The sequence below is a fragment of the Burkholderia dolosa genome (genome assembly GCF_902499135.1).
GTDB classification, from domain to species: domain Bacteria; phylum Pseudomonadota; class Gammaproteobacteria; order Burkholderiales; family Burkholderiaceae; genus Burkholderia; species Burkholderia dolosa.
Map to the genome: position 1 here is coordinate 1 of NZ_CABVPR010000003.1, position 197,336 is coordinate 197,336.

Sequence of the window (197,336 nt, forward strand, 5' to 3'; positions counted from 1 at the left end):
GGCACCGCTGCGCGTCGTCAGCGAACGGCGACACGGGCGCTGGGCCGACGACAGCGGCGTGGTCGTCGAGATGACGCTCGACGACGTCGCGCTGCACACCGGCGACGAGCCGCCGCGCCGGTGTGTCGAGCTGCGTCTCGCGGCGCCCGACTGGGACGCGGCCGACGCCCGCGCGGCCGCATTGCGCGCGCTGTTCGCGGCCGCGCGCGAACTGAGCGGCGCGTGGCCCGCGTTCATCCAGCTGACGAGCATGATCGACCGCGCATGCGCGGGCGAGCCGGCGGTCGCCGCGCCGATCAAGGCGCAACCGGTCGATCTGTCCGGCCTGCGCACGCAGCGCGCGGCGCTGTTCGCGCTGTCGCGCGACATCGCCGCTCAATGGCTCGGCAACGAGGCCGGCGTGCTCGAGTGCGACGATCCCGAATACGTGCATCAGATGCGCGTCGCGCTGCGTCGGCTGCGCACGCTGATGCGATTTTTCCCGCGCTTTGCGGACCGGCGCTGGAAGGATACGTTCGGCGCCGATCTGCGCTGGCTCGCTGCGCTGCTCGGCACCGTGCGCGACTGGGATGTGTTCTCGACCGAAAGCCTGCCTGCGCTGATTGACGCCGACGGCGGCGGCACCGACTGGAACGGCACGCTCGATGCCGCTCGCGCGCAGGCGCGCGCCGCGCGCGTCGAGTTGCGGCAGGGGCTGCATTCGGCGCGCTATGCGCGGCTGACGCGCGGCTGGCTCGAATGGCTGAGCGCGCTCGCGCTGCCGCCCGCGGCCGACGACGGCGCGCCGTCGCTGCGCCGCCACGCGACGAAGCGCGTGCGGCGGCTGTTCGGTCATCTGTACGCGTCGCCGTCGCTCACGTCGCTCGATACGGCCGCGCGGCACCGCGTGCGGATCGACGCGAAGCGGCTGCGCTATGCGCTCGAATTCTTCGCGTCGCTTGCGTCGCGCCGCACGCGCAACGAGACCGTCAAGACGCTTGCGCGCGTGCAGAGCGTGCTCGGCGACGCGAACGACGCGATGGTCGCGCTGCAGCATCTCGAGCAGCTCGGCGCACCCGCATACCAGATCGGCTTCGTGCGCGGCTACGGCGCGGCGCTCGAGCAGCGCGCGGCGCGCGACGCGGAGGCGCTGCTCGCGAGCCTGCGTCCGCCGAAGCTCGACGGCAAGGCCGGCCGCGCGGCGCGCTGACTATAATGGCCGCCCGTTTCCTTCGAGCCGACTCATGAGCGACGCATCGTCTTCTTCCCGTTCCGCCGAACCGCTCGAACTCGGCGGCGAGCTGTGGCTGCGCGCGGGCGAACGGACCCTCGGCGGCGCGACGCGCATCGCGCTGCTCGCCGCGATCGCCGACACAGGGTCGATCACGCGCGCGGCGAAGGCGGTCGGGCTCAGCTACAAGGCTGCGTGGGACGCGATCGACACGATGAACAATCTCGCCGGCGAACCGCTCGTCGTGCGCGCGACCGGCGGCAAGGGCGGCGGCGGCACGACGTTGACGCCGCGTGCGACGTCGCTGATCGCCGCGTTCCGCACGATCGAGCGCGAGCATCGCCGTTTCATCGACGCGGCGAGCCGGGCGGTGTCGGGATTCGACGTCGACTGGGCGCTGATCGGCCGGATCGGGATGCGGACCAGCGCGCGCAACCAGCTGTTCGGCAAGGTCGCGTCGATCGTGCGCGGCACCGTGAACGACGAGGTCGCGCTGACGCTGCCAGGCGGACAGACGATCGTCGCAGTGCTCACGCATGAAAGTGCGGATGCGCTCGGGCTGCAGGTCGGCGCGCACGCGTGCGCGCTCCTGAAGGCGTCGTGGATCGTGCTCGCCGTCGACGACGGCGACGGCGCATTGAAGGTGTCCGCGCGCAATCAGTTGCGGGGAACGGTCCAATCGGTGTCGACGGGCGCAGTGAACAGCGAGGTCACGCTTGCGCTCGACGGCGGCGGCACGCTGACGGCCGTCGTCACGAACGACAGCGTCGACGCGCTGCCGCTTCGCGTCGGCACGTGCGCGGTGGCGCTGTTCAAGGCGTCGAGCGTGATTCTCGCAGTGACGGGCTGAGCTGGCCGCGCACGCGCATGCGCATGCGCACGCATCGACGATCGCGCATCGTGAGGAAGGCGGCCGCCGCATGTCGTCCGCGCGACGGCGCCGGCTTCGATCCCGTTTTCAGCATAGGCCGCGGATGCGGGCTTCTCTCAGGTTCCAGCGCGACTGCGGGGCCGTCGCGGCGTCAGGAGACGCGCGTCGGCCATTGCGTGTGCGGCGTCGCGGCCTGCACGCGTCCTTCGCTCAATTGCACGACCTGATCGCCGAAGGCGGCGACGTCGTCGGGATCGTGCGAGATCAGCACCATCGGAATGTCGAGCCGCGCCTGCAGTTCGGCGAGTTCGTGCCGCATGCGCGCACGCATCGCACCGTCGAGCGCGGCGAACGGCTCGTCGAGCAGCAGGATGCGCGGCTGCGCGACCAGCGCGCGCGCGAGCGCGACGCGTTGCTTCTGCCCGCCCGACAGCTGCGACGGATACTGTCCGGCCAGCGCGTCGAGTTCGAACGCGCGCAGCCAGTACGCGACTTCGGGCGGCACCGTCTTCGCGCGCGGATTGCGCAGGCCCGCCGTGAGCCCGAACGCGATGTTCTGCCGCACGTTCAGATGCGGGAACAGCGCGTAGTCCTGGAACAGATACGCGACGCGGCGCGCGCGGGTCGGCACGTCGATGCCGCGCGCCGCGTCGAACAGCGGTTCGCCGTTCAGCGCGATCGTACCGGCGTCGGGCGACAGCAGACCGGCGATCGCCTGCAGCGTCATGCTCTTGCCCGCGCCCGAAGGTCCGAACAGCACGACGCGCTGCGTCGTCGCCGTGAACGACACGTCGAGCGTGAAGCGGCGCTCCGCATTCGCATAGGTCTTGCGGATGTCGACGGCGAGCGTCATACGAGCCTCCGCTGTGCTGCCGTGCATGCGCGCGCCGCCGGTCGGCAAGCACGCACGATCGCCGTCGCGCGACGCGAACAGGGCGGCCGCTTCATGTCAACTGACTCCGTCGGGCTCGCGACGGCACGAGCCAGCCGGTTGCGAGCAGCACGAGCACGCAGGTGATCGACGTCACGAGCACGAGGAAGTTGGCGGTCGCGTCGTCGCCGGCCTGCACGGCCGCGTAGATCGCGACCGACAGCGTCTGCGTGCGTCCGGGCAAATTGCCCGCGATCATCAGCGTCGCGCCGAATTCGCCGAGCGCGCGCGCAAACGCGAGCAGCGCGCCGGCCAGAATCCCACGTGTCGCGAGCGGCAGCGTCACGCGGAAGAACACCGCCGCTTCGCCGAGCCCGAGCGTGCGCGCGGCGCGCTCGAGATGCGGATCGACGCCTTCGAACGCCGCGCGCGCCGATTTCAGGATCAGCGGGAACGCGACGACCATCGACGCGATCACCGCGCCCTGCCACGTGAACACCAGTTCGATGCCGAGCGTGTCGAGCCACGCGCCGAACACGCCGCGCCGGCCGAGCAGCACGAGCAGGTAATAGCCGAGCACCGTCGGCGGCAGCACGAGCGGCAGCGTCAGCAGCGAATCGACGACGTTGCGCATCGGCGAGCGCCAGCGCGCGAGCGCGAACGCAGCCGCGACGCCGAGCACGACGTCGAGCGCGGTCGCCCAGCCGGCGACCTTCAGCGACAGCAGCAGCGGTACCCAGGCGTCCTGCATCGCGACACGCTCACTTGGCCACGGATTTGAAGCCGAACGTCGACAGCACGGCCTGGCCCTGCGGCGACGCGACGAAGTCGATGAACGACTGCGCCTGCGCGGCGTGGCGGCTGTCCTTCACGACGGCGATCGGATACGTGATCGCGGTTTGCGTCGGCACCGTCAGCGCGACTTTCACGCGGCCGGGCATGATCGCGGCATCGGTGCCGAACACGAAGCCGGCATCGACTTCGCCGCGCGCGACGTAATCGAGGCTTTGACGTACGTTGGCCGCGAGCACGCCCTTCGCGCTGACGGCATCCCACACGCCGGCCGCGCGCAGCGCGCCTTCGGTGTAGCGGCCGACCGGCACCGACGCCGGGTCGCCATACGCGATGCGCTTCACCGCGGGTGCGGTCAGATCGTTCAACGACGCCGGCGCGGGCGAACGGCTGTCCGCCGGCACGATCAGCACCAGCGAGTTCGCGGCGAAATCGCGCCGCGTGCCCGGCACGATCACCTTTTCGCCGACTGCGCGATCCATCGCCTTCTGGTCGGCCGACGCGAATACGTCGGCCGGCGCGCCCTTCGCGATCTGCTGCATCAGTACGTCGGACGCGCCGAAGTTGAACAGCACCTTGGTGCCCGGATGCTGCTTCTCGTACGCGTCGCCAACCGCCTTGAACGCGTTCGTCAGGCTCGCGGCCGCCGACACCACGAGCTCGTCGGCAGCGCGCGCGGGGGCGCTGAGCGCGATCGCGCCGGTCAGCGCGGCAAGCGGAAGCAGACGGAGCAGCAGGTGGCGAAGCGGGCGGGCGGTCGGGCGCATGATCGATTCGTTCGAATGGATGGAAACCGTAATCGTAATATAGGGCGGGTTATAACGCTCGGCATACCGCTCATGTCGCGGCGGGCATAAGTGGCTCAGCAAGCAGAGAGGCAGGGAAGGCGACCGGCGCGCCGTCACGCATGCAGCGTGTGCGGCGTCGAGTCGGTACGCTGCAGCGACGACGGTTGCGATGCCGGCCGGTAGTTCGGATTGGCCTTCCATCGCGCGCGGACGAACGGCCGCTCGTGCCCGGACAGATGCAGCGCGACCTTCGTGACCCAGCGATGCGACGGCACTGTGATGCCGTGCAGCGCGACGGTCACGAGCGCGAGGCTCGCGACGACCGCCGGCGCCGACCAGCGATGTGGTACCGCGCGCCACGAGCCGGCGATGAACGCGAGCGCGGCAAGCGCGCCGACGATGCAGCCGGTGATCGATTCGGACGGCGAATGCGCGTCGAGCGCGACGCGCGACACGCCGACCGCGACGCCGGCCGCAAGCCCGAGTGCGATGCCGGCCACGCGGATCGGCGTGCGCGTGCGGATCAGCATCAGGAATATCGCGACCGGATAGACCGACGTTGACAGCATCGCGTGGCCGCTGAAGCCGGTGAAGTCCCACGCGCGGATGCCGATGCCCCAGCCGAGAAACGCGATCTTCGTCAGCGCGACCACGCCGATCGCCGCCGCCAGCACGCCGAGCCAGGCGGCCGCGCGTTGCCACGAGTAGCCGAGCGCGAGCCACACCGCGATCGTCACGGCGAGCGGCAAAGTGAGCCCGGCGCCACCGAATGCGGTGATCGTGATCCACAGGTGAGGCGGGAGGTCGAACATCGGGAAGGCAACGGGCAGAGGGCGGACGGATGCTTAAATCAACGCGCGAGCCGGAAAAACGACTACAACGGAGACAAGCGGCGAACGCCGAGTATAGCGCCGCGTAAGCGGGGACCCGTATTTTGCGATACCGGAGCCGTCCGGCGCGCGCAGGAAAAATCCCGGAAACAGTGCTATGGTGCATTGCACAAAGACAAATCGCGCACCCCACAGGGTGTCCCCAATTTTTCCTGATTGCGAGCCGGATCGATGACCAAAAGTCTGACGAAAGTGTGGCTGGGCGGGATGAAGCGCATGCTGACTCCGGCCGCCAAGCGCGCGACGCGCGATGCGCAGCGTGTCGAGCGCGACGTGCTCGACGCGGCAGCGGCTCCCGCGGCCCATGATGCATCGCCGCCGCGCGAGTCGCGCGTGCGTCCGCGCGCGGCCGCATGGGCGGCCGGCGACTGGACGCGCGGCGAGCATCCGATGGCGCCCGCGCTCGGCCGCCTCGTGCAGCAGCTCGCCTACGCGCTGTACGTGCCGCCCGGCCGTCGGCGCGGTTCGATGCCGCTCGTCGTGATGCTGCACGGCTGCCGGCAGACCGCCGACGAGTTCGCACAGGGCACGCGAATGAACCTGTTGGCTGACCAGCATGGCTTCGCGGTGCTGTATCCCGAACAGTCGTTGCGCGCGCACGCGCACGGCTGCTGGCACTGGTACGACGACACCGATCGGGCGGGGCGCGGCGAGGCCGATGCGGTTGCGTCGCTCGTCGATACGCTCGTCGACGAGCACGGATTCGATGCGTCGCGCGTGTACGTCGCCGGCCTGTCGGCCGGCGCGGGCCTCGCGGGGCTGCTCGCGCTTCACCATCCCGATCGTTTCGCGGCCGTCGCGCTGCATTCCGGTCCGGCGCTCGGCGAAGCGAATTCCGGCATCACGGCGATGGACGTCATGCGGCGCGGTCTGCGCCAGAACCCGGTCGCAGCCGTCGAGGCGGCGCTCGATTCCGGCTCGTATCCGGGCATGCCGGCGCTGATCGTGCAGGGCGACGGCGACCGCGTCGTCGCACCGAAGAACGCCGATCAGCTGGCCGTTCAGTTCCTGCGTCTGAACGGTCTGGCCGACAGTCGCGGCGCACTGCGCGGCGCCGAGCGCGTGGAGACGCGCGACGCGGGTGCGCGCATCGTCGACATACGCCGCGACGGCGAATCGATCGTGCGGGTCTGTCATGTCCGAGGGCTCGACCACGCATGGGCCGGCGGCGACGACGCAGTGCCGTTTCACGCGGCGGTCGGCCCCGATGCGAGCGCGATGATCTGGTCCTTTTTCGAGCAAAATCGACGCACTGTAGCGACGGAACGACGCACCGGTTGATCGACGCTGGCCAAGAACTAGGGTTTTCCCTATAATCCGGGAAAACCCTAGTCAACGAATCCCTGCGAGATCGACCATGTACCTGCTGAGCCATCTGTTCCTGATGCTGACCAAGAGCGCTGAAAAGGCTGCGAAAGAGCGCGCCGACGCGTACCTGTCCGAAGCAACCGACATCTACGACCTCGAATTCCGCATGCGGAAGATCGACCGCGAAGCTGCGATGAACCGTCCGTTCTCGTTCGGCGCGCGTTAAGCGAGCCGCGCGGGCAGCACCGCCCGCCGACTCGGCGAATCAAAAAAGGGCGTGTGCGGCTGGTTGCCGCACGCGCCCTTCTTGCATGCGTCGTCGGCGTTGCGCGTCAGACGAGCGTCAGCCGTACCGGTACGTTGTTGCGCGTGGCGTTCGAATACGGACACACGTGATGGGCTTTTTCCATCAACGCCTGCGCGTCGGCCTTGTCCAGACCCGGCAACGACACGCGCAGCTCGATGTCGAGCGCGAAGCCGCCGGCATCGTTCGGGCCGATCCCGACTTCCGCGGTGACTTGCGTGTCCGCCGGTAGCGTCTGCTTGTTCTGGCCCGCAACGAACTTCATCGCGCTCAGAAAGCAGGCCGAGTAACCTGCGGCAAACAGCTGTTCAGGATTCGTGCCTTCGGCGCCCGTGCCGCCGAGTTCGCGCGGCGCGGCCAGCTTCACTTCGAGCTTGTGGTCTGCCGATACCGCGCGGCCGTCACGGCCGCCGGTGCTGGTGGCGCTGGTCTTGTACAGAACGTTCATCGTGCAGCTCCTGTCGGAAAAGGGAGGGCGGTCCGGGCGACGAAGATCGCCGGCCACGGATGGAATATAGAGTACAAATCATTAGCGTGCAAATTAAATTTCAATGAAAAAGCCCGGCGTGCCGGGCTCGGACAAGTCGTCGCGTCGTTTCGTCAGTCTTCGGTTGCCGACGACAAAGCATCGCGCAACTGCTGGAGGTCCGCACGGAGTCTGATCAGAAACTCCGGCGTTTGCCGCATCGCGCAAAAGAGGTCGGCGGGTACCGAGCGCGCGTCGTCCTTCAGCGCACGGCCTGCGGCAGTCACGCGCACGTTCACGACGCGTTCGTCCGTCGTGCTGCGCACGCGTTCGACGTAGCCGAGCGCTTCCAGCCGCTTGAGCAGCGGCGTGACGGTTGCCGGATCGAGATCCAGGCGCGCGGCGATGTCCTTCACCGCGATGTCGTCGCGTTCCCACAGCACCAGCATCGCGAGATATTGCGGGTAGGTCAGCGACAGCTTGTCGAGCAGCGGCTTGTACGCTTTCGTCATCGCATGCGACGTCGAATAGAGCGCGAAGCACAGCTGTTCGTCGAGCGTTTGAGGCAGCGGGGGCAGGCGATCCATGATCCGATTGGCGCGATGAACGCGCTAACGATTTGCACGCAAATTATTTTGCGCGCAAATCGTCACGTTGAACAGCGCGGCCGGCCATGTGCGCCGGCCGACGGCGGCGTCAGCGGCCGGACGCAGTCGGCGTTGCGCTCGGCTCCTGCACGCCGAAGCAGCCGCGATAGGTTGCATAGAACGAGCAGTACATCATCGCGACGATGACGATCGTGACCGGCATCAGGATCGTCAGCGCGTATGCGCCGGCGCCGAGCGCCTGCAGCAGCAGCGACAGGCCGAGCGACGTCCCCAGCGCGACGGCGAACCACAGCGCGCCGTATACGACGAACGCGCCGCGATTGCGCCAGCAGCTGACGACGCTGAAAAACAGTGCCTTCGCGGGCGGCACGTCATGCCATGCGGTGAGCACCGGCGCGAACCAGAACAGCATCGCGACCGGCACGTACAGCAGCGTCGCGACGAACAATGCGCCGATGGTGCCTTGCGCGACGAGCGCTTCCGGCGTCGTGTTCGTGTCGCCCGTTACGCCGAGCATCATGTGGAACAGCCCGCCGCCGTCCACGAGCGCCGATGCGGCGAACACCAGCATCATCGATACGACGTACACCGCGCCGAGCACCAGCAGGCGCTGAGTCGTGACCGACCCGTACGAGCGGAACCCGTCGACGAGGATCGTCGGCAGCACCGTCTTGCCGGCGATCGTGTCGCGGCATGCGGCCATGAACCCGACCGCGACGCCCGGAATGAACAGCAGCGGCAGCGCCGCACCGACCACGGGCACCATCGACACCAGCGTGATCGCGAGCAGGTACGTGAAGAACAGCGTGATGAACGCGAGCGGATTCCGGCGGAACAGCCAGATGCCTTGACGGAACCAGACGTAACCGGTTTTCGCGGGGACTTCGATCAGTTGCATGCGGTTTGGATCTCGGGAAGCACGGGCGTATGCGCGATACGCTCACGCAGGATGCGTTCGAAATGACCGGGGTCGTGCGGCTTCAGCATCTCGGCCGCGCGCGGCAGATAGAAGTCGTACAGGCGCGACACCCAGAAGCGGTACGCGCCCGCGCGCAGCATGTCGCTCCAGTGGCGGCGCTCCTCGGCCGTGAACGGCCGCACCGTCTGATATGCGCGCAGCAGCGCGTCGGCGCGCGCGACGTCGAGCGCGCCGGTCGCGAGATCGACGCACCAGTCGTTGACGGTCACGGCGACGTCGAACAGCCACTTGTCGCAGCCGGCGAAATAGAAATCGAAGAAGCCGCCGAGCCGCACGTCGTGCCCGGTGCCGGGCGCGGCATGCGCGAACAGCACGTTGTCGCGGAACAGATCGCAATGACACGGCCCGGCCGGCAGCGCCGCGTAGTCGTCCGACGCGAAGAAGTTCGCCTGGTGCGCGAGTTCGCGCTCGAGCAGCGCGCGTTGTGCGTCGGACACGAACGGGACGATCGCGGGCACGTTCTCTTGCCACCACGGCAAGCTGCGCAGGTTCGGCTGGTTGCGCGGGAAGTCGCGCCCGGCGAGATGCATTCGCGCGAGCATCTGGCCGACTTCGATGCAGTGTTCGACCCCCGGCGCGAGTTCGGCCGCGCCGTCGAGCTTCGTGACGATCGCGGCCGGCTTGCCGTGCAGCTCGCCGAACAGCGCGCCGTCGTCGCGCGGGACCGGATCCGGCACCGGCACGCGATGGCCGGCCAGATGGCGCATCAGATCCAGATAGAACGGCAGCTGCTCGGCCGTCAGCTTTTCGAAAATCGTGAGGACGTACTCGCCGCGCGTCGTCGTCAGGAAGAAATTGCTGTTTTCGATACCGGACGGAATGCCGCGGAACGCGAGCACGTCGCCCAGTTCGTAGTGGCGCATCCATTGCGCGAGATCGGAGTCGGAAACAGCGGTGAAAACGGCCATGCGAGATGCGTCTGGTCAGGGTGTCGGCACGCGAACGGCGTGCATCGCGACAGCAGGTATGGAGGAGGCGGTGCGCCGCGATCGCGATCGACGCGGCGCGGCACGGAATCAGTAGCGCAGGTTCACCGACGGCAGCCGCGTGATCGGGATGCCCGCATCGTGCGGTTTCGGCGACGTGTCGGGCGTCGAGCTCATCTGGTAGCGCGTGCCGAAATTCGACTTCACGTCGATCTCGACCGGCTTGCCGCGGTCGCGATACTCGGTGACCTCGGTGCCGTTCTTGCTCTTCTCGTGGAAGCTCGGCGTGCGCCGAATGTCGCTGAAGTCGACCTTCGACGTGATCTCGGCAGCGGGGCGGTTGATCTGGCGGAGATCGGGCAGACCCGCGGCTTCGTTGGCCTCGGCCTGGGCCTGTGCGTCGGCGCTCGGCGTGCCGCCGGCGGCGTGAGCGATGCTGGCGGCGGCAAACGCGGCGGCAGCGGCGACGAGAATGAGCGGCTTCATGATGAGTCTCCAGTGAACCCGGCGATTTTAGCAAATACTGCGCATCGTCCGGCCCCTGCTTGCGCGGCGCGGCCATGAGGGGCGACCGGGTTCCGTGGTAATGTCGTCCGATCAGACGAGGTGATGAAAATGAAGAACGACATGAGCCGCCGGCACCGCGTGCTGTCGCCCGAAAATCCGCCGGTCGAAGCTTTCGACGATCCGATCGCCGCCGTCGCGCGGCTGTCGGCCATTTACGATACCAACACCGGTTTCCTGCGCGACGCATTCGCGCGCTATCGCCGCCACGAACCGATCACCGAGCACGTGCGCGCCTGCTATCCGTTCGTGCGGATCCGCACCGACGTCAACACGCACGTCGACTCGCGCCGCTCGTACGGCTTCGTCGCGGGTCCCGGCGTATTCGAGACGACCGTCACGCGCCCCGATCTGTTCGCGAACTACTATCGCGAGCAACTGCGGCTGCTGGCGAAGAACCATCACGTGAAGATCGAGATCGGCGTATCGCCGCAGCCGATTCCGATTCACTTCGCGTTTCCGGAAGGCATCCATCTCGAAGGCGAGCTCGATCGCGACCGTCTGCTCGCGATGCGCGACATCTTCGATACGCCCGACCTGTCGTATCTCGACGACCGCATCGTCAACGGCACGTTCGAGCCGGCGCCGGGCGAGCCGCATCCGCTCGCGCTGTTCACCGCCGCGCGCGTCGACTTTTCGCTGCATCGGCTGCGTCACTACACGGCGACGTCGCCCACGCATTTCCAGAACTACGTGCTCTACACGAACTATCAGTTCTACATCGACGAGTTCGTGAAGCTCGGCCGCACGATGATGACCGAAAGCGGCGATCCGGACGTGCGTGCGTACCGCAGTCAGTACAGCGCGTTCGTCGAGCCGGGCGACGTCGTCACGTACAACGCGAACCTCGGCAGCGAGCCGGCCGAGGGCGCCGCGCCGCCGCGTCTGCCGCAGATGCCTGCGTATCACCTGAAGCGCGCGGACGGCAGCGGGATCACGATGGTCAACATCGGCGTCGGCCCGTCGAACGCGAAGACGATCACCGATCACATTGCGGTGCTGCGTCCGCACGCGTGGGTGATGCTCGGACACTGCGCGGGGCTGCGCAACACGCAGCGCCTCGGCGACTACGTGCTGGCGCACGGCTACGTGCGCGAGGATCACGTGCTCGACGCCGATCTGCCGCTGTGGGTGCCGATTCCGGCGCTCGCCGAAGTGCAGCTCGCGCTCGAGCGCGCGGTGGCCGACGTCACGCAGCTCGAAGGCGCGGAGCTGAAGCGCGTGATGCGCACGGGCACGGTCGCGAGCGTCGACAACCGCAACTGGGAGCTGCGCGATCATCGCGAGCCGGTGCAGCGGCTGTCGCAGAGCCGCGCGATCGCGCTCGACATGGAAAGCGCGACGATCGCCGCGAACGGCTTCCGTTTCCGCGTGCCGTACGGCACGCTGCTGTGCGTGTCGGACAAGCCGCTGCACGGCGAGTTGAAGCTGCCGGGAATGGCCGACCAGTTCTATCGTGCACAGGTCGATCAGCATCTGCAGATCGGCGTGCGCGCGATGGAGATCCTGCGCACGAACGGGCTCGACAAGCTGCATAGCCGCAAGCTGCGGAGCTTTGCCGAAGTGGCGTTTCAGTAAGCGGAGCAGGCGGCGGCGCGTCGCACCGCTGCGCCCGCAACGAGCAAGGCCGCACGCGAACCATCGTTCGCGTGCGGCCTTTCGTTTGCCGATTCACGTCCGGGCCGAACGACAGCCCGTCGATCGCGTGCTCAGCACTCGCCCTTCTTCGCGTGCCCGGGCGGGCAGTGATAGCCGCCGCGGCCGCGATGACGTTGATGTTCTTCCCATTCGCGGCGCTCCCAGTAGCGATGACCGTCCCAGTAGCGGTCGCCGTGCCAGCCGACGACGACGACAGGTGCCGGCGCAACGACCACCGGCGCGGGCGTGCCGATATTGACGTCGACGTTGACGGCGTGGGCGAGACCGGACAGCGAAAGACCGAGGCCGGCGAAGGCGAGGGCGATCAGCGAGCGTTGCATGTTCTTTTCCGTGATGTCGTGGTGAATGGGCCGGCGCGACGCGATGGACCGATCGGGGACCGCTCCATCGGGGGATCTCCGCACCGACGGTACGCAGTGTGCCCGCGCGCGGCGAAAAACGCGATCCGCGTTTATTACGACGGATTGGATGCTGCGATGCGATCGTGCGAGTCGCAGTGCAACGCGATTTGACAATGATGAACGGCGGATGCGGACGGATGCCGCGCATTGCGCGGGCGCCGCAGCACGGATTTGACATTCGGCGACGCGGGGTCGCGAACTGCAATTAACGAGAGGTTACAAACTGACGCGCGGCAGCCGCCGAGATCGCTATGCCTGTCGCGCCTGAAGCGCGAAGCCCGAAGCGATGTGCCGGCCGTTCGGCCGGCAGCCTGCGATCGATTACAGATAGAACATGCGATCTTCTTCGGGGCGCGGCGGATGGCCGTCGCCGTCGTCCGGGCCTTCTTCTTCGCCGCTGTCCTCGTAGAACGCGAGCACCGCGTCGAGCACCTGATCCGGATCGTCGATCACCTGCATCAGGTTCATGTCTTCCGGATTGATCAGGCCCATCGGGATCAGCTGATCGCGGAACCATTGCAGCAGTCCCTGCCAGAACTCGCTGCCGACGAGGATGATCGGCACGAGGCGCGACTTCTTCGTCTGGATCAGCGTGAGCACTTCGGACAGCTCGTCGAGCGTGCCGAAGCCGCCCGGCATCACGATCACCGCATCGGAATTCTTCACGAACGTGACCTTGCGCGTGAAGAAATGACGGAAGCGCAGCGAGATGTCCTGATAGTGGTTACCGGCCTGCTCGTGCGGCAGCTCGATGTTCAGGCCGACCGACGGCGCCTTGCCGGCGTGCGCGCCCTTGTTCGCCGCTTCCATGATGCCGGGACCGCCGCCGGAGATCACCGCGAAGCCGGCGTCGGACAGCTTGCGCGCAATTTGTACCGCGAGTTTGTAGTGCGGCGTGTCCGGTTTGAGGCGCGCGGAGCCGTAGATGCTGACGGCCGGGCGGATCTCCGACAGGTACTCGGTCGCCTCGATAAACTCTGCCATAATCGTGAACATCTGCCACGATGCGCGCGCCTTCTTGGCCGTCGCGCGTTCTTGATCTGCGAGCGAACGCAGACTCGGAATCACTTTTCTCTTGTTCATAATGCCTGAAGAACGAAATCTGGAAGGTAAGACCCTGCTATTGGTTGACGGTTCGAGCTATCTGTATCGGGCTTACCATGCGATGCCTGATTTGCGGGGCCCTGGCGGGGAGCCGACTGGAGCGCTCTACGGAATCATCAACATGCTGCGCCGCATGCGCAAGGAAGTCAGTGCAGAGTATAGCGCTTGCGTGTTCGATGCGAAGGGCAAGACGTTTCGCGACGAGCTTTATGCGGACTATAAGGCAAACCGTCCGTCGATGCCGCCGGATCTCGCATTGCAGGTCGAGCCGATCCACGGCGCGGTGCGCGCGCTCGGCTGGCCGCTGCTGATGGTCGACGGCGTCGAGGCCGACGACGTGATCGGCACGCTCGCGCGCGAAGCGGAACGGCGCGGGATGAACGTGATCGTGTCGACGGGCGACAAGGACCTCGCGCAGCTCGTCACCGAGCACGTCACGCTCGTCAACACGATGACCAACGAAACGCTCGACCGCGACGGCGTGATCGCGAAATTCGGCGTGCCGCCGGAACGGATCATCGATTATCTGGCGCTGATCGGCGACACGGTCGACAACGTGCCGGGCGTCGAGAAGTGCGGGCCGAAGACGGCCGTGAAGTGGCTGTCGCAGTACGGCACGCTCGACGGCGTGATCGAGCATGCGGCGGAGATCAAGGGCGTGGTCGGCGACAACCTGCGTCGCGCGCTCGACTTCCTGCCGCTCGGCCGCAAGCTCGTCACGGTCGATACCGCATGCGATCTCGCGCCGCATCTCGAATCGATCGACGCGTCGCTGAAGACCGACGGCGAAGCGCGCGACCTGCTGCGCGACATCTTCGCGCGCTACGGCTTCAAGACCTGGCTGCGCGAAATCGACAGCGCGCCCGCCGAAGGCAGCGACACCGATGCGCCGGACGGCGAGCCCGCGCCGGTGATCGCATCCGGTGTCGCGCGCGAATACGACACGATCCAGACATGGGCGCAGTTCGACGCGTGGCTCGCGAAGCTCGACGCGGCGGAACTCACCGCATTCGACACCGAGACGACCGCGCTCGATCCGATGGTTGCGCGGCTCGTCGGCCTGTCGTTCTCGGTCGAGCCCGGCAAGGCCGCGTATCTGCCGGTCGCGCACCGCGGGCCCGACATGCCCGAGCAGCTGCCGCTCGACGAAGTGCTCGCGCGCCTGAAGCCGTGGCTCGAGTCGGCCGATCGCAGGAAGGTCGGCCAACATCTGAAGTACGACGCGCAGGTGCTCGCGAACTACGGGATCGAGCTGAACGGCATCGAGCACGACACGCTGCTCGAATCGTACGTGCTCGAATCGCACCGCACGCACGACATGGACAGCCTCGCGCTTCGTCATCTGGGCATCAAGACGATCAAGTACGAAGACGTCGCGGGCAAGGGCGCGAAGCAGATCGGCTTCGACGAAGTGGCGCTCGCGCAGGCCGCCGAATACGCGGCGGAAGACGCGGACATCACGTTGCAGCTGCATCGCGCGCTGTATCCGCAGATCGCGCGCGAGCCGGGCCTCGAACGCGTGTATCGCGAGATCGAGATGCCGGTGTCGCACGTGCTGCGCAAGATGGAGCGCACCGGCGTGCTGATCGACGATGCGCTGCTGCACGCGCAGAGCACCGAAATCGCGACGCGGCTGATCGAACTCGAAGCGCAGGCGTACGAACTGGCGGGCGGCGAATTCAATCTCGGCTCGCCGAAGCAGATCGGCCAGATCTTCTTCGAGAAGCTGCAGCTGCCGGTCGTGAAGAAGACGCCGAGCGGCGCACCGTCGACCGACGAGGAAGTGCTGCAAAAGCTGGCGGAGGATTACCCGCTGCCGAAGCTGCTGCTCGAGCATCGCGGGTTGTCGAAGCTGAAGTCGACCTACACCGACAAGCTGCCGCGCATGGTGAATCCGGCGACGGGCCGCGTGCATACGAACTACGCGCAGGCCGTCGCGGTCACGGGCCGCCTCGCATCGAACGATCCGAATCTTCAGAACATTCCGGTGCGAACCGCGGAAGGCCGGCGGATCCGCGAGGCGTTCATTGCGGCGCCCGGCCACCGGATCGTGTCGGCCGACTATTCGCAGATCGAGCTGCGGATCATGGCGCACATCTCGGGCGACGCGTCGCTGCTGCGCGCGTTCTCGCAGGGCGAGGACATCCACCGCGCAACGGCGGCGGAGGTGTTCGGCGTGACGCCGCTGGAGGTGAACGCCGACCAGCGCCGGATCGCGAAGGTCATCAACTTCGGGCTGATCTACGGGATGAGCGCGTTCGGGCTGGCATCGAACCTCGGGATCACGCGCGACGCGGCGAAGCTTTATATCGACCGCTATTTCACCCGTTATCCGGGCGTCGCGCAGTACATGGAAAACACGCGCGCGTCCGCGAAGGAGAAGGGCTACGTCGAAACGGTGTTCGGCCGGCGCCTGTGGCTGCCGGAGATCAACGGCGGCAACGGTCCGCGTCGGCAGGCGGCCGAGCGCGCGGCGATCAATGCGCCGATGCAGGGCACCGCGGCCGACCTGATCAAGCTGTCGATGATCGCGGTCGACCAGTGGCTCACGCGCGACAAGCTCGCGTCGCGGATGATCATGCAGGTGCACGACGAACTGGTGCTCGAGGTGCCGGACGACGAACTGCCGCTCGTGCGCGAGAAGCTGCCCGAAATGATGTGCGGCGTCGCGAAGCTGAAGGTGCCGCTGGTCGCCGAAGTCGGTGCCGGCGCGAACTGGGAAGAGGCGCACTGACGCGCGCGGTGCGGCTCCCGCGCGCTGCGGCATAGTGTTGCAGGGATGCCGAATATCGAGATGGTTGGCTTGTGGTCAATGCGCAAGCTCCCGGACAATGCATGTCGGTCATGTCATTGACGCGGGGCGGCGCGCCCCGCGTTCCGGGATCGAACACATCGAAGTGTTTCGAACCACGCATCGATGATGTTCGAACCGGTTAATCCGTCGGACGACTGTCGGGCGACGCGAATGCATCGCGTTCCGGGTTCGTCCGCGGCAGCAGTTTCGAATCGCAAAGGGGGAATCGATGCATCGGATCATCATCGTAGGCGGAGGCGCGGGCGGCCTGGAACTGGCGACGCGGCTCGGCGACCGTTACGGCGCGCGCGGCAATCGTCCCGCACGCGCGCTCGTCACGCTCGTCGACCGCAATCCGACGCACATCTGGAAACCGCTGCTGCACGAGGTCGCGGCCGGCAGCATGGATCCGTTCACGCAGGAACTCGAATATGCGGCGCAGGCGCGCTGGCACGGCTTCGAGTTTCAGCAGGGCGAGCTCACCGCGCTCGACCGCGCGGCGAAGCGCATCACGCTGTCGCCGGTCAACGACAGCGACGGCGCGGAACTGCTGCCCGCGCGCGAGCTGGACTACGACACGCTCGTGATCGCGATCGGCAGCACCACGCATTTCTTCGGCGTACAGGGCGCCGCGGAAAATGCGATCGCGCTCGACACGGTGGCCGAAGCCGAGCGGTTCCGCAAGCGATTGATCGCCGCGTGCATGCGCGCCGAGCATCAGGCGGTGGCGCCGACCGTGCCCGGCGACGCGACGGAGCCGCGCATCCAGATCGTGATCGTCGGCGGCGGCGCGACCGGCGTCGAACTGTCCGCGGAGCTGCGCAACACCGCGCAGGTGCTGTCCGTATACGGGCTGCACAAGCTCGATCCGCAGCACGACGTCGGCATCGTGCTGATCGAATCGGGGCCGCGGATTCTTCCTGCGCTGCAGGAGCGCGTGTCGGCCGCGACAGCCGAACTGCTTGAAAAGCTCGGCGTGCGGCTGATGCTCGGCGAACGCGTGACCGAGGTCGCTGCGGGGCTCGTGCACACGGCGAGCGGCAAGGCGGTGCGCGCGGACCTCACCGTGTGGGCGGCCGGCATCAAGGCGCCGTCCGTGCTGTCGCAGCTCGACGGGCTGCAGGTCAACAAGCTCGGCCAGCTCGACGTGCGGCGCACGCTGCAGACGGTCACCGACGACGACGTGTTCGCGCTCGGCGATTGCGCCGCGTGTGCGTGGCCGGGCAACGAACGCAACGTGCCGCCGCGCGCGCAGGCCGCGCACCAGCAGGCGAGCTTCCTGCTGAAGGCGATCGCGTGCCGGCTCGAAGGGCGGCCGCTGCCCGAATTCACCTATCGCGATTTCGGCTCGCTCGTGTCGCTCGGCCATTTCAGCGCGGTGGGTAATCTGATGGGCGGGCTGATCGGCGGCAACATGCTGATCGAAGGTCTGTTCGCGCGCTTCATGTACATGTCGCTGTATCGGCTGCACATCGCGGCGCTGCACGGTTATCCGCGGATGGTCCTCGACACGGTCGCGCACTGGCTGCGGCGCACGACGTTGCCGCGCGTCAAGCTGCACTGAGCTCGCGCGCGAAGCGGGCGGCGCGTGCGTGTTGCGCGCGGTGCCCGTCGTCTCGACGGGCACGATCGTCGCCGCCCGTGTGTTGCGCCGGTGCCGCTGCGTGCCGGTTGTTCTTTGCATCGTGCAAGTCGTTCGACGCACGGCGACGCGCTCGTGCCCGTCGGCGGCTGCGGATGCGCGCGGATAACGGGCAGAATGCCGTGCCGCGGTTCGGGTGGCGGTACCGATCGCCGTCATCCGGTCTTACACATCCGACAGTTGACGCGACAACGGAATATTGGGCATCTTGTCCGGGTTTTTCGCTTGCGGCGGGGTGCCACCGTCGCGACATCCGCGCCGCGTGCCGGCGCGTCGCCCCGTCCGGCCGAATCCGGCGCGTCGACGGCGGCGTCCCATCGAGGAGTGCATTCATGTTGAAACCCGAAGTCGACAGCCTGGTTCCCCACGTTCCGTTCTCGCGCCGCAAGTTCATGCAGGCCGCGCTCGGCGGCACCTTCGCGGCCGCCGTGCTGCCTGTGTCGGCGCAGACGATCACGACCGACAGCGCCGGGCTGGACGTCGACACCGTCGAGATCCGCTCGGGCGACGCGAGCGTGCCGGCGTACCGCGCGCAGCCGATCGACAAGACGAATCTACCGGTCGTCATCGTGATCCACGAAATCTTCGGCGTGCACGCGCATATCGCCGACGTGTGCCGCCGCTTCGCGAAGCTCGGCTACCTCGCGATCGCGCCCGACCTGTTCGCGCGGCAGGGCAACGCGTCGAAGTATCCGACGATCCAGGCGCTCGTCGAGAACATCGTCAGCAAGGTGCCGGACCGGCAGGTGACCGAGGATCTCGATGCGACGGTCGCGTGGGCCGGCAGGAACGGCGGCGATCCGACGCGCATCGGCGTGACGGGCTTTTGCTGGGGCGGCCGCCAGACGTGGCTGTACGCGGAGCACAATCCGCACGTGCGGGCGGCCGTTGCGTGGTATGGATTCGTCGAAGGCAAGACCGACGAGATGACGCCGTTCAACCCGGTCGATCGCGCGACGTCGCTGAAGGTGCCGGTGCTCGGGCTGTACGGCGAGAAGGACGCGAACATCACGCAGGCGTCGCTTGCCGACATGCGCCGAGCGATCCAGACGAGCGACTCGAAGCTCGCGCGCGAATCGGAGATCGTCGTGTATCCGGATGCCGGCCACGCTTTTTTCGCCGACTATCGGCCGAGCTACGTGAAGGGCGATGCGGAGGACGGCTGGAAGCGCGCGATCGCGTGGTTCCACAAGTACGGCGTGATGTAAACGGCAAGCGGCGGCCAAGGCCGCCGCCGTGTCGTTGCATCGGCGCGTTCGTGCGCGCTTACGGTGTCGGGCCGGTGGCGACCGGTCGCGACGGATCGGCGCTCCATTCGCTCCACGAGCCCGGATACAGCGATGCGCCGTGCAGCCCCGCGATCTCGAGCGCGAGCGCGTTGTGGCACGCGGTCACGCCGGACCCGCATTGCAGGATCACGCGATTCGGCTCGGTGCCGGCCAGCAGCGCGGTGAATGTTTCGCGCAGCTCATGGCCGGTCTTGAAGCGGCCGTCGGCAGCCAGATTGTCCTTGAAGAAACGGTTGCGCGCGCCGGGGATGTGTCCGCCGACCGGATCGATCGTTTCGTTCTCGCCGCGATAGCGGTCCGGCGCGCGCGCATCGATCACGACGCGCGTGGGCGACTTCACGTTCGCGAGCACCGTCGCCGCGTCGACGGTCGATTCGAGCGGCGCCGATGCGCGGAAGTCGCCAGCGGCCGGCTGCGGCACGTCGGTCGTCAACGGCTGGCCGGCGGCTTCCCACGCTTGCAGCCCGCCGTCGAGCACCGCGACGGAGTCGTGCCCGAGCCAGCGCATCAGCCACCACAGCCGCGCCGCGTACGCGCCGCCTTGCGCGTCGTACGCGACGACCTGCTGGCCTTGCCTGACGCCGCGGCTCGCGAGCAGCATTGAGAACGCATCGCGGGTCGGCAGCGGGTGGCGGCCGTTGGTGCCCGTCTTGCGACCCGACAGGTCGCGATCGAGATGCAGATATTGCGCGCCGCGGATATGGCCGGCCGCATACGCGGCTTCACCGGCGGCCGGATCGGCGAGATCGAAGCGGCAATCGAACACCGCGACGCTGCCGGGCGCCGCGGCCAGCCGCTCGGCGAGATTGGCCGCCGAGATGAGCGTGGTGTAGTGAGTGTGTGACATGACGGCTCCCTGGAGTGCGAACGGCCCGATACCGGAAGTCTAAACAAAAAAAGACGGGCCGAAACCCGTCTTTTTCTCGATACCGAACGCCGTGAGCGTCGATGCTCGCGCAGCCGTCAGATATGCCCGAGCTGGCGGCGCAGGAACTCGTGGAAGTGCTGCATGCCATCTTCCATCGGGCTCTGATACGGGCCGACCTGCGACTCGCCGCGCTCCATCAGCGCGCGGCGGCCCGCGTCCATCCGCATTGCGATCTCGTCGTCCTCGACCGCCGTTTCCATATACGCGGCGCGCTCGGCCTCGACGAATTCGCGCTCGAACAGCGCGATTTCCTCGGGGTAATAGAACTCGACGATGTTGGTCGTCTTCTGCGGGCCGCGCGGAATCAGCCACGACACGACCAGCACGTGCGGATACCACTCGATCATGAGGCCCGGGTAGTAGACCATCCAGATCGCGCCGAACTCCGGCGGCACGCCGTTGCGGAACTTCAGCACCTGCTCGTGCCATTTCCGGTAGGTCGCGCTGCCCGGTTTCGCGAGCGCGTTGTGGACGCCGACCGTCTGCACGCTGTACCAGTCGCCGAACTCCCACTTGAGGTCGTCGCACGACACGAAGCTGCCGAGGCCCGGATGGAACGGGACGACGTGGTAATCCTCGAGGTAGACCTCGATGAACGTCTTCCAGTTGTAGTCGCACTCGTGCACTTCGACGTGATCGAACTGGTAGTCGGAGAAGTCGAAGTGATGTTTCGTGCCGAGGTTCGCGAGATCGCGCGCGACGTTCCGGCCCTCGGCCTCGAACAGCAGCCCCTGCCAGTTCTGCAGCGGAGTCTTGCCGAGATTCAGGCACGGCTTGTCGGGGAAGTGCGGCGCGCCGAGCAGCTGGCCCTCCAGGTCGTACGTCCAGCGGTGCAGCGGACACACGATGTTCGGTGCGTGACCGCGCCCGTTGAGCATGATCGCCTGCCGATGACGGCACACGTTCGACAGCAGCTCGATCTGGTTCGCCTGATTGCGGACCAGCACGCGGCCCTCCTTCTCGGACGGCAACGCAAAATAGTCCCCCGCCTCGGGCACCATCAACTCGTGCCCGACGTAACGAGGACCTTTCTTGAAGAGGGTTTCGATCTCGCGCTCAAGCAGCGCCTCATCGAAGTATGCAGTGACTGGAAGCTGGCTGTGAGCCGACTTCAACTGAAGCGCATCGCTCAGATTGGACATTCCCACTCCCGGTGATAGCGTGAAAGCAGTGAACAACCCAACCATCGAAAAATCGATTTAGGGAAACGGAGAATTATACCCGGTTCGCCCCATAAGGCCAGCATTAAGTGCCTGATTTGTGTCAATTTTTTGTCGAGCTACGATGGGCGCACGCATCCCGCGCGGCGAAGATGGGGCCGGAATGCAGGCCCGCGCGCCAACTCGGCCGGTCGGAAAATTGTCTTTTGCCGTAGAATGTCCGACTTGTTTTGAAATTTGACACCCTCGTCCATGGCGAAAACCGCATCCCCCGGCGCCACGCCGCCCGACAATGGCGCCGAGCCGTTGCCGGACAATTATGAGACGGCGCTCGCGGAGCTCGAGACGCTGGTCGGCCGGATGGAAGGCGGCGCGCTGAGTCTCGAGGATTCGCTTGCGGCGTATCGTCGCGGTGCGGCCCTCGTTGCATTTTGCCAACAGCAGCTCGAGAAGGTGGAGCAGCAGGTCCGCGTGCTCGACGGCGCGACGCTGAAGCCGCTTTCGTCCGCAACGGCCGCCACGGACGGCGAAGACGACGATCTATGACATTCGAACAATGGATGCGGTCTGTGCTCGACCGTGTCGAGGACGCACTCGGCCACTATTTGCCGGCTGAAAGCGCGGTGCCCACGCGGCTCCACGAAGCGATGCGCTATGCAGTCCTCGGAGGCGGCAAACGCGTTCGTCCGCTGCTGTGCCACGCGGCAGGCGAACTGACCGGTGCGACCGAAGCGGCGCGCAATGCGGCCGCCGCGGCGCTGGAGATGATTCACGTGTACTCGCTCGTGCACGACGACATGCCGTGCATGGACGACGACGCGCTGCGGCGCGGCAAGCCCACCGTGCACGTGCAGTACGACGAGCCGACCGCGCTGCTCGTCGGCGATGCGCTGCAGTCGCAGGCATTCGTCGCGCTGACCGACGCCGATGCGCTGTCGCCGGTGCAGCAGGCAGCGCTCGTGCGCGAGCTGGCGCTCGCGAGCGGCTCGCTCGGAATGGCCGGCGGTCAGGCGATCGATCTGGCGAGCGTCGGCATCAAGCTCACGCGCGAGCAACTGGAGACGATGCACCGGATGAAGACCGGCGCGCTGCTGCGCGCGGCCGTCCGGATGGGTGCGCTGGCCGGTGAGACGCCGTCGGCGGACACGATGGCGGCGCTCGACGTATACGCAGGGGCCGTGGGTCTGGCGTTCCAGGTCGTCGACGACATCCTCGACGTGACGACCGATTCGGCGACGCTCGGCAAGACGGCCGGCAAGGACGCGGCGAACGACAAGCCGACCTACGTTTCGATCCTCGGCCTCGACGCGTCGCGCGAGCTCGCAGCGCAGCTGCGCGCCGAAGCGCACGATGCGCTGAAACCGTTCGGCGCGCGCGCACAGCGTCTTGCCGAACTTGCCGACCTGGTGGTGAACCGGGTCAGCTGACGCGAAAGCCCGCCGCCGCGCACACGCTACGGTGCGTGCAATAGAATGCGGGCGCGTTTGATTTCCTACAATGGAACGACGATGTACGACTTGCTGAAAACCATCGACGACCCGGCAGACCTGCGCCGCCTCGATCGTCGCCAACTGCAACCGCTCGCGGACGAGCTGCGCGCGTTCGTGCTCGACAGCGTGTCGAAGACGGGCGGCCATTTGTCGTCCAACCTCGGCACGGTCGAGCTGACGATCGCGTTGCACTACGTGTTCAACACGCCGAACGATCGCATCGTCTGGGATGTGGGTCACCAGACCTATCCGCACAAGATTCTGACGGGCCGCCGCGACCAGATGCATACGCTGCGCCAGTTCGGCGGCATTTCCGGCTTCCCGCGTCGCAGCGAATCCGAATACGACACGTTCGGCACCGCGCACTCGAGCACGTCGATTTCGGCTGCGCTCGGCATGGCGATCGGCAGCCAGCTGAACGGCGACGACCGCTTCTCGATCGCGGTGATCGGCGACGGTGCGATGACCGCCGGCATGGCGTTCGAAGCGATGAACAACGCGGGCGTGTCCGAAGATGCGAAGCTGCTCGTGATCCTCAACGACAACGACATGTCGATTTCGCCGCCGGTCGGTGCGCTGAATCGCCATCTCGCGCGTCTGATGTCGGGCCGCTTCTACGCGGCCGCGCGTGCCGGCGTGGAGCGCGTGCTGAGCGTCGCGCCGCCGGTGCTCGAGCTCGCGCGCAAGCTCGAGGAGCACGCGAAGGGCATGGTCGTGCCGGCCACGCTGTTCGAGGAATTCGGCTTCAACTACATCGGTCCGATCGACGGTCACGATCTCGATTCGCTGATCCCGACGCTGCAGAACATCCGCGAGCTGCGCGGCCCGCAGTTCCTGCACGTGGTCACGAAGAAAGGCCAGGGCTACAAGCTCGCCGAAGCCGATCCCGTGCTTTACCACGGCCCCGGCAAGTTCAATCCGGCCGAAGGCATCAAGCCGTCGGCGACGCCCGCGAAGAAAACCTACACGCAGGTGTTCGGCGAGTGGCTGTGCGACGAAGCCGAGCGCGACTCGCGCGTCGTCGGCATCACGCCCGCGATGCGCGAAGGCTCGGGCATGGTCGAGTTCGAGAAGCGCTTCAAGGATCGCTACTACGACGTCGGCATCGCCGAGCAGCATGCGGTGACGTTCGCGGGCGGCCTCGCGACCGAAGGGCTGAAGCCGGTCGTCGCGATCTATTCGACGTTCCTGCAACGTGCGTACGACCAGCTGATTCATGACGTCGCACTGCAGAACCTGCCGGTCGTGTTCGCGATCGACCGCGCGGGCCTCGTCGGCGCCGACGGCGCGACGCATGCGGGCGCGTACGACCTCGCGTTCATGCGCTGCATCCCGAACATGACGATCATGGCCGCGTCCGACGAGAACGAATGCCGCCAGATGCTGCATACGGCGCTGCAGCAGCCGAACCCGACCGCGGTTCGCTATCCGCGCGGTGCCGGCACCGGCGTGGCGACCGTGAAGGAGTTCACCGAGATTCCGCTCGGCAAGGGCGAAGTGCGTCGCCGCACGTCGCAGCCCGAAGGCAAGCGCGTCGCGATTCTCGCATTCGGCACGATGGTCGCGCCGTCGCTGGCCGCGGCCGAGGAGCTCGATGCGACCGTCGCGAACATGCGCTTCGTGAAGCCGCTCGATGCGGCGCTCGTGCGCGAGCTCGCGCAGACGCACGACTACCTCGTCACGGCCGAGGAAGGCTGCGTGATGGGTGGCGCGGGCTCCGCGTGCGTCGAAGCCCTGATGGAGAGTGGGGTTATCCGGCCCGTACTACAATTGGGCCTCCCTGACCAGTTCATCGATCACGGCGACCCCGCGACGCTGCTGTCGCAGTGCGGTCTCGACGCAGCGGGCATCGCGAAGTCGATTCGCGAGCGCTTCCTGAATCCGGCGGCCGATGTCGCCGGTCAGGCGAAGCGCGTCGCGTAGGTCGACGCCGCCCGCGGGCGGTGCCGATGCGACTGGCGCAACCGGTCTTCATTGATACGGAAAACATGGGCCTGCGGGCCCATGTTGCTTTTCCGGCTGCCGCATCGCGCGGCGTGCGCGTCGTCGGACGCGCGGCTTACAAGGATTGAACAAGATGAACCAGATGAATCCCGCCTTCGTGATGCCTGACGTGCAGAGCACGGTGGATACCCGTCAGATCCCGATTCAGCGCGTGGGCGTGAAGGCGGTCCGGCATCCGTTGACGGTGTGCACCGAAAGCGGCGACGTGCAGCCGACGGTCGGCGTCTGGAATCTCGATGTTCGTCTGCCGGCCGACCAGAAGGGCACGCACATGTCGCGTTTCGTCGCGCTGCTCGAAGAGAACCGCGCGCCGCTGACCGTCGAGCGCTTCCGCGCGATGCTCGCGTCGATGCTCGCGAAGCTGGAAGCGGAAGCGGGCCGCATCGAGGTCACGTTTCCGTACTTCGTGAACAAGACGGCGCCGGTGTCCGGCGTGCAGAGCCTGCTCGACTATGAAGTGACGCTCGCGGGCGAAAGCCGCAACGGCGACACGCGTGTGTTCCTGAAGGTGCTCGTGCCGGTGACGAGCCTGTGTCCGTGTTCGAAGAAGATCTCGCAGTACGGTGCGCACAATCAGCGCTCGCACGTGACGATCGACGCCGAGCTTGCGGCCGATCTGCCGGTCGAAGCGCTGATCCGGATCGCGGAAGAGGAGGCGTCGTGCGAGCTGTGGGGGCTGCTGAAGCGGCCGGACGAGAAGTTCGTCACCGAGCGCGCATACGAGAATCCGAAGTTCGTCGAGGATCTCGTGCGCGACGTCGCGCAGCGTCTCGATGCGGACGAACGCATCGTCGCGTATGTGCTCGAGGCCGAGAACTTCGAGTCGATCCACAATCACAGCGCGTACGCGCTGATCGAGCGCGACAAGCGGCAGGCCGGGTAACGGCTGCGTCGATTGCGCCATGCGATGCAAAAAGGCCGCTCGATTCGAGCGGCCTTTTTGCGTTGTGCGTGCTGCGCGGCGGAGCGTGCCGCTGTGCGGCGCGCTTCAGCGTGCGAGCGACGCCAGATCCCAGCGCGGCTTCACGGTGAACGCGTAATCGGTGTTCGCCTGTTCGGGCCAGCGGCCGAGCCGCAGCGCGCCGGCAAGCGCGATCATTGCGCCGTTGTCGGTGCAAAGCGCAAGGTCGGGATAGTGCACGTCGTAGCCGCGCTTCGCAGCCGCGGCCGACAGCGCGGCGCGCAACTGGCGGTTCGCGCCGACGCCGCCCGCGACCACGAGACGCTTGAGCTTCGTCTTCTTCAGCGCGGCGAGCGATTTCGCGACGAGCACGTCGACGGCTGCGTCGACGAAGCCGCGCGCAAGATCGGCCTTTGCGCGCTGCAGTGCGTCGCCGGACAACTGCGCCGCATCGAACTTCTTCATCTGCGTGAGCACGGCCGTTTTCAGGCCGCTGAAGCTGAAGTCGAGATCGCCCGAATGCAGCATCGGGCGTGGCAGCACGACCGCGCCCGGCGTGCCCGATTCCGCGAGCTTCGACACTTCCGGGCCGCCCGGATAGCCGAGGCCGAGCAGCTTCGCGGTCTTGTCGAACGCTTCGCCGGCTGCGTCGTCGAGCGTTTCGCCGAGCGTCTCGTAGACGCCGACCTCCGTCACGCGCATCAGCTGCGTGTGACCGCCCGATACCAGCAGCGCGACGAACGGGAACGGCGGCGGCTCGTCGACGAGCAGCGGCGACAGCAGATGGCCTTCGAGGTGATGGATGCCGACGGTCGGCTTGTTCCATGCGAGCGCGAGTGCGTTCGCGATACTGGCGCCCACCAGCAGCGCGCCGGCAAGGCCGGGGCCCTGCGTGAACGCGATCGCGTCGATGTCGTCGCGGCGCGTGCCGCTCTTGTCCATCACTTCCTCGAGCAGCGGCAGCGCGCGGCGGATGTGATCGCGCGACGCGAGTTCGGGCACGACGCCGCCGTAGTCGCGATGCATCGCGATCTGCGAATGGAGCGCGTGCGCGAGCAGGCCGCGCTGCGTGTCGTAGAGCGCGAGGCCGGTTTCGTCGCAGGAGCTTTCGATGCCGAGAACGAGCATGGGTGCGGGCCGGCACGCTGCGTCGAGCGTGCCGCGGGAAGGTCAACGTAACCGGAAAGTATAGCAGGCGACGGTCGGTAGCCGCCCGCGGCGGGCCGGCTGCGGTGTTGGGCAGGTACAATCCGCGCCATGGAAACTTACGACATCGCCGTGATCGGCGCGGGCGCCGCGGGCATGATGAGCGCCGCCGTCGCCGGGCAACTCGGCCGTCGCGTGGTGCTGATCGACCACGCGCCGCGGCTCGCCGAGAAAATCCGCATCTCGGGCGGCGGCCGCTGCAACTTCACGAATCTCTACGCCGGTCCGGACAACTACCTGTCGGCGAATCCGCATTTCGCGCGCTCGGCGCTCGCGCGCTATACACCGCGCGACTTCCTCGCGCTGCTCAAGCGCCATCGCGTGACCTGGCACGAGAAGCACAAGGGGCAGCTGTTCTGCGACCACGGCAGCGACGCGATCATCGATGTGCTGAAGCACGAGTGCGACGCGGGCGGTATCGCGTGGCGCCGGCCGGTGGTCGTCGATGCGGTCCGCCACGCGCCGGCCGACGGCTTCATGCTCGATACGCAGCAGGCGGGGACGATCGCCGCCCGCGCGCTGATCGTCGCGACCGGCGGCCTGTCGATCCCGAAGATCGGCGCGACGGATTTCGGCTACCGGCTCGCGAAGCAGTTCGGCCACAAGCTGGTCGACACGCGGCCCGCGCTCGTGCCGCTCACGTTCGCGCAGCAGGACTGGGAACCGTTCGCGGCGCTGTCCGGCGTGTCGCTCGAGGTGCGCGTATCGACCGGCGACAAGAAGCGCGGCGGCGAATTCGTCGAGGATCTGCTGCTGACTCACCGCGGACTGTCCGGGCCCGGCATCTTGCAGATCTCGAGCTACTGGCAGCCCGGCGACCCGATTCGCGTCGATCTGCTGCCGCAGCGCGACGCGGTGGCCGACCTGCTCGACGCGAAGCGCACGTCGAAGCGCCAGATCGGCTCGCTGCTCGCCGATTGGGTGCCGTCGCGTCTCGCGCACGTGTGGCTCGACACGCACGGCGTCGCGGCCGACGCGCGGCTCGCCGACTTGCCGGACAAGACGCTGCGCCGGATCGGCGACGCGCTGTCCGGCTGGACGCTGACGCCGAACGGCACCGAGGGCTACAAGAAGGCCGAAGTGACGAAGGGCGGCGTCGATACGCGCGAGCTGTCGTCGGCGACGATGATGAGCGCGCGCGTGCCGGGGCTGTTCTTCATCGGCGAGGCGGTCGACGTGACGGGCTGGCTCGGCGGCTACAACTTCCAGTGGGCATGGGCGTCCGGCACGGCCGCCGGGCAGGCGGCCGCCGAATTCGCGCGCGGGGCTTGACGCGATAGTGCGTTTGTGCAGCGGCTCTGCTATACTCGCTAATCTTTCCCTGCAAACCTTTATTCGTGTCGGATCATGACGATCATTCGCGTTAAAGAAAACGAGCCGTTCGAAGTTGCCATGCGTCGCTTCAAGCGCACGATCGAGAAGAACGGTCTGCTGACCGAGCTTCGTGCGCGAGAGTTCTACGAGAAGCCGACCGCGGAGCGCAAGCGCAAGAAGGCTGCTGCGGTGAAGCGTCACTACAAGCGTATCCGCAGCCAGATGCTGCCGAAGAAGCTGTACTGAACGATCGAGCGCCGCACGGTTGGCCGGCGGCGCACCGGCGGCTTGCACGACCAGCCACGCTCGGGCACGAGCCGCCGATGCCGGATTCGAGCAACCCGCTTGAGACATGGTCCAAGCGGGTTTTTGTGTTGACGTCCGCTCGCGGGCGTCGAAGTCACGTTTCCATCCCGGGTGCAAGATGAGTTTGAAAGAGCAGATCAGCGAAGACATGAAGGCCGCGATGCGCGCGAAGGAAAGCGAGCGTCTCGCGACGATTCGCCTGCTGATGGCCGCGATCAAGCAACGCGAGGTCGACGACCAGGTCACGCTCGACGACGCCGGCATCACCGCCGTGATCGACAAGATGATCAAGCAGCGCAAGGATTCGATCAGCCAGTTCCAGGCCGCGGGCCGCGACGATCTCGTCGCGAAGGAGCAGGCCGAGCTGACCGTGCTCGCCGCATACATGCCCGCTCAGCTGTCGGACGACGAGGTGGCCGCCGAAGTGCAGGCCGCGATCGCGCAGACGGGCGCGGCCGGTCCGCAGGACATGGGCAAGGTGATGGGCGTGCTGAAGGGCAAGCTCGCCGGCCGTGCCGACATGACGGCGGTTTCCGCGCAGGTCAAGGCCGCGCTCTCGAAGTAAAACCGGGTTCCCGGCGTGCGCAAATCGCGCGTGCGCTGCGGGCGTCGCGTCGTCCTCTTTCGTTCGATCCCACGGTGATTCCGCATTCGTTCCTGCAGGATTTGCTGAACCGCGTCGATATCGTCGACGTGGTGGGCCGGTACGTGCAGCTCAAGAAGGGCGGCGCCAACTTCATGGGGCTGTGCCCGTTCCACAACGAGAAGAGTCCGTCGTTCACGGTCAGTCCGACCAAGCAGTTCTATCACTGCTTCGGCTGCGGCGCGCACGGCACGGCGATCGGCTTCCTGATGGAGCACGCCGGGCTCACGTTTCCCGAGGCCGTGCAGGAACTCGCGCAGTCGGTCGGGCTCACCGTGCCGCACGAGCCTTCGATGCGCGGCGGCGGTGGAGGCGGCGGTGGCGGCGATTATCCGGCGCCGGTGTCGAAATCGGTGGCGACCGCGTTGTCGGACGTGATGTCCGTCGCTTGCGACTATTACCGCAAGCAGCTGCGCGGCGCGACCGTCGCGATCCAGTACCTGAAGAGCCGCGGGCTGACCGGCGAGATCGCGGCGCGCTTCGGGCTCGGCTACGCGCCGGACGGCTGGCAGAACCTCGAAGCCGCGTTCCCCGACTATCGGGACGAGTCGCTCGTGGAGTCGGGGCTCGTGATCGTCAGCGAGAAGACCGATGCGCAGGGCGTCGCGCGCCGTTACGACCGGTTCCGCGAGCGGATCATGTTTCCGATCCGCAACGTGAAGGGGCAGGTGATCGGCTTCGGCGGCCGCGTGCTTGGCAGCGGCGAACCGAAGTACCTGAACTCGCCGGAAACGCCGCTGTTCAACAAGGGCAGCGAACTGTACGGGCTGTTCGAAGCGCGGCTCGCGATCCGCGAGCGCAAGTACGTGCTGGTCGTCGAAGGCTACATGGACGTCGTCGCGCTCGCGCAGCTCGGCTTTCCGAACGCGGTGGCGACGCTCGGCACGGCATGCACGCCGATCCACGTGCAGAAGCTGCTGCGGCAGACCGACACCGTGATTTTCAGCTTCGACGGCGATTCGGCCGGGCGGCGCGCGGCACGGCGCGCACTCGATGCGTGTCTGCCGCATGCGGCGGACAACCGCACGATCCGGTTCCTTTTTTTGCCGCCCGAGCACGATCCGGACAGCTATGTGCGCGAATTCGGCGCGGACGCGTTCTCCGAGCAGGTCGAACGCGCGATGCCGCTGTCGCAATTTCTGCTGAACGAGGCGATTTCCGGCAAGGCGCTCGACCAGCCGGAAGGGCGGGCGAAGGCGCTGTTCGACGCGAAGCCGCTATTGCAGGCGCTGCCCGCGAACGCGTTGCGTGCGCAGATCATGCACATGTTCGCGGACCGTCTCGACATTCCGTTCGAGGAGGTCGCGGCGCTGTGCGACGTCGATTCGCGTATCGCGGCACCGCTGCGTCACGCTCCCGCGCGCAGCGAGCGGCGTCGCGTGACGGACAGCGAAAAGCGCGCGTTGCGCACGCTCGTGATGTATCCGCGGATCGCGTTGCAGCTCGACGACGAACAGATTGCGACCCTGCGCGTGCTGCCGCGCATCGGCGAATTGTTCGCGGAAGTCGTCGATCATGCGCGCGCGCTGGGCGATGGCGCCGAGTTCCGGCTGCTGTCCGACGTGTTGAGGACCTCCTCGAACGCGGCGACTTACGAGGAAATCTTCCGCGAAATTCTGGACTATGATGAAAACGTCCGCGATCTGCTGTTACAGAATCCGGACGACGACGCGGCGGCCGAGCGGCAGCGCGAGCAGGAACGGATCGCCGGCGAGGAACTGCAGGCGGCCGTGCTGAAGATGCGCTACGACGCATGCTGCGACCGGCTCGACCGGCTGGCGCGCCAGTCCGCGTTGACGTCCGAGGAGTTGGCTGAATTGACGGAATTGAATCAGCAGCGAACCGACATGAAGCGTCGGCTCGGGCTATAGGCGGCCGGGGGCCCGGAGAGGGGTTCCCCAGCGTGCTATAATATAAGGTTTCCAGCGGTTTGTTTTCCAGGCAGAGGCGAGAATCGCGATGGCAAAGACGACAGGCGGAAAGAAAGCAACGGGCAAGGGCTCGACGGAGCCGACCAAGAAGGTCACAGCGGCCAAGTCTGCTTCTTCCGCCAGGACGACGTCTTCGGCTACGTCAGCCACTGCAAGAAAGAAAACCGCGGCCGGCACTGCTCAGGCTGCGCCGGCGCCGGCAGCCAGAACACGGGCTGCCGCCAGACCCGACTCCGGGCCGGCCAAGCCGGCGGCGAAGCGGGCAAGTGCGAAAAGCGCAAGGGACGCGGCTGCCGAGCCGGACGAAACGGCAGTACGTACTACTCATGCATCCACGGTTCAACCGGCTGTCGTCCAGCAGCCGCGAGTCGATATAGCCGGTACGGCGAACTCCATGACGAAAAAGCTGAACGAAGTATCCGTCGATGACGACGCAAATCAGAGCGACGAGCAGCCCGCAGCCGCGGCTGCGCCGGGCAAATCCAAGGTGCGCGATCGCCGCGCCAAGGAAAAGGCGCTGCTGAAGGAAGCGTTCGCGACGAGCACGCCCGGCACGGCCGAGGAGCTCGAAGAACGCCGCGTGAAGCTGCGCGCGCTGATCAAGCTCGGCAAGGAGCGCGGCTTCCTCACGTACGCCGAAATCAACGATCACCTGCCGGACAACTTCACCGAGACCGAAGCGCTCGAAGGCATCATCGGCACGTTCAACGACATGGGCGTGGCGGTTTACGAGCAGGCGCCGGACGCGGAGACGCTGCTCCTGAACGACAACGCGCCGGCCGCATCGTCGGACGACGAAGTCGAAGAGGAAGCGGAAGTCGCGCTGTCCACCGTCGATTCGGAATTCGGCCGCACGACCGATCCGGTCCGGATGTACATGCGCGAGATGGGCACGGTCGAGCTGCTCACGCGCGAAGGTGAAATCGAGATCGCGAAGCGGATCGAGGACGGTCTGCGTCACATGGTGATGGCGATTTCCGCGTGCCCGACGACGATTGCCGACATCCTCGCGATGGCCGAGCGCGTCGCGAACGAGGAGATCCGCGTCGACGAGCTCGTCGACGGCCTGCTCGATCCGAACGCGGCCGATACCGACACCGACGGTTTCTCCGCGAAGGAAGCGGAAGCGATCGAGAACGAGGACGAGGACGCCGAAGAGGAAGAGGAAGAAGAGGAAGAAGAGGACGATGACGGCGCCGCGCAGGCGACCGCCAACGCCGCTCAGCTCGAAGCGCTGAAGCGCGCGTCGCTCGAGAAGTTCGCGCTGATCAGCGAGTGGTTCGACAAGATGCGCCGCGCGTTCGAGAAGGAAGGCTACAAGTCGAAGGCGTACCTGAAGGCGCAGGAAACGATCCAGAGCGAGCTGATGACGATCCGCTTCACCGCGCGCACCGTCGAGCGCCTGTGCGACACGCTGCGTGCGCAGGTGGACGAAGTGCGTCAGGTCGAGCGTCAGATCCTGCACATCGTCGTCGACAAGTGCGGGATGCCGCGTTCGGAATTCATCGCGCGCTTTCCGGGCAACGAGACGGATCTCGACTGGGCCGAGAAGATTGCCGCCGAAGGTCATCCGTACAGCGCGGTCCTGTCGCGCAACATCCCGGCGATCCGCGAACAGCAGCAGCGTCTGCTCGACCTGCAGGCGCGTGTCGTGCTGCCGCTGAAGGATCTGAAGGAAACCAACCGCCAGATGGCGGCCGGCGAACTGAAGGCGCGTCAGGCGAAGCGCGAAATGACCGAGGCGAACCTGCGTCTCGTGATCTCGATCGCGAAGAAGTACACGAACCGCGGGCTGCAGTTCCTCGACCTGATCCAGGAAGGCAACATCGGCCTGATGAAGGCGGTGGACAAGTTCGAATACCGTCGCGGCTACAAGTTCTCGACTTACGCGACGTGGTGGATCCGTCAGGCCATCACGCGTTCGATCGCGGATCAGGCGCGTACGATCCGTATTCCGGTTCACATGATCGAGACGATCAACAAGATGAACCGCATCTCGCGGCAGATCCTGCAGGAAACCGGTCTCGAGCCGGATCCGGCAACGCTCGCCGAGAAGATGGAGATGCCGGAAGACAAGATCCGCAAGATCATGAAGATCGCGAAGGAGCCGATCTCGATGGAAACGCCGATCGGCGACGACGACGATTCCCATCTCGGCGACTTCATCGAGGACACCAACACGGTCGCGCCGGCGGACGCCGCGCTGCATGCAAGCATGCGCGACGTCGTGAAGGACGTGCTCGATTCGCTGACGCCGCGCGAGGCGAAGGTGCTGCGGATGCGTTTCGGCATCGAGATGAGCACCGATCACACGCTCGAGGAAGTCGGCAAGCAGTTCGACGTGACGCGTGAGCGGATCCGTCAAATCGAAGCCAAGGCGCTGCGCAAGCTGCGTCATCCGAGCCGTTCCGACAAGCTGAAGTCGTTCCTCGAAGGGAACTGATTCCCAGCGTCTCTCCGAACGCCGCCGGTATCTGCACGATGCCGGTGGCGTTTTCCTTCTTTGTTGTTACAATGCCGGCCCGACGTTGCTGCGGGTTGCGCGTAGCACGCTTCGCTTGTCATCAGGGCCTGTAGCTCAGCGGTTAGAGCAGTCGACTCATAATCGATTGGTCGCGGGTTCGAACCCCGCCGGGCCCACCACTCTCTTGTTTTTCCAATCAATGGCTTATTGGCTCCCGGCCTCCGTCTGGGGATGTTTCCGGGCGGTAATGGCACGTTCGAGCGTCGCCATTTCGACGTTGTTCTGATTCCCGTCGGAAGAGGCTGACCGTAAGGCAGCCAGGAAACGCGCAGAACAGGCTGACGTGTGCGTCGATAATCGCTGCCCGGTTTGGGGCGCGCCGCTCGCGACTGGAAGACGGTTATGAGCATGAGCGAGCTCGCGATCCTTTACGAGGATCGATTGGTTCAACCGTCTGTGTGAACTTCAGCCGCTTGACCACTGAAATCCTGCCTCCCCAAAAAAAGCATCAGCACGCAGTCCGTCGAAACCGGCTCATCGCGACAAGAAATGCGTCGCCATTCCAGACGCTCACGCCTTGAAGTCAAGAATCCGCGCCCAACACTGCCATGCATGTGGAGCCCAGTCGTACAATTTCGGCTCGCCGCGAGGCGTAAAGCCGAGTTGCTGAAAGTGTTTGGCGATATGTTCACCACGTTCGATGAGCGGAACGATCTCGGTGATCTCCCGAGCATTCGGTAGAGACGTGCGAATTGTCTGCAGCACTTGCTCGAACGCCAGACGCGAGAACCCATGTCCGCGCGCGCGAGGCACGATGCCATGCCAACGTAAGCCCAACTGTTCAGCGCGATCGTCCAGGGTGTAGTAGCCGCTGATCCCAACTACGCGTTCGTAGCCGGCTGCGTCGATATCGAGTATTAGAAAGATAGGGCCACGATCCGGTGTTCCCGGTACCGTTTGTGCGTCAAGAGTCTCAATGGTGGCTTGCTCGGCAAGCGCTTGCAAATGCGGTTCCGGCCAGATTGTTCGTAGTTCGGGGAAACAGTCGAACGGGTTGTCTTGTTTGCAGCGATGCAATTGAATCATGATCTATGCTCCGTCCAGCAAAACGCACATGAAGTGGTCGGCATGACCGATGCTCGGCAGATAGATATATGGCTGAGTCAACCCGCTTGGCGGCGCGGGTCTGCGGGTTGTCGACCGATCTTGCATACAGTGGAATCGGCCTTCAAATCCGGTTGGGATTCAGACGCTCGCTCGGAAGAAAACGCCCCGTGCGCGTTCTGGGGAATCAATCCTCCGGGATAACGAACAGGCTGAGCCGGCCACCGTATAGGCCATACGTCTCAGGGAGGAATCCGGAGAGGAATAGGGGAATTCAGCGGGCATACAGCACACGCGGCGCGCATATCAATCAACCACTTGGCCCGTTGCGCTTCGCGTAAATCCCCTCGTCTACGGGTTCGAACCGGCCGGGCCCGCCGGATCTGCTTTCCACGTAGTTCGAGAAAGTCTCGAGACCCGCGCTGCCGCCAGGCTTCGCGGGTTTCTTGTACGTGACGATGTTGGTCGACAATCATCGAGGGCCGGGGAGCAGTAGTGGGGCGACCGGTCTTTGCGTCGTAGCTGTCTTGTCTCGAATCACGAGGTGCGCGCCCGGCCGCCGCCACGGTGCCGGCCGACGGTTCAACGCTCGCATCGCTACGCAAGCGTTCGCGATCGACTGCATCCGCGCTGCCGGCGACGCCGTACGCAGCCGGCGACATCTCCCGTGGTCAGTTGCGCGGCGACACGACTGCGTGACCAGTACTTGTCTTTCGCGCGCCGGCCGCCAGCAATGCACTTCACCGACGACCGGTGTTCTTGCGCCGCTACTTTGCCCGCGGGTAGGGGTATGGCCCGGGATACACATCGATTCCGACCGGCTTCGACTGATCGCCCGTGTCGTCGTAGATCACGGTGACGTAGCATTTGACCGGATCGTCGTTTTGTCCGTCGTTGGTGTAGATATTGACAATGGTCAAATCGAAGCTGCCTGCGTAGACATTTTCGGTAAACGGCGACGTTTGCTGCAGATAGCCGTCCGGGTCGAAATGGAGATGCACGCTACCTCCAATCTGGCTTTGGTCCATACCTTCGCGCGTGATCGTGCCACTGACACTCCCGGACGTTTGTACTTCGTGATCCAGAAAATCAGTGTGATTCGTGATCGTTACGACAGCGTTCGGCGTCACTGAGGGTGTCGGCGTCGGCGTCGGCGTCGGCGTTGGCGTTGGCGTTGGCGTCGGAGTCGGAGTCGGAGTCGGAGTCGGAGTCGGAGTCGGAGTCGGAGTCGGAGTCGGAGTCGGTGTCGGTGTCGGCGTAGGCGTAGGCGTAGGCGTTGGAGTCGGAGTCGGTGTTGGCGTCGGCCCAGGCCCCCCCTGCACGAACGCCAACGTCTGCGGCTGTGCCTGCACGTTGCTATCGTCCGCCAGCCACGCGTTCAGTGTGACGCTTCCCCCGTGCGTGCTGCCGACCGACACGTCGCAATAGCCGAGCAGGTTCGTTGTCGCCGTCGTACTTTGCGGGGCGTGCGGGTCATACGGCAAAAAGTACGCACCGTCGTTGCCTGTCAGGGAAAGCGCGACATCCAGTCCGTATTGCAATTCTTCGGGATTCGTGTCGGTAAATGCCGTGACGCGCGCGATGTCCGCGCTGGTGTCGTCGCCGGCGTCCGCGTTGGTCGGCGCGTCGTCGCGGCGGACGGCGATAACCAATTGCAAATCGTTGTTCATAGATTCCCCAAGGGTTTTCAAGGCGAGCAACGCCACGGTGAATGGCGTGGCGGACGAGGTCTTCGCGTATATCGGTTCGGCGCCACGGCATTTCGAACGAAATGGGCGTAATCCATTTCGCATATAGAAAGGAAACGTGTTTCCGTAACGCAGCCATGCCGAATAAATCGGTGATTGCGTTTCTGCGCGTTCACGGGTTTTGTGATCGTAAGCGTCGAATACTCGCGACTACCACTATAGGAACGAATAGGTTAATGGTCGGCGCGAAATCGACGCTGAAAAGCCGAGCCATATGACGAACGACGTTGTCGCGATGCCGATCGATGAGGCCTAACGCAGTTCATGGTGCCGGCGGAGGGGATTGTGAAGTACCGGTGCCTTCTAGCGCGGACAGCGGCTCCGATGTACCGACGGCGGCAAGCGAGCGTTTGCGATCGACTGATGCGGCGGTGCCGGCGAAGCCGTACGGGCGGATGACGTCTTTGGCCGTCGGTCGCGCGGCGGCTCGACCGCGTGACCGGGCCCTTGTCCTTTGCACGCCGGCCGCCAGCGAAGCAGTTCGCTGGCGGCCGGTGTCCGTGCGCTGCTACTTTTTCGGCGGGATGCGCCCAGGGTACACCTTGATTTCGACCGGCTTCGATTGGTCGCCCGTGTCGTCGTAGATCACCGTTACCTTGCATGTAACCGGATCGCCGTTTTGGCCGTCGTCGGTGTAGGAGTTGGCGATACGGAAGTTGAAGTTGCCTTCGTTGACATTGTCAGTAAACGGCGGCAACTGCTGCAGATAACCGTCTGGGTCGAACGCGAGACGCGCGCTGCCTCCAATCTGGCTTTGGTCCATACCTCCACGCGTGATCGTGCCACTGACATTCCCGATCGGTTGCGCCTCGTGATCCAAATAGCTGGTGTAGTCGGTGATCGTTACGACAGCGTTCGGTGCCACTGATGGCGTCGGTGTTGGCGTCGGTGTTGGCGTCGGAGTCGGAGTCGGTGTCGGTGTCGGTGTCGGTGTCGGTGTCGGTGTCGGAGTCGGAGTCGGAGTCGGAGTCGGAGTCGGAGTCGGAGTCGGAGTCGGAGTCGGAGTCGGCGTCGGCGTCGGCGTCGGCGTCGGCGTCGGAGTCGGCGTCGGCGTCGGCGTCGGCGTCGGAGTCGGCGTCGGTGTCGGTGTCGGCGTAGGTCCCCCGCGTACGAACCCCAACGTCTGCGGCTGCGCCTGCACGTTGCTATTGCCGACCAGCGACGCGTTCAGCGTGACGCTGCCCCTCTGCGTGCTGCCGACCGACACGTCGCAATAGCCGAGCAGATTCGTTTTGACTGTCGTGTTTTGCGGCGCGTGCGGATCGTACGGCAAAAAGTACGCACCGTCGTTGTCTGTCAGGGAAAGCGCGATAGCCATCCCGTACTGCAATTCCTCGGGGTTCGTGTCGGTGAATGCCGTGACGCGCGCGACGTCGGCGCTGGCGTCGTCGCCGGCGTCCGCGTTGGTCGGCGCGTCGTCGCGGCGAACGGTGATAACCAATTGCAAATCGTTGTTCATAGATTCCCCAAGGGTTTTCAAGGCGAGCAACGCCACGGCGAAGGCGCAGCTGGAGACGGCTTCGCGTATACCCGCTCCGCACCGCGACATTTCGAAGGAAATGCGCGAAATCGAATTCGTATATAGGAAGAAAACCTGTTTCCGCAACGCAGCGATGCCGAATAAATCGATGAAATAGGCGACTGCATTGCGGCCGCGTTCGCGGCTTTCGTGATCGTAAGCGTCGAATACTCGCGGCTACCACTATAGGAACAGATAGGTTTTTGGGCTGCGCGAAATCGATATTGTGAAGCCGAGCCATATGACGAACAAACGGCAGCGAGACGAAGAGGCGAGCGGGGAAGCCTAGCCCTCCATACGGAAACAGATTTTCGAGTCGACATCCGTGACCGACGAGCCTCGGGTCCGCTCGATCGTCGTGCAGCTCCATATCCGAATACGGGTAATTCGCATTCCCGCCTCGATGGAACGGAACGCCGAGTTGGTCCTTTGGCGCTTGCCGCGCTTGATGCCGGATCGGCGTTTGCCATGCGCGAATCGCCGACTGAGCCGGCGAGAAACACGATTCAGGGAATGCGTTTGATTCTGGAATGTCGATTAAATGTTCAAATGGATTCCAATGCGATTTCGCACGAGGCACGCAATAGGGGGACGGGGGCGCACGAGCCGGTGCGGTGTCGCATCGCGCGTGTTCGTCATGTTGCTGGCGATCGTTGCGATCGGGGCTTCGCAGGCAAGCGCGAAGGAATCGGGAAGCACGATCGTCACGTCATCGGCATCCGCGCCGGTCGAAAGCGCCGGCAACGCTCCGTGCGGATCGCGCGACGGCTCGGCTTGCTGTGCATCGGCGCCATCGAGCGGCGCTGACCGGCCGGCGGTTGCCGCATCCGGTCCGGATGGCGCAACCGGAAACGGCAGCGCGCACACGAACTGCACGTCGGCGCTGAGCACGATCAATCGCCCCGATCGATACAACCTGCCCGATCTCGGCGCCGGCAAAACGGCTGTCACGTCGAAGGACGACGCGACACGACGTTCCGTGCTGACGCCCGTCCTCCAGCAATTGACGCAGTTCGGTTCGTCCGCGGCCTATGGCCAAAGCATGACCGACATCGGGCTCGGCTACCTGACCGGCCGTGCGAACCAGTACATGTTCGGCGGCCTGCAACGGTGGCTGTCGCAGTTCGGCACCGCGAACGTATCGATGAGCGTAGACAATCACGGTCGGTTGACCGACGGCTCGACGAATTTCCTGCTGCCGCTCTATGACGACAAAGGCAGCTGGCTCGTCTTTACCCAGCTCGGTTATCTGCGATGGGACGGTCGGAACACGATCAACGTCGGCCTTGGCGCGCGTCACTTCGACAACGACTGGATGAACGGCGTCAACGCGTTCTTCGACGACGATCTGACCGGCCACAACCAGCGTGTCGGCGCAGGCGTCGAACTGGCCGCGAACTACCTGAAATTTTCGGCGAACGGCTATCTGGGGCTGACCAACTGGCATCGGTCGCTCGATTACATCGACTACGACGAGCGTCCCGCGAACGGCTTCGACGTGGCTTCGCAGATGTATCTGCCCTCGTTGCCGCAATTGGGCGTCAAGCTGAAGTACGAGCAATATTTCGGCAGCGGCGTCGACCTGCTCGGCAGCGGCGATCGGCAGAAGAACCCTTTTGCGGTCACGGCCGGCCTCGAGTACACGCCGGTGCCTGCGGTCACGGTCGGTGCCGCTTACCGGCGCGGCACGGGCAGCATCAGCGACGTGTTGTTCAACGTCCAGCTCAACTATCGGCTCGGCGTGCCGCTCGCGCAGCAGTTCGATCCGCGCGCGGTCGGGTCGATGCGCACGCTTGCCGGCAGCCGCTACGACCTGGTTCAACGCAACAACCGTATCGTTCTCGACTATCGCAAGCACGTCGAGATTCGGCTGTCGCTCGGCGGCGCGCTGAGCGGCTACGCGGGTCAGGTGATCGCCGTTCCCGTCGCCGTCACGGCAACCTACGGACTGCAGTCGATCCAGTGGAGCGCGCCGGAGCTGTTTGCCCGGGGCGGAACGGTCAGCGGTACCAACGGCAGCTACTTTGTGACGCTGCCGTCGTATCAGCCCGGCGGCAACAACACCTATACGATCCGCGGCGTGGCCGTCGATCAGCGAGGCAACGCTTCGTCGCCGGCCGAGATGCAGGTCACGGTGATCGGCGAGTCGGCCGCCATCAGCGCGGATCAATCGAGCGCGGCGTTCTCCCCGGACCGCATCTATGCGGACGGTCGCAGCACGTCGACGTTGACGATCACCGTGGTCGACACCAACGGCAACGGCGTGGCGGGGCTCGCGCAAGACATCGATCTGCAGGCGGCCTTCAATGGCGGCAGCACGACGCAGGCGCAGGCCGGCGGATCGGCGATCACGGGCGGGCTGTCGCAGCAGCCGAGGATCGGCAGCATTACCGACCTGCGCAACGGCATCTATGTCGCGACGGTGACGGCCGGCACATCGACCGGCACGCTGACCGTCACGCCGTTGCTGCGCAACGAGAAGATCAAGCTGAAGGCCGCGCCGCTGATGCTGGTCGCGCCGGCGCAGCACAGCGTCAAGATCACCAACGTGTCGGTGACGCCGCAAGGGAACGTCGCAGCGGACGGCAACGCGTACTACACGTTCACCGCGCAGGTGGTGGACGCGACGACGGGCCTGCCGGTCAAGAACGATCCGCTCGTGGGCCTCAACTGGCAAGTCAGTCCGAAGCCTTCGACGATCGGGAATGCCGGATGGCTCGTATTGACGCCCGGCAGCAGCACGACGGACGACAGCGGCCGGATTACGGCGACGCTGAAGAGCAAGATCGACGACACGGCATTTACGGTGAGCGCTCAGCTCGGTGCAGCCGCGCCCGTGTCCGCGCCGCCGGTCACGTTCACGGTGGCCGCGCGAGTCGCGGCCGTGCGAATCGTCGTGCCGTCGAGCGGCAATTACCAGATAGCCACGCTGAACAACGATCTCAACATTCCCGTGTACGTGCATGCGCCGCTCGCCGGTAGCGGCGACCAGGGCTTCCAGTACGTCGCGACGGTGGTCGATGCGCGGAATCTGCCTGTGGCGAACCGCTCGCTTACCTCGCTCGGCGTGCAATGGCTGCCGAGCCGTTCACCGTCGGGCAGTAGCGAGAGCTGGACCGTGCAGCCGACCACCAACGGGGCGGGCGAGGCGATCGCGGTCTATCGCTCATGGCGGGTGCTCGGCAGCGACGGGCCGTTGAGCGTGTCGGTTCAGGCCGGCAATCAGGCTGCGATGCGCGCCACGGGCGGTTCGTTCGACGTCGTCGCATTCTCCGACCTGCCCCGTGAGGACCATCAGGTGCAGTACGTGAACAGTGCGGGCCAAACCGGCTCGGTGCTGCCTGCGATGCTGGACACGCAGGCGACGATTTACGTGACGGGCGTCACGTTCGTGGAGCTGGCTCAAATGGCCCAACTCGGAAACACGGATACGGTGCTGCGGGCGACGAGTTCCAATCCGTCGGTGTTCCAGATCACGCCGAGCAACCTGATCAATGCGCTGAAGCCGGGATCCGCGACGGTCAACGTGCTGTACGTCCACAACGGTTTCAGATTCACGCAAAACCTGTCGTTGACGGCGACCTTCGTCGCGAAAGTGATCGGCACGCCGCAGGAGCAGCCGCTGCTGGGCGACACGCCGTGTCGTACGTCCGCCGGCAGCCAGTATGACGATATCAATGGTGCCGATGCGGCGAATTTCTTCCAGTTCTTTTCGCAGGACAGCACGTCGCCCGGATATGCGCTGGACGATATCGCGAAGTTCTGGGGCGGCCTGTCGCTCAATCAAACACAGAAACATTTCTGGCTGAATTACTACGGCGTCGCGTGGTACGGCGGTGAGGTTTACAACGGCCCGGATGCGCAGGGTTCGATCAACAGGACCGAGACCGGTCAAGGTGTGATGGTTTGCAAGGTCGTCAGCTGATTGGACGACCAAGCGACGGAGCAGCAGGCGGCCGGCGTCATTGCCGGCATTCATTGGGACCACAGAAAGGAGATGGTGATGGCTGGTGGTGTAACAGGTGCAGTTATTCAGCCGTCTAGCGGCGACGCGCTAGTGGACGGCAAGGCTCTCGTAACGAACCCGCACGGGATTCTCGAATTTTCGGTTCAGCTCCAATTCTCGGGCACGCCGGTGGACGGTGCCGTGCTTCTCACGGTAACCGAGCCGAACGGCGTAAAACTTTTGAACCCTAGTCCGGGTCTGCCGAACGAAATCGTTTTTACTTCGGGTGAGCCGGTGGTTTCCCCACTGTTTTCGATTCCGTATGGCGCGACGGCGAGCGGGTTGACGTTCAGCGCCACGCCGATCTGGAACGACGTGACCGGCACAGCGGTGCCGATGACGCAACCGCTGCGGTGGATCGATCCCGGCTTTCTGAGCCCGTCCGTGGCCGTGTCGAACTATGCGGAAGGCGATATCCCGACCGTCAACGCATATCAGGCGGACGCATCCGGCATGGTGACGGCGCTCGTGAAAGACATGAGCGGCTTGGTGGTCTCCGGCGCGACGGTTTTGATGGGTGCGCCGGATGATGCCTATCTCGGTTCGTTCGTGCTCAAGGACGTCAACGGGCAGTCGCTCACGGCGAGCGGCAAACTGCAGGACGGCAGCCCCGCCGTGAGCGTGACGACGGGCAGCAATGGCGTTGCCGCGTTCGCTATCTGCCCGAACGGCGAAAGTGCCCATGCTTTTGCCGGGTTCGACGCGCAAGTGTCGGGCCGATTCATCAGCCCCGGACAGAGCCAAGCCGGTTTCGTCGTTGCGGACCTCAAGTCCGCGCAGGACGATTCGGTCATCGCGTTCGCGACGATTCCTGCACCGTCGATTGAGGGCGCCGAAGGGAAGAATTACACGCCTCAGCCGGGGCAGCAGCATTGCCGGATCTCGATCAAGACGACATGGGAAAAGGCGGCCCTCGACGACAAGATTTTGATCGTCGTGCAGGACCGGCCGCGCGCCGTCGTGTCGGTGGCGGATTGCGTCGGCGACGAAAAATTTACGCCGGGAATGGAGATCACGTACACGATGCAGGTTCAGCAGCTGATCACCGGCAACAACATTTCGCTGCGGTTCCTCGTGTTGCGGAACGACGCCGACGATCCGTACTACTCGTACTACACGACGTGGAACATCGGTACGCTTCCGCAGCCCGAACCCGTATTGAATTCGGCGGTGTGCCCTGCGCCGCGCCTGTTCGTCAAGACCATCGATGCAAGCGGCAATGCGGCACTCGGCGCCGAGCTCCTGAGCGATATCGACTATATCGTCGGGTGGAACGACATCCGGGAAGGCGGCATTTACGCGTTCATTCCGTACCACGCCACCGATATTTCGCAGGGTGTGCACGGCGCCGTGACGATGACGGCTTATCTGAACGGCGAGCGCCCGGGCGGCAACGTCGTGGTGCACCAGCCTAAGCAGTACAGCGTGACGGTCGGCGACAACGCCGTTTCGCCGAGCGGCGCCAATCTTCCGCACGGTGCGCTGGTGCTGATGACCACCGATGTGTTGAGGGGCTGGGAGCGCGACGGAAACGGTTATGCGCAGCCGTTCCAGGTTCAGTATGTCGACGCCAGCACGGATTACTCGAAGGTCTGGAACGGGCGGATCGATACCGTTCCGGACGACGGTCAGTAAGCAGCGGCCGATCGACAACCGGGGAAAAACAACGTTGATGTCCGGGTGGCGGGCTTTGCGGCCCGCCACCTGCTGGAGAAAGGTAACCATGATGTTGGCAAGCGACGAATGCGTGAGCACGGACGACAAGCGTCGGCCCGATCACCGAGAGGGTCCGCAACCGGTACGAATGTTGCCGGCGAGCGGGCTGACGCGCAGGGGCAACATCCTGTTTCAGTACAACCTGATTTCAGGCTGCAGCTATCACAGAGTGCTGCTGCCGCTCGGCAACATGCCGGACTTCGATACGCGCGTGCCGGTGCTGTATTTCAACAGGGACGGGTTCGAGCCGGCGGCGCTCGAAGACTTTCGGCGGCGCGGCGGACGCGTGGTCATCGATCTCGACGACGACATCGTGCTCGGCGACGACCACGTCCTCTACGACGCGTTCAAGGATCTCGGCTGCGCAGCGCGCATCGTGACTTGCGTGAAGCTCGCCGATGCCGTTCTCGTGACCAACGAACAGCTGGCGAGCCGAGTCGCGCAGTTCAACCGGAACGTCGTCGTGGTTCCCAACGCGTTGCCGTTCGACGAAGGACAGTTCGGGCTGACCGCTCCGGACGGCGGACGCAAGATTGTCTACGCGGGCGGCTACACGCACGAAGCCGATCTGCGTCTGGTTCGCGACGCGTTGCCGCGCGACGAGTTCGTGCTGGCCGGCGATCCGGGCACGCGAGGCGAAGACGTCGCGTCGCAGGCGTGGACGCGGATCCGCGCGATGCTCGACTTTGCCGAAGTCCGGCCGGCGCTCGGCGTGAAAGAGTACATGCGGCACTACGTGGGGCGAAGCATTTCGATCGCACCGCTCGTCGATACGCCGTTCAATCGGTGCAAGTCGAACCTGAAGGCGCTCGAGGCGGGCGCGAAGGGGCTCGCGTTCGTCGCTTCGCGCGTGCTGCCGTACGACAATGCCGTCGACAAGGACGTCGTTCTCTACGCATCGAGCGAGGCCGAATGGAAAGCGGTGCTGGGCAAGCTCGTCGACGACCCGGTCTATTGCGCGGAGCGCGGCCAGGCGTTGGCCGAACATGTGCGGCGCCACTATCACATTCGCGACGCCAACGCGATCAGAAGGCAGGTATTCGAATCGTTCCGGTGAGCCGCGCGCGGCGAGCGCGCGTGCACGGCGCGACGCTCGAGCGCGGCGGCTTCGGCCAAATGCGATCACCGCCGACCGTGCGTCCGCGAAAGCGTCGGCGCAGTCGGTCGGCGGCGACAGTCAGGCAGGGGAATCGGACAGCTTTCTCCACGAAGGGAATGCCGCGAATTCGATCGGAAAGTGTATCGCCGGGTATCCTGCGACGCCGATCGAAACCTGCACCGTTTCGACGAAGCTGTCGATTACGTCGACGGCAACCGTTCCGTCGTCATCGATCGGAACGGAGGCTGTCTGCTGGCCGGGGAACGCGAACAGACGCGCGCGGCCGCCGACGGTTACTTCGAGCGTATTGATTCCGGATGGCAGCACGCTGCGATCGACCTTCGCATAGATCGAGCACACGCTGACGTCCTGAAACATCGGACTGTTCGCGGCCGCACCCGTCGTGTACGTGTATGCGGTGATCGCGCTGTCGTTCGAATCCGACTGAGCGCCGGAAAACTGCACGGGCAACGGCGGCGACGTGAACGTGTCGTCCGCGAGCGTGACGGTCGTGCCGTACTGGTCGTTCGGGACGACATGAAACAGCCCGATACCGTATTCGTCGAGCGTCAGCGAATGATCGCGCTTGTCGCTCTGCGTCGCCTCGAGGATCGTGCACCGGCTGTCGCCGGGAAGCGACGCATCGACTTGCTTGCCGGGCGAGCCGAATACGCGTACCGCGGCGCGTCCGCAGAAACTGGTGCCGAGGATATGCGCGGGTGCGCCTTGCGCGACGTTGGCTTCGAGCGTCACGATGTTCTCGAACGAGATCCCGAGCGTGGCCGTCGCCGAGTCGGTCGGATCGCCGTTCGGCGGCTGGCGCTCGACGTGGTAATAGGCGCTCGCGTTGCTGTCGGGGCCCAGACACAGCACATGGCGCGCCGGTATCGTCGCGTAAGCCGTTCCGCCCGCGATCGTGCCGGGAATCATGCACTTCGATTGCGGAACGATGTCGCCGTTCATGTCGTAGCCGACCCAGCAAAACGTCACTTTGTCGCCCGGATCGACGTTGTAGGTCGCCTCGATCGCGACGCCGCCGTCCGCCATGATGTCCGCGAAATACTCGACGCGCTGCTGGCCGTTCCCGGGATCGGGGCGGCTCTTCGGAAAGGTGGGCGCCGGCAGGCCGCCGACCGCTTTCGAGCCCGTGATCGTCAGCGGGTAGGTTTTCGATATCCGTTTCGGGTTTGACTGCACCTGGTCCCACAACGTGTAGTAGACGTTGTAGCTACCGTTCGGTACTTCCCACACGTGAAACGGAACCCGATACGGATTCCATTGCGCCTGCTCTTCGTCGGCGACTTCTTCCTGCGTGAAGATGTAGTCGTTGAAGTACACCGTGTAGAGATCGCCGGGGCGAGGGCCGCCCAGCCCCTCGTTCCACGCCGGCACTTCGATGACGAACGTGTCGACAATCAGGCTGACGTCGAGCGTATAGCCGTTGCCGCTTTTGACCGCAATGTCGCACCAGGGCGCCGGAGGGATCGTGTCGTCTTCTTCCATGCGGTTCTCCTGCTTCGATCAGCGGTGCGGGGTTGCAGGCGGCTCGACGAATTTGACGGTCACGTGAGCGGAATCGAACGGCGCCTGTGTCGATATTTCGACCGTCCACGCCTTCTGTGCGGTGTTCGACAGTATGTCGACGGACGTCGACGACGTCCCTTGCGCAAGCGGCGAATCGATCCACGTCGGCTTTTGTCCCGATCCGTCGTCGATCCACACTTTGCCTTGCTCGGCATTCGTGATCGCAAAGCGCACGCTCGTCACGTTCTTGTACATGGCCGTATCCACGCACACGTACACGGTGCACGGCGTAGGCATCGTCGAATCGCCGTTGGCCGGGGCTTCGCTCGTGTTCGCGAACCCGAGAATCACGGTGTTCGTCGATTCCCGCTGATATGGCGAAAATACGGGCTGCAGCGGCTTCGTCTGATCGCCGAGGTCGTTGCTGTAGCCGACCGTTACGGTGGCCGAGTCGAGATTCGCGATTCGGCGGGAGTGGCCATCGGTGTAGTCGAAGTACAGATGAAGATCGGCTCGTCCGTTCTCGTCCAGCTGATAGTTGCCGACGTGAGTCGGATCGGACGGATTGCCTTCCAGGAACTTGGCGCCGCCCTGCGCGTTCGCATCGATCGCGCGGCCACGCTCGCCATAGACCGAAATAACGTTGTACGGCTTGACTTCGGGGAAGGCCTTGCCCTCGATGGGCGCGTCGCGAAGCGGTGCGCCGGTCGTAAAGACTGCGTCGATATCGGCCACGATGAGTGCTCCTGGAAATGGGATGGCCACCAACGATACGTGGCGCGGCCGGCGAGCGAACCTAGACGTTCTTATAGTTTGGCGAGCGGCGGTGAAGTGCTTGCATCGGATCGATCGAACCGTGCGGGTTGATTCGGTCGTGACAGACGATTTGCCCGATCGCGCGGCCGTTGAATGCGCTCGGCCCGCACTCACGGGCGCGATCGTCGCCAGCGGCCGCCGTATCGAGCATCGGCATTACTGGTAGTCGATGTTCATGGTCGCGAGGGACGACACGGAGCCGGCTGTCGGGCGTCCGGTCGTGCCGATGTACTCGGCATGCAGCCTGACGGACGCGGCATCGTTCGTCACCGGCTCGACGATCGAACTCGCGGTGCCGTTCGCGGCAATCGTGCCGTCGTCGCCGGCTTTCGCGAGCCGCACGGCGACGCCTTTTGCCGTACCGGTATTCCGGAAGGCGACGGGCATATTGTCATCGGGTGCGCCGGAGAATGAAAACTTGACCTGTTTTACGCCAACGCAGTTCTGCACCGCGACGGACAGCGCCGTTCGACCGGACGTCGCGCCGACTGTCGACAGACTGACGTTCGCGACCGCGGGCAGCACCACGACCTTGCGATCGTCGCCGGCCCGGATATCGCACGTTCCCGGCACGAATTTGACGGTACCGGTGAGTAGCTGCGTAAAGAGCCGTGTCGGGTTCACGACGAGCCCGCTCTGCGAGTCGAGCTGAAAGGCCGGATAGTTCGCAATCGTCGCCTGACCGGAACCGGGGGAAGCGCTCGTTTTGATCAGCGCGACGGAGTAGCTCACGTCAAAGTACTTCCACCAAACCGCTAGTCCCCATCCATCGATTACAGCGCCGGTCGGTATCGCGCCGTCGGCCTGCCGATACAATTTCCCCTTGTAGCGGATCGCCACCTCGAGGCCTTCACCGACAGATTCTTTTCTGGGATTTACCCAAAATGCCACAGGCTCTTTTTCACTCGATTCGCAATAAAACGTTTTTGCGATGACGGGCGATTCCCAAACCACCGCGCCGACCGGCGCCGCGGCCGATACGCTGACATTGGACGGCAGCATCGACACGCCGGAGAGTGGCCCGCGCTTCCTGTCCTGCCAGCAGTCGATTGCGTGGGCCGTTATTGGAGCAAGCAAAGGGATCGCAATAATTGCGGTTCTGACGATGACCGCGATAGGTATCGGTGACTTCATTGCGCACATTATTTGGAGGCTTGGGACCTGTTGGCTGTGGCTGCGTGGAGTGGCGCGATGTATTCGCAAATCTGAAGGATCGCGGGAGCGCTGATTCTATGTTTCGATATTTTTGAGCGGCAATGGGACGGGTGCCCGAAAGCATCGCGAGATTTGAGATTTGTCTGATAGGTTGGCGGGTGGTGTCGAGACGCAACGTTGGTTACCGGCCGCTGTCCCGGCCGGTTAACCGGCGGTCCGGCGAAGCCGGCTTGGCAGCAACGGTTCGAGCGCGCGCTCGTCGGCGTGTCGGGCTGCGGGAGAAGCGTGACGCACCGATGTCGATAACGACCGTTCGGTGCTCGATGCGCGCAGCGGAAAGAGGAATCGCGGGAACCCATGTCGTCGGCGCTCGACGCGAGTCGGAACGACCCGGCGATCGGCAGTATCGCGGCGGCTGCGCTCGCCGCCGCGTCAACCGACGCTCTGCCAACCGAGCCCGAGGCTCTTCTGCAGCGACACGTAGTCCTTGATCAGCTCCGCTTGTCCCGCGATGACGTTCTGCTGCGCCGCGAGCGCTTCGCGTTGCGTATCGAGCAGGTCGATCATCGACGCGACGCCCGCGCGATAGCGCTGATCCATCAGCGCGGCCGAATGCGTGGCCGACGTCCGTACCTTCGTCAGCGCGACGACGTGTTCGCGCTGATGGCCGTAGCGCTGCAGCGCCGTGTTCGCATCCTGCAGCGCGCCGAGCACCGCTTTCCGGTAGTTCGCCTCCGCTTCGTCGCGCGACGCCTGCGCGGCGCGTACCGCACCGCGCGTGCGGCCGAAGTCGAGAATGTTCCATTGCAGATACGGCGCGCCGATCCACGTGAAGTTCTGCTTGCGCAGCAGATGGCCGGGATCGCTCGCGCTGAAGCCGAGATCGCCGAGCAGCGTCACCTTCGGGAAATAGTCGGCGACATGCTCGCCGATCTGCGCGTTGCTCGACGCGAGCCGGCGTTCGGCCGCGCGGATGTCCGGGCGCTGCTTCAGCAGCGCGGCCGGATCGCCGATCGGCACGCTGCCGGGCAGCGTCGGCAGCGGCGCGTCCGGCGCCGACAGCTCGGCATCGAGCGCGCCCGGCGCACGACCGGTCAGGATCGCGAGGCGATCGAGCGATTCCGTCACCTGCGCGTCGAGCGGGATCAGCGACGCGCGCGTGTTCTCGACCTGCGTCGTCAGGCGCTCGATGTCGGCGTCGGCGGCCGCGCCGCGCGCGCGACGCTGCTGCGTCAGTTCGAGCATCCGGCGCTGCAGTTCGGCCGTGCGCTGCGACAGCGCGAGCCGCTGCTGCCGGTCGCGCAGATCGACGTATGCGGTCGCGACTTCGGCGGCGAGCGACACCTGCGTATCGGCGAGATCGGCGTCGACCGCTTCGGCCTGCGCGGACGCGGCCTCGACCGCGCGACGCGTGCCGCCGAACAGGTCGATTTCCCACGTGGCATCGAAGCCGGCCGAATACAGCTGCAGCGGGCCGCTCGCGCCGGCGGACGGCGACGTGCGGGACGACTGATCGGAATTCGACGGCAGCAGCGAGCCGAGCCCGCTGACGTCCGGTTCGCGCATCCGGATTGCCGCGACGGTCGCCGACGATTTCGGCAACTGCGCCGCGCGCTGCTGCGTGAGCTGCGCGCGCGCTTCGCGCAGCCGCGCCTGCGCCGCGTGCACGTCGGGGTTGTGCGCGAGCGCGGCGGCGATCAACGCGTCCAGTTGACGATCGTTCAGCGCGTGCCACCACGCGCTCGGCGCGGGCGTGCCGGCGTCGACGCCGGACGCCGGTGCGCGCACGAAAATCGGCGTGTCGGGCGCGGCCGGCGCGCCGCGATAATCGGGGCCGACGGTACAGCCGGCGAGCAGGCACGCGGCTGCGCCGAGCGTCAGCGCAGCGTGTCGGGGCAGGGGAAAAGGCTTCATCGCGTAGAGACGGTTCAATGGCCGGACGACGTCGGTTGCGGGCCGCGCGGCGTTCTCAGCAGCATCGCGAGCGGCACGCACGCGAGCAGCGCGAGGCCGAGCAGATAGAAGGTTTCGGAATAGGTCATCACGGTCGCCTGGATCTGGATCTGCCGCGCGAACTGGCCGAGCGCGCGCAGGTTCGAATACGCAGCGTCGCCCGTATGCGCGAACCAGTTCGCCGCGTACGTGGACAGCCGGTCCTGACCGATCGGCGAGTTCGCGCTCACCGATTCGCGCAGCACGGCCGTGTGGTAGGTCGTGCGCCGGTCGATCACGGTGCCGATGACCGCGAGCCCGATCGAGCCGCCGAGGTTGCGCGCCATGTTGTAGAGCCCGGCCGCGTCGCCGGATTCCTCGCGCGCGACGGCGGCCATCGACGCCTGGTTGAGCGGCATCATCGCGAGCATCTGCGCGACGCCGCGAATCAGTTGCGACCACACGAAATCGTGGCCGACGCTTTGCGCGGTCAGATCGATGTCGAGCATGCAGCTCAGGCAGAACAGCAGCAGCCCGGCGATCACGAGGATGCGGAAATCGACCTTGCCGAGCAGCCGCGGCAGGATCGGCATCACGAGAAACGCGGGCAGCCCCGACAGCAGCATGATCGCGCCCGCCTGCTCCGCGTTGTAGCCGGCGACGATCGCGAGAAACTGCGGCAGCAGGTACGACACGCCGTACAAGCCGGCACCGACCGCCGACACGATCACGATCACGCTCGCGTAGCGCGGATTGCGCATCAGCGACAGGCGCATGATCGGCCGCTTCGCGAAACGCTGCGACAGCGCGATCAGGATCATCCCGGCGAGCGACACGTAGCTCAGCGTGACGATCATCTGCGACTCGAACCAGCGCTCGCGCTGACCCTCCTCGAGCACGACGGTCAGCGAGCTGAGCCCGATCGCGAGGCCGGCGATGCCGAGCCAGTCCGCGTTGCGGAACGTCGCCCACTGCGGGCGGTCGGACGGCAGCCCGAACACCAGCAGCGCCATCAGCAGCAGACACACGGGCAGGTTCAGGAAGAAGCACCAGCTCCAGCTCACGTTCTCCGCGAGCCAGCCGCCGAGCACGGGACCGAACAGCGGGCCGAGCAGCACGATCAGGCCGAACAGCGTCATCCCGACCGGCAGCTGCGACAGCGGCAGCCGCGTGCGGATGATGGTCTGCGCGGTCGGAATCAGCGCGCCGCCCGTGAAGCCCTGTCCGATGCGGCCGACGATCATCATCGCGAGCGAATTCGACCAGCCGCACATCATCGAGAACGCGATGAACAACGCCGCGTTGGTCAGCAGGAAATTGCGCAGCCCGAACACGCGCGTGAGCCACGCGGCGAGCGGAATCATCACGATCTCCGACATCAGATAGCCGGTCGAGATCCACGTGCCTTCGGTGCCGGTCGCGCCGATTTCACCCTGGATCTGCGGCAGCGCCGAGTTCGTGATCGAGATGTCGAGCGTGGCCATCAGCGCGCCGAGCGCGCCGGCCGCGACCGCGATCCAGTCGGTCACGCTGGCGCGGCCTTCGTGCGGCGGAGCGGGCATCGTCGCGGGCGTATCAGCCATGACGCTTCTCGTCGCCGTGCGAACGCGTATCGACGTCGACGGTCACCGACAGTCCGGGCAGCAGCATGCGCTGCGCGCGCGCATCCGCGGCGAGGCGAATGCGCACCGGTACGCGCTGGACGATCTTCGTGAAGTTGCCGGTCGCGTTCTCCGGCGGCAGCAGCGCGAACTGCGCGCCGGTGCCGGGCGCGAAACTGTCGACGGTGCCGGTCAGCTCGGCGTCCGGCAGCGCGTCGACGTGCAGTTCGACCGGCTGACCGATGCGCATCCGGCCGATCTGCGTTTCCTTGAAGTTCGCGACGAGGTAGATCGAGTCGACCGGCACGACCGTCAGCAGGCGCGTGCCGGGCTGCACGTACTGGCCGACGCGCACGGTGCGGTCGCCCACGCGGCCGTCGAGCGTGCTGCGCACGATCGTGTTGTCGAGATCGAGCCGCGCCTGCGCGGCGCTCGCCTCGGCGGCTTCGAGCTGCGCGCGCGTCTGCTGGAGCTGCGCGGTGAACGAAGCGATCTGCGTGCGTGCAGCGGCAATCGACGCGTTGTTCGCGGCGAGCGTCGCGAGCGCCTGATCGCGCGTGCTCTTCAGCTCGGCGACGCGTTCGTGCGTTTCGGCGCCGGTCGCCGCGAGCGGCGCATAGCGCGCGTATTCGTCGCTCGCGTGCCGCGCGTTGATCTGCGACACCTTCGCCTGCGCTTCGGCCTGCTCGAGATTCGCGCGCTGCTGCGCGATGTCGGCTTCCGCGCGCGCGATGTCGGCGCGGCGCGCATCGACGGTCGCGAGCGCCTGATCGAGCGCCACCCGATACTGGCGCACGTCGAGCCGCACGAGCGGATCGCCGGCCTTGACCGCCTGGTTGTCGCGCACGTACACGTCGGTCACGTAGCCGGCGACCTTCGGCGCGGCCGTCATGCTGTCGGCCTGCAGATACGCGTCGTTGGTGCTCTCGATGAAGCGGCCGACCGTCCACCAGCGCGCGAGCCATATCGCGCCGCCGAGCGCCGCGACCGCGACGACGACGAGGAGAATGCGCCGCTTCGATCCGCCGTTGCGCGGCGCTGTTCCGGGTTCCTGACGATCTGCTTTCTGTGGCGGGTCTTGCGGCGTCGACATGAGGTCATCCAATTTATTCCAGGCGGACGAATTATTCCAGTCGATAAAATTCTGTCAAGTAAAATGTCGAGCGATCGAAAGACGAGGAAGGCATGAACGAAGCGAAGAAGCTGCGTCGCACGGCGACGGGCGGCTACGCGCGCGGCGACGAGACGCGTCAGCGGATCATCGATGCGGCGATCGAACTGTTCGGCGAGCACGGGTTCGCAGGCGCGTCGACGCGCGACATCGCCGCGAAGGCCGGCGTGAACGCGCCCGCGCTGCAGTACTACTTCGAAAACAAGGAAGGCGTTTATCGCGCGTGCGCCGACGCGATGGCCGAGCTCGGCTGGAGCGTGCTCGGCCCCGCGGTCGAGCATGCGCGCTCGGCGCTCGACGCCGATGCCGACGTCGACGCGCTGATCGACGCGTTCATCGGCATCCTGCGCACGCTGGCCGACCGGATCATGACGGTCCCGAAGACGAGAGGGCAGCGCATGTTCTTCGCGCGCGAGCAGCTCGGCCAGGAGCCGGAGAGCGCGAGCGAGATCCTGATGAAGCGCGTGCGCAAGCCGCTGAACGACGTCAGCGCCGAACTGGTCGGCCGCATCTGCGGGCGGCCGGCCGACGACCCGGTCATCCGGCTGCGCACGATGAGCCTGTTCGGGCAGCTGACGGTATTTCAGCTCGTGCAGCGTTCGGCGCTGCAGCTGCTCGACTGGGAGACGTTCGAGGGCGAAGGCGCCGCGCTGCTGATCGCGACGATCGGCGACCAGACGCGCGTGCTGCTCGAGCATTGGCATGCGCAACGCGGCGAGTTCGCCGGCGACGGTGCGCAAGCAGGCGCCAAGCGTCGTGCACGCACGGGTGCCGACGCGCCGGCCAAACGCGCGGCGAAGCCGGCGCAGCCGACGCGCGCGGCGAATCGCGCGAATCCGGCCCGGCAGGTAAAAAAGCCTGCGTCGCGCTGAGCGCGTATCAGTCCGTCGCCGGCTTGCGTTTCGTGTCGTCCGCAGGTGAAGGCGGCGGCGCGGCCGCGGTATCGCGCGCGTCGCCGTTGCCGTTTCCGCCGTCGTTGCCGCGCGACGGCGGCCGCTCGTCATACTCGACGAGGCTGCGCTGCGGATTCGCAATGCGGATGCCGCGTTCGCGGAACGTCTGCGCGATGCGCCGGTTGAATTCGCGCTGCACGCCCCAGCGTGCGGAATCGGTGCACTGGATCTGTCCGGCCAGCGCGAGCGCCGCGCCGTCGACCTGATCGACGCCCCAGTAGCTGAAATCCGACAGGATCCCGTCGCGGTACGCCGGATCGTCGCGCAGCGCGGCGCCGATTTCCTTCAGCGTCGCGACCGCGCGATCGATGTCCTCGCCGTACGCGATGCTGACCTTCACGGCCGCGTTGCCGAGCCCGCGGTTCGCGTTGTTGACGGTCGTCACCGAGCTGAACGGGATCGTGTACAGCGATCCGTCGCCCGCGCGCAGCCGCACGGTGCGGATCGACAGATACTCGACCGTGCCCGACACGCCGGCGAGCGTGACCCAGTCGCCGACCTGCATCGCATTCTCCATCAGCAGGAAGATGCCGGTGATGAAGTCCTGCACGAGCTTTTGCGAGCCGATCCCGAGCGCGACGCCGAAGATGCTCGCGCCGGCGACCAGCGGCCCGACGTTCACGCCGATCTCGCCGAGGCCGGTCAGCACGACGACGAGCGCGATCATGATGAACAGCAGCGAGCGCAGCATCGGCAGCAGCGTGCGCAGCCGCGCGGCGCGCACGAAGTTGCCTTCGCCGGTCCACCGCTGCAGGCGGCGCTCGATCGCGATGTTCGCGGCCTCCCACACGACGAGCGCAACGATCGCCGCGATCGCGATCGTGATCAGCGCCGATACCAGCCGATGGCCGATCGTGCCGGCCGCGAATGCGCTGAAGATCGGCACGCCCCACGTGTGCAGCAGCAGCACGACGGTCACGATCCCGATCGCGATCGACACGATCTGCCGCAGCAGCGGGTAGTAGCGGTACGCATGGACGTGGACGAGCGTGCGGTCGTCGTCGCGGCGCTGGAACAGCCGCGCGAGTGCGCCGAGCACGACGATCGCGACCATCCGCATGCCGATCATCACGACGATCGAGCGGCCGCCGAGCGCGATCAGCACGCGGTGGCCGTTCTGCACGTCGAGCGCCCACACGAACCACAGCGCCATCACGACGAACACCGATACGGGCGCCCACGCGTCGGCAAGCGCGTGGGCGATCATCGCGAAGGCCGGCCGGTCGGAGCCGGCCGCGCGCAGCCGCGCGGCGACGGGCTCGCGGCACCGCAGGATCACCGCGGCGACCATCACATGCGCGACGAGCGCGACGGCTTTCACGAGTGCGGCGTGACCTTCGTCGCTCAGGCCGAAGTTCGCGGCGATCTCGACCGCCGCCGAGCATGCGCCGACGACGATCGCGATCCGCGAGATCGCGCGTTGCGCGAATGCCGCCCACGCGTCGCCGATATGCAGCAGCCGCAGTTGCCGTGCGTCGGGCTGGAAGAACAGCCGACTCACGATCGTGACGAGGCGGCAGATCACGTAGATGTCGATCAGCGATTCGAGCGCGGTTTCGGTCGGCGTGCCGGCATCGTCGACGAGCGACGTCGCGAGGCTCGCGACGCCGACGAACACGAGCAGCGGCACCGCGCGCAGCACCAGGCTGACGAGCGCGCGCGGCATCCGGTGCAGCAGCGTCGTATGGCGGCGCGCGTGGCCGCGGCCTTGCGACGACGTTTGTGCGGCGTCGGGTGCGGGCGCCGAGGCGGGCGCAGGCGGCGCCGGTTGCGCAGCGTTGATCGTGCGGTCGGGAGCGGGCGGCTCGGCGTCGGCATCGTGCGATGCGCCGGCCCGTCGCGCGGCGAGCGTCGTCAATGCGCGCCGCAACAGCCGCCGCGCGAGCCATTCGGCCAGGAACGCAGGCGCGAGCACCGCGATCAGGATCCACAGCGAGCGGGCGAGAGCGGCCCGCGCGTCGGCGCGCGCGAGCGTGTCGCGCCACCAGTCGTCGACGGAGTCGATGTCGAGCAACGAATGAAGCGATTGCCTGAGCGCGCCGCCGATGTCGGCTACCCAGCGCGATCCCTGTCGAACCAGCGTCGACGCGAGCCCGTTGGTCGTCAGCGCGGCGGCCGCACCCGATGCGGCGCTGGCCGGCGCCGCCGCGCTCGCGGCGACGGCCGGCGTGCTCAATGCGCCGACCGCGGCGATCGCGCGCAGCGTCGTCTCGACCTGTTCGCGCTCGCGCGGGTTCTCGAGCACGGACAGTGCCTGCCGCGCCTGCTGCGGCGTCAGCGTAGGCGCGGCACCGGACGCGGCCGATGCGGCGGCGGGGGAGGCGGCCGCATGAGCGGCCGACACGACGGCGGCGAGCAGCCAGCCGAGGAGGATATGGCGCATGGATAGGCATGCGGGCGCGCATCGACACGCGGCCCGTCGGGCTGGACGATGGACGGAAGTTAACATGATTGCGGCGCGAGCCGCATCGTTCGTGCGGCGCTCGTTCGGAGCGGGCGTGCGACGCGGCGGTATCGCCGACGATGCGCGCGGACCGCACGGATCGGCGACGAAGGTTGCGTGCGCTTCGGCATCGCGGCGTGCCGTTCTTACCGTTCCTGCCGTCGCTGCCGGATTGCGAGGTGTCCGTGGCATCAGCTTTCCAGTCGGCGCGGCGCCCGTCACGCAGGCTCCGCGTGGTCCGCAAACGAATCGAACGCTACGACGAACCGTCATGCGCGCCATCCGTATGAGCAACGCGCCGGACGTCGATGCGTCGCATGCGCGGCGCAGCAAGCCGCGTGCGCGGCCGCTCCGCCGTCGTCATGCGTCATGCGCGCGCGTCGTCGTGAAACATCGGCAGCACGTGCTCGGCAATTTCTTCGATGACGTCGCGCACCGGCCGGTCCGAGCCCAGGTTCAGCGTCACGTGGTGCGTGCCGGCCGCGCGCATCGCATGCAGGATTCCGATCAGCGCGTGCCGGCCCGTCGCGTAGCCGAGCGGCAGCGCGACGGCCGGCGCATCGGGATCGCGGTCGAGGTCGAGCCGCATCGCGACGCCGAATGCGCGGAACGGCCGCGACGACAGCCGGTCGACGGCCGCGCGCCACATCGAATAGCGCGCGCGTTGCGTGTCCGGATCGCGGTGATACGTGATCCAGCCGATCGAACGGCGTGCGATCCAGTCGACGCTCTGGCCGCCCGAGCCGACGGCGAGCAGCGGCACCGCTTCGCCGCCGTGCGGCAGCAGCGCGAATTCGGGCGCATCGGGCGGCGCGGCGTCGGGCAGCACGCGCGACGGCACGCCGAGCGCTGCGGCGACGACGTCCCAGTGATGCCGATACCGGTCGCGGCGCGTGTCCGCATCGACGCCGAACGCCGCGTATTCGGCCGGCCGGTCGCCCGAGCCGAGCCCGAGAATGAAGCGGCCGCGCGACAGCGTCGCGACCGACAGCGCGCCTTTCGCGATATGCAGCGGATGACGCAGCGGCAGCACGATCGCGCCGCTCGCGAGCGCGATCCGCTGCGTGCGCGCGGCCAGCGCGCCGAGCAGCACCCACGGATCGAGATGGCCGACCGGGTCCGGATAGTCGGCGCTGTTCAGCGGCACGTCGCGTGCCCACAGCGCGCGAAAGCCGAGCGCGTCGGCTCGTGCGGCGAGGTCGAGCTGCTCGTTGAAGTCCGCGACGACGTGGCCGGTGCGAAGCAGCGGGAGCGTCAGGCCGATCGACAACCGGTCGGGAGAAAAGACACGTTGCGCGATATCGGGGAAGGCGGGTTCGGGCGTGATCATTTCCGGTCCTGATGGCGAGACGAGCGTGCGGCGCGTGACCGCGGCGCGACGGGATTCGCGTCGTCGTGCCGCGCAGCGCGGTGCGATTCTGCTTCTGTCGCTCGGCATCGAGCGGGTTCGCTCGCGTGTTCGATTCGGCGATCTGCGTACAAGCGGCGCGACGTGGCCGTCGATTCGAATCTGCGTTGCGCGGCGTGCACGCGCCGCATGGAGATCGCAGCCGCGCATCGCGCCGTCGCAAGCTCGTCGCGCGGCAGCGCAACGCGGTCGTGCAATAGCGGCGGGCGATGAACCCGGCTGTACGCGGCCGCGTGCAGCGGTGCGGCGATTGTAAGCGGTTCGGCGCACGCGTGCCGTCGCAACGTCGCGATGCGGGCGCGAGCGGGGCAACGTCGCGGCAAACCGGCCCACCGTCCGCTCGTCCTTCCCTGTTTCAGTTGCGAAACATTCGCGGCGATCGTCGCTGCGCGCGCGGCTTCGGGGTCGTTCCACTTTCCCGCCACGGCTTGAGCGGCGAAGCATGGTGCGTTCCTTGCATGTCAATGCGTGCCGCGAGCGCGGTCGCCGGCCTGGCCCGGCGCGGCGATCGCTTCAATGGGTCGGACGCATCCAATACGGGGACAACAGAATGACAAGAGACCGAATCGCAACGTGCGATGTTGCAAGCCTGAATCGCCGACCTGCCTGCGTTGTCGCGTCGCCGCCCGTCGCGGCGGTGTGAGCGCGGCATCGCGTTTCGTCCGCGGCAGTCGTGCGTGACCCGACGCGGCGTGCGCAGCGTCGCGCGCGCCGCATACGCGCGGCGTACGCACGCGCACAGGTACAGGAATTCCGGACGCCGTTTCCGGCGCGCGACGCAGCTGTCCGTGCGTCGCAGCCCGTGCGCCGCAGCGATCCCGCGCGTACGACGACGCGATAAGGCCGGAACGCCGCTCGCGCAGCGATGCGCGGCGGCGACGACGAAGTGCCGATCAGGGGAAGCGCGAGCCGGCCGACGGACGGCGAGCGCTGAAATTTCGTGCTGTCAATTGATCCACTCCCCGATGGATCAATTGTTGGAGCGCCCATCGCCTAGCGGCTGATGGGCGTCTTTTTTTGACCGGCTTTGACCGGCCCGGCGCCGGCCGAACGACCCGGCGTTCGGTATCATGTGCTGGCGCGCAGGCCGCCGCGGCGATCGCCGGGTTGCCCGCGCGCTCACATGCCCGCCCACATGAACGACACCGCCTCCCACGCCCCGCCATCCGCTACCGTCGATCCGGCCGCGCTCGATGCGCTGCACGCGTTCGTCGAGCGACACCCGCGCCTGCTCGTGCTGACCGGCGCGGGCATCAGCACGGATTCCGGCATTCCCGGCTATCGCGATCGCGACGGCCGATGGATGCGCTCGCCACCGATTCAGCTCCAGGAATTCCTCGGTTCCGATGCCGCGCGTCGGCGCTACTGGGCGCGCAGCATGATCGGCTGGCCGGTAGTCGGCCGCGCGCGGCCGAACCGGTCGCATGTCGCGCTCGCGCGGCTCGGCGACGCCGGCCGGATCGAGCGTCTCGTCACGCAGAACGTGGACGGGCTGCATCAGCGCGCGGGCAGCGCCGACGTGATCGAACTGCACGGCGGAATCGATCGCGTGACGTGCATCGATTGCGGCGCGCAGCATCCGCGCGCGGCGATCCAGACGATGCTCGAAGCGGACAACCCGGCGTTGCTCGGCGCGCAAGCCGAGCCGGCCGCCGACGGCGACGCGCATCTCGAGTGGGCCGCGCTCGACACGTTCCGCATCCCCGCGTGCCCTGCGTGCGGCGGGCTGCTGAAGCCGGCGGTCGTGTTCTTCGGCGAGAACGTGCCGCGCGAGCGTGTCGCGCTCGCTTCGCAGGCGCTCGACGCGGCCGATGCGCTGCTCGTCGTCGGCTCGTCGCTGATGGTGTATTCCGGCTATCGCTTCTGCGTCTGGGCGCAGGCGCGGCACAAGCCGATCGCCGCGCTCAATCTCGGCCGCACGCGCGCCGATCCGATGCTGACGCTGAAGGTCGAAGCGCCGTGCGCGTCCGCGCTCGATGCGCTGAACGCGCGGCTCGGCGTCGCGGGCGCGCAATCGGAGTCGGAGCCGGCATCGTGACCGACGCGACGCATTCGCCCGATCCGTCCGATCGGCTGTCGGCGCCGGCGGCCGAGCGCAATCGCGGGCCGATCCTCGACGTATTGCGCCGCGTGCTGCCCGCGCGCGGCACGGTGCTCGAAATCGCGAGCGGCACGGGCCAGCACGTCGTCCATTTCGCGCACGCGTTGCCCGCGCTGCGCTGGCAGCCGAGCGACCCGGACGCGCACGCGCGCCGCTCGATCGCCGCGTGGGTCGCGCATGCCGGCGTCGCGAACGTCGCGCCGCCGCTCGCGTTCGACGTGCGCGACGCGCAGTGGCCGGCCGACGGCTTCGACGCGATCGTCTGCATCAACATGATTCACATTGCGCCGTGGGCCTGCGCGGAAGCGCTGTTCGCCGGCGCGTCGCGCGTGCTGTGGCCGGGCGGCGTGCTGTTCCTGTACGGCCCGTATCGGCGCGAAGGCCGTCATACGGCGCCGTCGAACGACGCATTCGACCGGCAGTTGCGCAGCCGCGATCCGTCGTGGGGCGTGCGCGACCTCGAGACCGTCGTCGCGCTCGGGCTCGATCGCGGGATCGACTGCATCGAGATCGTCGAGATGCCGGCCAACAATCTGAGCGTCGTGTTCCGGCGTCTGCCGCACGCCGAGCAGTGACGCGCCCGCGCGCATCGCAGCCAGGTTTCCACTATCCTTTCGCCTGTGCGCGCAACCCGGCTTGGGTTGCGCCCCGTTTTTTCCGGAGAATCGACTAATGGGCAAGCAAGCAATCGGTGTGATCGGGCTCGCGGTGATGGGCCGCAATCTCGCACTCAATATCGAGAGCCGCGGTTACGCGGTGTCCGTATACAACCGCAGCCGCGAGAAAACCGACGAACTGATCGCCGAATTCCCCGGCCGTAACCTCATGCCGACCTATACGCTCGAAGAGTTCGTCGCGTCGCTCGAAACGCCGCGCCGGATTCTGATGATGGTGAAGGCCGGCGAAGCGACCGACGCGACGATCGCGTCGCTCAAGCCGCTGCTCGAGAAGGGCGACGTGCTGATCGACGGCGGCAATACGCACTTCACCGACACGATCCGCCGCAACCAGGAGCTCGCGCAGTCGGGCCTGCATTTCATCGGCACGGGCGTGTCGGGCGGCGAAGAGGGCGCGCTGCGCGGCCCGTCGATCATGCCCGGCGGTCAGCGCGACGCGTATGACCTGGTCGAGCCGATCCTCAAGCAGATCGCCGCGAAGGCGCCGTCGGACGGCGAGCCGTGCGTCGCGTACATGGGTCCGGACGGTGCGGGCCACTACGTGAAGATGGTTCACAACGGGATCGAATACGGCGACATGCAGCTGATCGCCGAGAGCTATGCGGTGCTCAAGGACGTCGCGGGCCTGAGCAACGACGAGCTCGGCGCGGTGTACACCGAATGGAACCAGGGCGAACTCGACAGCTATCTGATCGAGATCACGTCGAAGATCTTCGGCAAGAAGGATGAAGAAACCGGCAAGCACCTCGTCGACGTGATCCTCGATCGCGCCGCGCAGAAAGGCACCGGCAAGTGGACGAGCCAGAACGCGCTGGATCTGGGCGTGCCGCTGCCGCTGATCACCGAGTCGGTGTTCGCGCGCGTGCTGTCGTCGCTGAAGACCGAGCGCGTCGCGGCCAGCAAGATCCTGTCGGGCCCGGCTGCCGCGCCGCTGCAAGGCGATCGCGCGGCGTTCATCGAAGCGGTGCGCCGCGCGCTGTACCTGAGCAAGGTGATCTCGTACGCGCAGGGCTTCGCGCAACTGCGCACGGCATCCGAAGAATACGGATGGAACCTCGATCTCGGGACGATCGCGAAGATCTTCCGCGCGGGCTGCATCATCCGCGCGCGTTTCCTGCAGAAGATCACGGACGCGTACGCGAAGGACCCGGCGCTCGCGAACCTGCTGCTCGATCCGTACTTCCAGGACATCGCCGCGCAGTACCAGGCGTCGCTGCGCGACGTCGTGGTCGCCGCGGTGAAGGCCGGCGTGCCGGTGCCCGCGTTCGCGTCGGCGGTCGCGTATTTCGACAGCTACCGCTCGGAACGGCTGCCGGCGAACCTTGTGCAGGCGCAGCGAGACTTCTTCGGCGCGCATACGTTCGAGCGTACCGACAAGCCGGGCAGCTTCCACGCGAACTGGTCGTAACCGCCGCGCGAGGGCGGCATTGTTGCGAAATTCTATTCCTCGAATAGGGGTTTCCGTTCCCGGATCCCGAAATTGTTGGTTTCGAGGAAACAGTGTTTTCGTTCTTTCATGGTTTTCCCTAGGTGATCACGGGACTAGACTGTGTTCATCGCTGCAGACATGGTGTGTGCGGCGGAGCAAAAAAATCCCGGAGGTAATCATGAAATCGCTGATCGCAACGTTCGCTGCAGCTGCTGTCCTCGCCGTTCCCGCCGTCTCGTTCGCCCAACAAAACGCGCCGGTCACCCGCGCACAGGTGAAGGCCGAACTGGCCGAGCTCCAACAAGCCGGCTACAAGCTGGGCAGCGACCGTACGGACTACCCGGCGAGCATCCAGGCAGCTGAAGCGCGTCTGAACCCGCAACAAAACGTCGCCGCTGCCGATACGAGCGGCTACGGCGCCCAACCGGCCGCCACGCAAGAGTCGGGCGCGCCGGCTACGCCGAAGACCGGCTGGCAAGTCAACCGGATCTCGAACGGCGCTCCGGTCTACAAGGGCCGCTGATCGCCGGGCTGCTTCGGCAGCCGTGTCGAGCCGTTGAAGTACGAACAGCCCGTCGTTCCGTCATGCGGAACGACGGGCTGTTTTCATCTGTGCGTTTGGGACGCGGTGCAGCGGTTGCCCGGCTTGCCGCGGCTGCGGCGGTTGTCGTGACAGGTGTGCGGACCACTCCCGGAATTGTCGGCGCCGCGTTGTCTGTCATTGCGGGGCCGGTCTGTGCTCCTTCAAGTGCGAACCATTGGCGGCCGGTCCGTGACGGACGCCCACGATTGCGGCCGGCGACGCTGTTCCAGGGCCGGCCGCCGCGATGCCGGCCCGACACGGCCGGATGGGCGCCGATGCCGGTATGCTGCGCCGCACGATCGTCGCGGCGCAGGCCGTTGTCGCGGCCGTGACCGCGACAGATGGTATCTTTGCCGATCGGGACGGTGCGAAATAGGGGCCGGCGAGTCCATTCGCGCAAACGTTCCGCCGTGGAAACTGACGGCCGCGACCGCGGTCGGATACTGGTTGGTCCGGCCGTCCGGCCGGACATCGTGCGTCGCGCGCCGGAGGGCGGTGGGCGGCGCGACGACGCAAATCCGGGAGGTACCTTGAGAAAAAATATTCCCATCCACCATTCGATCAGACGCCGGTTGCCGCACGCCGCATTCGCTGCCGCGGTCGTGGCACTGGCGGGTTGCACGATGACGCCGTGGACCGACAGCTGGCAGCCGGCGCAGCGGTCGGCACCGACGTCGGCGGCCACGCCGGGCGTGCTTCCCGGCTACTACCGCGTGAATCCGGGCGATACGCTTGCCGGTATCGCGAGCGCGTACGGGCAGCGCGTGCAGGATGTCGCGAGCTGGAACCGCATGGCGCCGACCGATGCCGTGACGCCTGGCCAAGTGCTGCGCGTCGCACCGCCGCCTGCCGCGACGTCGCTCGCGCAACCAGCGCCGGCTGCGCCTCAGCCCGGCGCGCTCGCGTGGCCGGCCACCGGCGTCGTCACGACGCCGTTTGCGGCCGGCAAGACGCGCGGCATCGTGATCGCGGCGTCGGGCCCCGACCATTCGGTGCGCGCGGCCGCGAACGGGCGTGTGGTGTATGCCGGATCCGGCGTGAAGGCGTACGGACCGCTCGTGATCCTGAAGCACGACAACGGGCTGATCACCGCGTACGGACACAACGGCAAGCTGCTCGTCAACGAAGGCGATGCGGTGCGCGCAGGGCAGCCGGTCGCCGAAATGGGCACCGACGCGAGCGGCCGCGCGACGTTCGAGTTCGAAGTCCGTCAGAACGGCAAGGTCGTCGATCCGATGAACTTCCTGCCGCGCAACGGCGGCTGATCGGCCGCATCGCGCCGTGTGCGCCGAACGGTGCACACGGCGTTCGACCGTGACGCGTGCCGCGTCGGTTTTTCTTCTTGCACGCGCGAGCGACACGCCGCGTTGCGCAGCGCAAGCAACCGCAACCCGCTATCCGGCCGAACGCGTGCCGGGCGACGTCTTCCTCTTCATCCTTCGTTCAGCGCCGCCGTGCCGTTCCGTCGCGCGTGATTGCCGACCCAGCGAATGCCGAGTGCGAGCCCCGCCGCGCCGAGCGCGATCAGCGAGCACTGGATCGCGACCGGCAGATAGCCTTGCGGCCGCGGATCGACGAACGGATACGGATACCAGTTCTCCACCGCGCCGCGCACGAGCGTATAGCCGAGATAGACCACCGGAAAGCCGAGCCACGCGAACGCACTGCGCCGCGGGATCGGCGAACGCGGTTCGACGTACAGCCAGTCGCACAGCATCACGAACGGCACGATCCGGTGCAGGACCCAGTTGTTGAATGCCGGCGTCACGTGCCGGGCCGCGTCGAGCCGCGCGAGCAGCAGTTCATAGACGATCGCGGTGATCAACACGTACAGTACCGCGGCGCCGCGCATCGACTCGTAGCGCGGCGAGCCGGCGCGCGTCGCGTGCGATAGTCCCACGGCCAGGATGGCGGCCGCATACAGGCTGCTCAGTTGCGTGAAGTAGCTGAGGTAGTTGCCGAGATGAAAGCTCGGCATGTGCCAGTAGTCGGCGACGCTGTGCAGCGTGGTGGACACCGCGAGCAACGCGGCGATCAGCCGGTAGGCGGCAACGAAGAAGACTTTGCTCATGATGCCCGCACGACGTCGCACCAAAGCTCCATCGTGCCACAGCAGCCTGCGCGCGCGATGCGGATTTTCCATAGATGGTCGCGTGTCCGTCGGACGCGACCGATCTTGCCGATATTTGATTTCGCCGTGTAAAACCGGACGCGCGTGCGGCTACAATCGTGCCGATTGCCGCCACAGCCGGCCGCGCGACATTCGCCGATCCCCGCCTACGATACGAGACGACGCATGAGAAACATCCTCGCGAAACAGACGCGCTACAGCTCGCCCGCGATCTTCTTCCACTGGGCCATCTTCGTGCTGGTGGCGCTCGCTTATCTCGCGATCGAGATTCGCGGGCCGAAGGGCACGGACAGCCGCGCGTTCTGGATGAACGTCCATTACATGGCCGGCACGTTCGTGCTCGTGCTGTCGGTGCTGCGCGTGCTGTGGCGCGTGGCCGGCCGCGCACCGGAAGCGATCGAGCAGGCGGCGCTGCTGCGATGGCTGTCGAAGCTCGCGCATTTCGCGCTGTACGTGTTCATCGTCGCGCAGCCGCTGCTCGGCATCATGACGATCAACCTCGGCGGCAAGCCGGTGTCGCTGCCGTGGCTCGGCGTGTCGTTCACGCTGTTCGGTCCCGACGCCGCGCTGCGGCCGACGATCAAGGAAGTGCACGAGCTGCTCGGCAATGCGTTCTACTTCGTGATCGGGCTGCATGCGCTGGCCGCGCTCTACCACCATTTCGTACGACGCGACGACGTGATGCGGCGCATGATGCCGTGATCGCCGCGTACTGAGAGAAAGATGAAGCGCCGCGGCGCGCATGGTTGTGTCGGCAACCATGCGCGCCGCGGCGTTTACCGGCTCGCACGGCTGGCCAGCGCGGCGAACATTCTGTAACATCGCGGCTGTTTTTACATTCCGCTTACGCGTCGCCGCGCCTATGCTGCATCGACATCGTCACCTGACTGCCTGGCTGGGCGTGCTCGCGATCTGGTTCGCGATCGCGGCGCCGCTGGTGTCGCAGTGGCGTGTCGCGCAGGCTGCCGTTCCTGAAGCCGTCGTCTGCAGCACCGAGCATCGCGCGAATTCGTCCGCCGGCGCCGGCCGCACGCACGATCACGCATTGCATCTGGACGCGTGCGGCTATTGCGGCTTCTTCGCACACAGTCCGGCGATCGGCGGCGCGGCCGCCGCCGCGTTCGCTGCCGTTCCCGTCGCTTTCGTCAACGTCGCAGCGCCGCGTGCCGGCGTTGCGCGTGCCGACCGCTATCCGCGCGCGTATCCGCGTGCGCCGCCCGAGCGCGCCTGACGCGCTTTCTTCCGTTTCTGCTGTTTGTTTGCCGATATCCATGCAGCCCGTCCGGGCGCGTGGAGGGCGTCACTCGGGCTTTCGATCATGATCATTTTCCAGTTGCGCGCGTCGCGGACGTCGCGCGATGCCTGCGCGCGGCACGTGCCGCGCATGCTGAAACTCACCGTTCCCGCGCTGGCCGCCAGCGCAATGGCCGCGAGCGTTGCCGCGGCGGAGACCGCGCGCGCGGCCGGCACGTCGGCAGACGACGCAGCCGGATGGCTGCCGCCGGTCGAGGTCGTCGCGTCGCCGCTGACGACGCCGCTCGTCGTCGTCACCGATCCGAAGACGCCGCGCCAGCCGCTGCCGGCGAGCGACGGCGCCGATTACCTGAAAACGATTCCAGGCTTCACGTCGATCCGCAGCGGCGGAACGAACGGCGACCCGGTGCTGCGCGGGATGTTCGGCTCGCGGCTGAACATTCTCGCCAACGGGCTGCCGACGCTCGGCGCGTGCCCGAACCGGATGGACGCGCCGACTTCGTACATCGCGCCGGAAAGCTACGACAAGGTCACCGTGATCAAAGGGCCGCAGACGGTGCTGTACGGTCCCGGCGCGTCGGCCGGCACCGTGCTGTTCGAGCGCGTGACGCCGCGCTTCGAGCGCGCCGGCATGCGGTTCGACGGCAGCGTCGTCGCCGGATCGTTCGGACGCAACGATCAGAACGTCGACGTGACGGCCGGCACGCCGGACGTCTACGGGCGCGTGATCGCGAATCACGCGCATGCGCAGGACTACCGCGACGGCAACGGCAACACCGTGCCGTCGCAGTGGGACAAGTGGAACGCCGACGCCGCGCTCGGCTGGACGCCCGATGCGCACACGCGCGTCGAGCTCACCGCCGGCACCGGCGACGGCTACGCGCGCTACGCCGGCCGCGGAATGGACGGCGCACACTTCCGGCGCGACACGTTCGGCCTGTCGTTCGATCGCCGGCACATCGGCGACGTGCTCGACCGGATCGACGCGCGCGTGTACTACAACGAAGCCGATCACGTGATGGACAACACGACGCTGCGCCAGCCTGACCCGACGAGCAGCATGCCGATGCCGATGGCGTCCGACGTACGGCGGCGCACGTTCGGCGCGCGCGCGGCGGCGACGTTCCGTTTCGGCGACGACTTCAAGCTCGTGACGGGCGTCGATGCGCAATCGAACCGGCTCGATTCGCGCTCCGCGATGGGACGGCAGAACTACGGCGACCAGCCGTGGAACGCGCAGGCGACGATGTGGAACGCGGGCGCGTTCGGCGAGCTGACGTGGTATGCGGCGGACACGGCGCGCGTGATCGGCGGCGCGCGTGTCGACTATGCGAGCGCGCGCGACCGGCGCGCGACGACGGGCGGGATGATGAGCCGGCCGAATCCGACGTTCGACGACGATCGCGCGCGCGTGCTGCCGAGCGGCTTCGTGCGCTACGAGCGCGATCTGCGCTCGCTGCCCGTCACGTGGTATGCGGGCATCGGTCATGCGGAGCGCTATCCCGACTACTGGGAGCTGTTCTCCGCGACGCGTGGCCCGGCCGGCGCGGTCAACGCGTTTTCCGCGGTGCAGCCGGAGAAAACCACGCAGCTCGACGTCGGTGCGCAATACAAGAGCGACCGCTTCGATGCGTGGGTGTCCGCGTATGCGGGCTACGTGCAGGACTTCATCCTGTTCGACTACGCGGCCGGCATGATGGGCGCGACCACGCAGGCGACCAACGTGAACGCGCAGATCATGGGCGGTGAAGCGGGCGCGTCGTGGCGGCCGCTCGCGTCGCTGCGCATCGACACGTCGCTCGCGTACGCGTGGGGGCGCAATGCGACGAGCGGCGATCCGCTGCCGCAGATACCGCCGCTCGAAGCGCGCGTCGGGCTCGAATACACGCGCGGCGCATGGTCGGTCGGCGGGCTGTGGCGCGTCGTTGCACCGCAGCGCCGCTACGCGCTCGACGAGGGCAACGTGGTCGGCAAGGACTTCGGCCCGAGTGCCGGTTTCGGCGTGCTGTCGCTGCACGCGCAATACAACGTCAGCAAGACCGTGCAGATCTCCGTCGGCGTCGACAACGTGTTCGACAAAGCGTATGCCGAGCATCTGAACCTCGCCGGCAACGCGGGTTTCGGCTATCCGGCGAACGTGCCGGTGATGGAGCCGGGCCGTACCGCGTGGGTGCGCGTGAGCGCGAAGCTGTAGCGCTTCAGGGCTGTGTGCGATGCAGCATGTCTGCGCACGCACGCAGCCCCGCCCGCCTCGACGGAGCGCGTCAACCGATTAGAGAACCGTATCTAGTCGGCACGCAAACGTATGCGACTCGTGATTCACTCCGGCATTCGACGCATGCGGGCCTGTCGACGTACGCGACGGCATCGTATGCGTCGATCCGATCTCATTCGCACCGGCAGCACGATAATCAGGAGAACATGCATGGTCAGATCGATGCGTTCCAGGGTGGTGGCAGGCGCGGTGGCGTGCGCGATGAGCGTCGCGCCGTTCGCGGGTACGACCGCGATGATGACGTTGGCGACGACGCGCGCGGCGACGGCCGCGACCGCATCCGCCGACGATTACGCGGCGACGCGTTATCCGATCGTTCTCGTGCACGGCCTGACCGGCACCGACCGGTACGCGGGCGTGCTCGACTACTGGTACGGAATCCGGCAGGACCTCGAGCAGCACGGCGCGACCGTGTACGTCGCGAACCTGTCGGGCTTCCAGAGCGACGACGGTCCGAACGGGCGCGGCGAGCAGCTGCTCGCGTACGTGAAGCAGGTGCTCGCCGCGACCGGCGCGACGAAGGTCAACCTCGTCGGTCACAGCCAGGGCGGACTCACGTCGCGCTATGTCGCTGCGGTCGCACCCGAGCTCGTCGCATCGGTGACGACGATCGGCACGCCGCATCGCGGCTCTGAATTTGCGGACTTCGTGCAGAGCGTGCTGGCCTACGATCCGACCGGCTTGTCGTCGTCGGTGATCGCGGCGTTCGTCAATGTATTCGGGATCCTGACGAGCAGCAGTCACAACACGAACCAGGACGCGCTCGCCGCGCTGAAGACGCTGACGACCGAGCAGGCCGCCGCGTACAACCGCAACTATCCGAGCGCGGGCCTCGGCGCGCCCGGCAGCTGCCAGACCGGTGCGCCGACCGAAACGGTCGGCGGCAACACGCACCTGCTGTATTCGTGGGCCGGCACGGCGATCCAGCCGACGGTGTCCGCGTTCGGCGTGACCGGCGCGACGGACACGAGCACGATTCCGGTCGTCGATCCGGCGAACGCGCTCGATTTGTCGACGCTCGCGCTGCTCGGCACGGGCACGGCGATGATCAACCGCAATTCCGGCACGAACGACGGGCTCGTGTCGAAGTGCAGCGCGCTGTACGGAAAGGTGCTGAGCACGAACTACAAGTGGAACCATCTCGACGAGATCAACCAACTGCTCGGCGTGCGCGGCGCGTATGCGGAAGATCCGGTCGCGGTGATCCGCACGCATGCGAACCGGCTGAAGCTCGCGGGCGTGTGATGACGGCTCGTGAACGGCGTGCGCCGCGCGTGCGGCATGCGATGGTGTACGGCGTCGCGGGGCTTGCGGCGGCGGCCGCCGTCGCGTTGTGGAGCGTCGCGGCATCGGAGCGCGATACCGGCACCGCGCGCGCTTCGGCCGACGCGACGGCGATCGGCCGTGCGGGTGCGCCTCCCGCTTCACCCGTGCCGTCTGCGTGGCCGGCGAGCGCTGACTTGCCGTCGCCGCTCGCCGGTTCGAGCGCGCCGCGGCTGCCGGTCGACGCGGGCGGTCGTCTCGCGAAGTCGCGCGCGGTGCGCGATTTCTTCGACTACTGCCTGACCGCGCGGAGCGCCTTGAGTGCGACCGCGCTCGATGCGCTCGTCGTACGCGAGATCGCCGCGCAGCTCGACGGCACCGTCGCGCAGGCCGACGCGCTCGACGTGTGGCACCGTTACCGCGCGTATCTCGACGCGCTCGCGACATTGCCCGACGCCGGCGCGGTCGACAAATCCGATCTCGGCACGCTGCAGCTGGCGCTCGACCGGCGCGCGTCGCTTGCGCACCGGACGCTCGGCGACTGGAGCGAGCCGTTCTTCGGCGCCGAGCAGTGGCGGCAGCGCTACGACCTCGCGCGGCTGACGATCGCGCAGGACCGCACGCTGACGGACGCGCAGAAGGCCGACCGTCTCGCGGCGCTCGCGCAGCAGATGCCGGCCGACGAACGCGCGGCGCAGCAGCGCGCCGACCGGCAGCGCGCAGCGATCGACCAGATCGCGCAGCTGCAGAAGAGCGGCGCGACGCCGGACGCGATGCGCGCGCAGCTGACGCAGACCCTCGGCCCGGACGTCGCCGCGCGCGTCGCGCAGATGCAGCAGGACGATGCAGCGTGGCAGAGCCGTTACGCCGACTATTCTGCGCAGCGTGCGCAGATCGACGCGGCCGGCCTGTCGCCGCAGGAACGCGACGCGCAGATTGCCGCATTGCGTCAGCGGATGTTCACGAAGCCGGGCGAAGCGGTGCGCGCGGCATCGCTCGATCGCGGCGCGGGCGTCGCGCGATGACGTCGGCGGATGAACGGCGGACGAAACGGCAGACGAAGGGCGGACGAACAGCGGACAACCGGCAGACAACCGGCAGACGAACAACCCGACCGGCAAACACGCCCGATCAACACCACCCGCCGCTACGCCGCCCGCGTCGCCCGCTCCGGCAGATGCCGCTCGATCGTCGCCGCGAGCGTGTCGAACGCGGGGCCGATCACGTCGTGCGGGACGCACGCATAGCCGAGCAGCAGCCCGCGCCGCGCCGTGTCCGCGCGGCTGTAGTAGCTGGTGAGCGGGCGCACGATCACGCCCGCGTCGAACGCGCTTTGCGTGACCGCGCGATCGTCGCACGCGTCGGGCAGGCCGAGCACCAGATGCAGGCCGGCCTCGTCGCCCATCACCGGCAGCGCGTCGCCGAAGCGCGCATGGATCGCGTCGATCAGCAGCTGGCGGCGCTCGCCGTACAGCGTGCGCATCCGCCGGACGTGCGAAGTCAGGTGGCCGTCCATGATGAATTCGGCGAGCACGGCCTGCTGCATCAGCTGCCCCTCGCGGTACAGCTCGGACAGCCCGGTGCGGAACGTGTCGACGAGATGCTCGGGCACGACCATGTAGCCCATCCGCAGCCCCGGAAACAGCATCTTGCCGAGACTGCCGACGTAGATCACGCGGCCGCCGTCGTCGAGCCCCTGCAGCGACGCGAGCGGGCGACTGCCGTAACGGAATTCGCTGTCGTAGTCGTCCTCGATGATCCAGCAGCGGTGCTGACGCGCATATTCGAGCAGCATCCGGCGCCGCGCGAGGCTCATCACCATCCCGAGCGGATACTGATGCGACGGCGTGACGAGCACGAGCCGCGGCGGGTGCTGCATGTCGTCCACGCGCGGGTCGAGTCCTTCCTGATCGACCGGTACCGGCACGAGCGTGAGGCCGGTCGCCTGCAGCACGCTGCGCACGCCCCAGTAGCACGGCTCCTCGACCCACGCGCGATCGCCGATGTCGGACAGCAGCCGCACCGCGAGGTCGATCGACTGATGAATGCCGGTCGTGATGATCACCTGGTCCGGCGAGCATTTGACCGAACGCGCGACGCGCAGGTAGTCGGCGAGCGCACGCCGCAGCGGCCGATAGCCGCCGCCCGGCGCATAGGTCAGCAGCTCGGGGTTCGCTTCCTTCCATAGCCGCGCCTGCAGCCGACTCCACGTACGGCTCGGGAACTCCGACACGTCCGGCACGCCCGGCATGAACGCACCCCACTGGCGCCGCGACACGCCCGCGTGCTCGATCAGCTGCCGGCCGCGCCGCGACAGCCCGCCCTGGGCGTCCGGCGCCGGATGCGTGCCCGTGCCGGAGGCCGGCGTCGCGCCCGGCGCGTGAATTGCCGCCGCGTCCGGCCGCGTATCGGCGACGTACGTGCCGCTGCCGGTCGTCGTCAGCACGTAGCCTTCGGCCGTCAGCTGGTCGTACACGTGCAGCACCGTATTGCGCGCGATCGACAGGTCGGCCGCGAGTGTCCGCGAACTCGGCAGCTTCGTCCCCGGCCCCAATTCCCCGGTCAGGATGGCCTGCTGCATGCACTGCAGCAATTGCCGGTACATCGGCTCGGACGAGCCGCGGTCGAGACGCGCGGAGAGCCAGTCGGCGAGGATCACGGTATCCAAAGTGGTCCTACTAGGAATATTGAAATGGTTCCCTATTGTAGAACCGTGCGGGTCGTATAGTGGTCCGCATCTCAAAAACGATTGTCGCGCAGCAAGGGGACAGCCACGATGAAGTCCGATGATGTGATCGTCAGCTTTCGCGGCGTGCGAAAGACCTACGACGGCGAGACGCTGGTCGTCAAATCGCTCGACCTCGACATCCACCGAGGGGAATTCCTGACGCTGCTCGGGCCGTCGGGCTCGGGCAAGACCACCTGCCTGATGATGCTGGCCGGGTTCGAATTCCCGACCGGCGGCGAGATTCGCGTCGACGGCGAGCTGCTGAACAACGTGCCGCCGCACAAGCGCAACATCGGGATGGTGTTCCAGAACTACGCGCTGTTTCCGCATCTGACCGTCGAGCAGAACGTCGGCTATCCGCTGACGGTGCGTCGGCTGCCGGCTGCCGAACGCGCGGAGCGCGTCGCGCATGCGCTGAAGATGGTGCAGATGGAGCGCTTCGCGAAGCGCTATCCGGCGCAGCTGTCGGGCGGCCAGCAGCAGCGGATCGCGCTTGCCCGCGCGCTGGTGTTCGAGCCGAAGCTGGTGTTGATGGACGAGCCGCTCGGCGCGCTCGACAAGCAGCTTCGCGAGCACATGCAGTACGAGCTGAAGGCGCTGCACGAGAAGCTCGGCGTGACGTTCGTCTACGTGACGCACGACCAGGGCGAGGCGCTGACGATGTCCGATCGTGTCGCCGTGTTCGACAAGGGCGTCGTGCAGCAGCTCGACACCGTCGATCGGCTGTACGAATCGCCGTGCAACGAGTTCGTCGCGAATTTCATCGGCGACAGCAACCGGCTGCGCGGCACCATCGCGCGCGTCGACGGCGAGTTCTGCGAGTTCCGGCTCGACGACGGCACGACGCTCGTCGGCCGCCGCATCGGCGACGCGGCCGAAGGTGCGCCGGCCGTCGCATGCATCCGACCGGAGCGGATGAGCATCGCCGCGAACGGCGTGAACGGGCACGCCGGCGGCGCGGCACATGGCGCCGCGAACGGCTCGGCAAACGGCTCGACAAACGGCGCGGCCGCGAACCGGCTGACCGGCGAGGCGCGCAGCCTGATCTATTTCGGCGATCACGTCCGCATGCGCTGCGCGCTGCCCGGCCAGGACGAATGTTTCGTGAAGATGCCGCTCGGCACCGGGTCGCTGGACGCGTTCGCGCCCGGCGCGCCGGTGTCGCTGGCGTTCGCCGCCGAGCACTTGCGCGTGTTCGCGTAAGCGCCGTTTCGATTTCCCGCAGCACGTCGTCAACAACAACCGCACACTTCCACCACGAGAGGAACCATCATGAACGGAGCAAGCTTTACCGCGCGTCGCACCGCGCTCGCACTGGCGCTCGCCGTCTTCGGCGCGTCGGTATCGGCGGCCGAACTCACGGTCGTCAACTTCGGCGGCGCGAACGGCGACGCGCAGAAGGTCGCGTTCAACCAGCCGTTCGAGAAGGCGACCGGCAACAAGGTCACCGCCGTCGAGTACAACGGCGAGCAGGCCAAGGTGAAGGCGATGGTCGAGGCGAAGCACGTGAACTGGGATGTCGTCGAAGTCGAGTCGGGCGACCTGAACCGCGGCTGCGACGAAGGGCTGTACGAGAAGCTCGACTGGTCGAAGATCGCGAAGAAGTCCGACCTGATTCCGGAAGCGCCGCAGGTGTGCGGCGTCGGCTTCTTCGTGTGGTCGACCGCGCTCGCGTACAACGCGGACAAGCTGAAGACCGCGCCGGCCGGCTGGGCCGATTTCTGGAACGTGAAGAAATTCCCCGGCAAGCGCGGGATGCGCAAGGGCGCGCGCTACAACCTCGAGTTCGCGCTGATGGCGGACGGCGTCGCGCCGAAGGACGTGTACAAGGTGCTCGGCACGAAGGCCGGTCAGGACCGCGCGTTCAAGAAGCTCGACGAGCTGAAGCCGTACATCCAGTGGTGGGAAGCGGGCGCGCAGCCGCCGCAGTTCCTGGTGGCCGGCGACGTCGTGATGTCGACCGCGTACAACGGCCGCATCGACGCCGCGCAGAAGGAAGGCAAGAACCTGAAGGTCGTGTGGAACGGCAGCATCTACGACCTCGACTACTGGGCGATTCCGAAGGGCTCGCCGAACAAGGCGCTCGCCGAGCAGTACATCGCGTACACGCTGACGCCGAAGCCGCAGCAGGCGTATGCGCAGCACATCGCGTACGGCCCGGCGAACGTCGCGGCGATCAAGTCGCTCGACGCGAAGACGCTCGCGAACCTGCCGAATTCGCCGGCCAACGGCAAGAACGCCGTGCTGCAGGACATCGGCTTCTGGACCGACCACAGCGACGAGCTCGAGCAGCGCTTCGCCGCGTGGGCGACCAAGTAACCGCCCGCGTGCTTTGACGTAACCGGCCGCGCGGCGCGTCGATCGCGTCGCGCGGCATTCCGCCGGATCGCGCTCCGGCCGGAGAGAACCGTTGAATACGATGACGATCGCTCCTTCCTCGCCGTCGACGGCCGCGCTCAAGCGCGAGCTGAAGGCGGCCGAGGCCCGCAAGCGCACGATGGCGCTGCTGCTGGTCGCGCCGCTCGCGATCTTCCTGCTGCTCGTGTTCGTCGTGCCGATCGGCACGCTGCTCACGCGTGCGGTCGAGAACCCGGAGATCGCGACCGCGCTGCCGAACACCGTCGCCGCGCTGTCGGGCTGGGACCGCAAGAGCCGGCCGGCCGACGCCGCCTACGTCGCGCTCGCGGCCGACATGACGAAAGTCGCGGACAGCGAGGCGATGGGCGCGCTCGCGCGGCGGCTGAACACCGAGATTCCCGGCTATCGGTCGCTGGTCGCGAAGACGGCGCGCGCGATGCCGCTGAAAGGCGACAACGACGCGCCGCTGACGCCCGCGCAGACGCGCGACAAGTTCGTCGAGCTCGATGCGCGCTGGGCCGACGTCGCGTACTGGCAGGCGATCGCGAAGAACGGCAGCCGCGTGTCGCCGTTCTATCTGCTCGCCGCGCTCGACCACAAGCAGGACGGCCTCGGCAGCATCGTGCACGCCGATCCCGATCAATCGATCTATCTGGCGATCTTCGGGCGCACGTTCGTGATCGGCGTCGCGGTCACGTTCTTCGCGCTGCTGCTCGGCTATCCGCTCGCATACTGGATCTCGACGCTGTCCGCGCGGCGCGCGAACCTCGTGATGATCCTCGTGCTGATTCCGTTCTGGACGTCGGTGCTCGTGCGCGTCGCCGCGTGGATCGTGCTGCTGCAAAGCGAAGGGCTCGTGAACAAGGCGCTGATCGGCAGCGGGCTGATCTCGCATCCGCTGACGCTGCTGTTCAACCGCGTCGGCGTGTATATCTCGATGACGCACATCCTGCTGCCGTTCATGATCCTGCCGCTCTACAGCGTGATGAAGTCGATTCCGCCGACCTATCAGCGCGCGGCCGTGTCGCTCGGCAGCCACCCGTTCGCGGCGTTCTGGCGCGTGTACGTGCCGCAGACCTATCCGGGCGTCGGCGCCGGCGCGCTGCTCGTGTTCATCCTCGCGATCGGCTACTACATCACGCCCGCGCTGCTCGGCGGGCCGAACGACCAGATGGTCAGCTACTACGTCGCGTATTTCACGAACGTCACGATCAACTGGGGGATGGCGTGCGCGCTCGGCGGGCTGCTGCTCGCGGCGACGCTCGTGCTGTATGCGGTCTACGGGCGCTTCACGCGCTCGAACGTGAGCCTCGGCTGAGCGCCGGGCACGAAACGGGAAGGGGAAACCGACCATGAAACTCGCCAGGCCGCTGTTCGCGCCGCACATGTCGTTCGTCGAGCGCGCATGGTACGTCGCGCTGCGCGTGCTCGTCGTGCTGACGCTGCTGTATCTGATCCTGCCGGTGCTCGCGATCGTGCCGCTGTCGTTCTCGTCGAGCACGTTCCTCGTGTATCCGATTCCGGGCTTCTCGACGCGCTGGTACGAGAACCTGATCGCGTCCGACGAGTGGCGGACGGCCGCGAAGAACAGCTTCATCGTCGCGCCGTCGGCGACCGTCGTCGCGACCGTGCTCGGCACGCTCGCCGCGATCGGCCTCACGAAGGCGGACTTCCGCGGCAAGGGGCTGCTGATGGCCGTGCTGCTGTCGCCGATGATCGTGCCGGTCGTCGTGGTCGGCGTCGGCATGTACCTGTTCTTCGCGCCGCTCGGACTCGCGAACACCTATACGGGGCTGATCGCCGCGCACGCGGCGCTCGGCGTGCCGTTCGTCGTGACGACCGTCGCCGCGACGTTGCAGGGCTTCAACCAGAATCTCGTGCGCGCGAGCCTGTCGCTCGGCGCGAGCCCGGTGTCGACGTTCTTTCGCGTGACGCTGCCGGTGATCGCGCCGGGCGTGATGTCGGGCGCGCTGTTCGCGTTCGCGACGTCGTTCGACGAAGTCGTCGTCACGCTGTTTCTCGCCGGCGCCGATCAGACGACGCTGCCGCGCCAGATGTTTACGGGGATCCGCGAGAACATCAGCCCGACGATCGCTGCGCTCGCAACGATCCTGATCCTGTTCTCGACGAGCCTGCTGCTCGCGCTCGAATGGCTGCGCGGCCGCAACGCGCGGCGCGCGGTGACCTGACGCGGCCGGATGCCGCCTGGCGCGGCGCGACACGGCGGCATGCGCGCGCATTCGTCGTCGCGGTCGCATTCGCGCCGCCGTTCGCCGCGCGTGCCGTGCAACCGCCGACGGTCGGCGCTGCCCGGTGCAAGCCGGGCCGAACGCACGATAAACGCAACCGTCGATCCGCCCGCGAGCCGGCACGCGGCAAACCGCAGCCGCGCGCCGGCTTCGCGCCGCTCGCTCAGAAACCGCCGGAGCGGATCAGCTGGTTGAGGTTCGAGATGTTCAGGCTGCCGAACCCGGTCGGGTAATCCCAGCCCGTGCCCGCGTTGTAGCCGTATCCCTGATATCCGTTGTTGCCGGACACGACGTCATAGCGCACGAGCGAAGGATGCGACGGAATCGCGCGATACAGGTTGCCGGCCGGGAAGCCGAGCGCGGTGCCGTTTGCGGCGAGCAGCCGCGCCCAGAAGCCGGTGAAGATCGGCGCCGCGAGGCTCGTGCCGCCGATCTGCTGCAGCTGGCCGTAGTTGTAGATGTACGCGCCCGTGCGCTGCGCGGCGTCGAACGACACGTCGGGCAGCCGGCGGTTGCTGCCCGACTGCCACGACGGCGCGGGCAGGATCGTGCTGACGCCGCCGCCGGTCGCCCACAGCTTGCCGTTGCCGTCGAGTCCTTCGTTCCACACCGTCTCGTTCGAGAATGCGCCCGCCGACGTCGTATAGAGCGTCGTGCCGCCGATCGCGAGCACGTGCGGCGACGATGCGGGCCACGACACCGTGTAGTTCGCGCCGTCCGGATAGCCGCGGTTGTTGCACTCGTACACGCCTTCGTCGCCGGACGACACCGAGAACGTCTGGCCTTGCGCGGCGGCCGTCGTGAAGATCTGCTCCTCGGCGTCGAGCGTGCCGTCCGCGTACGCGTCCGTTTCGCACCAGCCGAGCGACACGTTGATCACCTTCGCGGTGTTGTCGGACACCGCGCGGTTGAACGCCTGCGTGAGGCCCGTGTTGCCGGGCGCGTTCAGGTCGGCCATATAGAACACGAGCCGGCCGACCTGGCCGCCGGCCGAGCCGACGATCGACTGGCTGTCGAGATCCCATTCGCCCTGGCCGTCCGGATCGTCGCTGTAGCTGCCGCTCGTGCCCGTGCCGTTGGTCTTGACCGTCTGCGTCGACACCGCGGCGTAGCCGTTGCTCGACGTGAACTGCTTCAGATCCTGCAGCGTCTGCGACACGCCGCCGATCGTGATGATGCCGACCGTCACGCCGGCGGCGGTCGGCACGCCGGTCGCGTTGTAGAGACCGGGGAATTCCTTCGGATAGTGGCCGGTTGCCGTGCCGGCCGCGAGGGCCTGCGGCTTCGACACGTTGCCGATGCGCAGCAGCGGCCGTGCGCGTGCGACGTTCTGCAGCCCGAGCACCGAGCCGACCACGTCGCCGAGCGCGCGCGGCACCTGCGCGGTCGACGCGTTCGCGAAGCCCGAACGTCCCGCGTACTGGAAGTGCACGAGCGACGTGTTGAACGCCGTCTTGATCGTGCCGGCCGTGCCGCGCGCGGAGATCAGCAGCCGGTTCGGCGCGACTTCGATGTTCACGAAGCCGCTCTTGCGCAGATAGTCGACGACCGATTTCACCTGCGCGTCGGTCGGCGCATAGTCGGCGAGGAACTGCGCGGGCGTCAGGTACTGGCGGTAATGCGCGCTGCCGGGCCGGTTCACGTCGTGCGCGAGCTGCTTCAGCTGCGCCGCGTTGCGCAGCTTCAGGCTGACGACGATGTCGGTCGTCTCGCCGGCCGCGAGCTCGAGCGACGACGCAGCGCTGCGCGCCATCAGCTGCGGGCCGGTCAGAAAGGCCTTCGTGTGGGTGTCGACCCAGTCCGTCGCCGCATGCGCGGCGCCGGCGGCGAGCACGAGCGGCCACGCGCACGCGAGGCGGCGGGGCGACGGAAGGGGACGGGCAAACCAGGCGTTCCTTTTCATCGGGTGTCCTTTTGAGGAGAGACGACGTTGCGGGAACCCCGGCCCTCGTGGGGCCGCGAGCGGTGACGAGCGTAGGGCGTCGCCGCCGTTCGGGTAGCTGCCAGTTTCCACAGCTGTCAGTTCTGACATCGGCGTGCCGCTGCGCATCCGCGCCCGCACGTATGCCAGCGCAGCGCCGGCACGCGGAAGGAACCGGTTTGCGATACGGCGCGGCGATCGACGCGACGTTCGCGCGCACGAGTTGGTCGTTGTGGCGTCGAAACGTGCGCGGCGGCGGGCTCGCGTTGCGCTCGCACCGGTGAGTTGCGATGGGCCGGCGCCGCGCCGCGCGTCGCACTATGTGGCGATTCGGCGCGACGCAGCGTGCGCGGCGGCCGATGCGCACGCACCGATGTGCGGAAGAACGGCGCGCGCGCCGCGCAGCTTTCCCGAACTGTGGAACGGCGCGCCGCACAGTCTTGCAGCCGGCTTTCGGTTTGCGTGCCGCGCTCCGCGATTAGAGCGATCGCTCGAACCGGACGCCGGTTCGTGCAGCACGGACACGCCGCTCGCGCGATGCCGCGCGTCGTGTGCCGGCATCGGCGAAATTCCTCCTTGACTCTCGCCGCGCAGCGGATATGCTTCGATCCATAACCATCGAGTTATGAATTGAAATCCATGCAAAACGCCGAAGACGTGCTTTTCCGCACGCTCGCCGATCCGACGCGCCGCGCGCTTTTCGAGCGGCTGTGCGCGGAAGGCGAGCTGACCGTCGCCGCGCTGACGGCCCGCGCGGGCGTGTCGCAGCCGGCCGTGTCGAAGCATCTCGGCGTATTGAAGCAGGCCGGCCTCGTCAGCGACCGTCATGAAGGCCGGCAGACGCATTACCGCGCGCAGCCGCATGCGCTCGCCCCGTTGGTCGACTGGACGGCCCAGATGTCCGGCTTCTGGCACGACCGGTTCGACGCTCTCGAAGACCTGCTCAAAAGGATGGACCAGTGATGAACCCAGACACGACCGAAACGCGCTCCGTCATCGTCGAACGGGAGCTGCATCATCCGCCGGAGAGGATCTGGCGTGCGCTCACGCAGCCGCATCTGCTCGACGCGTGGCTGATGAAGACCGACTTCGAACCGGTCGCCGGCCGCGCGTTCAGCTTTCGCGCGGACTGGGGCGCGGTCGGCTGCAAGGTGCTGACGATCGAGCCGCAGCGCACGCTGTCGTACACGTGGTCCGCGTACGGCCTCGACAGCGTCGTCACGTGGACGCTCACGCCGACGCCGGCCGGCACGCTGCTGCGGATGGAGCAGACCGGTTTCCGCACCGATCAGGAGCAGGCATACCGCGGCGCGCAGGTCGGCTGGAAGCGGTTCGTCGACGCGCTCGAGCAGTTGCTCGCGCGTGACGACGGCGGTACGGAGGCGCGCGCATGACGGCATCGGACCTCACGCCGTCGGCGCGTATCGACGCGCTGATCGCAGGCATCGCCGACTGGCGCGGCAAGACGTTCGAGCAGTTGCGCCGGACGATCCTCGACGCCGACGACGGCATCGTCGAGGAATGGAAATGGATGGGAAGTCCGGTGTGGTCGTGCGACGGAATGATCGCGGTCGCGAACGCGCACAAGGGCAAGGTGAAGCTGACGTTCATGCACGGCGCGCAGCTGCCCGATCCGGACCGGCTGTTCAACGCAGGTTTCGAAGGCAACGCGCGGCGCGCGATCGACTTTCTCGAAGGCGACCGTATCGATGCGCGCGCGCTGAAAAAGCTCGTGCGCGCGGCGATCGAATACAACCGTACGCATCTGAAGAAGAACGCGCGGGCAGCCGCCGGTGCGAAGGCGCGACGCGGCAGCGCGGCGTGACGTGACGTCGCGCGACGTCACGCGATAGCCGTTCAGCGTGACGCGGGCCGCCGAACGGCGAAAAAAAAGCGCCGACACGAGGTCGGCGCATCCAAATCGGCCGCAGCCGCCCGCGAGGCGGCTACGGCACCTGCAACGGCACGCGCTTACGCTGCGAGCAGCGAGCGCAGCACGAACGGCAGGATACCGCCGTGCTTGTAGTAGTCGACTTCGATCGGCGTGTCGATACGCAGCAGCACCGGCACGCGCTGCGTTTCGCCGTTCTTGCGATGGATCACGAGCGTGACGTCCTGCTGCGGCTTGAAGTCGTCGCCGAGGCCTTCGATGTCGTACGTTTCCTCGCCGGTGATGCCGAGCGACTGCACGCTGTCCGAGCCCTTGAACTGCAGCGGCAGCACGCCCATGCCGACGAGGTTCGAGCGGTGGATCCGTTCGAAGCTGCGTGCGATCACGGCCTTCACGCCGAGCAGTTGCGTGCCCTTCGCGGCCCAGTCGCGCGACGAGCCTGTGCCGTACTCTTCGCCCGCGAACACGACGGTCGGCGTGCCGGCGTCGATGTACTTCATCGCTGCGTCGTAGATCGACAGCTGTTCGCCGCTCGGCTGATGGATCGTCAGCCCGCCTTCGACGCGCGTGCCGTCCGCCTTCGGCGGGATCATCAGGTTCTTGATCCGCACGTTCGCGAACGTGCCGCGCATCATCACGTCGTGGTTGCCGCGGCGCGAGCCGTAGCTGTTGAAGTCGGCCTTCTGCACGCCGTTCTCCTTCAGCCACTTGCCGGCCGGCGAATCTTCCTTGATCGAGCCTGCCGGGCTGATGTGGTCGGTCGTCACCGAGTCGCCGAAGATGCCGAGCGCACGCGCACCCTTGACCGCGGCGATCGACGACGCCGGCTCCATCGAGAAGTCGTTGCCGAAGAACGGCGGCTCCGCGATGTACGTCGACTTCGGCCAGTCGTAGACCTGACCGGTTTCGCCTTCGATCTTGCTCCAGAGGTCGCCCTTCTTCGTGAGCTTCGAATAGTTGTCTTCGAACTTCTTCGGATCGAGCGCGTACTTCAGCAGCGCGTGGATTTCCTCGCTCGACGGCCAGATGTCGCCGAGGTAGATGTCGCGGCCGCCCTTGCCCTTGCCGACGGGCTCGGTCATCAGGTCGCGCGTGATGGTGCCGGCGATCGCGTACGCGACGACGAGCGGCGGCGACGCGAGGAAGTTCGCGCGGATGTTCGGGTGAATGCGCGCCTCGAAGTTGCGGTTGCCGGACAGCACCGCTGCCGCGACGATGTCGTTCTTCGTGATCGCTTCGTTCAGCTCCGGCGTCAGGTCGCCCGCGTTGCCGATACAGGTCGTGCAGCCGTAGGCGGCGACTTCGAAGCCGAGCTTCGCGAGATACGGCAGCAGGCCGGTCTTCGTCAGGTACTCGGTGACGATCCGCGATCCCGGCGCGAGCGACGTCTTGATGTGCGGCGCGACGGTCAGGCCGGCTTCGACGGCCTTCTTCGCGAGCAGGCCGGCGGCGAGCAGCACGCTCGGGTTCGACGTGTTCGTGCACGACGTGATCGCCGCGATCAGCACGTCGCCGTTCTTCACCGCGATGCCGTCGGCCGTCTTGTACTCGGCGTTCAGGTCTTCCGGCTTCTTCGCGAAGCCGTTTTCGGCGACCGGCTTCGAGAACAGGTCGGCGAACGTCGACTTCACGTGGCCGATCTCGATGCGGTCCTGCGGACGCTTCGGGCCGGCGAGCGACGGCGCGACCGTCGCGAGGTCGAGCGTCAGCGTCTTCGTGTAGTCGATGTCGCCGGCCTTCGGAATGCCGAACAGGTTCTGCGCCTTGAAGTAGTTCTCGAACGCGGCGATCTCGGCCTTCGTGCGGCCCGTGCCTTCGAAGTATTCGATCGTCTTTTCGTCGACCGGGAAGAAGCCCATCGTTGCGCCGTACTCGGGCGCCATGTTGCCGATCGTCGCGCGGTCCGGCAGCGACAGCGACTGCGTGCCTTCGCCGAAGAACTCGACGAACTTGCCGACGACCTTCTCCTTGCGCAGCATCTCGGTGATCGTCAGCACGAGGTCGGTCGCCGTCACGCCTTCGCGCAGCCGGCCCTTCAGCTCGACGCCGACGACGTCCGGCGTCAGGAAATACACGGGCTGGCCGAGCATCCCGGCTTCGGCCTCGATGCCGCCGACGCCCCAGCCGACCACGCCGATCCCGTTGATCATCGTCGTGTGGCTGTCGGTGCCGACGAGCGTGTCCGGGTAGTAGACGGTATCGTCGCCGTCGACCTTCTTGTGCACGCCGCGTGCAAGATATTCGAGGTTCACCTGGTGGACGATGCCGACGCCCGGCGGCACGACCTTGAACGTGTCGAACGCCTGCATGCCCCACTTCATGAACTGGTAGCGCTCGTTGTTGCGCTGGAATTCCAGCTTCATGTTCAGGTCGAGCGCGTCCTTCTGGCGGAAGTAGTCGATCTGCACCGAGTGATCGACGACGAGGTCGACCGGCACCAGCGGCTCGATCTTCTTCGGATCCTTGCCCGTGCGCTGCGCGACGCCGCGCATGGCCGCGATGTCGGCGAGCAGCGGCACGCCCGTGAAGTCCTGCAGCACGACGCGCGACACCACGAACGGAATCTCGTCGACGCGCTTCGCGTTCGGCTGCCATTTCGCGAGCTGCTCGATGTGCTCCTCGGTGATCTTCTTGCCGTCGTAGTTGCGCAGCACCGACTCGAGCACGATGCGGATCGACACCGGCAGGCGTTCGATCTTCGTCTTCAGTTCCTTGCCGAGCTGCGGCAGCGAATAGAACTTGCCTTTGCCGGAACCGCTGTCGAATTCCTTGAGGGTCTTGTGGAGATTGTGGGCCATGGTGATTTTCCTGGGTTTGAGGCGAGGAAAGAAGAGCTCCTGTTTCTGTACCTGACGGCTAGATCACATACAGATCGACGTATTCATTGACCGGCATCGCTTCGAGCTTTGCCTGATCCAGCGACACGTCGAGAATCGCTTGTTGCTGCTTTGCCGGGAAGCGGCGTGCGAGATGGGTCCTGAACTTCTCGAGCAGAAGCGGGATGCCGTCCGCACGGCGGCGTCGATGGCCGATCGGGTATTCGACCGCTACTTCGGCAAGCTTCGATCCGTCCGCGAACGCGATCGTCAGCGCATTCGTGATCGACCGCTTGTCCGGATCGTGATAATCGTTCGTGAACTGCGGATCCTCGACGCACGCGATCTTCGCGCGCAGTGCGTCGATGCGCGGGTCCGCGGCGACCGCGTCTTCGTAGTCGGCCGCGGTCAGCCGGCCGAACAGCAGCGGCACGGCGACCATGTACTGGATGCAGTGGTCGCGGTCGGCCGGATTCGCGAGCGGACCCTGCTTGTCGATGATGCGCAGCGCAGCCGCATGCGTGCGGATCGTGACGCGCGCGATGTCGTCGGCCGTGCGGCCCGCGGCCGCGAGCTGCGCATGCAGCTGCAGCGCGGCCTCGACGGCCGTCTGCGCATGGAATTCGGCGGGGAACGCGATCTTGAACAGCACGTTCTCCATCACATAGGTGCCGTACGGGCGCTGGAAGCGGAACGGCCGGCCGCCGAACAGCACGTCGTAGAAGCCCCACGTCTTCGCGGTCAGCGCGGACGGATAGCCCATTTCTCCGGTCTTCGCGATCAGCGCGAGGCGCACCGCGCGCGACGTCGCGTCGCCGGCCGCCCACGATTTGCGCGAACCGGTATTCGGCGCGTGGCGGTACGTGCGCAGCGGATGGCCGTCGACGAACGCATTCGACACCGCGTTGATCAGCTCGTCGCGCGTGAGCCCGAGCAGCCGGCCGACGACCGCCGTCGACGCGACCTTCACGAGCAGCACGTGGTCGAGCCCGACCGCGTTGAACGAATTCTCGAGCGCGAGGCAGCCTTGGATTTCGTGCGCCTGGATCATCGCGACGAGCACGTCGCGCATGACCAGCGGCTTGCGCGCGGCCGCGACGGCCGTGCGGGACAGCCAGTCGGCCGTCGCGAGGATGCCGCCCAGGTTGTCGGACGGATGTCCCCATTCGGCGGCGAGCCAGGTGTCGTTGAAGTCGAGCCAGCGGATCGCCGCGCCGATGTCGAAGGCGGCCTTGACGGGATCGAGCTGGAACGACGTGCCGGGCACCTTCGCGCCGTTCGGCACGATCGTGCCCGGCACGACGGGGCCGAGCAGCTTGGTGCAAGCGGGGTAGGACAGCGCCTCGAGTCCGCAGCCGAGCGTGTCGATCAGGCAATGACGCGCCGTCTCCAGCGCGAGCGCGCTGTCGATGCCGGCATCCAGCACGTAGTCGACGATATCGACCAGTACCGAATCCGGAGCGGGGCGGACGCTGGAGACCGGGGCGGACATCGAGGGGCCTGGGAGCGCGCGCTTAGTTGGCTGCCGGCTTCAGCTCGTTCGCCTGCGTCGGTGCTGCCGAGCCTTGCGCCATCGCCGGCGTCACGCATTCGTCGGCCAGACGTTCGCCGCCGTTCGCGTCGCTGAACAGCATCGCCTTGCTCGGGATCACGACCAGCTTGAAGCCGGCTGCCGGGTCGTAGAACGTGTCGGCGCCCGTCGTCGTTGCCTGGCGCGGCAGCTTGTAGTTCTTCTGCGCCCAGTGAACCGTGACGACCTGGTCGCGCTTCATGTCGCCGGCGAGATCGAACGACAGGCCGTCCTTGCATGCCCACTTGACTGCGCCTTCCGGCACCGGATCGACCTTCGCTGCGGCACGCGCCTGTGCCTTCTTGCTGCGCGGAATGATCCGCTTGGCCGGCGCCGGCCGCTTCGCCTTCTTCGCGGTCGTCGTGGACGTACCCTGGGCGAACGCGCTCGGAGCCGAGACCAGCATCGTGGCGGACAGGGCGCCGATGGCGGTAGCGATCAGGAGTTTCTTCATGGAGTCAGGACCTTTCGATTATCAGTTGACAAGGGCCGGCAGCCGCCGGCCGGTTTGAAACTGCACGCGCCCCGGAAGCGCGCAGCGGCCGCTATTTTCACCTATTTGGCCGCGCATATTTCAGGTTTTCGGGCTCCGTTACGTTTTTTGTCGTTTCGTTGGCAGGCGGCGGCCCGGCGGCCGCTCGCACGCGGGAAATCCGCGCGTGCGGACGCGCGCGGCGCGCTGTCACTGCGCGCCTCCGTCGGGCCGGCCGAACAGCGGCGCGGCCTCGCGCGGCACCGGCTGACCGGTCGCCTTCGCGCGGCGCAGCACCGACCAGTAATAGCGATAGCTCGCGCGATCGTGCAGCGTGTCGCCGTGGCGCGTCGGGCCCCAGTCGGCCGCCTGCGCGGCGAGCAGGATCTCGGCCGCGAGCGCGACCTCGTCCGTGCGCGGCGCGAATGCGTCGACGATCGGCCGGATCTGCGCGGGATGGATGCTCCACATCCGCGTGAACGCGAATTCGTCGCGCGCGCGGCGCGCATCGCCGGCGACGACGCTCATGTCGCGCACCTCGGTCGTCACGTTGTGCGACGGCGTCTTGCCGTGCGCGTGGCACGCGGCGGCGATTTCCAGCTTCGCGCGGCGCACGAGCGGGTGCTCGAACTGGCCGGGCGAGCGCATCGCCGAATCGGGAATCGCGCCGTGGTGGGCGGACACGAAATCCATCAGCCCGAAGCTCAGCGTGCCGACCGTCGGCAGCGCGGCGAGCGCGGCCGCCTGTGCGAGCGCGCCGTGCGTCTCGATCAGCACGTCGACCGGAATCGGCTGCGCGATGCCGAGCTCGCGGCGCGTGCCTTCGATGAACGCGGCCATCTCGGCCGCATCGGCGGCGTTCGCGATCTTCGGCAGCGTGACGTAGGCCGGCGCGCGCGCCGCGCGCAGCACGATGCGCACGTCGTCGCGCCAATGCGGATGGGAAAAGTCGTGAATGCGGACGCCGACCCGGCCGAAGCGGTTGTCGGCGCTGCCGAGAAGCTCGGCGACGAGTTCCGCGTGCGCGGCTTCCTGACCGACGGCCGCGCCGTCCTCGCAATCGAGCGTGATGTCGAACACCGGGCCCAGCTCGGCCTGCAGCGCGAGCGACTTGCGCATCAGTTTTTCGCTGCCCGCGTAGTGATCGCAGCATGGCAGGACCGCGGGCGGGGACGCACCGTCGTACAACACTTGAGCAGGAGTGAGCACGGACATCTCTTCTACGTCAGTGAACCGGGGCAGCGTGGAGAAAATCGGATTCGCGCACGTTCTGTCCGGCGGCGCGGTGCGCGACGCGGCAAAACGGGCGCGGATCGGATCGGGACGGCGGCGGCCGGCCGCATGCCGGCTGCCGCGGCGGCCGGACCGCCCGCGGGCAGCCCGGCCGCGCACTTCGTGCTTAGTTCTTCAGCAGGTGGGCGACGCCGTCGCGCTCTTCGAGCAGCTCGGCCAGCGTGGCGTCCATCTTCTCGCGCGAGAACGCGTCGATCTCGAGCCCTTCGACGCGCTTGTATTCGCCGTTCTCGCAGGTGACCGGCACGCCGTAGATGATGTCTTCGGGGATGCCGTACGAGCCGTCCGACGGAATGCCCATCGTGACCCACTTGCCGTTCGTGCCGAGCACCCAGTCACGCACGTGGTCGATCGCCGCGTTGGCCGCCGACGCTGCCGACGACAGGCCGCGCGCTTCGATGATCGCGGCGCCGCGCTTGCCGACGGTCGGGATGAACGTGTCGCGGTTCCATGCGTCGTCGTTGATCAGCTTCAGCAGCGATTCGCCTTCGGCGGTCGCGAAGCGGAAGTCGGGGTACATCGTCGGCGAGTGGTTGCCCCACACCGCGAGCTTCTCGATCGATGCGACCGGCTTGCCCGACTTGGCCGCGAGCTGCGACAGCGCGCGGTTGTGGTCGAGGCGCAGCATCGCCGTGAAGTTCTTCTTCGGCAGATCCGGCGCCGACTTCATCGCGATGTACGCGTTCGTGTTCGCCGGGTTGCCGACGACCAGCACCTTCACGTCGCGGCTCGCGACTTCGTTCAGCGCCGCGCCCTGCACCGTGAAGATTTCGGCGTTCGCCGACAGCAGATCCTTGCGCTCCATGCCCTTCGAGCGCGGACGTGCACCGACCAGCAGCGCGACGTCGGCGTCCTTGAACGCGACCTTCGGATCGTCGGTGATCACGACGCCCGCGAGCAGCGGGAACGCGCAATCGTCGAGTTCCATCACGACGCCTTTGACGGCGGCTTGGGCTTGCGGGAGGTCGAGCAGTTGCAGGATGACCGGCTGGTCCTTGCCGAGCAGGTCGCCGTTGGCGATGCGGAACAGCAGGGAGTAAGCGATTTGACCTGCGGCGCCGGTGACGGCAACGCGCTTTGCGGGCTTAGCCATTGAAAATCTCCAGGACGGGTGAAGCGGTGGACGCTAGGCAAAACGCCATTCTATGCGCGTTACGCGTAGCGTTGCATTGAAGCAGGGCGGAGGACTCGCGAAGGCGGACGCGGTGAACCTGGAGACGGCCGTGGCACGTAGCCGGGGACGCGTAATTGCACCCGCGAACCCTTGCTCGCCCCGGAGTGTAGGAGCCGAAGCGGCCAAAGTCAAACGGTATCATATGTCTTATATAAGACAGATGTTTTGCGGAATTTGAGTGGACGGAAAAGTGCGGTTTGTGATGAAATGCGCGCCATGACATCGAACCAGGCGAACACCGCGAATCCGACCGGCGCAGGCAGCCCAGGGCAGCCGGGCGCGGCCGATTCCGCGCCGGCATCGGCGGTGCCGCCGTCGCCGACGTTCAGCCCTTTATACCAGCAGATCAAGTCGTTGATCACGCAGAGCCTCGAAAGCGGCGAATGGAAGCCGGGCGAGATCATTCCAAGCGAAGTGGAACTCGCGGCCCGCTACAAGGTGAGCCAGGGCACGGTGCGCAAGGCGATCGACGAACTGGCCGCCGAAAACCTCGTCGTGCGGCGTCAGGGCAAGGGTACGTTTGTTGCAACGCACAATGAAGATCGCGCGCAGTTCCGCTTTCTCCGTCTGCTGGCCGACGACGGTGCCGAGCACGCGCACGTGAGCCGCCTGCTGGAATGCCGGCGTCTGCGCGCGCCGGCCGAGATCGCGCGGCAGCTCGAGCTGAAGCCCGCGGATCCCGTCGTGCAAGTGCGCCGCTTGCTGGAGTTCGAGGGCGACGCGACGGTGCTCGACGAGATCTGGCTGCCGGGCGCGATGTTCCGCGGGCTCACGTTCGAGCGGCTCAGCGAGTACAAGGGGCCGCTCTACGCGATGTTCGAGGCGGAGTTCGGCACGCGGATGATCCGCGCGACGGAGAAGATCCGCGCGGTCGCCGCGGAGCCTTCGGTGGCCGATCTGCTGCACGTGCCGGCCGGCTTTCCGCTGCTGTCGGTCGATCGCGTGTCCTACACGTACGGCGATCGGCCGGTCGAAGTGCGGCGCGGCTGGTACGTGACGACCGGGTACTACTATCACAACGATTTGAGCTGACGATGTATCGGCACAAGCATCGTGCGTTCGCGTTCCCCCACGTCCGCGAAGCACGTTTCGGGCCGCCTTTGTTCTCGTTCGCGTAACGATCCAGAGCAGTCTTTCGCTGCAGCGCGATATGAAAAGGCGCTAAAATCGCGGATTAGTGTGACAACATAAGTAGGGGTCTAGCATGACTGACGCAGTAAGAAAGCCGAGGCCGGAATTCCGGAACATCGGATTCGGCGACATCACGATGAAATATCGCCTGCCGCTGGCGGCGAAGTTATCGATCCTCCATCGAGTCAGCGGCGCGCTGCTGTTCCTGTTCCTCCCGTTCCTGCTATTCCTCTTCGATCAGAGCCTCACGTCCGAGCTCAGCTTCGAAGTCTTCAAGGCCTTCCTCTCCAACATCGTCGTCAAGCTGATCGTCCTCGTGTTGTCCTGGGCGTTCTTCCACCATTTCTGCGCCGGCATTCGCCACCTGCTGATGGACGTCAATCACGACGCCGTCACGAAGGAAGGCGGCAAGCGGACGGCAATCGTCGTCTTCGTCGTCTCGATCGCGCTGACGATCGCCATGGCACTCAAACTGTTCGGAGCATTCTAAGAAAATGGCAGCCAACAACCGAATCGGCTCGAAGCGCCTCGTCGTCGGCGCGCACTACGGCCTGCGCGACTGGCTCGCGCAGCGCGTCACCGCCACGATCATGGCGGTCTACACGGTCATTCTGCTCGTCCTGTTCTTCGGCGCGCACGACTTCTCGTACGAAGGCTGGGCGTCGATCTTCTCCGCGCAATGGATGAAGCTCGCGACCTTCGTGACGCTGCTTTCCCTCTTCTATCACGCGTGGGTCGGCGTGCGCGACATCTGGATGGACTACGTGAAGCCCGTCGGTGTGCGCCTGCTGCTGCAATCGCTGACCATCGTCTGGCTGCTCGCATGTGCGGGCTACGCCGCGCAGATTCTCTGGAGAGTGTAAAGAATGGCTGCAATCAAAACTTCCCTCCCGCGTCGCAAGTTCGACGTCGTGATCGTCGGCGCGGGCGGCTCCGGCTTGCGCGCGGCGCTGCAACTGTCGCGTGCGGGCCTGTCGGTCGGCGTGCTGTCGAAGGTGTTTCCGACCCGCTCGCACACGGTGGCCGCGCAGGGCGGCATCGGCGCGTCGCTCGGCAACATGAGCGAAGACAACTGGCACTTCCACTTCTACGACACGATCAAGGGCTCCGACTGGCTCGGCGACCAGGACGCAATCGAATTCATGTGCCGTGAAGCGCCGAACGTCGTGTACGAGCTCGAGCACTTCGGGATGCCGTTCGACCGCAACGCGGACGGCACGATCTATCAGCGTCCGTTCGGCGGCCACACCGCGAACTACGGCGAGAAGCCGGTCCAGCGCGCGTGCGCGGCGGCCGACCGTACCGGCCACGCGCTGCTGCACACGCTGTACCAGCAGAACGTCGAAGCGAAGACGCAGTTCTTCGTCGAATGGATGGCGCTCGACCTGATCCGCGACGCGGACGGCGACGTGCTCGGCGTGACGGCGCTCGAAATGGAAACCGGCGACGTCTACATCATGGAAGGCAAGACGACGCTGTTCGCGACGGGCGGCGCGGGCCGGATCTTCGCGGCGTCGACGAACGCGTTCATCAACACCGGCGACGGTCTCGGGATGGCCGCGCGTGCGGGCATCGCGCTGCAGGACATGGAGTTCTGGCAGTTCCACCCGACCGGCGTGGCCGGCGCGGGCGTGCTGATCACCGAAGGCGTGCGCGGCGAAGGCGGCATTCTGCGCAACGCGAACGGCGAGCGCTTCATGGAGCGCTATGCGCCGACGCTGAAGGATCTGGCGCCGCGCGATTTCGTGTCGCGTTCGATGGACCAGGAAATCAAGGAAGGCCGCGGCGTCGGTCCGAACAAGGACCACGTGCTGCTCGACCTGTCGCACATCGGCGCCGAGACGATCATGAAGCGTCTGCCGTCGATCCGCGAAATCGCGCTGAAGTTCGCGAACGTCGACTGCATCAAGGAGCCGATTCCGGTCGTCCCGACGATCCACTACCAGATGGGCGGCATCCCGACCAACATCCACGGTCAGGTCGTCGGCACGTCGCGCGATCACAAGGAGCCGGTCAACGGCTTCTACGCGGTCGGCGAATGCTCGTGCGTGTCGGTGCACGGCGCGAACCGTCTCGGCACGAACTCGCTGCTCGACCTCGTGGTGTTCGGCCGTGCGGCCGGCAACCACATCGTCGAGCACGTGAAGAAGCAGAAGGAGCACAAGCCGCTGCCGGCCGACGCAGGCGAGTTCTCGCTGGCGCGCCTGAACAAGCTCGACAAGTCGAGCTCGGGCGAATACACGCAGGACGTCGCGAACGACATCCGCGCGACGATGCAGAAGCACGCGGGCGTGTTCCGCACGTCGGCGCTGCTGAAGGAAGGCGTCGAACTGATGGACGGCCTGAAGCAGCGTGTCGAGCACATCCACCTGAAGGACAAGTCGAAGGTGTTCAACACCGCGCGCGTCGAAGCGCTCGAGCTGGAGAACCTGATCGAGGTCGCACGCGCGACGATGGTGTCGGCCGAAGCGCGCAAGGAAAGCCGCGGCGCGCACGCGCACAGCGACTACGAGCACCGCGACGACGAAAACTGGCTGCGTCACACGCTGTGGTACAGCGAAGGCGACCGCCTCGACTACAAGCCCGTTCAAATGAAGCCGCTGACGGTCGAATCCGTGCCGCCGAAGCCGCGCACGTTCTAAGCCGAGTCAAAGGAATCCGAAATGGCAAAACGCATTTTTGAAGTCTACCGCTACGATCCGGACAAGGACGCGGCACCGCGCATGCAGACGTACGAGCTCGAGATCCAGCATGAACGCATGCTGCTCGACGCACTGGTCAAGCTGAAGGCACTGGACGAGACGCTGTCGTTCCGCCGTTCGTGCCGCGAAGGCGTGTGCGGTTCGGACGCGATGAACATCAACGGCAAGAACGGTCTCGCGTGCCTGACGAACCTGAACGACCTGCCGCAGAAGATCGTGCTGCGCCCGCTGCCGGGCCTGCCCGTCGTGCGCGACCTGATCGTCGACATGACGCACTTCTTCAACCAGTATCACTCGATCAAGCCGTACCTGATCAACGACGCGCCGCCGCCGGAGAAGGAGCGTCTGCAGTCGCCGGAAGAGCGCGACGAGCTCGACGGCGTGTACGAGTGCATTCTGTGCGCGAGCTGCTCGACGTCGTGCCCGAGCTTCTGGTGGAACCCGGACAAGTTCGTCGGCCCGGCCGGCCTGCTGCAGGCTTACCGCTTCATCGCGGACAGCCGCGATACGGCGACCGGCGAGCGTCTCGACAATCTGGAAGACCCGTACCGTCTGTTCCGTTGCCATACGATCATGAACTGCGTCGACGTGTGCCCGAAGGGCCTGAACCCGACGAAGGCGATCGGCAAGATCAAGGAACTGATGGTCCGCCGCGCGGTTTAAGGTCGTGATGAGCGACGACTCGCATCAATCCGACCCGCACCGCCGCGCGCGCCTTCGCTGGCGCGCGCGGCGCGGTCTGCTGGAGAACGATCTCGTCTTCGAGCGTTTCTTCAGCCGACACGAGCATGACCTCACCGATGCAGACGTGGGCGCGTTGTCGCGCCTGCTCGATCTGAGCGACAACGACCTGATGGACTTGCTCCTCGCGCGCAAGGAACCAGAGGGCGACCTTGACAGCCCGGACGTTCACCGGCTGTTGGAGATGCTGCGCAACGTTTGACGCGGATGCGTAATACGTTGTGCCCGTTATCGAATCCCGTTTCTTTATTTCGATTGAGGATGTGCCATGACTCCGTCTGATGTTAAAGCCACGCTATCGTTCAGCGACAATTCGCCGAGCGTCGAACTGCCGATCTACAAGGGCACGATGGGCCCGGACGTGATCGACATCCGCAAGCTGTACGGCCAGACCGGCAAGTTCACGTACGACCCGGGCTTCATGTCGACGGCGTCGTGCAATTCGGCGATCACGTACATCGACGGCGACAAGGGCGAGCTGCTGTATCGCGGCTACCCGATCGACAACCTCGCGCAGAACGCCGACTTCCTCGAGACCTGCTACCTGCTGCTGAAGGGCGAATTGCCGAACGCCGCGCAGAAGAAGGAATTCGTCGATACCGTCACGAAGCACACGATGGTGCACGAGCAGATGCACTTCTTCTTCCGCGGGTTCCGCCGCGACGCGCACCCGATGGCGATCCTGGTCGCCGCGGTCGGCGCGCTGTCCGCGTTCTACCACGACTCGCTCGACATCAACGATCCGCGTCACCGTGAAGTGTCGGCGATCCGCATGATCGCGAAGCTGCCGACGCTCGTCGCGATGGCGTACAAGTACAGCATCGGCCAGCCGTTCGTCTATCCGAAGAACGACCTGTCGTACAGCGCGAACTTCATGCGGATGATGTTCTCGAATCCGTGCGAAGAGTATCAAGTCAACGACGTGCTCGTCCGCGCGCTCGACCGCATCCTGATCCTGCACGCCGACCACGAGCAGAACGCGTCGACGTCCACCGTCCGTCTGGCCGGTTCGTCGGGCGCGAATCCGTTCGCGTGTATCGCGGCCGGTATCGCGTGTCTGTGGGGCCCGGCGCACGGCGGCGCGAACGAAGCGGCGCTGAACATGCTCGAGCAAATCGGCACGCCGGACAACATCCCCGAATTCATCAAGCAGGTGAAGGACAAGAATTCGGGCGTGAAGCTGATGGGCTTCGGCCACCGCGTGTACAAGAACTACGATCCGCGCGCGAAGCTGATGCGCGAAACGTGCTACGAGGTGCTGAACGAACTCGGCCTGCACGACGATCCGCTGTTCAAGCTCGCGATGCAGCTCGAGAAGATCGCGCTGGAAGACGAATACTTCGTGTCGCGCAAGCTATACCCGAACGTCGACTTCTACTCGGGCATCGTGCAGCGCGCGCTCGGCATCCCGACGTCGATGTTCACGTGTATCTTCGCGATGGCACGTACGGTCGGCTGGATCGCACAGTGGAACGAAATGATCGCCGATCCCGAGCAGAAGATCGGCCGTCCGCGTCAGCTGTTCATCGGCGACACGCCGCGCGAAGCAAAGCCGATCGACGCACGTTGAGTCGTGTGCGGCGCGATCGGCCGGCAGGCCGATCGTGTCCGGCAATCGCAGCGCGACGACACCCCGGCGGGTTATCCCGCCGGGGTGTTTTCATTTGCGCGATCGCCCGGCGCGATGCTCGAGCGACGGCGGCCGCGTGTCGAGCGCCGGCGCCGGTGCGTCCGGTGCGCGGCCGTGCTGTACGAAGAACTGCCGGTACGCGCCCGGCGTCATCCCGCGCGCGGCGAGAAACTGGCGGTTGAAGTTCGCGGAATTCGGAATCCCGCAGCGCGCGGCCACGGTCGCGATCGGCCAGTCGGTGCCGACCAGATGGCGGCACGCGTGCGCGAGCCTGAGCCGCTGCACGTAGCGGCCGACGCTTTCGCCGAGATGCCGGACGAACAGCCGCTGCAGCGTGCGCTCCGACATGTGCGCGATCGCGGCGAGTGCGCCGATGCGCAGCGGCTCGTGAAAGTGCCGGTCGATCGCGTCGAGCACGCGATCGAGGCGCTCGGCGTCGGGCGCGGTCGCGTCGGCGTGCGATCGCGTTTCGTCGGATCCGAGCGAGCCGTATGCATGCGCGGTCGCGAGCGGTACGCCGCCGGCTTCGGCGAGATCGGCGAGCGTGTCGAGCGCGGCGGCGAGGCGTACGCGCGGCGCCGGATCGAGCAGTCGCGGCAGCCGCGCGCGCATCGCGCGCGCCGTGTCGGCATCGAAGTGCAGGCCGGACGCCGAGCGTCGCAGCAGCGAGCGCAGCGACGCGTATTCGGGGCAGCAATCGGCAACGCGCCGCGCCCAGTCGCCGTCGAACCAGACGACCACCGCGACTTCGGGCGAGCGACGGTCGATGCGCGCGTTCGACGACCACGTATGCGGCAGGTTCGGCGGCACGAGCACGAGATCTTCGTCCGCATAGCGCGCGACGTGATCGCCGATGAAGCGCCGGCCGCGGCTGTTCAGCGTGAGCGTCAGCTCGTATTCGGGATGGCGATGCCATTCGAACGGGATGCGCGCGAGCTGCCGGTGGTACACGCGGATCGAACAGCCGGGTGCAAACGTCACGTGCTCGTACTGCGGTTTCATCGCAGGCTCCGGAGAAGGGCGGCTCCGTACGCGGCACGATCGTTTTCGATCGTCACGACGGCGCGAAGCCAGGTTTTCATACGATTGCGCGGCGTCGACGACACGGCGCCCGCGTACGACTTCCATGTGCCGCTTTGCGCGAAACCCGGATGGCGGCTCGGGCGTCGCGAAGCGGACGGCGGGCGCGGCTGGAGGCGCGCCGACATTGACCGGCCGCTGTTTTTCTTCGGCAGACCGCTCGACGGCCGCGCGCCTGAACCGGCCAACGGTGTCTCGATCGCGTTCGACGTACCGACGTACCGACGTACCGACGTGCCGACGTGCCGACGTGCCGACGTATCGACGTGCCGACGTATCGACGTGCCGACGTATCGACGTATCGATGTATCGATGTATCGATGTATCGATGTATCGATGTATCGACACACCGACACACCGACACACCGACACACCGACACCCGCGCACGTCGCCAGCCATCCCGGGCTCGCGCTACCGCCCGGCGATACACGCAAACGGCCGCCAAGCCAGCACCCGCACATCACCGCGAATGACTACGGCCCGTATTTCCGCGATCCAGACGGCAACAAGCAGTGCGCGGTCCGCCATCGCCCCACGTGACGCACAGTTGTCAGGATTGTATCGATTGTTGGCCGAATAGCGGTGAAACCGCCACCACAGCGCCCGTACGCTGACAACCGTCACGACACGAATCAACGAGGAGACGACGATGCGCCTGACGATTGACGATCTGCCCGCCGCGATCCGCATGGCGAAAGCGACGCTGCGCGCGAGCCTGCCGGGCTACGCGCATACGTTCCGCGAACTGGAGGGCGACATCGCGCGGCAGGTCGACGCGATCCGCCGCGCGCACGCGCAACGCCGCGACGTGATTCCGGTGCTGCGCTACGCGGATATCGCGAACGCGAGCGTCGATCCGCACGCGATCGCCGCGATCCGCACGCACGGCGCGGTCGTGATTCGCGGCGTGTTCGACACGCACCAGGCGCGCGACTGGAACGACGAGATCGGCGCCTATCTCGACGCGAACCGTTTCGTTGACCGGCTCGATGCGCGCGCCGAAGACCGCTATTTCGGCAATCTCGCGTCGAGCAAGCCGCAGATCTACGGCGTCTACTGGTCGAAGCCGCAGGTCGCCGCGCGGCAATCGCCGGCGCTCACGCACGCGCGCGTGTTCCTGAACCGTCTGTGGCGGCATGCGGACGGCGCGCGCGTGCATTTCGATCCCGACCGCGTGCCGACCTATGCGGACCGCATCCGCCGCCGGCCGCCCGGTTCGACGTCGCTCGGGCTGTCGCCGCACGTCGACGGCGGCTCGGTCGAACGCTGGCTCGGCGCGAATTTCCGGCAGGTCTACCGCCATGTGCTGGCCGGCCGCTGGCGCGACTACGATCCGTTCGATGCGGCGTTCCGTCCGGACGTCGAGGAGATTCCGTCGCCGGCCGTGTGCTCGATGTTCCGCACGTTCCAGGGCTGGACCGCGCTGACGCCGCAGGGTCCTGGCGACGGCACGCTGCAGCTGATTCCGGTCGCGAACGCGATGGCGTACGTCGTGCTGCGCGCGCTGCAGGACGACGTCGCCGACGACGATCTGTGCGGCGCACGCCCCGGCCGCGCGCTGTCGATCCTGCCCGAATGGCATGCGCTGCTGCTCGACGCGCTGGTGCCGATTCCGCACATGGAGCCCGGCGATGCGGTGTTCTGGCACGGCGACGTCGTGCATGCGGTCGAGGACGCGCATCGCGGCAGCGGCGACAGCAACGTGATGTACATCGCCGCCGCGCCCGGCTGTGCGAAGAACGACGCTTATCTGCGACGACAGTGGCCGGCGTTCGTGCGGGGCGAGAGCCCGCCCGATTTCCCGGCCGACCATTTCGAAGTCGAATTCGACGGCCGCGCGGGCGAGCGCGACCTGACCGCGCTCGGGCGTTCGCAGATGGGCGCTGTCGAATGACGGCGCGCGCGCGAACGCGCGTGTTCGCCCGCGAGCGAACGGACCTCTGCCGAATCCGCCGTGCCGCGGCGCCGATTCGACGCAATCGGCTGTGCGTGCCGCAGAAATCGACGCCAACGGCCCGTTTCGGCTTCCGATAATGGTCCGCATGCAACGCCGTCGCGCATATCGCGCACGGCGCCGCGACGACCAGGAGAAGCCGATGCAATTCACTCGAGCGATCGTTCGCCGCCCCGCGCCGTCGTGCGGCGCGGGCCTCACCACCGCGACACTCGGCGCGCCCGACTACCGGAAGACGCTCGCGCAGTTCGACGCATACTGCGACGCGCTGACGGCGCTCGGCGTCGAGGTGACCGAACTGCCGCCGCTGCACGATTTTCCCGATGCGCATTTCGTCGAGGACGTGGCCGTCGTGACGCCGGAGTTCGCGGTGATCACGCGGCCCGGCGCGCCCGCGCGGCGCGGCGAGACGGTACACGTCGAAGCGGCGCTCGCCGCGCATCGCGACCTGCTGCCGATGCGCGCGGGCCGGCTCGACGGCGGCGACGTGATGCTGACCGGCAAGCGTTTCCATGTCGGCCTGTCGACTCGCACCGATGCCGACGGCATTGCCGCGTTCGAATCGCTCGTGTCGCGCTACGGCTATTCGGTGGTCGCCGTGCCGATCGCGGCGGGCCTGCACCTGAAGTCCGCGGTCAACGCGCTGGACGACGACACGCTGCTCGTCGCCGACGCGCTCGCCGCGCATCCGGCGTTCGCCGGCTTCCGGCGCATCGCCGTCGCGCAGGAAGACGAATACGCGGCCAACACGCTGCGCGTGAACGGCGCGCTGATCGCGCCGGCCGGCTATCCGCGCGTGCACGATGCGCTTGCGTCGCTCGGGCTGCCGCTGCACGTGATCGACATCGGCGAATTCCGCAAGATGGACGGCGCTCTCACTTGCCTGTCGCTGCGGTTCTAGCCGATTGGCGCGGGGCCCGGGCGGCCGGATAATGGAGCGCCCGCGCGCTGATTCCCATCATTCGTGCACGAGCCACGACCGACGGAGCGAACGCGGATGACCGACAAGAAGATGCAGCTCGACCGGATCGATCTCCGGATTCTCGACATCCTGCGCACCGACGGACGGATTTCGTACCGGAAGCTGTCCGAGCGCGTGAATCTGACGTCCCGCCCGTGTCAGGCGCGCGTCGAACGGCTCGAAGCGCTCGGGATCATCGCCGGCTATCGCGCGGTGATCAACGCGCCGCGTTCGACCAAGCCGATCGTCGTGATCGCGCAGATCGCGCTGGCCGATCACGGGCGTTCGCAGGCGCCGTTCGAAGACGAGATGCGTACGAATCCGGCCGTGCTCGACTGCTGGCTCGTCAGCGGCACGTTCGATTTTTTCGTGCGGCTCGCGTGCGACGATCTCGACGAGTACCGGCGGATCGCGAATGCGTGCCTCGAGAGCCCGCGATTCCGGATCGAGAAGATCGTGACGACGGCCGAACTGCAGGCGATCAAGCGCAGCGTCGTGTGACGCTGCGGCGCGTGCACGCGGTGCCGAACGGCCGAGCTGCTGCGTCGAGTCGTTGCGCAACGCGCAACGCCCGATTTCGCGCCGAACGACCGCAGCGGCCGAGTCGGCTGCAACCGCTGCGCTCGATTCGCAGCGACGGCGCTACGCGTCCAGTTCCGGATAGTGACGGAAGATCCCCATGTCGTTGAACGGAATCCGCCGTTCGGACGCCAGATAGCGCGCGATGGGCGGATGCTGCGCGACACGGTCGTGCAGGCCGACGAGCGCCGGGATTTTCCGCTCCGCGCGCTTCATCGCGTTCGGGAATGCATAGCGCAGCCCTTCGATCAGCTGGAACATCGACAGGTCCGCGTAGGTGAGTGCGCTGCCCGCGATGAAGCCGCCGTCGTGCGGATTCTGTTCGAGCACGCGTTCGAAATAGCCGAGGAATTTCGGCAGCCGGTTCGCGAGGAAGTCGGCCGAGCGTTCGGCGGCTTCCGCCTTCTGCTCTTCGTAGTACAGCCCGCTGCCGATCGGATGATGCGTATCGTGGATCTCGGTGACGAAGTCCGCGACGGTCAACTGCAGCTGATGCACCCACAGCCGGCCGGCTTCGTCGTCGGGCGCGAGCCCGAGCCGCGCGCCGAGAAACAGCAGGATGTTCGCGGTCTGCCCGACGACGACGTCGCCGGCTTTCAGGAACGGCGGCGCGAACGGCACGCATTCGGCCTTCGTGCTGTCCATCATCCGCATCATCGCGGCCACGCCCATCCCGCGTCCCGATTCGCGTGCGACGTCGACGTAGCCGGCCTCGGCCGCTTCGAGCGCGAGCCGCACGTATTCGCCTCGGCCCTGGATCTCGGGCCAGTAATAGAGTTCGTACCGCATGCCGTTCTCCCGTTCGTTCCCGTTCGCAGACGATGCCGCGGAAAATCGTGATGGCCGGGCGGCAGTGTGCTGCCGCCCGGCGCGAACAGACAGTCTAGGAGATCGTCGGAAAAGCGCCGCACGCCGACTTCGGCGCATGTGTGCGGCGCGCCGATCGTGTGTGCCCCCATTTGCCGGGTAATGCCGATACAGGTATTGGCACTACCAGCCAAGCCACTGTTTTTTATGGGTTTTTTCGTGTCGTGCGTGCGCCGCCGCGCGTTCTGCGTGGCATAATCGACCGCATCCGCAAGGCTTGACGTCACAACGACCCCGCATACCCATGGCACAGACTCTCTACGACAAATTGTGGAATTCCCACGTCGTCCACACCGAGGAAGACGGCACGGCATTGCTGTATATCGACCGTCAATTGCTGCATGAAGTCACGAGCCCGCAGGCGTTCGAAGGGCTGAAGATCGCGCAGCGTCCGGTGTGGCGCATCAGCGCGAACCTCGCCGTGTCCGACCACAACGTGCCGACCACGGATCGCAGCCACGGCATCGCCGATCCGGTGTCGAAGCTGCAGGTCGACACGCTCGACGCGAACTGCGACGCGTTCGGCATCACGCAGTTCAAGATGAACGACATGCGTCAGGGGATCGTGCACATCATCGGGCCGGAGCAGGGGGCGACGCTGCCGGGCATGACGATCGTCTGCGGCGATTCGCATACGTCGACGCACGGCGCGTTCGGCGCGCTCGCGCACGGCATCGGCACGTCGGAAGTCGAGCACGTGCTCGCGACGCAAACGCTGCTGCAGAAAAAGAGCAAGAACATGCTCGTGAAGGTCGAAGGCGCACTGCCGCGCGGCTGTACCGCGAAGGACATCGTGCTCGCGATCATCGGCAAGATCGGCACCGCGGGCGGCACCGGCTATGCGATCGAATTCGGCGGCTCGACGATCCGCGCGCTGACGATGGAAGGCCGGATGACGGTGTGCAACATGGCGATCGAAGCCGGCGCGCGCGCGGGGATGGTCGCCGTCGACGACACCACGATCGACTATCTGAAAGGCCGTCCGTTCGTGCCGACCGGCGCCGAATGGGATCAGGCGGTCGAATACTGGCGGCAGTTCAAGTCGGACGAAGGCGCGCACTTCGACCGCGTCGTCGAGCTGAACGCGGCCGACATCGTCCCGCAGGTCACGTGGGGCACGTCGCCCGAAATGGTCACGTCGATCGACGGCCGCGTGCCCGATCCCGAGCGCGAGAAGGATCCGGTCAAGCGCGACGCGATGGAGCGCGCGCTCGCATACATGGCGCTCGAACCGAACACGCCGATCGAATCGATCAAGGTCGACAAGATCTTCATCGGCTCCTGCACGAACGCGCGGATCGAGGACATCCGCGCGGCCGCGTACGTCGTGAAGAAGCTGAACCGCCGCGTCGCGCCGAACGTGCGGCTCGCGATGGTCGTGCCGGGCTCGGGCCTCGTGAAGGCGCAGGCCGAGCGCGAAGGGCTCGACAAGGTGTTCACCGACGCCGGTTTCGAATGGCGCGAGCCGGGCTGCTCGATGTGCCTCGCGATGAACGCCGACCGGCTCGAGCCGGGCGAGCGCTGCGCGTCGACGTCGAACCGCAACTTCGAAGGCCGGCAGGGCGCGGGCGGCCGCACGCACCTCGTGAGCCCTGCGATGGCGGCGGCCGCGGCGATCGAAGGTCACTTCGTCGACATTCGGAAGCTGGGGTAACCGTGACGGCATCGAAGATCATCGCGCGGCTCGTCGCCGCGCTGGCGCTCGCGGGGCTCGGCTTCGGCGTCGCGGGCTGCAATACCGTCCGAGGCTTCGGCGAGGACGTCAACGCCGCCGGCCACGCGCTTCAGCGCGCCGCGGAGTGACGCCGACCACCGAGAATTTGTCGATGTGCGCCGGCTGAACGCCGGCCCTTCAACCGGATAGACGGATCATGGAAAAATTCATTGTGCATACCGGCGTCGTGGCGCCGCTCGATCGCGAGAACGTCGACACCGACGCGATCATCCCGAAGCAGTTCCTGAAGTCGATCAAGCGCACGGGCTTCGGCCCGAACGCGTTCGACGAGTGGCGTTACCTCGATCACGGCGAGCCCGGTCAGGACAACTCGAAGCGCCCGCTGAATCCCGACTTCGTGCTGAACCAGCCGCGCTACCAGGGCGCATCGGTGCTGCTCACGCGCAAGAACTTCGGCTGCGGCAGCTCGCGCGAGCATGCGCCGTGGGCGCTGCAGCAGTACGGGTTCCGCGCGATCATCGCGCCGAGCTTCGCCGACATCTTCTTCAACAACTGCTACAAGAACGGGCTGCTGCCGATCGTGCTGACCGAACAGCAGGTCGACCAGCTGTTCAACGACACGTATGCGTTCAACGGCTACCAGCTGACGATCGATCTCGACGCGCAGGTCGTGCGTACGCCGGATGGCCGCGCGTATCCGTTCGAGATCGCCGCGTTCCGCAAGTACTGCCTGCTGAACGGCTTCGACGACATCGGCCTCACGCTGCGCCACGCGGACAAGATTCGCCAGTTCGAAGCCGAGCGGCTCGCGAAGCAGCCGTGGCTCAACAACAAGCTGGTCGGCTGAGATCGTCCTTCGGGCGGGCGCGCACGCCGCGCGTTCGCCGCCCGCCTTCACCACTTACCCAGTCAGGAACAACGCATGAAGATTGCAGTGCTGCCCGGCGACGGCATCGGTCCGGAAATCGTCAATGAAGCAGTGAAGGTGCTGAACGCGCTCGACGAGAAGTTCGAGCTCGAGCACGCGCCGGTCGGCGGCGCGGGCTACGAGGCGAGCGGCCATCCGCTGCCCGACGCGACGCTGAAGCTCGCGAAGGAAGCCGACGCGATCCTGTTCGGCGCGGTCGGCGACTGGAAGTACGACTCGCTCGAGCGCGCGCTGCGCCCCGAGCAGGCGATTCTCGGGCTGCGCAAGCATCTCGAGCTGTTCGCGAACTTCCGTCCGGCGATCTGCTATCCGCAGCTAGTCGACGCTTCGCCGCTGAAGCCCGAGCTCGTCGCGGGCCTCGACATCCTGATCGTGCGCGAACTGAACGGCGACATCTATTTCGGCCAGCCGCGCGGCGTGCGCGCAGCGCCGGACGGCCCGTTCGCGGGCGAACGCGAAGGCTTCGACACGATGCGCTATTCGGAGCCGGAAGTGCGCCGCATCGCGCACGTCGCGTTCCAGGCCGCGCAAAAGCGTGCGAAGAAGCTGCTGTCGGTCGACAAGTCGAACGTGCTCGAGACGTCGCAGTTCTGGCGCGACGTGATGATCGACGTGTCGAAGGAATACGCGGACGTCGAGCTGTCGCACATGTACGTCGACAACGCGGCGATGCAGCTCGCGAAGGCGCCGAAGCAGTTCGACGTGATCGTGACGGGCAACATGTTCGGCGACATCCTGTCGGACGAAGCGTCGATGCTGACCGGCTCGATCGGCATGCTGCCGTCGGCATCGCTCGACAAGAACAACAAGGGTCTGTACGAGCCGTCGCACGGTTCGGCTCCGGACATCGCTGGCAAGGGCATCGCGAACCCGCTCGCGACGATCCTGTCGGCCGCGATGCTGCTGCGCTACTCGCTGAATCGCGCGGAGCAGGCCGATCGCATCGAGCGCGCGGTGAAAACGGTGCTCGAACAGGGCTACCGGACCGGCGACATCGCGACGCCGGGCTGCAAGCAGGTCGGCACCGCAGCGATGGGCGACGCGGTCGTCGCGGCGCTGTAACGAAAGTCGCGGTATTGACGTAGAAAGGGCGCGAACCGGCCGCGAAATCGGCCGATTCGCGCGCGGTTGGCCGTTGTGCGGGCAACCGGCTTTGTGTAGACTCGAACGATGGCGCTGATTTCCCTGATCTCCCCGGTCCTGAAACTCCACGGCAACACTGCCCGTGCGGGTGCGCGCGCCATCGTCATCACGAAAACCATTACCACGAAAACGATCATTAAACGCTGATCGTCCGTCGTGCCCGCCTGTTTCCCCGCGCGGTCACGCGGGGGCGGAAATGGCGGGGAAGCTCCATTCAAAGGGTTAGTCATGAACGTAGGTCTCGTAGGTTGGCGCGGCATGGTCGGCAGCGTGCTGATGCAGCGCATGCAGGAAGAGGGCGACTTCGACCTGATCGAACCGGTGTTTTTCAGCACCAGCAACTCGGGCGGCAAGGCACCGTCGTTCGCGAAAAACGAGACTACGCTGAAGGACGCGACCGACGTCGACGCGCTGAAGAAGTGCGACGTGATCATCACGTGCCAGGGCGGCGACTACACGAACGACGTGTTCCCGAAGCTGCGTGCGGCCGGCTGGAACGGCTACTGGATCGACGCGGCATCGTCGCTGCGGATGAAGGACGACGCGGTGATCATCCTCGATCCGGTGAACCTCGACGTGATCAAGGACGCGCTCGTCAACGGCACGAAGAACTTCATCGGCGGCAACTGCACGGTCAGCCTGATGCTGATGGCGCTCGGCGGCCTGTTCCGCGAGAACCTCGTCGACTGGATGACCGCGATGACGTACCAGGCCGCATCGGGCGCGGGTGCGCAGAACATGCGCGAACTGCTGTCGCAGATGGGCACGCTCAACGGCGCGGTGAAGGAGCAGCTTGCCGATCCGGCGTCGGCGATCCTCGACATCGACCGCCGCGTGCTGGCCGCGATGAACAGCGATGCGATGCCGACGAGCCACTTCGGCGTGCCGCTCGCCGGCTCGCTGATCCCGTGGATCGACAAGGATCTCGGCAACGGGATGTCGAAGGAAGAGTGGAAGGGCGGCGCGGAAACCAACAAGATCCTCGGCAAGCCGGCAATGGGCGAGCCGGGTTCGATCCCGGTCGACGGCCTGTGCGTGCGAATCGGCGCGATGCGTTGCCACTCGCAGGCGCTGACGATCAAGCTGAAGAAGGACGTGCCGCTCGACGAGATCAACGGGATCCTCGCGTCGGCGAACGACTGGGTGAAGGTCGTGCCGAACGAGCGTGAAGCGTCGATGCGCGACCTGTCGCCGGCGAAGGTCACTGGCACGCTGACGGTGCCGGTCGGCCGGCTGCGCAAGCTCGCGATGGGCGGCGAGTATCTGTCGGCGTTCACGGTCGGCGACCAACTGCTGTGGGGCGCGGCCGAGCCGCTGCGCCGCATGCTGCGCATCCTGCTCGACAAGTAAGCGCCAAGCCGCGCTGCGCGACACGCCTGCCTGCCCTTCGCGGGGTGGCAGGCGTTGTCTTTTGCGGCGCACGGGCCGGCGTCGGCGGTTTGCTTGCAGGTCCGTTGCCGTGCGCCGGATCGAGCGGTCAGCCGAATCATGCGCGCGTCGTGCCGCGCAAGCGTGCAACGAGCACGCTTCGCGTGTCCGCTGCTTGCCACGATGCGCGGAAATGACGGTCGTATCCGCTCGCGACGAATTCGGCCCGAACGCGATCGCGTGAAGTAAACTACGCGGTTACGACGCGCAGGCCCGCCGAAAGCGTCGCGTTCCGCGCGGCGCTTTTGCATTTCTGCGGCGACTTTATTGACGCTTCCACCCGCGAATCCGAGCCGCGCCCGCGCGCGGCGATAGAGCCAACGATGTCCCGAATTTCCTTTTTTCCGCGTCAGTCCCGTCTGGCGCGCGCCGTGCGCAGCGCGCTCGCGATGCTGGCGCTCGGCGCCGCCGCGTCGGTCTGGGCGGCCGGCGCGACCGAACCGGCGTCGTCCGCTGCGGGCGGCCCCGCGCCGCTCACCGTGACGGTTCAGCCTGGGCAGTCGCTCAACGATATCGCGATCGCCGCCACGCAATCGCGCGATCCCGGCGTGCTCGCCCGTGCGGGGCGCGCGCTGTTCGACGCGAATCCGCAGGCGTTCATGAAGCGCGACCCGAGCCGTCTGAAGGTCGGCGCGACGCTGACGGTGCCGGCGCTCGACGCGAACGGTTCGGCGCTTGCGCCGGCGTCGGCGGGCGTTGCTGCGTCCGGCGGTGCGGCGCTTGCGCAGCATGGCGCATCGGCACCGCGTGCGACGTCGGCTGCGCAATCCGCGCCGGGCGCAGCGGCCGCTGTTGCCGCGTCGAGTGCGTCGGCTGCATCGGCCGCGCGCCCGACGCCGACGAGCGGCGCGAGTTCGTCCACCGCTGCTGTGGCGGCAGCGTCGGCGGCTTCTGCCGCGCACGGCCCGGCACCGCTCGAAAGCACGCAGCCTGCGACGCCGGTCGCCGGCGCGAGCGGCCCGCATGTGTGGAGCGGGACGATCCAGTCCGCGCCGTCGTCCGCGAGCGGGGCCGCCGTTTCACCATCGTCCGGTGCGCCGGTTTCCGGTGCCCGCGAACCGGCCGGTGCGTCGCCCGGCAACGGCGCGTCCCAGCCGCGTCCGTCCAGCCTGCAGCAATTGCTCGCGCTGAAGAACCGCGTGCTGATGGAATTGCAGAAGCACGGCATCGGCAAGCCGGCCGCGCCGAACGGCGCCGCGCCGACGACTGCAACGGCGCCTGCCGCGCCGCGCGCGGCCGCGAACGATGCGGCCCCTGCGTCGACTGCCGTGCAGGCGAGCGATGCGGCGTCCGCCGTGGGCGCGAGCGCGACCCAGCCCGCATCGGCGTCTGCGCGACCGGCTGCGCCGGTGGCGCCGGCGTCCACGAACCGCACGACACAGATCGACTGGCGACCGACCGCGGTAGCCGGCTCCGCGGCGCTGGTGCTCGCGATCTGGTTCGCGCTGCGCAGGCGCCGCAAAGCGGCGGCAGCGGCGGGCTCGCCGGCAGATGCGCCGACCGACGGTCCGGCAGAAGCCGATGCCAATGCCGATGATGCAACCGCCGCACCGCGGCCGATCGGCAGTGAATCGCCGATCCTGCCCGAAACGCCGGTCGCGCGCGACGTGATTTCCAACGTGAGCGTGGCAGCCGCTGCCGAGACGGCGGCAGAAGCGGTGCAGCCGCGCGGCACGGACGACGACGCGCGTTCGGCAGCCGTGCGGAAGGACGAGCCCGTGGAGGCGCCGCTGGATGCTGCGGCGACGCACCCGAGTGAAACGACTGCCGAGACGACGACCGAGCACACGAGTCCCGCGACCGGCATCGTAGGCGACACGCCCGCCGACACGCCCGCAGCACCGACGACCGATGCGCAGCACGCCGCGCTGATGCAAAACGCGATCAGCGCGCTAAACAGTCTCGACATGCCGCTGCCGCCGCGCGCGTCGGAAGACGCATCGTCGACCGATGCGTCGACCTCGGAGGAACATCCGTCGAACGACCCGTCATCGGCAACTAACGGTCAATCCGCGCCGCGCCCGCCTGTTGACGCGGCCGATTCGGCTTCCGAACATCGGGCCGATCACGACGACGAGCTCGAATGGGACCCGGACGCAGCCGCGCCGGCCGCGCGCGCGAGCGCTCCGTCCACCACGTCGTCGCTGCCGCCGCTCGGCGGTGCGCAGTTCGGCGCGCTGAAGCTCGATTTCGATCTCGATCTGCCGTCCGCGCCGGGCGCGGTGCTGCCCGCACTGACGCCGGACGAGCTTGCGCGCATCGCGCGCAACAAGCTCGACCTCGCGGCCGAGTACGTCGAGCTCGGCGACTTGTCCGGCGCGCGCACGCTGCTGCAGGAAGTCGTCGACGCGAATGACGCCGCGACGCGCGACGACGCGCGCGCGATGCTCGCGAAGCTGGCGGACGCGTGATGCGGATCGCGCTCGGCATTCAGTACGACGGCGCGGCCTTCTGCGGCTGGCAGTCGCAGCCGCACGGCAAGACCGTGCAGGACGCACTCGAACGCGCGCTCGCCGAATTCGCGCGCGTGCCGCTGCACACGACGGTCGCGGGCCGCACCGACACCGGCGTACACGGGCTCGGGCAGGTCGTGCATTTCGATACCGACCTCGATCGCGCCGATTTCTCGTGGGTACGCGGCACGAATGCGTTCCTGCCGCCGAGCGTCGCCGTCCAGTGGGCGAAGCCGATGCCCGATACGTTCCACGCGCGTTTCTCCGCGTTCGAGCGCACCTATTACTACGCGCTGTACGTGCATCCGGTGCGTTCGCCGATGCTGGCCGGCCGGGCCGGCTGGGTCCACACGCCGCTGGACGACGACGCGATGCGCGCGGCCGCCGCGCACCTGATCGGCGAGCACGACTTCTCGTCGTTCCGGTCGTCGGAATGCCAGTCGAAGACGCCGGTCAAGCACCTGTACCAGATCGACGTCCGGCGTTCCGGTCACTTCATCCATTTCCGGTTTCGTGCGAACGCGTTCCTGCATCACATGGTGCGCAACCTGATGGGCTGCCTCGTCGCGGTCGGGCGCGGCCGTTATCCGGCCGACTGGGTCGCCGACGTGCTCGCCGGCCGCGACCGCGACCTCGCCGCACCGACGTTCATGGCCGACGGGCTGTATCTCGCGCACGTCGGCTACCCGGCGGAATTCGCCGTCCCGCCCGCGCAGCTCGGCAGTGTGCCGTGGAGCAGCGTCTGGGCCGATCTGGACCCGCAATCATGACGGACCACGCCGTTTCCTCGCCGCCGTCCACCGCCGCCGCGTTGCCGTCGCGAACGCGCATCAAGCTGTGCGGCCTGTCGCGTCCGGAGGACGTGCTGCATGCGGCCGCGCTCGGCGCGGACGCGATCGGCCTCGTGTTCTATCCGAAGAGTCCGCGCGCGGTCACGATCGCGCAGGCGGCCGAGCTCGCGCGGCTCGCGCCGCCGTTCGTGTCGGTGGTCGGGCTGTTCGTGAACGCGACCGAAGCCGACGTCGAAGCCGTCGTGCGCGACGTGCCGCTCACGCTGCTGCAGCTGCACGGCGACGAAACGCCCGAGCAGTGCGACGCGCTGGGCCGCGCCGCGCGGCTGCCGTGGCTGCGTGCGGTACGCGTGGGACCCTCGACGCAGTCGCCCGATTTGGTAGAATCGGCACTTCATTATTCGAAAGCGCGCGGCCTCCTGTTCGACACCCTCGTGCCGGACTACGGCGGCAGCGGCAAGGTCTTCGATTGGTCACTTATTTCCGCAGAGCTCGCGCGTCGGGCCGTTTTGAGTGGTGGCTTGAACGCGCAAAACGTCGGTGATGCGATCCGCCAGCTGCGTCCGTTTGCTGTCGATGTCTCGAGCGGCATCGAAGTCGACGGCGCGAAGGGCGTGAAGGATCACGCCCGGATGGCGGCGTTCGTACGCGCGGTGCGCGAAGCGGACGCCGGGTGATGCAAGCGGCGCGACCCCGAAAGCGGGCGCGCCGACCGATCGAGAGTGACATCATGTACAACCTTCCTGACGATCGCGGCCACTTCGGCCCGTATGGCGGCGTATTCGTCGCCGAGACGCTGATCCACGCGCTGGACGAACTGCGCAGCGCATATGCGAAATATCAGAACGACCCCGATTTCGTCGCCGAATTCCAGCGCGAACTGAAGCACTTCGTCGGCCGTCCGTCGCCGATCTATCACGCGCAGCGCTGGAGCGACACGCTGGGCGGCGCGCAGATCTACCTGAAGCGCGAGGACCTGAACCACACCGGCGCGCACAAGATCAACAACGTGATCGGCCAGGCGCTGCTCGCGAAACGGATGGGCAAGAAGCGCGTGATCGCCGAGACGGGCGCCGGCCAGCACGGCGTCGCGACCGCGACGATCTGCGCGCGCTTCGGAATGGAATGCGTCGTCTACATGGGCGCCGAGGACGTGCGCCGGCAGGCCGCGAACGTCTACCGGATGAAGCTGCTCGGCGCGACCGTCGTGCCGGTCGAATCGGGTTCGCGCACGCTGAAGGACGCGCTGAACGAAGCGATGCGCGACTGGGTCACGAACATCGAAAACACGTTCTACATCATCGGCACGGTCGCAGGCCCGCATCCGTATCCGATGATGGTGCGCGACTTCCAGCGCGTGATCGGCGACGAGTGCAAGGTGCAGATGCCCGAGCTCGCCGGCCGGCAGCCGGACGCGGTGATCGCGTGCGTCGGCGGCGGGTCGAACGCGATGGGCATCTTCTATCCGTACATCGACGACGCATCGGTGCAGCTGATCGGCGTCGAAGCGGCGGGCGACGGCCTCGACTCCGGCCATCACGCCGCGTCGCTGATCGCCGGCAGCCCCGGCGTGCTGCACGGCAACCGCACGTATCTGCTGCAGGACGACAACGGCCAGATCATCGAGACGCATTCGGTGTCGGCCGGCCTCGACTATCCGGGCGTCGGCCCCGAGCACGCATGGCTGAAGGACAGCGGCCGCGCGCAGTACGTCGGGATCACCGACGACGAAGCGCTGAAGGCATTCCACGACTGCTGCCGGATCGAGGGGATCATCCCCGCGCTCGAGTCGAGCCACGCGATCGCGTATGGCGTGAAGCTCGCGCCGACGTTGCCGAAGGACAAGATCCTGCTCGTCAACCTGTCGGGCCGCGGCGACAAGGACATGCACACGGTCGCCGAGCGATCGGGCATCGCGCTCTGACCGCCCGATGCGCGACCTGATCGAAGAGCCGGGCGGTGGCGCCGCGAACGACGCACAGGCGGTTCAGCCCGTCGCCGTCGTGCCGCGTGCGCTGCCGGCCGGCATCGAGCTGCACAACCGCGATTTCCTGACCGAGGCCGCGCGGCTGCCGGACGCATCGATCGACCTGATCGTCGCCGATCCGCCGTACGGTCTCGGCAAGGATTACGGCAACGACTCGGACAAGCGTTCGGGCGACGCGTTTCTCGCGTGGACGCGCGAGTGGCTCGAGCTCGCGATTCCGAAGCTCAAGCCGAGCGGGTCGATGTACGTGTTCTGCACGTGGCAGTACGCGCCGGAAATCTTCAGCTTCCTGAAGACGAAGCTCACGATGATCAACGAGATCATCTGGGACCGGCGCGTGCCGAGCATGGGCGGCACGACGCGCCGTTTCACGTCGGTGCACGACAACATCGGCTTTTTCGCGGTATCGAAGGCGTACTACTTCGATCTCGATCCGGTCCGCATCCCGTACGACGCCGATACGAAGAAGGCCCGCTCGCGCAAGCTGTTCGAAGGCAGCAAGTGGCTCGAGATGGGCTACAACCCGAAGGACGTCTGGTCGGTCTCGCGCCTGCATCGGCAGCACGCGGAGCGCGTCGATCATCCGACCCAGAAGCCGCTGGAGATCATCGAGCGGATGGTGCTCGCGAGCTGCCCGCCGGGCGGCCGCGTGCTCGATCCGTTCATGGGCAGCGGCACGACCGCGGTGGCCTGCGCACGGCAGGGGCGCGACTTCGTCGGCTACGAGATCAACGAAAGTTATTGCGCGATCGCGCACGAGCGCGTGAGCGCGCTCGCCGCGCAGGCGTGCGCGTGAGCCGCGCCGCCGTTTCGCCGATCGAATCCAGGAAAAACATCGCCATGTCCCGTATTCAGCAGACCTTTGCCGCGCTCGCCGAACAAGGCCGAAAGGGCCTGATCCCGTTCATCACCGCCGGCGACCCCGATCCCGCGAAGACCGTCGAATTCATGCATGCGCTCGCCGAAGGCGGCGCCGACGTGATCGAACTCGGCGTGCCGTTCTCGGACCCGATGGCCGACGGTCCGGTGATCCAGCGTTCGTCGGAACGCGCGCTCGCGCGCGGCGTCACGCTCAGAAGCGTGCTCGCCGACGTGAAGCGCTTTCGCGAGACCGACCGGAAAACGCCCGTCGTGCTGATGGGCTATGCGAACCCGATCGAGCGGATCGGCGTCGACGCTTTCGCGGCCGAAGCGCACGCGGCCGGCGTCGACGGCGTGCTCGTCGTCGACTATCCGCCGGAAGAGGCGGCCGCGTTCGCCGAAACGATGCGTGCCGCGCAGATCGATCCGATCTTCCTGCTCGCGCCGACGTCGACCGACGAGCGCATCGCGGAGGTCGGCAAGATCGCGAGCGGCTACGTGTACTACGTGTCGCTCAAGGGCGTGACCGGCGCCGGAAATCTGGATGTTTCGAGCATTGCGGGTAAAATCCCGGCCATCAAGTCGCGCGTGCCGGTTCCGGTGGGCGTCGGCTTCGGCATCCGCGACGCCGACACGGCGCGCGCGGTGGCCGAGGTGTCCGACGCGGTCGTGATCGGCAGCCGCCTGGTGCAGCTGCTCGAAAGTGCTGCGCCGGAGAGCGCCGCCGCCGCGCTGAAGGCGTTCATCGCCGAGCTGCGCACCGCGCTGGACGGCGCGGGCAGCACGGCGCGATAAACACAACAGCAAGCGGGAACGGGCCGTTCGGCCCGCCCCGCCACGGAACAGGAAACCATACGATGAGCTGGCTCGACAAACTGTTGCCGCCGAAGATCAAGCAGACCGATCCGAAAAGCCGCAAGGGCATTCCGGAAGGCTTGTGGGTCAAGTGCCCGTCCTGCGAGGCCGTGCTGTACCGCAACGACGTGGACGCGAACCTGCACGTGTGCCCGAAGTGCGATCACCACATGCGCATCGGTGCACGCGAGCGCCTGGACGCGCTGCTCGATCCGGAAGGCCGCTACGAGATCGGCCAGGAAGTGCTGCCGGTGGACTCGCTGAAGTTCAAGGACAGCCGCAAGTATCCGGACCGCCTGAAGGAAGCGATGGACGAAACGGGCGAGACCGACGCGATGGTCGTGATGGGCGGTGCGATCCACACGCTGCCGGTCGTGGCCGCGTGCTTCGAGTTCTCGTTCATGGGCGGCTCGATGGGTTCGGTCGTCGGCGAGCGTTTCGCACGCGGCGCGCAGAACGCGCTCGAGCAGCACGTGCCGTTCATCTGCTTCACCGCGTCGGGCGGCGCGCGGATGCAGGAAAGCCTGCTGTCGCTGATGCAGATGGCGAAGACCACCGCAATGCTGACCAAGCTCGCCGAAGCGAAGCTGCCGTTCATCTCGGTGCTGACCGACCCGACGATGGGCGGCGTGTCCGCGAGCTTCGCGTTCCTCGGCGACGTCGTGATCGCCGAGCCGAAGGCGCTGATCGGCTTCGCGGGCCCGCGCGTGATCGAGCAGACGGTTCGCGAGAAGCTGCCGGAAGGCTTCCAGCGTGCCGAGTTCCTGCTGAAGACGGGCGCGATCGACATGATCGTCGACCGTCGCAAGATGCGCGACGAGATCGCACAGCTGCTCGCGCTGCTGCAGCGCCAGCCGGCCGACGCGCTGGCCTGAGCGCAGCGGCCGTGAATCGCGCGCGTCGCCCGGCTTCGATGTCGGGCGGCGCGCTTCGTTTTTTGGCGTAGTGTGTCGTACCGATTCAGATTTGATCCGATGAGCACTTTTCCCACTCTCGATGCGTGGCTTTCGCATCTCGAACGCGCGCACCCGGTCGGCATCGACATGGGCCTCACGCGCATCGGCAAGGTGAAGGCGGCGCTGCAGCTCGACTTCGCGTGTCCGGTGATCACGGTCGGCGGCACGAACGGCAAAGGCTCGACCTGCGCGTTCCTCGAGACGATCCTCGTGCGCGCGGGCTACAAGGTCGGCTGCCACACGTCGCCGCACCTGCTCGAATTCAACGAGCGCGCGCGCGTGAACGGGCAAACGGTGAGCGACGCCGAGCTGCTGCCGCATTTCGAGGCCGTCGAAGCCGCGCGCACGTCGCTGCCCGAACCCGTATCGCTCACGTACTTCGAATTCACGACGCTCGCGATCCTGCATCTGTTCGCATCGCGCGGGCTCGACGCGGTGATCCTCGAAGTCGGCCTCGGCGGCCGGCTCGATGCGGTCAACGTGATCGACACCGATTGCGCGATCGTCACGAGCATCGACATCGACCACACCGAATATCTCGGCGATACGCGCGAGAAGATCGCGTTCGAGAAGGCCGGCATCTTCCGCGCGGGCAAGCCGGCGATCTGCGGCGATCCGGCCGCGCCGAGCACGCTGGTCGAGCATGCGCAGGCGATCGGCGCCGACCTGTGGCTCGTCGGCCGCGACTTCCGCTACGAGGCTCAGCCGGGCGCGGAGCGTCAGCAGTGGAGCTATCTCGGCCGCGACAAGCGCTATCCGGCGCTCGCGTATCCGGCGCTGCGCGGCGCGAATCAGCTGATCAACGCGTCGGCGGCGCTGGCCGCGCTCGAAGCGTTGCGTCCGCAACTGCCGGTGTCCGCGCAGGACATCCGGCTCGGGCTCGCGAACGTCGAGCTGCCGGGGCGCTTCCAGGTGCTGCCCGGCAAGCCGGCGATCGTGCTCGACGTCGCGCACAACCCGCATGCGGCGGCCGTGCTCGAGCAGAATCTCGGCAACATGGGCTTTTTCCCGTACACGTACGCGGTGTTCGGCGCGATGCACGACAAGGACATCGACGGCGTACTGCGGCATCTGAAAGGCGAGATCGACCACTGGTGCGTGACCGATCTGCCGCTGCCGCGCGCGGCGAGCGCGGAGCAGCTCGAAGCTGCGCTGCGCAAGGCGGGCGTCGAAGACGGGCCGGATTCGAGCGTGACGCGCTTCGCAGCGCCGGCCGACGCGTTTCGCGATGCACTAAAAAGAGCATCCGAGAATGATAGAATCGTGGTTTTCGGCAGTTTCCATACGGTGGCGGGTGTGATGGCCTATCGTAAATCGCAGCAACACTGACTGACGGGCAGTTTCGGACTCAGCCATTCATGGGAATTTTCTCGTTCGGCAAGAAAGACGACGACGCGCCCACCCGGCGTGGCGGTCGTACCGGGGCCTCCCGGAACGTGCGTACGGAGCGCACTGAACGCGTCGAGCGACGCTCGCGCCGCACCGAGCGTCCGGAGTCGGACGCGCTGCTCCTCGATCCGACCCTCCCAGAAAAGCAACGCGCGCGCCGCCGCCTCGTCGGCGCGATCGCCCTCGTCGTGGCTGCGGTCGTCGTGCTGCCGATGGTGCTCGATTCGCACCCGAAGCCGGTAACCGACGATATCGCAATCGACATCCCGAATCGGCCTGCGCATCAGGCAGTCGCGCCGCGCGACGACGACGCGGACGTGCAGGCAGGCGTCGCACACGACGAACCGCCGGCGTCCGATGCAGCGATCGCGGCCGCACCGAAGGAGGCCGCGAAGCCGGCCGCCAAACCCGATACGACCACCACGGCGAACGCGACGCCGGCGAAGCCCGCAGCGCCTCAACAGGCCGCACCGAAGCCGACGACGCCGAAGCCGGCCACGCCTACGCCGGCCGCACCGAAGCTCGCGCCGCCGGCGGTCGCGAACGCCGACGCAGCGGCGGACAGCGGCGACGCATCGTCGTCGGCTTCGGCCGGCGCACGTTTCGCGGTGCAGCTCGGTTCGTTCAAGGATGACGCGGCGGCCCGTTCATGGGCGGCCAAATTGAAATCGGCGGGTGTGCCCGCATATGTCGAGCACCGCAAGCAGGCGGACGGCAGCACGGCTACACTGTTGCGTGCGGGTCCGTTCGCCGACCGCGCGGCGGCGTCCGCCGCGATCGCGAAGGTGCGCGAAGCCGGGCTCACGCAGTAACGCACGATGCTGACCGCTTTCGACTACGCTGTATTGGCGGTGATCGCGTTGTCGGCGCTGCGTGGCGCGTGGCGCGGCTTCGTGTCCGAGATTTTCGGGCTGATTGGCTGGATCGCGGCGATCGTGATCGCGAGCCGCTACGTCGGGCTCGTCGTGCCGTACGTTCCGGCGAACTGGCCGGGCGGTGCGCTCACGCAATGGGTGATCGCGTTCGCGCTGCTCGTGATCGGCGTCGTGTTCGTCGCCGGTGTCGCGAACGCGCTGCTGTCGCGAATCGCGCAGGCGACCGGCCTCGGCGGCGTCGATCGCTCGCTGGGCATGATGTTCGGCCTCGTGCGCGGCTGTGTGCTGGTGGTGCTGCTCGTCGCGGCAGCGGGGCTGACCGAACTGCCCAAACAGGATTTCTGGCGCAATGCGCTATTGCGTCCCATCGCCGAACAGGGCGTGCACGAGCTGAAGCAGCTTCTGCCCGACGGCATGGCCCAGTACGTACGCGTGTGACGGCGCGCGTCGGGCAGGACGGAACCGATTTTGTCATCTTGAAGGACATGCCATGTGCGGCATCGTAGGCGTTATCTCCCAATCCCCGGTCAACCAGCTGATCTATGACAGCCTGCTGCTTCTGCAGCATCGCGGTCAGGACGCGGCGGGCATCGCGACGGCGGACGGCAGCAATTTCCACATGTACAAGGCGAACGGCATGGTGCGCGACGTGTTCCGCACGCGCAACATGCGCAGCCTGCCCGGCACGTTCGGCATCGGCCAGGTTCGCTATCCGACGGCCGGCTCCGCGTCGAGCGAAGCCGAGGCGCAGCCGTTCTACGTGAACGCGCCGTTCGGGATCATCCTCGCGCACAACGGCAACCTGACGAACTGGGAACAGCTGAAGGACGAGATGTTCCGGATCGACCGCCGGCACATCAACACGAACTCCGACAGCGAAGTGCTGCTCAACGTGTTCGCGCACGAACTGCAACTGTCGACCACAGGCCTCGAGCTCGATCCGGCCGCGCTGTTCAAGGCCGTCGCGGGCGTTCATCGCCGGCTGCAGGGCTCGTATGCGATCGTGTCGCTGATCGCCGGCTACGGGCTCGTCGCGTTCCGCGATCCGTTCGGCATCCGCCCGCTGTGCATCGGCAAGCTCGAGACCGAGAACGGCACCGAGTGGATGGTCGCGTCGGAATCGGTGGCGGTCGAAGGGATCGGCTTCGAGTTCGTGCGCGACGTGCAGCCGGGCGAAGCGATCTTCATCGACAAGAACGGCAATTTCCACAGCCAGCAGTGCGCCGAGCATCCGACGCTCAATCCGTGCATGTTCGAATACGTGTATCTCGCGCGTCCGGATTCGTGCCTCGACGGCGTGCCCGTCTACAATGTGCGCCTGCGCATGGGCGACTATCTCGCCGAGAAGATCAAGCGCGAGCTGCCGAACGTGCCGATCGACGTCGTGATGCCGATTCCCGATTCGTCGCGTCCGGCCGCGATGCAGGTCGCCGCGAAGCTCGGCGTCGAGTATCGCGAAGGCTTCTTCAAGAACCGCTACGTCGGCCGTACGTTCATCATGCCGGGTCAGGCGGTGCGCAAGAAGTCGGTGCGCCAGAAGCTGAACGCGATGAGCATCGAGTTCAAGGACAAGAACGTGCTGATCGTCGACGATTCGATCGTGCGCGGCACGACGTCGCACGAAATCGTGCAGATGGCGCGCGATGCGGGCGCGAAGTCGGTGATCTTCGCGTCGGCGGCGCCGCCGGTGAAGTTCCCGAACGTGTACGGGATCGACATGCCGACGCGCGGTGAACTCGTCGCGCACGGTCGCAGCGACGACGAAGTCGCGAAGATCATCGGCGCCGACTACCTGATCTATCAGGACGTCGACGATCTGCGCCGTGCGGTGCGCGACATCAACCCGAAGCTCGAGCGCTTCGAGGCGTCGTGCTTCGACGGCAACTACATCACCGGCGACGTGACGCCCGAGTATCTCGATGCGATCGAGCGTGCGCGCCTCACGCCGGCGTCGCAGGCCGATCGCGACACGGCAAGCGACACCGCGCGTTCGCAGATGAACCTGCAGCTGTCGGTCGAGTGACGCCGGCGCACGCTCTTCCGAAGCGTGCTAGGATGGCGCCTTGCGTCGATTTGATTTCAGCTTGCGGACGCGGGGCAACTTCCCGAAACAGCTAAAGCGAAGGCCGGCGGCAGCCGGCCCGAGTCGATCGCTGTCGTACCGCACCGAAGCCCGCTGATGCCGATGCATAGCGGGCTTTTTGTTTGGCCGGGTCGCGCGCGCCGCGCGGCCATCGAATACGGATAACGGAACATGGACGACTCCCTGAACTTCGACACGCTTGCCGTGCGTGCCGGCACGCTGCGCACCGACTTCAACGAGCACGCGGAAGCGCTGTTCCTCACGTCGAGCTTCTGCTTCGACAGTGCGGCGCAAGCGGCCGAGCGCTTCGCGAATTCCGAAGACTATTTCACCTATTCGCGCTTCACGAATCCGACCGTCACCATGTTCCAGGAGCGTCTCGCGGCGCTCGAGGGCGGCGACGCGTGCATCGCGACCGCGTCCGGGATGGCCGCGATCATGTCGGTCGTGATGTCCGCGTTGCAAGCGGGCGATCACCTCGTCAGCTCGCGCAGCCTGTTCGGCTCGACGCTCGGGATGTTCTCGCAGATCTTCAGCAAGTTCGGAATCGCGACGACGTTCGTCGATCCGACCGACCTGAACGCATGGCAGCAAGCCGTGCGGCCGGAAACGAAGATGTTCTTCCTCGAGACGCCGTCGAATCCGTTGACCGAGCTCGCCGACATCGAAGCGATCGGCAAGATCGCGAAGGCCGCGAACGCGCTGTTCGTCGTCGACAACTGCTTCTGCAGCCCGGTGCTGCAGCAGCCGCTGAAGCTCGGCGCGGACGTCGTGATGCACTCGGCGACGAAGTTCCTCGACGGCCAGGGCCGCGTGCTCGGCGGCGCGCTGGTCGGCTCGAAGGAATTCATCATGGGCAAGGTGTTCCCGTTCGTGCGCAGCGCGGGCCCGACGCTGTCCGCATTCAACGCGTGGGTGCTGCTGAAGGGAATGGAGACGCTGTCGTTGCGCGTCGAGAAGCAATCGGCGAATGCGCTCGAAATCGCACGCTGGCTCGACACGCATCCGGCCGTCGCGCGCGTGTTCTATCCGGGGCTCGAGTCGCACCCGCAGCACGCGCTCGCGAAGCGTCAGCAGAAGGCGGGCGGTGCGATCGTGTCGTTCGAGGTGAAGGGCGACACGCCCGAGCAGCAGCGCGCGAACGCATGGCGCGTGATCGACGGCACGAAGCTGATCTCGATCACCGGCAACCTCGGCGACACGCGCACGACGATCACGCATCCGGCGACCACGACGCACGCGCGCATCACGCCGGAAGCGCGTGCGGCGGCGGGCATCACCGAAGGGCTGATCCGGCTCGCGGTCGGCCTCGAGCACGCGGGCGACCTGCGCAACGATCTCGCGCGCGGTCTGGGCGGCTGAGCGCGGCGTCGGATCCCCTAATCGAAACGAGCCGTTCGCACCGGCAGGCGCCGGGCGAACGGCTCGTTCGTTTTGTGTCGGGCGGATATCCGCGATCGGCGATCGCAGGCGCCGGTGCCGCACAGCGCAGCGACATGTCGCGCTGCCGCGTACCGTTTCAATCGCGTGAGTCGAGCGTGCCCGCACGTTCGCCGCGCATCGCATCCATCATCCAGCGCAGCGTTGCGTCGAGCGGCGTCAGCGGCAGTTCGCCCACCGCGCGTCGCAGCTTGTCGCGCGACCCGCTCAGGCGCTTCACTTCGTTGTCCCGCACGAAGCGCGGATCGATCGTCACGTCGATCACGTAGCCGGCGATGCGCGACAGCATCGCCAGCACTTCCTTCAGCGAATACGCGCGCTCCGAGCACACGTTGAACGTCTCGCCGGCCGGCGCCGCTTCGATCAGCTTCAGGTACGCGGCCGCGACGTCGCGCACGTCGGAGAAGTCGCGGCTGACGTCGAGATTGCCGAGCGAGATGCGCGGTTCGTTGCGCGCGTAGTGTGCGACGAGCTTCGGCAGCAGAAACGCTTCGCTCTGGCCGACGCCCGTGTAGTTGAACGGCCGCGCGATCACGATCGGCAGCTTGTCGGCCCACAGCTTCGCCGCATATTCCATCGCGAGCTTGCTGACCGCGTAGTCGTTCGCCGGCGCGGGCGGCGTAGTTTCGTCGAGCACGCCGGCCGTCGAGTTGCCGTACACGTTCGCGCTGCTCGCGAGCAGCACGGCCGACGGCCGGCGGTCGAGCCCCGCGAGCGCGGCGAGCAGGTTGCGTGTGCCGGTGATGTTGACCGCGTACGTGAGCGACGGCTCGTCCTGCGCGACGTGCGCACGCGCGGCGAGATGGACGACCGCATCGGGCCGCGCGTCGGCGGCGGCCGCGCGCAGCGCGTTCGCGTCGAGCAGGTCGACCGGCAGCAGCGTGCATGCGGCGAACGCCGGATCGTCGACGTGCGGCGCGCCGGGCGCCACGGTGCCCCACACTTCGTAGCCGGCCGCGTGCAGATGTTGCGCGAGGTAGCGGCCGGTGAAGCCGGTCAGCCCGGTGACGAACGCGCGGCGCGACGTTCGCCCGGCATCAGAACGTGTCATGGTGGCGATTCCGCGTCAAATCCGCTTCGACCATCATCTGGCAAAGTTGTTCGAGCGTCGTCTTCGGCTCCCAGCCGAGCTTCGATTTGGCCTTGTCCGCGCAGCCGATCAGCAGATCGACTTCGGCCGGACGGTAGAACTTCGGATTCACTTCGACGAGCACGTCGCCGGTCGCCGCATCGAGCCCGCGCTCCTGTTCGCCCTTGCCGGTCCATTCGATCTGATAGCCGGCGGCCGCGAACGCCATCCGCACGAAGTCGCGCACGGTTTCGGTGCGGTTGGTGGCCAGCACGTAGGTGTCCGGCTCGTTCGCCTGCAGCATCCGCCACATGCCTTCGACGTATTCGAGCGCGAAGCCCCAGTCGCGCTTCGCGTCGAGGTTGCCGAGTTCGAGCCGCTTCGCCTTGCCGAGCTTGATCTTCGCGACGGTGTCGGTGATCTTGCGCGTGACGAACTCGCGGCCGCGCAGCGGCGATTCGTGGTTGAACAGAATCCCGCTGCAGCCGAACAGGCCGTACGACTCGCGGTAGTTCACGGTCATCCAGTGCGCGTACAGCTTCGCGACGCCGTACGGGCTGCGCGGATAGAACGCGGTCGTCTCCGTCTGCGGAATCGCCTGCACCTTGCCGAACATCTCGGATGTCGACGCCTGGTAGAAGCGCGTCTTCGGGCTCACGACGCGGATCGCCTCGAGCAGGTTCAGCGGGCCGATGCCGGTCACGTCGGCCGTCGTCGCCGGCTGGTCGAACGACACGCCGACGAAGCTCTGCGCGGCCAGGTTGTACAGCTCGTCCGGCTGCGTGCGCTCGAGCAGGCGCAGGCTGGAGCCGGCGTCGGTCAGGTCGTGCTCGACGAGCGTGAGGTTCGGGTGCGTGTCGACGCCGAGTTCGGCGATGCGCCAGAAGTTCACCGAGCTGGTGCGGCGATAGGTGCCCGTGACTTCATAGCCCTTGTCGAGCAGCAGCCTGGTCAGGTACGCACCGTCTTGCCCCGTGATCCCCGTGATGATGGCCTTTTTGCGAGTTTGGCTCATGGCAGTGTCCTGGTCGAAACGATGAAGGGAGAAAAATCAGGCGGTCGTGCGCGCGGCCGCCGGCAGCGCGGGCCGAGCGGGGCCGCGCGTCAGACGCCGTTCGAAGCCGTACCAGCTGAGCGTCGCGTACGCGAGCGTGATCGCGAGCGCGAGCGCGGCCGTGACGAAGCGGTTCAGATGCAGCGGCCACAACGCATACAGCACGCTCAGGTGGATCAGGTACACGGTGTAGCTGACGGTGCCCACATAGACGAGCATCGGGTTCGTCAGCACGCGCTGCACGAGGCCGCGCCCGCGCAGCGCGATCACGACGATCGACGTGCACAGCAGCAGCGAGATGCTGTAGAGCGCGGCGTTCGACAGCGGCGTGTTCGCCGCGCGAAAGCGCGGAAACGACAGATGCAGCCAGCCGAGGATCGCGAGCGACACGAGCGCGCCGACGATCGCGAGCGGATAGAACGGCTCCAGCGCACGCCGGTCGCGACGCAGCACGACCGCGAGCAGCGCGCCGGCGGCGAGCAGATCCATCCGGAACGGCGTCAGGTAGTAGATCGGCCAGAACGAATCGAACCACGGCGTCGCGATCGCGCGCAGCACCGGCGCGGCGACGATCAGCGCGGCCGCGACCCACGGCAGTGCGCGCTCCGAGCACCACAGCACGACGAACGGCCAGAAGATGTAGAACTGCTCCTCGACGGCCAGCGACCACAGCACGTCCAGGCTGTCGTGGCCGATGCTGCCGAGCGACAGCCCGATATTGGTCGAGAAGAACGCGAACCACGGCCAGTGCGGCACCCAGCTCGCGCCGAACAGGATCGTCGACACGACGAGCAGCAGCACGTACGGCGGCAGGATCCGGCGCACGCGTCGCGCGTAGAAATGGCTGAAGTACGACTGTCCGCGCGCCTTGCGATCGAGCAGGATGCCGGTGATCAGCAGCCCGCTCAGCACGAAGAACAGATCGACGCCCATCCACAGCGGCGCCTTCAGCGCGTGCTGCAGGAACACGGCGCCGACCGCGATCGCGCGCAGGCCGTCGAGCTGCACGATGCGGCCGTGCTGCGGCGGCGCGAGGTCGGCCGGTTGCGACGGCGCGGTCATCGCGGCGCTCCCGCGCGCCGGGCGGCGCGTGCGGCCGCGCGTCGCGCATTCGATGCGTGAACGTAATGCATGCGTCTGAATGGAATATGAAATCGAAATCGATTCTAGGGAAAAGAAATCGGCAAAAAAACGCATGCGATTTATCGGCTTGAGAGGATTTCGACGCGCCGCGTATCGATTCCGGATCGAAAGGTTCGTCGGCTGCATGCCGCGCCGCGCGGTCGCGCGCGGCATTTTCTACGGATCGTCGCGGCAGAAAGCGGTCGTTATTGCCGTATCTGCCGGCCCTTTCACGCTCGTTCCGGCGCGATATTTCACGCAGAAACATCCCCAAATATTTCCAAATTTCTTGTGATTATTTTTGCTTGTAACCTGCATCGCGACGTTTGAAACCCATTTAGCGGCAGGACATTCCGCGGCCGGCATTCGGCCGCGGCGGCCCGTTGCTTTCGCATCGAGTCTGGAGAAGCGCATTGCGACGTCTGATTCTGGTTGGCATCACGGTAGGCGCGGCGCTGGCGGCGGGCGCCGCACCGGCCGAAACGGTGTTGCCCGCGACGACGTCGTGGATCGGCAACACGTTCGGCTATGGCGACGGCACGTGGACGCAGATCGACATCCGCGCGATCGCGGTCACGCCCGACGGCAAGGTGTATACGAATGCGCCGTGGGACGAGAGCGGCGCGGAAGCGAGCGTGTACAAGGACGGCAAGATGCTCGGCTTCGCCGGCGGCACGCACGGCTGGGGCAATCTCGGCGGCAATGCGATCGCGGTGAACGGCAAGTACGCGTATGTCGCGATCGGCGTCGGCAACGAGCGCGGCCATCTGCAGTCGCCCGGCATCTGGCCGGACAAGGGCAAGCAGTGGTTCGGCATTTCGCGCCGCGCGATCGGCGACATGAAGCAGCCCGCGCCGTTTCGCGCGGCGCCGCCGGTCGCGCCGGGCGGGCGCGCCGACGCGGGCCGCGCGCGGATGGCCGCGAGCTTCATGGTGGTCAACGAGGTGCCGGCCGCCGCGAAGCAGGACGTCGGCGAGCTGAAGGCGGAAGTGGGCGGCCTCGCGGCTGACGACAAGACGCTGTTCGCGACGAATCCGGCGCATGACGCAGTCGACGTCTACGACGCCGAAACGATGCAGAAGAAGGGCACGTGGAGCGCGCGCGAACCCGGCCGCATCGCGCTCGCGCCGGACGGCACGCTGTGGCTGCTCACCGACACGCTGCATGGTCCGGCGCATCTCGCGCACGTGCGCGCGGACGGCCGCAGGATCGACGACGCGCCCGCGCTGCCCGACGGCACCGACGCGGTCGACGTGGCGGTCGACGCGAAGGGCCGCGTGCTCGTCGCCGACAACGGGCCGCGCCAGCAGATCCTGATCTTCTCGAAAGGCGCGAACGGCTATGCGCAGTCCGGCACGCTGGGCGAGCGCGGCGGCATCTTCGCGGGCCCGGTGCCGGGCCGCCCGGGGCCGCAGCGCTTCAACGGGCTGACCGGCGTCGGCGTCGATCGCGACGGCAACGTCTACGTCGCGATGAACGGAATCGGGCCGCGCCACGACACGATCGGTGCAGGGCTCGGCGCGGTGCTCGAAAGCTACACGCCGGACGGCAAGCTGCGCTGGCAGGTGCAGGGGCTGCTGTTCGTCGACGGCGCGTGGCTCGATCCCGCGCGGCCGAACAGCGTGTACACCGGCAACAAGCGCTTCGAGCTCGACCTGTCGAAGCCGCCGGGCCAGGACTGGAAATACGTCGGGTTCCTGTCGAACCGCTTCAAGTATCCGGACGATCCGGTGTTCCACACCGACCAGTGGCCGGGAATGCCGACCGCGCGCCGCGTCGACGGCCGCACGTTCCTGTACTTGACCGACATGTATGCCGATCACCTGAAGATCTACCGCTTCGACGCGAAGCGCGACGGCGAGGTCGCGATTCCGTCGGGGCTGATCGCGGGACGCGCGCGGCCGGTCGACAAGGTGCCGAACAAGCCGCCCGGCGGCGACTGGATGTGGCGCGACGCGAACGGCAACGGACGGCTCGACGCGGACGAGTTCGAGATCAACACGACCGGCAAGGCGAAGGCCGGCGGCTGGGGCTGGTGGATCGACGCGAACGGCGACATCTGGCGTACGAGCGACGTGCGCGGCATCCATCGGTTCCGCTACGGCGGTGTCGACAAGGCCGGCAATCCGATCTACTCGTACGACAAGGTCACGACGTATCCGATGCCGCAGCCGTTCACGCAGCTGCGCCGTGCGATCTACGAGCCGCAGACCGATTCGCTGTACGTGACCGGCTACACGGCCGACGCGCCGCCGCAGCCGGGCATCAACAAGGAAGTCGGCCGCGTGCTCGTGCGCTTCGACAAGTGGTCGAGCGGTTCGCCGGTCGCGCGCTATACGGTCGCGCTGCCGTGGCAACTCGACGCGAAGCCGATCCTCGACCTGATCGGGATCACGGTCGAGGGCCGCTACATCTTCACCGTCGAGCCGGTCGGCAAGATCCACGTGTACGACAAGGAAACCGGCAAGGAAGTGGGCGTGATGAATCCGGGCGCCGAGGTCGGCAAGGCGTCGGGCTGGGTCGACGTGCCGTTCGGCATCAGCGCGTTCCGGCGCGAGAACGGCGAATACCTGGTGTTCGTCGAGGAAGACGCGCGCGGCAAGGTGCTGATGTACCGCTGGAAACCGTAACCGGCGGCGGCGCGTCGACTCGTCGACAAGGCAGAAAGCATGGACAAACGCATACTCAAGAACGTTTCGATCAACTTCATCGGGCTGATCCTGCCGACCTTCGTATCGCTGGTGACGGTGCCCGCGTACATTCACGCGCTCGGCGTCGAACGCTACGGCGTCGTGAGCCTCGTATGGACGCTGATCGGCTATTTCGGGATCCTCGATCTCGGGATGAGCATGGCCGCGCAGAACCACATCTCGAAGGCGCTCGCGGGCGGCGACGCCGCCGAAAGCGCGCGCGTGTTCTGGAGCGCGTTCTGGCTGAACCTCGGCACCGGCATCGTCGGCGGGCTGCTGATCTATTTCGGCGCGTTCGTCTACACCGCGTATTTCACGAAGGTGTCGGCCGCGATGCAGCACGAGGTGTATCTCGCGCTGCCGTGGCTTGCGCTCGCGATTCCGCTCGCGAACGTGTCGTGGGTGTTCGCGGGCGCGATCAACGGCGCCGAGCGCTTCGGCGTGTTCAACACGAACCAGACGATCGGCACGTTCCTGTTCCAGCTGCTGCCGCTCGGCGCCGCGTGGTGGATCGCGCCGAACCTGCAGACGGTGCTCGCGGCCGCGGTCGTCGCACGGCTGATCGCGGCGGCGATGCTCGGCCACGCGAGCATCAAGGTGCTCGGCATCACGCGCATCGATCCGCCGCAATGGCGCACCGCGAAGGGGCTGTTCAACTTCGGCGGCTGGATGCTGATCGCGAGCACGACGAGCATGATCGCCGACACGCTCGACCGCGTGATGCTCGGCGCCGGCATGGGCGCGAAGTTCGTCACCTACTACACGGTGCCGCAGAACCTCGTCACGCGGCTGAACATGCTGCCGAACGCGCTGGTGCGCACGCTGTTCCCGCGGCTGTCGGCGGTCGGCCGCGACCACGCGGATACGCTCGCGCGCCAGTCGCTCGAATTCCTGAACGGCGTGTTCACGCCGGTCGGCATCGTCGCGATCTTCGCGCTCGCGCCGTTTCTCACGCTGTGGGTCGGCGCGGATCTCGCCGCGCATTCGGCGCCGGTCGGCCGGCTGCTCGTGATCGGCGTGTGGCTCGTCGGCCAGGCGAGCGTCACGCGAATCCTGATCCAGTCGCAGGTCAATCCGGCGCGTGCGGCGCTCGCCGGGCTCGTGCAGATGCCGTTCTTCGTCGGCGGCCTGTGGCTCGGCATTCATCACTTCGGGCTGATCGGCGCGGCGGCGGTCGTCGCCGTGCGCGCGCTCGTCGACTACGGCGTGCTGCTGTATCTGTCCGCGATCCGGATGCGCGCGATCGTGCTCGACATGCTCGCGCACCTCGCGTTTCTGCTCGCGAGCCTGTTTCTCGCGCACGCGTGGCCGGGGCTCGGCGAGTCGATCGCGCTGTGCGCGGTCGTGCTGGTGCTGAACGTCGCGTGGTCGCTCACGATGACGCCGGGGTTGCGCGCGCTCGTGCGCGGCCTGTTCGTCCGTCTCAATGCGAGGAAAACCGTATGAATCGCGATCTGGCGGAACACGCCGTCCTGAACGTCGCCGCGGCCGATCCGGCCGCGGCGCAACCCTTGAATGCCGACGTCGCCCTGCGCCGCGCGGATGCCGTCGGGCGGGCCGGCGCGCGCGCCGCGTCGCGCCCGCTGCGCGTCGCGATCGTCCACGACTGGCTCGTCACGTATGCGGGCGCCGAGCGCGTGCTCGAGCAGATCATCGCGTGCTTTCCGGACGCGGACCTGTTCAGCCTCGTCGATTTTCTCGACGATCGCGGGTTCGTGCGCGGCAAGCCGGTGACGACGTCGTTCATCCAGAAGCTGCCGTTCGCGCGCACCAAGTACCGCAGCTATCTGCCGCTGATGCCGCTCGCGATCGAGCAGCTCGACGTGTCCGGCTACGATCTGGTGATCTCGAGCAGCCACGCGGTCGCGAAGGGCGTGCTGACCGGCCCGGACCAGGTGCACATCAGCTACGTGCATTCGCCGATCCGCTATGCGTGGGATCTGCAGCACCAGTATCTCGAGCAATCGAACCTCACGCACGGGCCGAAGTCGCTGCTCGCGCGGCTGATCCTGCATTACATCCGCAACTGGGATACGCGCACCGCGAACGCGGTGGACGGCTTCATCGCGAACTCGGCGTTCATCGCGCGGCGCATCCGGAAGGTGTATCACCGCGATGCGGCGGTGATCTTTCCGCCGGTCGACGTCGACGCGTTCTCGCTGAACGACGCAAAAGAGGATTTCTACCTGACCGCGTCGCGGATGGTGCCGTACAAGAAGATCGACCTGATCGTCGACGCGTTCTCGCGCACGCCCGAGCGCAAGCTCGTCGTGATCGGCGACGGCCCGGAGATGCAGAAGATCCGCGCGAAGGCCGGCCCGAACGTCGAGATCATGGGCTACCAGCCGTTCGCGGTGCTGCACGACCGGATGCGGCGCGCGAAGGCGTTCGTGTTCGCGGCCGAGGAGGATTTCGGCATCTCGGTCGTCGAGGCGCAGGCGTGCGGCACGCCGGTGATCGCGTACGGCAAGGGCGGCGCGCTCGAGACCGTGCTCGATCCGCAGTCGGACGCGAATCCGACCGGACTGTTCTTCGACGAGCAGACGCCGGCGGCGATCGTCGCGGCGGTCGACGAATTCGAGCGGGCGCCGCAGCGCTTTACGCCGCGCGCGTGCCGGGCGAACGCCGAGCGGTTTTCGGCCGACACGTTCCGGCGGCGCTTTCTCGACTATGTGGAAGCCGCGCTGCCGGGCGCGACCGCGCAACGGGGCGCGGCGGTCGCGCCGCTGCCGGTCGCGCGCGGCCCGGCGACGCTCGTGCTCGACCAGAGCGGCGTGCTCGGCGGTGCGGAGCTGTCGCTGCTCGAGATCATGAAGCACATGCGCGCGAACGCGGACGTGCTGCTGTTCGACGACGGCCCGTTCCGCGCGGCGCTCGACGAGATCGGCGCGCGCGTCGATGTGGTCGATCAGGGCGCGCTCGCCGGCGTGCGCAAGCAGGGCGGCGTGTCGATGCGCGCATTGACGCAGCTCGCGGCGCTCGTGCGCGACGTCGCGCGCCGCGCGCGGCGCGCCGACGTGATCTATGCGAATACGCAGCGCGCGATGGTGGTCGGCGCGCTCGCCGGGCGGCTCGCGCGCAAGCCGGTGGTCTGGCATCTGCGCGACATCGTCAGCGACGAGCATTTCGGCCGCAAGCAGCTGCTGGCGATCAAGTACTGCGCACGGCTCGGCATCACGCGCGTGATCGCGAACTCCGATGCGTCCGCGCAGGCGTTCCGCGCGCTCACGGGCTTCACGCCGCAGCATGTCGACGTCGTGTTCAACGGCATTTCGGCCGCGCCGTTCGATGCGCTGGACGACGTCGCGCAAGCCGCGCTGCGCGCGCGCTTCGGGCTGCCGCACGATGCATGGCTGGTCGGCTCGTTCAGCCGCCTCGCACACTGGAAGGGGCAGCATCTGCTGCTCGAGGCCGCCGCGCGGCATCCCGACATGCACGTGGTGCTGGTCGGCGCGCCGTTGTTCGGCGAAGACGACTACGCGGCGCAACTGCACGCGTACGTCGCGCAGCACGGCATGCGCGAGCGCGTGCATTTCCTCGGCTTCCAGCGTGACGTCGCCGCGTGCATGAAGGCGGTCGACGTCGTCGCGCATACGTCGATCACGCCGGAGCCGTTCGGGCGCGTGATCGTCGAAGGGATGCTCGCGCGCCGGCCGGTGGTGGCCGCGCGCGCGGGCGGCGTCGTCGAGATCGTCGAGCACGGCGACAACGGCTTGCTGTGCGAGCCCGGCGACGCGACCGCGCTGGCCGATGCGCTCGCCACGCTCAAGCGCGACGCGGCGCTGCGCGAGCGGCTCGTCGCGAGCGGTCGCGTGACCGCCGTGCGCCGGTTCGGCACCGAAACCTATGTGGAGCGCGTCGAAAAGATCCTCGCGGATACGGCCAAGGCCGCGAAAGCGAAGAAGAAGCGGTAGCCGGGGAGCGTGCGCGTGCACGGCGCGCGCTCGTGAACCGACTTCTGCGGGGCGGCCCTCGCGCGGCATTGCGCTGCGCGAGGGTTTTGTTTTGGCGGGGATCGCGTGCGATCGCGTGACCGTGCGATGGGCATGCGCGTGCGGCGTACGCGCGGGCCGCAAAAAAAGCCGCACGGCGCGTGCGCCGTGCGGCGGCTTCTGCCGGCCGAAGCGTCGCGCTCAGGCCGGCTGTTCAGGCGCCGGCGCGGCGACGCGGGTCGTGCGCGTCGGCTTCAGGCTCGCCGACCACGTCATCGCCGGGCGTTCGAACAGCCGGTAGAACAGATACGCGACCGGAATCGCGACGGCCATGAACGCGAACGACGGCCAGATCGACAACTGCAGTTCCGAGCGGAACAGCACCGATCCGAGACACACGAACAGCGGCAGGTGGATCAGGTACAGCGAATAGCTGAAGTCGCCGAACCAGCCGAGCACGCGCAGCAGCGGCGTCGGTCGCGGCGGGCACGCGAGCGCGCGGTACAGGAAGCACGCGAAGCCGGCCGCCCACAGCTGGAACGCGCCGTATTGACCGAAGTGGAACGCGCCGCAGCCGGCGGCCAGCAGCACGACCGCCGCGACGGTCCACGCGCGCGACGGCGCGCCGGCCGCGGCGTGCGCGGGCTGCGCGCGTACGTCGGCGATCCACGCGCCGATCGTCCACGACAGCCAGTACGACGTGAAGAACTGCAGGTCGTGCCGTTCGAGCAGCCACGCGGACGCGACGTTGACCGCTGCGACGGCCGCGACCACGGCCGGCATTCCGACGCGCCGGCGCAGCGCGAACAGCAGCGGATAGATCGCGTAGAACTGCACCTCGAGCGACAGCGTCCACAGTGCGCCGTTGGATCCGTACGTGTAGCCGGCGACACCCTGCAGCGAGAACAGGTTCACGAGGAACGCGGCGAGCCCGATGTCGCGGATCTTGTGGCTGACCGGTTCGATCTGCAGGCTCACCGCGTCGAGCGCGAGCGTGAACAGCAGCGCGGCGAGCAGCACCGGATAGATGCGCGCGAAACGACGCGCCCAGAAGTTCGGTGCGTCCAGCCGGTACGCCGGGTCGGCCGCGAGCTTGAGCGCCGCGTTGCGGTGGATGCAGTAGCCGCTGATCACGAAGAAGATCGGCACGCCGGCGGAGCCCCACGCGAACGGAAACGTCAGGTAGCCGACGATCACGCTCGGGTCGAGCGCATGACCGTAAGCGCGATGGAAGCTTTGCATGCCGACCCAGACGACCTGGCGGCAGTGGAAATAGGCGACGAGCAGCGCCGCGAAGCCGCGCATCGCGTCGATCACGTGTTCCTTGCGATCGGCGAGCGGCGGTGCGGCGAAAGACGATCCGCTGAAAGCTTGCATGCGATTCGGTTCCTCGAGACGGATGAACGGGAAGTCTGGCCTCATCGTAATGCGCAAGAATTCGATCAATGAATAAAAAAATCCGTTGCGGAATGAAGATATTCCGGATCGCGGTTTGCTTCGAAACGTCGAATCGGGTCCGGCATGCGCGCCCAATTATTTGCCGATTTTTTTCTGATAATTTGAAGCTTCCAGTTGATTGATGCAAGGAGCGGCAAGATGGACATGCATTGGATCGCGAGCGCCGGAGTACTGCTGGTCATGGCCGTGCTGTCGGCCTACCGCGAGGCGCTGAAGAACGAGCCGATTCGCCCGGGCGTCGAACGCGGCGGCGTGCCTCTGATCGAGGAATTCGATTCGTAAGAATTTGTATCCGGATAATCGGTAATTTGTTTCTGCTTCGGCAATGGGTTCGGCAATATCGACCGGTCGACGGATTATCTGTTTTCCGGAATCATGGGCAACGCGTCCATATCGGAAATATACGTAGCGGAATAGGCAGTGCCGTCGGTTTTCGATAGGCCGTTCGAATAACAATCGCGCCGGGTCGCCGGTCGACACGGCGCAGTCAACGCAAATCAGGATGCGAACATGTTGAAAGTCACCAAGGCCGTGTTTCCCGTTGCCGGTCTCGGCACGCGGTTCCTGCCGGCAACGAAGGCGAGCCCGAAAGAAATGCTGCCCGTCGTCGACAAGCCTTTGATTCAGTACGCGGTCGAGGAAGCGATCAACGCCGGCATCACCGAGATGATCTTCGTGACCGGGCGCAGCAAGCGTGCGATCGAGGATCACTTCGACAAGTCGTACGAGATCGAAGCGGAGCTGGAAGCGCGCGGCAAGGAGAAGCTGCTCGAGCTGGTGCGCAGCATCAAGCCGAGCCATGTCGACTGCTTCTACGTGCGCCAGCCGGAAGCGCTCGGCCTCGGCCATGCGGTGCTGTGCGCGGAAAAGCTCGTGCACGGCGAGCCGTTCGCGGTGATCCTCGCGGACGATCTGCTGCACGGCGAGCAGCCGGTGCTCAAGCAGCTCGTCGACGTGTTCGACCACTATCACAGCTCGGTGATCGGGGTCGAGACGATCGCGCGCGAGGACAGCCGCTCGTACGGCGTCGTCGAGGGCCGCGAATGGGAAGAGGACGTCATCAAGCTGTCGGGCATCATCGAGAAGCCCGCGCCGGAAGATGCGCCGTCGAACCTCGGCGTGGTCGGCCGCTACGTGTTCATGCCGACGATCTTCGATCATCTGCGCCGCCTGAAGCCGGGCGCGGGCGGCGAACTGCAGCTCACCGACGCGATCCAGTCGCTGCTCGCGAACGAACAGGTGCTCGCGTATCGCTACTACGGTACGCGTTTCGATTGCGGCAGCAAGATCGGCTATCTGAAGGCGACCGTCGAGCTCGCGCTCCAGCATCCGGAAGTGAGTCGCGAATTCGAGGCGTATCTGCGTACCTGCTTGCCCGCGCTGGCTGCCGTTGCCTGAGTAGTCGTCGCGCGCCGTTTCAGGTGGTGGTTGTTCCGTTGGCCCCGGCCGCTCGCGCGCCGGGGCTTTTTTGCGTCCCGCGTTTGCCGGCGCGCAGCAGCGTCGGCGCGCGGCCGGCTGATCGGCAGGCAGTATCGGGAGCCGGCGCAGGGAGGCGCCGGCGCGTCGCGACGGTTTCGGCCGCAGCGCGCGGTGCGCCGCGTTTGCATCGCCGTCGGCCGAGCGCGCTTGCACGATGCGCGACGCATACGACGCAAGCGCGTGGAGATTGAAACCGGTGCCGCGATGCGGGCCGCCGCGATTCGATGCGGCGCTTGTGCGGCGAAACGGCATCGGCATTCGCGCGGACGTCGGCGTGCCGCATATGCTGCGTGTGCCGCATGCGCCGCATATGCCGCCGCCGGGACGTGCGCTTTCGTTCAGCGCGTCGACGTGGTCGGTCGCGCGACGAAGTAGCGGGCGAGCCGCGCGGCGATCGGTTTCTTGAAGTCCAGCAGCCGTTTTTCCAGAAAGCGCCACGACAGGTGCGCGAGCAGCACCGCGAACATGAACTGCAGCACCTCGGGCAACGCTTCTTGCACGAACCCGGGCATCGGCACATGCGCGAACAGCGCGGGCATCGTGCCGAAGCGCGCGGGAATCAGGTTGTGGAACAGGTAGAACCCGTAGCTGATCGTGCCGAGATACACGAGCGGCGCCCAGTTCAGCAACGCGACGGCCGGATGGTCGGGTTCGGTGACGATCCACATCATCAGCGCGCCGAGCGACACGGACAGCGCGAGATCCGCGAGCGCCGCGGCCGCGGCCGACAGCGGCGTGAGCGCGGGCAGCGCGAGGAACGACACGACGCCGGCCGCGCCGAGCCAGCCGGGCGGAATCCGGCGCGCGACGGCCACGCCGTGGTCGGCGAGCGCGATCGCGCCGACGCCGCCGAGCGCGATCAGCGCGAAATTCCACGGGGAAAACGCGTAGATCAGCACCGGCGACGCGTCGCCCAGGTACAGCGCGACATGCGCGAGCGCACACACGGCGATGCCGGCGACGCCGAGCATCACGTGCCGCGCGGCCGGCACCGCGAGCAGCGTGAGCGGTGCGATCAGATAGAACTGCTGTTCGACCGCGAGGCTCCAGAAGTGCGACGTCGAGCCCGGCCAGCCGTCCTTCACGACGCCGATCCAGTAGTTCGACAGGAACGCGGCATGCCACGCGAGCCCGAGGTTCACGTCGCGCTGATAGAACAGCGCGTGCGCGATCGCGAGCGCGGCGAGCAGCAGGTAATAGACGGGAAAGATGCGCAGCGCGCGCTTCGCGAGGAACAGCGCGAGCGCGTGCCGGCGCGTCATCGTCCCGCATTCGATCGCCTGACGGTTGCGATGCAGTTCGCCGACGATCAGGAAGCCGCTGATGAAGAAGAACGTCCACACGCCGAGCTTGCCGACGTCGACTGCCAGGACGTGGCCTTTGTGGGACAGGAAAACGAGAATGACGGCGATGGCTCGCAGGCCGTCGAGTCCTTTGACGTATCTGACTTCGCGCATGAAGACATCCAGGCGTTGAGCGAGGTCAGTATAGGCGTGCAAATATCGAACGTAATTCGCGTTCGGACGTATACGTGCAGCGTTTTTCGATGCTCGAGCGTCGGCCGAGTCGGCGGCGCGCAACAAAACGTGCGGGAAACCCCGCGAAAACGCATAAAAGTACTGCACGAAGCGCCGAGGCGCTTGTAGAATCCGGCGTTGAAGCGCGCGCGTCGCGTGCTTCGTGTATCCAACGACCACACCTGGTAGGAGAAACATGGCGACTTCCGCAAAAAAGGTGGCCAAGAAGGCTGCCGCACCGGCCAAGAAAGTGGCTGCCAAAAAAGCAGCGCCCGCGAAGAAAGTAGTGGCCAAGAAGGCCGTCGCGAAGGCGCCCGCCGCCGCTCCGACGCCGCTGAAGGACAAGTTCACGAAGGCGTCGCTCGCAGCGCACATCGCTGAGCGCGCAGCCGTGGAAGTGAAGGCGGTCAAGGCAGTGCTCGCCGCACTGGAGAACGTCGTGCTGGGCTCGGTCCACAAGAAGGGCGCAGGCGAGTTCACGCTGCCGGGTCTGCTGAAGATCACGGCGCAAGTCGTGCCGGCGAAGAAGAAGCGCTTCGGCAAGGATCCGTTCACGGGCGAAGAGCGCTGGTTCCCGGCGAAGCCGGCCAGCGTGCGCGTGAAGGCACGTGCGCTGAAGAAGCTGAAGGACGCGGCTGCGTAACGCGCCGCGACGGCCGCCGCAGCCTGCCGGCGGCCGTTGCGATGTCCGACCGAAAATCCCCGTACGCGCGAGCGTGCGGGGATTTTTATTGCGCCGCGCAAAGCATGCGGGGAAAGGGGCGAAGGATCGAGGAAGCGGTTGCCGCGTGCGTTGCGTCGGCTCGCCGTTTGAAGTGGAAGCGCGATGGGGTTCGCATGATGCGGAGCATGACGGACGAGTGGTGAACGGCGCGCGCGTTCCTGCCGGAATCGTAGATGGGTCGCGCGCGGTTCTCGCGCATCGTGATCGACCGCATGTCGACGACGCGACGCGTGTGGTGCGTGCCGTTCCGTTCGGTATCTGTCGGCGGCGACAATCGCGTGCGGCAACGTCGATCTGCTCGCGAAGGCCGATTTGTTTGCCGAGCGAAGCTGTGCGGTTCGCGCGGATGCCCGATTGCGCGGATATGTCGGCGCGGTCGGAGCGCGGTGCTGCCATGCGCGTGCCCGAAGTGATCGCCGTGCAAGCGGCGACGTGACGTCATCGCGCTATCTGGGACGGCGCGAACTGCGTTCGGTTCGGCGCATGGCGGCGCCGCGACGTGCGCGCGTCGACAGCGCTATGCGTCCATCGTCGCGGGGCGATTGCGTACACGAAGCGGACGCCAAGCCGGACGCATCAGCTCGCACGCGGCCGCAATCGTCCGAGCGAATGCCCGCGGCAGGCGTCGCCGCATTCGGCGATACCCGATACCGGCACCCGACGATGCGAGCGCAATGCGAAGCCCGGCTCCCCGCAACGAACGGGATTTCGCGTTGACGCCCCGCGGAGGATTTTCAGCACGCCGGCGATTGGATGCTCGGCCGGCGATTGCGCTGCGACGTCGACTGTAGCGTTGTCCTGCGCTTTCATATCGGCGCTCGGGACGGCTTTCAGCGCGCCGGCGGTCCGCAGACCGGGCCGGCGACGGCGCGGTCGCATGAACGCTGCAGCGCCCGTGCGGCGCGCATCGAGCCGCTGATCGTGGCGGTGCGTGTCGTCGTCGTTACGACGCGTAGGCGACGACGCGATGCTCTGCGGCGACCCGGCAGCCGCATTCGTGCGCGATGCGCAGTGGCCCGTCGAGTCGCAGTGGCAGCGCGCGCGGCGACGGGCGAGCGGGCCTCGCGCTGCGCGACGCGGCCGGCGTAGCGCATGCGTCGGCGGCCGCGGCGGCGCCGCTAGCGCTTCGAGCGGACGACGCGCGCAAGCGCGCCGGCACACCCGCGCCCGACGGACGAAACTGCAGAAGCCGCCGCTTCCGTCAGCCCGCCGTGCCCGCATAAGCGGCCTTCAGCGCGGCGACGTCGAACTTCGTCATCTGCATCATCGCTTCGGCGACGCGCGCGGCCTTCACCGTATCGCGGTCGGCCATCATCGGGATCAGTTCGTCCGGAACGATCTGCCACGACACGCCGTAGCGGTCGCGGAGCCAGCCGCAACCGTCGGCCATACCGCCGTCGGCGAGCAGCGCGTTCCAGTAGCGGTCGAGCTCCGCCTGGTCCGCGCAGCTGATCATCAGCGAGATCGCGTGGTTGAACGATTCGTTGCGCGGATGGCTCATCGCGATGAACGGCTGCCCGAACAGCTCGAACTCGACCATCCGCGTGCCGCCGGTGCCGGGTACCGCGGTGACGCGCACGACGCGCGAGTCCGGGAAAATGCCTGCATAGAACGCGGCGGCTTCTTCGGCCTCGGTCGAGTACCACAGAAAAGGCGTGATCTTCTGAATCGTCATGGCGTGTCTCCTGGCGGTTTTCGGGGCTGACGCGAACGGCACGCGTCATGCGAACGACGAACGACGGCCGTCGAAATCGACATGTCGCGGCGAACGATCTTCGCACTGTATCGGCCGGTTCGATAGTGCGGATAGTGCGGTCGATTCCGGGCGACGGGGCGTCGCCAGCGATGCGATTCCGCGCGCGCTACGGCCGCAGGAAACCGGTCGCACGTGTGCGGCCGTATGCGTGCCTGTTCCCGGCGCATCCGGCCGCGCGGCGTCCGCGTGCGACGGGACGAAAAAAAGCCAGTCATGGCCGAAACCGATGACTGGCTTTCCAGTTCGGCGGCAACGCGTCGAGACGCGTCGCACGCCGGATACGTCGTTTTTAGAACTTGTGACGCAGGCCGAGCGAGACCATTTCCTGCGAGCTCTTGCCGGCGAAGCCGTACGAGCCGATCGACGCTTGCGCGTCGTGCACGCCGCCCACGCCGCGTTGCTGGCCGCTGGCGTGCTGGTACGCGCCGAGCAGGTAGACGTCCGTGCGCTTCGACAGCGAGTAGTCCGCACCCAGCGAAACCTGGTGGTACTTCGCGTCCGTGTCGCCGCTTGCCTTCGTGTACGCGTAGCCGACGCCCAGCAGCAGTGCCGGCGATGCCTGGAAGTTCACGAACGCACGGCCCGTGTTGTACTTCTCGGTCGACGTGAACGCCGACAGGCTGTCCGGCTTGTACTGCGAGTTGCTGTAGCCGAGGCCGAACGTCACCGGGCCGATGCCGTACTGCGCAGCGACTTGAGCGATGTTGATCGCCTTCGCGGTCGCGTATGCACCGACGATCGGGTTGTTCGACACGTCGAGGCCGGTCGCCGTCTGGCTCGTCCAGCCGCCTTCGCCGCTCGCGTTGATCGAGCGGTCGTTGCTGTTCTGCACGCGCAGGAAGCCGGCTGCGATGCCGAGCGGGCCGTTGTTGTAGGCCGCTGCCGCGCCCCACGTCTGGCCGGTGCCCGGGTGGCCCGCCACGCCGCTCAGTGCGTACATGCCTTCGAACTGGAAGCCCGCGAAGACCGGCGACGTGTACTTGATTGCGTTGTTGACGCGGATGCTGTTGTCGTTGTTGTCGACGTCACCCGGGGTCGCGAAGTACGAGCCGAAGTAGTTGTCGCCGGTGACGGCCTGAACCAGATCGACGGTCGGGTCGTACTGGCGGCCGAGCGTCAGCGTACCGTACTGTGCGTGCTCGAGACCGACGTAAGCCTGACGGCCGAACATGCGGTTGCCCTGGCCGAGGCGGCCCGTGCCCGGATCAAAGCCGTTTTCCAACTGGAAGATCGTCTTCAGACCGCCGCCCAGATCTTCGGAACCCTTCAGGCCCCAGCGGCTGCCCTGCAGGTTGCCCGACAGCATTTGCCACGAGTTGTTGCCCTGGCCGTTGTTGCCGTGCACGTACGTGATCGACGTGTCGATCAGGCCGTACAGCGTCACGCTCGACTGAGCATGAGCGGCGCCGGCAGCGCCCAGCAGCGCGAGCGAGAGGGTCGAGAGAGCGAGTTTCTTCATCGTTGAGTATCTCCACGCAAGTGATTCGTGATTCGTTATTTGTTGCGGATTGGAGAATAGCTCAGTGCCATACAGGCAAGAAAGCTTAAAAAATAAAGTGTCTCGAAAAGATCACAGCAGCGAAAAGTCCATATATATCAAGCACATTCGCGATCGTTCCTGTTTTTGAAACAGTTGACAGTTGCTGCGCTGCGATTGTTGCAGCAGGCGATGCGCGTCGCAGCAGAACCGGCAAAACGCCCCACTTGAACACTGAAATCGGGGCGTGCAAACGTTTGCGGATGAACGAGGCGAAACAGGAGACGAAGCGGCATGCACGTGGACCGCATGCGTCGTCACGCAACGTTGCGGGCCGGGATGCCGCGCGCTTTACACAAGAAGAGGGGAGAAGCCGCGTCGGCGCGACGCCGAACGCAGTCGTGCCGTCACGGGTGCGCGCGGCTGCGGCGAACCGGTCGAGCGGCGCTATTCGTCGCCGCGCGCAGCGTCGGCGGCAGAATCCGTGTGCGGGCCGCGTTCGGCTTCCGCTTGCGCGGCGTCCCGATACGCGTCGCCGCGCGCGGCCGCGAACTCCGCGCCGAGCAGCAGCACCGCCGCGGAGAAGTACAGCCACATCAGCAGCACCGCGAACGACCCGGCCGCGCCGAACGCGCTCGCGGTGCCGGCCCGCGCGAGGTACAGCGCGAACAGCTTCTTGCCGCCGGAGAACAGGATCGCGGACACGATGCCGCCGATCGCCGCGTCGTGCCACGCGACGTGCGCGTCGGGCAGAAACTTCATCAGCGCGGCGAACGCGGCGGCGAGCACCGCGATGCCGACGACGAACTGCAGCACGTTCGTGATCGCGACGTACGGCGAATCGCCGAGCAGCCACGTGCCGACGAACGTGATCGCGGTGTCGAGCACCAGCGACACGATCAGCAGGAACGCGACGCCGAGCACGAGGCCGAACGAAATCAACCGCACGCGCACGAGCCCGAGCACGCTCGACCAGCGGCTTTCGGTCGCCGGCCAGATCACGCTGAGCGCGGTGTTCAGCGACGCGAAGGTCGCCGACGCGCCGACCGCGAGCGCCGCGAACGAGATCAGCGTCGCGATCCCGCCGCGTTCGCCCGCGCGATGCGCGTTCTGCACGATCGTCTGGATGCTCGCCGCAGCATCGTCGCCGATCAGCTGATGCGCCTGCTCGAACACCTGGCCGCGCGCGGCGTCGTCGCCGTAGAACCAGCCGGCCACCGCGATCACCATCACGAGCGTCGGCGCGAGCGAGAACGCGGAGAAGAATGCGATGCCCGCGGCCATTGCCGAGCAGCGGTCGGCGGAAAAGCGCTTGAACGCGTTCAGTGCCCAGTTGGCCTGCTGTCGCGCGAGGCGGGCGGCTTCGGAAGTGAGCTGTCGTTTCATGACGTTTCGGTCGCACGCAGGACGGCGTGCGTCGTTAGTGATTGGACGAGGCGGACAATTCAGTATTGATCCGAAGATTGGATCGGAGTTGCGTGAACTGTCTATAATCCTTTCGGTTGCACCCTACCCCACAATAAGCCGAGACCACCATGCTACAAATGTCCCGGCGCCAGTTTCTGAAGGTGACGGCCACGTCGCTTGCCGGGTCCAGTCTAGCCCTGATGGGCTTTTCTCCGACCGAAGCGCTGGCCGAAGTCCGACAGTACAAGCTGGCGCGTACCGTCGAAACCCGCAACACCTGTCCGTATTGCTCGGTCGGTTGCGGCATCCTGATGTACAGCCTCGGAGACGGCGCGAAGAACGCGCAGCCGAGCATCATCCACATCGAAGGCGATCCCGACCACCCGGTCAATCGCGGCACGCTGTGCCCGAAGGGCGCGAGCCTGATCGACTTCATCCACAGCCCGAACCGCCTGATGCACCCGGAATACCGTGCGCCCGGCTCGGACAAGTGGGAGCGCATTTCGTGGACCGACGCGCTCGACCGGATCGCGAAGCTGATGAAGGCCGACCGCGACGCGAACTTCGTCGAGACCGCCGAGGACGGCACGAAGGTCAACCGCTGGCTGACGACCGGCATGCTGGCCGCGTCGGCGGGCAGCAACGAGGTCGGCTATCTGACGCACAAGACGGTCCGCAGCCTCGGGATGCTCGCATTCGACAATCAGGCGCGTGTCTGACATGGCCCGACGGTGGCAGGTCTTGCCCCGACGTTTGGCCGTGGAGCGATGACGAACCATTGGGTCGACATCAAGAACGCGGACGTGATTCTCGTGATGGGCGGCAATGCAGCCGAGGCCCATCCATGCGGTTTCAAGTGGGTGACGGAGGCGAAGGCGCACCGCAAGGCGCGGCTGATCGTCGTCGACCCGCGCTTTACGCGTACGGCCTCGGTGGCCGACTACTACGCGCCGATTCGCACCGGCACGGACATCGCGTTCCTCGGCGGCGTGATCAACTATCTGCTGACGAACGACAAGATCCAGCACGAGTACGTGAAGAACTACACGGACTTCTCGTTCATCGTCCGTGAAGACTTCGCATTCAACGACGGCATCTATTCCGGCTACGACGCCCAGAAGCACGCGTATCCGGACAAGTCGAGCTGGGACTACGAACGCGGCGACGACGGCTTCGTGAAGGTCGACCCGACGCTGCAGCATCCGCGCTGCGTCTACAACCTGATGAAGCAGCACTACGCGCGCTATACGCCCGACGTGGTTCAGCAGATCTGCGGCACGCCGAAGGAGAAGTTCCTGAAGGTGTGCGAGATGCTCGCGTCGACGGCCGTTCCCGGCCGCGCCGGCACGGTGCTGTACGCGCTCGGCTGGACGCATCATTCGGTCGGCGCGCAGATGATCCGCACCGGCGCGATGGTGCAGCTGCTGCTCGGCAACATCGGCATCGCGGGCGGCGGGATGAACGCGCTGCGCGGCCACTCGAACATCCAGGGGCTGACCGATCTCGGGCTGATGTCGAACCTGCTGCCCGGCTACATGACGCTGCCGATGCAGGCCGAACAGGATTTCGACGCGTACATCGGCAAGCGCGCGCAGCAGCCGCTGCGGCCGAACCAGCTCAGCTACTGGAAGAACTACAAGGCGTTCCACGTCAGCTTCATGAAGTCGTGGTGGGGCGACGCGGCGACCGCGGAGAACAACTGGGCCTACGACTATCTGCCGAAGCTCGACAAGCAGTACGACCTGCTGCAGACGATCGAGCTGATGCACGCGGGCAAGATGAACGGCTACATCTGTCAGGGCTTCAATCCGCTCGCCGCCGCGCCGGCGAAGGTGAAGACGGCCGAGGCGCTCGCGAAGCTGAAATGGCTCGTGATCATGGATCCGCTCGCGACGGAAACGTCCGAGTTCTGGAAGCCGCACGGCGACTACAACGTCGTCGACCCGTCGAAGATCCAGACCGAGGTGTTCCGCCTGCCGACCACCTGCTTCGCGGAAGAGCGCGGTTCGCTCGTGAACTCGGGCCGCGTGCTCCAGTGGCACTGGAAGGGCGCGGAGCCGCCGGGCGAAGCGCGCAGCGACCTCGACATCATGGCCGGGCTGTTCCTGCGCATGCGCAAGATGTACCAGACCGACGGCGGCAAGTATCCGGACCCGATCGTGAATCTCACATGGCCGTATGCGGATCCGGAAAGCCCGACGCCCGAAGAGCTCGCGATGGAGTTCAACGGCCGCGCGCTCGCCGACCTGCCGGATCCGAAGGATCCGTCGAAGGTGCTCGTGAAGAAGGGCGAGCAGCTTGCCGGCTTCGCGCAGCTGAAGGACGACGGCACGACCGCGAGCGGCTGCTGGATTTTCTGCGGCGCGTGGACGCAGGCCGGCAACCAGATGGCGCGGCGCGACAACTCGGATCCGACCGGCATCGGGCAGACGCTGAACTGGGCGTGGGCATGGCCCGCGAACCGACGCATCCTGTACAACCGCGCATCGTGCGATCCGAACGGCAAGCCGTTCGACCCGACGCGCAAGCTGGTCGCGTGGAACGGCAAGACGTGGACGGGCACCGACGTGCCGGACTTCAAGATCGACGAGCCGCCCGAGAACGGGATGGGGCCGTTCATCATGAATCCGGAAGGCGTCGCGCGGTTCTTCGCGCGCGCGGGGATGAACGAAGGTCCGTTCCCCGAGCACTACGAGCCGTTCGAGACGCCGCTCGGCGCGAACCCGCTGCACCCGAACAACCCGCAGGCGCTGAACAATCCGGCCGCGCGCGTGTTCGCGGACGATCGCGCGTCGTTCGGCAAGGTGTCGGAGTTCCCGTACGTCGCGACCACGTACCGCCTGACCGAGCATTTCCACTACTGGACCAAGCACGCGCGGCTGAACTCGATCATCCAGCCCGAGCAATTCGTCGAGATCGGCGAAGACCTCGCGAACGAAGTCGGCGTCGCGCACGGCGATCGCGTGAAGGTGTCGTCCAAGCGCGGCTACATCGTCGCGGTGGCGCTCGTCACGAAGCGGATCAAGCCGCTGACGGTCGACGGCAAGAAGGTGCAGACGGTCGGCGTTCCGTTGCACTGGGGCTTCAAGGGACTGACGAAGCCCGGCTATCTCGCCAATACCCTGACTCCGTCCGTGGGCGACGGCAACTCGTACACACCGGAATTCAAGTCGTTCCTGGTGAAGGTCGAAAAGGCGTAAGGGGGAAGAGATGGCATTGCAATCGCTGGACATCAAGCGCGTGTCGGCCACCACGACGCCGCCGCCCACGGCGCGCGAACCGGTGACCGGGAGCGTCGCGAAGCTGATCGACGTATCGAAGTGCATCGGCTGCAAGGCATGCCAGACGGCATGCATGGAATGGAACGACCTGCGCGACGAGGTCGGGACCAACGTCGGCGTGTACGACAACCCGGCCGATCTGTCGGAGCACTCGTGGACGGTGATGCGGTTCGCCGAATACGAGAATCCGGCCGGCGACCTCGAGTGGCTGATCCGCAAGGACGGCTGCATGCATTGCGAGGATCCGGGCTGCCTGAAGGCGTGCCCGTCGCCCGGTGCGATCGTGCAGTACAACAACGGGATCGTCGATTTCCACGAGGAGAACTGCATCGGCTGCGGCTACTGCGTGACCGGCTGCCCGTTCAACATCCCGCGGATCTCGAAGCAGGATCATCGCGCATACAAGTGCACGCTGTGTTCCGACCGCGTCGCGGTCGGCCAGGAGCCCGCGTGCGTGAAGACCTGCCCGACCGGCGCGATCGTGTTCGGCACCAAGGAGGACATGAAGCAGCACGCGGCCGAGCGGATCGAGGACCTGAAGGAGCGCGGCTTCGAGCATGCGGGGCTGTACGACCCGCAGGGCGTCGGCGGTACGCACGTGATGTACGTGCTGCATCACGCGGACAAGCCGTCGCTGTATCACGGCCTGCCCGACAATCCGTCGATCAGCCCGATGGTGAAGCTGTGGAAGGGCATCGCGAAGCCGCTCGCGGTCGCCGGCATCGCGCTGACCGCGCTCGCCGGATTCTTCCACTACGTCCGCGTCGGCCCGAACGAGGTGAGCGACGAAGAAGAAGCCGCCGCACGCGACGAAGCGCGACGCATCAAGGAGGACGCGAAATGAAGCACGACGACCCGAACCTGATCGTCCGCTACTCGGCGAACGAGCGTACGAACCACTGGATCACCGCGATCACGTTCGTACTGCTCGCCCTGTCCGGGCTCGCGCTGTTCCATCCGTCGATGTTCTGGCTCGCCGCGCTGTTCGGCGGCGGCCAGTGGACGCGGATCCTGCATCCGTTCGTCGGCCTCGTGATGTTCGTGTCGTTCGCGATCCTCGTCGTGCGCTTCTGGCATCACAACACGCTCGACGCGGACGATCGGCAGTGGCTGCGGCAGATCGGCGACGTGGTGGCCAATCGCGAAGACCGGCTGCCGCCGGTCGGCCGCTATAACGCCGGGCAGAAGCTGCTATTCTTCACGCTGGTTGCGTGCCTGCTGCTGCTCTTGCTGTCCGGGATCGTGATCTGGCGGCGCTACTTCTCGTTCTATTTCCCGATCGAGGTGATCCGCGCGGCGGCCGTCGTGCATGCGGTGGCGGCGTTCGTGCTGATCGTGAGCATCATCGTGCACATTTATGCGGCGCTGTGGGTGAAAGGCTCGATCGGCGCGATGGTGCGCGGCACCGTCACGCTCGGCTGGGCACGCAAGCATCACCCGAAGTGGTTCCGTGAAAGCGTGAAGTAGCGCACGGCAGCGGGGCGGCACGCCGGATTCGGCGGCCGCTCCGCCACCGCCCGGAGCCGCATGGAAAGCGCCGAACGTCGGCGCTTGTTTTTTTGGAAAAAAGCTCGTGACACAACGCATTCTGGAGCCGACCGAGATCTCGGCGCTCGACCATTCGGCGATTCCGCGCTTCCGTCTGCCGGAGCGCGGCACCGTTTTCTCCGCGCGCGCCGCACGGCTGCGCAAGCTCGCCGATCTGAACCCGATCAGCGGCTACCTGCGGCTGATGGCGACCGTCGCCGACGCGCAGCACGCGGTGCTGCAGTCGCTGAACGTGGCGCTGCCGTCGAAGGACGCGATCGCGCGCGCGCAGCAGCATTCGATGCCGATCGTGCCGGCGCTCGACGGCGAGCGCGACCCGCAATGGCGCGCGGTGCTGTATGAACTGCTCGATCGCGTCGAAAGCGCGGGGCTCGTGAATCCGTCGCTCGCCAAGCTGCTCGACCGGCTGCGCCTGACGTCGCCGGCCGAACTCGACGCGCAGGCAGACGCGATCGTCGCGCTGCGGTTCGCCGAAGTCGATCCGGCGGTCGCGCCGTTCCTGATGGCCGCGCTGCAGGTCGTCTGGACCGACGTCGCGAGCCGCGTCGCGCCGGCCGACGTTCCGTATCTCGATCAGCCCGGACTGTGTCCCGTGTGCGGCACGCATCCGGTCGCGAGCGTCGTGCGCGTCGGCGGCCAGTTCCAGGGCTACCGTTTCCTGCAATGTGGGCTTTGCACGACCGAGTGGCACATGGTGCGCACGAAGTGCTCGCACTGCGATTCGACGAAGGGCATCGCATATCACGGCATCGAAGGTGGCAGCGAAGCCGTCAAGGCCGAATCGTGCGACGAATGCAAGACCTATCGCAAGATCGGCTATCAGGAGAAGGACTACGAGTTCGAGCCGCTGGCCGACGATCTCGCGAGCCTCACGCTCGACCTGCTGATGAACGAGGCCGGCTATCAGCGCAGCTCGCCGAATCCGCTGCTGTGGCCCGATGTGTCGAAGCAGGCAGAGTGAACGGCAACGGGCCGGCGCGCGCGTGCGAGCGTCGGCGCCGGTCGACCGCAAGCATCGAATGGGAGCCATCGTCACGTGACCGAACCGGGTTTGACTGAACTGAATGCCGTTCTCGCGCGCGTGCCGTCGGTCGAGCGCGTGCTGTCGTCGGCGCCGCTGCAGCCGCTGCTCGCCGACTACGGCCGCACGCGCGTGCTCAGCGCCGTGCGCGCCGAACTCGAACGCTGGCGCAGCGCCGCGCAGCACGATCCGGCGGCGGCCGAGCCGCTCGACGAGTCGCGCATCGCCGCGGCCGTCGCGCGCACGCTCGCCGCGAGCAGCGCGAGCGCCGTGCGCGCGGTATTCAACCTGACCGGCACCGTGCTGCACACGAACCTCGGGCGCGCGCTGCTGCCCGACGACGCCGTGCGTGCGGTAATCGATGCGCTCACGCAGCCCGTGAACCTCGAGTTCGATCTCGCGACCGGCCGCCGCGGCGACCGCGACGACCTGATCGATGCGCTGCTGTGCGAACTGACCGGCGCGGAAGCCGCGACCGTCGTCAACAACAATGCGGCCGCCGTGCTGCTGACGCTGTCCGCGCTCGCGACGAAGCGTGACGTGATCGTGTCGCGCGGCGAACTGGTCGAGATCGGCGGCGCGTTTCGCATCCCCGACATCATGAGCCGCGCCGGCGCGAAGCTGTGCGAGGTCGGCACGACCAACCGCACGCACCTGCGCGACTACGCGGATGCGATCGGCCCGCGCACCGCGCTGCTGATGAAGGTGCATTGCAGCAACTACGCGATCAGCGGCTTCACGAAGGAAACCACGCTCGCCGAACTCGCGCCGCTCGCGCGCGAGCGCGGTGTGCCGATCGCGGTCGATCTCGGCAGCGGCACGCTCGCCGACCTTTCCCGATGGGGCTTGCCGCACGAGACGACCGTGCAGGAAACCGTCGCGGGCGGCGCGAACGTCGTCACGTTCAGCGGCGACAAGCTGCTCGGCGGTCCGCAGGCCGGTTTGATCGTCGGCGACCGCGCGCTGATTGCAAAGATCAAGAAGCACCCGCTCAAGCGCGCGCTGCGCGTCGGCAAGCTGACGCTCGCGGCGCTCGAGCCCGTGCTGCGCTTGTACCAGGCGCCCGAATTCCTGTGCGAGCGGCTCACGACGCTGCGGTTGCTCACGCGTGCGCAGCGCGACATCGCGGAAGCGGCGGAACGCGTGCGTCCGGCGCTGCAGGCGGCGCTCGGCAGCGGCTTCGACGTGCGCGTCGAGCCGATGTTCAGCCAGATCGGCAGCGGCGCGCTGCCGGTCGATCAGCTGCCGAGCGCGGGCCTCGTCGTGCGCACGCCGGACGGCAAGCGCGGCGGCCGCGCGCTCGCGCAGCTCGAGAAGCGGCTGCGCGAATGGCCGCGGCCGGTGATCGGCCGCATCGCCGACAACGCGCTGCGGCTCGACCTGCGCTGCGTCGAGGCCGCCGACGAAGCGGCGTTCGTCGCGCAATGCGCGCAAATCGCGGGGCCCGCTGCATGATCGTCGGTACCGCAGGACACATCGACCACGGCAAGACGACGCTGGTCCGCGCGCTCACGGGCATCGACACCGACCGGCTCAAGGAAGAGAAGGCGCGCGGCATCTCGATCGAACTCGGCTATGCGTATACGCCGCTCGACAACGGCGACGTGCTCGGCCTGATCGACGTGCCGGGTCACGAGAAGCTGATTCATACGATGGCGGCCGGCGCGTGCGGGATCGACTTCGCGCTGCTCGTGATCGCTGCCGACGATGGCGTGATGCCGCAGACGCGCGAGCATCTCGCGATCCTGCAACTGCTCGGCGTCGCGCATGGCGCGGTCGCGCTGACGAAGTGCGATCGCGTGGAGCCCGAGCGTGTCGCGCAGGTGCGCGACGAAATTGTCGCGTGGCTGCACGGCTCGACGCTGGCCGACGCACCGATCTTCGAAACCTGTGCGACGCGCAGCGACGATGCCGGCGTCGCCGCGCTGAAGCGCTACTTGGCCGATGCGGCGATTGCATGGCGTGCGCGCCGCGACGACGGCTTGTTCCGGCTTGCCGTCGATCGCGTGTTCACGCTCGCCGGGCAGGGCACCGTCGTGACGGGCACTGCATTGGCGGGACGCGTCGCGACCGGCGAATCGCTCGCGATCGTGCGCACCGGCCGCGCGGCGCGCGTGCGCAGCATCCATGCACAGAACCGGCCCGTCGATGCCGGCTGCGCGGGCGAGCGTTGCGCGCTCAATCTGGCCGGCGTCGACAAGGCCGACGTCGAACGCGGCGACACCGTCGCCGATGCGCGGCTCGTCGCGATGTCCGCTCGTCTGGACGTCGATCTGACGCTGCTCGACGATGCGCAGCTGACGCTCACGCACTGGGCGCCGCTGCACGTGCATCTCGGCACGCTGCATCGCGTCGCGCATGTCGCGCTGCTCGACGGCGATACGCTCGCGCCCGGCCAACGGATGCGCGTACAACTGGTTTTCGACGAGCCGGTGTTCGCGGTGCCCGGCGATCGTTTCATCGTGCGTAATGCGCAGGCCACGCGCACCGTCGGCGGCGGCCGCGTGCTCGATCCGTTCGGGCCCGCGCGCAAGCGCCGCACGCCCGCGCGCCGCGCGTGGCTCGATGCGCTCGACGCGTGGCTCGACGACGGGCGGCTCGATGCGCTGCTCGCGCAGGCGCCGCTCGGCATTCCGCGTGCGACGCTCACGCATCTGACCGGTTTCGCGTCCGATGCGCTTGCGTTGCCCGATCACGCATTGTCGATCGGCCAGCGCGATGCCGCGTCGAACGACGGCGCGGTGATTGCTCATGCGCACTGGCGCGCGTTGCAGATGCGGGCGCTCGACACGCTGCGCGCGTATCACGAGCGGATGCCAGACGAGCAGGGGCTCGATGCGGCACGTCTGCGCCGGATGGCGGCGCCGCTCGCCGGCGACGGACTGTGGCGTGCGCTCGTCGATGCGCTCGTGGACGGCGGTGAAGTCGCGCGAAGCGGGCCGTGGCTGCATCTGCCGTCGCATTCGGTCAGCTTCGACTCGCGCGAGGAAGCGCTTGCGCAGCAACTGCTGCCGCTGATTCATGCGGGGCGCTTCGATCCGCCGTGGGTGCGCGATCTCGCGCGCGACACGGGCGCGGCCGAGGACGCGGTGCGTACGCTGCTGCGCAAGCTCGCGCGCCGCGGCGACGTACATCAGGTCGTGCGCGATCTGTTCTATCACGCCGACGTCATCCGCGAGCTCGCGGAACTCGTCGCGCATCTCGCGCGATCGCGTACCGGCGGGCTCGACGCCGCGACGTTCCGCGATGCGACCGGGCTTGGCCGCAAGCGCGCGATCCAGATTCTCGAGTTCTTCGATCGGGTTGGGTATACTCGCTTCCGCCGCGATCTTCATTTCCTGCGGCCTGACAGCGGTTGGATGGGTATTCAGGCGTAGGCGCTCGTTGTTTTTTCCGAGGAAGGCATTCGTATCCGGTGGTACGGCCGGACTTCAAATCCGGTTGGGGGCGTCAGACGCTCCCGGGTAGGTTCGACTCCTGCTGCCTTCCGCCAGTCAAGGCTTCCCCCGCATTCCGATATCTTTCGCAGACGTGCTGTAGAGCGCTGATTTTTACGCGATTTATCGGTAACGATAGGCGTGCGGCTTCCGTTGCCGTCCCGCGAGATTTCCGCACGAAGTATGGGTAGCGGTGTGGGTTTTGTGGGTAGGAAGGAGCGCAACGTGGCAGGACGACAGTTGCATCGGCTCAGCACCTTGCGGGCCGCAAAGGAAAGTGGCCGCTGGTCACTACGTCGACGGCAGCGGCCTTTACCGAACGTCAGCATGTAGGCGTTGGCCACCCAGACCAGCGACGCCTCCGCGAAGTGGAGCTCCGCGCGAATGGAGGACAGGGCGACGTTCAAGATCGCGGTGTCGAGTACGATCGTCAGAACACCCACGCATCGCACGACCCGCGCAATCCGGCGTTTCGATTCGTCGATCCGACGTGTCATGGACAGCGCCTCCTGTCCGTGGTGATCGCGCTACTTTATGAGCCGATTGCTTGCAGACGCTGCATCGGTCGCCGGCGCGATTCGACGCACAAACCGTGGTCGATGGCCGGCGGCGCACCGACCGATGACGGACCTCCTTCGACGCCGAGCATCGAGCCAATCCCCGCCTCTCGATACACAGCGAGCGATCCGGCCTGTCGCACCGGTCGATCCCGTCGCCGCGGTCGGTTTTCTTCTCCGTTCTCTCTTCGCATCCCGATCGTTCCGTTCGCATCGCGTCGGCGAAAGCCGACCCGATACAACAGACTAACCGCCAGGGGACGCCCATGACGCACGAGCCGGCAGCAAGCGCGGCACGGCCGTGCGCGGCGCCGCCGTGCGCTTTTTGATTGCAGCACTCCAGCAGACGAGGACATCGTGACTTACACAGGATGCAGGGATGAGATTGCCGGCGGCCTAACCAAGGTGCTGTGGACGGCTTCGCAGCTCGACGACGAAGCCGACTTCGAGGATCTCCTCGAAGCGATCCGCGTGCTTCGGCCCAAGTGGCCCGGCGCGGGGACGGTCGCCGCGTGGCGCTACGTCCGGCGCCAGGCATGGGGCGACGCGCGCCGCGTGCTCGAAGACGACGACACCGAAGCGAAGCGCTCGGGGCTTCATACCGCACTGATGGCGGTGTGTCTGTTCGGCCTCGAAGACCCGCTGTGGCACAGCTATGCGCTCAGCGCGGCCGAGCAGCGCGAAAGCATCGAGGGCGCGAAGATCGGCGCGCGTCTGCTCGAGCGTGCCGCAAAGCTCGACGCGAGCGTTCAAGCGCCTGCGTCCACCGACGCACCGGCGAGTACGCACGGCGTGCCGGCCGACAACGGCGGATTCTCCGCGCCGATGACGTGGGTCCGCGCATGAGCATCCGTTTTCACGTTTTCCGCGCTCCGGGCGATTCGCATTTCAATTGCAGTCTTCGCATCGGTGCGCTCGTAGCAGCGACAGCAACCTAGACTGACTTTGCCTCGTAGTACCCACGGTCCGCAAACACTTACCCGACAGGAAGGAAACATCATGAATCTGAACGTTCCGAGTATGACCACCTACCCCACCGATCCGGCGAGCTATCTGCAGCGGCTGACCAACGGTGCGTCGACGAGCTCGACGCAGGACGTGCTCAAGGATCTCATCGGCCTCATCAGCCAGTTGCTCAAGCAGATGCAGACGGGGCAGACCGGGCAGGGCGGCGGCATGCCGGGCGGCGCCGGCGGTGCCGGCGGCATGCCCGGTGGCGGTGGGGGCGCCATGCCCGGCGGTGTGGGCGCGACGCCCGGCGGCATGGGAGGCGCGGGCGCGATGCCGGGCGGCACCGGCGGGATGACGGTGCAAAACGCGGCGGGCGTGCTGGCCTCGTACATGGGGCAGCACGGCATCAGCGCGTCGGACCCGAACACGATGTACAAACTTGCGACGAACGCCGACGGCGGCACGCCGCCCACGGTGCAGCAAGCGGCGCAGACCATGCTCGCGAACCCGGGCGCGTACCAGCAGATCGAGACGCACGACGTGGCGGGCACCGACGGCAAGTCCGCGGTCAGCAATTTCCAATGGGCGGCTCAAGGCGGACTCGGCGCGGCGGGCAACGCAACGGGCGGCGCGGGCGGCGTGGCGGGGCAACCGGCGACGACCGGCGGCTTGCCTGGCACGGGCGGTTTTCCGGCGAACACGAGCACGCTGCCGACAACGGGCGGCTTGCCGACAACGGGCGCGACGGCCGGCTTCACGCCCGGTACGGGCGACCTCGTGAAGGACGGCAAGCCGCTGCAGATGGCCGACGAAGGCAAGGCGCTGGCCAACTTCAACGCGCAGGACGGTGCCGACTTCCAGGCCATGGAAAGCGCGTTGTCGCACGGCGACGGCAATGCCGCGGCGAAGACGCTCGCCAACGCGGTGAAGTCCGGCAAGCTGAGCCAGTCGGATGCGGCGGCGATCGGCGCACAACTGCAGCAGACGGCGAACGCGCATGGCGGCGGCAAGATCAGCCACGACGCGAGCAAGGCGCTTTCGGATGCGCTGGGCGGCGCGAACGTGCTGACGCCGGGCAAGACGCGCGCCGCGGTTGCCTTCGAGAACATCACCGGCATTCACACGGGGATGATCGCCGGCGTCAGCACGAAGTAACGTCGTCGGCGGTTCCGGCGATCGTCCCGATCGGCGACCCGAGCGGCCGCCGATCGGGGGCTGCAGGAAGCGACAACTGGAGACAGGCGGCGACAATCGGCGGCCGCGCTGCGAAACACCGCAGCGCGGCCGCTTCGTTGTTGACCGGTGCGACCGATGTCCCGATTCAGCCGTCCATCTGCCGACGAAGGGACGCGTTCAGCGGGCTCCATTCGAGCAAGGCGACGAAGCCGTCCTGTGCGGCGACCACGACCCAGCGCCGGTACTGATGCACGATCTGCCCGGGCTCGTACGTGTGCGCTTCCTGCCAGGCGGTGGCGCGCCGCACGTGGACGGTCGTGCCGAAGAGCGGCGCGATCGATTCGACGTTCCCGCAGGCCCGCACGACGCGCATCACGTCGGCCACGGGCCGCGCGAAATCGATCGTGCGCTCGGCATCGGCAACGCGCGGCCAGTAGCTGCCCGCACCTTGCGGACGCCGTTCGTTCCAGAGCCGCCCGAAGTCGCGCGCCACGCGCGCGGCCAGCCGATGCGCGGCCATCTGCAGCTTCAGCTGCAGCGTCTCGTGCCATTCGTCGGCATCGAGCGGAAAGCATTCGGAATCGACGATCTCCCCGGTATCGAAATCGGCATCGATGCGATGGCAACTGACGCCCCATTCGCGCCGCCCGTCGAGAATGGCGCGCATGGCCGGGTACGGGCCGCGCCCGTCGGGCAGCGGCGACGGATGGAAGTTCGCCGCATGGCGCAGATACGGCTGCCACGCCGGAATCTTCCAGTTGTAGCCGGCCACGATCAGTGCGTCGCATTGCCGTTCGGCGAGCCGGCGCAGATCGTCTTCGTCGATGCGCGACAGCTGCACCGGAATGCGCAGCTTGTCCGCGTGCTCGACGAGTTCGCTATTGAAGTCGAGCCGGTTGTCGACCGGAATCGAGTAGAGCGCCACCGGCTCCCAGCCGGCGGCAACGAACGCGTCGAACACGACACGCCAGCGATCGAAGCCGGCGAACGCGAATCGCATGATGGGTTCTCCCTTTCGCAATGAAGGCCATGGCGGCACGGACGGCGATGACGGCCGACGGCCACCCCGCTTCACGGTAAGCCCGCACGGTGGAGAACAGCCTGCGCATTCCGAAGTTTCGTCGAGTACCGCGAACCGGCAAGCAAAGCGCGGAGTGCGCGCCGCGGCGACGGCGTCGCTATTGCGCTTTACGCCGCGCCGCCGTCACGACCTCAGCCCGAGGTTTTTCTTGATCGCGTCCTCCGCCGTCTTGGCGGCGGTTGCCGTGAGGCCGGGCTGCCCGATGATGTTGGCGATCTGTTTGAGCCGCTCGCTTTCGGTCAGCGGTGCGGCGCTGCCGCCGGAAGCCGACGTATCGCGCGGCGCCGGCGCCTCCGGCGGTTTTTCGCGCCGCGCGCGTGCAAGCTGCGACAGCAGCAGTGCCGCTTCGCCCTTCGGAATGCCGCTGTCTGTCAGCAGCGTGTGCGCGGCGATCAGATCCTGATTGCGGCTCGCGCGCGGATGGTTGGCCACGATCGCGAGCGCCTGCCTGGCGCGCTGCGAGCCCGATGCGTCGACTGCCATGTCGGCACCCGCGAGCGCCGCAAGCGAGACGGGATCGAGGCGCCCGATGCTCCTGGTGACCATCGACAGGATGTGCTTGACCACGATGTCGCGTTCGGCATCCTTGTGTACCTTCGCCTTGTCTTCAGCGTGCATGCCCGAGATCAAGCGCTTGCCGAACGACGTCGTGCTGTTGGCGTAGCGGCGTGCATCGTCATAGAGCGACGCATAGATGCCCGCCTGCGCCTGCGGCGTGCGCAAGTCCGCAGGCAGGCCTTCGTCCTCCGGCCGCGCCTCCATCGCGCGCAGATCGTCGATCTTCGCGCGGCTCGTTTGCAGCGCCGCGCGCAGGCGCTCGTCCTGCGTCTGGTCCGTGTAGTCGTGCGGGGCCAATACCGTGTCGACGTAGCGTTGAATCGTGGCGGCTTTCGCGTTGCGCAGGTTTTGCCGTCCTTCGACAAACGGCTTCTTCAAATCGAGCGCTTCCTTGACCGCGTTGGTCAGGTGCCCGGACGCCACGAGCGGCGCCAGCGCGCCGTGCGAGCCGCCTACGAGCAGCCCGCTTGCCGTCAGACCGATCGCGGACGTGACCGACTGGTAGAGCGCGCCGTTACGTTGTTTGCCCTTGTTCTCCGCGATGCTCATGGCGGTCAATACGTCGCGGGCATGCTGCGTGAGCGGATGCGCGTCGTCTCGCGCAATGCGCGAGAGCTTGCCTTTGTCGTATTGCCATTCTCCGTGGCTGTTTTTCGTCAGCAGCAGATTGTCGACCTGGTTGGCTATCGGCGCGCCCGGAGGGCGTTTTTCGGGGTGCTGGAAGCGTTCGACGTCGGCGGCGAGCATCGCGTTGACCTTGTTTTCGTAACGGCGATGGATCGAATGCGCGGCGGCGGCGTTCGAGCCCGAGGCCAGCGCGTTCACGAGGTCGGTGGCAGGCGCCGCGTCGTAGCCGAACTGTCCGTGCGCCGCCGTCGATACGCCGTTCAGGCCGTCTTTCGCGGGCCGCTTGGCGGCGAACGCCGTCAACGTCATTCCTTTGCGGTTCACGCCCATCGCGTGCGCGAAATCGGCGAAGCGCCGGCCTTTGCCGCCGGCACCCGGCACGAATGCGCCGATGTCGTCGACACCGGGCTTCTGCGGCGCGATCGCCGCTGCGGGCTTGGGAGCAGCGGGCGCGGCGGGCGCACCTTCCGCGCGCGGGCGCTTGCCGAGGCTGCCGAGTTCGTCGATGAGCGCGCCCGCACTCGCGCGCCGGGTCGGCACCGGCGCGCGCTTGGCTCCGGTGGAGGGGCCGGGGTCGCTCGGCGTGCGGGTGACGGACGCGGATTCGATCGCATGCGACCGGGGCTCGATCTTGGGTGACGGCGCCATGATGTTCTCGGACAGGAGACAGGATGGACTGCACTGTGCTGGCCGGTCATGACACTCCCGTGACCTGCGCGAAGCACCGTTCGGATTGGCGAAGCAGGTTCGCGGCGGCATGCCGCCGAGCCATGTCGCGGGTGCCGCTCGTTCGGTTTTCGCGGTGCGGCTTCGCGCGCGCGAACGCTTTCGCAGCCGCATTCATTAGATTGGAACGAGAGCCGGCTTCGCGCGGTTCGGTTTCGCGCGTTTCATCGAACGCGCGCTTCGTTCACGATCAAGGAGAAAACGAATGAGCTTCATCGGCAATATTGTGAAAAGCGTAGTCGGGGACGTCACCAAGGCTGCCGGGGATGTTCTCAACGGTGTCGGCAACGCGCTGCACGGCGCGGCGACGTTCGGCAAGGGGCTGCTGAGCGGCAACCCGAAGGAAGCCCTTGCGGGCGCGGGCGCCATTGCGACGGGTGGGCTCGAGGCGCTCGAGGGCGGCACGGCGCTCGCGGAGAACCTGACGCCGGAGGGCGCCGCTACCGCGCTCGCTTTGGCGGGCGGCAAGGAGGCGGTGCGAACGCTGACCTCAGGCACCGGCGCTGCCTGATGCACGGACGGTGACGAGCATGATGGAGCTTCTGACCGAACTGCCGGCCGATGCGCCGGCCATCGCGCAGGCGATCATCGAGCATATCGAGGCCAACGAGCTGGACGAGGCCGAGGCGCTGCTGGCGCGCATGCACGATGTCTACCCCGAAACGCGCGACGTGCACGTGTTTGCCGTGACGATCGCATTGGTGCGCGGGCGTCCGCACGAAGCGTGGCAGATCGTGAACGGGTTGCCCGACGATCGCGTGCCCGAGCTGAAGGCAATCTGCCTGAAAGTTCTCGACGATCCGTCGTGGCATGGCTATGCGACGGCACACGAGGACAGTGCCGATCCGTACGTGCGCCTTGCGATGCGGCGCCTGCTCGAAAGAGACTGATGGCCGCTCCCGGGGCCTTCGGCCCCGCTCGGCGAGCCCTTCCGAAGTGGTCAGGTAACGTTGGACCCGGCTCCCGGTTAGGCTGCGAGCGCTTCGAAACGCGCTGGCGGCGGTCCCTTTGCAGCCGAGTGAAGGCGACGATGGTTGTGGAAATCGACTGGATAGTCGGTGATGTCTCGCTCTGCATGGCGGTGATCGAAGTACAACTGCTCGCCGATCCATCCGCTTTCGAGGCTTCGGAAGAAGCGCTCGACCACCGCATTGTCCGGACAGTCTCCGCGCCGGCTCGTGCTCTGGATCGTGCTTCGGGCGCGCAGCTCGGCGAAAAAGCGCGTGCTCGTGTATTGGCAGTAGCCCTGATCCGGATGGACCATCAGCCTGGTGCCGGGCGACGATGATCGTAAGCCCGTCTTGATTTCGCTAGCACCAAGTCGGTGTCCGCGTGCCGACTAAACGACTCAGCCGCACAATGCGGCGCCCATACAGATCCATGACGACGGCCAGGTAGAGCCATCCCCGCCGGGTCTGCACAAACGCGATGTCGCGCACCCATGCCCGAGTTGATTGCGCCGCGCCGGATCGAATCGTCGCGCAGGCAGATTTGGTGCAATCGCGCTCTCGGCCTGCGCGACTCGATAACGGTGTACGCGCCTGGACCGCGCCAGCCGAGCCTGACGCATCGACGATCGAGCTCGATAACGGTCGACGTTGTGTCCAAGCAAGCGCAACGCTTGCGACATCCTCCTGCTGCCGTAGCTTCGACGAGTCTCCTCATGAATACCGTGCACCGCAGCCATCACATCGCGTCGCGATTGGATCTGCGTTGGCGTGACTTCCATGCGTAATAGCCGCTGCGCGCTACACCAGCCGGTCGACAAATCGGCGCTGCCGGGTAGGCGTTCTCCATCGGCTGGATCACCTCCAGGAGCGTTCGCGCTCGTTGACGAAGCAGGCCGTGGATTTTTCTAAAACTTCACGCGCCCGTTCGAGTTCGGCTAGTCCGTGTCTTGCAGACGCGCGATGTCTTCGCGCGGCAGAAAATGCCGGGCAAAAAAATTCCGCCCGGACATCGGGCGGGATCGTGCGAGCTTCAAACGCCCCTCGGGTGGACGCGTTCGCGTTCAGAGACCTTGCGCGAGGAATTGCTCGGCGTACTTGTTGCGGTTTTCCATCTGCGGATCGGTGGCCTGTTCGTAGTCCTTGTCCCAGACCAGCGCCGCCTGTTCCGCCGTCGTCGTCTGCTTGATGTCCGTGATCGTCTTGCTGTACGTCGTGTCGAGTTCCTGATTCATGAAGCCGATGTTGGCTTCGAGGCTGCCCGGATCGAGCCCGTGCTCCTTCGCATAGTTGATTTCGCCTTGTTTGCGTGTGCCGCCCCATTGCGCGAGGCCCCAACCGTTGGCGTTGTCGTCCGCGAAGTTGCCGGAGGGCGCGCCTGTCGCTCCGCCTTGATTGACGTTGCCTCGCAGCCCGCTTTCCTGCTGCAGGTTGCCGAGCACGCCGGCTACCTGCGCGTCGGTCAGGCCGTAGCGCGATTTGAGGTCCTGTGCGATGGCGTGCGCGGCGTCGCCGCCCGATACATTGGGCAGCGTGTTGCCGCCGCCGCCACCGCTTCCACCGCCGCCTATTCCCGGCGACGCGGCGCCACCGCCCTGGCCGCCACCGCCGCCGCTCACGCCAGCGGGTGCGGCGCCGCCACCGCCGGCATAGGCGGGCGGCGCGGAGTACGAAGGCGTACCGCCGCCGATGCCGCCCACACCACCCGCATCGCCTGAATTCTGGCTGGACGGATCGAGAATCTCCTTGATTTCTTCGATGAGCAACTCGAGCAGTTGTGCGAGCTGCGATTCGTTCGTGCCGCCGATGCCGCCGACATCGTCGATGCCGTTCAGATAGCCGGCGTTATAGCCTTGCACTGCTGTGGTGGACATGATTTTCTCCGCGTGAGAATGACGGTATTCATCAGTTGCTGGTGGAGGGGCGATAACGGCCGCCTGCGAAACCCAATTTATTGCCCGGCGCTTACAGCGCGTTGACGGATGCGAAGTCGTCGTCGGATTGCCGAACTGCCGAACCGGGTGGCGGCCGCGATGCCGATGCAGGCGGCTTGCGGCAGGCGAGCCGCCGCGTCACCGATGCGGCCGCGTGCGCGAACCTTCGTCGTTTCGCTTGCTCGGCGCGCGCCGCGTGCTCAGGCGGTCGTGCGATGCATCGCGCCCAGTTCCTGCGCGTTGTCGGCGCCGACCGTTCGCCCGTCGTTCGACGGGTTCGACGGGCTCCACGTGCTCGCGGCGAACGGCAGGCATCCGCCGATGATGAGCAGTGCGCCCAACGCGTTCTCCACCAGGGTCTTGTAGCTGGCGGACCAGTCGCCTTGACCCTCCACCGCGTGATTGACGACGGCGGAGGCGGCATAAAGGGAGAGGAACAGGCTCAGACGCGCGATTCCCGTGCCGGCCGCCTTGTTCCCGAGCTGCGCGACCGTGCTGCTTCGGGAGGTGTCGAGCTTGCCCCAGCTCAGGCGCAGCGTCGTCAGTTCATCGAGCGCCTTGCGCGTGAAGCCGTGCGTCGAGATTTCCGAGGCCACGCGTCCCCCGATCGCATCCAGCCCTTCGCCGGCGGCATTCGCTGCCGAATAGCCGAACAGGCCTTTGATCGCTGCGTTGGTCTTCGTGTGGTGAATGAGGCTGTCGACGTAGGACGTGGCCGACCATTCCGACTTGGCCTGCGCGGTGTTCACCGCGAACTGGTTTCCGAAATACGGAACGTCGTTGAGCATCTGACCTCTGACAGGGCGCTCGTAGCCTGCGTCGTGATTGCCTACGAGCGGGCGGAACACGTTGATCACGTCGCGCGCCAGGTACGCGTACGATTTGACCGCGCTAGGCAGTATGCCGGCGAGCTGCCCGAGATGCCCGTTGCCCTCGTCGTTCTTGCCGGTATAGGCTGCGGCGGTCACCGTCGCTATCAGCGCGATGATCTGCGCACCGTGGCCCGCGTAGGTCCGGTTGTCCGCGGCGCCGGTGTGATACTTGTGCAACATCGCGACCAGGTTGCCCATCGCCGCCGCCGTGAACAGCGCGGCCGTAATTGCGCCGCGTGTCTCGGGGCCGGCGCCGGTCTTCTCGAGGGCTGCTTCGGTCGCCATCGAGCACAACTCCCGGAACAGCGTGGCGGCGCCGGTCGACACGAATTCATGACTGAACGCGTTGACGAGGTTGGCCGTCCACCCTTTGAGCGGTTGCGCGGCGCCGTAGGGGTTCTGGGTCAGCATGTCGCCGACGTTCGAGATGAACGACCGGATCTGCCCCGGCCGGGACCGCGCGGCCGCCAGCTCGCTGTTGATCGTGGCGGCCGATACCAGACCGCTGTCCCGGGTTTCCGCGACCGCCGAGGTCTCCGCGGCCGCCGGTGTCTCGGCGGCGGCCGGCGTGCGGGCTTCCAGTGCTATCCGGGACGGCGAGCTCGGAACGGTTGCTTCGGGCGGGCTTTGGGGCTCGCGACTGTCGGTGGCGTGCGAGACGGGGTGAGGCGCCGAGAAGTTGGCCGGATTCGGGGAGAGACGGCTCCGGGACGCCGTGTCGAGGCTCTCGGGCAACGAGGGCGTCCTGGGTAGGTGCGACGATGACGCCTCCACGTCGGAAGACATCGCGACAGTGCTTTTTGCCGGCGCCGGTTTGTCTTGCGGTAGCGCGGCCGAAGAAGTGTCCGCCTCTGCGGGTGGCTCGAAAACCGCTTTTTCCAGCGCAGCGCTATGTTGCTCGACGTCGCTCGCGGCGGTTTTCGCGGGTTCGGGCGGTTCCTTATCGAGCGGCACCGGGCTGCCCGAACGGGACGTCGCGGGTTTTTCTTCGGGCGCTTTCGCCGTTTCAGCATCCGGGCGCTCGGGTGTTCCTTTCGCGTGCGACGGCGTGCCGGCCGCGCGGGACGCTTCGGGTTCCGATTTGGCCTCGCTCGTCGTCGCGACTGTCGGCGCCGAAGCTTCCTTCTCGTGCGGCAGCGGGCTGCTCGAGCGCGACGTGGCCGGCTGCTTGCCGGCCGCTGTCGTTTCCACCTGCTCCTGCTGTCGAACGGGCGCCGCACTCTCGTGATGCGATGCAGGCGTGTGTGGCTGCGGTTCGTTGTGTGCGGGCAATTCGTCGTTCGACTGCCCGCCCCCCGACAAGTTGAGCACCGGCACCGTCTCGTCTCCCAGCGCCGCACGTTGAGCGCCCAGCTTGCCCGAGCCGGGCAGCGACCGTGAGCCCCCTTGGCGGCCGATCGCGGAGCCTGACGACGATGACGCGCGCGGCGGCAGCGAGTTGCGCCTGACCGGCAACGGCGCCGGCAGCGGCGGCGATGCGGGCTGCGCCGTCCCAGCCGGTTGCGATGTTGTCGAAAGCGGGCCGGCCTGCGCCGGTGCCTGGGTGCCGGTGTGCGCCGGGAGGGCGGGTGCATTGCTCAGCGCGCCGAGCAATGCGCCGCCGGAGGGGCGCGGGGTGCTCATCGATGCGCTTCGTTGGCGCTGGGCCGGCGCGGGCTGCGGTTCGTTGCGCTGGAGCTCGAGCGATGATGACCGTACTTGCGTGCTGTTGCTGATCGTCATGACGTTTCCTTTCGGTTGATTTCGATCGTTCGACGTCGCGTCGCGACAAAGGCCTTGATGGACTTTTCGCGCTGCCTCACTGCGGCCAGGCGGTCGACGTGCGTTCGCCCGTCGATTCGTCTTCGCGCTTTGCGAACGTGGGTTCTCGTGTTGGAAAGGTAAAACGACATGACGGTGACAGCCGGCCGATTCCGAAGTGGCGTGCAAAAAAACGCACGTCGATGCCGGCGCCGGCGCTACGACTGCGAATCCATTTGCGCACTTCATCGCATTTGCCGCATCGCGCTTCGCAATTTCGCTCGCCGCGTCGCGTCGCTTGCGTTGCGCAATGCCGTGGACCATAAGCTTGCGCTTGCATTCCTCGATATCGCTCCGCGTAAGTGGGATGCGGGACCGTGCCGCACCGACATCGAGCGATGTTGCCGGCGACGGAAATCGTCATGTCACTCAAGGAGTTCGCCATGAACAACTTAGGAATTCGGCCGGGGCTCGTCCAGTCCCGTGTCGCGGAGTTCGAGAAAGGGACGAAGAACGCTGCGACCGACGGCGCGCAAAAGCAAGCGCCCGCGCGCAGCAAAGGCCAACTGGACGGGCTCTCCAGCTTCAAGGGGGCCGACGGCGCGCCGCCACCGCCGCCACCGCCGCCGCGCAACTTTGCCAGCCTGCCGGGGCGCGCGGGGAACGTCGGTGCACAGGTTCTGAGTTCGGCGCTTCATGCCGGCAGTCACTTTATGCCGCCCGGCGTCGCGTCCACCGCCATGCATGCGGCGGGTGACATCGTGCGTCCGTCGGCCCTCGGCGCAGGGGACCCGGTAACGCAAATGGCTGCGATGCAAAACGACTTCCTGAAGCAGCAAAGCGAGATGACGCGGCTGAACAACGCGAACACGATGGCGGCCGCGGTCAACCAGCAGTCGCAGGAGCTCACGTCGGCGCTGGCGTCGATAGGTAACAAGGGCGCCAGCAACATTTCGAACGCCGCCAAGGGGCAGTAACGGCTACGGCGGGTCGCGGCGTTTTCGCGCGCGGCTCGCGAACGCCGCGGTCCGATCGTCCACGCTTTCTGCCTGTCTTGTTCCTGCTTCGTCCCGCTTCGTGCTTGCCTTCGCGCTCGCGATACGGGACGACTTCCTCATCCAACGTCGCTTTCCCTGTCGATGACGTGCGCGGGCAGCCGGGTCTTCCCGGCTGCCCCGGCTCGTACTACTGCCCGTCATCCGCGAGCTTCATGCGCTCGACGATGCGTTCCACCGAACGCGCGTAGCGGTCGCGCTCCGCAGGTGTCTCCGAATGGTACGCGCCGACCGCCGTCCAGGTATTGCCGTACTTGACCATCATCTTGTGCAGGTGCCACGCGGCCACGTACACGCTCAGGCATGGGTTCATGAGGTCGTCCGCCGACACGCCGTAGCGCGACAGCACCGGAAGGTGAATCGAGTTGATCTGCATCATGCCGTAATCGGTCGAACCGTTCCGGTTGCGATGGAGCGCGTTCGCGTTGCCATGCGATTCTTGCCACGCGATCGCGCGCAGCACGACGGGGCTCACATGTTGATACGCTGCGGCCGCCGCAAAGCAGTCGAGGGTCTGCGCGCGCACTTCGGCGGGCCGCGCGGACAGAACGGCAAGCGCCAGCGCGAGCGCCGGCTTGGGTGTGAATAGTCGCATCATCGATCATCCGGTAAGAGAAGCGGTGCGGGAATCGCTTCGCACCGACGTGCGAATGAAAACGCCGTCCGACCCACGCGCTTGCGTTTCGTCGGACGGCGTTGGCAAAAAAAACCGCGAGCCGGCCGTGCTACCGATCGGCGGTGCAGGCGCTTCGGCGCCGCACACCGCTGCCGTCAGCGGCCCATCGTCTCCGACGGCGCTTCCTGGAACACGCGCCGGTAGCCGTTGATCAGCGTCGAACGATGGCGCACGCCCCACTTGTTCGCGACGTCGAGCACGCGCGTGGCCGGTGCGCCGTCGTCGAGCAGATCGTCGCGAATGCGCTCCATCCGCTGGCGCCGGATCAGCTCGCTCGGCGACAGCCCGAGGTGGTTCTTGAACGCTGCCTGCATCGCGCGCTCTGTCACGCCCACATGCGATGCCACTTCGCGCACCGACAGGTCCTTCTGGTCGAGGTTGTCCATCAGGTAGCGATAGGCGCGGCGGTATTTCGCCGGCAGGCGGGCGCTCACGTCGTCGGAGCGCTGCGCCGTGCGCGATGCCTGCAAGTGATCGGCCGCGGCGGCGGGCATCGACATGCTGTCCGCGCGCACGTGCTGAATCGACGCGAGCGCGTAGCGGCCGTAGAACTGCGCGAATTCCTGCGTGCGCATCTGCTGCTGCATGATCTTCGCGCGGCAGTAGAGGTAGTCGAGGTACCAGCGCGCATGCTGGCTGCCTTGCGAATTCGCCGCGCCGGACGCATCGAGCATCGCTTCGGCCAGCGGCGTCGCGTGGCCCGCGATCGCGGCCAGCGTGATTTCGAGGCACAGGCTGCGGTGATAATCGTTGAGGCCGGCCTGGCGGCTCCAGCTCACGTATTGCTTGAGCGTTTCGCCCGCGCTCGTCCGGCCGTCGGCCAGCGCAACGAGCCGGTTCAGATGCGAGAGCCGTTCGGCCAGCAGCGGCAGCACGGTCCCGGCGGGCTGCGAGCCGGGCACCGGTGCCTCGCTCGGCTCGAACTCCGCGATAGCGGAGCGCCAGTAGATATGGTCGGCGAGTCGCTCGGCGCCGTGCAGTTCGTGCTGCGCGAAGAGGTCCCGCCGCAGCGCGTCCACGAGGTAGCTCCAGCGGCGATCGCCATGCGTTGCCGCCAGCGCGGCCAGCTCGCCGAGGCGATGGCACGCCGCCTGGATCAGGCCGAGATGAAACGAAACGAGTGTCGCACCGACGAGGCTGTCGAGACGTTGGCGCGGTGTGGCGGCCTTTTCCTCGCCGACGCGCTTGAAGCAACTGAGGGCGACGTTGAACTGGTTGCGGAACAACGCTTGCCAGCCGGTATTGCGGCACGACGCGATACGCAGACCGTCGCGTTGGGCGCGAATGGCTTTTTGCGCACGGCGATACGTTTCCTCCGCTTCTTCATGGCGGCCGAGCATCAGCTCGAGGTCGGCGCAGACTTGCAGCTGGGCGTAGCTGGGCTGAGCTTGCGCCGTGTCGGTATCGGCATGGCGTGCGGCGTGGCGGACAGCGTCGAGAAACTGGCCTTGCAGCATTTTCGAGGCGACGTCCGCAGGGGTGTCGTCGAAAGCGAGGGCCGAGGCGGCGGCGAAGTAGATCGTCGAGAACATGTCGTGCTCCTGACTCAATGAGCGATGCGTTAAGCGGTGTGGAACGATTCGTGAAGCAGTGAGCGCATGTTTTCATCGCGGGCCGATTTAGGCTCGTGTTTGTGATGGTTTGTTACCTTCGGTTTTTGCATCGGCATTTGCCGGACACAGCGATGCCGCAATGGACTTTCACGCACGAGCGGGAGACCTGCGTGGCGGTTTTTCGATGATTTGTTTCGTTTGCCGTCGCCGTTCTGTTTAGTGCGATGCATTGCACCCGATTGCTCACCGCGAGCGGCGCCATAGCACATTTTTGTATCTGGCATATTTCTGCGGGCCGCCATTCCGCAATTGGCGCCGAAACGTCAAAAAAAACGGGGCGGCTGCCACGGCGCCATGCTGGGCGGGGCTTTTGCCGCGAGGACGACGTTCTCGCGCCAATGCCTGTATCATCCATGCCGGCTGAGAAAGGACGATTTTCAAGGGGTATTTTTTACTTAAAGGTGCGGTGTACTTTGCCGTAAACATCCATTGAGCTGTAGTGCTGTCCTTACGCGTCTTTACTGTTTTCTTACATACATGCTTTCGAATTCATGACGCCTTTCGATACTGCTTTTAGCAGCTATTGGCGTGTCCGGAGCAAAGCGAGGGGTCGGCTTGCCGTTGCTCGGTTTGTTCCGGCAGGTGTAATGGTTCGAGCAGAGTGAAAAGAACGTGGCAACAAAAGAAATAGGGCTTCCGGCGCATCCGAGGTGCGTGAGCGACAAGAGGCGGAGCCGGGCGAGGGCGAATGTCTGGATAGCGGCGATGCCGCCGGCAATTCGGGTGCTGCTGTGCGGCGTCTGGTTTGCCTGCGCGGTCGCACACGCTTCCGATCAGCAAGTCGTCGTCGACGGCGGGCAGCGCCTGGGCGGCGTCGTGCGCGCGGGCGGTCACGACGTTCCGCTGCTGCGCGCGCTCGAGCAGATCATGCCGACGAGTTACAGCATCAATGTGCCGAACGCGGGCGCATGGGCCGACGCGCCCGTGAGCTGGCGCGCCGGCTCGTCGGTCGTGCACGCGCTCGGCGAGGTGCTGTCGGTCGATCCTGCGCTGCAGGCGCGCATCGATACGGACATGCGCTTGCTCACGGTGACCGCGCATGCGCGGCGCGCAAACGTTGACACGCCGCAGCCTTCGTCGCCGGCGGCCGGCGCGGCGTCGCGCGTGAGCAGTGCCGCCGCGAATGCGTCTTCCACGTTGCCCGCGGGCGCGGCGGCGATGGCTCCCGCGACGGGACCCGCCGTCGCACAGGCGCAGACCCTGGCGCAGGCGCGCGTGTCGACGTCGATGCCCGCGACACCGGCATCGGCGCGCACACCGGCGGCAGCACTGGCGGTCCCGCCCGTGCCGGCACCGGCTCTCGCTCCTGCTTCTGCTCCGGCACCCGCACCCGCTCTGGCGATGTCGCCCGCGCCGGCAGCCGGGCCGGCCATGCCGGCATCGGTCCCGGCACCTGTTTCAGCACCGCCGCGAGCGCAGGCATCTGCGCCCGCCAAGCGACCCGCGCCCGCAAAGCGTGACGCCATGGAGCCCCCGCCGCACGCCGCCACGCAACTGGTGTCCGGCGCGGACTCGCCGGCGCCGTCGTCGACGCCCGCCGCGACGCCGGCGTTCGTACCCGCGGCGGCGCCCGAGCGCACGGAGTGGCAGATGCGCCTGTCGGACGGCTCCGTGCGCAATGCGCTCGCGCGCTGGGCGAGCGAAGCCGGCTGGCAATTCATTTGGGACGTGCCGACCGATTTTCAGGTCGACGCGACGGCCACGATACACGGCACGCTCGCCGAAGCGCTGCGTCAGGTGACCAATGCGCTCGCCGGCTCGCAGGTGCCGATCCAGGTGGTCTTGTACCAGCGCAACCGCGTCATGCGCGTCGTGCCCAAAGGAGCAAGTTGATGAGCGTTCTCCGTCGTCCTTTCGTGATCCTGGCCGCATGCCTGTCGCTGCTCGCGGGGTGCACCGGTCTGCTGGACAAGATCGAGCGCAGCTCGCAGGCCGATACCGCGCGTGCGGGGCAATTGCTCGGCAAGCTGTCGAACGGCGACAACCGCGCGGTGCCGGGCAGTGACGACGTGATCGTCAAAGACGAACTCTGGCTGTCGGGCAAGACGATCAAGATCGCGACGAAATCGACGCTGCCGAAGCTCTTCGACGAGCCGGCGAGCTTCGACGGCACGGTCGATTCGCTGCGCATGTTCGCCGATCGCATCTCGCGCCTCGCGCACGTGCCGGCCAAGGTTGCGCCGGGCACGAGCGAAGCGGCCGCGCGCGCGACGCAGGCCGCAGTCGATACGGCGGGCGCCGGAGCCTATCCCGGCGTGCCGCCGCTGCCCGCCGGCCTGCTGCAGGGGCCCGCGCCGAGCACGAGCGCCGCGACGGTGGCGGCGCGCGTGCCGAGCGTATCGTCGCCGGTGCGCATCGCGTATTCGGGCGGCACGCTGCGCGGGCTGCTCGACACGGCGTCGGCTCGCTTCGGCGTCTACTGGAAGTACGAGGACGGCGCGATCGTCTTCTTCTACACGGCCACGCGCGTCTATCAGGTCGTCGCCATTCCGGGCGATTCGAAGGTGGATACGAACGTCGTGAGCGGCGCGAGCAACAGCGGCGGCGCCTCGAGCAACAGCGCGGGCGCCGCGGGCGGATCGGGCGCCGGCGGCGCGGGCATCGGCGGCGGAGGCGGCGGGACGTCCGGTTCGCCGTCCGTGTCGTCGGACAACACCGCCAATATCACGATGAACGCGCAGCTCTCGGTGTACAACGGCTTGCAGACGGCGATCAAGGCGATGCTCTCGCCGGTCGGTTCGGTCGTCACCTCGCCGGCCACGGGCTCGATCTCGGTCACCGATACGCCCGACGTGCTCGAGCGCGTGGGCGAGTTCATGGAGCAGCAGAACCGCGTGCTCGCGCGGCAGGTGCTCATCAACGTGACGGTGCTCTCGGTCACGCTTTCCGCGCAGGACAGCTACGGCATCAACTGGCACGCGGTCTATCAGGCGCTCGGCACGCAGTTCGGCATCACCACCGCGTTCACGAGCATGATCCAAAACCCGAGCGAGCTCTCGGCCACGGTGATCACGCCGTCGAGCCGCGCGTCGAGCACGACGGCCATCATCGATGCGCTTTCGACGCAGGGCACGGTGCACCGCAAGACGTCGGCCTCGATCACGACGCTCAACGATCAGCCCGTTCCCGTTCAGGTGGCCGAGCAGCAGGGCTATCTCGCGCAGATCTCGACGACCAATACCGTCAACATCGGCAGCCAGACGTCGCTCACGCCGGGCACGATCACGACCGGCTTCAACCTCACGGTGCTGCCGCACATCCTCGACGACGGCACGATCATGATGCAGTTCTACAGCAACATTTCGTCGCTCGTGAACCTTGTGCCGTTCGGCCCGGCGAACCAGCAGATCCAGCTGCCGACCGTCGATACGCGCAACTTCCTGCAGCGCATCGCCGTGAAGTCGGGGCAGACGCTCGTCATCAGCGGCTACGAGGGCATCACCGATCTGGATAACCGGCAAGGCGTCGGCCATCCGTCGAATTACGCGATGGGCGGGTTCAACGCGTCCGGCACGCGCGAGGTGATCGTCATCCTGCTGTCGCCGATCGCGATCAACGGCGCTTGACGCGCGCTCGGGCACGGGATCCGTCATGGCGACGCAAGTCATCCAGATCGGCCGTCAGCGTTTCATATGCGGCCTTTTCTGGCAATCGCTGTCGCGCCGGCACGCGCTGCGCGCGGAGGCCGTGGAGCTCGCCGCGCGCCTGAATTTCGACGCGATGGTGCTGCGTATCGACCGCACCTTCGCGGGCGCGGGTTTCGCGAGCACGCGCGAGGGCGCGCAACTGGGCTTGCCGTCGCTCGGCGCGCTCGTGTCGAAGACGATCGCGGCCGAAGGCGCGTTCTACGACGGACGCCAGCAGCCGGCGCCCAACTGGCTCGGTGCGTTCCATCTGCCCGACGGGCGCTGGGCCTACTTCGCCGTGCGCGACGGCGCATTCCTGCCGAACGGCGACTGGATCGGTTCCAGCGAAGAAGTGTTCGAGCGGCTGCACAGCGATTACAGCCTCGGCGGGTGGAACGTCGTCATCGGCGATCCGCAGCTGGAAGTGCAGGGGTTCCACAACTTCTACGCGCGGCGCATCGACGACATGATCCCGCGCCGCGGCGGCAAGCCGCATTTGCCGCGCTGGCTCAATCTGTCGCGTGTGTCGCGGCGCGCACCGCGGCGCGAGGTGCTGCTGGTCGCCGCTGCGATCGTGGTGGCGGCCGCGGTTGCGGCCGGCATCGTCGCGTACCGGCGCCACCGTATGGAAGTCGAGCGGCAGCAGGCGTTCGAGCGGATGCGCGCGGAGCTCGCGCTGCACCCGCCCAAGCCCGCGGCGCCGCCCGAAGCCGCGCACCCGTGGGCGAGCGAGCCGCGACCCGATGCGTTCGTTCGCGCGTGCGTCGATCACTTCACGCACATCGCGCCGGGCGGCTGGGAACTCGACGACTACGTTTGCCGCGCGTCGAACGTCAGCTACAGCTGGTCGCGGGGCGGATCGAACGTCGCGATGCTGATGGCGGCGGAGCCGCGCGCGACGATCGACGGCAACGGCGAGCATGCGAGCTACGTGGAGCCGCTGGCATTGCCCGCGGGGGGCGACGAAGTGCTCGATGGCGTGCACGGCGTGCGCTTGCGCATGCTTTCCGCCTTCCAGTTGCTGGGCATCGGCCTGACGTTCACGCTGCAGCCGGCAAGCGCGCCGCAGCGCAGCCTCGCTTCGCAAACGCTGGACCGGCTGCATCCGGGCGGCGGCGCGCCGCCGGCACCGAGCTGGCAGACCTGGCGCATGTCGGCGCAACTGGGCGACGTGCGGCCCGACAGCCTGATCCGATACCTCGACCAGCCGGGCGTGCGCGTCGAGACGCTTTCATACAAATCCGGGCAGTGGACGCTCGACGGAGTGCTCTATGAGAAATGACGATGCATTGACTGTGCTGGTGCTCGCCTGCTGCTGCGCGTGGCCGTTGGCCGCGTTCGGCGAGGCGGGCGCCGCGGCTGCCACGGCCGCCGCGCCCGCTGAAGCGGCGCCGCGGATGAACGTCGTTCCGACACCGGCCGCCGTGCAGGCAGCCAACGAACTGATGCGGCTACAGGAGGAAACGATGATCCTCAAGGCACAGCTGAAAAAGCTCGATGCGCAGGCGCAGGTGGCGGAGCGGCAAGAAGCGCTGCACCGGATGGGCAGTACCGTGTCCTCGTATTCGGACGTGTCGCTCGTGGCGACACAGGGGCTCGGCAAGAAGCTCGGCGCAACGGTCGCGACGAGCGACGGCGCGGAGTTCGACGTCGGGCCCGGCGATACGCTGCCCAACGGCATGCGCGTGGCGGCCATTCGCCCGGGGGCGATCGTCCTCGCATCGCGGGACGGACGGCGCACGACGCTGACCGTGTCCGCGAGCGCGCGGCAGCAGCCCGTGCGCAACGTGGCGTCGACAGGCTCGCCCGGCGTGCCGCCGGTGCCGACGCTGCCTGCTTTGCCGATGCCTGCGAGGTGATGCCATGAGTTCGTCTCCGACCTCTCCGGGCACGACGCCCAAAAGCGTGACGCCGCTGATTCTCTCGCGCGCCGTGAAGCCGGTCGAAACCGATCCGTCTGTTACGCAGGTTCAGCCGGCGGCCCCGGCCGCGCCGGCTCTCGCGCCCGTTGCGCGGCCACGCGAGCCGGTGCTGAGCGCCGTGGCCGCTGCGGCCGCCGCTTCGGTGCAGCCGCAGCCCGCGCAAACAGCGTCGCAAAGCCAGCCGCCGGGGCACGCGCTGCCGCTCGCCGCCGTGGCGCGCCCGCTTTCCGACAGCGGCGAGTTCGCCGCGAGCGACGAGGAGCGCAAGTTTCTCTGTCTGCTCGACGACGGCACGCTGCTCGTTGCCGAAGGGCACGAAATGAATCCGTTCGTGCTGTCGTACTGCGCGAGGCTCGAACGGCTCAATTGCCGCTATACGACGCGGCTCGTGACGCTCGATGCGATCAGGCGCAGCTATCAGGGCCCGCGCCGCGACGGCAGCGCCGAGCGCATCGATCACACGCAGATGCAGGTCGTCGCGAAGAACCTGATCGCGCGCGCATGCGACGAGCGTGCGTCGGATATCCATATCCGTGTGAACCGCTTCAGCACGGAGATTCTTTTTCGCATCCACAACGAACTCGTGCGCATTTCGGAGCAGACGCGCGAGTACGGCGAGCGGCTGCTCGCCACGCTTTACGCGGCGATGTCGAGCGTATCGGACAACACCTACAAGCCGAACGAACGCCAGGACGCGGCCATTGGCGATCGCGACAAGCTGCCGGACCGGCTTTTCGGCGTGCGGATCGCGACGGCGCCCACGAGCGTCGGCAGCGTCATGGTGCTGCGGCTGCTCTACAACGATGCGGGCGAGGCGACGGCCCTGACCGAGCTCGGCTTCACGGTCGCGCAGGCGAACGCGTTCGAGCTGCTCGCGCAGCAGCCGCACGGCATGAACATCATCAGCGGCCCGACCGGCTCGGGCAAATCCACGACGCTGCAGCGCGTGCTGACGAAGCAACTGCGCGAGATGGCCGGCTCGATCCACGTCATCACCGTGGAAGACCCGGTGGAGTACCCGATCGAGGGCGCCGTGCAGACGCCCGTCGTCAACGCGCCGACGGAAGAAGCGCGCTCGCTCGCGTTCGCCGCCGCGATCGCGAATGCGATGCGGCTCGATCCCGATACGATCATGATCGGCGAGGTGCGCGACCGCGCATCGGCGCAAAGCGCGTTGCGCGCCGCGATGACGGGCCATCAGGTCTGGACGACGGTGCACGCGAACGGCGCGCTCGCGATCGTGGACCGTCTCGTCGATCTCGGCTTGCCGATCGCGATGGTGACGGACGAATCGCTCGTCACGGGCCTCATCAGCCAGCGGCTCGTCAAGCTGCTGTGTCCGCACTGCTCGCGCCCGCTGGCCGACGCGATGGCGCAGCTCGACATGGGGCTCGTCGCGCGCGTGAAGCGGGCCGTCGGCGCGCGGTTCGACGCGGTGCGCGTGGCCGGGCCCGGTTGCCCGCATTGCAAGAACGGCACGGTCGGCCGGACCGTCGTGGCCGAGGTCGTGCGCACCGACGCGACGTTTTGCGAATTGCTGCGCGCCGGGCGCAAGCCCGATGCGCACGCGTACTGGCTCAGCGAGCTCGCCGGGCAGACGGTCGCGCAGCACGCGCTCGAAAAAGTGGCGGCGGGCCTCGTCGATCCGCGCATGGCGGAGCGCGTGGTCGGCCCGTTCATGCCGGGCAGCGGGGGGCGGCCGCAGCCGCTCGGAAGCGGCTATGGCACTTGAGCTCAACCGGCGCTGGGCGCGCCTGCAGTTGACGACGCAGGCGCGTCTGCGGCTCTATCGGAAGATCGCGAAAATGCTCGCGAACGGTTTGCCGTTGCTCAAGATTCTCGAGGAGCTCGAGTTGCGTGCGTCGCACGAGGGCCGCAAGCCGAACGAGCCGCTGGCATTGACGCTCGCGGACTGGCGCAGCGTCGTGCAAAACGGCGGGATGCTGGCCGAGGCGATGACGTGGTGGGTCCCGCATACCGAGCAGATGATCGTCATGGCCGGCGAGCAGTCGGGGCGCCTCGAGGCCGCGCTGCTGAACGTGTGCACCGTCGTGCAGTACAGCCGCCGGATCCGCACGGCCATCGTCGGCGGGTTGACCTACCCGTGCGTGATCGTCGCGATGACGATCGGGTACGTGTACCTGTTCGGCAAGCTCGTGATTCCGCGCTTCGCGTCGATCGTGAGCCCGGAGCGCTGGCACGGCGTGGCGAGGTCGCTCTACGAGCTGTCGCGGTTCGTGCAGGGCGGCATGATCTACTGCCTCGTGGTGCTCGCGATCCTCGTCGCGGTGCTGTTCTACTCGATGCCGCGCTGGTCCGGCAACGTGCGGGTCTGGCTCGACCGCTACCCGCCTTACTCGATCTATCGGCTCATTACGGGCTGCGGTTTTCTCGTCGCGTTCTCGTCGCTGCAGGCGGCGGGCTTCACGGTCGAACGCTCGCTCGCGCGGCTCGCCACCGATGCGAAGCCGTGGCTCAGGCAGCGAATCGACGACATGCTGTTCGGCGTGAAGTCGGGGCTCAACGTCGGCGAGGCGATGAAGAACGCCGGCTACCGGTTTCCTTCGGAGGAGATCGTCGACGATCTGTGCGTGTATGCCGAATACAAGGGCTTCGCCGAGGCGCTGCACGCGATCGCCAACGAATGGATGACCGACGGCGTGGAGACGATCGAGGCGCAGATGCGCGTGGTCAACGGCGCGGCGATCGTCGTGCTCGCGCTCGTGCTGTCGTGGCTCATCAGCGGCTTCTTCGGAATTCAGCAGGAAATTGCGGCTTTGGCTCGGAGTCTGCATTGAGCCCGCCGTGTAATGACGTGTAAGCGCAGTGCAAACGAACAGGTGTTGAAAGCAGATGGCACGTCTTTCTTCAGTGCCGATTGAGGAAACCAAGGAGAGAGCAACATGAATGTCAAGACCGTCGCATCGATTCGCGCCAGGGTAGGCAGCCGTGGGTCGCGGCGCACGCAGCGTGGCGCCACCCTGCTCGAAGCGATCGCCTATCTCGGGATCGCCGCAATCGTCGTCATCGGTGCCATTGCGCTGCTGCGCGGCGCATTCGGCAGTGCTTCGTCGAATCAGACGGCCGAGCAGGTGACGGCCATCCAGACCGGCGTCAAGAAGCTGTATATGGGGCAGACCAACGGCTACAACGGACTGACGACGGCCGTCGCCATCGCCGCCGGCATCATCCCGACGACGCTCGTCATTGACACCGCGGCAAATACCGTCACCAATTCATGGGGTGGCGCAGTAACGGTTACGGCCGCTACTACCGGTACATTCACGATCGAATTCGATTCCGTGCCGACGGACGTATGCATCAACGCGGCATCTGCCGGCGGAACCTGGACGGCCGTCTCCATCGGCGGTACGGCGCAAACGGTGCCGGTAACGCCGGCCGCCGCTCAGGCGGCTTGTGCCGGTGGCGCGAAGAACATCATCTGGACTTCCGCCTGATCGGCGCCGAGTATCGGCCTTCGCTCCGATTGACGCCACGAGCCGCCCGCCATGTTCCTGATCTGGATCGTCGCCGCGTTCGCGATGCTGACCGGTGCCTACGCGCTGCTCGGCGCCGAGGCGGCGCCGGCGCCGCTCGCGCCGTCGGCGATGGCGCTCGCGGCGAACATGAGCGCCTATCGGCAGGCCGTGGTGGCTTTCGCGCGCGCCAACCCGTCGTTCGCCGGCAGCGTGCCGGCGGCGAGCCTCGAGCCGTACCTCGGCGCGACCGTTGCCAATCCGATGTGGCGCAACTACGTCCAGCCCAATACCGGCTATGCGGGCAGCCTGGTCGTGGTCTATGCGGCGTCGGCGGCGGCCGCGGCCGCGGTCGACGGCATCGAGCGGATCGCGCAGGGCTCGGCGCTGGCCGGCGTGGCGCTCGGCGCGAACCTCGTGTCGCCCGGCAACCCGGCCGTGCCGCTGCCGGCCGCACTGGCGAACGCGATTCCGAACGGCATGCCGGTATGGATGGCGCAAGCGTATGACTGAGCGTACCCGTACCGTTGCCCGCACCGGCGTGCGGCGAGCCGGCCCGCGCGCGCGGCCGGCTCGCCGCATGTCCGGCTTCACGCTGGTGGAGATGCTGGCCGTGCTTGCGCTCGCCGCGTTGATGATGGCGGGCCTCGTGACGCTCACGAACTCGTCGCTCGACGACACGCGCGCGCAGCAGGCCGCGCTTTATCAGTCGCAGCTGACGGCGGCTGCCACGCGGCTCATTCAGCAAAACTACACGGCGCTCGCGACCCAGGTCACGACCACCTCGCCGGTGATCGCGAAAATGACCGGCTCGACGTATCAGCTGTCGACCTACCTTCCGAATGCGTTGAGCGGCACGAACCCCTACGGTCAGGCGCCGTGCCTGCTCGTCTACGCGGCGCCGGGCGGCGCCAGCCCGGTGGCGTTGCAGGCGCTGCTCGTCACGGAGGGCGGTCGGACCATTCCCGATTCCGAACTCGGCTACATCGCGGCGAACGCCGGCCCGGGCGGCGGGTCGATCCAGGCGACGAACAATGCGATCGGCGCGGCCATCGGCGCCTTCGGCACCTGGAAGATCGATACGCCCAACCCCGCGAATACGTCGTGCACAGGCACGAAAACGGGCACCGGACATCTGGCGAGCCTGATTTTCTACGACGGCACGCAGGCGCAGAACGTCGACTATCTGTACCGCGTGGCCGTGCCGGGCAATCCGCAGGCGAACACGATGCAAGTGCCGATTGTGCTCGCGCGGCAGATCGACTATGCGGCGTGCACGCAGCCGGGCGCCATCGCGGCCGACGCTTTGGGCAACGTCCTGAATTGCGATGGAACGCAGAACCTCTGGGTGCCGCAGGCGGCGTATCACTGGCGCGAACCGGTGGCCGACGAAGCGGCGCTCGCAGGCGTTGCCGCGCATCAGGGCGACGTGCGGCTCACCGTCGCGACGAATCGGGCGTATGCGTACAACGGCGCCACGTGGCAGGCGCTGGCGGTGGACGAAGCGGGCAATCTCGCGCTCGGCAACGCGCACAACGTCGGCGACCCATGCCCGCCTGCGCCGCAGAATTCGGCGATCGCCCCCGCGTCGGCGAGCACGACGCTCGTCTCGGCCGATGCGAACGGGCGCGTGCTGTCGTGCCGCGGCGGCAGGTGGCAGACGCAAAGCGAAATCGAGCCGGCGTCATCGCTCACGGGCTGTCAGATCGTGATGGCCAACCCGAACGGCGCCGGCGATTACTCGGCCTGCACGGGCCAGCCGGCGACGAACTTCCAGTCGGGCGACTATTCGTACAACGGCAGCAACGGTACGTACTCGTATACGTTCAGGACGACCGTCAACCTCACCAAGCCGGGGATCATCGTCGCGTCCACGTGGGCGCACCTGAACGACGGCATGTGCAACGGCCCGTACGGCAACCGCGGGCAGCTCTCGCAGAGCATCGACATCACCGACAGCGGCAACCACAACCTCGGGCATACCGAGAGCCAGACGCCGACGCTTCAGGACGATTCGGGCGGGATCAACAACGCGCTGGCCCAGGCGGGCACGCCCGGCACCTACACGATCATCGTGACGACGAACTGGGCGACGTACGCCGGCATCACGACGCCGTGGGTCAGCAGCTTTTGCGGGCAGTCCGGCCAGACGATCTGGAACACGCCCGTCGCGGCGGGCTGGACGATCAACTCCTACTACTGAGCGCCCAACCGTGAACCCATCGACACCGCATACCTTCGCAGCACCGCCGCGCACGGCGCGACCGGTGAAAGCGGCGCCATTGCGCCGCCAACGCGTTCGCGCGGGCTCAGTGCGGCGCGAGCGTCTGCAGCATCTCGTGCAGCTCGAGCCGGTTGTAGGTCGCGCGCAGCACGTCGCGCGGCAGGCATTGCCGCTTCGATACGAGGCTGAACAGGTGATCGTTGAGCATGCGCGACATGTTGTCTTCCTTGCGCTTCATGAACTCGGCCAGGTACGGCAGCTTGCCCGGATCGGTCAGCAGGCCGCTGATCTGCTGATTGTTGTTGAAGAGCAGTTCGCTCGCGAGCACGAAGTTCTCGCCGTCCTCCGTCGGCACCAGGCATTGGCAGATCACGCCGATCAGGCAGTTCGCGAGCGCGGCCGCATAGCGCTCGCGCTGCTCGGCCGGAAAAAACGACAGCAGCCGCGTGAGCGTGCCGATCGCGCTGCCCGTGTGCATCGTCGCGAGCACGAGGTGGCCCGATTCGCCGGCCTGCAGTGCCGTCTCCGCCGTCTCGGGGTCGCGCACCTCGCCGACCATGATGACGTCGGGTTTTTGCCGCAGCGCCTCGCGCAGGCCGGCCGAGAAGCTCGGCGTGTCGGTGGGCACTTGCCGCTGCGACACGATCGACGTGCGGCCCTCGAGTTCGTATTCGATCGGCTCTTCGATCGTGACGATGTGGCTGTTGCGCGTGCGGTTGATGTGGTCGAGCAGCGACGCGATCGTCGTCGTCTTTCCCGAGCCGGTCGGGCCCGTCACGAGGATCAGCCCCTTCGCGCTGTCGATCATCGAGCGCACGTAGGCGGGCAGGCCGAGCTTGTCGAGTGCGAGCGGCTGCAGCGGCAGGCGCCGGATCGAGATGACGAGCTTGCGGCCGCCATTCGTGCGGTAGATGTTGCAGCGAAGGCGGCAGCGCGTGAGCACGAACGGACGATCGATCGCGCCGTGCTGAAGCAGCGCCTCCCAGTCCGGTTCGATCGAGGCCAGCGTGGGCAGCATTTCGTCGTGGAGCACGGGCTCCTCGCCGACGGCGAGCCAGCCGCGCGGCGCCTTGATCATGATCGGCCGGTCCTGCTCGATATGGATGTCGGTGAAAGTCTGCCGCAGGTCGATCAATTCGAGAATCTCGCGCGTCAGGTCGCGACGTTCGTGACTCGGAGCGTTCATCGTCAATGCCCTTCCTATGAAAGATAGTCGGAACTTACATGAAAACTTTGTCGATGTGTCGGACAAGCACCGGGCGTCGCTGCGTACGCTTCATCGCGGGCGGCGCGTCATGAACTGGGCTCGCCGACTGGGCACCGTGGCCCTCGCCGCCGCGCTCGCATTCGGGGCGACGGCCCCCGCTGCCGAGGCGGCGGCCGTGCGCTGGAAGTCGTCGATCGTCGATTACGAAGCGCAGGGCAAGGACATCAAGGACGTGCTGCGCGACTTCGGCGCGAGCCAGGGCATTCCCACGCGCATCGCCGCCGACGTGAGCGGCACCGTGAGCGGCAAGTTCCATCTGCCGCCGCGGCGCTTTCTCGATACGCTCGCGTCGTCGTTCGGCTTCGTGTGGTACTACGACGGCGAAGTGCTCGACATCACGACGGCCGCCGAGCTGCAGAGCACGCTCGTGAAGCTCGATTCGGCCGATACGGGCGCGCTGCGCGATGCGCTCATTCGCCTGCGCATCGCCGACGACCGCTTTCCGATCGTCTACGACAGCGCGCAGGGCACGGCGCTCGTGAGCGGGCCGCCTCGCTACGTGCAGATGGTGACGAACGTGGCCTCGCGGCTCGACAACAACGCGGCGCATCGAAGCGGCACGCAGGTACGGGTCTTTCCGCTCTATCACGCGTGGGCGCACGACCGCACGGTGCCCGTCGACGGCCAGCAGGTCACGCTGCAGGGCGTGGTGACCGTGCTCAACGGCATCTACCACCCGCGCACGGCCAACGCCGCCGACAAGCGCGGCGACGGCGCGGGCGGCCGCGCGGCGAGCGGCGTGAAGCGCAACACGCCGATCAACGACGTGAACGGCAATGCCTACAACGGCCCGTACATTCCGCCGCCGGTGCCGTCCGGCGCGGCCGGCAAGGGGATGTTCGCCGGGCTCACCGGCCAGCCTTCGCCGGCCGTGGCGGCGGCGGTGGGCGAGCCGCCGCCGCCGCAGAGTACGAGCACCGCGCCGGCGAGCGACGATCAACTGCCCGTCATCGTCGCGGACCAGCGCACGAACTCCGTCGTGATTCGCGATACGGCCGACCGGATGGATCAGTACGGCAAACTGATCGAGCGCCTCGACGTCAAACCGCAACTGATCGAGATCGAGGCGCACATCATCGAGATCGACGACGACGCGCTGCATCAGCTCGGCGTCGACTGGACCGCGCACAACAGCCACATCGACGTGCAGACCGGTACCGGCACGCTCGCGCAGAGCACCTACAACGGCACGCTGTCGCAGAACTTCGGCCAGACGGCGCTGCCGGGCAACGTGCTCGCGGCCGCAACGCCGGTGGGCGCATCGGTGGCCGCCGTGCTCGGCGACGCCGGCCGCTATCTGATGGCACGCATCTCGGCGCTGCAGCAGACGAAGGCCGCCAAGATCGACGCGAGCCCGAAGGTCGTCACGCTCAACAACATCGAGGCCGTGATGGACAACCAGACGCAGTTTTTCGTGCCGGTGTCGGGATACACGTCGGGCGATCTGTACAGCGTGTCGACGGGCATCTCGCTGCGTGTGCTGCCGATGGTCGTGGAGGAGGACGGGCGCACGCGCATCAAGCTCGACGTGGCGATTCAGGACGGCCAGCTCACCGATCAGACGGTCAGCAACCTGCCGGTGATCCAGAACAGCACGATCAATACGCAGGCGTTCATCGAGGAGGGGCAGGCGCTGCTCATCGCCGGCTATCGCGCGGACAGCGCGACGATGGGCGTGACCGGGGTGCCCGGCCTCTCGAAGATTCCGTTGATCGGCGCGCTGTTCAGGACCGACAACCGCCAGAAGAGCCACATGGAGCGGCTCTTCCTGCTGTCGCCGCGCGTCATCTCGCCGTGATTCAACGCAACCGCCCGCACCGGGGAATGCAGGAGGCCATGTGAACGAATCCGATACTCAGCCGCATGCGCTGCCCGGCGCGCAGCCCGGGACGCAGTCCGAGTCGCGGCCCGCTCAATCGGGCCTGCCCGTCGACGCATGCGGCGCGGGTGCCGCCGATCGCCGTCTGTCCGACGACGACGCGCGCCGCCTGCGCGGCACGCTGAGCGGGCTGCCGTGCGGGGTGATCGTGCTCGATCGCGCGGGCGCGGTCGTTCATGCGAACGCACGCGCGCTCGAGATGCTCGCGATGGCGCTGCCCGCGGGCGTCGATTTCAGCGTGGCGCTGAGCGAGCGCTTCGAGATGACGGACGTGCCGCGGCTGCGCGATCTCGAAGCGGGCCGCGAGGTACGCGTGGACGATTCGACGTTCTGGATCCAGGCGGGTCCCGCCGGTGCGGGGGCGGGCGAATCCGTCATCGCCGTGACGGACGTGACGCCGTTCGCGCGCTCGCTCGACGAGCGGGCGATGTCGCTGCGCTTTTTGCTGCACGATCTGCGCTCGCCGCTGAATTCGATCAGCGCGCTCACGCAGCTCGATGCGAGCGACCCCGACGCGTTCGAACGCTGCGGCGGCATGCAGCAGATCACGTCGCTCGCGCAGTACGTGCTGTCGCTCGGCGAGCAGTTCATCTTCTCGTCGGTGACCGAGCATTTGCAGGCGCGCGACTTCAAGCGGTTCGATCTGCGCGCGACGCTGCGCCAGATCATCTCGCAGCTGGAGGTCACCGCCGTCTATTGCGGCGTCGCGCTACACTTGTGGCTGCCCGACAGCGCGCCGCTCTGGGTGAGCGGCATGCGCAACTTCGTGGCGCGCGCGGTCCAGAACGTGATCGACAATGCCGTTCGCGCGTCGCCGCGCGGCGAGGCGGTGACGGTGTCGATCCGGCAGGCCGACGGTTTCGCCGAGGTGGTCGTCGACGATCGCGCGGGCGGGCTGCCGGGTCTCGTCGAGGGCGAGCGGCTGACCGACTTCGAGAAGCTCGGCAAGCGAACGGCAACGGGCTTCGGTCTCGGGCTCAAGCTCGCCGTGCAGATCGTCGGCATGCACGGCGGCGCGCTTTACGCCGAGCTCAACGGACAAGGCGGTACCACGTTCGTGCTGCGTCTGCCGTGCCTCAATCCTGTCGCCGCGAAGCCGCATGCGACATCGCTCGTCGATGCCGACCGCGCGTTGCGCGCGGCGCGCCGCGAGTGAGGCGCCGGAGCGCGGCCCGTATTCGTTTGGCACGCGCTGCGCGGGCCGCTCGCCGGCTCCCGCGCGGCCGTCAGAACCAAAGGTTCACATGAAATCGCTTGCAGGCAAACCCGTACGCATTCTGTTCGTCGAGGACGACGTCGCGCACCACGCGCTCGTCCATTCCTGGCTCAAGAGCGAGGGCTACCACGTCGACGCTTTTCACAGCGGGCTCGACGCACAGCAGTTTCTGTCGGAGCAGTGGGCCGATCTCGCGATTCTCGACTGGGATCTGCCGGGCGTTTCCGGCGACAAGCTGCTGCAAAAGATCCGCAGCCGCTCGCAATCGATCATGCCCGTGATTTTTCAGACCGTGCACTCGGCGGAGTCCGACATCGTGCGCATACTCGATGCGGGCGCCGACGACTATCTCGTGAAGCCGTACGACAGGCAGGTGCTGCTCGCGCGCATGCGCGCGCTGCTGCGGCGCTTCGCGCCGATGAACGTGCAGGGCCGCAAGATGTTCGTCGACGGCGAGTGCGCGCTCGATCAACAGGCGCGCTCGCTCGTGGTGGCGGGCGTCGCGCACAAGCTCGGCACCAAGGAGTTCGACATTCTGTGGCATCTCGCTCGGCACATGGGCGCGGTCGTGCTGAGGCAGGATCTGATGAGCGTGGTCTGGGGCTGGGACGCGGCCGTGCAAAGCCGCTCCGTCGACATGTACGTGAGCCGCCTGCGTGCGAGCCTGAAGGCGGCCGGCGTCGGCTGGACCGTGCAATCGGTCTATGCGACGGGCTACCGCCTGATCCTCAAGCCGGATACGGATCAGTCGGGCGCCGGTGCGTCGGGCGCCGGTGCGTCGCCGGAAGGCGCCGCATGAGCGCGGCACGGATGCGAGCGCTCGCGCGCGGCGCCGTCGCTGCGTTCGCATGCGCGGCCGCCGTGCATGCGCACGCGGCGAGCATGGAATGGGCCGGCGGCCCCGGCACCCGCTTCGTGTACGTGACGAACGGCGCGGGCCTCTCGGAGGTCCTGAATGCCTTCGCAGCGGGGCAGCACGTTGCGCTGCGCATCGATGGTCAGGTGGACGGCGTCGTGAGCGGCCGTTTCGCGATGCCGCCGCAGCGCTTTCTCGATGTCATGAGCCGTTCGTACGGATTCGTCTGGTACTACGACGGTGCGGTGCTGCATGTGTCGCCCGCGAACGAGCAGGCGCATATCGCCATCCGGCCTCACTTCCTTTCCGCGAAAGCGCTGCGTGCGTCGCTCGAGCAGGCGGGTCTTGCCGATACGCACTTCCCGCTGGAGGTGGATGCTTCCGCGCAAACGGTGAACGTGCGCGGGCCGGCGACCTACGTCGAGCGTATTCGTGCCGCGGCCGAGCGCTTCGAGCGCGACGCGCGAAAGCGCGTGCGCTTGTCCGTGCGGGTGTTTCGCCTGAATGCCGCGAATGCCGCCGACGAAACGCGTGTGGTCGATGGCCGCACGCTCGTCGTGCCCGGTGTGGCCACGCTGTTGCGGCGCCGTTTCGAGCGCCCGGCCGTTGCGAGCCGCGCCGCCGTTTCCGATGCACCGCGGATCGTCGAGTTCGATGCGGCGTTGCCGGCGATCGAAGCGGATGCAACCACGAATTCCATCCTGATACGCGATCGGGCCGAGCGCATCGATGCCGACGGCGCGCTCGTCGCGAGCCTGGACGTGCGTGCGCAGCTCGTATCGGTCCAGACGTGGGTGGTGGATGTCGACGGCGACGCGCTCGACGCGTTGCGGCCCGCGCTGCCGCCGGCCATGGCCGACGGAGCAGGCACGGACCAGGCGGCGGACGCGCGCGGGCACCGCGATGCAGGTATCGCGCCCGACGGCGGCCGCGCGCTGCTCGCGCAGCTCAAGGCATTGGCCAGGAGCGGCCGCGCCGACATCCAGGTGTCGCAAACGGCGCTCACGCACGACCGCTCGCCGGCCGTCATCGACCGCCACGAGGCACGTCTCGCACGCCGCGACGAGGATGACCTGCCCGATGACGGCGCCGGCGATCTCTGGCTGTCGATTGCACCGACGGTCGAAGGCGCCGCGTCGATGCCGCGGATCGGCTTGCGCGTGGAACTGGGGCGCCGCGATGCGCGCCGCTATCGGGCCGTCGACGAAAGCCTCGAGCCGGGCGAGTGCCTCGTCATCGAGGGTCCGGCGCCGCACAAGGGCGATATCGCGCGTCGCGCGGACGAGACCGATTCCGGCAGGGCGGGAGAGGGGCGCATGCGCCGCCGCCTCGTCTTGCTGATACCGCGCGTGGCCGCATAGCGCCGATCGGGCGAGCGCCCGCGATGGCGCGAGTGTAAAGCTACGTGCGGTGTACGAACGGATGCGATGGCCGGTCACGCATCGACGCGCGCGCGGATGCGCCCGTTGCCCGGCGCGCGCGTGCGCCCGCCGGGCTTACGCCCGCAGCCACATGAAGTTGCCCGACGCGATGCCCTCGAACATTTCGTCGGGCGACTCGAGGATGTTGTTTTGCCAGTAGCGGCCGTGCTCGGCGTAGTGCGAGAAGAGATCGGCGAGATAATCGCCGGTGATCGTCGGGCCCATCGGCAGATGGACGAGCAGCACGACGTTGCCCGTATCGGACTCGAGGCACAGTTGCGCCTGGTCCTGCGCGTAGATGAGCAGGTTGGCCTCGAGCATGAGCCGGAAAATGACGAGCGACCGGCCGGGCGTGACGGCGCCGTAATGAAAGCTGACATAGACCGAATCGGGGTCGGTCTCGTGGTGGTCGAGATGGACGTCGAACCCTTCGATCTCGAGCGTTTGCGTGTCGACGACATACTCGGCGTCGGGCAGCCCGACCACCGCGCAGACCTCGTGAATCAACTCGACGAAACGTTCCCTGCTCATGGGCGGCAATCTCCGGCGAAAATATGGCGGCCCGGTTGCAAAAAAGCGGGGGCACGTAGCCGGAAAGCCGGGCTTTCCGCTTTCGTGCCCCTCGCTCGAACGGACCGCGGCAACGCGAGCGGCTTACTGGCCCTTCGCGGCGTCGGCGATGTTCTTCGCGCCGTTGTTGCCGACGGAAGCGAGCGCCGACGTTTCCTGCTGCTGCATGTTGATCTGCATGGCGGCCATCGTCATCGCGTTGTTCTGGTTGGCCATGGCCTGCATCTGGCCGACCATGTCGGCGTTTTGCGAACCGGCTTGCGAGACGCCCGAGCTTCCGATCGATGAAGACATGATGTATTCCCCTTATCAAGAAAGTGATGGAAAAAGCACTGCTGGTGGTTGACGCCTGATGCTTCGGTAAAAGACCGTTGGCCGTGGTGGCCGCCGGTCCGGACCGGCTGACGCGCAGCCGGGTGCTGCAACTGCAAACTGCTTGACCGTCTGCCGTATCGCCGCGGATGCCGTCAAAGCGCCGCGCCACGGGCGCTGTGGCGCTCCTGCAGCGTGAGCACGATGCGGCGCGCCGCGATCATCCCGCGATAGAGCTTTTGCAGATCGAGCCGCTCGCGCTCGTCGGCTGCGGACTGCGTGGCCGTACTGATCCGGCGCGCGGTTTCGTCGAAGGCCGCCGCGATGCGCGCGACCCGTTGCGCGCCGTCGGGCGCCGAGAGCGTGGCATCCAGCGCGTTCAGATCCTCCGCGATGGGAAACAATGCGTCGTACATGTCGGTTCCTTTGATGGTCGAGGTCAATTGTTTGCTTCGTCCTTGCTGCTCGCGAACAGATGCTTCGTGCCGTCGGGCGTCTCGATGTAACGCAGCCCGCCCGTGGCGATCACCGCCGTGTATTCGACATCGGGCGCGAGCGCCTGTGCTTCCTTGACATCGACGTCGACGCGCTTGACGTTGTCGCCGAGGTCGGCCCTGATCCCTGCTATCAGCGTGCGGAAGGTCGTCATCGACTGCACGCTGCCGCTCACACGGAAGACGCCGTGGCCCTGGTAACTCACTGCCGCGCCCGTGCCGGCGAGCGACTGCTGGATGTTGTCCACGTCCTGCTGCGCGACGTCGTATTCGCGCCGCACCTTGCCGCGCGCGAGGCTGTCCATGATTCGCTGCGCCTTCGCGCTTTCGTCGGTGCTCGTCACGATGCCGCGCACCGCCACACTGTCCTTGCGTGCGATGGCCTGCAGATCGCCGAGGCCTTCGCGGTGCAGGGCCTCCTGCAGCTGCCGTGCGAGCGCGTCGGCGTCGAACCTCACGCTCGCCGCTTCGCTCGACTGCGTGCCCGCGAACATCACGCCGGCCACCGCGATGCCGCCGATCGCGGCGGTGCAGGCGAGCGCCAGCACCGCCGTGCGCCAGCGCACCTTGGGCGAAGCGGCCGGCGCATGGCCGGCGCCGGCTTCGTCCGCGTGGGCCGAATCCCGATCCGGCGCGCCGCTATCCGCGTCGGCCTCCGCCGCGGTGCCGGCGGCAGGCGGCTCGGCCGTCTTCCAGAGGCCCGCCAGCAAATCGAGATCGCGAGGCCAGGCTTCGCCATCGGGGCCGACGCAAAACACGACGTCGCCGAACGGCACGGCAACGAAATCCGCCACGAGCACCTCGTCGCCGTTCGCCGAGCGGATCCGCGCCACGCCGTCGTCGCCCACGCAAAGCTCGATGTCCTCGACCGTCCAGTCGCTGATGCAGACATCCGCGTGCTCGGTGGCGCCGATCCGGTAGGTGCCGCTCGTGAGCCGGACCTGGGCTCCGGCGTGGGTGCCGGTCAGTACTCGAAGCGCTTTCATGATCGTGGTATCCGTGTATCCGACGTAGGTCGTGCCATGGGTCATGCGGTTGCTCTTGCCGGTCGCCGTTCCGGCGTTCCGCTGCTTCTCGCATCGGGCCGCCGGGCGTTGACCGTCAAAATCAGTTTAGGGTTTTGCCGTTTGCGCAGCCGGCGCCATGCGAACTTCGAGCGTCTTATCCGAAGCGCCGGCCGTGGGGTCGTCCGCTCCTTGCCGCGCGGCGACGGGTCGACCGCCGACCGCGCCGCCCGTCGCGCCGCCCATGACGGCGGCACCGGCCGGTGCCGTGCCGGCCGGCAGCGCGGCTTGCGTGTCGAGAATCCGCTGCTTCACTGCCGCGATCGATTGATCGTCGTACGAGTATTCGACGCCCGCGCTCTGGCGTGCGAGCGTGTTGTCGAGCGATACGCCGAGAAGCCCCGCGACCGCGGCGGCCTTGCCCGGGGTCGCCGCGCTTTGCATCAGTGCCGCATGGCGGTGCGCGTGAAGCCGGGCAGCATTGCGCCGGAGCGCCATCGGCGAGCGCATCGCGAGCAGCATCGGCACGGCCAGCAAAGGCCCCAGCTCGATCTGCGCGGCAAGCCGCAGCACCTCCTTCGCGCACGCCGCCGCGAGTTCGGCCGGCAAGTCCGGCGCACCGAGCTTTTGCGTCGCGAGCAGCTGCATCGTGGCCGCGAGCGGCTGGCTGCGCGCGGCGGCCTTGGCGCGGCCCGCCTTGCCGATCGCGAACTTGCGCGGCTTGTCGCGGCCTTCGCCGGACTGACGGCCGTCGCGCCGAGGCTGCCCGTCGCGCGGCGCGCTCTGCTGTCCCTGCTCGTCGCGCTGCTGATTCGAGCCGCGATCGTGCCCATGACCGTTGCGATGCTGTTGCTGCGCGTCGCCGTGTTGCTGATCGCGCTCGCGCTTTTGCTGTTGTCCGTGCTTTTGCTGCTGACCCTGCTCGTGCTTGCGTTCGTGCTCGTGCGGGTGTTCGTGCTCGTGCCCCGGCTCGAGCGCGTGCTGACCGTCCGGCCGTTCGTGAGCCGATGCCTCCTTGCCCTGCGCCTTCGCCGAGCCCGCCGGCCGCGGCCGTTGGCCGAGCTGCCGCATCAGCTTTTGCGCGGAAGGGGGCGGCGGCTTGTGCATGCCTTCGGCAAAACGCTTGCCGCGATAGAAAGCGGCGGCGAGCATCTTGTTGTGCTGCATGCGCGCGCGCTGCATCTTCGTGTGCTGCACCTTCACGCCCGCGAAGCCGCGCGCCTCGGTCATCTGCCCCATGTGCTCGGCGCCGGCCTGCGCCTGCTGCGCGAGATCGGCGGCGTGGTGGCCGTGGTGGTTGCGGATCGGCGAATTCATGACGGCACCGCGAGCGTGACGATCTGATTGGCGAAGCGCAGGATCGCGGCGGCACCCCAGGCGCCGATCATCAGCACGGTGGCCACGACGGCCACGAGCTTCACCGCGTACGAAATGCTTTGGTCCTGCATCGACGTGATCGCCTGCACGAACGAAATCGCTAGGCCGGAGAGCGCGGCGACGGCCACCACCGGCATCGAGACGGACAGGCAGAGCAGCAGGCCCTGCGACGTGATGCGAACGAGCGTATCGGTTTCCATGGCGTGCCTCAGCGATAGGTCATGACAAGACCGTGAATCAATGTGGACCAGCCGCTCATCACGACGAACAAGAGCAGCTTGAACGGAATCGCGACGTTCGTCGGCTGGACCTGATTCAGGCCCATCGCCATCAGCACGTTCGCGATGACGAGATCGACGACGATGAATGCGATGTACAGCAGAAAGCCGATCTTGAAGGCGTCGGCCATCTCGGTCAGCGTGAAGGCCGGGGCGAGGACGATGAGGTCGTCCTCGCGGATCTTCGCCGCCATGTCCTTCGGCCAGACCACGGTCGCCGAGCGCACGAAGAACCGCTTTTCGCGCTCGTGCGCGTGCTTCTTCAGAAACGCGCGAAACGGCTCCTTTGCCGCATCGAACGCATCGAGCACGACGAGCGACGTGTCGCTGCCGGGGGTGCGGTGCATCGTCTGCATGGTTTGCATGGCCTGCATGCCGATCGGCGCCATCACGTAAGCGGAGACGAGGACCGCGATGCCGTTGAGCACCATGTTCGGCGGCACCTGCTGCACGCCGAGCGCGTTGCGCAGCAGCCCGAGCACGACCACGATCTTCGCGTACGAGGTCGCGACCATCGCGACGAACGGGATCAGGCTGATCGCGACGACGGTGATCAGCAGCCCGGTGAGATCGCTAAACTGAACCATGGCCGCGCGACAGCTGAACGAGACGCACGCCGAGATGATCGCCGACGCTCACGAGTTCGCCGAAGCCGATCGTCTGCCCGTAGGTGACGAGCCGCACGCGCGCATCGGGCAGCGCGGTCGGAAGCTCGAGCACGTAGCCCGCGCGCAGCGCCGAGAGCTGGGCGACCGGCATCGAGACCGTGTCGATCTCGAGCTTCAGCGGCAGGTCCAGCTGGCTGATTTCGACGGGCGTGTCGATCGAATCGGTAAGCGGCGCGTTGAACTGCGTGTCATGACTCATGGTGGGGTCCTCGTTCAGGGTCATCAGATGGTGGGTGACGTCTGCCACGGCGCGCAGTTGCCGCGTCCCGTAGCGGCCCCAGACGACTTGCATCGGGGCGGATGGGCGCTCGCGCGCGAAGAGCGCGCGGGTGGCTTCGGGTACGGCACGCAAGATGACGTCCCCCGCGCGCAGCGAATCGAGCGTCGTCACGTTCATCGTTTTCTCGCCGATCTGCAGCCGGCCCGGTACGGCGATCTCGCTGACGTGGGTGGCGAACGGCGTGCATTGCCGCGCCACGAGCGTTTCGAGCGCGTCGAGCCAGCCGCTGTCGATGTGCTCGACAACCGCATCGAAGCGGCTATCGCCCACGCGCAGCGACAGCGCGCAGCAAGGCTCGCTCAGCGGCTGACGCGCGGCACGTTCGAGCGAGACGACCTCCACGCCGTCGAAGCCGAGCGCTTGCAGCGCGCGCCGCAGCGGATCGAGCAGGATGGCGCACACGGCATGGCGCAAGCGCGCGTTGACGGGCTCGTCCGACGCGACGACGCTCGCGAGCCCCGTGTGCTGTCCGACGTCGATGCGCACCGCGGCCGTCTCCATGCCCCAGCGCAGGCGCACGACGGCGGCGCGCTCCGGCTCCACGAAATCGTGCGCGCCGACGCTGAAGGCCGAGACGCCGAGCGCGTGAGCGAGCAGTGCGCTCAGGCGCTCGTCGACGGCGAGCCGATGCTGCCGCGCGGTGGCGGCCGCAAGCGCGGGCAGCCGCGCGGGATCGAGCAGAACGGCCACCGCCGGCGCCTGGGCGGCCGCCGCAACGTGGTCTGTCAGTAGCGTTCGTGTGGTATCCATATTGGTTTTACGTGACGATGATCTCGACGCTGCGCGCGCCATCGAAGCGGCTTTGCATCACTTCTTCGACGCTCGTGCGCAACGTCGCCGCATGCTGTGAGATTAGTTCGCGCGAGCGTGCGTCCGTGGTGTCGAAGCGAAGCGTCAATTGGAAATGCGAAAGCGCGAGGTTCAACGTGCAGCCCGGCAGCAGCGCCGGATCGATGGGAATCGTGATCTGCCAGTCGCCGCTTTCGAACACGATCGGATTGGCACAGAAGTCCGACGCCTCGGCGACGATCGAATCGATGAACCGGTTCATGTCCTGGCCCGTGCGCGCCGGTGCCCGCACGGCGACCACCGCGCGCGTGCCGCCTGCTTCGGGGCGTTGCGGCTCGCGCGCGGCTTGTACGCGCGGCGTGCGTGGCGCAGCGGGCATCGACGGTCGGGCGTCGGGCGGCCTCTGCGATGAAAGCGGCGCCGCGCCGCGCGCCGGCATCGGCGTCGGTGCGGGTATCGTCGAATATGCCGGCACATGCATGAGCGCATGCATGGCCGAATGCACCGGCACGTGCATCGTCGACTGCATCGGCGGATGAATCGTCGCCGGTACCGGAGCGGGCACCGGCGCGGCCGAACGAGCATGCGCGGCAGCGTCGTCGCGCTCGTCGCCGGAGCCGGCCGGTGCATCGTCGTCGCGCTCGCCGCTGCCGGCATCGTCGCGATGTTCGTTCGCGGCGAACCCGGCGACCGGATAGAGCGGATCGGCTTGCTCCGCGAATGGAGGCTCGGCCGGTGCCGCGCATGGCGGCTCGTCGCCGGACGTTTCCGATGCGTCGGCGCGCACGCCTTCGCGCAGGCGCTGAAAAAGGGCGGCCTGGCGGCTCAGCTGCGCGGCCGGCATCTCGGGTGCGCGGTCGGTGTGCGTGGTCGGCGCTGCGATGACGCGGGCGCGATGAAGGGCGGACGAATGCATGGCGCGGCTCGCTCGATCACAGCGCCAGGCGGCCGACGGGCTGCAGATCGACATGCGCGCCGAGCTCCTGGTACGAATACACGGGCAGCCAGGGCAGCCGCGCCTCGATCATGCGCTTGATGTAGCGCCGGATGTCCATCGACGCGACGAGCGCCAGCGGCTGCCGCGGCGTATCGCCGACGATCTCGGCGATCTTGCCGACGAGCCGGGCGATTTCGTCGGGCGGCAGCGCGAGGAAGTTGCCCGTGGGCGTCTGTTTGATCGACTGGCGGATGTGCTGCTCGACCTGAACGTCGACGAGTACGACCGGCAAATCCCGCGCGCCGCCCGTCGCGCGATACGCGATGAGCCGGCCGAGCTCCATGCGGATGTATTCGGTCAACATCAGCATGTCCTTCTCCTTCGGTCCCCAGACGATCAGGCTTTCGGTGATGCTGCGGATATTGCGCACGGGCACGTCTTCCTCCAGCAGCCGGCGCAGCACGTCCGCCATCTTCTGCAGCGGCAGTGCCTTTTGTACTTCGGCGACGAGTCCCGGGTAGTCCTCGTTGAGCTGATCGAGCATCCACTGCGCTTCCTGAATGCCGAGAAAGAGATGAGCATTGCGCCGCAGCAGGTCGATCGTGTGGCGTGCAATCAATGCCTCCGGTGTCGCCGCGGCGGCAGGCGCGCCCGCGGCGCCGCCGTCGGCCGCCGCGTGTACCGCGCGCGTTTCGGCGAGCGTGGTGCGCCCTTGCGGCACGTCGAAGATGAGCACTTCGTAACTGTCTTCGGGCAGCGTGCCGTCGGTCCACATCATGATGCCGGGGAACGGCAGGCCGACTTCCGATTGCAGCGCATGGCGCTGTGCGTCGAACGCGCGGTCGAGGGCATCGGCCGCGAGACGCGCGCCGACATCGGCTGCGAGGCGCACGCCGAGCGGGCAGGTGAACTGCGGCGGGCGTGGCAGGATCGACGGCGCGTCGCCCTTGGCGCCGGCGCGCTGCAGTGCCCCGACGGGCTTGCCGGCGCCTTTGGCCGGACCATCCTGCTTTTTCTGCAGACGGTAGCCGACGAAGCCGAGCAGCGCGGCGAGCAGCGCGAAGAGCGCCGCCGGAAAACCGGGCACGGCGGCGAAGCCGAGCAGCAGCAGCGCGGCGAAGTACAGCGCGCGCGAGCTGCTCGTGAACTGGCGCCTGATGTCTTCGCCGAGGGACGAGTTTCCATGGTCGCCGCCTTCGTCCACGCGCGTGATCATGACGCCCGCGGCCACCGAGATCAGCAGCGACGGAATCTGCGAGACCATGGCGTCGCCGATCGAGAGGACCGAGAAGCGGTTGGCCGCCTCGCCGGCCGACATGCCGTGATAGGCGACGCCCACGGCGATGCCCGCGACGATGTTGATCATCGTGATCATGAGGCCGGCGATCGCGTCGCCTTTCACGAACTTCATCGCGCCGTCCATGCCGCCATGCAGCTGGCTTTCGATCGCGAGCCTGGCGCGTTTCCTGCGGGCCTCGTCGGGCGTCAGGATGTTCGCGCGCAAGTCGGCGTCGATGCTCATCTGCTTGCCGGGCAGCGCATCGAGCGTGAAGCGGGCTCCCACTTCGGCGACGCGCTCCGAGCCCTTGGCGATCACGATGAACTGCACGACGGAGATGATGACGAACACGACAAGGCCGACGACGAGATTGCCGCCCACGACGAGCTGGCCGAAGCTTTCGATGATTTCGCCGGCATCGGCGTGCAGCAGAATCGACTTCGTCGACGCGATATTCAGCGAGAGCCGGAAAAGCGTCGTGAAGAGCAGCACGGACGGGAACGCCGACAGCGTGGCGATATGGCCCACGTACATCGTCACCATGAGCAGCGTGATGCTGATCGTGATGTTGATCGCGAGCAGCCCGTCGATGATCGCGGGGGGCAGCGGCAGGATCATCAGCGAGACGATCGCGATCAGCAGGACGGCGATGCCGGCCTCGCCGATGCCGGGCAGTTTCATGGTCTTCAACATGTCCACTACTCCGTGATGGCGGTTTGAGGCGCGAGGCCGTCCACCCAGCGAAGAATCGCGGCGACGACTTCGAACAGTTCTTCGGGAATCGGCTGATTGAGCGGCACCTTGTGCAGCATGCGCGCGACCGGCGGGTTCGCGACGATCGGCACGTGCGCGTGCATCGCCTGCTGGCGCAGCCGCAGCGCCTGCTCGTCGAGGCCCTTGGCGAGGACGACCGGCAGCGGAAATTCCGCCGGGTCGTAGCGCAGCGCGACCGCGTAGTGAACCGGGTTGACCACGACGACGTTCGCGCGCGCGACGCCGCCTTTCGGGCCTTCCTGCGACATCTCCCTGGCCATGCGCTTGCGCTCGCCCTTGAGTTCGGGGTTGCCTTCGCTCTCCTTGTGCTCGCGCTTCACCTCGTCTTTCGACATCCGGTTCTTGCGGATGAAGAGCCACTTCTGCAGCTTGTAGTCGAACGCGCCGATGACGACGAACACGCCGAGCGCGACCGCGACCACATGCATGAGCACGGACCACAGCACGCCGATCAACTGCGGTACCGATTGATCGAGCGCGCTCGCCACCACGGGCATCGCGCTTTTGATCGTCTGCCACATGACGGCGACGAGAATCGCGGCCTTGCCGACCATCTTCGCGAGGTCGATGGCCGAGTTCATCGAGAAGATGCGCTGAAAGCCGGACCCGGGGCTGACCGATGCAAGCTTCGGCATGACGGCTTTCAGCGAAATCTTGAATCCCGTCTGCGGAGCGAGCGCGACGATCGCGGCGACGAGCGCGACGGCCGCGATCCCGCACAGCAGACCGAGCGCCTGCACGCCGATATGAACGAGGACGGTCCAGAGGTCCTGCAACTCGCGCGCGCCGTGCGTGAAATCGACCGCCTCCTTGACGATCGCGCGCAGCGTGTCGGCCAGATAGTGCTGGCCCGCCGTCAGCACGAGCACGATCGAGCCGAGCGATGCGACTTCGACGACGTCGGCGCTCTTCGCGACCTGGCCTTCCTCGCGGACTTTGTCCAGCTTCTTGTGTGTGGGCTCTTCGGTTTTCTCGTCGCTCATGACGGCTGTCCTTCGCTTGTCGCAGGCGCGCACCCGGGATTGGGCGCCCCGATGCAACGTTAGCGGCGCCGCTGTATCCGGCGCGATGGCGATGCGAAGCAAGGACAAGGGCTGCGAAGCGAGGCGGCGCGATGGCGCGTCGCTCGGGCGCACGCCGCGTGAGCAAGGCGACCCGCGCGGCGGCGCGCGCGAGCGAAGCCGTCCGCGACAGCGGCACGGACCGCCGCCCGTCGCATGTGGCGCTTCGCAATTCGTTGTACGACTTCGTGCCCGGCACGTGGCGCGCCCGTCGTATTGCGTAACTTGGCGTCAACGGAAGGCCGCGCCTCATCGGTGCGGCCCATCGGATCGAATCTGATTTCCTTGGGGGAAAGGATGGACGTTCTGAAGGATCGGCCGCAGTGCCCGTCGGGAGTCGTCGGCGCGATCGTCGACCTGGTCAGGGTGGCATTGGCCCGCGCAGGCACGCCGCAGCAAGTCGATATCGACGATCTCGAGCACGTCGTCGAAGTGCTGCATCTGCTGCGCCCGGATTCCGCCGAATTCGCGTTTTTCGACGGCTGGCTGCATATGGTGCGCGAGGAATGGAGCGAGGCCGAATGGCTCTTTCGCAATCTGGTCGAGCGCTCGGTCTGCCTGCCGGCCAGCAAGGGAATGTTGCTGCAGTGCCTGAAGGCCCGTCAGGAGTTCGGCTGGCAGGAGGAGGCCCGACACCTGCTCGAGGAAGGCGGCAACGAAGAGGTTGAACGGCTCGCGAAGGTTCTGCTCGCGAGCGAGGAACTGAAGCAGGCGGTCGCGACCGCGAAGCGCACGGGCCGCTTCGTTGCGCCGGATTCCGCGCTCGCGTTCGAGAACGGAGCGCATGCCGAAGACGGCGAAGCGGTCGCGACGCCGTCGTCCTCATCCAGCGACATGCTGCTGACGATGCAGTACATGCGTGTCTGAGCCTGTTGCCCCTACCAGGAGAAACGAAATGAGCATCACGACTGCATCGCAACTCCAGTACGAACTGGCCCGCGTCACCGGCACGACGCCCGCGACGCCGAATGCGGACGCGGTATCGCAGCCGCTCGTCGACAAATTCCGCGCGATGATGGCTTCGGCGCCGCAGCATGCGGCAACCGTCCACCCGACCGAGCGCGCGGACCTCGTGACGAAAGCGGTCGAGGAACAGGCGGACTATTACCGGCAGGTGCCGAACGACGTGCTCTATATGACTCAGCACATGAGCGCGCTGTCGATGGAGCGCCTTGCCGCCGCCGACATGACCATCCAGCTCGAGATCGCGAGCCTGAACGCCGATCTGCAGGTGAAGATGGCGACCGTGCAGTCGTCGAAGGACGCCGTGCAGACGCTCATGAAGAACCAGTGACATGAAACCGAACCTCGTGCCTTCGAGGCTGCCCGCCGCATGGCGGCTCGTCGCGGTCGCGGCGCTCGTGCTGTCGCTCGCGGCCTGCAAGCAGGAGCTCTACGGGCAACTGACCGAAAGCGACTGCAACGAAATGGTGGCCGCGCTGCTGATGTCCGGCGTCGACGCGCAAAAGAGCACGCCGGACGGCGGCAAGACCTGGTCGGTCGGCGTCGACGAAAAGCAGATCGTGCATGCCGTGGAAGTGCTGCGCGCACGCGGCCTGCCGCGCAAGAAATTCGACGACCTCGGCTCGCTGTTCAAGAAGGACGGGCTCGTTTCCACGCCGACCGAGGAGCGCGTGCGCTTCATTTACGGTTTGTCGCAGGAACTCGACGACACGTTGTCGAAGATCGACGGCGTCGTCGTGGCGCGCGTGCAGATCGTGCTGCCGAACAACGATCCGCTCGCACAGTCGGTCAAGCCGTCGTCCGCGTCGGTCTTTATCAAGTACCGGCCTGACGCGAATCTCGAGCGGATGACGCCGGCGATCAAGAATCTGGTCGTGCACAGCATAGAAGGGCTGACCTACGATCAGGTGAGCGTGACGAGCGTGCCGGCCGATGCGCTGGATCCACCTGCGCACCCGCACCGCCAGGACGGCTGGGTCGTCTATGCGGGCGGCGCGCTCGGCGTGCTGCTGTTGACGATCGCCGGCGGTTTCGCGCTCTTGCGCGGCAACCTGCTCAAGGGCGGCGGATTTGCGGGCCTGCTCGCGCGCCGGGCGGGGCGTGCGGCGAAAGCGCCGGCATGACGTTCGATCCGAACGATCGCATGGCCGGCATGGCAAGCAGGGTGAGCACATGATCAGCGCATACGACGCAGCCGATGCATACGACGCAGCCGCCGACCGCGTTGCCGCCCCGAACGGCGACACGCCGGCGGCTGTGGCGGCGAGACTGGCCGCCTATCATCGGCGCCGGCGTACGCTGTTCGACTGGATGCATCCGGCGTGCGTTGCACGCGTGCCCTGCGCGGACCGGCTCCGCGCATGCAGCCCCGCGCAGGCCGAGGCGCTTGCCGATGCGCTGCTCGACGAATGGGGCATGCCGGTGCCGCCGCTTGCCGCGTTCAACGCACCGGAAACGGCGCTTGCTTTGCTGCCGGCGCACGACTGTCTGACCGTGTTCCGCTTGCGCGCGCTCGTGGAGCACGCGGAGCCGTTGCGCGCCTGGATCGACCGGCCGCGTCGCGACAAGTTGACGGGCTGGATCGGGCCGCGCGGCGTCAAGCTGCTCTTCGCGCGCGGGCGCGAGCTTGCGGGCGATGCGCGCTCGCTCGCCGCGCGCGCGCACGACGCGGCATCGGTGATGCAGGTGCCGCTCGACGCCGCCGATGGCGATGCGCTCGCGTGGCTCGGCTTTCGGCTTTTCGAGCGCGACTGCCGATGGGCGCCGGACGGCCCACTCGCGATCATGCGGTGGGCCATGCTCGCGCGCGACGATGACGCGGCGTTGCCGTCCGCTTCGTTGCCGCTGTCGCTACCGTGTTCGGAGGGCTCGAGCCCGAGCCTTTCGATCGTCTCGCAACTGCCCGACTTGTTTCCGGAGTGGTCATGGTGATCTGGTTACGCAATCCGCAGGCCGAAGGCACGGACCTCGGCGTGGGCGTCGAAGGCGACGTCCTGCGTCATGAACGCGTCGCGACGATCGTCGAGATCGATGCGGCGTACGCCGAGATGCGTCGGCAATGCGACGAGGCGCTGGACGCGGCGCGCACCCAGGCCCGCATGCTGCTCGACGAAGCCCGCGCCCGCGCGGACGAGCTCGTCGAGCGTGCGATGCGCGAGTTCGAGCAAGCGGCCGAGCGGGGCTACGACGACGGCTTGCGGCGAGGGCTGACCGATTGGCACGAACGCGCGGCGGCCGCGCACGCCGAAGCGTGCCGGCTCGCGCCGGGGCAGCAGGACCGGCTCGCCGGGCTGGTGACGCTGGCGGTCGAGCAGATCGTTGCGTCGGTAGATCGCAACGCGCTGTTCGCGCGCGCGGCCGCGACGGTCGAGCGGATCGTCGCCGACGGCAGCCCCGTTCATCTGCGGGTTCATCCGTCGGATCTGGCCGCGGCGAGCGCGGCCTTCGACGAAGCGGCCGCGGCGTGGCGCGAGGCCGGGCGCGCCGTACGGCTGTGCGTGACGGCCGACGCGACGCTTACGCCCGGCGCATGCGTCGCCGAAACCGACCTCGGCGCGATCGACGCGAGCCTGTCGTTGCACCTGGCGGCGATGCGCGACGCGCTGGCGCGCGCGGTGCGAAGCGTGGCGGAGGACCCGCCGCGCGACGCGCCGAATGCGCGGCCTGGGGATGACGCACGAGCCGTCGACGCGCCGGTCGGTTTCGCGGGCGATGCCGACGTGCCGATCGGCGAGTGCGCCGTCGGAGCAGGTGAGGATCTGGTGGAACTGGATCCGTGCGCGGACGATGGCGGCGATGCTGACGATGGCGGCGGCGGCAACATCGGCGACGAAGACGGTTGGCAAGACGATGCCGCGGCCCTGCAAGCGGCGGGCGACCTGCGCGACGACGGTTGGGCCGATGCCGCGTATGCCGACGCCGACGCCGACGCGATGTCCATCTGAACCCGCGTTCGCGCGGCATGTGGAAGAAGACACGACAACGAAGGGAGCGCCATGATCGACAGCGCGGACGGTTTCGAAACCGACGAAGCGAGCGGGGCGAGCATCGCGCAGCCACAGGCCGTACGCGGCTTCTCGGCGCTGATGGATGCGATGGAGCGCGAATTGCGCGCCCGTGCACAACCCGCGGCATGCGGGAAGGTGCAGGAGGTGATCGGCACGCTCGTACGCGTATCGGGGCTCGACGCGACGCTCGGCGAGCTATGCGAGTTGCGGTCGCCCGAAGGCGCGTTGCTGCAGCGTGCCGAGGTGGTCGGCTTCTCGCGCGACGTCGCGCTGCTCTCGCCGTTCGGCCGGCTCGGCAGCGTGTCGCGGGCGACCCGCGTCGTGGGACTCCGGCGTCCGCTTTCGCTGCGCATCGGCCCCCGCCTGCTCGGCCGTGTGATCGACAGCCTGGGCGAGCCGATCGACGGCAAGGGGCCGCTCGAATGCGACGAGTGGCAGCCCGTCATCGCCGATCCGCCCGATCCGATGTCGCGGCCCGTCGTCGATACCCCGATGCCGACCGGCGTGCGCGTCGTCGACGGCATGATGACGCTGGCCGAGGGCCAGCGCATGGGCATCTTCGCGCCGGCCGGCGTCGGCAAGAGTACGTTGATGGGCATGTTCGCGCGCGGGGCGCGCTGCGACGTCAACGTCATCGCGTTGATCGGCGAGCGCGGCCGCGAGGTGCGCGAATTTTGCGAGCACATTCTCGGGCCCGACGGCATGGCCCGCTCGGTCGTCGTCTGCGCGACGTCGGACCGCTCGTCGATCGAGCGCGCGAAGGCCGCTTATGCGGCAACGGCGGTGGCCGAATACTTCCGCGACCGCGGCATGCGGGTGCTGCTGATGATGGATTCGCTGACGCGCTTTGCGCGCGCGCAGCGCGAAATCGGCCTGGCGATGGGCGAACCGCCGACGCGGCGCGGCTTTCCACCGTCGATCTTCGCGGAGCTGCCGCGGCTGCTGGAGCGCGCGGGCCGCTCGGAGCACGGCTCGATCACCGCGCTTTATACCGTGCTGGCCGAGGACGAATCGGGCGGCGACCCGATCGCCGAGGAAGTACGGGGCATTCTCGACGGCCACATGATTCTTTCGCGCGAGATTGCGGCACAGAACCGCTATCCGGCGATCGACGTGCTCGGCAGTCTGTCGCGCGTGATGACGCAGGTGGTGCCGCGCGAGCACGTGGCCGCGGCGGGACACGTGCGGCGGCTGATGGCCAAGCACAAGGAGGTCGAATTGCTGCTGCAGGTGGGCGAGTATCAGAGCGGCACCGATGCGCTTGCCGACGAAGCCATTGCGAAGATCGACGCGATTCGCGCTTTCCTCGGCCAGCCGACCGATCTGCTCGTCGACCCGAGCGACACGCTCGCGGCCCTCGGCGAGATCGTGCAGTCCTGATGCCGGAGGCGAGCGATGAAAGACCGCCGCGTTGCCGCGTTCGAGCGCGTGCTGTCGCGTCGCCGCCAGCTCGATCGCAAGCTCAATGCGGCGCTCGGCGGTTTGCGCGGCGAGCTGCAGGCGCTCATCGACGCGCTGGACGAAAGCCGCGCGGCGGTGCGCGCGCATGCGGCCGAGCTCGCCGCGCACGACGGCAAGATCGACGCGATGCTCGGCGGCGTTTCGTTCCGGGCGGACGAGTATCTGAAGCTGCGCGAATTCCGCTCGCACGCGGCCGAGCAGCACGCGATGCTCGAGGCCCAGGCGGCGCAGGCCGCGCAGGCGGTGGCGGCGAAGGACGCGCAGATCGGTGCGCTGCGCACGGAGATTTTGCGCAACCGTGCCCGCATCGACATCTACGACAAGCGGCGCGACACGCTCGTCAAGGCTATCGAGCTCGCGATCGAGGACGCGCAGGATGAGGAAACATCGGAGAGCCGCCGGCCCGGCCCGGCGTTTTGAAGCGGCGAGCGCGTTCGCAAGCCGGCATCCATTGAACGACAGGCGACTGAAATGAGCGAGATTACATTCGCATCGATCGAATCGAGCCATCAACTGGTCAGGTTTCTGATCGTGCTCGGCCTTTGCAGCGAACGGCTGATGGTACTGATGATGATTTTTCCGCCGACGTCCGACAACGTCGTGCAAGGCCGCGTGCGCACCGCGCTCGCGCTGCTGTGGGGCAGCTTCATCGCGTACGGGCAACGCGGGCTGCTCGAGCAGGGGGATGCGACGATGCTCGTGGGCATCGGGTTGAAGGAGGCGCTGATCGGCGTCGGCCTCGGCTTCGCGGCGTCGGCGGTGTTCTGGGCCGCCGAAAGCGTCGGCACGTACGTCGACGATCTGACCGGTTTCAATCAACTGCAGATGCAGAACCCGAGCCAGGGACAGCAGACGTCGCTGACTTCCACGCTCCTGAGCCAGTTCGCGATCGCGGCGTTCTGGTGTCTGGGCGGCATGACGTTTCTGCTCGGCGCGATCTACGAATCGTATACCTGGTGGCCGCTCGCGAACCTCACGCCGGCCGGGGGATCGGTGCTCGAATCGTTCGTGCTGACGAAGACCGACTCGCTGATGGAGACGGTGGCGAAGCTGGCCACGCCGATGATGCTGATGCTGCTGCTGATCGATATCGGCTTCGGCTTTACCGGGAAGGTATCGCAAAAGCTCGATCTGCCGTCGCTGGCGCAGCCCGTGAAAGGCGCGCTCACGATCCTGATGCTCGCGTTGATGGCGGCGATTTTCATCGATCAGGTACGCGATCAGCTGTCGCTCGTGGGCATCGCGGCCGAGGCGAGGGCGCTCGCGGGCGGCAAGTGAAATGCGCTGAATGCGCGAGCGAGCGCATGTATGCGTTCGCCGATGGCGACTGTCTGAAAAAAAGCCTGGAGAAGAACATGATCGAGACGTTGAGCGACAACGCGATCGTTACGGGGATGATGGACGTGCTGTGGGCCGGTGCGGCGCTCGATACGTTTTCGGACGTTCAGGACCTGCTCGATGCGATGGCGGTGCTGCGTCCCGGGAACGGCGAAGTGCGCGAGGTGCTGGCCTGGTGGCATGTGCGTGCACGCGCGTGGGGCGAGGCGCTGAGCGAATTGCGCCGGGCGGAGCGCGACGGCGCGCTGTCGTCGCGCGGCATGGCGCTCGCGGCCGTATGTCTTTACGCGCTTGGCGATGCATCGTGGCGTACCTATGCGTACGCGGCGGCGTACAAGTCCGACGACCCGATGGCGACGCGCACCGCGCAGGCGCTGCTTGCGGCGCCTGTGATTGGGCGTGGATAGATGGTGCTGCCGCCTGCGCAAGCACGTCTTCGCGCTTGTCGTGACACTTGGCGTGCCGACGCTTCGGCCGGAGTCCGGCAACCGGCGACGCCGTCGATCTGCTTGCCGACGTGCTCGGCCGGACTCGCGAAGCTGCAGGAGAGCTGGCGAAGATCGCTGGCGACCGCGGCAGCGCCGCCCAGCAGGGCCTATCCGTGATTTCGTGGGCGGGGCATATCATGAGGTGTAAAAGTCATGGATATGCCAATGAAGAAGAAAAGG

General features: G+C 66.9%; 169 protein-coding genes, 2 tRNA genes and 2 pseudogenes. 108 read left to right on the forward strand and 65 right to left on the reverse strand.

All coding sequences use genetic code 11. The annotated features are described in order from the left end of the window. A partial coding sequence (locus BUB20358_RS02105; protein WP_174905054.1) for a CHAD domain-containing protein occupies positions 1–1,189 on the forward strand: 1,189 nt, incomplete at its 5' end. 34 nt (positions 1,190–1,223) lie between these two features. Beyond that, positions 1,224–2,060, forward strand: coding sequence for a TOBE domain-containing protein (locus tag BUB20358_RS02110; protein ID WP_006765475.1), 837 nt, complete (start codon positions 1,224–1,226; stop codon positions 2,058–2,060). A gap of 172 nt (positions 2,061–2,232) precedes the next feature. Here BUB20358_RS02110 and BUB20358_RS02115 read toward each other — a convergent pair whose 3' ends face one another. From BUB20358_RS02115 to BUB20358_RS02130, 4 genes are all read right to left on the reverse strand, one after another. Further along, positions 2,233–2,934, reverse strand: coding sequence for a sulfate/molybdate ABC transporter ATP-binding protein (locus BUB20358_RS02115; RefSeq protein ID WP_006765476.1), 702 nt, complete (start codon positions 2,932–2,934; stop codon positions 2,233–2,235). Positions 2,935–3,025: 91 nt separating this feature from the next. Beyond that, the gene (gene modB / locus BUB20358_RS02120) at positions 3,026–3,703 is read right to left on the reverse strand and encodes a molybdate ABC transporter permease subunit (RefSeq protein ID WP_006765477.1); all 678 of its coding nucleotides are present in this window, start codon (positions 3,701–3,703) and stop codon (positions 3,026–3,028) included. Between the two features lie 10 nt (positions 3,704–3,713). After that, positions 3,714–4,511 carry a molybdate ABC transporter substrate-binding protein gene (modA, locus tag BUB20358_RS02125; protein WP_035973638.1) on the reverse strand — a complete coding sequence of 266 codons (798 nt, stop codon included), beginning with the start codon at positions 4,509–4,511 and terminating at the stop codon, positions 3,714–3,716. A 134-nt stretch (positions 4,512–4,645) separates the two neighbouring features. Beyond that, the gene (locus BUB20358_RS02130; protein WP_006765478.1) at positions 4,646–5,344 is read right to left on the reverse strand and encodes a phosphatase PAP2 family protein; all 699 of its coding nucleotides are present in this window, start codon (positions 5,342–5,344) and stop codon (positions 4,646–4,648) included. Between the two features lie 249 nt (positions 5,345–5,593). On the opposite strand from BUB20358_RS02130, the gene BUB20358_RS02135 reads away from it, so the two are divergent. Further along, a complete protein-coding gene (locus BUB20358_RS02135; protein ID WP_006765479.1) occupies positions 5,594–6,703 on the forward strand; it encodes an extracellular catalytic domain type 1 short-chain-length polyhydroxyalkanoate depolymerase in 1,110 nt (369 codons plus the stop codon). A 76-nt stretch (positions 6,704–6,779) separates the two neighbouring features. Continuing rightward, positions 6,780–6,956, forward strand: a complete 177-nt coding sequence (locus BUB20358_RS02140; protein ID WP_006765480.1) for a DUF3563 family protein — start codon at positions 6,780–6,782, stop codon at positions 6,954–6,956. A 106-nt stretch (positions 6,957–7,062) separates the two neighbouring features. Here the strand turns inward: BUB20358_RS02140 and BUB20358_RS02145 are convergent, their stop codons facing one another. The 5 genes from BUB20358_RS02145 to BUB20358_RS02165 all read right to left on the reverse strand — a co-directional run bounded on the left by BUB20358_RS02145 (position 7,063) and on the right by BUB20358_RS02165 (position 10,499). Further along, positions 7,063–7,482 carry an organic hydroperoxide resistance protein gene (locus BUB20358_RS02145; RefSeq protein ID WP_006765481.1) on the reverse strand — a complete coding sequence of 140 codons (420 nt, stop codon included), beginning with the start codon at positions 7,480–7,482 and terminating at the stop codon, positions 7,063–7,065. A 152-nt stretch (positions 7,483–7,634) separates the two neighbouring features. After that, complete coding sequence (locus BUB20358_RS02150) at positions 7,635–8,087, reverse strand: MarR family winged helix-turn-helix transcriptional regulator (RefSeq protein WP_006765482.1); 453 nt, start codon at positions 8,085–8,087, stop codon at positions 7,635–7,637. A 109-nt stretch (positions 8,088–8,196) separates the two neighbouring features. Further along, positions 8,197–9,006, reverse strand: coding sequence for a BPSS1780 family membrane protein (locus BUB20358_RS02155; RefSeq protein WP_006765483.1), 810 nt, complete (start codon positions 9,004–9,006; stop codon positions 8,197–8,199). Then, positions 8,997–9,995 carry a homoserine kinase gene (locus tag BUB20358_RS02160; protein WP_006765484.1) on the reverse strand — a complete coding sequence of 333 codons (999 nt, stop codon included), beginning with the start codon at positions 9,993–9,995 and terminating at the stop codon, positions 8,997–8,999. Before BUB20358_RS02160 ends, BUB20358_RS02155 begins: the two co-directional genes overlap by 10 nt. A gap of 108 nt (positions 9,996–10,103) precedes the next feature. Next, entirely contained in the window at positions 10,104–10,499 is a 396-nt protein-coding gene (locus BUB20358_RS02165) for a hypothetical protein (RefSeq protein WP_006765485.1), read from the reverse strand. A gap of 129 nt (positions 10,500–10,628) precedes the next feature. Here BUB20358_RS02165 and BUB20358_RS02170 point away from each other — a divergent pair, with 129 nt between their 5' ends. Continuing rightward, positions 10,629–12,155 (forward strand): AMP nucleosidase, encoded by a 1,527-nt coding sequence (locus tag BUB20358_RS02170; RefSeq protein WP_035975113.1) that lies wholly within the window; start codon positions 10,629–10,631, stop codon positions 12,153–12,155. 131 nt (positions 12,156–12,286) lie between these two features. On the opposite strand, the gene BUB20358_RS02175 is transcribed toward BUB20358_RS02170, so the two are convergent. Together BUB20358_RS02175 and BUB20358_RS02180 are read right to left on the reverse strand one after the other, a co-directional pair. After that, a complete protein-coding gene (locus BUB20358_RS02175) occupies positions 12,287–12,556 on the reverse strand; it encodes a hypothetical protein (protein WP_035973640.1) in 270 nt (89 codons plus the stop codon). Between the two features lie 402 nt (positions 12,557–12,958). Beyond that, a complete protein-coding gene (locus BUB20358_RS02180) occupies positions 12,959–13,720 on the reverse strand; it encodes an LOG family protein (RefSeq protein ID WP_006765489.1) in 762 nt (253 codons plus the stop codon). 1 nt (position 13,721) lies between these two features. Here BUB20358_RS02180 and polA point away from each other — a divergent pair, with 1 nt between their 5' ends. The 3 genes from polA (at position 13,722) to BUB20358_RS02195 (ending at position 19,385) form a co-directional block, all read left to right on the forward strand. After that, complete coding sequence (gene polA / locus BUB20358_RS02185) at positions 13,722–16,475, forward strand: DNA polymerase I (RefSeq protein ID WP_035973642.1); 2,754 nt, start codon at positions 13,722–13,724, stop codon at positions 16,473–16,475. Positions 16,476–16,764: 289 nt separating this feature from the next. Further along, positions 16,765–18,099, forward strand: a complete 1,335-nt coding sequence (locus BUB20358_RS02190; RefSeq protein WP_006765491.1) for an NAD(P)/FAD-dependent oxidoreductase — start codon at positions 16,765–16,767, stop codon at positions 18,097–18,099. Positions 18,100–18,509: 410 nt separating this feature from the next. Continuing rightward, the gene (locus BUB20358_RS02195; RefSeq protein ID WP_006765492.1) at positions 18,510–19,385 is read left to right on the forward strand and encodes a dienelactone hydrolase family protein; all 876 of its coding nucleotides are present in this window, start codon (positions 18,510–18,512) and stop codon (positions 19,383–19,385) included. 58 nt (positions 19,386–19,443) lie between these two features. Here the strand turns inward: BUB20358_RS02195 and BUB20358_RS02200 are convergent, their stop codons facing one another. Next, positions 19,444–20,313 carry a sulfurtransferase gene (locus BUB20358_RS02200; protein WP_006765493.1) on the reverse strand — a complete coding sequence of 290 codons (870 nt, stop codon included), beginning with the start codon at positions 20,311–20,313 and terminating at the stop codon, positions 19,444–19,446. A gap of 116 nt (positions 20,314–20,429) precedes the next feature. Further along, on the reverse strand, positions 20,430–21,536 hold the full coding sequence (locus BUB20358_RS02205) for an aromatic ring-hydroxylating oxygenase subunit alpha (RefSeq protein ID WP_035973644.1): 1,107 nt from the start codon (positions 21,534–21,536) through the stop codon (positions 20,430–20,432). A 270-nt stretch (positions 21,537–21,806) separates the two neighbouring features. Here BUB20358_RS02205 and BUB20358_RS02210 point away from each other — a divergent pair, with 270 nt between their 5' ends. The 4 genes from BUB20358_RS02210 (at position 21,807) to folE2 (ending at position 25,931) form a co-directional block, all read left to right on the forward strand. Further along, complete coding sequence (locus tag BUB20358_RS02210) at positions 21,807–22,100, forward strand: exodeoxyribonuclease VII small subunit (RefSeq protein WP_006765495.1); 294 nt, start codon at positions 21,807–21,809, stop codon at positions 22,098–22,100. After that, positions 22,097–22,981: a polyprenyl synthetase family protein gene (locus BUB20358_RS02215; protein WP_006765496.1), complete on the forward strand. Its 885-nt coding sequence runs from the start codon at positions 22,097–22,099 to the stop codon at positions 22,979–22,981. The genes BUB20358_RS02210 and BUB20358_RS02215 overlap by 4 nt, the downstream gene beginning before the upstream one ends. A gap of 81 nt (positions 22,982–23,062) precedes the next feature. Continuing rightward, positions 23,063–24,967, forward strand: a complete 1,905-nt coding sequence (gene dxs, locus BUB20358_RS02220; RefSeq protein WP_035973646.1) for a 1-deoxy-D-xylulose-5-phosphate synthase — start codon at positions 23,063–23,065, stop codon at positions 24,965–24,967. A gap of 154 nt (positions 24,968–25,121) precedes the next feature. Further along, positions 25,122–25,931, forward strand: coding sequence for a GTP cyclohydrolase FolE2 (gene folE2, locus BUB20358_RS02225; RefSeq protein WP_006765498.1), 810 nt, complete (start codon positions 25,122–25,124; stop codon positions 25,929–25,931). A gap of 105 nt (positions 25,932–26,036) precedes the next feature. On the opposite strand, the gene tsaD is transcribed toward folE2, so the two are convergent. Further along, complete coding sequence (gene tsaD, locus BUB20358_RS02230) at positions 26,037–27,077, reverse strand: tRNA (adenosine(37)-N6)-threonylcarbamoyltransferase complex transferase subunit TsaD (RefSeq protein WP_006765499.1); 1,041 nt, start codon at positions 27,075–27,077, stop codon at positions 26,037–26,039. 120 nt (positions 27,078–27,197) lie between these two features. Between tsaD and BUB20358_RS02235 the strand changes: the two genes are divergently transcribed. The 6 genes from BUB20358_RS02235 to BUB20358_RS02260 all read left to right on the forward strand — a co-directional run bounded on the left by BUB20358_RS02235 (position 27,198) and on the right by BUB20358_RS02260 (position 33,992). Beyond that, the gene (locus tag BUB20358_RS02235) at positions 27,198–28,427 is read left to right on the forward strand and encodes a BaiN/RdsA family NAD(P)/FAD-dependent oxidoreductase (RefSeq protein ID WP_258230457.1); all 1,230 of its coding nucleotides are present in this window, start codon (positions 27,198–27,200) and stop codon (positions 28,425–28,427) included. Positions 28,428–28,502: 75 nt separating this feature from the next. Continuing rightward, positions 28,503–28,715: a 30S ribosomal protein S21 gene (gene rpsU, locus BUB20358_RS02240; protein WP_004190342.1), complete on the forward strand. Its 213-nt coding sequence runs from the start codon at positions 28,503–28,505 to the stop codon at positions 28,713–28,715. A gap of 178 nt (positions 28,716–28,893) precedes the next feature. Further along, complete coding sequence (locus tag BUB20358_RS02245) at positions 28,894–29,340, forward strand: GatB/YqeY domain-containing protein (RefSeq protein ID WP_006765501.1); 447 nt, start codon at positions 28,894–28,896, stop codon at positions 29,338–29,340. A gap of 74 nt (positions 29,341–29,414) precedes the next feature. Next, positions 29,415–31,289 (forward strand): DNA primase, encoded by a 1,875-nt coding sequence (dnaG, locus tag BUB20358_RS02250; RefSeq protein WP_006765502.1) that lies wholly within the window; start codon positions 29,415–29,417, stop codon positions 31,287–31,289. A gap of 88 nt (positions 31,290–31,377) precedes the next feature. Next, the gene (gene rpoD / locus BUB20358_RS02255; protein ID WP_081293642.1) at positions 31,378–33,792 is read left to right on the forward strand and encodes an RNA polymerase sigma factor RpoD; all 2,415 of its coding nucleotides are present in this window, start codon (positions 31,378–31,380) and stop codon (positions 33,790–33,792) included. 124 nt (positions 33,793–33,916) lie between these two features. Then, a tRNA-Ile gene (locus BUB20358_RS02260) sits at positions 33,917–33,992 on the forward strand. Positions 33,993–34,383: 391 nt separating this feature from the next. Here the strand turns inward: BUB20358_RS02260 and BUB20358_RS02265 are convergent. The 4 genes from BUB20358_RS02265 to BUB20358_RS02280 all read right to left on the reverse strand — a co-directional run bounded on the left by BUB20358_RS02265 (position 34,384) and on the right by BUB20358_RS02280 (position 39,081). Further along, positions 34,384–34,899 carry a hypothetical protein gene (locus tag BUB20358_RS02265; protein WP_123806730.1) on the reverse strand — a complete coding sequence of 172 codons (516 nt, stop codon included), beginning with the start codon at positions 34,897–34,899 and terminating at the stop codon, positions 34,384–34,386. Positions 34,900–35,684: 785 nt separating this feature from the next. Next, positions 35,685–36,587, reverse strand: coding sequence for a hypothetical protein (locus BUB20358_RS02270; RefSeq protein WP_174484767.1), 903 nt, complete (start codon positions 36,585–36,587; stop codon positions 35,685–35,687). Between the two features lie 586 nt (positions 36,588–37,173). Next, positions 37,174–38,124: a hypothetical protein gene (locus BUB20358_RS02275; RefSeq protein ID WP_174905055.1), complete on the reverse strand. Its 951-nt coding sequence runs from the start codon at positions 38,122–38,124 to the stop codon at positions 37,174–37,176. Positions 38,125–38,721: 597 nt separating this feature from the next. Further along, positions 38,722–39,081, reverse strand: coding sequence for a hypothetical protein (locus tag BUB20358_RS02280; RefSeq protein WP_159101906.1), 360 nt, complete (start codon positions 39,079–39,081; stop codon positions 38,722–38,724). A 145-nt stretch (positions 39,082–39,226) separates the two neighbouring features. Between BUB20358_RS02280 and BUB20358_RS02285 the strand changes: the two genes are divergently transcribed. From BUB20358_RS02285 to BUB20358_RS02295, 3 genes are all read left to right on the forward strand, one after another. After that, positions 39,227–42,109 (forward strand): inverse autotransporter beta domain-containing protein, encoded by a 2,883-nt coding sequence (locus tag BUB20358_RS02285; RefSeq protein ID WP_174905056.1) that lies wholly within the window; start codon positions 39,227–39,229, stop codon positions 42,107–42,109. Next, entirely contained in the window at positions 42,110–43,825 is a 1,716-nt protein-coding gene (locus BUB20358_RS02290) for a hypothetical protein (RefSeq protein ID WP_006765504.1), read from the forward strand. It abuts the gene before it with no gap. Between the two features lie 88 nt (positions 43,826–43,913). After that, entirely contained in the window at positions 43,914–44,963 is a 1,050-nt protein-coding gene (locus BUB20358_RS02295) for a glycosyltransferase family protein (RefSeq protein WP_223296966.1), read from the forward strand. A 120-nt stretch (positions 44,964–45,083) separates the two neighbouring features. Here BUB20358_RS02295 and BUB20358_RS02300 read toward each other — a convergent pair whose 3' ends face one another. The 7 genes from BUB20358_RS02300 to BUB20358_RS02330 all read right to left on the reverse strand — a co-directional run bounded on the left by BUB20358_RS02300 (position 45,084) and on the right by BUB20358_RS02330 (position 53,126). Beyond that, positions 45,084–46,508 (reverse strand): hypothetical protein, encoded by a 1,425-nt coding sequence (locus BUB20358_RS02300; protein WP_006765506.1) that lies wholly within the window; start codon positions 46,506–46,508, stop codon positions 45,084–45,086. Between the two features lie 18 nt (positions 46,509–46,526). Beyond that, the gene (locus BUB20358_RS02305) at positions 46,527–47,264 is read right to left on the reverse strand and encodes a hypothetical protein (RefSeq protein WP_035973657.1); all 738 of its coding nucleotides are present in this window, start codon (positions 47,262–47,264) and stop codon (positions 46,527–46,529) included. A gap of 61 nt (positions 47,265–47,325) precedes the next feature. Beyond that, complete coding sequence (locus tag BUB20358_RS02310) at positions 47,326–47,502, reverse strand: hypothetical protein (RefSeq protein WP_159101908.1); 177 nt, start codon at positions 47,500–47,502, stop codon at positions 47,326–47,328. Then, on the reverse strand, positions 47,502–48,347 hold the full coding sequence (locus BUB20358_RS02315) for a fimbrial protein (protein ID WP_158380444.1): 846 nt from the start codon (positions 48,345–48,347) through the stop codon (positions 47,502–47,504). Before BUB20358_RS02315 ends, BUB20358_RS02310 begins: the two co-directional genes overlap by 1 nt. Positions 48,348–48,932: 585 nt before the next feature. Then, a complete protein-coding gene (locus tag BUB20358_RS02320; RefSeq protein ID WP_035975118.1) occupies positions 48,933–50,414 on the reverse strand; it encodes an efflux transporter outer membrane subunit in 1,482 nt (493 codons plus the stop codon). A 14-nt stretch (positions 50,415–50,428) separates the two neighbouring features. Continuing rightward, complete coding sequence (locus BUB20358_RS02325; RefSeq protein WP_006765507.1) at positions 50,429–52,015, reverse strand: MDR family MFS transporter; 1,587 nt, start codon at positions 52,013–52,015, stop codon at positions 50,429–50,431. After that, complete coding sequence (locus BUB20358_RS02330; protein WP_006765508.1) at positions 52,008–53,126, reverse strand: HlyD family secretion protein; 1,119 nt, start codon at positions 53,124–53,126, stop codon at positions 52,008–52,010. The genes BUB20358_RS02325 and BUB20358_RS02330 overlap by 8 nt, the downstream gene beginning before the upstream one ends. A 92-nt stretch (positions 53,127–53,218) precedes the next feature. Here BUB20358_RS02330 and BUB20358_RS02335 point away from each other — a divergent pair, with 92 nt between their 5' ends. Further along, positions 53,219–54,076, forward strand: a complete 858-nt coding sequence (locus tag BUB20358_RS02335) for a CerR family C-terminal domain-containing protein (RefSeq protein ID WP_035973662.1) — start codon at positions 53,219–53,221, stop codon at positions 54,074–54,076. Positions 54,077–54,083: 7 nt separating this feature from the next. Here BUB20358_RS02335 and BUB20358_RS02340 read toward each other — a convergent pair whose 3' ends face one another. Further along, a complete protein-coding gene (locus tag BUB20358_RS02340) occupies positions 54,084–56,540 on the reverse strand; it encodes a mechanosensitive ion channel domain-containing protein (protein ID WP_035973663.1) in 2,457 nt (818 codons plus the stop codon). Between the two features lie 427 nt (positions 56,541–56,967). After that, positions 56,968–57,930, reverse strand: coding sequence for an LLM class oxidoreductase (locus BUB20358_RS02345; RefSeq protein ID WP_035973665.1), 963 nt, complete (start codon positions 57,928–57,930; stop codon positions 56,968–56,970). A 1,213-nt stretch (positions 57,931–59,143) separates the two neighbouring features. Between BUB20358_RS02345 and BUB20358_RS02350 the strand changes: the two genes are divergently transcribed. The 5 genes from BUB20358_RS02350 to BUB20358_RS02370 all read left to right on the forward strand — a co-directional run bounded on the left by BUB20358_RS02350 (position 59,144) and on the right by BUB20358_RS02370 (position 64,063). Further along, a complete protein-coding gene (locus BUB20358_RS02350) occupies positions 59,144–60,046 on the forward strand; it encodes an NAD-dependent protein deacetylase (protein WP_035973669.1) in 903 nt (300 codons plus the stop codon). Continuing rightward, complete coding sequence (locus tag BUB20358_RS02355; protein WP_006765512.1) at positions 60,043–60,684, forward strand: DUF938 domain-containing protein; 642 nt, start codon at positions 60,043–60,045, stop codon at positions 60,682–60,684. The genes BUB20358_RS02350 and BUB20358_RS02355 overlap by 4 nt, the downstream gene beginning before the upstream one ends. A 97-nt stretch (positions 60,685–60,781) precedes the next feature. Further along, a complete protein-coding gene (gene gnd, locus BUB20358_RS02360; RefSeq protein ID WP_006765513.1) occupies positions 60,782–62,194 on the forward strand; it encodes an NADP-dependent phosphogluconate dehydrogenase in 1,413 nt (470 codons plus the stop codon). 199 nt (positions 62,195–62,393) lie between these two features. After that, positions 62,394–62,738 (forward strand): DUF4148 domain-containing protein, encoded by a 345-nt coding sequence (locus BUB20358_RS02365; protein ID WP_035973670.1) that lies wholly within the window; start codon positions 62,394–62,396, stop codon positions 62,736–62,738. Between the two features lie 590 nt (positions 62,739–63,328). Then, positions 63,329–64,063, forward strand: a complete 735-nt coding sequence (locus BUB20358_RS02370) for a peptidoglycan DD-metalloendopeptidase family protein (RefSeq protein ID WP_035973672.1) — start codon at positions 63,329–63,331, stop codon at positions 64,061–64,063. Between the two features lie 167 nt (positions 64,064–64,230). Here the strand turns inward: BUB20358_RS02370 and BUB20358_RS02375 are convergent, their stop codons facing one another. Continuing rightward, positions 64,231–64,869 carry a Pr6Pr family membrane protein gene (locus BUB20358_RS02375; RefSeq protein WP_035975120.1) on the reverse strand — a complete coding sequence of 213 codons (639 nt, stop codon included), beginning with the start codon at positions 64,867–64,869 and terminating at the stop codon, positions 64,231–64,233. 225 nt (positions 64,870–65,094) lie between these two features. Between BUB20358_RS02375 and BUB20358_RS02380 the strand changes: the two genes are divergently transcribed. The 5 genes from BUB20358_RS02380 to BUB20358_RS02400 all read left to right on the forward strand — a co-directional run bounded on the left by BUB20358_RS02380 (position 65,095) and on the right by BUB20358_RS02400 (position 70,746). Next, on the forward strand, positions 65,095–65,631 hold the full coding sequence (locus BUB20358_RS02380) for a cytochrome b (protein WP_035973674.1): 537 nt from the start codon (positions 65,095–65,097) through the stop codon (positions 65,629–65,631). A gap of 160 nt (positions 65,632–65,791) precedes the next feature. After that, entirely contained in the window at positions 65,792–66,160 is a 369-nt protein-coding gene (locus BUB20358_RS02385; protein WP_035973676.1) for a DUF2946 domain-containing protein, read from the forward strand. 87 nt (positions 66,161–66,247) lie between these two features. Beyond that, positions 66,248–68,377: a TonB-dependent copper receptor gene (locus BUB20358_RS02390; RefSeq protein WP_035973678.1), complete on the forward strand. Its 2,130-nt coding sequence runs from the start codon at positions 66,248–66,250 to the stop codon at positions 68,375–68,377. 231 nt (positions 68,378–68,608) lie between these two features. After that, positions 68,609–69,703 carry a triacylglycerol lipase gene (locus BUB20358_RS02395; protein WP_035973679.1) on the forward strand — a complete coding sequence of 365 codons (1,095 nt, stop codon included), beginning with the start codon at positions 68,609–68,611 and terminating at the stop codon, positions 69,701–69,703. Further along, positions 69,703–70,746 carry a lipase secretion chaperone gene (locus tag BUB20358_RS02400; protein WP_035973681.1) on the forward strand — a complete coding sequence of 348 codons (1,044 nt, stop codon included), beginning with the start codon at positions 69,703–69,705 and terminating at the stop codon, positions 70,744–70,746. The genes BUB20358_RS02395 and BUB20358_RS02400 overlap by 1 nt, the downstream gene beginning before the upstream one ends. 122 nt (positions 70,747–70,868) lie before the next feature. On the opposite strand, the gene pdxR is transcribed toward BUB20358_RS02400, so the two are convergent. Beyond that, positions 70,869–72,389, reverse strand: coding sequence for a MocR-like pyridoxine biosynthesis transcription factor PdxR (gene pdxR, locus BUB20358_RS02405; RefSeq protein WP_035973683.1), 1,521 nt, complete (start codon positions 72,387–72,389; stop codon positions 70,869–70,871). Between the two features lie 108 nt (positions 72,390–72,497). On the opposite strand from pdxR, the gene BUB20358_RS02410 reads away from it, so the two are divergent. From BUB20358_RS02410 to BUB20358_RS02425, 4 genes are all read left to right on the forward strand, one after another. Next, positions 72,498–73,652, forward strand: a complete 1,155-nt coding sequence (locus BUB20358_RS02410; RefSeq protein WP_035973685.1) for an ABC transporter ATP-binding protein — start codon at positions 72,498–72,500, stop codon at positions 73,650–73,652. Between the two features lie 69 nt (positions 73,653–73,721). Next, positions 73,722–74,768, forward strand: coding sequence for an ABC transporter substrate-binding protein (locus BUB20358_RS02415; RefSeq protein WP_006765521.1), 1,047 nt, complete (start codon positions 73,722–73,724; stop codon positions 74,766–74,768). 100 nt (positions 74,769–74,868) lie between these two features. Then, the gene (locus BUB20358_RS02420) at positions 74,869–76,125 is read left to right on the forward strand and encodes an ABC transporter permease (RefSeq protein ID WP_006765522.1); all 1,257 of its coding nucleotides are present in this window, start codon (positions 74,869–74,871) and stop codon (positions 76,123–76,125) included. A gap of 34 nt (positions 76,126–76,159) precedes the next feature. Further along, positions 76,160–76,996 (forward strand): ABC transporter permease, encoded by an 837-nt coding sequence (locus BUB20358_RS02425; RefSeq protein WP_006765523.1) that lies wholly within the window; start codon positions 76,160–76,162, stop codon positions 76,994–76,996. 223 nt (positions 76,997–77,219) lie between these two features. Here the strand turns inward: BUB20358_RS02425 and BUB20358_RS02430 are convergent, their stop codons facing one another. After that, positions 77,220–78,959 carry a S53 family peptidase gene (locus BUB20358_RS02430; RefSeq protein WP_006765524.1) on the reverse strand — a complete coding sequence of 580 codons (1,740 nt, stop codon included), beginning with the start codon at positions 78,957–78,959 and terminating at the stop codon, positions 77,220–77,222. Positions 78,960–79,616: 657 nt separating this feature from the next. On the opposite strand from BUB20358_RS02430, the gene BUB20358_RS02435 reads away from it, so the two are divergent. From BUB20358_RS02435 to BUB20358_RS02445, 3 genes are read left to right on the forward strand one after another with little or no spacing between them, the layout of a single operon-like run. Then, positions 79,617–79,940 (forward strand): ArsR/SmtB family transcription factor, encoded by a 324-nt coding sequence (locus BUB20358_RS02435; RefSeq protein WP_006765525.1) that lies wholly within the window; start codon positions 79,617–79,619, stop codon positions 79,938–79,940. After that, the gene (locus tag BUB20358_RS02440) at positions 79,940–80,371 is read left to right on the forward strand and encodes an SRPBCC family protein (RefSeq protein WP_006765526.1); all 432 of its coding nucleotides are present in this window, start codon (positions 79,940–79,942) and stop codon (positions 80,369–80,371) included. The genes BUB20358_RS02435 and BUB20358_RS02440 overlap by 1 nt, the downstream gene beginning before the upstream one ends. After that, a complete protein-coding gene (locus tag BUB20358_RS02445; RefSeq protein WP_006765527.1) occupies positions 80,368–80,802 on the forward strand; it encodes a DUF1801 domain-containing protein in 435 nt (144 codons plus the stop codon). Before BUB20358_RS02440 ends, BUB20358_RS02445 begins: the two co-directional genes overlap by 4 nt. Before the next feature lie 146 nt (positions 80,803–80,948). Here BUB20358_RS02445 and acnA read toward each other — a convergent pair whose 3' ends face one another. The 5 genes from acnA to BUB20358_RS02470 form a co-directional block, all read right to left on the reverse strand. After that, positions 80,949–83,666 carry an aconitate hydratase AcnA gene (acnA, locus tag BUB20358_RS02450; protein WP_006765528.1) on the reverse strand — a complete coding sequence of 906 codons (2,718 nt, stop codon included), beginning with the start codon at positions 83,664–83,666 and terminating at the stop codon, positions 80,949–80,951. A 58-nt stretch (positions 83,667–83,724) separates the two neighbouring features. Then, positions 83,725–85,176 (reverse strand): bifunctional 2-methylcitrate dehydratase/aconitate hydratase, encoded by a 1,452-nt coding sequence (locus BUB20358_RS02455; protein ID WP_035973692.1) that lies wholly within the window; start codon positions 85,174–85,176, stop codon positions 83,725–83,727. A 22-nt stretch (positions 85,177–85,198) separates the two neighbouring features. Beyond that, positions 85,199–85,708 carry a hypothetical protein gene (locus tag BUB20358_RS02460; protein WP_006765530.1) on the reverse strand — a complete coding sequence of 170 codons (510 nt, stop codon included), beginning with the start codon at positions 85,706–85,708 and terminating at the stop codon, positions 85,199–85,201. Positions 85,709–85,936: 228 nt separating this feature from the next. After that, positions 85,937–86,941 (reverse strand): HpcH/HpaI aldolase/citrate lyase family protein, encoded by a 1,005-nt coding sequence (locus tag BUB20358_RS02465; RefSeq protein WP_035973694.1) that lies wholly within the window; start codon positions 86,939–86,941, stop codon positions 85,937–85,939. A gap of 184 nt (positions 86,942–87,125) precedes the next feature. Further along, positions 87,126–88,112: a malate dehydrogenase gene (locus BUB20358_RS02470; RefSeq protein WP_006765532.1), complete on the reverse strand. Its 987-nt coding sequence runs from the start codon at positions 88,110–88,112 to the stop codon at positions 87,126–87,128. A gap of 288 nt (positions 88,113–88,400) precedes the next feature. Between BUB20358_RS02470 and BUB20358_RS02475 the strand changes: the two genes are divergently transcribed. From BUB20358_RS02475 to gltA, 7 genes are all read left to right on the forward strand, one after another. Beyond that, positions 88,401–89,225 carry a GntR family transcriptional regulator gene (locus tag BUB20358_RS02475; protein WP_081293646.1) on the forward strand — a complete coding sequence of 275 codons (825 nt, stop codon included), beginning with the start codon at positions 88,401–88,403 and terminating at the stop codon, positions 89,223–89,225. A gap of 172 nt (positions 89,226–89,397) precedes the next feature. Then, the gene (sdhC, locus tag BUB20358_RS02480; protein WP_006765534.1) at positions 89,398–89,814 is read left to right on the forward strand and encodes a succinate dehydrogenase, cytochrome b556 subunit; all 417 of its coding nucleotides are present in this window, start codon (positions 89,398–89,400) and stop codon (positions 89,812–89,814) included. A gap of 4 nt (positions 89,815–89,818) precedes the next feature. Continuing rightward, positions 89,819–90,187, forward strand: coding sequence for a succinate dehydrogenase, hydrophobic membrane anchor protein (sdhD, locus tag BUB20358_RS02485; RefSeq protein ID WP_006399546.1), 369 nt, complete (start codon positions 89,819–89,821; stop codon positions 90,185–90,187). A gap of 3 nt (positions 90,188–90,190) precedes the next feature. Then, positions 90,191–91,966 (forward strand): succinate dehydrogenase flavoprotein subunit, encoded by a 1,776-nt coding sequence (sdhA, locus tag BUB20358_RS02490; protein WP_006765535.1) that lies wholly within the window; start codon positions 90,191–90,193, stop codon positions 91,964–91,966. A 21-nt stretch (positions 91,967–91,987) separates the two neighbouring features. Continuing rightward, entirely contained in the window at positions 91,988–92,689 is a 702-nt protein-coding gene (locus tag BUB20358_RS02495; protein WP_006479352.1) for a succinate dehydrogenase iron-sulfur subunit, read from the forward strand. A 7-nt stretch (positions 92,690–92,696) separates the two neighbouring features. Then, a complete protein-coding gene (locus tag BUB20358_RS02500) occupies positions 92,697–92,969 on the forward strand; it encodes an FAD assembly factor SdhE (protein WP_006765536.1) in 273 nt (90 codons plus the stop codon). Positions 92,970–93,035: 66 nt separating this feature from the next. Then, positions 93,036–94,337 (forward strand): citrate synthase, encoded by a 1,302-nt coding sequence (gene gltA / locus BUB20358_RS02505; protein WP_006765537.1) that lies wholly within the window; start codon positions 93,036–93,038, stop codon positions 94,335–94,337. Positions 94,338–94,427: 90 nt separating this feature from the next. Here the strand turns inward: gltA and BUB20358_RS02510 are convergent, their stop codons facing one another. Next, positions 94,428–95,399 carry a helix-turn-helix domain-containing protein gene (locus tag BUB20358_RS02510; protein ID WP_035973698.1) on the reverse strand — a complete coding sequence of 324 codons (972 nt, stop codon included), beginning with the start codon at positions 95,397–95,399 and terminating at the stop codon, positions 94,428–94,430. A gap of 728 nt (positions 95,400–96,127) precedes the next feature. Between BUB20358_RS02510 and BUB20358_RS02515 the strand changes: the two genes are divergently transcribed. The 3 genes from BUB20358_RS02515 to BUB20358_RS02525 all read left to right on the forward strand — a co-directional run bounded on the left by BUB20358_RS02515 (position 96,128) and on the right by BUB20358_RS02525 (position 98,894). Continuing rightward, on the forward strand, positions 96,128–97,372 hold the full coding sequence (locus BUB20358_RS02515) for a DUF1479 domain-containing protein (protein WP_035973703.1): 1,245 nt from the start codon (positions 96,128–96,130) through the stop codon (positions 97,370–97,372). 202 nt (positions 97,373–97,574) lie between these two features. Next, positions 97,575–98,333 carry a dimethylarginine dimethylaminohydrolase family protein gene (locus BUB20358_RS02520; RefSeq protein ID WP_035975131.1) on the forward strand — a complete coding sequence of 253 codons (759 nt, stop codon included), beginning with the start codon at positions 97,575–97,577 and terminating at the stop codon, positions 98,331–98,333. Positions 98,334–98,429: 96 nt separating this feature from the next. Continuing rightward, positions 98,430–98,894, forward strand: coding sequence for an Lrp/AsnC family transcriptional regulator (locus BUB20358_RS02525; RefSeq protein WP_035973705.1), 465 nt, complete (start codon positions 98,430–98,432; stop codon positions 98,892–98,894). Positions 98,895–99,035: 141 nt separating this feature from the next. On the opposite strand, the gene BUB20358_RS02530 is transcribed toward BUB20358_RS02525, so the two are convergent. Next, positions 99,036–99,761, reverse strand: a complete 726-nt coding sequence (locus BUB20358_RS02530; RefSeq protein WP_035973707.1) for a glutathione S-transferase — start codon at positions 99,759–99,761, stop codon at positions 99,036–99,038. 322 nt (positions 99,762–100,083) lie between these two features. Between BUB20358_RS02530 and leuC the strand changes: the two genes are divergently transcribed. From leuC to BUB20358_RS02620, 18 genes are all read left to right on the forward strand, one after another. Next, the gene (leuC, locus tag BUB20358_RS02535; RefSeq protein WP_035973709.1) at positions 100,084–101,493 is read left to right on the forward strand and encodes a 3-isopropylmalate dehydratase large subunit; all 1,410 of its coding nucleotides are present in this window, start codon (positions 100,084–100,086) and stop codon (positions 101,491–101,493) included. A gap of 2 nt (positions 101,494–101,495) precedes the next feature. Next, the gene (locus BUB20358_RS02540) at positions 101,496–101,642 is read left to right on the forward strand and encodes an entericidin A/B family lipoprotein (RefSeq protein ID WP_035973711.1); all 147 of its coding nucleotides are present in this window, start codon (positions 101,496–101,498) and stop codon (positions 101,640–101,642) included. Positions 101,643–101,710: 68 nt separating this feature from the next. Further along, the gene (gene leuD, locus BUB20358_RS02545; RefSeq protein WP_006765543.1) at positions 101,711–102,361 is read left to right on the forward strand and encodes a 3-isopropylmalate dehydratase small subunit; all 651 of its coding nucleotides are present in this window, start codon (positions 101,711–101,713) and stop codon (positions 102,359–102,361) included. A 75-nt stretch (positions 102,362–102,436) separates the two neighbouring features. Beyond that, the gene (leuB, locus tag BUB20358_RS02550) at positions 102,437–103,504 is read left to right on the forward strand and encodes a 3-isopropylmalate dehydrogenase (RefSeq protein ID WP_006765544.1); all 1,068 of its coding nucleotides are present in this window, start codon (positions 102,437–102,439) and stop codon (positions 103,502–103,504) included. A 108-nt stretch (positions 103,505–103,612) separates the two neighbouring features. After that, positions 103,613–103,732, forward strand: coding sequence for a hypothetical protein (locus tag BUB20358_RS02555; protein ID WP_006756675.1), 120 nt, complete (start codon positions 103,613–103,615; stop codon positions 103,730–103,732). An 81-nt stretch (positions 103,733–103,813) separates the two neighbouring features. Next, positions 103,814–104,935 (forward strand): aspartate-semialdehyde dehydrogenase, encoded by a 1,122-nt coding sequence (gene asd / locus BUB20358_RS02560; RefSeq protein ID WP_035973714.1) that lies wholly within the window; start codon positions 103,814–103,816, stop codon positions 104,933–104,935. A 401-nt stretch (positions 104,936–105,336) separates the two neighbouring features. Next, positions 105,337–107,424, forward strand: coding sequence for a motility hub landmark protein FimV (locus BUB20358_RS02565; protein WP_035973716.1), 2,088 nt, complete (start codon positions 105,337–105,339; stop codon positions 107,422–107,424). Beyond that, entirely contained in the window at positions 107,424–108,236 is an 813-nt protein-coding gene (truA, locus tag BUB20358_RS02570; RefSeq protein WP_035973717.1) for a tRNA pseudouridine(38-40) synthase TruA, read from the forward strand. Before BUB20358_RS02565 ends, truA begins: the two co-directional genes overlap by 1 nt. Continuing rightward, positions 108,233–108,934, forward strand: a complete 702-nt coding sequence (locus BUB20358_RS02575; protein ID WP_035973719.1) for a phosphoribosylanthranilate isomerase — start codon at positions 108,233–108,235, stop codon at positions 108,932–108,934. The genes truA and BUB20358_RS02575 overlap by 4 nt, the downstream gene beginning before the upstream one ends. Positions 108,935–108,987: 53 nt before the next feature. After that, positions 108,988–110,181: a tryptophan synthase subunit beta gene (gene trpB, locus BUB20358_RS02580; protein WP_035973721.1), complete on the forward strand. Its 1,194-nt coding sequence runs from the start codon at positions 108,988–108,990 to the stop codon at positions 110,179–110,181. Between the two features lie 7 nt (positions 110,182–110,188). Next, positions 110,189–111,040 (forward strand): DNA-methyltransferase, encoded by an 852-nt coding sequence (locus BUB20358_RS02585; protein WP_035973724.1) that lies wholly within the window; start codon positions 110,189–110,191, stop codon positions 111,038–111,040. 44 nt (positions 111,041–111,084) lie between these two features. Next, complete coding sequence (gene trpA, locus BUB20358_RS02590; protein ID WP_035975134.1) at positions 111,085–111,900, forward strand: tryptophan synthase subunit alpha; 816 nt, start codon at positions 111,085–111,087, stop codon at positions 111,898–111,900. A 62-nt stretch (positions 111,901–111,962) separates the two neighbouring features. Then, entirely contained in the window at positions 111,963–112,835 is an 873-nt protein-coding gene (accD, locus tag BUB20358_RS02595) for an acetyl-CoA carboxylase, carboxyltransferase subunit beta (protein ID WP_035973727.1), read from the forward strand. Positions 112,836–112,934: 99 nt separating this feature from the next. Then, positions 112,935–114,245, forward strand: a complete 1,311-nt coding sequence (gene folC, locus BUB20358_RS02600; protein ID WP_006765550.1) for a bifunctional tetrahydrofolate synthase/dihydrofolate synthase — start codon at positions 112,935–112,937, stop codon at positions 114,243–114,245. A 29-nt stretch (positions 114,246–114,274) separates the two neighbouring features. After that, positions 114,275–115,117, forward strand: a complete 843-nt coding sequence (locus BUB20358_RS02605) for an SPOR domain-containing protein (protein WP_035973729.1) — start codon at positions 114,275–114,277, stop codon at positions 115,115–115,117. A gap of 6 nt (positions 115,118–115,123) precedes the next feature. After that, a complete protein-coding gene (locus BUB20358_RS02610) occupies positions 115,124–115,618 on the forward strand; it encodes a CvpA family protein (protein WP_006765552.1) in 495 nt (164 codons plus the stop codon). A 52-nt stretch (positions 115,619–115,670) separates the two neighbouring features. Further along, positions 115,671–117,203, forward strand: coding sequence for an amidophosphoribosyltransferase (gene purF, locus BUB20358_RS02615; protein ID WP_006765553.1), 1,533 nt, complete (start codon positions 115,671–115,673; stop codon positions 117,201–117,203). 231 nt (positions 117,204–117,434) lie between these two features. Continuing rightward, positions 117,435–118,625 carry an O-succinylhomoserine sulfhydrylase gene (locus BUB20358_RS02620; RefSeq protein WP_006765554.1) on the forward strand — a complete coding sequence of 397 codons (1,191 nt, stop codon included), beginning with the start codon at positions 117,435–117,437 and terminating at the stop codon, positions 118,623–118,625. A 157-nt stretch (positions 118,626–118,782) separates the two neighbouring features. Here the strand turns inward: BUB20358_RS02620 and BUB20358_RS02625 are convergent, their stop codons facing one another. Genes BUB20358_RS02625 through BUB20358_RS02635 form a run of 3 tightly spaced genes read right to left on the reverse strand, consistent with a single transcriptional unit; the run spans position 118,783 to position 121,888 of the window. After that, positions 118,783–119,754: an NAD-dependent epimerase/dehydratase family protein gene (locus BUB20358_RS02625; RefSeq protein ID WP_006765555.1), complete on the reverse strand. Its 972-nt coding sequence runs from the start codon at positions 119,752–119,754 to the stop codon at positions 118,783–118,785. Then, the gene (gene gmd / locus BUB20358_RS02630) at positions 119,741–120,787 is read right to left on the reverse strand and encodes a GDP-mannose 4,6-dehydratase (protein ID WP_006765556.1); all 1,047 of its coding nucleotides are present in this window, start codon (positions 120,785–120,787) and stop codon (positions 119,741–119,743) included. The genes BUB20358_RS02625 and gmd overlap by 14 nt, the downstream gene beginning before the upstream one ends. Positions 120,788–120,823: 36 nt before the next feature. After that, entirely contained in the window at positions 120,824–121,888 is a 1,065-nt protein-coding gene (locus BUB20358_RS02635) for an acyltransferase family protein (RefSeq protein WP_006765557.1), read from the reverse strand. A 79-nt stretch (positions 121,889–121,967) separates the two neighbouring features. Between BUB20358_RS02635 and BUB20358_RS02640 the strand changes: the two genes are divergently transcribed. From BUB20358_RS02640 to BUB20358_RS02655, 4 genes are all read left to right on the forward strand, one after another. Further along, complete coding sequence (locus BUB20358_RS02640) at positions 121,968–122,243, forward strand: hypothetical protein (RefSeq protein WP_128567361.1); 276 nt, start codon at positions 121,968–121,970, stop codon at positions 122,241–122,243. A 118-nt stretch (positions 122,244–122,361) separates the two neighbouring features. Next, positions 122,362–124,578 (forward strand): NHL repeat-containing protein, encoded by a 2,217-nt coding sequence (locus tag BUB20358_RS02645; protein ID WP_105773920.1) that lies wholly within the window; start codon positions 122,362–122,364, stop codon positions 124,576–124,578. 39 nt (positions 124,579–124,617) lie between these two features. Then, positions 124,618–126,084, forward strand: coding sequence for a flippase (locus tag BUB20358_RS02650; RefSeq protein WP_035973731.1), 1,467 nt, complete (start codon positions 124,618–124,620; stop codon positions 126,082–126,084). After that, a complete protein-coding gene (locus BUB20358_RS02655) occupies positions 126,081–128,552 on the forward strand; it encodes a glycosyltransferase family 4 protein (protein ID WP_035973733.1) in 2,472 nt (823 codons plus the stop codon). The genes BUB20358_RS02650 and BUB20358_RS02655 overlap by 4 nt, the downstream gene beginning before the upstream one ends. 219 nt (positions 128,553–128,771) lie before the next feature. Here the strand turns inward: BUB20358_RS02655 and BUB20358_RS02660 are convergent, their stop codons facing one another. After that, a complete protein-coding gene (locus BUB20358_RS02660; protein WP_006765559.1) occupies positions 128,772–129,947 on the reverse strand; it encodes an acyltransferase family protein in 1,176 nt (391 codons plus the stop codon). A gap of 219 nt (positions 129,948–130,166) precedes the next feature. Between BUB20358_RS02660 and BUB20358_RS02665 the strand changes: the two genes are divergently transcribed. Beyond that, positions 130,167–130,310, forward strand: coding sequence for a hypothetical protein (locus BUB20358_RS02665; RefSeq protein ID WP_165802986.1), 144 nt, complete (start codon positions 130,167–130,169; stop codon positions 130,308–130,310). 228 nt (positions 130,311–130,538) lie between these two features. Then, positions 130,539–131,426, forward strand: coding sequence for a UTP--glucose-1-phosphate uridylyltransferase GalU (gene galU / locus BUB20358_RS02670; RefSeq protein ID WP_006765561.1), 888 nt, complete (start codon positions 130,539–130,541; stop codon positions 131,424–131,426). A 419-nt stretch (positions 131,427–131,845) separates the two neighbouring features. Here galU and BUB20358_RS02675 read toward each other — a convergent pair whose 3' ends face one another. Then, on the reverse strand, positions 131,846–132,964 hold the full coding sequence (locus BUB20358_RS02675; protein WP_006765562.1) for an acyltransferase family protein: 1,119 nt from the start codon (positions 132,962–132,964) through the stop codon (positions 131,846–131,848). A gap of 256 nt (positions 132,965–133,220) precedes the next feature. Here BUB20358_RS02675 and BUB20358_RS02680 point away from each other — a divergent pair, with 256 nt between their 5' ends. Next, positions 133,221–133,667, forward strand: a complete 447-nt coding sequence (locus BUB20358_RS02680; protein WP_035973734.1) for an HU family DNA-binding protein — start codon at positions 133,221–133,223, stop codon at positions 133,665–133,667. 1,282 nt (positions 133,668–134,949) lie between these two features. Here the strand turns inward: BUB20358_RS02680 and BUB20358_RS02685 are convergent. From BUB20358_RS02685 to BUB20358_RS02695, 3 genes are all read right to left on the reverse strand, one after another. Next, the gene (locus BUB20358_RS02685) at positions 134,950–135,423 is read right to left on the reverse strand and encodes a VOC family protein (RefSeq protein ID WP_006765564.1); all 474 of its coding nucleotides are present in this window, start codon (positions 135,421–135,423) and stop codon (positions 134,950–134,952) included. Positions 135,424–135,793: 370 nt separating this feature from the next. After that, positions 135,794–136,963 carry a porin gene (locus BUB20358_RS02690; protein WP_006765565.1) on the reverse strand — a complete coding sequence of 390 codons (1,170 nt, stop codon included), beginning with the start codon at positions 136,961–136,963 and terminating at the stop codon, positions 135,794–135,796. Between the two features lie 465 nt (positions 136,964–137,428). Next, complete coding sequence (locus tag BUB20358_RS02695; RefSeq protein ID WP_006765566.1) at positions 137,429–138,367, reverse strand: YihY/virulence factor BrkB family protein; 939 nt, start codon at positions 138,365–138,367, stop codon at positions 137,429–137,431. Positions 138,368–138,516: 149 nt separating this feature from the next. On the opposite strand from BUB20358_RS02695, the gene fdnG reads away from it, so the two are divergent. The 7 genes from fdnG to BUB20358_RS02730 all read left to right on the forward strand — a co-directional run bounded on the left by fdnG (position 138,517) and on the right by BUB20358_RS02730 (position 147,731). Next, positions 138,517–141,588 (forward strand): formate dehydrogenase-N subunit alpha, encoded by a 3,072-nt coding sequence (fdnG, locus tag BUB20358_RS02700; protein WP_082088272.1) that lies wholly within the window; start codon positions 138,517–138,519, stop codon positions 141,586–141,588. Positions 141,589–141,598: 10 nt separating this feature from the next. Then, entirely contained in the window at positions 141,599–142,513 is a 915-nt protein-coding gene (gene fdxH, locus BUB20358_RS02705; RefSeq protein WP_006765569.1) for a formate dehydrogenase subunit beta, read from the forward strand. Beyond that, the gene (locus tag BUB20358_RS02710; protein ID WP_006765570.1) at positions 142,510–143,136 is read left to right on the forward strand and encodes a formate dehydrogenase subunit gamma; all 627 of its coding nucleotides are present in this window, start codon (positions 142,510–142,512) and stop codon (positions 143,134–143,136) included. Before fdxH ends, BUB20358_RS02710 begins: the two co-directional genes overlap by 4 nt. A gap of 106 nt (positions 143,137–143,242) precedes the next feature. Continuing rightward, complete coding sequence (gene fdhE, locus BUB20358_RS02715) at positions 143,243–144,178, forward strand: formate dehydrogenase accessory protein FdhE (RefSeq protein ID WP_006765571.1); 936 nt, start codon at positions 143,243–143,245, stop codon at positions 144,176–144,178. 75 nt (positions 144,179–144,253) lie between these two features. Further along, on the forward strand, positions 144,254–145,693 hold the full coding sequence (gene selA / locus BUB20358_RS02720) for an L-seryl-tRNA(Sec) selenium transferase (RefSeq protein ID WP_035973739.1): 1,440 nt from the start codon (positions 144,254–144,256) through the stop codon (positions 145,691–145,693). After that, the gene (gene selB, locus BUB20358_RS02725) at positions 145,690–147,615 is read left to right on the forward strand and encodes a selenocysteine-specific translation elongation factor (protein ID WP_035973741.1); all 1,926 of its coding nucleotides are present in this window, start codon (positions 145,690–145,692) and stop codon (positions 147,613–147,615) included. The genes selA and selB overlap by 4 nt, the downstream gene beginning before the upstream one ends. Positions 147,616–147,635: 20 nt before the next feature. Beyond that, a tRNA-Sec gene (locus tag BUB20358_RS02730) sits at positions 147,636–147,731 on the forward strand. A 258-nt stretch (positions 147,732–147,989) separates the two neighbouring features. On the opposite strand, the pseudogene BUB20358_RS28175 reads toward BUB20358_RS02730, so the two are convergent. Then, a pseudogene (locus tag BUB20358_RS28175) lies at positions 147,990–148,172 on the reverse strand (MFS transporter); the annotation flags it as partial. Positions 148,173–148,589: 417 nt separating this feature from the next. Between BUB20358_RS28175 and BUB20358_RS02735 the strand changes: the two are divergent. Together BUB20358_RS02735 and BUB20358_RS02740 are read left to right on the forward strand one after the other, a co-directional pair. Beyond that, on the forward strand, positions 148,590–149,078 hold the full coding sequence (locus BUB20358_RS02735; RefSeq protein ID WP_006765573.1) for an HrpB1 family type III secretion system apparatus protein: 489 nt from the start codon (positions 148,590–148,592) through the stop codon (positions 149,076–149,078). A gap of 153 nt (positions 149,079–149,231) precedes the next feature. After that, positions 149,232–150,338 carry a hypothetical protein gene (locus BUB20358_RS02740; RefSeq protein ID WP_035973742.1) on the forward strand — a complete coding sequence of 369 codons (1,107 nt, stop codon included), beginning with the start codon at positions 149,232–149,234 and terminating at the stop codon, positions 150,336–150,338. Positions 150,339–150,504: 166 nt separating this feature from the next. Here BUB20358_RS02740 and BUB20358_RS02745 read toward each other — a convergent pair whose 3' ends face one another. Further along, positions 150,505–151,359, reverse strand: coding sequence for a methionyl-tRNA formyltransferase (locus BUB20358_RS02745; protein WP_035973744.1), 855 nt, complete (start codon positions 151,357–151,359; stop codon positions 150,505–150,507). A 204-nt stretch (positions 151,360–151,563) separates the two neighbouring features. After that, entirely contained in the window at positions 151,564–153,465 is a 1,902-nt protein-coding gene (locus BUB20358_RS02750) for a hypothetical protein (RefSeq protein WP_223473322.1), read from the reverse strand. A 91-nt stretch (positions 153,466–153,556) separates the two neighbouring features. On the opposite strand from BUB20358_RS02750, the gene BUB20358_RS02755 reads away from it, so the two are divergent. Both BUB20358_RS02755 and BUB20358_RS02760 read left to right on the forward strand, forming a co-directional pair. Beyond that, the gene (locus BUB20358_RS02755) at positions 153,557–153,862 is read left to right on the forward strand and encodes a hypothetical protein (RefSeq protein ID WP_006765576.1); all 306 of its coding nucleotides are present in this window, start codon (positions 153,557–153,559) and stop codon (positions 153,860–153,862) included. A 19-nt stretch (positions 153,863–153,881) separates the two neighbouring features. After that, complete coding sequence (locus BUB20358_RS02760) at positions 153,882–154,241, forward strand: HrpB1 family type III secretion system apparatus protein (RefSeq protein WP_035973745.1); 360 nt, start codon at positions 153,882–153,884, stop codon at positions 154,239–154,241. 77 nt (positions 154,242–154,318) lie between these two features. On the opposite strand, the pseudogene BUB20358_RS02765 reads toward BUB20358_RS02760, so the two are convergent. From BUB20358_RS02765 to BUB20358_RS02775, 3 genes and pseudogenes are all read right to left on the reverse strand, one after another. After that, a pseudogene (locus BUB20358_RS02765) lies at positions 154,319–155,240 on the reverse strand (IS3 family transposase); the annotation flags it as partial. A gap of 122 nt (positions 155,241–155,362) precedes the next feature. Then, a complete protein-coding gene (locus BUB20358_RS02770; RefSeq protein ID WP_006765579.1) occupies positions 155,363–156,172 on the reverse strand; it encodes a phage tail tip lysozyme in 810 nt (269 codons plus the stop codon). Positions 156,173–156,432: 260 nt separating this feature from the next. Continuing rightward, entirely contained in the window at positions 156,433–158,727 is a 2,295-nt protein-coding gene (locus tag BUB20358_RS02775; protein WP_006765580.1) for a hypothetical protein, read from the reverse strand. A gap of 539 nt (positions 158,728–159,266) precedes the next feature. Between BUB20358_RS02775 and BUB20358_RS02780 the strand changes: the two genes are divergently transcribed. Then, positions 159,267–159,821, forward strand: coding sequence for a hypothetical protein (locus tag BUB20358_RS02780; protein WP_223296967.1), 555 nt, complete (start codon positions 159,267–159,269; stop codon positions 159,819–159,821). Between the two features lie 208 nt (positions 159,822–160,029). Here the strand turns inward: BUB20358_RS02780 and BUB20358_RS02785 are convergent, their stop codons facing one another. Both BUB20358_RS02785 and BUB20358_RS02790 read right to left on the reverse strand, forming a co-directional pair. Beyond that, a complete protein-coding gene (locus BUB20358_RS02785) occupies positions 160,030–160,497 on the reverse strand; it encodes a lytic transglycosylase domain-containing protein (RefSeq protein WP_006765582.1) in 468 nt (155 codons plus the stop codon). A 173-nt stretch (positions 160,498–160,670) separates the two neighbouring features. Further along, positions 160,671–162,107, reverse strand: a complete 1,437-nt coding sequence (locus BUB20358_RS02790) for a helix-turn-helix transcriptional regulator (protein WP_006765583.1) — start codon at positions 162,105–162,107, stop codon at positions 160,671–160,673. A 735-nt stretch (positions 162,108–162,842) separates the two neighbouring features. Between BUB20358_RS02790 and BUB20358_RS02795 the strand changes: the two genes are divergently transcribed. The 9 genes from BUB20358_RS02795 to BUB20358_RS02835 all read left to right on the forward strand — a co-directional run bounded on the left by BUB20358_RS02795 (position 162,843) and on the right by BUB20358_RS02835 (position 173,415). Then, positions 162,843–164,021, forward strand: coding sequence for a toxin co-regulated pilus biosynthesis Q family protein (locus BUB20358_RS02795; RefSeq protein ID WP_228416063.1), 1,179 nt, complete (start codon positions 162,843–162,845; stop codon positions 164,019–164,021). After that, entirely contained in the window at positions 164,021–165,754 is a 1,734-nt protein-coding gene (pilN, locus tag BUB20358_RS02800; RefSeq protein ID WP_035973750.1) for a PilN family type IVB pilus formation outer membrane protein, read from the forward strand. Before BUB20358_RS02795 ends, pilN begins: the two co-directional genes overlap by 1 nt. Before the next feature lie 25 nt (positions 165,755–165,779). Continuing rightward, on the forward strand, positions 165,780–167,096 hold the full coding sequence (gene pilO2, locus BUB20358_RS02805; protein WP_006765586.1) for a type 4b pilus protein PilO2: 1,317 nt from the start codon (positions 165,780–165,782) through the stop codon (positions 167,094–167,096). 13 nt (positions 167,097–167,109) lie between these two features. Next, positions 167,110–167,673, forward strand: a complete 564-nt coding sequence (gene pilP / locus BUB20358_RS02810; RefSeq protein ID WP_223296968.1) for a type IV pilus biogenesis protein PilP — start codon at positions 167,110–167,112, stop codon at positions 167,671–167,673. A gap of 4 nt (positions 167,674–167,677) precedes the next feature. Beyond that, positions 167,678–169,468, forward strand: a complete 1,791-nt coding sequence (locus BUB20358_RS02815; RefSeq protein WP_035973753.1) for a GspE/PulE family protein — start codon at positions 167,678–167,680, stop codon at positions 169,466–169,468. Beyond that, complete coding sequence (locus tag BUB20358_RS02820) at positions 169,458–170,534, forward strand: type II secretion system F family protein (RefSeq protein ID WP_035973755.1); 1,077 nt, start codon at positions 169,458–169,460, stop codon at positions 170,532–170,534. The genes BUB20358_RS02815 and BUB20358_RS02820 overlap by 11 nt, the downstream gene beginning before the upstream one ends. A 105-nt stretch (positions 170,535–170,639) precedes the next feature. Further along, positions 170,640–171,194, forward strand: a complete 555-nt coding sequence (locus BUB20358_RS02825) for a type 4 pilus major pilin (protein WP_006765590.1) — start codon at positions 170,640–170,642, stop codon at positions 171,192–171,194. A 51-nt stretch (positions 171,195–171,245) separates the two neighbouring features. After that, positions 171,246–171,725 (forward strand): type IV pilus biogenesis protein PilM, encoded by a 480-nt coding sequence (gene pilM, locus BUB20358_RS02830; RefSeq protein WP_035973756.1) that lies wholly within the window; start codon positions 171,246–171,248, stop codon positions 171,723–171,725. Beyond that, positions 171,718–173,415 (forward strand): prepilin-type N-terminal cleavage/methylation domain-containing protein, encoded by a 1,698-nt coding sequence (locus tag BUB20358_RS02835; RefSeq protein ID WP_045552266.1) that lies wholly within the window; start codon positions 171,718–171,720, stop codon positions 173,413–173,415. The genes pilM and BUB20358_RS02835 overlap by 8 nt, the downstream gene beginning before the upstream one ends. Positions 173,416–173,521: 106 nt before the next feature. Here BUB20358_RS02835 and BUB20358_RS02840 read toward each other — a convergent pair whose 3' ends face one another. Next, positions 173,522–174,628, reverse strand: coding sequence for a type IV pilus twitching motility protein PilT (locus tag BUB20358_RS02840; RefSeq protein ID WP_371128409.1), 1,107 nt, complete (start codon positions 174,626–174,628; stop codon positions 173,522–173,524). Positions 174,629–174,731: 103 nt separating this feature from the next. Between BUB20358_RS02840 and sctC the strand changes: the two genes are divergently transcribed. The 4 genes from sctC (at position 174,732) to BUB20358_RS02860 (ending at position 180,015) form a co-directional block, all read left to right on the forward strand. After that, positions 174,732–176,501: a type III secretion system outer membrane ring subunit SctC gene (gene sctC / locus BUB20358_RS02845; protein WP_035975141.1), complete on the forward strand. Its 1,770-nt coding sequence runs from the start codon at positions 174,732–174,734 to the stop codon at positions 176,499–176,501. A gap of 40 nt (positions 176,502–176,541) precedes the next feature. Then, complete coding sequence (locus BUB20358_RS02850; protein ID WP_006765594.1) at positions 176,542–177,738, forward strand: sensor histidine kinase; 1,197 nt, start codon at positions 176,542–176,544, stop codon at positions 177,736–177,738. A gap of 88 nt (positions 177,739–177,826) precedes the next feature. Further along, positions 177,827–178,597, forward strand: a complete 771-nt coding sequence (locus tag BUB20358_RS02855) for a response regulator transcription factor (protein ID WP_035973762.1) — start codon at positions 177,827–177,829, stop codon at positions 178,595–178,597. 83 nt (positions 178,598–178,680) lie between these two features. Then, positions 178,681–180,015 carry a secretin N-terminal domain-containing protein gene (locus BUB20358_RS02860; RefSeq protein WP_223296969.1) on the forward strand — a complete coding sequence of 445 codons (1,335 nt, stop codon included), beginning with the start codon at positions 178,681–178,683 and terminating at the stop codon, positions 180,013–180,015. 135 nt (positions 180,016–180,150) lie between these two features. Here BUB20358_RS02860 and BUB20358_RS02865 read toward each other — a convergent pair whose 3' ends face one another. The 11 genes from BUB20358_RS02865 to sctU form a co-directional block, all read right to left on the reverse strand. Next, complete coding sequence (locus tag BUB20358_RS02865) at positions 180,151–180,606, reverse strand: CesT family type III secretion system chaperone (protein WP_006765596.1); 456 nt, start codon at positions 180,604–180,606, stop codon at positions 180,151–180,153. A gap of 123 nt (positions 180,607–180,729) precedes the next feature. Then, positions 180,730–180,939: a hypothetical protein gene (locus BUB20358_RS02870; protein ID WP_006765597.1), complete on the reverse strand. Its 210-nt coding sequence runs from the start codon at positions 180,937–180,939 to the stop codon at positions 180,730–180,732. 173 nt (positions 180,940–181,112) lie between these two features. Further along, positions 181,113–181,400: a type III secretion system protein gene (locus BUB20358_RS02875; RefSeq protein WP_223296970.1), complete on the reverse strand. Its 288-nt coding sequence runs from the start codon at positions 181,398–181,400 to the stop codon at positions 181,113–181,115. Then, a complete protein-coding gene (gene hrpD5, locus BUB20358_RS02880) occupies positions 181,397–182,482 on the reverse strand; it encodes an HrpD5 family protein (RefSeq protein WP_006765599.1) in 1,086 nt (361 codons plus the stop codon). The genes BUB20358_RS02875 and hrpD5 overlap by 4 nt, the downstream gene beginning before the upstream one ends. Positions 182,483–182,563: 81 nt before the next feature. Beyond that, a complete protein-coding gene (locus tag BUB20358_RS02885) occupies positions 182,564–183,772 on the reverse strand; it encodes a hypothetical protein (RefSeq protein ID WP_006765600.1) in 1,209 nt (402 codons plus the stop codon). Beyond that, positions 183,769–184,032 (reverse strand): type III secretion system export apparatus subunit SctS, encoded by a 264-nt coding sequence (sctS, locus tag BUB20358_RS02890; RefSeq protein WP_006765601.1) that lies wholly within the window; start codon positions 184,030–184,032, stop codon positions 183,769–183,771. The genes BUB20358_RS02885 and sctS overlap by 4 nt, the downstream gene beginning before the upstream one ends. Before the next feature lie 8 nt (positions 184,033–184,040). Further along, positions 184,041–184,697 carry a type III secretion system export apparatus subunit SctR gene (gene sctR / locus BUB20358_RS02895; RefSeq protein WP_006750699.1) on the reverse strand — a complete coding sequence of 219 codons (657 nt, stop codon included), beginning with the start codon at positions 184,695–184,697 and terminating at the stop codon, positions 184,041–184,043. Further along, a complete protein-coding gene (sctQ, locus tag BUB20358_RS02900; protein WP_035973770.1) occupies positions 184,684–185,808 on the reverse strand; it encodes a type III secretion system cytoplasmic ring protein SctQ in 1,125 nt (374 codons plus the stop codon). Before sctQ ends, sctR begins: the two co-directional genes overlap by 14 nt. A gap of 7 nt (positions 185,809–185,815) precedes the next feature. Next, positions 185,816–186,763 carry a type III secretion system protein SctP gene (gene sctP, locus BUB20358_RS02905; protein ID WP_006765603.1) on the reverse strand — a complete coding sequence of 316 codons (948 nt, stop codon included), beginning with the start codon at positions 186,761–186,763 and terminating at the stop codon, positions 185,816–185,818. A gap of 16 nt (positions 186,764–186,779) precedes the next feature. After that, positions 186,780–188,756 carry an FHIPEP family type III secretion protein gene (locus tag BUB20358_RS02910; RefSeq protein ID WP_006765604.1) on the reverse strand — a complete coding sequence of 659 codons (1,977 nt, stop codon included), beginning with the start codon at positions 188,754–188,756 and terminating at the stop codon, positions 186,780–186,782. A 5-nt stretch (positions 188,757–188,761) separates the two neighbouring features. Then, positions 188,762–189,820, reverse strand: coding sequence for a type III secretion system export apparatus subunit SctU (gene sctU / locus BUB20358_RS02915; protein ID WP_035973772.1), 1,059 nt, complete (start codon positions 189,818–189,820; stop codon positions 188,762–188,764). Positions 189,821–190,054: 234 nt separating this feature from the next. Between sctU and BUB20358_RS02920 the strand changes: the two genes are divergently transcribed. From BUB20358_RS02920 to BUB20358_RS02960, 9 genes are read left to right on the forward strand one after another with little or no spacing between them, the layout of a single operon-like run. Beyond that, positions 190,055–190,765, forward strand: coding sequence for an HrpB1 family type III secretion system apparatus protein (locus tag BUB20358_RS02920; RefSeq protein ID WP_223296971.1), 711 nt, complete (start codon positions 190,055–190,057; stop codon positions 190,763–190,765). 28 nt (positions 190,766–190,793) lie between these two features. Further along, the gene (locus tag BUB20358_RS02925) at positions 190,794–191,192 is read left to right on the forward strand and encodes a serine kinase (RefSeq protein WP_035973776.1); all 399 of its coding nucleotides are present in this window, start codon (positions 190,794–190,796) and stop codon (positions 191,190–191,192) included. Between the two features lies 1 nt (position 191,193). Continuing rightward, positions 191,194–191,985, forward strand: coding sequence for a type III secretion system inner membrane ring lipoprotein SctJ (gene sctJ / locus BUB20358_RS02930; protein ID WP_006765608.1), 792 nt, complete (start codon positions 191,194–191,196; stop codon positions 191,983–191,985). A gap of 49 nt (positions 191,986–192,034) precedes the next feature. Continuing rightward, complete coding sequence (locus BUB20358_RS02935; RefSeq protein WP_035973784.1) at positions 192,035–192,793, forward strand: type III secretion protein HrpB4; 759 nt, start codon at positions 192,035–192,037, stop codon at positions 192,791–192,793. Next, entirely contained in the window at positions 192,787–193,806 is a 1,020-nt protein-coding gene (gene sctL, locus BUB20358_RS02940) for a type III secretion system stator protein SctL (protein WP_035973786.1), read from the forward strand. The genes BUB20358_RS02935 and sctL overlap by 7 nt, the downstream gene beginning before the upstream one ends. 51 nt (positions 193,807–193,857) lie before the next feature. Continuing rightward, positions 193,858–195,249 carry a type III secretion system ATPase SctN gene (sctN, locus tag BUB20358_RS02945; RefSeq protein ID WP_006765611.1) on the forward strand — a complete coding sequence of 464 codons (1,392 nt, stop codon included), beginning with the start codon at positions 193,858–193,860 and terminating at the stop codon, positions 195,247–195,249. A gap of 15 nt (positions 195,250–195,264) precedes the next feature. Further along, the gene (locus BUB20358_RS02950) at positions 195,265–195,750 is read left to right on the forward strand and encodes a type III secretion system protein (protein ID WP_006765612.1); all 486 of its coding nucleotides are present in this window, start codon (positions 195,265–195,267) and stop codon (positions 195,748–195,750) included. Between the two features lie 51 nt (positions 195,751–195,801). Then, positions 195,802–196,608 (forward strand): type III secretion system export apparatus subunit SctT, encoded by an 807-nt coding sequence (gene sctT / locus BUB20358_RS02955; protein ID WP_035973788.1) that lies wholly within the window; start codon positions 195,802–195,804, stop codon positions 196,606–196,608. Between the two features lie 26 nt (positions 196,609–196,634). Beyond that, positions 196,635–197,075: an HrpB1 family type III secretion system apparatus protein gene (locus BUB20358_RS02960; protein ID WP_223296972.1), complete on the forward strand. Its 441-nt coding sequence runs from the start codon at positions 196,635–196,637 to the stop codon at positions 197,073–197,075. Positions 197,076–197,336: the final 261 nt, after the last annotated feature.

Excerpts from the sequence above, each read along its gene's own strand:
- BUB20358_RS02110 (WP_006765475.1), top strand. The coding sequence starts at position 1,224 with ATGAGCGACGCATCGTCTTCTTCCCGTTCCGCCGAACCGCTCGAACTC.
- BUB20358_RS02115 (WP_006765476.1), bottom strand. The coding sequence starts at position 2,934 with ATGACGCTCGCCGTCGACATCCGCAAGACCTATGCGAATGCGGAGCGC.
- modB (WP_006765477.1), bottom strand. The coding sequence starts at position 3,703 with ATGCAGGACGCCTGGGTACCGCTGCTGCTGTCGCTGAAGGTCGCCGGC.
- modA (WP_035973638.1), bottom strand. The coding sequence starts at position 4,511 with ATGCGCCCGACCGCCCGCCCGCTTCGCCACCTGCTGCTCCGTCTGCTT.
- BUB20358_RS02130 (WP_006765478.1), bottom strand. The coding sequence starts at position 5,344 with ATGTTCGACCTCCCGCCTCACCTGTGGATCACGATCACCGCATTCGGT.
- BUB20358_RS02135 (WP_006765479.1), top strand. The coding sequence starts at position 5,594 with ATGACCAAAAGTCTGACGAAAGTGTGGCTGGGCGGGATGAAGCGCATG.
- BUB20358_RS02140 (WP_006765480.1), top strand. The coding sequence starts at position 6,780 with ATGTACCTGCTGAGCCATCTGTTCCTGATGCTGACCAAGAGCGCTGAA.
- BUB20358_RS02145 (WP_006765481.1), bottom strand. The coding sequence starts at position 7,482 with ATGAACGTTCTGTACAAGACCAGCGCCACCAGCACCGGCGGCCGTGAC.
- BUB20358_RS02150 (WP_006765482.1), bottom strand. The coding sequence starts at position 8,087 with ATGGATCGCCTGCCCCCGCTGCCTCAAACGCTCGACGAACAGCTGTGC.
- BUB20358_RS02155 (WP_006765483.1), bottom strand. The coding sequence starts at position 9,006 with ATGCAACTGATCGAAGTCCCCGCGAAAACCGGTTACGTCTGGTTCCGT.
- BUB20358_RS02160 (WP_006765484.1), bottom strand. The coding sequence starts at position 9,995 with ATGGCCGTTTTCACCGCTGTTTCCGACTCCGATCTCGCGCAATGGATG.
- BUB20358_RS02165 (WP_006765485.1), bottom strand. The coding sequence starts at position 10,499 with ATGAAGCCGCTCATTCTCGTCGCCGCTGCCGCCGCGTTTGCCGCCGCC.
- BUB20358_RS02170 (WP_035975113.1), top strand. The coding sequence starts at position 10,629 with ATGAAGAACGACATGAGCCGCCGGCACCGCGTGCTGTCGCCCGAAAAT.
- BUB20358_RS02175 (WP_035973640.1), bottom strand. The coding sequence starts at position 12,556 with ATGCAACGCTCGCTGATCGCCCTCGCCTTCGCCGGCCTCGGTCTTTCG.
- BUB20358_RS02180 (WP_006765489.1), bottom strand. The coding sequence starts at position 13,720 with ATGAACAAGAGAAAAGTGATTCCGAGTCTGCGTTCGCTCGCAGATCAA.
- polA (WP_035973642.1), top strand. The coding sequence starts at position 13,722 with ATGCCTGAAGAACGAAATCTGGAAGGTAAGACCCTGCTATTGGTTGAC.
- BUB20358_RS02190 (WP_006765491.1), top strand. The coding sequence starts at position 16,765 with ATGCATCGGATCATCATCGTAGGCGGAGGCGCGGGCGGCCTGGAACTG.
- BUB20358_RS02195 (WP_006765492.1), top strand. The coding sequence starts at position 18,510 with ATGTTGAAACCCGAAGTCGACAGCCTGGTTCCCCACGTTCCGTTCTCG.
- BUB20358_RS02200 (WP_006765493.1), bottom strand. The coding sequence starts at position 20,313 with ATGTCACACACTCACTACACCACGCTCATCTCGGCGGCCAATCTCGCC.
- BUB20358_RS02205 (WP_035973644.1), bottom strand. The coding sequence starts at position 21,536 with ATGTCCAATCTGAGCGATGCGCTTCAGTTGAAGTCGGCTCACAGCCAG.
- BUB20358_RS02210 (WP_006765495.1), top strand. The coding sequence starts at position 21,807 with ATGGCGAAAACCGCATCCCCCGGCGCCACGCCGCCCGACAATGGCGCC.
- BUB20358_RS02215 (WP_006765496.1), top strand. The coding sequence starts at position 22,097 with ATGACATTCGAACAATGGATGCGGTCTGTGCTCGACCGTGTCGAGGAC.
- dxs (WP_035973646.1), top strand. The coding sequence starts at position 23,063 with ATGTACGACTTGCTGAAAACCATCGACGACCCGGCAGACCTGCGCCGC.
- folE2 (WP_006765498.1), top strand. The coding sequence starts at position 25,122 with ATGAACCAGATGAATCCCGCCTTCGTGATGCCTGACGTGCAGAGCACG.
- tsaD (WP_006765499.1), bottom strand. The coding sequence starts at position 27,077 with ATGCTCGTTCTCGGCATCGAAAGCTCCTGCGACGAAACCGGCCTCGCG.
- rpsU (WP_004190342.1), top strand. The coding sequence starts at position 28,503 with ATGACGATCATTCGCGTTAAAGAAAACGAGCCGTTCGAAGTTGCCATG.
- BUB20358_RS02245 (WP_006765501.1), top strand. The coding sequence starts at position 28,894 with ATGAGTTTGAAAGAGCAGATCAGCGAAGACATGAAGGCCGCGATGCGC.
- rpoD (WP_081293642.1), top strand. The coding sequence starts at position 31,378 with ATGGCAAAGACGACAGGCGGAAAGAAAGCAACGGGCAAGGGCTCGACG.
- BUB20358_RS02265 (WP_123806730.1), bottom strand. The coding sequence starts at position 34,899 with ATGATTCAATTGCATCGCTGCAAACAAGACAACCCGTTCGACTGTTTC.
- BUB20358_RS02270 (WP_174484767.1), bottom strand. The coding sequence starts at position 36,587 with ATGAACAACGATTTGCAATTGGTTATCGCCGTCCGCCGCGACGACGCG.
- BUB20358_RS02275 (WP_174905055.1), bottom strand. The coding sequence starts at position 38,124 with ATGAACAACGATTTGCAATTGGTTATCACCGTTCGCCGCGACGACGCG.
- BUB20358_RS02285 (WP_174905056.1), top strand. The coding sequence starts at position 39,227 with ATGACCGACATCGGGCTCGGCTACCTGACCGGCCGTGCGAACCAGTAC.
- BUB20358_RS02295 (WP_223296966.1), top strand. The coding sequence starts at position 43,914 with ATGATGTTGGCAAGCGACGAATGCGTGAGCACGGACGACAAGCGTCGG.
- BUB20358_RS02300 (WP_006765506.1), bottom strand. The coding sequence starts at position 46,508 with ATGGAAGAAGACGACACGATCCCTCCGGCGCCCTGGTGCGACATTGCG.
- BUB20358_RS02310 (WP_159101908.1), bottom strand. The coding sequence starts at position 47,502 with ATGCCGATGCTCGATACGGCGGCCGCTGGCGACGATCGCGCCCGTGAG.
- BUB20358_RS02315 (WP_158380444.1), bottom strand. The coding sequence starts at position 48,347 with ATGCTGCCGTCCAATGTCAGCGTATCGGCCGCGGCGCCGGTCGGCGCG.
- BUB20358_RS02320 (WP_035975118.1), bottom strand. The coding sequence starts at position 50,414 with ATGAAGCCTTTTCCCCTGCCCCGACACGCTGCGCTGACGCTCGGCGCA.
- BUB20358_RS02325 (WP_006765507.1), bottom strand. The coding sequence starts at position 52,015 with ATGGCTGATACGCCCGCGACGATGCCCGCTCCGCCGCACGAAGGCCGC.
- BUB20358_RS02330 (WP_006765508.1), bottom strand. The coding sequence starts at position 53,126 with ATGTCGACGCCGCAAGACCCGCCACAGAAAGCAGATCGTCAGGAACCC.
- BUB20358_RS02335 (WP_035973662.1), top strand. The coding sequence starts at position 53,219 with ATGAACGAAGCGAAGAAGCTGCGTCGCACGGCGACGGGCGGCTACGCG.
- BUB20358_RS02340 (WP_035973663.1), bottom strand. The coding sequence starts at position 56,540 with ATGCGCCATATCCTCCTCGGCTGGCTGCTCGCCGCCGTCGTGTCGGCC.
- BUB20358_RS02345 (WP_035973665.1), bottom strand. The coding sequence starts at position 57,930 with ATGATCACGCCCGAACCCGCCTTCCCCGATATCGCGCAACGTGTCTTT.
- BUB20358_RS02350 (WP_035973669.1), top strand. The coding sequence starts at position 59,144 with ATGAACGACACCGCCTCCCACGCCCCGCCATCCGCTACCGTCGATCCG.
- gnd (WP_006765513.1), top strand. The coding sequence starts at position 60,782 with ATGGGCAAGCAAGCAATCGGTGTGATCGGGCTCGCGGTGATGGGCCGC.
- BUB20358_RS02365 (WP_035973670.1), top strand. The coding sequence starts at position 62,394 with ATGAAATCGCTGATCGCAACGTTCGCTGCAGCTGCTGTCCTCGCCGTT.
- BUB20358_RS02375 (WP_035975120.1), bottom strand. The coding sequence starts at position 64,869 with ATGAGCAAAGTCTTCTTCGTTGCCGCCTACCGGCTGATCGCCGCGTTG.
- BUB20358_RS02380 (WP_035973674.1), top strand. The coding sequence starts at position 65,095 with ATGAGAAACATCCTCGCGAAACAGACGCGCTACAGCTCGCCCGCGATC.
- BUB20358_RS02385 (WP_035973676.1), top strand. The coding sequence starts at position 65,792 with ATGCTGCATCGACATCGTCACCTGACTGCCTGGCTGGGCGTGCTCGCG.
- BUB20358_RS02390 (WP_035973678.1), top strand. The coding sequence starts at position 66,248 with ATGATCATTTTCCAGTTGCGCGCGTCGCGGACGTCGCGCGATGCCTGC.
- BUB20358_RS02395 (WP_035973679.1), top strand. The coding sequence starts at position 68,609 with ATGGTCAGATCGATGCGTTCCAGGGTGGTGGCAGGCGCGGTGGCGTGC.
- BUB20358_RS02400 (WP_035973681.1), top strand. The coding sequence starts at position 69,703 with ATGACGGCTCGTGAACGGCGTGCGCCGCGCGTGCGGCATGCGATGGTG.
- BUB20358_RS02410 (WP_035973685.1), top strand. The coding sequence starts at position 72,498 with ATGAAGTCCGATGATGTGATCGTCAGCTTTCGCGGCGTGCGAAAGACC.
- BUB20358_RS02415 (WP_006765521.1), top strand. The coding sequence starts at position 73,722 with ATGAACGGAGCAAGCTTTACCGCGCGTCGCACCGCGCTCGCACTGGCG.
- BUB20358_RS02420 (WP_006765522.1), top strand. The coding sequence starts at position 74,869 with ATGACGATCGCTCCTTCCTCGCCGTCGACGGCCGCGCTCAAGCGCGAG.
- BUB20358_RS02425 (WP_006765523.1), top strand. The coding sequence starts at position 76,160 with ATGAAACTCGCCAGGCCGCTGTTCGCGCCGCACATGTCGTTCGTCGAG.
- BUB20358_RS02430 (WP_006765524.1), bottom strand. The coding sequence starts at position 78,959 with ATGAAAAGGAACGCCTGGTTTGCCCGTCCCCTTCCGTCGCCCCGCCGC.
- BUB20358_RS02435 (WP_006765525.1), top strand. The coding sequence starts at position 79,617 with ATGCAAAACGCCGAAGACGTGCTTTTCCGCACGCTCGCCGATCCGACG.
- BUB20358_RS02440 (WP_006765526.1), top strand. The coding sequence starts at position 79,940 with ATGAACCCAGACACGACCGAAACGCGCTCCGTCATCGTCGAACGGGAG.
- BUB20358_RS02445 (WP_006765527.1), top strand. The coding sequence starts at position 80,368 with ATGACGGCATCGGACCTCACGCCGTCGGCGCGTATCGACGCGCTGATC.
- acnA (WP_006765528.1), bottom strand. The coding sequence starts at position 83,666 with ATGGCCCACAATCTCCACAAGACCCTCAAGGAATTCGACAGCGGTTCC.
- BUB20358_RS02455 (WP_035973692.1), bottom strand. The coding sequence starts at position 85,176 with ATGTCCGCCCCGGTCTCCAGCGTCCGCCCCGCTCCGGATTCGGTACTG.
- BUB20358_RS02460 (WP_006765530.1), bottom strand. The coding sequence starts at position 85,708 with ATGAAGAAACTCCTGATCGCTACCGCCATCGGCGCCCTGTCCGCCACG.
- BUB20358_RS02465 (WP_035973694.1), bottom strand. The coding sequence starts at position 86,941 with ATGTCCGTGCTCACTCCTGCTCAAGTGTTGTACGACGGTGCGTCCCCG.
- BUB20358_RS02470 (WP_006765532.1), bottom strand. The coding sequence starts at position 88,112 with ATGGCTAAGCCCGCAAAGCGCGTTGCCGTCACCGGCGCCGCAGGTCAA.
- BUB20358_RS02475 (WP_081293646.1), top strand. The coding sequence starts at position 88,401 with ATGCGCGCCATGACATCGAACCAGGCGAACACCGCGAATCCGACCGGC.
- sdhC (WP_006765534.1), top strand. The coding sequence starts at position 89,398 with ATGACTGACGCAGTAAGAAAGCCGAGGCCGGAATTCCGGAACATCGGA.
- sdhD (WP_006399546.1), top strand. The coding sequence starts at position 89,819 with ATGGCAGCCAACAACCGAATCGGCTCGAAGCGCCTCGTCGTCGGCGCG.
- sdhA (WP_006765535.1), top strand. The coding sequence starts at position 90,191 with ATGGCTGCAATCAAAACTTCCCTCCCGCGTCGCAAGTTCGACGTCGTG.
- BUB20358_RS02495 (WP_006479352.1), top strand. The coding sequence starts at position 91,988 with ATGGCAAAACGCATTTTTGAAGTCTACCGCTACGATCCGGACAAGGAC.
- BUB20358_RS02500 (WP_006765536.1), top strand. The coding sequence starts at position 92,697 with ATGAGCGACGACTCGCATCAATCCGACCCGCACCGCCGCGCGCGCCTT.
- gltA (WP_006765537.1), top strand. The coding sequence starts at position 93,036 with ATGACTCCGTCTGATGTTAAAGCCACGCTATCGTTCAGCGACAATTCG.
- BUB20358_RS02510 (WP_035973698.1), bottom strand. The coding sequence starts at position 95,399 with ATGAAACCGCAGTACGAGCACGTGACGTTTGCACCCGGCTGTTCGATC.
- BUB20358_RS02515 (WP_035973703.1), top strand. The coding sequence starts at position 96,128 with ATGCGCCTGACGATTGACGATCTGCCCGCCGCGATCCGCATGGCGAAA.
- BUB20358_RS02520 (WP_035975131.1), top strand. The coding sequence starts at position 97,575 with ATGCAATTCACTCGAGCGATCGTTCGCCGCCCCGCGCCGTCGTGCGGC.
- BUB20358_RS02525 (WP_035973705.1), top strand. The coding sequence starts at position 98,430 with ATGACCGACAAGAAGATGCAGCTCGACCGGATCGATCTCCGGATTCTC.
- BUB20358_RS02530 (WP_035973707.1), bottom strand. The coding sequence starts at position 99,761 with ATGCGGTACGAACTCTATTACTGGCCCGAGATCCAGGGCCGAGGCGAA.
- leuC (WP_035973709.1), top strand. The coding sequence starts at position 100,084 with ATGGCACAGACTCTCTACGACAAATTGTGGAATTCCCACGTCGTCCAC.
- leuD (WP_006765543.1), top strand. The coding sequence starts at position 101,711 with ATGGAAAAATTCATTGTGCATACCGGCGTCGTGGCGCCGCTCGATCGC.
- leuB (WP_006765544.1), top strand. The coding sequence starts at position 102,437 with ATGAAGATTGCAGTGCTGCCCGGCGACGGCATCGGTCCGGAAATCGTC.
- BUB20358_RS02555 (WP_006756675.1), top strand. The coding sequence starts at position 103,613 with ATGGCGCTGATTTCCCTGATCTCCCCGGTCCTGAAACTCCACGGCAAC.
- asd (WP_035973714.1), top strand. The coding sequence starts at position 103,814 with ATGAACGTAGGTCTCGTAGGTTGGCGCGGCATGGTCGGCAGCGTGCTG.
- BUB20358_RS02565 (WP_035973716.1), top strand. The coding sequence starts at position 105,337 with ATGTCCCGAATTTCCTTTTTTCCGCGTCAGTCCCGTCTGGCGCGCGCC.
- truA (WP_035973717.1), top strand. The coding sequence starts at position 107,424 with ATGCGGATCGCGCTCGGCATTCAGTACGACGGCGCGGCCTTCTGCGGC.
- BUB20358_RS02575 (WP_035973719.1), top strand. The coding sequence starts at position 108,233 with ATGACGGACCACGCCGTTTCCTCGCCGCCGTCCACCGCCGCCGCGTTG.
- trpB (WP_035973721.1), top strand. The coding sequence starts at position 108,988 with ATGTACAACCTTCCTGACGATCGCGGCCACTTCGGCCCGTATGGCGGC.
- BUB20358_RS02585 (WP_035973724.1), top strand. The coding sequence starts at position 110,189 with ATGCGCGACCTGATCGAAGAGCCGGGCGGTGGCGCCGCGAACGACGCA.
- trpA (WP_035975134.1), top strand. The coding sequence starts at position 111,085 with ATGTCCCGTATTCAGCAGACCTTTGCCGCGCTCGCCGAACAAGGCCGA.
- accD (WP_035973727.1), top strand. The coding sequence starts at position 111,963 with ATGAGCTGGCTCGACAAACTGTTGCCGCCGAAGATCAAGCAGACCGAT.
- folC (WP_006765550.1), top strand. The coding sequence starts at position 112,935 with ATGAGCACTTTTCCCACTCTCGATGCGTGGCTTTCGCATCTCGAACGC.
- BUB20358_RS02605 (WP_035973729.1), top strand. The coding sequence starts at position 114,275 with ATGGGAATTTTCTCGTTCGGCAAGAAAGACGACGACGCGCCCACCCGG.
- BUB20358_RS02610 (WP_006765552.1), top strand. The coding sequence starts at position 115,124 with ATGCTGACCGCTTTCGACTACGCTGTATTGGCGGTGATCGCGTTGTCG.
- purF (WP_006765553.1), top strand. The coding sequence starts at position 115,671 with ATGTGCGGCATCGTAGGCGTTATCTCCCAATCCCCGGTCAACCAGCTG.
- BUB20358_RS02620 (WP_006765554.1), top strand. The coding sequence starts at position 117,435 with ATGGACGACTCCCTGAACTTCGACACGCTTGCCGTGCGTGCCGGCACG.
- BUB20358_RS02625 (WP_006765555.1), bottom strand. The coding sequence starts at position 119,754 with ATGACACGTTCTGATGCCGGGCGAACGTCGCGCCGCGCGTTCGTCACC.
- gmd (WP_006765556.1), bottom strand. The coding sequence starts at position 120,787 with ATGAGCCAAACTCGCAAAAAGGCCATCATCACGGGGATCACGGGGCAA.
- BUB20358_RS02635 (WP_006765557.1), bottom strand. The coding sequence starts at position 121,888 with ATGACCGCGCCGTCGCAACCGGCCGACCTCGCGCCGCCGCAGCACGGC.
- BUB20358_RS02640 (WP_128567361.1), top strand. The coding sequence starts at position 121,968 with ATGGAATATGAAATCGAAATCGATTCTAGGGAAAAGAAATCGGCAAAA.
- BUB20358_RS02650 (WP_035973731.1), top strand. The coding sequence starts at position 124,618 with ATGGACAAACGCATACTCAAGAACGTTTCGATCAACTTCATCGGGCTG.
- BUB20358_RS02655 (WP_035973733.1), top strand. The coding sequence starts at position 126,081 with ATGAATCGCGATCTGGCGGAACACGCCGTCCTGAACGTCGCCGCGGCC.
- BUB20358_RS02660 (WP_006765559.1), bottom strand. The coding sequence starts at position 129,947 with ATGCAAGCTTTCAGCGGATCGTCTTTCGCCGCACCGCCGCTCGCCGAT.
- BUB20358_RS02665 (WP_165802986.1), top strand. The coding sequence starts at position 130,167 with ATGGACATGCATTGGATCGCGAGCGCCGGAGTACTGCTGGTCATGGCC.
- galU (WP_006765561.1), top strand. The coding sequence starts at position 130,539 with ATGTTGAAAGTCACCAAGGCCGTGTTTCCCGTTGCCGGTCTCGGCACG.
- BUB20358_RS02675 (WP_006765562.1), bottom strand. The coding sequence starts at position 132,964 with ATGCGCGAAGTCAGATACGTCAAAGGACTCGACGGCCTGCGAGCCATC.
- BUB20358_RS02680 (WP_035973734.1), top strand. The coding sequence starts at position 133,221 with ATGGCGACTTCCGCAAAAAAGGTGGCCAAGAAGGCTGCCGCACCGGCC.
- BUB20358_RS02685 (WP_006765564.1), bottom strand. The coding sequence starts at position 135,423 with ATGACGATTCAGAAGATCACGCCTTTTCTGTGGTACTCGACCGAGGCC.
- BUB20358_RS02690 (WP_006765565.1), bottom strand. The coding sequence starts at position 136,963 with ATGAAGAAACTCGCTCTCTCGACCCTCTCGCTCGCGCTGCTGGGCGCT.
- BUB20358_RS02695 (WP_006765566.1), bottom strand. The coding sequence starts at position 138,367 with ATGAAACGACAGCTCACTTCCGAAGCCGCCCGCCTCGCGCGACAGCAG.
- fdxH (WP_006765569.1), top strand. The coding sequence starts at position 141,599 with ATGGCATTGCAATCGCTGGACATCAAGCGCGTGTCGGCCACCACGACG.
- BUB20358_RS02710 (WP_006765570.1), top strand. The coding sequence starts at position 142,510 with ATGAAGCACGACGACCCGAACCTGATCGTCCGCTACTCGGCGAACGAG.
- selB (WP_035973741.1), top strand. The coding sequence starts at position 145,690 with ATGATCGTCGGTACCGCAGGACACATCGACCACGGCAAGACGACGCTG.
- BUB20358_RS02740 (WP_035973742.1), top strand. The coding sequence starts at position 149,232 with ATGAATCTGAACGTTCCGAGTATGACCACCTACCCCACCGATCCGGCG.
- BUB20358_RS02745 (WP_035973744.1), bottom strand. The coding sequence starts at position 151,359 with ATGCGATTCGCGTTCGCCGGCTTCGATCGCTGGCGTGTCGTGTTCGAC.
- BUB20358_RS02750 (WP_223473322.1), bottom strand. The coding sequence starts at position 153,465 with ATGCGGCTGCGAAAGCGTTCGCGCGCGCGAAGCCGCACCGCGAAAACC.
- BUB20358_RS02755 (WP_006765576.1), top strand. The coding sequence starts at position 153,557 with ATGAGCTTCATCGGCAATATTGTGAAAAGCGTAGTCGGGGACGTCACC.
- BUB20358_RS02760 (WP_035973745.1), top strand. The coding sequence starts at position 153,882 with ATGATGGAGCTTCTGACCGAACTGCCGGCCGATGCGCCGGCCATCGCG.
- BUB20358_RS02770 (WP_006765579.1), bottom strand. The coding sequence starts at position 156,172 with ATGTCCACCACAGCAGTGCAAGGCTATAACGCCGGCTATCTGAACGGC.
- BUB20358_RS02775 (WP_006765580.1), bottom strand. The coding sequence starts at position 158,727 with ATGAGCACCCCGCGCCCCTCCGGCGGCGCATTGCTCGGCGCGCTGAGC.
- BUB20358_RS02780 (WP_223296967.1), top strand. The coding sequence starts at position 159,267 with ATGTCACTCAAGGAGTTCGCCATGAACAACTTAGGAATTCGGCCGGGG.
- BUB20358_RS02785 (WP_006765582.1), bottom strand. The coding sequence starts at position 160,497 with ATGATGCGACTATTCACACCCAAGCCGGCGCTCGCGCTGGCGCTTGCC.
- BUB20358_RS02790 (WP_006765583.1), bottom strand. The coding sequence starts at position 162,107 with ATGTTCTCGACGATCTACTTCGCCGCCGCCTCGGCCCTCGCTTTCGAC.
- pilN (WP_035973750.1), top strand. The coding sequence starts at position 164,021 with ATGAGCGTTCTCCGTCGTCCTTTCGTGATCCTGGCCGCATGCCTGTCG.
- pilO2 (WP_006765586.1), top strand. The coding sequence starts at position 165,780 with ATGGCGACGCAAGTCATCCAGATCGGCCGTCAGCGTTTCATATGCGGC.
- BUB20358_RS02815 (WP_035973753.1), top strand. The coding sequence starts at position 167,678 with ATGAGTTCGTCTCCGACCTCTCCGGGCACGACGCCCAAAAGCGTGACG.
- BUB20358_RS02820 (WP_035973755.1), top strand. The coding sequence starts at position 169,458 with ATGGCACTTGAGCTCAACCGGCGCTGGGCGCGCCTGCAGTTGACGACG.
- BUB20358_RS02825 (WP_006765590.1), top strand. The coding sequence starts at position 170,640 with ATGAATGTCAAGACCGTCGCATCGATTCGCGCCAGGGTAGGCAGCCGT.
- pilM (WP_035973756.1), top strand. The coding sequence starts at position 171,246 with ATGTTCCTGATCTGGATCGTCGCCGCGTTCGCGATGCTGACCGGTGCC.
- BUB20358_RS02835 (WP_045552266.1), top strand. The coding sequence starts at position 171,718 with ATGACTGAGCGTACCCGTACCGTTGCCCGCACCGGCGTGCGGCGAGCC.
- sctC (WP_035975141.1), top strand. The coding sequence starts at position 174,732 with ATGAACTGGGCTCGCCGACTGGGCACCGTGGCCCTCGCCGCCGCGCTC.
- BUB20358_RS02855 (WP_035973762.1), top strand. The coding sequence starts at position 177,827 with ATGAAATCGCTTGCAGGCAAACCCGTACGCATTCTGTTCGTCGAGGAC.
- BUB20358_RS02860 (WP_223296969.1), top strand. The coding sequence starts at position 178,681 with ATGGAATGGGCCGGCGGCCCCGGCACCCGCTTCGTGTACGTGACGAAC.
- BUB20358_RS02865 (WP_006765596.1), bottom strand. The coding sequence starts at position 180,606 with ATGAGCAGGGAACGTTTCGTCGAGTTGATTCACGAGGTCTGCGCGGTG.
- BUB20358_RS02870 (WP_006765597.1), bottom strand. The coding sequence starts at position 180,939 with ATGTCTTCATCGATCGGAAGCTCGGGCGTCTCGCAAGCCGGTTCGCAA.
- hrpD5 (WP_006765599.1), bottom strand. The coding sequence starts at position 182,482 with ATGACCCATGGCACGACCTACGTCGGATACACGGATACCACGATCATG.
- BUB20358_RS02885 (WP_006765600.1), bottom strand. The coding sequence starts at position 183,772 with ATGAATTCGCCGATCCGCAACCACCACGGCCACCACGCCGCCGATCTC.
- sctS (WP_006765601.1), bottom strand. The coding sequence starts at position 184,032 with ATGGAAACCGATACGCTCGTTCGCATCACGTCGCAGGGCCTGCTGCTC.
- sctR (WP_006750699.1), bottom strand. The coding sequence starts at position 184,697 with ATGGTTCAGTTTAGCGATCTCACCGGGCTGCTGATCACCGTCGTCGCG.
- sctQ (WP_035973770.1), bottom strand. The coding sequence starts at position 185,808 with ATGGATACCACACGAACGCTACTGACAGACCACGTTGCGGCGGCCGCC.
- sctP (WP_006765603.1), bottom strand. The coding sequence starts at position 186,763 with ATGCATTCGTCCGCCCTTCATCGCGCCCGCGTCATCGCAGCGCCGACC.
- BUB20358_RS02910 (WP_006765604.1), bottom strand. The coding sequence starts at position 188,756 with ATGTTGAAGACCATGAAACTGCCCGGCATCGGCGAGGCCGGCATCGCC.
- sctU (WP_035973772.1), bottom strand. The coding sequence starts at position 189,820 with ATGAGCGACGAGAAAACCGAAGAGCCCACACACAAGAAGCTGGACAAA.
- BUB20358_RS02920 (WP_223296971.1), top strand. The coding sequence starts at position 190,055 with ATGTGGCGCTTCGCAATTCGTTGTACGACTTCGTGCCCGGCACGTGGC.
- BUB20358_RS02925 (WP_035973776.1), top strand. The coding sequence starts at position 190,794 with ATGAGCATCACGACTGCATCGCAACTCCAGTACGAACTGGCCCGCGTC.
- sctJ (WP_006765608.1), top strand. The coding sequence starts at position 191,194 with ATGAAACCGAACCTCGTGCCTTCGAGGCTGCCCGCCGCATGGCGGCTC.
- BUB20358_RS02935 (WP_035973784.1), top strand. The coding sequence starts at position 192,035 with ATGATCAGCGCATACGACGCAGCCGATGCATACGACGCAGCCGCCGAC.
- sctL (WP_035973786.1), top strand. The coding sequence starts at position 192,787 with ATGGTGATCTGGTTACGCAATCCGCAGGCCGAAGGCACGGACCTCGGC.
- sctN (WP_006765611.1), top strand. The coding sequence starts at position 193,858 with ATGATCGACAGCGCGGACGGTTTCGAAACCGACGAAGCGAGCGGGGCG.
- BUB20358_RS02950 (WP_006765612.1), top strand. The coding sequence starts at position 195,265 with ATGAAAGACCGCCGCGTTGCCGCGTTCGAGCGCGTGCTGTCGCGTCGC.
- sctT (WP_035973788.1), top strand. The coding sequence starts at position 195,802 with ATGAGCGAGATTACATTCGCATCGATCGAATCGAGCCATCAACTGGTC.
- BUB20358_RS02960 (WP_223296972.1), top strand. The coding sequence starts at position 196,635 with ATGTATGCGTTCGCCGATGGCGACTGTCTGAAAAAAAGCCTGGAGAAG.